Source organism: Caulobacter sp. ALps2 (assembly GCF_058681635.1).
In genome coordinates this window covers 170,519-401,204 of the sequence record NZ_CM178743.1, presented here as the reverse complement: position 1 = coordinate 401,204, position 230,686 = coordinate 170,519, and the positions used below count along the sequence as shown (strand labels likewise).

The 230,686-nt window shown below is 67.3% G+C and carries 194 protein-coding genes, 4 tRNA genes, 5 pseudogenes and 1 riboswitch (2 of these 204 cut by a window edge); of the genes and pseudogenes, 105 read left to right on the top strand and 98 right to left on the bottom strand.

Annotation, left to right across the window (positions count from 1 at the left end):
* Positions 1-650, top strand: the 3' portion of a protein-coding gene (locus ACW173_RS01730; protein WP_492083166.1) for an SLC13 family permease. The gene continues 1,132 nt to the left of window position 1, outside the view; only the last 650 of its 1,782 coding nucleotides appear in the window; the start codon falls outside the window, past its left edge; its stop codon occupies positions 648-650.
* On the opposite strand, the gene ACW173_RS01725 is transcribed toward ACW173_RS01730, so the two are convergent.
* Together ACW173_RS01725 and ACW173_RS01720 are read right to left on the bottom strand one after the other, a co-directional pair.
* Positions 651-815, bottom strand: a complete 165-nt coding sequence (locus ACW173_RS01725; RefSeq protein ID WP_492083164.1) for a hypothetical protein — start codon at positions 813-815, stop codon at positions 651-653. It lies immediately after the preceding gene.
* Positions 816-888: 73 nt separating this feature from the next.
* A complete protein-coding gene (locus tag ACW173_RS01720; protein ID WP_492083163.1) occupies positions 889-1,068 on the bottom strand; it encodes a hypothetical protein in 180 nt (59 codons plus the stop codon).
* Between the two features lie 291 nt (positions 1,069-1,359).
* On the opposite strand from ACW173_RS01720, the gene ACW173_RS01715 reads away from it, so the two are divergent.
* Positions 1,360-1,569 carry a cold-shock protein gene (locus tag ACW173_RS01715; protein ID WP_492083161.1) on the top strand — a complete coding sequence of 70 codons (210 nt, stop codon included), beginning with the start codon at positions 1,360-1,362 and terminating at the stop codon, positions 1,567-1,569.
* A 140-nt stretch (positions 1,570-1,709) separates the two neighbouring features.
* Here the strand turns inward: ACW173_RS01715 and ACW173_RS01710 are convergent, their stop codons facing one another.
* The 5 genes from ACW173_RS01710 to flgK all read right to left on the bottom strand — a co-directional run bounded on the left by ACW173_RS01710 (position 1,710) and on the right by flgK (position 6,695).
* On the bottom strand, positions 1,710-1,856 hold the full coding sequence (locus ACW173_RS01710) for a hypothetical protein (RefSeq protein ID WP_492083160.1): 147 nt from the start codon (positions 1,854-1,856) through the stop codon (positions 1,710-1,712).
* Positions 1,856-2,305, bottom strand: a complete 450-nt coding sequence (locus ACW173_RS01705) for a DUF4126 domain-containing protein (RefSeq protein ID WP_492083159.1) — start codon at positions 2,303-2,305, stop codon at positions 1,856-1,858. Before ACW173_RS01705 ends, ACW173_RS01710 begins: the two co-directional genes overlap by 1 nt.
* 61 nt (positions 2,306-2,366) lie before the next feature.
* Complete coding sequence (mnmA, locus tag ACW173_RS01700) at positions 2,367-3,590, bottom strand: tRNA 2-thiouridine(34) synthase MnmA (RefSeq protein WP_492083158.1); 1,224 nt, start codon at positions 3,588-3,590, stop codon at positions 2,367-2,369.
* A 66-nt stretch (positions 3,591-3,656) separates the two neighbouring features.
* Positions 3,657-4,580, bottom strand: coding sequence for a flagellin (locus tag ACW173_RS01695; protein ID WP_492083157.1), 924 nt, complete (start codon positions 4,578-4,580; stop codon positions 3,657-3,659).
* Between the two features lie 3 nt (positions 4,581-4,583).
* A complete protein-coding gene (gene flgK, locus ACW173_RS01690) occupies positions 4,584-6,695 on the bottom strand; it encodes a flagellar hook-associated protein FlgK (RefSeq protein ID WP_492083156.1) in 2,112 nt (703 codons plus the stop codon).
* Positions 6,696-7,109: 414 nt separating this feature from the next.
* Here flgK and ACW173_RS01685 point away from each other — a divergent pair, with 414 nt between their 5' ends.
* From ACW173_RS01685 to ACW173_RS01635, 11 genes are all read left to right on the top strand, one after another.
* Entirely contained in the window at positions 7,110-8,957 is a 1,848-nt protein-coding gene (locus tag ACW173_RS01685) for a flagellar hook-length control protein FliK (protein ID WP_492083155.1), read from the top strand.
* A 14-nt stretch (positions 8,958-8,971) separates the two neighbouring features.
* Positions 8,972-9,685: a flagellar hook assembly protein FlgD gene (locus ACW173_RS01680; protein ID WP_492083154.1), complete on the top strand. Its 714-nt coding sequence runs from the start codon at positions 8,972-8,974 to the stop codon at positions 9,683-9,685.
* Between the two features lie 137 nt (positions 9,686-9,822).
* Positions 9,823-11,586 (top strand): flagellar hook protein FlgE, encoded by a 1,764-nt coding sequence (gene flgE, locus ACW173_RS01675; protein ID WP_492083153.1) that lies wholly within the window; start codon positions 9,823-9,825, stop codon positions 11,584-11,586.
* A gap of 168 nt (positions 11,587-11,754) precedes the next feature.
* Entirely contained in the window at positions 11,755-12,036 is a 282-nt protein-coding gene (sciP, locus tag ACW173_RS01670) for a CtrA inhibitor SciP (RefSeq protein WP_047410412.1), read from the top strand.
* A gap of 285 nt (positions 12,037-12,321) precedes the next feature.
* Complete coding sequence (fliF, locus tag ACW173_RS01665; RefSeq protein ID WP_492083152.1) at positions 12,322-13,980, top strand: flagellar basal-body MS-ring/collar protein FliF; 1,659 nt, start codon at positions 12,322-12,324, stop codon at positions 13,978-13,980.
* Positions 13,980-15,002 (top strand): flagellar motor switch protein FliG, encoded by a 1,023-nt coding sequence (gene fliG / locus ACW173_RS01660; protein ID WP_492083151.1) that lies wholly within the window; start codon positions 13,980-13,982, stop codon positions 15,000-15,002. Before fliF ends, fliG begins: the two co-directional genes overlap by 1 nt.
* 10 nt (positions 15,003-15,012) lie before the next feature.
* Positions 15,013-15,651 (top strand): FliH/SctL family protein, encoded by a 639-nt coding sequence (locus ACW173_RS01655; RefSeq protein ID WP_492083150.1) that lies wholly within the window; start codon positions 15,013-15,015, stop codon positions 15,649-15,651.
* Between the two features lie 15 nt (positions 15,652-15,666).
* The gene (gene fliN, locus ACW173_RS01650) at positions 15,667-15,999 is read left to right on the top strand and encodes a flagellar motor switch protein FliN (protein ID WP_492083149.1); all 333 of its coding nucleotides are present in this window, start codon (positions 15,667-15,669) and stop codon (positions 15,997-15,999) included.
* 29 nt (positions 16,000-16,028) lie between these two features.
* On the top strand, positions 16,029-17,402 hold the full coding sequence (flbD, locus tag ACW173_RS01645; protein WP_492083148.1) for a sigma-54-dependent transcriptional regulator FlbD: 1,374 nt from the start codon (positions 16,029-16,031) through the stop codon (positions 17,400-17,402).
* 137 nt (positions 17,403-17,539) lie between these two features.
* Positions 17,540-19,648: a flagellar biosynthesis protein FlhA gene (flhA, locus tag ACW173_RS01640; RefSeq protein ID WP_492083147.1), complete on the top strand. Its 2,109-nt coding sequence runs from the start codon at positions 17,540-17,542 to the stop codon at positions 19,646-19,648.
* Between the two features lie 78 nt (positions 19,649-19,726).
* Positions 19,727-21,109 (top strand): OprO/OprP family phosphate-selective porin, encoded by a 1,383-nt coding sequence (locus tag ACW173_RS01635; protein WP_492083146.1) that lies wholly within the window; start codon positions 19,727-19,729, stop codon positions 21,107-21,109.
* On the opposite strand, the gene ACW173_RS01630 is transcribed toward ACW173_RS01635, so the two are convergent.
* On the bottom strand, positions 21,106-22,419 hold the full coding sequence (locus ACW173_RS01630; protein ID WP_492083145.1) for an oxygenase MpaB family protein: 1,314 nt from the start codon (positions 22,417-22,419) through the stop codon (positions 21,106-21,108). The genes ACW173_RS01635 and ACW173_RS01630 overlap by 4 nt on opposite strands.
* A gap of 123 nt (positions 22,420-22,542) precedes the next feature.
* Here ACW173_RS01630 and ACW173_RS01625 point away from each other — a divergent pair, with 123 nt between their 5' ends.
* The 3 genes from ACW173_RS01625 to ACW173_RS01615 all read left to right on the top strand — a co-directional run bounded on the left by ACW173_RS01625 (position 22,543) and on the right by ACW173_RS01615 (position 24,385).
* Positions 22,543-23,160, top strand: coding sequence for a TetR/AcrR family transcriptional regulator (locus tag ACW173_RS01625; protein ID WP_492083144.1), 618 nt, complete (start codon positions 22,543-22,545; stop codon positions 23,158-23,160).
* Positions 23,161-23,250: 90 nt separating this feature from the next.
* Positions 23,251-23,793 (top strand): hypothetical protein, encoded by a 543-nt coding sequence (locus tag ACW173_RS01620; protein ID WP_492083143.1) that lies wholly within the window; start codon positions 23,251-23,253, stop codon positions 23,791-23,793.
* Between the two features lie 187 nt (positions 23,794-23,980).
* Complete coding sequence (locus tag ACW173_RS01615; RefSeq protein WP_492085861.1) at positions 23,981-24,385, top strand: DUF4282 domain-containing protein; 405 nt, start codon at positions 23,981-23,983, stop codon at positions 24,383-24,385.
* A 3-nt stretch (positions 24,386-24,388) separates the two neighbouring features.
* On the opposite strand, the gene ACW173_RS01610 is transcribed toward ACW173_RS01615, so the two are convergent.
* From ACW173_RS01610 to ACW173_RS01600, 3 genes are all read right to left on the bottom strand, one after another.
* Positions 24,389-24,835, bottom strand: a complete 447-nt coding sequence (locus tag ACW173_RS01610) for a MarR family winged helix-turn-helix transcriptional regulator (protein WP_492083142.1) — start codon at positions 24,833-24,835, stop codon at positions 24,389-24,391.
* A gap of 121 nt (positions 24,836-24,956) precedes the next feature.
* Positions 24,957-25,373 carry an organic hydroperoxide resistance protein gene (locus ACW173_RS01605; RefSeq protein ID WP_492083141.1) on the bottom strand — a complete coding sequence of 139 codons (417 nt, stop codon included), beginning with the start codon at positions 25,371-25,373 and terminating at the stop codon, positions 24,957-24,959.
* Between the two features lie 223 nt (positions 25,374-25,596).
* Positions 25,597-26,298, bottom strand: coding sequence for a DnaJ domain-containing protein (locus ACW173_RS01600; RefSeq protein WP_492083140.1), 702 nt, complete (start codon positions 26,296-26,298; stop codon positions 25,597-25,599).
* Between the two features lie 103 nt (positions 26,299-26,401).
* Between ACW173_RS01600 and pdxH the strand changes: the two genes are divergently transcribed.
* Together pdxH and ACW173_RS01590 are read left to right on the top strand one after the other, a co-directional pair.
* Entirely contained in the window at positions 26,402-27,070 is a 669-nt protein-coding gene (gene pdxH, locus ACW173_RS01595; protein WP_492085859.1) for a pyridoxamine 5'-phosphate oxidase, read from the top strand.
* A gap of 100 nt (positions 27,071-27,170) precedes the next feature.
* On the top strand, positions 27,171-28,205 hold the full coding sequence (locus ACW173_RS01590) for a hypothetical protein (RefSeq protein ID WP_492083139.1): 1,035 nt from the start codon (positions 27,171-27,173) through the stop codon (positions 28,203-28,205).
* Between the two features lie 4 nt (positions 28,206-28,209).
* Here ACW173_RS01590 and ACW173_RS01585 read toward each other — a convergent pair whose 3' ends face one another.
* The 4 genes from ACW173_RS01585 to ACW173_RS01570 form a co-directional block, all read right to left on the bottom strand.
* Positions 28,210-28,680, bottom strand: a complete 471-nt coding sequence (locus ACW173_RS01585) for a hypothetical protein (RefSeq protein WP_492083138.1) — start codon at positions 28,678-28,680, stop codon at positions 28,210-28,212.
* A 3-nt stretch (positions 28,681-28,683) separates the two neighbouring features.
* Positions 28,684-29,037 (bottom strand): DUF6152 family protein, encoded by a 354-nt coding sequence (locus ACW173_RS01580; RefSeq protein WP_492083137.1) that lies wholly within the window; start codon positions 29,035-29,037, stop codon positions 28,684-28,686.
* A gap of 64 nt (positions 29,038-29,101) precedes the next feature.
* The gene (locus ACW173_RS01575; protein ID WP_492083136.1) at positions 29,102-30,025 is read right to left on the bottom strand and encodes a homoserine O-succinyltransferase; all 924 of its coding nucleotides are present in this window, start codon (positions 30,023-30,025) and stop codon (positions 29,102-29,104) included.
* A gap of 49 nt (positions 30,026-30,074) precedes the next feature.
* Positions 30,075-30,179: riboswitch (SAM-I-IV-variant riboswitch) on the bottom strand.
* A 48-nt stretch (positions 30,180-30,227) separates the two neighbouring features.
* Positions 30,228-30,848, bottom strand: coding sequence for a TetR/AcrR family transcriptional regulator (locus ACW173_RS01570; protein ID WP_492085857.1), 621 nt, complete (start codon positions 30,846-30,848; stop codon positions 30,228-30,230).
* Positions 30,849-30,993: 145 nt separating this feature from the next.
* On the opposite strand from ACW173_RS01570, the gene ACW173_RS01565 reads away from it, so the two are divergent.
* Both ACW173_RS01565 and ACW173_RS01560 read left to right on the top strand, forming a co-directional pair.
* A complete protein-coding gene (locus ACW173_RS01565) occupies positions 30,994-32,493 on the top strand; it encodes a bifunctional aminoglycoside phosphotransferase/ATP-binding protein (protein WP_492083135.1) in 1,500 nt (499 codons plus the stop codon).
* 105 nt (positions 32,494-32,598) lie between these two features.
* The gene (locus ACW173_RS01560; protein ID WP_492083134.1) at positions 32,599-33,540 is read left to right on the top strand and encodes an IS481 family transposase; all 942 of its coding nucleotides are present in this window, start codon (positions 32,599-32,601) and stop codon (positions 33,538-33,540) included.
* Here ACW173_RS01560 and ACW173_RS01555 read toward each other — a convergent pair.
* Positions 33,537-35,294 (bottom strand): hybrid sensor histidine kinase/response regulator, encoded by a 1,758-nt coding sequence (locus tag ACW173_RS01555; RefSeq protein WP_492083133.1) that lies wholly within the window; start codon positions 35,292-35,294, stop codon positions 33,537-33,539. The two genes, ACW173_RS01560 and ACW173_RS01555, sit on opposite strands and share 4 nt — an antisense overlap.
* Positions 35,295-35,522: 228 nt before the next feature.
* Between ACW173_RS01555 and ACW173_RS01550 the strand changes: the two genes are divergently transcribed.
* Positions 35,523-38,447, top strand: coding sequence for a long-chain-fatty-acid--CoA ligase (locus tag ACW173_RS01550; protein ID WP_492083132.1), 2,925 nt, complete (start codon positions 35,523-35,525; stop codon positions 38,445-38,447).
* Between the two features lie 12 nt (positions 38,448-38,459).
* On the opposite strand, the gene ACW173_RS01545 is transcribed toward ACW173_RS01550, so the two are convergent.
* On the bottom strand, positions 38,460-39,347 hold the full coding sequence (locus ACW173_RS01545) for an MBL fold metallo-hydrolase (protein ID WP_492083131.1): 888 nt from the start codon (positions 39,345-39,347) through the stop codon (positions 38,460-38,462).
* 67 nt (positions 39,348-39,414) lie between these two features.
* On the opposite strand from ACW173_RS01545, the gene ACW173_RS01540 reads away from it, so the two are divergent.
* Complete coding sequence (locus ACW173_RS01540; RefSeq protein WP_492083130.1) at positions 39,415-39,561, top strand: hypothetical protein; 147 nt, start codon at positions 39,415-39,417, stop codon at positions 39,559-39,561.
* Positions 39,562-39,571: 10 nt separating this feature from the next.
* Here the strand turns inward: ACW173_RS01540 and ACW173_RS01535 are convergent, their stop codons facing one another.
* Complete coding sequence (locus ACW173_RS01535; RefSeq protein ID WP_492083129.1) at positions 39,572-39,979, bottom strand: TIGR01244 family sulfur transferase; 408 nt, start codon at positions 39,977-39,979, stop codon at positions 39,572-39,574.
* Positions 39,980-40,107: 128 nt separating this feature from the next.
* Here ACW173_RS01535 and ACW173_RS01530 point away from each other — a divergent pair, with 128 nt between their 5' ends.
* Positions 40,108-40,407 carry a hypothetical protein gene (locus ACW173_RS01530; protein ID WP_492083128.1) on the top strand — a complete coding sequence of 100 codons (300 nt, stop codon included), beginning with the start codon at positions 40,108-40,110 and terminating at the stop codon, positions 40,405-40,407.
* A gap of 178 nt (positions 40,408-40,585) precedes the next feature.
* On the top strand, positions 40,586-43,705 hold the full coding sequence (locus ACW173_RS01525; protein ID WP_492083127.1) for a TonB-dependent receptor: 3,120 nt from the start codon (positions 40,586-40,588) through the stop codon (positions 43,703-43,705).
* A 129-nt stretch (positions 43,706-43,834) separates the two neighbouring features.
* On the opposite strand, the gene ACW173_RS01520 is transcribed toward ACW173_RS01525, so the two are convergent.
* From ACW173_RS01520 to ACW173_RS01510, 3 genes are all read right to left on the bottom strand, one after another.
* Entirely contained in the window at positions 43,835-45,304 is a 1,470-nt protein-coding gene (locus ACW173_RS01520) for a tetratricopeptide repeat-containing sulfotransferase family protein (protein ID WP_492083126.1), read from the bottom strand.
* 77 nt (positions 45,305-45,381) lie between these two features.
* Entirely contained in the window at positions 45,382-47,166 is a 1,785-nt protein-coding gene (sppA, locus tag ACW173_RS01515) for a signal peptide peptidase SppA (RefSeq protein ID WP_492083125.1), read from the bottom strand.
* A gap of 174 nt (positions 47,167-47,340) precedes the next feature.
* Positions 47,341-47,417, bottom strand: a tRNA-Pro gene (locus ACW173_RS01510).
* A 165-nt stretch (positions 47,418-47,582) separates the two neighbouring features.
* Between ACW173_RS01510 and ACW173_RS01505 the strand changes: the two genes are divergently transcribed.
* Positions 47,583-47,656 (top strand) — tRNA-Gln (locus ACW173_RS01505).
* A 507-nt stretch (positions 47,657-48,163) separates the two neighbouring features.
* Positions 48,164-48,595, top strand: coding sequence for a Ros/MucR family transcriptional regulator (locus ACW173_RS01500; protein ID WP_492083124.1), 432 nt, complete (start codon positions 48,164-48,166; stop codon positions 48,593-48,595).
* Positions 48,596-48,677: 82 nt separating this feature from the next.
* On the opposite strand, the gene ACW173_RS01495 is transcribed toward ACW173_RS01500, so the two are convergent.
* The 3 genes from ACW173_RS01495 to ACW173_RS01485 all read right to left on the bottom strand — a co-directional run bounded on the left by ACW173_RS01495 (position 48,678) and on the right by ACW173_RS01485 (position 53,309).
* Positions 48,678-50,486 (bottom strand): ATP-binding protein, encoded by a 1,809-nt coding sequence (locus tag ACW173_RS01495; RefSeq protein WP_492083123.1) that lies wholly within the window; start codon positions 50,484-50,486, stop codon positions 48,678-48,680.
* Positions 50,487-50,568: 82 nt separating this feature from the next.
* Positions 50,569-51,120 (bottom strand): GNAT family N-acetyltransferase, encoded by a 552-nt coding sequence (locus tag ACW173_RS01490; protein ID WP_492083122.1) that lies wholly within the window; start codon positions 51,118-51,120, stop codon positions 50,569-50,571.
* Positions 51,117-53,309 (bottom strand): S9 family peptidase, encoded by a 2,193-nt coding sequence (locus ACW173_RS01485; protein WP_492083121.1) that lies wholly within the window; start codon positions 53,307-53,309, stop codon positions 51,117-51,119. Before ACW173_RS01485 ends, ACW173_RS01490 begins: the two co-directional genes overlap by 4 nt.
* Positions 53,310-53,344: 35 nt before the next feature.
* On the opposite strand from ACW173_RS01485, the pseudogene ACW173_RS01480 reads away from it, so the two are divergent.
* Both ACW173_RS01480 and ACW173_RS01475 read left to right on the top strand, forming a co-directional pair.
* A pseudogene (locus ACW173_RS01480) lies at positions 53,345-54,285 on the top strand (trypsin-like serine peptidase).
* A gap of 76 nt (positions 54,286-54,361) precedes the next feature.
* Positions 54,362-54,555, top strand: a pseudogene (locus tag ACW173_RS01475) (CsbD family protein); the annotation flags it as partial.
* A 43-nt stretch (positions 54,556-54,598) separates the two neighbouring features.
* Here ACW173_RS01475 and ACW173_RS01470 read toward each other — a convergent pair.
* Positions 54,599-56,497, bottom strand: a complete 1,899-nt coding sequence (locus ACW173_RS01470) for a M1 family metallopeptidase (protein WP_492083120.1) — start codon at positions 56,495-56,497, stop codon at positions 54,599-54,601.
* 97 nt (positions 56,498-56,594) lie between these two features.
* Between ACW173_RS01470 and ACW173_RS01465 the strand changes: the two genes are divergently transcribed.
* Positions 56,595-57,386 (top strand): helix-turn-helix domain-containing protein, encoded by a 792-nt coding sequence (locus ACW173_RS01465; RefSeq protein ID WP_492083119.1) that lies wholly within the window; start codon positions 56,595-56,597, stop codon positions 57,384-57,386.
* Here the strand turns inward: ACW173_RS01465 and ACW173_RS01460 are convergent.
* The 7 genes from ACW173_RS01460 to ACW173_RS01430 form a co-directional block, all read right to left on the bottom strand.
* Complete coding sequence (locus ACW173_RS01460) at positions 57,368-57,841, bottom strand: OsmC family protein (protein ID WP_492083118.1); 474 nt, start codon at positions 57,839-57,841, stop codon at positions 57,368-57,370. The two genes, ACW173_RS01465 and ACW173_RS01460, sit on opposite strands and share 19 nt — an antisense overlap.
* Positions 57,842-58,159, bottom strand: coding sequence for a DUF1272 domain-containing protein (locus ACW173_RS01455; RefSeq protein ID WP_492083117.1), 318 nt, complete (start codon positions 58,157-58,159; stop codon positions 57,842-57,844). It lies immediately after the preceding gene.
* Positions 58,160-58,247: 88 nt separating this feature from the next.
* A complete protein-coding gene (locus tag ACW173_RS01450) occupies positions 58,248-58,694 on the bottom strand; it encodes a MaoC family dehydratase (RefSeq protein ID WP_099580679.1) in 447 nt (148 codons plus the stop codon).
* A gap of 56 nt (positions 58,695-58,750) precedes the next feature.
* The gene (locus ACW173_RS01445; protein WP_492083116.1) at positions 58,751-60,085 is read right to left on the bottom strand and encodes an Nramp family divalent metal transporter; all 1,335 of its coding nucleotides are present in this window, start codon (positions 60,083-60,085) and stop codon (positions 58,751-58,753) included.
* Positions 60,086-60,338: 253 nt separating this feature from the next.
* Positions 60,339-61,355 (bottom strand): nucleotidyltransferase family protein, encoded by a 1,017-nt coding sequence (locus ACW173_RS01440; RefSeq protein ID WP_492083115.1) that lies wholly within the window; start codon positions 61,353-61,355, stop codon positions 60,339-60,341.
* A gap of 47 nt (positions 61,356-61,402) precedes the next feature.
* On the bottom strand, positions 61,403-62,941 hold the full coding sequence (locus tag ACW173_RS01435; RefSeq protein ID WP_492083114.1) for an acyl-CoA synthetase: 1,539 nt from the start codon (positions 62,939-62,941) through the stop codon (positions 61,403-61,405).
* 11 nt (positions 62,942-62,952) lie between these two features.
* Entirely contained in the window at positions 62,953-64,620 is a 1,668-nt protein-coding gene (locus ACW173_RS01430) for a GMC family oxidoreductase (protein WP_492083113.1), read from the bottom strand.
* Positions 64,621-64,854: 234 nt separating this feature from the next.
* Here ACW173_RS01430 and ACW173_RS01425 point away from each other — a divergent pair, with 234 nt between their 5' ends.
* From ACW173_RS01425 to ACW173_RS01390, 8 genes are all read left to right on the top strand, one after another.
* Complete coding sequence (locus ACW173_RS01425; protein ID WP_492083112.1) at positions 64,855-66,189, top strand: cytochrome P450; 1,335 nt, start codon at positions 64,855-64,857, stop codon at positions 66,187-66,189.
* A gap of 60 nt (positions 66,190-66,249) precedes the next feature.
* Positions 66,250-67,134, top strand: a complete 885-nt coding sequence (locus ACW173_RS01420) for a crotonase/enoyl-CoA hydratase family protein (protein WP_492083111.1) — start codon at positions 66,250-66,252, stop codon at positions 67,132-67,134.
* 71 nt (positions 67,135-67,205) lie between these two features.
* Positions 67,206-68,429 (top strand): DUF2336 domain-containing protein, encoded by a 1,224-nt coding sequence (locus tag ACW173_RS01415; RefSeq protein WP_492083110.1) that lies wholly within the window; start codon positions 67,206-67,208, stop codon positions 68,427-68,429.
* Between the two features lie 226 nt (positions 68,430-68,655).
* Positions 68,656-69,075 (top strand): Ros/MucR family transcriptional regulator, encoded by a 420-nt coding sequence (locus tag ACW173_RS01410; protein WP_492083109.1) that lies wholly within the window; start codon positions 68,656-68,658, stop codon positions 69,073-69,075.
* Between the two features lie 197 nt (positions 69,076-69,272).
* A complete protein-coding gene (gene mopJ / locus ACW173_RS01405; protein WP_492085855.1) occupies positions 69,273-69,767 on the top strand; it encodes a motility/cell cycle regulatory protein MopJ in 495 nt (164 codons plus the stop codon).
* A 93-nt stretch (positions 69,768-69,860) separates the two neighbouring features.
* On the top strand, positions 69,861-70,247 hold the full coding sequence (locus ACW173_RS01400) for a hypothetical protein (protein WP_492083108.1): 387 nt from the start codon (positions 69,861-69,863) through the stop codon (positions 70,245-70,247).
* Entirely contained in the window at positions 70,244-70,510 is a 267-nt protein-coding gene (locus ACW173_RS01395; RefSeq protein ID WP_492083107.1) for a DUF5985 family protein, read from the top strand. Before ACW173_RS01400 ends, ACW173_RS01395 begins: the two co-directional genes overlap by 4 nt.
* Positions 70,507-70,782 carry a DUF5985 family protein gene (locus ACW173_RS01390; RefSeq protein WP_492083106.1) on the top strand — a complete coding sequence of 92 codons (276 nt, stop codon included), beginning with the start codon at positions 70,507-70,509 and terminating at the stop codon, positions 70,780-70,782. The genes ACW173_RS01395 and ACW173_RS01390 overlap by 4 nt, the downstream gene beginning before the upstream one ends.
* 13 nt (positions 70,783-70,795) lie before the next feature.
* Here ACW173_RS01390 and ACW173_RS01385 read toward each other — a convergent pair whose 3' ends face one another.
* Genes ACW173_RS01385 through ACW173_RS01375 form a run of 3 tightly spaced genes read right to left on the bottom strand, consistent with a single transcriptional unit; the run spans position 70,796 to position 72,851 of the window.
* Positions 70,796-71,707, bottom strand: a complete 912-nt coding sequence (locus tag ACW173_RS01385) for a ribokinase (RefSeq protein ID WP_492083105.1) — start codon at positions 71,705-71,707, stop codon at positions 70,796-70,798.
* A 32-nt stretch (positions 71,708-71,739) separates the two neighbouring features.
* Positions 71,740-72,540 (bottom strand): flagellar type III secretion system pore protein FliP, encoded by an 801-nt coding sequence (fliP, locus tag ACW173_RS01380; protein ID WP_492083104.1) that lies wholly within the window; start codon positions 72,538-72,540, stop codon positions 71,740-71,742.
* Positions 72,540-72,851, bottom strand: coding sequence for a FliO/MopB family protein (locus ACW173_RS01375; RefSeq protein ID WP_492085853.1), 312 nt, complete (start codon positions 72,849-72,851; stop codon positions 72,540-72,542). Before ACW173_RS01375 ends, fliP begins: the two co-directional genes overlap by 1 nt.
* 111 nt (positions 72,852-72,962) lie before the next feature.
* On the opposite strand from ACW173_RS01375, the gene flgB reads away from it, so the two are divergent.
* Genes flgB through fliE form a run of 3 tightly spaced genes read left to right on the top strand, consistent with a single transcriptional unit; the run spans position 72,963 to position 74,158 of the window.
* Positions 72,963-73,406: a flagellar basal body rod protein FlgB gene (flgB, locus tag ACW173_RS01370; RefSeq protein ID WP_492085851.1), complete on the top strand. Its 444-nt coding sequence runs from the start codon at positions 72,963-72,965 to the stop codon at positions 73,404-73,406.
* Positions 73,407-73,413: 7 nt separating this feature from the next.
* Positions 73,414-73,833 (top strand): flagellar basal body rod protein FlgC, encoded by a 420-nt coding sequence (flgC, locus tag ACW173_RS01365; RefSeq protein WP_492083103.1) that lies wholly within the window; start codon positions 73,414-73,416, stop codon positions 73,831-73,833.
* A 10-nt stretch (positions 73,834-73,843) separates the two neighbouring features.
* Entirely contained in the window at positions 73,844-74,158 is a 315-nt protein-coding gene (fliE, locus tag ACW173_RS01360) for a flagellar hook-basal body complex protein FliE (protein WP_454717512.1), read from the top strand.
* Positions 74,159-74,421: 263 nt separating this feature from the next.
* Here fliE and ACW173_RS01355 read toward each other — a convergent pair whose 3' ends face one another.
* Positions 74,422-74,589, bottom strand: coding sequence for a hypothetical protein (locus ACW173_RS01355; RefSeq protein WP_492083102.1), 168 nt, complete (start codon positions 74,587-74,589; stop codon positions 74,422-74,424).
* 150 nt (positions 74,590-74,739) lie between these two features.
* Here ACW173_RS01355 and ACW173_RS01350 point away from each other — a divergent pair, with 150 nt between their 5' ends.
* Positions 74,740-75,501, top strand: a complete 762-nt coding sequence (locus tag ACW173_RS01350) for an ATP-binding cassette domain-containing protein (RefSeq protein ID WP_492083101.1) — start codon at positions 74,740-74,742, stop codon at positions 75,499-75,501.
* The gene (locus ACW173_RS01345) at positions 75,494-77,041 is read left to right on the top strand and encodes a glycine betaine ABC transporter substrate-binding protein (RefSeq protein WP_492083100.1); all 1,548 of its coding nucleotides are present in this window, start codon (positions 75,494-75,496) and stop codon (positions 77,039-77,041) included. The genes ACW173_RS01350 and ACW173_RS01345 overlap by 8 nt, the downstream gene beginning before the upstream one ends.
* Here the strand turns inward: ACW173_RS01345 and hutU are convergent.
* From hutU to hutI, 4 genes are read right to left on the bottom strand one after another with little or no spacing between them, the layout of a single operon-like run.
* Positions 77,038-78,702, bottom strand: a complete 1,665-nt coding sequence (hutU, locus tag ACW173_RS01340; protein WP_492083099.1) for a urocanate hydratase — start codon at positions 78,700-78,702, stop codon at positions 77,038-77,040. The two genes, ACW173_RS01345 and hutU, sit on opposite strands and share 4 nt — an antisense overlap.
* Positions 78,699-79,511 carry an N-formylglutamate deformylase gene (gene hutG / locus ACW173_RS01335; RefSeq protein ID WP_492083098.1) on the bottom strand — a complete coding sequence of 271 codons (813 nt, stop codon included), beginning with the start codon at positions 79,509-79,511 and terminating at the stop codon, positions 78,699-78,701. The genes hutU and hutG overlap by 4 nt, the downstream gene beginning before the upstream one ends.
* Positions 79,508-81,049 carry a histidine ammonia-lyase gene (gene hutH / locus ACW173_RS01330; RefSeq protein ID WP_492083097.1) on the bottom strand — a complete coding sequence of 514 codons (1,542 nt, stop codon included), beginning with the start codon at positions 81,047-81,049 and terminating at the stop codon, positions 79,508-79,510. The genes hutG and hutH overlap by 4 nt, the downstream gene beginning before the upstream one ends.
* Positions 81,034-82,239, bottom strand: coding sequence for an imidazolonepropionase (gene hutI, locus ACW173_RS01325; protein ID WP_492083096.1), 1,206 nt, complete (start codon positions 82,237-82,239; stop codon positions 81,034-81,036). The genes hutH and hutI overlap by 16 nt, the downstream gene beginning before the upstream one ends.
* Before the next feature lie 120 nt (positions 82,240-82,359).
* Here hutI and ACW173_RS01320 point away from each other — a divergent pair, with 120 nt between their 5' ends.
* The 4 genes from ACW173_RS01320 (at position 82,360) to ACW173_RS01305 (ending at position 86,207) form a co-directional block, all read left to right on the top strand.
* A complete protein-coding gene (locus ACW173_RS01320; protein ID WP_492085850.1) occupies positions 82,360-83,703 on the top strand; it encodes a formimidoylglutamate deiminase in 1,344 nt (447 codons plus the stop codon).
* On the top strand, positions 83,700-84,407 hold the full coding sequence (gene hutC / locus ACW173_RS01315) for a histidine utilization transcriptional repressor HutC (RefSeq protein WP_492083095.1): 708 nt from the start codon (positions 83,700-83,702) through the stop codon (positions 84,405-84,407). Before ACW173_RS01320 ends, hutC begins: the two co-directional genes overlap by 4 nt.
* A 43-nt stretch (positions 84,408-84,450) precedes the next feature.
* Entirely contained in the window at positions 84,451-84,990 is a 540-nt protein-coding gene (locus tag ACW173_RS01310; protein ID WP_492083094.1) for a DUF1993 domain-containing protein, read from the top strand.
* A 134-nt stretch (positions 84,991-85,124) separates the two neighbouring features.
* Positions 85,125-86,207 (top strand): hypothetical protein, encoded by a 1,083-nt coding sequence (locus ACW173_RS01305; RefSeq protein ID WP_492083093.1) that lies wholly within the window; start codon positions 85,125-85,127, stop codon positions 86,205-86,207.
* Between the two features lie 8 nt (positions 86,208-86,215).
* On the opposite strand, the gene ACW173_RS01300 is transcribed toward ACW173_RS01305, so the two are convergent.
* Entirely contained in the window at positions 86,216-86,629 is a 414-nt protein-coding gene (locus ACW173_RS01300) for a GFA family protein (RefSeq protein ID WP_492083092.1), read from the bottom strand.
* A 44-nt stretch (positions 86,630-86,673) separates the two neighbouring features.
* On the opposite strand from ACW173_RS01300, the gene ACW173_RS01295 reads away from it, so the two are divergent.
* A complete protein-coding gene (locus tag ACW173_RS01295; protein WP_492083091.1) occupies positions 86,674-87,177 on the top strand; it encodes a hypothetical protein in 504 nt (167 codons plus the stop codon).
* 32 nt (positions 87,178-87,209) lie between these two features.
* Here the strand turns inward: ACW173_RS01295 and ACW173_RS01290 are convergent.
* Positions 87,210-87,286 (bottom strand) — tRNA-Met (locus tag ACW173_RS01290).
* Between the two features lie 53 nt (positions 87,287-87,339).
* On the bottom strand, positions 87,340-87,816 hold the full coding sequence (gene ybaK / locus ACW173_RS01285) for a Cys-tRNA(Pro) deacylase (protein WP_492083090.1): 477 nt from the start codon (positions 87,814-87,816) through the stop codon (positions 87,340-87,342).
* A gap of 48 nt (positions 87,817-87,864) precedes the next feature.
* Here ybaK and ACW173_RS01280 point away from each other — a divergent pair, with 48 nt between their 5' ends.
* From ACW173_RS01280 to ACW173_RS01270, 3 genes are all read left to right on the top strand, one after another.
* On the top strand, positions 87,865-89,526 hold the full coding sequence (locus tag ACW173_RS01280; protein ID WP_492083089.1) for a copper resistance system multicopper oxidase: 1,662 nt from the start codon (positions 87,865-87,867) through the stop codon (positions 89,524-89,526).
* Complete coding sequence (locus tag ACW173_RS01275; protein WP_492083088.1) at positions 89,526-90,287, top strand: copper resistance protein B; 762 nt, start codon at positions 89,526-89,528, stop codon at positions 90,285-90,287. The genes ACW173_RS01280 and ACW173_RS01275 overlap by 1 nt, the downstream gene beginning before the upstream one ends.
* A 97-nt stretch (positions 90,288-90,384) precedes the next feature.
* Positions 90,385-91,977: a fatty acid--CoA ligase gene (locus ACW173_RS01270; RefSeq protein WP_492083087.1), complete on the top strand. Its 1,593-nt coding sequence runs from the start codon at positions 90,385-90,387 to the stop codon at positions 91,975-91,977.
* Positions 91,978-92,109: 132 nt separating this feature from the next.
* Here ACW173_RS01270 and ACW173_RS01265 read toward each other — a convergent pair whose 3' ends face one another.
* From ACW173_RS01265 to ACW173_RS01255, 3 genes are all read right to left on the bottom strand, one after another.
* Positions 92,110-93,033 carry a Gfo/Idh/MocA family protein gene (locus tag ACW173_RS01265; protein WP_492083086.1) on the bottom strand — a complete coding sequence of 308 codons (924 nt, stop codon included), beginning with the start codon at positions 93,031-93,033 and terminating at the stop codon, positions 92,110-92,112.
* A gap of 171 nt (positions 93,034-93,204) precedes the next feature.
* Positions 93,205-95,502 carry a beta-glucosidase family protein gene (locus tag ACW173_RS01260; RefSeq protein WP_492083085.1) on the bottom strand — a complete coding sequence of 766 codons (2,298 nt, stop codon included), beginning with the start codon at positions 95,500-95,502 and terminating at the stop codon, positions 93,205-93,207.
* A gap of 64 nt (positions 95,503-95,566) precedes the next feature.
* Positions 95,567-96,610 carry a LacI family DNA-binding transcriptional regulator gene (locus ACW173_RS01255; RefSeq protein WP_492083084.1) on the bottom strand — a complete coding sequence of 348 codons (1,044 nt, stop codon included), beginning with the start codon at positions 96,608-96,610 and terminating at the stop codon, positions 95,567-95,569.
* Between the two features lie 651 nt (positions 96,611-97,261).
* Between ACW173_RS01255 and ACW173_RS01250 the strand changes: the two genes are divergently transcribed.
* The 3 genes from ACW173_RS01250 (at position 97,262) to ACW173_RS01240 (ending at position 103,592) form a co-directional block, all read left to right on the top strand.
* Positions 97,262-100,348 (top strand): TonB-dependent receptor, encoded by a 3,087-nt coding sequence (locus ACW173_RS01250; protein WP_492083083.1) that lies wholly within the window; start codon positions 97,262-97,264, stop codon positions 100,346-100,348.
* A gap of 162 nt (positions 100,349-100,510) precedes the next feature.
* Complete coding sequence (locus tag ACW173_RS01245) at positions 100,511-102,031, top strand: tryptophan halogenase family protein (RefSeq protein ID WP_492083082.1); 1,521 nt, start codon at positions 100,511-100,513, stop codon at positions 102,029-102,031.
* Between the two features lie 10 nt (positions 102,032-102,041).
* A complete protein-coding gene (locus tag ACW173_RS01240; protein WP_492083081.1) occupies positions 102,042-103,592 on the top strand; it encodes a tryptophan halogenase family protein in 1,551 nt (516 codons plus the stop codon).
* A gap of 81 nt (positions 103,593-103,673) precedes the next feature.
* Here ACW173_RS01240 and ACW173_RS01235 read toward each other — a convergent pair whose 3' ends face one another.
* From ACW173_RS01235 to ACW173_RS01225, 3 genes are read right to left on the bottom strand one after another with little or no spacing between them, the layout of a single operon-like run.
* On the bottom strand, positions 103,674-104,273 hold the full coding sequence (locus ACW173_RS01235) for a peptidylprolyl isomerase (protein ID WP_492083080.1): 600 nt from the start codon (positions 104,271-104,273) through the stop codon (positions 103,674-103,676).
* Between the two features lie 29 nt (positions 104,274-104,302).
* The gene (locus ACW173_RS01230; protein WP_492083079.1) at positions 104,303-104,833 is read right to left on the bottom strand and encodes a hypothetical protein; all 531 of its coding nucleotides are present in this window, start codon (positions 104,831-104,833) and stop codon (positions 104,303-104,305) included.
* Positions 104,834-104,845: 12 nt separating this feature from the next.
* Positions 104,846-106,990 carry an AMP-binding protein gene (locus ACW173_RS01225; protein ID WP_492083078.1) on the bottom strand — a complete coding sequence of 715 codons (2,145 nt, stop codon included), beginning with the start codon at positions 106,988-106,990 and terminating at the stop codon, positions 104,846-104,848.
* A gap of 210 nt (positions 106,991-107,200) precedes the next feature.
* On the opposite strand from ACW173_RS01225, the gene ACW173_RS01220 reads away from it, so the two are divergent.
* From ACW173_RS01220 to ACW173_RS01185, 8 genes and pseudogenes are all read left to right on the top strand, one after another.
* A complete protein-coding gene (locus tag ACW173_RS01220; protein ID WP_492083077.1) occupies positions 107,201-108,853 on the top strand; it encodes an MFS transporter in 1,653 nt (550 codons plus the stop codon).
* 87 nt (positions 108,854-108,940) lie between these two features.
* Positions 108,941-109,534 carry an RNA polymerase sigma factor gene (locus ACW173_RS01215; RefSeq protein WP_492083076.1) on the top strand — a complete coding sequence of 198 codons (594 nt, stop codon included), beginning with the start codon at positions 108,941-108,943 and terminating at the stop codon, positions 109,532-109,534.
* The gene (locus ACW173_RS01210) at positions 109,498-110,493 is read left to right on the top strand and encodes a FecR family protein (RefSeq protein WP_492083075.1); all 996 of its coding nucleotides are present in this window, start codon (positions 109,498-109,500) and stop codon (positions 110,491-110,493) included. The genes ACW173_RS01215 and ACW173_RS01210 overlap by 37 nt, the downstream gene beginning before the upstream one ends.
* 103 nt (positions 110,494-110,596) lie before the next feature.
* Positions 110,597-113,854, top strand: coding sequence for a TonB-dependent receptor domain-containing protein (locus tag ACW173_RS01205; protein ID WP_492083074.1), 3,258 nt, complete (start codon positions 110,597-110,599; stop codon positions 113,852-113,854).
* A gap of 1 nt (position 113,855) precedes the next feature.
* Positions 113,856-115,728: pseudogene (ggt, locus tag ACW173_RS01200) on the top strand (gamma-glutamyltransferase); the annotation flags it as partial.
* Between the two features lie 518 nt (positions 115,729-116,246).
* On the top strand, positions 116,247-116,771 hold the full coding sequence (locus ACW173_RS01195) for a hypothetical protein (RefSeq protein ID WP_492083073.1): 525 nt from the start codon (positions 116,247-116,249) through the stop codon (positions 116,769-116,771).
* Positions 116,772-116,796: 25 nt separating this feature from the next.
* Positions 116,797-118,809: a TonB-dependent receptor plug domain-containing protein gene (locus tag ACW173_RS01190; RefSeq protein ID WP_492083072.1), complete on the top strand. Its 2,013-nt coding sequence runs from the start codon at positions 116,797-116,799 to the stop codon at positions 118,807-118,809.
* Between the two features lie 54 nt (positions 118,810-118,863).
* Entirely contained in the window at positions 118,864-120,702 is a 1,839-nt protein-coding gene (locus ACW173_RS01185; RefSeq protein WP_492083071.1) for a methyl-accepting chemotaxis protein, read from the top strand.
* 130 nt (positions 120,703-120,832) lie between these two features.
* Here ACW173_RS01185 and ACW173_RS01180 read toward each other — a convergent pair whose 3' ends face one another.
* From ACW173_RS01180 to ACW173_RS01170, 3 genes are all read right to left on the bottom strand, one after another.
* Complete coding sequence (locus ACW173_RS01180; RefSeq protein ID WP_492083070.1) at positions 120,833-123,616, bottom strand: M14 family metallopeptidase; 2,784 nt, start codon at positions 123,614-123,616, stop codon at positions 120,833-120,835.
* 272 nt (positions 123,617-123,888) lie between these two features.
* A complete protein-coding gene (locus tag ACW173_RS01175) occupies positions 123,889-126,678 on the bottom strand; it encodes a TonB-dependent receptor (RefSeq protein ID WP_492083069.1) in 2,790 nt (929 codons plus the stop codon).
* 459 nt (positions 126,679-127,137) lie between these two features.
* Positions 127,138-128,292 carry a glycoside hydrolase family 88/105 protein gene (locus ACW173_RS01170; RefSeq protein ID WP_492083068.1) on the bottom strand — a complete coding sequence of 385 codons (1,155 nt, stop codon included), beginning with the start codon at positions 128,290-128,292 and terminating at the stop codon, positions 127,138-127,140.
* 190 nt (positions 128,293-128,482) lie between these two features.
* On the opposite strand from ACW173_RS01170, the gene ACW173_RS01165 reads away from it, so the two are divergent.
* Both ACW173_RS01165 and ACW173_RS01160 read left to right on the top strand, forming a co-directional pair.
* Positions 128,483-129,754: an alginate lyase family protein gene (locus ACW173_RS01165; protein ID WP_492083067.1), complete on the top strand. Its 1,272-nt coding sequence runs from the start codon at positions 128,483-128,485 to the stop codon at positions 129,752-129,754.
* Positions 129,755-129,859: 105 nt separating this feature from the next.
* A complete protein-coding gene (locus ACW173_RS01160) occupies positions 129,860-130,528 on the top strand; it encodes a dihydrofolate reductase family protein (protein ID WP_492083066.1) in 669 nt (222 codons plus the stop codon).
* 3 nt (positions 130,529-130,531) lie between these two features.
* On the opposite strand, the gene ACW173_RS01155 is transcribed toward ACW173_RS01160, so the two are convergent.
* Positions 130,532-131,293 carry a FadR/GntR family transcriptional regulator gene (locus ACW173_RS01155; protein ID WP_492083065.1) on the bottom strand — a complete coding sequence of 254 codons (762 nt, stop codon included), beginning with the start codon at positions 131,291-131,293 and terminating at the stop codon, positions 130,532-130,534.
* A 173-nt stretch (positions 131,294-131,466) separates the two neighbouring features.
* On the opposite strand from ACW173_RS01155, the gene manD reads away from it, so the two are divergent.
* The 7 genes from manD (at position 131,467) to ACW173_RS01120 (ending at position 139,594) form a co-directional block, all read left to right on the top strand.
* On the top strand, positions 131,467-132,678 hold the full coding sequence (manD, locus tag ACW173_RS01150; RefSeq protein WP_492083064.1) for a D-mannonate dehydratase ManD: 1,212 nt from the start codon (positions 131,467-131,469) through the stop codon (positions 132,676-132,678).
* Between the two features lie 74 nt (positions 132,679-132,752).
* Complete coding sequence (locus ACW173_RS01145) at positions 132,753-134,642, top strand: hypothetical protein (RefSeq protein WP_492083063.1); 1,890 nt, start codon at positions 132,753-132,755, stop codon at positions 134,640-134,642.
* A 333-nt stretch (positions 134,643-134,975) separates the two neighbouring features.
* Positions 134,976-135,230 carry a hypothetical protein gene (locus tag ACW173_RS01140; protein ID WP_492083062.1) on the top strand — a complete coding sequence of 85 codons (255 nt, stop codon included), beginning with the start codon at positions 134,976-134,978 and terminating at the stop codon, positions 135,228-135,230.
* Positions 135,231-135,368: 138 nt separating this feature from the next.
* Positions 135,369-135,530 carry a low affinity iron permease family protein gene (locus ACW173_RS01135; protein WP_492085848.1) on the top strand — a complete coding sequence of 54 codons (162 nt, stop codon included), beginning with the start codon at positions 135,369-135,371 and terminating at the stop codon, positions 135,528-135,530.
* A gap of 64 nt (positions 135,531-135,594) precedes the next feature.
* Positions 135,595-136,896, top strand: a complete 1,302-nt coding sequence (locus ACW173_RS01130; protein ID WP_492083061.1) for an MFS transporter — start codon at positions 135,595-135,597, stop codon at positions 136,894-136,896.
* A gap of 103 nt (positions 136,897-136,999) precedes the next feature.
* A complete protein-coding gene (locus ACW173_RS01125) occupies positions 137,000-138,628 on the top strand; it encodes a glycoside hydrolase family 43 protein (RefSeq protein ID WP_492083060.1) in 1,629 nt (542 codons plus the stop codon).
* Between the two features lie 78 nt (positions 138,629-138,706).
* The gene (locus tag ACW173_RS01120) at positions 138,707-139,594 is read left to right on the top strand and encodes a TauD/TfdA dioxygenase family protein (RefSeq protein ID WP_492083059.1); all 888 of its coding nucleotides are present in this window, start codon (positions 138,707-138,709) and stop codon (positions 139,592-139,594) included.
* 4 nt (positions 139,595-139,598) lie between these two features.
* Here ACW173_RS01120 and ACW173_RS01115 read toward each other — a convergent pair whose 3' ends face one another.
* The 5 genes from ACW173_RS01115 to ACW173_RS01095 all read right to left on the bottom strand — a co-directional run bounded on the left by ACW173_RS01115 (position 139,599) and on the right by ACW173_RS01095 (position 148,226).
* Positions 139,599-139,724 (bottom strand): hypothetical protein, encoded by a 126-nt coding sequence (locus ACW173_RS01115; protein ID WP_492083058.1) that lies wholly within the window; start codon positions 139,722-139,724, stop codon positions 139,599-139,601.
* 290 nt (positions 139,725-140,014) lie between these two features.
* A complete protein-coding gene (locus tag ACW173_RS01110; RefSeq protein WP_492083057.1) occupies positions 140,015-141,307 on the bottom strand; it encodes an MFS transporter in 1,293 nt (430 codons plus the stop codon).
* Positions 141,304-143,589, bottom strand: a complete 2,286-nt coding sequence (locus tag ACW173_RS01105) for a glycoside hydrolase family 3 N-terminal domain-containing protein (protein ID WP_492083056.1) — start codon at positions 143,587-143,589, stop codon at positions 141,304-141,306. Before ACW173_RS01105 ends, ACW173_RS01110 begins: the two co-directional genes overlap by 4 nt.
* 133 nt (positions 143,590-143,722) lie before the next feature.
* Entirely contained in the window at positions 143,723-145,567 is a 1,845-nt protein-coding gene (locus tag ACW173_RS01100; protein WP_492083055.1) for a glycoside hydrolase family 2 protein, read from the bottom strand.
* A gap of 154 nt (positions 145,568-145,721) precedes the next feature.
* A complete protein-coding gene (locus ACW173_RS01095) occupies positions 145,722-148,226 on the bottom strand; it encodes a TonB-dependent receptor (RefSeq protein ID WP_492083054.1) in 2,505 nt (834 codons plus the stop codon).
* Positions 148,227-148,593: 367 nt separating this feature from the next.
* Here ACW173_RS01095 and ACW173_RS01090 point away from each other — a divergent pair, with 367 nt between their 5' ends.
* Positions 148,594-149,223, top strand: a complete 630-nt coding sequence (locus ACW173_RS01090; RefSeq protein WP_492083053.1) for a TetR/AcrR family transcriptional regulator — start codon at positions 148,594-148,596, stop codon at positions 149,221-149,223.
* Here the strand turns inward: ACW173_RS01090 and ACW173_RS01085 are convergent.
* Together ACW173_RS01085 and msrA are read right to left on the bottom strand one after the other, a co-directional pair.
* A complete protein-coding gene (locus ACW173_RS01085; RefSeq protein ID WP_492083052.1) occupies positions 149,220-149,567 on the bottom strand; it encodes an MmcQ/YjbR family DNA-binding protein in 348 nt (115 codons plus the stop codon). The genes ACW173_RS01090 and ACW173_RS01085 overlap by 4 nt on opposite strands.
* Positions 149,567-150,220, bottom strand: coding sequence for a peptide-methionine (S)-S-oxide reductase MsrA (msrA, locus tag ACW173_RS01080; RefSeq protein WP_492083051.1), 654 nt, complete (start codon positions 150,218-150,220; stop codon positions 149,567-149,569). Before msrA ends, ACW173_RS01085 begins: the two co-directional genes overlap by 1 nt.
* Before the next feature lie 152 nt (positions 150,221-150,372).
* On the opposite strand from msrA, the gene ACW173_RS01075 reads away from it, so the two are divergent.
* Positions 150,373-150,462, top strand: a tRNA-Ser gene (locus ACW173_RS01075).
* Here ACW173_RS01075 and ACW173_RS01070 read toward each other — a convergent pair.
* Together ACW173_RS01070 and ACW173_RS01065 are read right to left on the bottom strand one after the other, a co-directional pair.
* The gene (locus tag ACW173_RS01070) at positions 150,454-151,314 is read right to left on the bottom strand and encodes a DUF1365 domain-containing protein (protein ID WP_492083050.1); all 861 of its coding nucleotides are present in this window, start codon (positions 151,312-151,314) and stop codon (positions 150,454-150,456) included. The two genes, ACW173_RS01075 and ACW173_RS01070, sit on opposite strands and share 9 nt — an antisense overlap.
* Positions 151,314-152,657, bottom strand: coding sequence for an NAD(P)/FAD-dependent oxidoreductase (locus tag ACW173_RS01065; RefSeq protein ID WP_492083049.1), 1,344 nt, complete (start codon positions 152,655-152,657; stop codon positions 151,314-151,316). Before ACW173_RS01065 ends, ACW173_RS01070 begins: the two co-directional genes overlap by 1 nt.
* A 146-nt stretch (positions 152,658-152,803) precedes the next feature.
* On the opposite strand from ACW173_RS01065, the gene ACW173_RS01060 reads away from it, so the two are divergent.
* The 4 genes from ACW173_RS01060 (at position 152,804) to ACW173_RS01045 (ending at position 155,583) form a co-directional block, all read left to right on the top strand.
* Complete coding sequence (locus ACW173_RS01060) at positions 152,804-153,829, top strand: SAM-dependent methyltransferase (protein WP_492083048.1); 1,026 nt, start codon at positions 152,804-152,806, stop codon at positions 153,827-153,829.
* A gap of 10 nt (positions 153,830-153,839) precedes the next feature.
* The gene (locus tag ACW173_RS01055) at positions 153,840-154,241 is read left to right on the top strand and encodes a DUF2177 family protein (protein ID WP_492083047.1); all 402 of its coding nucleotides are present in this window, start codon (positions 153,840-153,842) and stop codon (positions 154,239-154,241) included.
* 62 nt (positions 154,242-154,303) lie between these two features.
* Positions 154,304-154,858, top strand: a complete 555-nt coding sequence (locus tag ACW173_RS01050) for a sigma-70 family RNA polymerase sigma factor (protein WP_492083046.1) — start codon at positions 154,304-154,306, stop codon at positions 154,856-154,858.
* On the top strand, positions 154,855-155,583 hold the full coding sequence (locus ACW173_RS01045; protein WP_492083045.1) for an anti-sigma factor: 729 nt from the start codon (positions 154,855-154,857) through the stop codon (positions 155,581-155,583). Before ACW173_RS01050 ends, ACW173_RS01045 begins: the two co-directional genes overlap by 4 nt.
* 9 nt (positions 155,584-155,592) lie before the next feature.
* Here the strand turns inward: ACW173_RS01045 and ACW173_RS01040 are convergent, their stop codons facing one another.
* Positions 155,593-156,237: a TetR/AcrR family transcriptional regulator gene (locus ACW173_RS01040; protein ID WP_492083044.1), complete on the bottom strand. Its 645-nt coding sequence runs from the start codon at positions 156,235-156,237 to the stop codon at positions 155,593-155,595.
* A gap of 661 nt (positions 156,238-156,898) precedes the next feature.
* On the opposite strand from ACW173_RS01040, the gene ACW173_RS01035 reads away from it, so the two are divergent.
* Both ACW173_RS01035 and ACW173_RS01030 read left to right on the top strand, forming a co-directional pair.
* Positions 156,899-160,303 carry a TonB-dependent receptor gene (locus tag ACW173_RS01035; protein WP_492083043.1) on the top strand — a complete coding sequence of 1,135 codons (3,405 nt, stop codon included), beginning with the start codon at positions 156,899-156,901 and terminating at the stop codon, positions 160,301-160,303.
* A gap of 11 nt (positions 160,304-160,314) precedes the next feature.
* Positions 160,315-161,787 carry a pectinesterase family protein gene (locus tag ACW173_RS01030; RefSeq protein WP_492083042.1) on the top strand — a complete coding sequence of 491 codons (1,473 nt, stop codon included), beginning with the start codon at positions 160,315-160,317 and terminating at the stop codon, positions 161,785-161,787.
* Here ACW173_RS01030 and ACW173_RS01025 read toward each other — a convergent pair.
* From ACW173_RS01025 to ACW173_RS01010, 4 genes are all read right to left on the bottom strand, one after another.
* Positions 161,784-162,890, bottom strand: a complete 1,107-nt coding sequence (locus ACW173_RS01025; protein ID WP_492083041.1) for a DNA alkylation repair protein — start codon at positions 162,888-162,890, stop codon at positions 161,784-161,786. The two genes, ACW173_RS01030 and ACW173_RS01025, sit on opposite strands and share 4 nt — an antisense overlap.
* A 130-nt stretch (positions 162,891-163,020) precedes the next feature.
* Complete coding sequence (gene aceB, locus ACW173_RS01020; protein ID WP_492083040.1) at positions 163,021-164,598, bottom strand: malate synthase A; 1,578 nt, start codon at positions 164,596-164,598, stop codon at positions 163,021-163,023.
* A gap of 79 nt (positions 164,599-164,677) precedes the next feature.
* Entirely contained in the window at positions 164,678-164,905 is a 228-nt protein-coding gene (locus ACW173_RS01015; RefSeq protein ID WP_492083039.1) for a hypothetical protein, read from the bottom strand.
* Positions 164,906-164,935: 30 nt separating this feature from the next.
* On the bottom strand, positions 164,936-166,555 hold the full coding sequence (locus tag ACW173_RS01010; protein ID WP_492083038.1) for an isocitrate lyase: 1,620 nt from the start codon (positions 166,553-166,555) through the stop codon (positions 164,936-164,938).
* Between the two features lie 163 nt (positions 166,556-166,718).
* Here ACW173_RS01010 and ACW173_RS01005 point away from each other — a divergent pair, with 163 nt between their 5' ends.
* Positions 166,719-168,155: a helix-turn-helix domain-containing protein gene (locus tag ACW173_RS01005; RefSeq protein WP_492083037.1), complete on the top strand. Its 1,437-nt coding sequence runs from the start codon at positions 166,719-166,721 to the stop codon at positions 168,153-168,155.
* Here ACW173_RS01005 and ACW173_RS01000 read toward each other — a convergent pair.
* Positions 168,152-168,280 (bottom strand): annotated as a pseudogene (locus ACW173_RS01000) (hypothetical protein); the annotation flags it as partial. The gene ACW173_RS01005 and the pseudogene ACW173_RS01000 overlap by 4 nt on opposite strands.
* 270 nt (positions 168,281-168,550) lie before the next feature.
* Between ACW173_RS01000 and ACW173_RS00995 the strand changes: the two are divergent.
* Together ACW173_RS00995 and ACW173_RS00990 are read left to right on the top strand one after the other, a co-directional pair.
* Entirely contained in the window at positions 168,551-169,126 is a 576-nt protein-coding gene (locus tag ACW173_RS00995; RefSeq protein WP_492083036.1) for an RNA polymerase sigma factor, read from the top strand.
* Positions 169,123-170,136, top strand: a complete 1,014-nt coding sequence (locus tag ACW173_RS00990) for a FecR family protein (RefSeq protein WP_492083035.1) — start codon at positions 169,123-169,125, stop codon at positions 170,134-170,136. The genes ACW173_RS00995 and ACW173_RS00990 overlap by 4 nt, the downstream gene beginning before the upstream one ends.
* Positions 170,137-170,153: 17 nt before the next feature.
* Here the strand turns inward: ACW173_RS00990 and ACW173_RS00985 are convergent, their stop codons facing one another.
* Both ACW173_RS00985 and ACW173_RS00980 read right to left on the bottom strand, forming a co-directional pair.
* Positions 170,154-170,546, bottom strand: a complete 393-nt coding sequence (locus tag ACW173_RS00985; RefSeq protein WP_492083034.1) for a helix-turn-helix domain-containing protein — start codon at positions 170,544-170,546, stop codon at positions 170,154-170,156.
* A gap of 89 nt (positions 170,547-170,635) precedes the next feature.
* Positions 170,636-171,472 carry an alpha/beta fold hydrolase gene (locus ACW173_RS00980; RefSeq protein WP_492085847.1) on the bottom strand — a complete coding sequence of 279 codons (837 nt, stop codon included), beginning with the start codon at positions 171,470-171,472 and terminating at the stop codon, positions 170,636-170,638.
* A gap of 290 nt (positions 171,473-171,762) precedes the next feature.
* Here ACW173_RS00980 and ACW173_RS00975 point away from each other — a divergent pair, with 290 nt between their 5' ends.
* A complete protein-coding gene (locus ACW173_RS00975; RefSeq protein WP_492083033.1) occupies positions 171,763-173,211 on the top strand; it encodes a catalase in 1,449 nt (482 codons plus the stop codon).
* Positions 173,212-173,220: 9 nt separating this feature from the next.
* On the opposite strand, the gene ACW173_RS00970 is transcribed toward ACW173_RS00975, so the two are convergent.
* The 3 genes from ACW173_RS00970 to ACW173_RS00960 form a co-directional block, all read right to left on the bottom strand.
* On the bottom strand, positions 173,221-173,391 hold the full coding sequence (locus ACW173_RS00970) for a hypothetical protein (protein ID WP_492083032.1): 171 nt from the start codon (positions 173,389-173,391) through the stop codon (positions 173,221-173,223).
* The gene (locus tag ACW173_RS00965) at positions 173,388-174,488 is read right to left on the bottom strand and encodes a PepSY-associated TM helix domain-containing protein (protein WP_492083031.1); all 1,101 of its coding nucleotides are present in this window, start codon (positions 174,486-174,488) and stop codon (positions 173,388-173,390) included. The genes ACW173_RS00970 and ACW173_RS00965 overlap by 4 nt, the downstream gene beginning before the upstream one ends.
* A 208-nt stretch (positions 174,489-174,696) precedes the next feature.
* Complete coding sequence (locus ACW173_RS00960; protein WP_492083030.1) at positions 174,697-176,214, bottom strand: MFS transporter; 1,518 nt, start codon at positions 176,212-176,214, stop codon at positions 174,697-174,699.
* Positions 176,215-176,444: 230 nt separating this feature from the next.
* Between ACW173_RS00960 and ACW173_RS00955 the strand changes: the two genes are divergently transcribed.
* The 8 genes from ACW173_RS00955 (at position 176,445) to ACW173_RS00920 (ending at position 191,840) form a co-directional block, all read left to right on the top strand.
* Complete coding sequence (locus ACW173_RS00955) at positions 176,445-178,211, top strand: response regulator (protein WP_492083029.1); 1,767 nt, start codon at positions 176,445-176,447, stop codon at positions 178,209-178,211.
* Positions 178,212-178,291: 80 nt separating this feature from the next.
* Positions 178,292-179,638 (top strand): glycosyl hydrolase 53 family protein, encoded by a 1,347-nt coding sequence (locus ACW173_RS00950; RefSeq protein ID WP_492083028.1) that lies wholly within the window; start codon positions 178,292-178,294, stop codon positions 179,636-179,638.
* A 116-nt stretch (positions 179,639-179,754) separates the two neighbouring features.
* Positions 179,755-182,400, top strand: a complete 2,646-nt coding sequence (locus ACW173_RS00945; RefSeq protein ID WP_492083027.1) for a TonB-dependent receptor — start codon at positions 179,755-179,757, stop codon at positions 182,398-182,400.
* 73 nt (positions 182,401-182,473) lie between these two features.
* The gene (gene galA / locus ACW173_RS00940; RefSeq protein WP_492083026.1) at positions 182,474-184,963 is read left to right on the top strand and encodes a beta-galactosidase GalA; all 2,490 of its coding nucleotides are present in this window, start codon (positions 182,474-182,476) and stop codon (positions 184,961-184,963) included.
* A 402-nt stretch (positions 184,964-185,365) separates the two neighbouring features.
* Positions 185,366-188,470, top strand: coding sequence for a TonB-dependent receptor (locus tag ACW173_RS00935; RefSeq protein ID WP_492083025.1), 3,105 nt, complete (start codon positions 185,366-185,368; stop codon positions 188,468-188,470).
* Positions 188,471-188,566: 96 nt separating this feature from the next.
* A complete protein-coding gene (locus ACW173_RS00930; RefSeq protein ID WP_492083024.1) occupies positions 188,567-189,289 on the top strand; it encodes a SapC family protein in 723 nt (240 codons plus the stop codon).
* Positions 189,214-190,320 carry a cupin-like domain-containing protein gene (locus tag ACW173_RS00925; protein WP_492083023.1) on the top strand — a complete coding sequence of 369 codons (1,107 nt, stop codon included), beginning with the start codon at positions 189,214-189,216 and terminating at the stop codon, positions 190,318-190,320. Before ACW173_RS00930 ends, ACW173_RS00925 begins: the two co-directional genes overlap by 76 nt.
* Before the next feature lie 20 nt (positions 190,321-190,340).
* Complete coding sequence (locus tag ACW173_RS00920; RefSeq protein WP_492083022.1) at positions 190,341-191,840, top strand: tryptophan halogenase family protein; 1,500 nt, start codon at positions 190,341-190,343, stop codon at positions 191,838-191,840.
* On the opposite strand, the gene ACW173_RS00915 is transcribed toward ACW173_RS00920, so the two are convergent.
* The 4 genes from ACW173_RS00915 to ACW173_RS00900 form a co-directional block, all read right to left on the bottom strand.
* The gene (locus ACW173_RS00915; RefSeq protein ID WP_492083021.1) at positions 191,837-193,141 is read right to left on the bottom strand and encodes a glycosyltransferase family 4 protein; all 1,305 of its coding nucleotides are present in this window, start codon (positions 193,139-193,141) and stop codon (positions 191,837-191,839) included. The genes ACW173_RS00920 and ACW173_RS00915 overlap by 4 nt on opposite strands.
* A gap of 11 nt (positions 193,142-193,152) precedes the next feature.
* Entirely contained in the window at positions 193,153-194,439 is a 1,287-nt protein-coding gene (locus ACW173_RS00910) for an FkbM family methyltransferase (protein WP_492083020.1), read from the bottom strand.
* An 86-nt stretch (positions 194,440-194,525) separates the two neighbouring features.
* Positions 194,526-196,073: a hypothetical protein gene (locus tag ACW173_RS00905; RefSeq protein WP_492083019.1), complete on the bottom strand. Its 1,548-nt coding sequence runs from the start codon at positions 196,071-196,073 to the stop codon at positions 194,526-194,528.
* Between the two features lie 69 nt (positions 196,074-196,142).
* Positions 196,143-196,442: a helix-turn-helix domain-containing protein gene (locus tag ACW173_RS00900; RefSeq protein WP_492083018.1), complete on the bottom strand. Its 300-nt coding sequence runs from the start codon at positions 196,440-196,442 to the stop codon at positions 196,143-196,145.
* A 265-nt stretch (positions 196,443-196,707) separates the two neighbouring features.
* Here ACW173_RS00900 and ACW173_RS00895 point away from each other — a divergent pair, with 265 nt between their 5' ends.
* The 9 genes from ACW173_RS00895 (at position 196,708) to ACW173_RS00855 (ending at position 210,149) form a co-directional block, all read left to right on the top strand.
* Positions 196,708-200,196: a hypothetical protein gene (locus tag ACW173_RS00895; RefSeq protein ID WP_492083017.1), complete on the top strand. Its 3,489-nt coding sequence runs from the start codon at positions 196,708-196,710 to the stop codon at positions 200,194-200,196.
* Between the two features lie 252 nt (positions 200,197-200,448).
* Positions 200,449-202,170 carry a type I secretion system permease/ATPase gene (locus ACW173_RS00890; RefSeq protein WP_492085845.1) on the top strand — a complete coding sequence of 574 codons (1,722 nt, stop codon included), beginning with the start codon at positions 200,449-200,451 and terminating at the stop codon, positions 202,168-202,170.
* Between the two features lie 62 nt (positions 202,171-202,232).
* On the top strand, positions 202,233-203,543 hold the full coding sequence (locus ACW173_RS00885) for an HlyD family type I secretion periplasmic adaptor subunit (RefSeq protein ID WP_492083016.1): 1,311 nt from the start codon (positions 202,233-202,235) through the stop codon (positions 203,541-203,543).
* Between the two features lie 139 nt (positions 203,544-203,682).
* Positions 203,683-204,660: a GDP-mannose 4,6-dehydratase gene (gene gmd / locus ACW173_RS00880; protein ID WP_492083015.1), complete on the top strand. Its 978-nt coding sequence runs from the start codon at positions 203,683-203,685 to the stop codon at positions 204,658-204,660.
* Positions 204,660-205,307 carry an acetyltransferase gene (locus ACW173_RS00875; RefSeq protein ID WP_492083014.1) on the top strand — a complete coding sequence of 216 codons (648 nt, stop codon included), beginning with the start codon at positions 204,660-204,662 and terminating at the stop codon, positions 205,305-205,307. Before gmd ends, ACW173_RS00875 begins: the two co-directional genes overlap by 1 nt.
* Positions 205,304-206,434 (top strand): DegT/DnrJ/EryC1/StrS family aminotransferase, encoded by a 1,131-nt coding sequence (locus ACW173_RS00870; RefSeq protein ID WP_492083013.1) that lies wholly within the window; start codon positions 205,304-205,306, stop codon positions 206,432-206,434. The genes ACW173_RS00875 and ACW173_RS00870 overlap by 4 nt, the downstream gene beginning before the upstream one ends.
* Before the next feature lie 3 nt (positions 206,435-206,437).
* Positions 206,438-207,475, top strand: coding sequence for a glycosyltransferase family 4 protein (locus ACW173_RS00865; RefSeq protein WP_492083012.1), 1,038 nt, complete (start codon positions 206,438-206,440; stop codon positions 207,473-207,475).
* Entirely contained in the window at positions 207,472-208,509 is a 1,038-nt protein-coding gene (locus ACW173_RS00860; RefSeq protein ID WP_492083011.1) for a glycosyltransferase family 4 protein, read from the top strand. Before ACW173_RS00865 ends, ACW173_RS00860 begins: the two co-directional genes overlap by 4 nt.
* A 56-nt stretch (positions 208,510-208,565) precedes the next feature.
* Entirely contained in the window at positions 208,566-210,149 is a 1,584-nt protein-coding gene (locus ACW173_RS00855) for a TolC family outer membrane protein (protein ID WP_492085843.1), read from the top strand.
* Here the strand turns inward: ACW173_RS00855 and ACW173_RS00850 are convergent.
* A complete protein-coding gene (locus tag ACW173_RS00850; RefSeq protein ID WP_492083010.1) occupies positions 210,146-211,399 on the bottom strand; it encodes a glycosyltransferase family protein in 1,254 nt (417 codons plus the stop codon). The two genes, ACW173_RS00855 and ACW173_RS00850, sit on opposite strands and share 4 nt — an antisense overlap.
* Before the next feature lie 179 nt (positions 211,400-211,578).
* Between ACW173_RS00850 and ACW173_RS00845 the strand changes: the two genes are divergently transcribed.
* Positions 211,579-213,114, top strand: a complete 1,536-nt coding sequence (locus ACW173_RS00845) for a methyltransferase regulatory domain-containing protein (protein ID WP_492083009.1) — start codon at positions 211,579-211,581, stop codon at positions 213,112-213,114.
* 607 nt (positions 213,115-213,721) lie between these two features.
* Here the strand turns inward: ACW173_RS00845 and ACW173_RS00840 are convergent.
* The 4 genes from ACW173_RS00840 to ACW173_RS00825 form a co-directional block, all read right to left on the bottom strand.
* Entirely contained in the window at positions 213,722-214,471 is a 750-nt protein-coding gene (locus ACW173_RS00840; RefSeq protein ID WP_492083008.1) for a DUF599 domain-containing protein, read from the bottom strand.
* Positions 214,472-214,525: 54 nt separating this feature from the next.
* Positions 214,526-215,980, bottom strand: a complete 1,455-nt coding sequence (locus ACW173_RS00835; protein ID WP_492083007.1) for an MFS transporter — start codon at positions 215,978-215,980, stop codon at positions 214,526-214,528.
* Between the two features lie 77 nt (positions 215,981-216,057).
* On the bottom strand, positions 216,058-216,213 hold the full coding sequence (locus ACW173_RS00830; RefSeq protein WP_165185512.1) for a DUF3309 family protein: 156 nt from the start codon (positions 216,211-216,213) through the stop codon (positions 216,058-216,060).
* Positions 216,214-216,348: 135 nt separating this feature from the next.
* A complete protein-coding gene (locus tag ACW173_RS00825) occupies positions 216,349-216,732 on the bottom strand; it encodes a DUF983 domain-containing protein (protein WP_492083006.1) in 384 nt (127 codons plus the stop codon).
* 283 nt (positions 216,733-217,015) lie between these two features.
* On the opposite strand from ACW173_RS00825, the gene ACW173_RS00820 reads away from it, so the two are divergent.
* Entirely contained in the window at positions 217,016-217,183 is a 168-nt protein-coding gene (locus ACW173_RS00820; protein WP_492083005.1) for a hypothetical protein, read from the top strand.
* A gap of 7 nt (positions 217,184-217,190) precedes the next feature.
* Here the strand turns inward: ACW173_RS00820 and ACW173_RS00815 are convergent, their stop codons facing one another.
* The 4 genes from ACW173_RS00815 to ACW173_RS00800 form a co-directional block, all read right to left on the bottom strand.
* Positions 217,191-217,328 (bottom strand): entericidin A/B family lipoprotein, encoded by a 138-nt coding sequence (locus ACW173_RS00815; protein ID WP_492083004.1) that lies wholly within the window; start codon positions 217,326-217,328, stop codon positions 217,191-217,193.
* A gap of 84 nt (positions 217,329-217,412) precedes the next feature.
* Positions 217,413-217,826 carry a beta/gamma crystallin-related protein gene (locus tag ACW173_RS00810; RefSeq protein WP_492083003.1) on the bottom strand — a complete coding sequence of 138 codons (414 nt, stop codon included), beginning with the start codon at positions 217,824-217,826 and terminating at the stop codon, positions 217,413-217,415.
* Between the two features lie 12 nt (positions 217,827-217,838).
* On the bottom strand, positions 217,839-218,510 hold the full coding sequence (locus tag ACW173_RS00805) for a beta/gamma-crystallin (RefSeq protein ID WP_492083002.1): 672 nt from the start codon (positions 218,508-218,510) through the stop codon (positions 217,839-217,841).
* A gap of 90 nt (positions 218,511-218,600) precedes the next feature.
* A complete protein-coding gene (locus ACW173_RS00800) occupies positions 218,601-220,703 on the bottom strand; it encodes an acylase (RefSeq protein WP_492083001.1) in 2,103 nt (700 codons plus the stop codon).
* Between the two features lie 180 nt (positions 220,704-220,883).
* Between ACW173_RS00800 and ACW173_RS00795 the strand changes: the two genes are divergently transcribed.
* Positions 220,884-221,651 (top strand): class I SAM-dependent methyltransferase, encoded by a 768-nt coding sequence (locus ACW173_RS00795; protein ID WP_492083000.1) that lies wholly within the window; start codon positions 220,884-220,886, stop codon positions 221,649-221,651.
* Positions 221,652-221,655: 4 nt separating this feature from the next.
* Here ACW173_RS00795 and ACW173_RS00790 read toward each other — a convergent pair whose 3' ends face one another.
* Complete coding sequence (locus ACW173_RS00790) at positions 221,656-222,738, bottom strand: L,D-transpeptidase family protein (protein ID WP_492082999.1); 1,083 nt, start codon at positions 222,736-222,738, stop codon at positions 221,656-221,658.
* 117 nt (positions 222,739-222,855) lie between these two features.
* On the opposite strand from ACW173_RS00790, the gene ACW173_RS00785 reads away from it, so the two are divergent.
* The gene (locus ACW173_RS00785) at positions 222,856-223,932 is read left to right on the top strand and encodes a D-alanyl-D-alanine carboxypeptidase family protein (protein ID WP_492082998.1); all 1,077 of its coding nucleotides are present in this window, start codon (positions 222,856-222,858) and stop codon (positions 223,930-223,932) included.
* Here the strand turns inward: ACW173_RS00785 and ACW173_RS00780 are convergent.
* Together ACW173_RS00780 and ACW173_RS00775 are read right to left on the bottom strand one after the other, a co-directional pair.
* The gene (locus tag ACW173_RS00780; RefSeq protein ID WP_492082997.1) at positions 223,862-224,482 is read right to left on the bottom strand and encodes a glutathione S-transferase family protein; all 621 of its coding nucleotides are present in this window, start codon (positions 224,480-224,482) and stop codon (positions 223,862-223,864) included. The two genes, ACW173_RS00785 and ACW173_RS00780, sit on opposite strands and share 71 nt — an antisense overlap.
* Complete coding sequence (locus tag ACW173_RS00775) at positions 224,479-224,667, bottom strand: hypothetical protein (protein WP_454717360.1); 189 nt, start codon at positions 224,665-224,667, stop codon at positions 224,479-224,481. The genes ACW173_RS00780 and ACW173_RS00775 overlap by 4 nt, the downstream gene beginning before the upstream one ends.
* A 63-nt stretch (positions 224,668-224,730) precedes the next feature.
* Between ACW173_RS00775 and ACW173_RS00770 the strand changes: the two genes are divergently transcribed.
* A complete protein-coding gene (locus ACW173_RS00770; protein WP_492082996.1) occupies positions 224,731-225,282 on the top strand; it encodes a hypothetical protein in 552 nt (183 codons plus the stop codon).
* A 53-nt stretch (positions 225,283-225,335) separates the two neighbouring features.
* On the top strand, positions 225,336-226,112 hold the full coding sequence (locus ACW173_RS00765; RefSeq protein ID WP_492082995.1) for a protein NO VEIN domain-containing protein: 777 nt from the start codon (positions 225,336-225,338) through the stop codon (positions 226,110-226,112).
* A 6-nt stretch (positions 226,113-226,118) separates the two neighbouring features.
* On the opposite strand, the gene ACW173_RS00760 is transcribed toward ACW173_RS00765, so the two are convergent.
* The 9 genes and pseudogenes from ACW173_RS00760 to lepA all read right to left on the bottom strand — a co-directional run.
* The gene (locus ACW173_RS00760; protein WP_492082994.1) at positions 226,119-226,679 is read right to left on the bottom strand and encodes a hypothetical protein; all 561 of its coding nucleotides are present in this window, start codon (positions 226,677-226,679) and stop codon (positions 226,119-226,121) included.
* Between the two features lie 8 nt (positions 226,680-226,687).
* Complete coding sequence (locus ACW173_RS00755; RefSeq protein WP_492082993.1) at positions 226,688-226,999, bottom strand: hypothetical protein; 312 nt, start codon at positions 226,997-226,999, stop codon at positions 226,688-226,690.
* A gap of 115 nt (positions 227,000-227,114) precedes the next feature.
* On the bottom strand, positions 227,115-227,885 hold the full coding sequence (locus ACW173_RS00750; RefSeq protein ID WP_492082992.1) for a GIY-YIG nuclease family protein: 771 nt from the start codon (positions 227,883-227,885) through the stop codon (positions 227,115-227,117).
* Positions 227,882-229,045, bottom strand: a complete 1,164-nt coding sequence (locus ACW173_RS00745; protein WP_492082991.1) for a DNA cytosine methyltransferase — start codon at positions 229,043-229,045, stop codon at positions 227,882-227,884. Before ACW173_RS00745 ends, ACW173_RS00750 begins: the two co-directional genes overlap by 4 nt.
* Complete coding sequence (locus ACW173_RS00740; protein WP_492082990.1) at positions 229,042-229,455, bottom strand: very short patch repair endonuclease; 414 nt, start codon at positions 229,453-229,455, stop codon at positions 229,042-229,044. Before ACW173_RS00740 ends, ACW173_RS00745 begins: the two co-directional genes overlap by 4 nt.
* Positions 229,456-229,573: 118 nt before the next feature.
* Positions 229,574-229,714: pseudogene (locus ACW173_RS00735) on the bottom strand (hypothetical protein); the annotation flags it as partial.
* A gap of 9 nt (positions 229,715-229,723) precedes the next feature.
* Positions 229,724-229,957, bottom strand: a complete 234-nt coding sequence (locus tag ACW173_RS00730) for a DUF2283 domain-containing protein (RefSeq protein ID WP_492082989.1) — start codon at positions 229,955-229,957, stop codon at positions 229,724-229,726.
* Positions 229,947-230,216, bottom strand: a complete 270-nt coding sequence (locus ACW173_RS00725) for a DUF4258 domain-containing protein (protein WP_492082988.1) — start codon at positions 230,214-230,216, stop codon at positions 229,947-229,949. Before ACW173_RS00725 ends, ACW173_RS00730 begins: the two co-directional genes overlap by 11 nt.
* A 43-nt stretch (positions 230,217-230,259) precedes the next feature.
* On the bottom strand, positions 230,260-230,686 hold the end of the coding sequence (gene lepA, locus ACW173_RS00720) for a translation elongation factor 4 (RefSeq protein WP_492082987.1). The gene runs 1,382 nt beyond the window's last position; 427 of the gene's 1,809 nt are visible here — the last part of the coding sequence; its start codon lies off the right edge, out of view; the stop codon is at positions 230,260-230,262.

Here is a 230,686-nt window from a genome sequence, read left to right as displayed (position 1 = left end):
TGCAGGCCTTGGGCCTTCTGCCGCTGGCGGAACGCGAGGTGCGGCTGGGCGGCGTACGGCACGCGATCCTGCCGGTGGCGATCCTGGCGATCGCCATGGCGCTGGTGGCGACCGGGCTGATCCCGGTGGCGGCCGGCTTCTTCGGCGCGGCGGTGCTGGTGGTGGCCACCGGGGCGCTGCGGATGCGCGAGGCCTATGCGGCGCTGGAGGCGCCCGTGCTGGTGCTGGTCGCGGCCCTGATCCCGGTCAGCGACACCGTGCAGAAGACCGGCGGCGCCGACCTGATCTCGGCCTGGCTGTCGGGGGCGTTCCACGGCCTGCCGCCGATCGCCACCCTGACGGCGATGATGGCCGTGGCCATGGCCGCGACGCCGTTCCTGAACAACGCCGCCACGGTGCTGATCGCCGCTCCGATCGGCATGGGCGTGGCCCAGCGCCTGGGGCTGTCGCCCGATCCGTTCCTGATGGCGGTGGCGGTCGGGGCGGGATGCGATTTCCTCACGCCCGTCGGCCATCAGTGCAACACGCTGGTGCTGGGGCCGGGCGGCTATCGGTTCGGCGACTACGCGCGGCTTGGCGCGCCGCTGAGCGCGCTGATCCTGCTGATCGCGCCGTCGCTTATCGCGTGGGTGTGGCCTTTCGCGAAATAGTCAGAGCGGGTCGTTGGCCGCCAGGCGCTCCAGCGCTTCGACCAGCTCGGGGTCTGGCGCGCCCTCCAGCAGCCAGGCGGGCGGGGCCGCGGGTCGGTCGCCGTCCTCCCGCTCGGATCGCATCATGGTGGCCAGCCAGCTGGCGCCCGTCATCCGCAGAACCATCGTCGTCTCCTCGCGATGATGTTCCTGAGAATGAATTGCAATTACGACTCCCGCAAGGCCCTATCGAAGAGTCCTATCGACGAGGAAGCCGCACGGCGCGCCGACGCGACGCCTCGCGCTCCAGCGGGGTGATCACTTCGGCGACCTGACGACGCTGGGCCGGCGTACCGGTGACGTCCAGGCGGCGGGCGTTGGAGAGCAGTTTGGACAGTTCGGCGTCGCTGAGCGTGGGAATCTGCTCGATCAGGGTCATGCCGAAACTCCTAGCCGCGAGGGGCGCGCCGGGTGAAGAATTCGCCCGACAAGGCAACGCTCGAAACGCCGTGGAGGGTCCAGGTTTCGCTCCAAGTAGATCGAATATTCTTTCCTTGATTTTTGGAATAAAATCGGCGATCTTCACGTATCGAATTCGCTGCCGCTCGGCCTGCTATTCCTTGCTCCCTCAGCGGAGCGCCGGACGCGCCATCCGAACTTCCAACGAAATTTGATCGCTGATCGGGACGTTTTCGGTCGGCGAACACACTTGTCTACAAGGATATTCACCATGGCTACTGGCACCGTGAAGTGGTTCAATTCCACCAAGGGCTTTGGCTTCATCCAGCCGGACGACGGCGGTCAGGACATCTTCGTCCACATCTCGGCCGTCGAGCGCTCGGGGCTCGGCTCGCTGAACGAAGGTCAAAAGATCTCGTTCGAGCCGGAAGTCGATCGCCGCAGCGGCAAGACCTCGGCCGGCCAGCTGCAAGCGGTCTAATAGACCCGCGGCGGACCACTAGGTTCAAGGGAATAGGCCAGCGCTCGCGCTGGCCTATTTTCGTTTGGGGGGCGGGTCGGCGCTCGAAAGGCGTCTGAACAAAAACGTGCTTTTGAACTCACGGACCTTTCCAAGCGCCGCTAGTCCGCCACGCCGCCGCGCAGCGGGTCTTCGCCGTCCAACTCCAAGATGTGCTGGCGCTGGCGGCGGACGCCATCGGCCGGGGCGTCGGCGTCCGGCGCGGGCGTCATCTCCGGCTCCACCGGCTCTCTGTCCTTGCGTTCCATCAGCGTAGGGCTCGCGTGACAAGCTGGGCCGCGCCGACGGTCAGGGCGTCCTCGACGAGGCCGCTGGGGGTCTGACCGAAGCGGCGCAGGGCCTTCATGCGGAAATGGAAGGTGACATAGGCGGCCGCCACCGCCGCGCTGGCCGCGATCGCGCCGCCCAGCAGCATCCTCTTGCGCGGCGCCAAGGCGGCGCCGGTCAGCCCCGCCGTGATAACCCGGGCGGCGACGCCCAGCGGCACGATGCGGTCCGGGGCCGACTTCAGCTTGTCGCCCCACAATTCGCCGGCCGCCAAGGCCTTGGTCCCCGCCGCGACCAGCGGATGGCCCAACAGCCGGGCGGAGGGATTGTTGTCGGCCAGGTGGCCGCCATGCGCGGCCTCGCTGACGGCGGCCAGCGGCGTCATGGAACGGGAACCGGCCGATAGGCCGATGAGCAGGGATCGAAGCATGCGGATCTTCCGTGAGAGGTTCTTGTTCTGAACCCCGGAAGACCCGGTTCGATCCCGCCCTTTAGCCGGCGTCGGCCAGATCCATCGCTCGCGTCGTGCCGGCGATGAAGCCGCCGCCCAGGACGCGTTCTGGATCGGCGGGGTCGTAGAGCACGCAGGCCTGGCCGGGCGCGACGCCTTCCTCGGCGCCGTCGAACAAGACCGCGACCTGGCCATCGCGCGAGCCCAGGCGGCCGGCGACGGGCTCACGGGTCGAACGGACGCGGGCCAGCACCGGCTGGCCGTCCCGCGCGGCGGCCTCCAGGCTGTCCTGGCCGCCCAGCCAGCTACCTTCCTTCAGGGTGAGAGAGGCGGTCAGCAGGGCCTCGCGTGGGCCGACGATGACGTGGCGCTTGTCGGCGTCGATGCGAACCACGAACAGCGGATCACCGACGGCGATGTTCAGGCCGCGGCGCTGGCCGATCGTGTAGCGGGTGACGCCCTCGTGGCGGCCCAGCACGCGACCGTCCAGGTGCACGACGTCGCCCGCTTCCGCGCCTTGCGGACGGATGCGGTCGATGACGGTCGTGTACTTGCCCTCGGGCACGAAACAGATGTCCTGGCTGTCGGGCTTGTCGGCGATGGCCAAGCCCAGGCCGGCGGCGACGGCGCGCACGGTCGGCTTGTCCATGCCGCCCAGCGGAAAGCGCAGGAAGTCCAGCTGGTCGCGCGTGGTGGCGAACAGGAAGTAGCTCTGGTCCTTGGCGGGGTCGGCGGCTCTGCGCAGCTGGGGGCGGTTACTCCCCGCAACGAAGGCGCGCTGCACATAGTGCCCGGTGGCCATGGCCTCGGCGCCCAGGTCGCGAGCCACGTCCAGAAGGTCGCGGAACTTGACGGTCTGGTTGCAGCGCACGCAGGGGATCGGCGTCTCGCCGCGCAGATAGGCGTCGGCGAAGTCTTCGATGACCTGCTCACGGAAACGGCTCTCGTAGTCCAGCACGTAATGTGGAATGCCGATGCGCTCGGCGGCCATGCGGGCGTCCAGGATGTCCTGGCCGGCGCAGCAGGCGCCCTTCTTGGTGATCGCCGCGCCGTGGTCGTAGAGCTGCAGGGTCACCCCGACCACGTCATAGCCGGCGCGGGCCAGCAGGGCGGCGGTGACGGTGGAATCCACGCCACCGGACATGGCCGCGACGATCCGCGTTCCCTCCGGCAGGCCGACGGCCGCGCGCACCTGTTCGACGGCCTTGGCGATCATCGCGTCGGCGTCTTGGGTGGGGGCGGGGGTCAGCAGGTCGGCGTTCATCCGCCGCCATATAGCGCCTGGAGGCCGGTTTTGCGAGGTGAGGCGAGGGCGGCTTGTCGCCGCCCCCTACTTCAGCACGTTCAGCAGCGACGAGGCCTGCAGGCTGGTGAACACCTGGGCCGAGGCCTGGACGGCCAGCTTGGCGGCCTCCAGGCGGGTGACGGCGTCGGCCATATCGACATCGGTGATGCCGCCGACCATGGCCGTCATGGTGTCGGCCTGGTTCGTGAGGTCCGTCTGGGCGCTTTCGAAGCGCTTCTGGGTGACGCCATTCTTGCCCTGGGCGTCGATGACGCCTTTCTGGGCCGCGTCGAAGACCGGCAGCAGGCCCTTCAGGAAGTTGACCTGGGCGTCATCCAGATTGCCGGTGAACGGACCATTGGCGTCGACATAGGCCTGCACCTGCTTGAAGGCCTCGAAGACGTCCGTGCCGATGGCGTCGCCCAGGATGCCGGTCTTGGCGTTGGTCTGCTCGTCGACCCGGTTGGTGGTGATGTACTGGTCGTTCTGGAATAGGTCCGAGGTGATCGGCACGCTGGTCAGGTCGGCCATGGTGGTCGCCGTGGTCGTGGCCGTGTCGGTCTTGGCCCCGGAGAAGACGTAGAGGCCGTTCGACTTTACATTAAGGCCCTGGACCACCTCGCCGAACGCGGCGGTCATCTGCTGCATCAGGGTGGCGGCGCTGCCGGCCGCCAGGGCGTTGGCGATCGCCTCGCGGCCGCTCTGGGTGGCGTTGGCGACGCGGCCCAGGCCGGTGTCCTGCATCTCCAGCCGGTTGCCGACCATCTTGATCTGGTCGACCAGGCCGTTGATCTTGGTCTGTGTGCCGCGCATGGCGGTCAGCATTTCCGCATTCTTGGCGTAGCCCTTGAGGTCGTCGGCGACCTTCTGGCTGGACACCTGCGCGCCGACCTCATTCTGGCGGATCTGCGCGTTCATGAGGTTGGACGTCATGATGTTGTAGTTCTGAACGGTCGAGACGCGGGTCATGGCTTACCCCAGGATTCCGGTGAGCACGTCGAACATGTCCTTGGTCGCCTGGATCAGGCGGGCCGAGGCGTTGAAGGCCTGCTGGTAGGTGGTCAGGTTGATCAGTTCTTCGTCGAGGTTCACGCCTTCTTCCGACTGGCGCTGGCTGTCGACTTCGCTGGACACCGCATCGGCCGCGTCCTTGCGGCTTTCGGCGGTGGCGGACTTGCGGGCGATCGAGCCGGCGAAATCCGAGGCGTAGCGGTTGACGCTCATGCTGACGGCCGACGCGTCGCCGGCGGCCGCGAAGGCGGCGGCGTTGTCGCCGGCCTTGGCCAGTTCCAGCGCGCCACGACCGTCGCCGATCGCCAGGGCGGCGCTGCCGCCGACGATCTGGGTCAGGTCCAGCTTGGCGAAGGGCACCAGCTTGGGGTTGGCGTCCATTTCCTTGGAGACGAAGAACTTCTCGCCGCGGGTGCTGCGCTCGGCCGGGCCGATGCCGAAGAGCTGGCTGGCCGAAGGGCCGCCGACGCCACGCTCGGTCGTGTCGGCGACGACCGACATGGTCACCGGCGTCGTGTTGTTCGACACGAAGTTGATCTGACCCTTGTCGGTCATCGAGAACACGCCGTACAGGCCCGTGCCGTTGGCCCGCGAGTTCAGGGCGTCCAGCATGTCCTGCATCGTGCCGCCCGGTGGCGGAGCGACGGTGATGTCGCGGATGCGGCCGCCCTCGATGTCGGTCAGGCGGATGGTCATGGCGCCCGACGTGAAGCCGTGCGCGTCCGACGGCGTCAGGCCGGTTTCGTACGGCGAATAGCCGTTGGTGCGGACGATGTCGTTCAGCCCGAAATAGTGGCTGAAGCCCTTGCCGGCCTTGGTCGCCGGGGTGGTCGCGTCGTCGGCGATGGCCACGCCCAGGCCGCCCGAGCCGCTGATGCTCAGCGCGCCGCTCGAGAACCCGGCCGAGCCCTGGGCGCCCAGGGCGGTGTTCAGCTGGGTCATGAAGTCGGCGCTGGTGAACGCCGGGCCGCCGCCGCCATTGACGCTCATCGTGCCGGCGTCGAAGTCGATATCGATGCGGCGCTGAATGACGCCGCTGGAGTCGGTCAGGGCGATGGTCGTCTTGCCGGTGAAACCGGTGATCGCCGCCTGGGCGTCCAGGCCGGTGTCGCGGCCGTTCAGGCTGGTCGGGGCCGGCACCGACGAGGAGGCGTTGGAGGCGCGGTTGATCTCTTCCGCCGCGCGCGAGGTGAACTCGCCCAGCTGGTCGGACAGGTTGACCAGGTCGACGTTGCGAACGTCCAGCAGGCCCCTGATCTCGCCGCTGGTGATGTTCAGCGGGGTGGGCTGCACGGAGCCGTTGGCCAGCTGCACCGTCAGGTAGCCGGTGGCGGTGGGCGAGGTCTGGTAGGTCAGCTTGGCCGCGCCGTCGCCGGCCAGGGGCAAGCCTTCGGTCGAACGCACGTACACGCCGCCCAGGGTGCGGGGCGTGATCTGGACGTTCATCATCTGCGAAAGTTCGTCGATCAGGCCGCTCTGGACGTTCTCGGCGCCAGTGGCGTCGGCTCCGGCGACCTTGGCGCGGGTGATGTCGGTGTTCAGGCCGTCGATCTGGCTCAGCAGGTCATTGACCCGGTTGACGTCGGCGGAGATGCGGGTGTCGGCGTCCTTGCCCAGCTTGGACAGCGAGGAGGTGATGCGGCTGGACTCGCTGAGGAAGTCGTCGACACGAGTCAGGGCCTGGGTGCGCAGCAGGGACGAGGATGGGTCGTCCTGAGCCGAGGAGAAGGCCGCGAAGACGTCGTCCAAGGTCTTGAAGAAGCTGGTCTCGCCGCTGGGATCGCCGAACAGCTGCTGGGCGCTGTTCAGCGTGGTGGCGACGGCGGAGGCCCGGCCGTTGTCGGAGGCGGCGTTCAGGCTGGCTGACTGCAGGAAGCGGTCGGTCGCGCGCTTGATGGCGTCGATGCTGACGCCCACCCCCATGCCGTTGGACAGCAGGTTGGACTGGCTGACCGTCTTGCGAACGTAGCCGGTGGTGTTGACGTTGGCGATGTTGTCCGACGTGACGCGCAGACCCGTCTGCGCGGCCATCATGCCGGACGTCGCCGTGCTCATGATCGCATTCAGCGACATGCGGTAACCTCCATAAGCTCGGCAAACCGCGCAGCACACGGCGCGACCTTGCCCGGCGAAACTTGCCGAGCCGCGGTGGGGATCAGCCCCTGTTGAAATGCCAAGCCATTGAAATTCAAGGCGATATGTTCCGGTGGTCGGAAATTCGACAAGGGACTATGCGCAATTAGGGCGCCAACTGGCCCGGGGGCGCCCTTGCGACGCGCCGACGCGGCAACACACGTCCTTCATGACCCTTGGGACTCGGCAAAAAGCGCCGCACGGGGAGCGATTTTGCTTCGTAAACAAGGGATTAAACCGAACAAAATCATACGCTTGAGCGCGATTTTCCGAGTTGGCCCGACCGTTGCTCAGAGGGAGGCGAACAAGGCGTGTTCGTCATGGACCGCCGCCGAGCCCGAGCAACGACTGCGAATGACCGCGATCGCCGCCCCCACCGCCGCTCTTCCCGCCGCGCCGACCCCGGCCGTGAGCGCCAAGTCGTCCAACGACGGCTTTGACGCACTGCTGGCCATCGCCGGCAAGGACGACGAGGCGCCCGCGCCGCGTCCCTCGCGTACGGAAGCCAAGAGCGACGCCAAGGACGATCGCCGCGAAGACCGCGACGTCAAGGCCGACAAGCCCGCTCGCGCCGACGCCAAGACCGACGCCCGCGCCGCCGACCGCGCTGACGCCGCTCAGGACGCCAAGGCCGACGCCGCCGACAAGGCAGCCGATCGGGCCGCCGACCGGGCCGAGGCCAGCAAGGACGCCAAGACCGACGCCGCCGGCGACAAGACCACCGACAAGAGCGCGGATGGCGACGCCAAGACCGAGGTCTCGGACAAGGACGCCGGCGAGGTCGACGCGACGCAAGCCGCCGCCCAGGCCGCCGCCACCCTGATCGCCGCGATGACCGCCCCCGTGCAAGCCCCGGTCCAGGCCGAGCCGACCACCGACGCCCAGCCGGTCGTCGACGTCGCCGAGACGGCCGCCGACCAGGTCGCCGACTTCGCCGCGGTGGTCGACGCCGCCCAGACCCAGACGGTCGCCGCGCCGGCCGCCCAGACGGCTCAAGCCGCTCAGACGGTCCCGGCCACCGCGCCGGCGATCGCCCAGCCCGTCCAGGCTCAAGCCCAGCCGGTCCAGGCCCAGCCGACCGTGACGACCGCCCAGGCCGCCGTCGCGCCGGAAGGCCAAGCCGTCGACGCCGCCGCCCTTGAGGCCCTGACCCAGCTCGCGAGCCAGGACGCGACGCCGGTCGTCGCCGAGGACGTCGCCGCGCCGAAGGCCGCCGAGACCAAGACCGCCGACACGACCAAGACGGCCGAGGCTCCGAAGGCCGCCGACGCTCAAGCCGCCGCTCCGACCCTGGCGCCGGCCGCGCCGGTCGCCGCCCCGGTGATCGAAGCCAAGGTCGTCGCCGAGGCCGCTCCGGCCATCGCCGCTGACGTCGTCGCGCCGGAAGCCGCCGCCGTCGTCGCTGACGCCGCCGCCGAGACGATCGCGCCGGAAGCCGCCAAGACGACCAAGACCGCCGAAGCGCCGAAGGCCGCGCCGACCGCGCTGGCCGCCCAGGCTCAAGCCGCCGACGCCGTCGCCGTCGAGACCGCCCAGGCCGTGACCGCCGTCGCCGCCGGCAATGGGGGCGAGACGTCGACCGACGCCAAGGGCTCGGACGCCAACGCCACGACGATCGCTACGGTCGACGCGCCAGCCGCCGCCGCCATCGACACCAACGCCCTGGCCACGCCGGCTCCGCTGGCTCAGGCTCCGGCCGCCAACGCCTCGGCGCCGGCCGCCGCGCCGGCCCCGGTGCGCGGTTCGCCCGAAACGGTCGCGGCCCTGTCGGCCGAGATCATCAAGAAGGCCGACGCCAAGGCGACGCGCTTCGACGTGACCCTGACCCCGGACAACCTGGGCAAGGTCGACGTGCGCATCGAGATCGGCCGCGACGGTTCGATGACCGCCTCGATGAAGTTCGACACGGTCCACGCCGCCCAGGAACTGCGCGGCAAGGCCAACGAACTGCGCCAGGCCCTGGCCGACGCCGGCTTCACCGTGTCGGACAACGGCCTGTCGTTCGACGTCTCCAGCCAGAACAACGGCCAGAATTCCAACCCCTTCCTCGCGTTCCAGGATTTCGGCGACCAGGGCCAGCGCGCCTTCTCGGGACGCGCGTTCCAGTCCGCCCTGACCGGCGAGGAAGACATCATCATCACCCCCGAACTGCTGCCCGGTCTGAAGACGACCGCCGACAGCGGTCTGGACATCCGGATCTAGGAAAGAACCGCGCCATGGCCACCGCCGTCTCTTCGCAGAACACCTCGTCGGTCCTCGACAAGATCAACAACTCGCGCACGTCGCTCGCCAACAACGAGCAGACGTTCCTGAAGCTGCTGACCACGCAGCTGAAGAACCAGGACCCGCTGTCGCCCACCGACACGACCCAGATGACCCAGCAGATCACGTCGATGACCGGCGTCGAGCAGCAGTTGGTCACGAACGACCTGCTGGCCGCCCTGGTCGGCATGAACACCGGCACGGGTCTGTCGGAAGGCGTCAACATGATCGGCAAGCAGGTCACCGCCACCACCGACAACTCGACCCTGAAGGACGGCAAGGCCACCTTCACCTGGAGCCAGCCGGGCGCCTCGTCCTCGCTGACCGTGGAAGTGAAGAACGCCGCCGGCAAGGTCATCCGCACCCTGACGCCGGACGACCAGAAGAGCGGCGCCCACACCCTGACCTGGGACGGCAAGGATGACGCCGGCGCCCAGATGGAAGATGGCGGCGTCTACACGATCAACGTCATCGCCAAGGGCGCGGACGGCAAGGAAATCAAGGCCACGAACGTCAAGGGGCGCACCGAAGGCGTGGTCACCGCCGTCGATAACGCGTCGGGCACGCCGCAAGTCATCGTCGATGGCAAGGCCATCCCCGTCGACAACGTCATCGGCATCACCGCCGCCGCCATCAAGGACACCGAGGCGGACAAAGAAGCCGCTTAATCTCCTACCGCCTCATTCTCCTATCGAACGGGCGTCAGAAAGACGCCGACGCGGTCCCCGGAAGACGGTCTTCCCCCGGACCCAAACGCAAACAGCGCTGAACCCTTCGAACCCCATTTAGAAGCAGGAATTCAGTCATGAGCATCAACAGCGCCATGCTCGCCGGCGTCTCCGGTCTGATCGCGAACTCGTCGGCCCTGGCCGCGATCTCGGACAACATCGCGAACGTCAACACCGTCGGCTACAAGCGTTCGACCTCGAACTTCTCGACCCTGGTCACCTCGGGTTCGAAGAACCAGACCTACAGCGCCGGTGGCGTCAAGGCCCAGACGCACCAGTTCATCAGCCAGCAGGGCCTGACCCAGTCGACGACGTCGAACCTGGATCTGTCGATCTCGGGCTCGGGCTTCTTCGTCGCCACGGAAAAGCCGGAAGGCCTGACCGCGACCGACACCCGCTCGTTCACCCGCGCCGGTTCGTTCCAGCTGGACAGCCTGGGCTACCTGCGCAACGACGCCGGCCTGTACCTGCAAGGCTGGCTGGCCGATCCGGTCAGCGGCATGATCACGCCCGACCCGTCGGACCTGATGCAGCTGTCGTCGATCAATGTCGGCACGGTCGGCGGCACCGCCGAGAAGACCACCCGTGTCGGCGTCAACGCCAACCTGCGCTCGGAACAGCCGGTCGCCGCCGCCGTCTCGTACAAGGTCGGCACCGCCGGCTCGCCGTCGAAGACGAACGTGATGGACAACGCCGCGCCGCCGGTCAGCCACGACTATGACGTCGTCTACAGCTCGACCGGCAAGGCCAACCCGATCACGCCGGGCGGCAATTCCGAATACCAGGTCGACATCAAGGAAAACGGCGTCATCGTCGCCACCGGCGTCATCGGCTACGACGCCACCGGCGCCATCGCCACCTCGACCCTGGACTTCAAGGGCGCCTCGCCGGTCGCCGGCAGCCTGACGACCACGCGCATCAACGGCACGGACACCGTGACCCTGGCCGACCTGGGCATCGTCGGCAATCCGTCCGGCGACGACTTCGACGCCAAGGCCGGTAAGCTGTACGATCCGTCGACCTGGTCGATGTCGGACTACGCCAAGGACAGCACCAAGGGCGTGAAGCCGGACTTCGAGATCCAGATCCCGCTGTCGGACTCCAAGGGCGGCCAGCGCACCGTCACGCTGTCGCTGCTGAAGGCCCCCGGCCCGAACCAATGGTATGCCGAACTGCGCGCCAAGCCGGGCGATCTGGCCAACAACGGCAACGGCCTGATCAGCTCGGGCATCGTCGAGTTCACCACGGACGGCAAGCTGAAGGACACGGGCACCCTGTTCGGCACCAGCAGCCCGACCTCGATCTCGATCGCCGCGTCGGGCACCGCCGTCGATCCTCTGAACCCGAACGCGCCGATCTGGGCCGACGCTCTGGGCATCGACACGCAGGACGTCCAGATCGACCTGGCCAGCGCCGCCGGCGGCCTGACCCAGTACAACAGCCAGTCGGTCGTCCAATCGGTTAACACCAACGGTACGGCCTTCGGTAACCTGACCAATATCGAGGTGGACGAGGACGGCTACGTCTCGGCGATCTTCGACAACGGCGTCACGCGCCGGATCGCGCAGGTCGCCGTCGCCACCTTCTCGAACCCGAACGGCCTGAAGGGCGTCAACGGCAATGCTTATCGCGTCACCAACGAAAGCGGCACCTATAGCCTGAAGGCTCCGGGCTCCGGCGGCGCCGGTTCTCTGGCTCCGTCGACCCTGGAAGCTTCGACTGTCGATCTGTCGACGGAGTTTACGGGCCTGATCACCACCCAGCGTGCTTACTCGGCCTCGTCGAAGATCATCACGACCGCCGATCAGATGCTGGAAGAGCTTCTGAATATTAAGCGCTAATCATAGGGATTAACGCTCTTTAATTCTTGTGTTTCACATCGAGACACTACGGACTGCTAAAGGAGCCACTCTGTTCAGGCATCTTTTACTATTGGGATTAAGCCGCTGTTATTAGGCGGCGCCTATAGTGGCCTTCAACAGTGATGGTTGTGGGAAAGGCGTAAAGCCATGTTGCAACAGCAGCGCACGAACAGCCGGGGTGAAAAGTACGTTATCGGTCCGACCGGTGCGCCTCTGACTCTCTCCGACTTGCCGCCGCCGGAAACCCAGCGTTGGGTGATCCGTCGTAAAGCCGAGGTCGTGGCCGCCGTCCGCGGGGGTCTGCTCTCGCTCGACGAGGCTTGTGATCGTTACAAGCTGACCAACGAGGAATTCCTCGCTTGGCAGCAATCGATCGACCGGCACGGTCTGGCGGGTCTGCGGACCACGCGGATCCAGCAGTACCGTTAAGGCCCGGCTCGTTAAGAGCCGGAAGGGGTGCGTTAATATGACTACCCCGGACGACCCTGAAAATCCCCCAGGGCCTTGCGCCTCAAGGGTTTGAAGACGTTCAGCGGCCGCTTCCGAAAGGGGGCGGCCGCGACGTTTTGGCGCCTCCGCCGGGCCCTTCCGGGGGCAAATATAAACGCCTCGTTTACCTTGTACTGGGTAAATCCTGCCTACCGACGGGTGGTTCTCGTTCGCCTGTCGGTCGCTCTCCTCGAGGAGGGCGCTTGGGATCAAGGGTGAGGCTTCGTGGAAAGCTTTCTGGGTTCGATCAAGCAGTTCGGCGTCGGGCGTCTCGCCGCGATGCTCGGCGTGGGCGCCGGCGTCGTCGCGGTCCTGGTGGCCCTGGTCATGTTCATGGGCAAGGAGCCCAATGAGCTGCTGTATTCGAACCTTGACCTTAAGGAAGCCTCCGAGGTCACCGCCGCCCTGGACCAGGCCGGCATCAAGTATGAAGCCAAGGGCGACGGCTCGACGATCATGGTGGCGCGCGACAAGGTCGCCAGCGCCCGCCTGATGGTCGCCGGCAAGGGCCTCGTGAGCTCGGGCTCGATCGGCTATGAAATCTTCGACGGCAACAACGCGCTGGGTCAGACCGACTTCGTCCAGCAGCTGAACCGTCAGCGCGCTCTGCAGGGCGAGCTGGAGCGCACGATCAAGGCCATGCAGGGCGTCAACAGCGTCCGCGTCCATCTCGTGCTGCCCAAGCGCCAGCTGTTCGAGGAAGACGCCGAGCAGCCGTCGGCCGCCGTGACCATCGGCGTTGGCGCTCGCGAGCCCTCGTCGGAAATGGTCCGCGCCATCCAGAACCTGGTCTCGTCGTCGGTCCCGAACATGAAGGCCGAGAAGGTCGCGGTCATCGACCAGCACGGCAAGACCCTGTCGGCTCCGTCGGACGACACCCTGGCCGGCAAGGTGGCCCAGGACCGCCGCAGCGAGGCCGAGGCTCGCATCGCCAAGACCGTCAAGGACATGATCGAAGGCGTGCTGGGCCCGGGCAAGGCCCGCGTCAACGTCACCGCCGACATCGACCTGGACCGCGTCACGACCCAGGAAGAGAAGTTCGATCCGGATGGCCAGGTCATCCGCTCGGAGAGCTCCAACGAGTCGGGTAGCTCGGAGACCAAGAACGACGACAATTCGGGCGTCACCGCCACCTCGAACGTGCCCGGTCAGGGCGCCAACGCCGGCTTCCAGCAGCTGGGCTCGCGGTCGAACGAGAACGGCACTGTCACCAACTACGAGATCTCCAAGTCGGTCACCACGACCGTCCAGGAGCCCGGCACGATCAAGAAGGTCGCCGTGGCCGTGGCCATCGACGGGATCACCGCGCCGATGGGCAAGGACGGCAAGCCGGGCGCCTACACCCCGCGCAGCGCCGAGGAGATCCGTCAGATCGAAGAGCTGGTGAAAACCGCCGTCGGCTATGACGCCCAGCGGGGCGACCAGGTGAAGGTCACCAACATCAAGTTCCCGCAACCCGAGGATCAGGGCCTGGAGAAGCAAGGCCTGCTGGCGGGCTTCGACAAGAACGACATCATGCGCTTCGCCGAACTGGGCATCCTGGGCGTCGTGGCCCTGCTGGTCCTGATGTTCGCGGTCCGTCCGTTCATCAAGAACCTGTCGACCCCCGCGCCGGCTCCGATGGCCCTGGCCGGCCCCGGCCAGCCGGTGACCCGCCTGGTCACGCTGTCGGATGGCACCCAGCAGCAGGTCGTGGTCGACCAGGCGGGCGAGGCGATCGCCATCGCCGGCCCCACCGGCAGCGACATCGACTCGCGGATCGACATCGCCAAGATCGAAGGGCAAGTTAAGGCCTCGTCGATCAAGCGGGTTTCCGAGTTCGTCGAAAAGCACCCCGACGAGTCGGTCGCCATTCTCCGTAACTGGCTGCACGAGTCGACCTGATGGCCATGAAACTCGCCGTCAACGATATCAAGAACCTCTCGGGGCCGGAAAAGGCCGCTATCGTTCTGCTGGCGCTTGGCGAAGATCACACCAAGATCTGGGAAGCCCTGGACGACGAGGAGATCAAGGAAGTCTCCCAGGCCATGGCCGGCCTCGGCACGGTCTCGGCCAGCGTGGTCGAGGACCTGCTGGTCGAGTTCGTCTCGGGCATGAGCTCGACTGGCGCGATCATGGGCTCCTACGAGCAGACCCAGCGCCTGCTGGCGTCGTTCATGCCGCAGGAGAAGGTCGACGCCCTGATGGAAGAGATCCGCGGTCCGGCGGGTCGAACCATGTGGGACAAGCTCGGCAACGTGAACGAGGCCGTGCTCGCCAACTATCTGAAGAATGAATACCCGCAGACCGTCGCGGTGGTGCTGTCCAAGGTGAAGTCCGACCACGCCGCGCGCGTGCTGGCGTGCTTGCCGGAAGACTTCGCCCTGGAGTGCGTCACCCGCATGCTGCGCATGGAGCCGGTGCAGCGCGAGATCCTCGACAAGATCGAGATGACCCTGCGCACCGAGTTCATGTCGAACCTGGCGCGCACGTCCAAGCGCGACAGCCACGAGATGATGGCCGAGATCTTCAACAACTTCGATCGTCAGACCGAAGCCCGCTTCATCGCGGCCCTGGAAGAGCGCAATCGCGAGGCGGCCGAGCGCATCCGCGCCTTGATGTTCGTCTTCGAGGACCTGTCGAAGCTGGACCCGGGCGGCATCCAGACCCTGCTGCGCGGCACGCCGAAGGAACAGCTGGCCCTGGCCCTGAAGGGCGCCTCGGACAAGCTGCGCGAAATGTTCTTCTCGAACATGTCGGAGCGCGCGGCCAAGATCATGCGCGAGGACATGGACAGCATGGGCCCAGTGCGTCTGAAGGACGTCGATGCGGCCCAGGTCGGCATGGTCCAGGTCGCCAAGGACCTGGCCGCCAAGGGCGAGATCATGCTGGCCGGCAGCGGCGGCGACGACGAGTTGATCTACTGAGGAGGATGGCATGAACGACACCCCTCACCGCAGGTTCGACTTCGGCACCGTCTTCGACGACCGCGGCGGCGTCGCCTACACCCCACCGAAGGTCAAGAAGTCCTTCACGGCCGAAGAGGTCGAGGCCGCGCGCCAGCAGGGCTTCCAGGATGGCGAGCGTTCGGCCGTGGCCCGCGCCGAGCAGGAAGCCGCCCACGCCCTCCGCGAGGTCGGCCAGGCCGTGCAGCAGGCTTTCGAGGGCCTGACCCACGTGGCGCACGAGCACCGCGAAGGCTCGGCCATGCTGGCCCTGGCCTGCGCCCGCAGGATCGCCGACGCGGCTCTGCACCACTTCCCCGAGGCCCCCGTCGCGGCGGCGCTCGAAGCCCTGGCCCGAGAGGTCGAGGCCCAACCGCGCATCTTCGTCCGGGTGTCGCCCGAGCTGGAAGAGCGCACTCAGAATGCGCTGGAGCACGTGGCGACCCAGATCGGCTACGAGGGCCAGATCGTGGCCCGCGCCGACGGCGGCATGGCTCCCGCGGCCTTCACTTTCGACTGGGGCGATGGCCGCGCGGCCTTCGATCCAGAAGGCGCCGCCCAGCGCGTCGCCGAGGCGCTGGAGGCGGCGATCGCCGCCGAAGGCCTCCACGCCGAACCCATGTTCTCTTGAAAAGGCTGACCTAAGATGGCCGAAGACAATCTCCCGCTCGACGAATTCGGAGGCGCCATGCTGGCCTCCGAGATGCCGGTCGAGATCAGCGACAAGACCGCTTCCGACCTGGCGCCGGTCTTCGACGTGCCGGTCAATATCTCGGCTGTTCTGGGGCGCGCGCACATGTCCGTGGCGCAGCTGCTGCAGCTGGGCCAGGGTTCGATCCTGGAGCTGGACCGCAAGGTCGGCGAGGCGATCGACATCTACGTCAACAACCGCCTGGTCGCCCGGGGCGAGGTCGTCGTCGTCGACGAGCGCCTGGGCGTGACCATGACGGAAATCATCAAGGACGGCGACCAGGGCTAAGCCGCCCTGTGTCCGAAGGAGTGTAGAACATGCGGCTTCTCGTCGTCGGAAAACTGAACGGACAGCTCTCGGTCGCCGTGAAAATGGCGATGAACGCGGGGGCCAAGGTCTCGCACGTCGAAACACCGGAACAGGCGACCAACGCGCTGCGCGCGGGGCAGGGCGCCGACCTCCTGATGGTCGACTACTCGCTCGACATCGCCAGCCTGATCGCGGCCAACGAGGCCGAGCGGATGCGGGTGCCGGTGGTGGCCTGCGGCGTCGACGCCGATCCGATCCGCGCCGCCGCCGCCATCAAGGCCGGCGCCAAGGAATTCATCCCGCTGCCGCCGGACGCCGAGCTGATCGCCGCCGTGCTGGCCGCCGTGACCGACGACGAAAAGCCGATGGTCGTCCGCGACCCGGCCATGGAGCAGGTCCTCAAGCTGGCCGACCAGGTCGCGCCGTCGGAGGCCTCGATCCTGATCACCGGCGAAAGCGGTTCGGGTAAGGAGGTCATGGCCCGCTACGTCCATGGCAAGTCTCGCCGGGCCAAGGCGCCGTTCATCTCGGTCAACTGCGCCGCCATCCCCGAGAACCTGCTGGAAAGCGAGCTGTTCGGCCATGAGAAGGGCGCCTTCACCGGCGCCATGGCCCGCCGCATCGGCAAGTTCGAGGAAGCCGACGGCGGCACCCTGCTGCTGGACGAAATCTCGGAAATGGACGTGCGTCTGCAGGCCAAGCTGCTGCGCGCCATCCAAGAGCGCGAGATCGACCGCGTCGGCGGCTCCAAGCCGGTCAAGGTCAACATCCGCATCCTGGCCACGTCCAACCGCGACCTGGCGCAGTCGGTGAAGGACGGCGTCTTCCGCGAAGACCTGCTCTACCGCCTGAACGTCGTGAACCTGCGCCTGCCGCCGCTGCGCGAGCGTCCGGGCGACGTGCTCAGCCTGTGCGAGTTCTTCGTCAAGAAGTACTCGGCCGCCAACGGCATGCCGGAGAAACCGATCTCGGCCGAGGCCAAGCGCCGCCTGCTGGCCCATCGCTGGCCGGGCAACGTCCGCGAGCTGGAAAACGCCATGCACCGCGCGGTGCTGCTGTCGACCGGTCCGGAGATCGAGGAATTCGCCATCCGCCTGCCGGATGGCCAGCAACTGGCTCCCGCGCCGTCGCCGGACGTCCAGGTGGCCCGCGGCGCCCAGATGGCCGCCGACGCCGTTTCGCGCACTTTCGTGGGGTCGACCGTGGCTGAAGTCGAACAGAAGCTGATCATCGACACCCTGGAGCACTGCCTGGGCAACCGCACCCACGCCGCCAACATCCTGGGTATCTCGATCCGCACCCTGCGCAACAAGCTGAAGGAGTATGGCGACGCTGGCGTGCCCGTGCCGCCGCCGCAAGGGGGCGTGGGCGCCGCGGCCTAAAGGGTCAACATGTCGCGGCGCCGCGACCATCCGTCCGGCGCCGAACATGGCTAATTCTCGTTAAGGAGATGGCGGCGGACCGCAAATCGCTCCAAGCGCTGGTCTAGCTAGACACTTCAACGGCTCCAAGGTTTCGCATGGCTGACGCCGCCGCCCCGACCGCTCGATCCGTACCCAGCGCCAAGTCGCTGCTGGACGGCTTCCTGCGCGGCGAAATGGGCTTGGCCCTGGGCGTCGTCGGCATCATCGTGCTGCTGATCCTGCCGGTCCCGCCGATCCTGCTGGATCTGCTGCTGGCCATTTCGCTGACCGGATCCGTGCTGATCCTGATGACGGCGATCCTGATCAAGCGGCCGCTGGAATTCACCTCGTTCCCGACCGTGCTGCTGGTGGCGACCCTATATCGCCTGGGCCTGAACGTCGCCTCGACCCGCCTGATCCTGGGCCACGGCCAGGAAGGCACCGGCGGGGCCGGCGCGGTCATCGAGGCCTTCGGTCACCTGATGATGCAAGGCAACTTCGTCATCGGCGTGATTGTCTTCATCATCCTGGTGGTGGTGAACTTCATGGTCGTCACCAAGGGTTCGGGCCGGATCGCCGAAGTCGCCGCCCGCTTCACCCTGGACGCCATGCCTGGCAAGCAGATGGCCATCGACGCCGACCTGTCGACCGGCCTTATCGACCAGGACATGGCCAAGCTCCGCCGTAAGGAACTGGAGCAGGAAAGCACGTTCTTCGGCGCCATGGACGGCGCCAGCAAGTTCGTGAAGGGCGACGCGATCGCCGGCCTGATCATCACCGGCATCAACGTAGTCGGCGGCATCATCATCGGTGTCGTGCAGCACAAGATCCCGATCGGCGAGGCCGCGTCCTCGTACACGATCATGACCATCGGTGACGGCCTGGTCAGCCAGATCCCGGCCCTGATCATCTCGATCGCCGCCGGTATGGTCGTGTCGAAGGCCGGCGTCGAAGGTTCGGCCGACAAGGCGCTGATGACCCAACTGGGCATGAACCCGGCGGGCCTGGGCATGGTCTCGGCCTCGGCCGGCGTCATCGCCCTGATCCCGGGCATGCCGATCATTCCGTTCGCGGTGCTGTCGCTGGGCGCGGGGGCCTTGGCCTACAAGCGCATCCAGGACGCCAAGAAACCAAAGCCCATAGACCCGGCCGCGCTCGAGGCGGCCAACGCCGCGCCGGCCGAGGCCGAGGAAGAGCCGATCAGCGCCTCGCTGGCCATCGACGACGTCAAGATCGAGCTGGGCTACGGCCTGCTGACCCTGATCAACGACCTGGACGGCCGCAAGCTGACCGACCAGATCCGCGCCCTGCGCAAGACCCTGGCCGGCGAGTTCGGCTTCGTCATGCCGCCGGTGCGGATCCTCGACAACATGCGCCTGGCCAACCAGGGCTACGCCATCCGCATCAAGGAAATGGAAGCCGGCGCCGGCGAAGTGCGCCTGGGCAGCCTGATGGCCATGGACCCGCGTGGCGGCCAGGTCGAGCTGCCCGGCGAGCACGTCCGTGAGCCCGCCTTCGGCCTGCCGGCGACCTGGATCGCCGACGACCTGCGCGAGGAGGCCACCTTCCGCGGCTACACGGTCGTTGATCCGGCCACGGTGCTGACCACGCACCTGACCGAGATCCTCAAGGAGAACATGGCCGACCTGCTGTCCTATGCCGAGGTGCAGAAGCTCCTGAAGGAGATGCCCGAGGCGCAGCGCAAGCTGGTCGACGATCTGATCCCCTCGACCGCCACGGCCACCACGGTCCAGCGCGTTCTGCAGTCGCTGCTGAAGGAGCGCGTCTCGATCCGCGACCTGCCGCAGATCCTGGAGGGCATCGGCGAGGCCGCCCCGCACACCGCCTCGGTCACCCAGCTGGTCGAACAGGTCCGCGCCCGCCTGGCTCGCCAGCTGTGCTGGGCCAATCGCGGCGACGACGGCGCCCTGCCGATCATCACGCTGTCGGCCGACTGGGAGCAGGCCTTCGCCGAAGCCCTGATCGGTCCCGGCGACGACAAGCAGCTGGCCCTGCCGCCTTCGCGCCTGCAGGACTTCATCCGCGGCGTCCGCGACAGCTTCGAACGCGCCGCCTTGGCTGGCGAAGCGCCCGTCCTGCTGACCAGCCCCGGCGTGCGCCCCTATGTCCGCTCGATCATCGAGCGCTTCCGCGGCCAGACCGTGGTCATGAGCCAGAACGAAATCCACCCCCGCGCGCGCCTGCGCACGGTGGGGATGGTCTAAAACGCCTCCGCAGTCGCAAAAACTTCATCGATATGTCGCATTAGGGAGGGGCAGGTTGCTCTTTCCCATGGTGCTGTTTTGCATCCCAAGTTTATCCCCCTCGTCGCGCTCGGCGCGGCGGGCGCCTGCCTGCTTTCGTCGCCTGTTTTCGCGCAAGACGCGCTGAGCCCCGAAGACCTCGCCGCCCTGCGCGCCGAGATCGCGGGGCTGAAGGCCCAGGTGCAGCGCCTGGAGGGCCGCGTGGACGCGGCGAGCGGCCTCCAGCGCACCGCGCCGCCGGCGGCGGCTCCCGCTCCGGCTAAACCCGCGACCACCGAGATCGCTTGGAAGGGCTCGCCGCTGATCTCGGCCAGCGGCGGGCGCGGCTTCAAGGCCAAGGGGCGGATCCAAGCCGACCTCGGCCATGTCGACGCGCCGAGCGGGCTCGCCGACCGGGGCCTGGGCACGGCGACCGAGATGCGTCGCATCCGCCTGGGCGCGGAGGGCGGCCTGGGCGTGGGCATTGGCTACAAGCTCGAGCTTGAGCTCTCTGACAACGCCGTCGACCTGGTCGACACCTTCGTCACCTACAAGACCGGTCCCTGGCTGCTGGCCCTGGGCAACCAGAACCAGTTCCAGTCGCTGGACGAGCTGACCGGCGACACCTCGGGCTCGTTCATGGAGCGGGCGGCCTTCACCGACGCCTTCGCGTTCGAGCGGCGGCTGGGGCTGTCGGCGCAGTATGAAAAAGGGTCCTGGCTAGCCCAGGCGGGTCTTTTCGCGGACGACATCACCGCCCTGTCCAACGCCAACGACGGTCCGGTGGGCGGCGACGAGAACAACAGCTACGGCCTGGACGGCCGGGTGGTCTATGCGCCCAAGATCGGCAAGACCCAGTGGCACCTGGGCGGCTCGGCCCACTGGCGTGATCTTGGACGGGTGGGCGACACCGCGACCCGCTACCGCCAGCGGCCTTATCTGCACACCAGCAACAGCCGGCTGATCGGCACGCGGGCCCTGGAGGCGCGGCAGGAGACCCACTACGGTCTGGAGACGGCGTTCGTGCGCGGGCGCTGGCACGGCGTGGCCGAGACCCACTGGCTGGACGCCGCGCTGAAGACCGGGCCGGAGGCGCGCTTCTTCGGCGGCTATGCCGAGCTCGGCTATTTTCTGACCGACGACACGCGCGGCTACAAGAGCGGCGTCTTCGACCGCGCCAAGCCCAGGACGCCGTTGGGCGCCGGCGGCCTCGGAGCGCTGCAGGTGAACCTCCGCTACGACTATCTGGACCTGAACGACCGGGGCGTTGTCGGCGGCCAGCAGGACGCCTGGCTGGCTGCGCTGCTCTGGCAGCCGGTCGAGTATCTACGGTTCAACCTCAACTACGGGATCCTGGCCTACCAGGACGCCACGCCGTTGCCGAACGGCGACCGCGACTATACCGCCAAGGTCGCCGGGGCGCGGATGGAGCTCGACTTCTAGGCGGCCGCCGGTCTGCCTGCCGGACGATATTTTTCCGCGTCCGAGGTGAACTCGGCATGGCCGTACCGCGCCAGCTGGCGCTTCAGCTTGGCGACCAGGTGGGCGTCGGCGAGGTCGGAGACGCCGGGGACATTCCGCGCCAGGCGGTAGGCCATCAACTGGCTGGTCACCAGCAGGGCGACCAGACCAAACATCATGAAGTCGCGCGGCCCGATCTCGACACCCATGCGGCGAGCGGCCGCGACGTCGCCGTTCATGAAGTTGCGCAGGAAGAACACCTTCGAGAACCGCCGCTCGACCTTGTCGAACAGCCGGTTCTCCGGTCGCTCGTCGGGCGGCAGGTAGGCGTTCAGCGTGGCGCGGACCAGCTCGCCGCAGGTGGCGTCGTCGAAGCCGGCGCGCAGGGTGCCGCTGCGGGCGTTCATGGTGTCGACCACGCCTTGCGGCGTGTCGGCCAGCAGATCCTCGGGCAGGCCCAGCAGGAAGCAACGATAGCGGGCCAGCTCGACCTTGGCGCGCTCCTCGGGCGTGAAGGTCTTCCGGCCCTGGCCGACGATCTTGTAGCTCATCAGGAAGATCGGGATCAGGCCGGCGGGCATCTGGTCGACCTGCGGGATCGGGACGCCATAGACACGCACGTCCCAGCGGTCAGAGCGCTTCAGGGCGTTGAACCGCACCATCGAGTGCATCAGCCGCACCATGGCCGCGGCGCGGAAGCCGGCTCCGTGACGCTCCAGCGAGCCCGGCAGCAGGGTGGTGGTGAAGAAGGTCGCCGTCTCGTTCACCCGCCGCGCGGCCGTGTCGCTGGACAGGGTCCCGGTCAGGGCCATCGGCAGGGCGGCGTACTTGTTCATGAAGGTGGCGATGAACGCGCCCCGGATCGCGAAGGGGCCGAGATTGGCGGCGGCGTTGCGGTCCAGGCGTTGGCCTTCGCGAACCAGGTCCATGTCCAGCCAGTCCGGGACGCGCTCCATGTCGGCGATGAACGCGGCCAGTTCCGGCGGGGCGTCGGGCACGGCTGAGATGCCCTGTTCGCAGGCCGTGGTCAGCATCTGGATCAGCGGCCGGAAGCCGTACTTTGGCATCAGGGCCGCATAGGCGTCGGCCACCACGTCGCCCAGCATGGTGTAGGCCTTGATCAGGGCGACCTTGTCGGCATCCAGATCGCGCAGGCGCGGCGCCACGCTGGCCCTGGGATCGTCGGTGAAACGCTCGGGCGTGGCGTCGAAGTCGACATCGCCATACAGCGCGGGCAGCGTGGTCTTTTGCGAAGCGACCTTGGCCCGGACCTTTTCCAGCGCGGCGTTCATCCTGATCCTTTCGTAGCGGGAGCCGTGACGGATCCCGATCTAGGGTTCTAGGTTAGGCCTCTGAGACCCCCGCGCTACTCGCCTTGCCCGCAAGGCCCGCGCTTCATGGAGGCCGCGCCGCAAGTGACTGAAAAGACGAGGCGAACGCCGCGCCAGCCGCGCTCGGAGGCGACCGTCGAGGCGATTCTGGAAGCGGCCTTTCAACTTCTGGAAGCGGGCGGGGTCGAGGCCCTGACCACCAACCATATCGCCGAGCGGGCGGGGGTCAGCGTCGGCACGCTGTACCAGTACTTCGGCGGCAAGCGGGCCATCCTGGCGGGCCTGGCTCACCGGCGCGCGGCCGCGGCCCGCGATCGCATCGTCGAGATCGTCATCGCCAATTCTGTCGTGGAGAGGCCTGAGATCGGCGCGGTGCGTCTGATCGTCCGAACGCTGGCCACGGCCTTCGAGGGGGCGCCCGCCACCCGCCGAGCCTTGCTGGACGCCCTGACGGAGGAGGGCGGCGACGACGTCGTCATGCGCAACCACCTGGCCTTTTTTGACATGATCGCTGGCAAGGCCGCCTTGGGTTTCGACCTCTTGCCCGAGGCTGGTTTCGTGCTGACCCACGCCGTCGTCGGTCTGCTGCGCGCGGCGACGATCGAGAGCGAGCTGGCCCTGGATCCCCAGCGCTTGGAGGACGAACTGGTGCGGCTGATGGAGGCTTATATTTCGGCGCTTCTAGTCACGCGGAGCGGGTAGTCCGCGGCCTCACGTCGACTCCTCGACGGAACCGTCACGGCAAGGTGACGTTGTTTTGATCGGGAGGGGCTCCCGACGGAGAGTACAGAAATGACCAACAAGCTCGCCCTGCTCGCCGCCGCCGCGTCGCTGACGTTCGCCGGTTCGGCCTTCGCCCAGAGCACTTCGCCCACCAGCCAGAGCACGACCTCGCCGGCTCAAAGCACCGCGCCCGCCACGGCTCCGGCGCAGACCACGATGCCTGACCCGGCCGCGCCGACCTCGCCGACGACGGCCGCCCCAACCACGGCCGCCCCGACTCAGTCGATGACGCCGCCAGCCAGCACGACCGCGCCGACCAGCGCCACGCCTTCGGCCAATCCGGCTGACGCGGCCGCCACCCCCAGCTCGGCCACGGTCGCCAGCTTCAAGGTGGGTTCGGCCGTGAAGGACGCCGCCGGCGTTTCGGTCGGCCAGATCACCGGCACCAGCACCGGCGCCGACGGTTCGACCAACGTCATCGTCACCAACGGCGGCGTGAAGTTCGCCCTGCCGGGCAACAGCCTGAGCGCGGGGGCGGACGGCAGCGTTTCGACCACGGCCACCAAGGCCCAGATCGACGCGACCGTCGCCGGCGCCAAGCCGCAGCAATAACGGGCCGTAAGCGGACCGATACAATCGCGAGCCCGCTCGGCATTGCCGAGCGGGCTCGTCACTGATAGCGATGGCCCCGAGCCTTTTCGTTACGAAAAGGCTCAAGTTTTGGGGGAACGTGATGGCCGCCGAAACCGGCGTCCACTTTCGGCTATCACGTTCTGAAGACGGGCGAGTTATCGCCGACTTGGGGTTCCGTATGCCTCCGGCCAACAAGACTAAGCGTTCCGGCTCCCTGATGTGGGATCTGCTGACCTTTGACCGCCTGGTCACCGGGCCGGTGATCCACTTAATCTATTGGGCTGGACTGGGCGTCGTCGCCCTGTTCGGCTTTTCGGTCGTCGGCGCCGCCGTGGGCCTGGCGTTGAAGGAGCCGGGCGTCGGCTCGCTGCTGCTGGCCTTCCCCGTGCTGATCGCCGGCCTTCTGGTCGCGGGCGCCCTTGTGCTGCTGTGGCGCGCCTTCTGCGAGTTCTACGTCGCCATCTTCCGGATCAGCGAGGACCTGCGGGCCTTGCGCCAGACCAGCGACGCCGACCACGCCGCGCACCGCGCTCGCCAGCAGGCGGCGCAACAGCCGCGCCAGCCGGTCTGATTCTTATCTAGCCAATACCTTCAGGCGCTCGCGCATCATCTCGATGGCGTCCATCGGCATGTCGAGGGCGCAGATCATCTGCTCTGGAATCAGTTCGGCCTGATCGCGCAGCGCGCGGCCCTTGTCCGTCAGACTGACGATGACCCGCCGCTCGTCCTCGGGATCACGGTGGCGCTCGACGAGGCCGCCGGCTTCCAGGCGCTTGAGCAGCGGGGTCAGGGTGCTGGAGTCGAGGTCCAGGGTGTCGCCCAGGGCCCCGACCGTGCGCGGGCTCTGCTCCCACAGCACCAGCATGGCCAGATACTGCGGATAGGTCAGGCCCATGGCGTCCAGCATCGGCCGATAAAGCCGCGTCATCCGGTTGGCCGCGCCGTAGAGGGCGAAGCACAACTGATTGTCCAGGCGTAGGGACTCCACGGGACGGTCGGAGGGCGCGGGTTTTTTGCTCATCGGTTTACTGATTAGAGTGTGACAGCCGAAAGTGTGAGCGGTTTCGGCGCCTGTCACACTCTAACCTTTAGAACAGAGCCCGTTTTTCAGTTTCTGATGGGACATCAGAAACGGACGGGCTCTACGCCGCCTGGACGCTGATGGCCACGTCAACATTGCCGCGCGTGGCGTTGGAATAGGGGCAGACCTGGTGCGCCGTGGCCACCAGGGCCTCGGCGTCGGCCTGGCTCAGGCCTTGGGTCTCGACTTCCAGGGCCACTTCCAGGCGGAAGCCGACCTCTTGCGTGGCGAGGCCGACCTGGCCGGTCACGGTCGAGCCGGTCAGCGCGATCTTCTGGGTGCGGGCGACATGGGCCATGGCGCTCTGGAAGCAGGCGGCGTAGCCGGCCGCGAACAGCTGCTCCGGATTGGTGCCGGTCTCCTTGCCGCCCAGGGCCTTGGGCATCGACAGCTGGACGTCCAGCAGGCCGTCTTCGCTGCGAGCGTGGCCGTCACGGCCGCCAACGACGGTGGCGCGGGTGGTATAGAGGGTGGTCATGGTGGGTGTTCCCTTGCTTGAATTTCGATAGTGACGATTTAATCGCGCGCGATCGATCTTCAAGTGTAGTTCGCGAAAAAATATCGTACGCGATATGTTTCTTTCTCCTCCCCGCTGGGGGAGGTGGCCCGGAGGGCCGGAGGGGGCAGCGCGGCCTATGCCCAACTGCCCCCTCAGTCGGCTTCGCCGACAGCTCCCCCAGAGGGGGAGCAGTTTGGATGATTCAGGCCGCCCAGGCCGCCGCGAAGCGCTTCAGCAGCGAGCGGGCCGGGCTCTCGGCGCCGGCTTCGGCGGCCTCGAGCCGCAGGAAAAGATCGCCGGCCTTGTGGCTGGCGCGAGCGGGCAGGCCCTGGTTGGGCAGGCGGACCAGGCCGCGGGCGGCGGCTTTGGTGGAAATCCAGGCCGGACGCCGGCCCAGCGGGGTGTCGGCGTCGACCCGGCCGCCCTCGGCCAGGACGCGCGGATCGACCCTGCCGGTCAGCCAGATGTCGTCGCCGCGCACCAAGGCCCCCTCTTGGGGACGGAGCCGAACCTCGAACAGCACGCCCTCGACCCGCACCTTGTCGCCTTCGCGCAGGCCGGCCGGCAGCTTCAGCCGCAGATGGCGGCCGTCGATGGCCAGCTCCTCGGCGCCGCCGGCGACGGCCGTGGCGATGTCGATGTCCAGATAGACCCGGTCGGCGATCGGCGGCGCGCTGGTCACGGCCGGCGGGAAGGTCGTCGGCTGGTAAGGATGCTCTTGCAGCAGGCGGTAGGCGGTCAGCACGTCGCGGAACAGGGCCGCGTCGCCGGTCGGACGGTCGGGGTGGGCCCGCTTAGCCGCCTCGCGATAGGCGGTGCGCAGTTCGCGTTCGCCCGCGTCCGCGGCCACGCCCAAAAGAGCGCGGGCGGCGGAAAGCGTCAGGGCGGACGGACGGACGGTCATCCGCCGGACCCTGCCGCCGGGATGGTCAACGCCGGGTTAAGTTAAGACTTTAGGGGTTCGCACCGATGTGGCCCCCCGCGTCGGGTGGGCCTATATCAAGGCCATGACCGCCGATCCGACCCTGATCCCCGCCTCGCCCAGCGAAGACGAGTATGTCCGCCAGGTCACCCAGGCCGCCCCGCCGGCCCTGCTGAGCGAGGAGGATCCGTTCGCCCTGTTCGCCGAATGGCTGGAGGAGGCGGGCAAGAAGGAACCCAACGACCCCAACGCCATGACCGTCTCGACCGTCGATCCCGACGGCATGCCGGATTCGCGCATGGTGCTGCTGAAGGACTTCGATCCCCGTGGCTTCGTTTTCTATACCAACACCGAGAGCGCCAAGGGGCAGGAGCTGAACGCCCACCCCAAGGCCGCCCTGCTGTTCCATTGGAAGTCGCTGCGCCGTCAGGTGCGGATCCGCGGAACCGTCGAGCCGGTCAGCGAGGCCGAGGCCGACGCCTATTTCGCCAGCCGCGCCCGCCACAGCCAGCTGGGCGCCTGGGCCAGCGACCAGTCGCGTCCGCTGCCCGACCGTCTGGCCCTGGAAAAGCGCGTCGCCGAGATGGGCTTGAAGTTTGGTCTGGGGAAGGTGCCGCGTCCGCCGTACTGGTCGGGCTATCGCATCGTGCCGACCACCCTGGAGTTCTGGCGCGACCGCCCCTTCCGCCTGCACGAACGCCTGGTCTTCGACCGCGCTGGCGGCGGCTGGACCACCAAGCGGCTGTTTCCGTAGACTAAAGTCTAGCGGTTGAGCGCTCGCGGGTGGAGCATCCTTGAGGTGCGATTAACCGCGTCGGCCTAGGATTTTGGACCTGATCCAAAGGCCTTTGGCGATGCGGCTGCGTTCGATTTCCATATTTCTGGCGGGGCTGGCGGTCCTGTCCGTTGCGTCGAGCGCATGGGCGGCTTGCACGGCCACGGCGAGTTCGACGGCGACGGTCTCCCAGTCGCCCAATGCCGTCCATGGTGATGCGGCGCCGTTCACCGCCTTCATCGGCGGTTTCAGCTGCCCGCCTGGCAGTCCGGTCCTCACGCTGCTCGGCGCCAACTATCTGAAGGCTACGATCAGCAACACGACCTACAAGTTGACCCACACGAACGGGACCAACACCGTCGACTTCCAGTTGGCAGCCCTGCGGTCGGGAACGCCGAAGCTGTCTGGAACCACCACGGCCTATATCGACGGCACGGTGGTAGACCTACTGGGGCTGACGGGCAGCATTCCGACCAGCATCAACGTCTTTATCAAGCCGCGGTTGAACACGCCCACGGTCGCGCCGCCCGCGGGCGTCTACAGCGGCGCGTTCAGGATCAAGTGGGACTGGAGCTTCTGCAACGCGATCGGCATCGGCAATCTCTGCGTCCTGGGGCAGACCGACTCGGGAAGCAAGAACACCGACGTCACGGTCACGCTGACGGTGGGCGGCGTCGCCCCGACGATCAACACCGCCACCAGCACCACTTGGGACGATCAGAACGGCGCCACCAATCCCAAGGCGATTCCAGGCAGCAAGCGACGCGTGATACTGACGGTGGGCAATCCTGACGTCGCGGCCCAAGACAACAATGTCGTGGCCGTGGTGGTCGCGACCCCGCCGAACACCACGGTCGCCCTGGACGGCGACGGTTCCAACAGCGCCCTGGCGACCTTCACCGAAGGCAGCCCCTCCTCGAGTCTGGCCTTCAGCTACGTCTCTTCGACCAGCAGCGGCGACGATGTCGAGTTCTCGTCCGACAATGGCTCGACCTGGACCTTCCAGCCGACGGCGGCGACGCAGGGCCAGGTGACCCATGTCCGCCTGAGGCCGCGCGGGGCCATGGCCGCCAAGTCGAATTTCAAGCTCTCGATCGCCTACACGGTGAAGTGAGCTGTCAGGCGTAGGCGATCAGCCGCCCCAGGGCGCCGACGACCAGCCATAGGACCAGCGAGCCGATCGCCATGGCCCGCGCGCCGGGCGGAACCGCGCCGCCCCAGCGATCCAGCCGCCGACCCCATGCCCATCGGAAGGCGACCGCGTTGGCCACGGCCAGCCCGATCAGGACCAGCTTCCAGCGGAACAGGCCCGAGCCGGCCAGCGCCTTGGCGTCGGCGGCGAACATCGTGAAACCGCTGGGCAGCATCAGAACGAGGCCGGTGATCGCCAGCGGTGTCAGGGCGCGCGACAGCGGCGCGACGGGCAGGGCGCGGAACAGTCCCGCCAGCCTCAGGTCCAGCACGCCGATGCCGCCGACCAGCAGCAGCAGGCCCAGCAGGTGGATCAGGTTGGCCAGCGGATAGGCATAGGCCGAGCCTCGCGCCCAGGCGCCGAACGCCGAGGCCTGCAACGCCGCGACGGCGTCCATCCGCTAGCGCAGCTCGACGGTCTTGCCGTCGACCGTGACGCGCTCGATCCGCATCTCGGTCACGCCGTCCTTGCGGGGATAGCCTTCCAGGGTCACGGCCTTGCCCGGCGCCAGCATGGCCTGGCTGAGACCGCGCGCCTCCATCCGGGCCACCGGGGCCAGCACCACGTCCCAGGTCTTGCCCTGGTAGCGCACCTTGGCGGCGCCGTGCGGGTTGCCCCACGAGACGTCGGTCACCGGCGCGGTGACCTTGATGACCTTCTCGGCGTCGTAGGCGCTCCAGCCATGGTGGGCCAGGGCGGCGGCGGGAATCGCCAGGGCGACCACGAGGGCCGCCACGGGCAAGGGCCTGAACATGGATCTCATCTCCGTCTGTCCCCGACAGCCTAGAGGGACACGGGGGCGAGGGGAGTTCAAGAGCTCAGGCCGCCGAGCCGATGTCGTCCAGGCGGAATGGCGTGGTCTGGTAGATGTCGTTGATCCAGTTGGCGAACAGCAGGTGGGCGTGGCCGCGCCAGCGGTTGCGCGGCGTCCGGGTCGGGTCGCCGCCGGGGAAGTAGTGGGCCGGTTGCGGCGTCGACGGGTCCTTGGCGCTGTCGCGGACGAACTCGTCCTTCAGGGTCTCGCCGTCATATTCCAGGTGGTTGAACATGTGCAGCGCCCGGCGCTGGGCGTCCTCGACCAGACACAGTCCCGCCTCCTCCGACTCCAGCAAGACCTTCAGGCCGGCGACCTTGTCCACGTCCTCGCGGCGCACCTCGGTCCAGCGCGACACGGGAACGTCGACCTCGTCGGCGAAGCCGCGCAGATAGGGCGAGGTCGGCTCGACCAGATGGTGGCCATAGACGCCCGAGCGCTTGGCCGGCAGCACGTGCTTGCCCACGCCGTGGAAGTGCGCGAGCGCGGCTTGCGCGCCCCAGCAGATGGTCAGGCAGCTGTGGACGTGGGCTTGAGTCCAATCGAGGATGCGACGCAACTCGTCCCAGTAGGCGACCTCTTCGAATTCCAGGGTCTCGACCGGCGCGCCGGTGATGATGAAACCGTCGAAGCGCTGGTCGCGCATCTCGTCCCACGAGCGGTAGAAGGCCGACATGTGCTCGGCCGGCGTGTTGCGCGGCGTATGGCTGACCAGCTGCATCAGGGACAGCTCGACCTGCAGCGGCGTGGCGCCCAGCAGGCGCGCGAACTGGGTCTCGGTCTTGGGCTTGTCCGGCATCAGGTTCAGGAGGCCAAAACGCAGGGGGCGGATGTCCTGCCGAGCCGCGTCGGTCTCGCGCATCATGACCACGCCCTCGGCCTCGAGGGTGGCGCGGGCAGGCAGTGAATCCGGTATCTTGATCGGCAAGGCTTCGCCCCTGAACTTCGACAACATCGACGCGGGACGGAAGCAGGGTTTGGACCCGTTGGATTGCCGTCTCGGCCACATCCTCCCGGAGGAGCGCCACCTTGCCCGGGAAGGCAGGTTGGCGTTGGGCGCGGCCCAACTCTTGATGCGGGTTCAGCACTAGCCGATGCGGAGCGCGGCTACAAGCTGGTCGGCGCCGCGGCTAACGGACGCCGTAGCGCGCCAGGAAGGTCTCCACCGCGTCCTCGGCGATGGCCTTGATCGGGCGGCGGGATTGGACCTCGTCGCCGGCCGACAGGCCCAGCACCAGGGTCACGTGGTCCAGCATGCCCATCAGCTGGCCGGCGGCCCACGAGGCCTTCTGGACCTTCAGCTCGCCGGTCTTGGTCAGGTCGGTGATCACCGCGATGGCGGCGCCGCCCAGCTCGTCGCGGGCGCTTTGCAGGAAGTATTCGGCGACGTCCTCGAACCGGCGGCGCTCGGCCGTGACGATGCGGAACATGGCGCGGGTGTCAGGCCGCGAGAAGAAGCTGGCATAGGCCACGGCCAGGGCGGTCAGGCGGACGCGGGCGTCGCCCTTGGTCCGCACGGCCTCGCGAACCGGGGCGGCGATGCCGCTGACCGTCTCCATGACGATGGCCTTGAACAGGTCCGCCTTGCTGGGGAAATAGGCGTACAGCGTGGCCGTCGAGACCCCGGCCGCGCGGGCCACCACCTCCATGCCGGCGTCGGCGTAGCCCTGGCGCAGAAAGAGGTTCCTGGCCGAGCCGAGGATCTCCTCGCGCTTGTGACCCGACCGCTTCAAACCCGCGCCGACAAGCATGGGAGCACTCACACTGGTTATCTTCGATGCAATCTAGCCGCGAAAACTAGACCTAAGCAAGGCTGACGTTAGAGGACTCTCGCCCGGCTTTCGGCTATGCAGCGCCGGCGCCGGATTTCGTGCGCGGACAGATGGGATTTTCGGCGTGATCAAGGACGCGGAAGCCGCGCGCGAGCAGGAAGTGGCCGCCTGGTTCGAGGGCCGGGCCGAAAGCACGATCGAGACCTCGTGCGCGCGCGTGTTCCTGATCGACGACTCGGCCTTCAAGGTGAAGCGTCCGGTCGACTTCGGTTTCCTGGACTATTCGACGCTGGAGCTGCGCCGCTGGGCGCTGGAGCGCGAGCTGACCTTCAACCGCGCCGCCGCGCCCGACATCTATCGCGAGGTCCGCTGTCTGACGCGCACGGCCGACGGCGGCCTGGAGATCAACGGCGAAGGCGAGATCGTCGAGTACCTCTTGGAGATGCGCCGCTTCGACCAGAACGGCGTCCTGGCCACCCAGCCGTGGGCGATCGATGACGCGCTGGAGGATTCGCTGGGCCGCACGGTGGCCCGCTTTCACGCTGGCTCGTCCCTACGCCCGCAAGGCGGCGGTGTCTCGGCCCTGGGCTACACGATCCGCTCGAACGCCAACCTGCTGCGTGGCCTGTCCTCGCGCCTCGGCAAGCAGGCCGTCGAGCGCTTGGTCACCGAGACAGACATCGCCTTGGAGCGCCTTGGCCCGCTGCTGGACGGCCGCGCCAAGGACGGCTTCGCCCGCCACTGCCACGGCGACCTGCACCTCGGAAACATCCTGATCGAGAACGGTCAGCCGATCCTGTTCGACTGTATCGAGTTCAACGACACCTTGTCGGACATCGATGTGCAGTACGACCTGGCCTTCCTGCTGATGGACCTGGACTTCCGCCGTCGCCGCGACGCCGCCGGCCGGGTGCTGAACGCCTATCTGGACGAAGCCGCCCGCACGTTCGGCGAAGGCCTGTGGACCGGCCTGGCGGCCCTGCCGCTGATGCTGTCTGTTCGCGCCGCCGTGCGCACCCACGTGTGGGCCTATACCGGCGACGACGAGGCCGCGCGGGCCTACCTCCAGACCGCCTTGGAGCACCTGGCGCCCAAGCCGGTCAGCCTGGTGGCGGCCGGCGGACTGTCGGGTTCGGGCAAGTCGACCTTCTCGCGCGTCTGCGCGCCCGGCCTGGGCTCGGCGCCCGGCGCGGTGGTCCTGCGCACCGACGAGATCCGCAAGCGGCTGTGGGGTGTTCCGTCCCTGCAGCGCCTGCCGCGCGAGGCCTATACGCCGGAGATGAGCGTCAAGGTCTATGACCAGCTGTTCCACGACGCCGAGCTGTGCCTGCGGGCCGGCCGCTCGGTGGTGCTGGACGCGGTCTTCCTGAAGGCCGAGGAGCGCGCCCGCGCCGAGGCCCTGGCCGAGCGCGCCGGCGTCGCCTTCCTGGGCGTCTGGCTGGAAGCGCCGCCCGAAGTGCTTCGCGAACGCGTGGCGGCTCGCGTCAACGACGCCTCGGACGCCGACGTGGCGGTGTTGGAGAACCAGCTGACCCGCGACACCGGCGAGATCACCTGGCGCAAGGTCGACACGGTCACCGCCTTCGAGGACGAAGCCCGGGCGCTGGCGGAGGCGATGGGGTAGGGGGCGCTTACGGCCTAGGTGTCGAAGCTATGAAGGTTGTTCACCCGGGGTCGGGCTGAGAAGCTGGGGTTGCGACGCTCCAACCTCCAAGCCGGGAGACCCCGGATGAACATGCACAAGAATGCTCGGCTGACGCCTGTTGGTCGAGCCCTGATGATTTTCCGCATCGAACACCAGGGCTGGTCGGTGGCGCGGGCCGCCGAGGCCTCGGGTGTTTCCCGGCGCACGGCCAGCAAGTGGCTGCAGCGGCATCGGCGGGGCGGCGAGCGAAGGCATCACGACCGCAGCTCGGCGCCGCGCCGATGTCCGCGCAAGACGCCGGCCGGGGTGGTCGAGCAGATCGGGGTGCTGCGCCGCCAGCGGATGACTGGTCCGGCCATCGCCCAGGCCCTGGGCCTGGCCCGCTCGACGGTAGGCTTGATCCTGCGGCGACTGGGCCTGGGCAAGCTGACGGCCCTGGATCCGAAGGTCCCGATCGTCCGCTACGAACGCGCCGCGCCCGGCGAGATGATCCACCTGGACATCAAGAAGCTGGGCAAGTTCAACACCCAGGGCCACCGCGTCACCGGCGACCCTCGCCTGGGCCGCTCGCGCAAGGCCGGCTGGGACTTCCTGCACGTCTGCGTCGATGACGCCTCGCGCCTGGCCTATACCGAGGTCCTGCCGTCCGAAGGCCAGCACGATACGACCGCCTTCCTCCAACGCGCCCTGGCCTGGCTCGCCCGCCACGGCGTCACCGTCCAGCGGGTGATGACCGACAACGGCTCGGCCTATCGCTCCAAGCTGTTCGCCAAGGCCCTCCAGGCCGCCGGCGCCAGGCACGTGCGAACCCGGCCCTACACCCCTCGCACCAACGGCAAGGCCGAGCGCTTCATCCAAACCAGCCTGCGCGAGTGGGCCTATGGCCGGCCCTACGCCTGCTCGGACGACCGCGCCAAGGCCATCAAGCCCTGGACGGACGCCTACAACCTCAAGCGTCCACACGCCGGCATCAAAGGCCTCACCCCCTGGCAGCGTGTGAACAACCTTCTTGGAAACGACAACTAGGCCGCCTGCCGGCCCTCGTCCGGCGGCTCCGGATTCACCGCCCGGATGATCGCCGTGATCAGGTCGATCGGCTTGACCGGCTTGCCCAGGTGGTCGTCGAAGCCCAACCCCAGGAACCGCTCACGGTCGCCGGCCATGGCCGAGGCAGTCAGGGCGATGACGGGCAGGGCGGGATCGCCCGTCCGTCCGGCGCGGATGGCCGCCAGGGCGGTGATGCCGTCCATCACCGGCATGTTGATGTCCATCAGCACGCAATCGTAGTGCTCCTGGGACATGGCCTCCAGCGCCTCCTGGCCGTTCTCGACCACGGTCAGGGCCACGCCCGCCGGCTCGAGCATGGTGCGCACGACCAGCTGATTGACCGCGTTGTCCTCGGCCATCAGCACGTGGATCTGACCCAGGGACTCGTCGTCGACCTCGGGCTTTGGCTCGGGCGCGGCGGGGGCCGGGGCCAACGGGGCGCGGACGCTGAGCACGAAACAAGCGCCGGTGGCGCTGGGCCACAGCACCAGGTCGCCGCCGAGCTGCCGGGCCAGCGAACGGGAAATGGCCAACCCCAGACCCGCGCCGCCATAGCCGCGCGAGATGGTCTCGTCGGCCTGTGTGAAGCTGTCGAAAACCCGGTCGGACGCCTCGGTCGGCACGCCGGGGCCGGTGTCGGAGACGGCGAAACGGATCAACTGTTCATCACCAGCCGTCTCGGCGCTGACCGCGACGCGGACGTGGCCTTGGGCCGTGAACTTGACGGCGTTGGAAACGAGGTTGGTCAATACCTGGCGGATTCGCAGGGGATCAGCGCGGATCCAGTCAGGGACCTCGGTGTCGTAGCGGGCGAACAGCGACAGGCCCTTGGTCTCGGCCGCGTCGCGCCAGGCGTCGACCACGTCAGAGACGATGGCGCGCGGATCGACGATCTCGGGCGCCAGCTCGACCTTGCCGGCCTCGGCGCGCGACAGGTCCAGCACGTCGTTCAAGAGCTGCATTAGGCTGTCGCCCGACTTGATCATCAGCTCGACCTGCTGGCGCTGGGCCGGGTCGAGCTTGGAGCGCTCCAGGGCGTGGGCCATGCCCAACAGGCCGTTCATCGGCGTGCGCAGTTCGTGGCTGGTGACGGCGATGAAGGTCGACTTGGCGCGGGCGGCTTCCAGGGCGCGCTCGCGCTCGTCGCGCAGGCCGCGGGTCAGCTGGTCCATCCGCCGGGCGGCGGCGCGGTTGCGCACGGCGACATTGATGGTGACGCCGATCAGCAGCACCAGCGACCAGCGCGTGGCGTGGGTCGCTGGGTCGGAACCGGCCATGAACAGGAACGGGAAGACGATCAGGCTGGCGATCGGCGCCAGGCCGCTGAGCACAAGCAGGGCCAGGGGTTGGTGGCGATACTGCTGCATGAACACCAGCTGACCGCACCAGATGGCGACGGCGGCGATCTTCAGCTGCGCGGGTCCGTTCAGCCACAGCAGCGCCGCCAGCGCCGCCCAGCTGGCATTGACGGGAATCGCGGCAAGCATGAAGGCCGCGCGGTCGGCGTGACTGCCAGACCGACCCTTCCCGAAGTCGCGGGTGGCCAGGGCGGCCAGGCCCTCGGCGATGAAGAAGCTGGCGAGCCACGCCAGGGCGGTGCGATAGCCTAGACCGATGCCGATGACGCCCGCGGCCAGGCAGCCGGAGACGATACGCGAGGGACCCAGCCGCCGGATGTCCGCGGCGACCTCGTCCAGTCGCTCGTCCGCCAGTGTGTCGGCCCACCAACCCAAAACATCGCCTCTCGAAACGACGAACGTTGTTCGCCTACGTTGCGACTATCCTTCGGCGTCAACCAAGAGTCTCCTTACCACGCGTGCGACCGATCAGCGCGTGCGTCGGATAGGCGACCGATCACGTTCTCCGGATTTCTCTTGTGAAGCGCCGCGCGTTGCGTGTTGCGCGTCGCGCCGATAGCCTCGCCTGAACAACGATAAGCAACCGAGAGAGAGCGGGAGTTGATGCAGGGGCTGATGCAGCATGGGGCGCTGACCCTCGACAAGATCATCGACCACGCCGCCAAGTGGCATGGCGGCCGCGAGGTGGTCACCCGCTCCGTCGAAGGGGCGATCGTGCGCACGACCTACGCGCGGATCCATGACCGGGCCAAGCGCGTCTCCAACGCTCTGCTGGCCATGGGGATCAAGCCGGGCGACCGGGTCGGCACGCTTGCCTGGAACACCGGCCGCCACATGGAAGCCTGGTACGGCGTCATGGGCATCGGGGCGGTGTGCCACACCCTGAACCCGCGCCTGTTCCCCGAGCAGATCGCCTGGATCGCCGACCACGCCGGCGACCGCGCCATCTTCGTCGACCTGACCTTCCTGCCGATCCTGCAGGCGGTGCTGCCGCGCCTGCCGCATGTCGAGCACGTGATCGTCTTCACCGACCGCGACCACATGCCGGCCGAGTTCCCGCTGGCCGCCGAGGCTCCGCATTTCAAGGGCCTGCTCTGCTACGAGGAGCTGGTCGAGCAGCAGTCGTCGACCTGCGCCTGGGGCGGGTTCGACGAAGGCACGGCCGCCGGGCTCTGCTACACCTCGGGCACGACGGGCGACCCCAAGGGGGTGCTGTACTCGCACCGCTCGAACTTCCTGCACACCTTCATCACCCTGCAGCCCGATGTGATGGGGCTGTCGCAAAGGGACACCATCCTGCCGGTGGTGCCGATGTTCCACGCCAACGCCTGGGGCGTGGCGTTCTCGGCCCCGGGCACGGGCGCCAAGATGGTGATGCCGGGCGCCAAGATGGACGGCGCCTCGATCTTCGAGCTCCTGGACACCGAAGGCGTGACCTTCTCGGCCGCCGTGCCCACCGTCTGGCAGATGCTGCTGCAGCACCTTGAGGCCACCGGCTCGAAGCTGCCGGTGCTGAAGAAGGTGGTGATCGGCGGGGCGGCCTGTCCCGAGAGCATCATCCGCGCCTTCCAGGAAAAGTACGACGTCGAGGTGGTCCACGCCTGGGGCATGACCGAGACCTCGCCGGTCGGGACCCTGTCCGTGATGACCGAGGCGCTCGCGAAGCTGCCCTACGACGAGCAGATGCCCTATCGCCTGAAGCAGGGCCGGCCGCCGTTGGGCGTCGAGATCTGCCTGCGCGATGACGAGGGCCAGCCGCTGCCGCACGACGGCAAGGCCTTCGGCCACCTGAAGATCCGCGGCCCGATCATCGCCGCGGAATACTTCCGCGGCGCCGGCGGCAAGATCCTGGACGACGAGGGCTTCTTCGACACCGGCGACGTCGCCACGATCGATGACCACGGCTTCATGCAGATCACCGACCGCGCCAAGGACGTCATCAAGTCCGGCGGCGAGTGGATCAGCACGATCGAGATCGAGAACATCGCCGTCGGCCATCCCAAGGCGGCCCTGGCGGCGGTGGTCGGCGCGGCCCATCCCAAGTGGGACGAGCGGCCGGTGCTGCTGGTCAAGCTCAAGGAAGGCGAGACCGCGACCAAGCAGGAGTTCATCGATTTCCTGCACGGCAAGATCGCCAAGTGGTGGATGCCCGACGACGTGCTGTTTGTCGACGACATCCCGCTCGGCGCGACCGGCAAGATCGACAAGAAGGTGATCCGCAAGCGCTTGGCCGACGAGGGTTACGAACTGCCCGCCACGCCGTTGCAGCCTTCGCCCGCGCCCGCGCCCGCGCCCGCTCCGGCGCCGACGCTGGCGGCGGCCGACGGTACGCAGGCGGCGGTGATCTACGCGCCCGAGCCGGCGGAAGAGGTCGAGCCCGAGGTGGCGCTGGCCGAGCCGGAGCCCCAGCCCGAAACCCCGTCGGAACCGCCGCCACCAGAGCCCGAGGTCGTCGCTCACGTCGAGCCTGAGCCCGAGACGATCTCGGCCACCGACGCGATCATCGCCGAAGCCACGGCGATCGCCGCCGCCGAGGCCGTGGCTGACCCCGCGCCGGAGCCCAAAGCCGATGCGACGCCTGTGACGGCCGCGCCGCCGGAGCCCAGACCCGAACCGCCGCTGCGCCTGCACGAGCCCAAGCCGAGCCCGGTGCTGGCCGACGCCGGCGAGACCCTGCCGTTCGCCATGCCGATCAAACCGGGCAAGCGCGGCAAGGCCAAGAAGACCGAAGAGAAGAAGGCTTCCGGCAAGCCGCCGGCCTGGGCGTCGTTCTATCTGGACCTGGCTTTGCTGATCGCCCTGGCCCCGGCCATCCTGGCGGGAGGCGGCGCCCTGGGCGTCAAGCTGGGCATGATACCGCTGCCGCTGGGCTACACGGCCATGACCCTGGATTGGGCCCCGCGCCTGGCGTTCGTCAGCGTCGCAACGGGCTTGCTGGGCCTGGTCATCGCCCTGATGGCCGGCTTCAAGCGTCTGGGTCGGGCGGCGATCCTGGCTCTGCTGATCACGGCCATCACCTTCGGCGTGATGTTCGGGGCCAAGGCGCTGGTGGGCCAGTCGCCGCCCATTCACGACGTCTCCACCGACTGGAGGACGCCGCTGGTCTTCTCCGACGCGGCCATGGCCGCGCGCGGCGGCTCGGCCGAGATCGTCGACGACGATCCGGTCCTGCCGGTCGGGTCCGCCGCCTACGCCGGCCGGCGCCTGGCCGAGGTCAATGCCGAGACCTGTCCCGCCGCCCGGCCCCTGGTCAGCGAGCGCGCGCCCGGCGACGTCTACGAGGCGATCAAGGCCGCGGTCATGGCCCAAGGCATGATCCTGGTCACCGACGACCCGGTCGATGGCCGCCTGGAGGCCACGGCCCGGAGCTTCTGGTACGGCCTGACCGACGACCTGGTGGTGCGGGTCCGTCCCGACGCCCGCGGCGCGCGCCTCGACATGCGTTCGATCGGTCGCGACGCCGGCCCCGACCAGGGCCGCAACTGCGCCCGGATCGGCGAACTGATCACGGCGGTGAAGGGGCGGTAGGGGCGGGCGGCCTCAGGCTGGCCGATATTCCGCGTCCAGCCCTTCGCCCTTCGCCACGACGCGGCCTTCGCGGACCAGCTGGATCATGTGCGCCAGCACCGAATGGGCGGCGGCCGGGTGCAGCCTAGGGTCCACGGCGGCGTAGAGGCTGGGCACCATGGCCTTGATGGTGGTGAGGCCAGCGCCCAGGGCGTCCAGGATCTGGGCCTCGCGGGCCCGGCGGTGCGCGACATAGGCGTCGATGAACGGTCCGACCTCGCGCACCGGCGCGCCGTGGGTGGGCCACAGGATGTCGAAGTTCCGCGCCTTCACCTTTTCCAGACTGGCGAAGTAGTCGCCCATGTCGCCGTCGGGCGGCGTGATCACCGTCGTCGACCAGCCCATGATGTGGTCGCCGGCGAACAGGGCGTTCTCTTCCTTCAGCGCGAAGCAGACGTGATTGGAGGTGTGGCCCGGCGTGGTGACCGCCTCCAGCGTCCAGCCGGGGCCGGACAGCACGTCGCCGTCGGCCAGAATCACGTCGGGGCGGAAGCGGTCGTCGCCGCCTTCGTCCAAGGCTGGAGCGTCACTCGTGTAGGGCGCTGGGGCTGGCAGGCCGTAGACCTTGGCGCCGAATGCTTCCGCCAACGGGTGGGCGAGGGGCGAGTGGTCCAGGTGGTGGTGGGTCACCAGCACATGGGTCACCCTTTCGCCGGCGAGGGCCGCCTTCAACGCCTCGAAATGCTCGGGCAGGTCCGGACCTGGATCGATCACCGCCACCTCGCCCCGTCCGACGATGTAGACGCCGGTGCCGGTAAAGGTGAACGGTCCCGGATTGCGGGCGATGACCCGCCGGATCAGCGGCGAGACCTGATCGCAGCGGCCATATTCGAAGTCCAGCTCGCGGACGTAGGGAATCATCGAGAGGGCCTCCGAAACGGCGCCGGTCTTGCGCCTTTACCCTCCAGTAACCTTCGGAGGACGCGCCATGGCGGCGGATGCGGCGATTTTTGTCTCAAAACGGCTCCAGCGCGCGGCCTTCGCCATCGTATGTATCATGATGGCCCAGTTCGTCCTGGCCAGCTGCCAGGCCGAGCCGACGCCGATGGTGGCCCGCGAGTCGGCCGCCTTCTAAAACCCGCTGCCTAAGAAGGCAGCACGCCCGACAGGTCGTAGCCGGCTTCGCGACCCTGGTTCAGCAGGGTCTCACGGTCTTCCCCCGCCAGCGCCTGACCGATCGACCAGGTCACGATCGAGCGCGTGCCCGAGCGGCAGAAGGCCAGCACCGGCCCGCCGGCGGCTTCAGTCGCCGCCCGCACCGCCTCGACCTGCTCCTGGGTCGGACCGCCGCGCACCGGCACATGCAGATAGTCCAGGCCCGCCGCGCGCGCCGCCGCCTCGATCGTGGCGCTTGAGGGCTGGCCGGGATCCTCGCCGTCGGGGCGGTTGTTGATCACAAGCACGAATCCCTCGGCCGCGGCGCGGGCCATGTCGGCCTCGGTGACCTGCGGACTCACGGATAGGGATTCGGTGACTCGTCGGAAATCGCTCATGGGTTCGCCGCAACTTTGAGGCGCGGCGCGATTTCGCCGCCGTGGCATTGTCGCGGCCCCTGGGCGCCTAGGCAATGGTCACGACCGCCTCAAGGCGTGCACGCACACTGATCATCTGGAGGGGGAACGTGCTGTCGCATCGCCGTTCATTAAAAAACTTTTACCCGAAATCCGGTGTTGGCGATGACGATTTGTTGCCTGTCAATCATGAGCGGCAAGATTGTCGCGAAAAATTCTTCGAAACGCGAAGCCCGAGAACAGCGGTCCTTCTGGGGGAAATAACCTCGATAAAACAATCTGATGATCAAGTTGTGCCCAGGCCTTGCGGGGGCGGGGTATCCACGGGGAGCACGGGTTTCCGGAAAAGCGGCGGTGCTGTGGCGATTTTGCGACAGGCGCGCGCGATGTGGATTACAAATCTGCAATGACAATTGACCCCCGGCCACGGCGGCCCCTAACGTCGCCCCAACCGGGGAAATGTTTCCGGGACACCAGTGATCTCGTGGCGCGAACTACGCGGATTTCCGTTCCAGGTCGGACAAAGTTTCTAGAGGGGGACTCGTCCGATTTGCCGCTCGCGTCACGCTCAGAGGGGATTTGAACAGCATGCATTCCACCAAGGGTAGCGCCCGCGCGCGCCTACTGACGACGACGTTGCTCGCCGGTCTGGCGAGTGTCGCCACGCCGGTCGCGATCGCGACCGTGGCCAGCTTGGCGCCGACGATCGCCAGCGCCCAGGACTACACGAGCGGTACTCTGTCGGGCACGGTCCTGAACAGCACCGGTCAGCCGCTCGCCGGCGCCCAGGTGACGGTGAAGTCGACGGCTCAGGGCTTCACTCGCGAAATGACGACCGACAACAACGGTCAGTTCCGCGTGCCGCTGATCCCGCAAGGCGCTTATGCCGTGTCGATCGCCAAGGAAGGCTACAGGTCGACCAGCGACGGCGCCCTGGGCGTCCGCGCCGGCGGCGAAAGCAGCTACAACTTCACGCTGGCCGCGGCCGACGAGACGATCTCCGAGGTCGTCATCACCGCCACCGCCAACCCCCAGCTCGACTTCTCGCAGACCACGACCGGTCTGGCGATCGACGTCGAAGACCTGCAGAAGCAAGTGCCGGTCGGCCGCAACATCACCGCTCTGACCCTGCTGGCGCCGGGTACGGTGGAAGGTTCGTCGACCAACTTCCGTGGCCAGACCTCGATCAGCGGCGCCTCGGTCGCTGAAAACGCGTTCTACCTGAACGGCCTGAACATCACGAACTTCGACAACTACATCGGCGGTTCGCGCGTTCCGTTCGAATTCTACAAGTCGATTGAAGTGAAGACCGGCGGTTATTCGGCCGAATACGGTCGCGCCACGGGCGGCATCATCAACGCGGTGTCGAAGTCGGGTTCGAACGACTTCACGTTTGGCATCCACGGCAACTGGCAGCCGGATTCGCTGGAAAGCGACCAGAAGGACACCTACCAGCAGCGCGGCAAGTTCCGTCACACCAACAACAAGGATCTCGTGATCGAGGCCGGCGGCCCGATCATCAAGGACCGCCTGTTCTTCTACGGTCTGGCCCAACTGAACGACAACGAGTTCACCCAGGCTTCGAAGACCGCCGCGTCGTACCTCGTCGACAAGATGAAGGACCCCTTCTACGGCGTGAAGCTGGACGGTTACATCACCGACCGTCAGCACCTCGAGTTCACGCTGATCGACACCCAGCGCATCACCAAGCGCACGGCCAACTCGTACACCTACAACGCCACGGCCGACACGGACACGATCGGCGGGGCCCTGCCGGGCACTCGCTTCGAGGACGGCGCGACCAGCTATGTCGCGAAGTACACCGGCAGCTTCACCGACTGGTTCACCCTGTCGGCCGCCTACGGCCTGAACAAGGACCGTTCGGCTTCGAAGAACACCCTGTCGTCCCTGCCCCTGGTCCAGTCGGACGTGACCGGCGCCACCGTGCGCATCGGCTCGCAAACCGCTTCGAACCAGGACGCCCCGCGGCGCACCAGCCGTGAGTTCTACCGCGTCGACGCCGACCTGTACTTCAGCCTGTTCGGCGACCACCACATCCGTGGCGGTTATGACCGTGAAGACCTGACGCTGGTTCACCAGTCGCAACGCAACGGCGGCGCCAACTACGTCTACCACGTCGGTAGCGCGGGCAACCCGCAAGGCGTGACGGATCCTAGCCGCTACTATATCGAAGCTCGCACGTTCGTCGGCGGTGGTTCGTACACCGCCCGCAACCAAGCGATCTACATCCAGGACTCGTGGGACATCCTGCCGAACCTGAGCCTGAACCTGGGCGTTCGTCGCGACCAGTTCCAGAACCGCGGCGTTGACGTCGCCGGCGTCCAGGGCGGCGTGTTCGTCGAGTTCGACAATGAAGTCGCCGCTCGCATCGGCTTCACCTGGGATCCGGGCAACGACGGCACCAACAAGGTCTTCGGTAACTACGGCCGCTATTATCTGCCGGTCGCGTCGAACACGGCCTACCGCCAAGCTTCGGCGATCCTCGACCAATCGGTCTACTTCCTGCTGCCGGCTGGCACCGCGCTGTACAACGGCACGACGATCAACCGCGCCCTGCTGGATCCGCTCTCGGGCCTGCCGCTCGCCGGTCTGGGTTCGCAGATCACGACCGCTGGTCCCGGCGTCTGCTTGCCGGGCGGCGTCGGCCAAGCCGGCGTGACGGGCTGTACCGTCCGTAACAACGGCACGATCCAACCGTTCGAAGCCAATATCAGCCGCGACCTGAAGTCGACCGCCGACGACGAATACATCCTCGGCTACGAGCACCGCTTCGACTCGCTGTGGAAGGCCGGCCTCACGCTGACCTACCGCAAGTCGCTGCGCGCCGCCGACGACGTGGCCGTCGACCCGGCCGTCCGCGCCTACTGCACGGCCAACGGTATCGCTGGCTGCGAGAACATCTGGAGCGGCTTCCACCAGTACACGATCATCAACCCGGGCATGGCGCAGACGATCACGCTGTCGGATCCGCTGCCGGGCGAGACCACCGCGCGCACGATCAGCTTCACGGCCGAGCAACTGCGCTACCCGAAGGTCGATCGTCAGTACATCGCGCTGCAGTTCCAGTTCGACCGCGCCTTCGACGGCAAGTGGGCTCTGAACGGCTCGTACACCCTCTCGGAATCGAAGGGTAACTACGAGGGTTACGTGAAGACCGACTACGCGGGCGGCCAGACGGACGCCGGCATCACCGCCGACTTCGACACCCCCGGCCTGACCGAGGGCGCCTACGGCCTGCTGCCGAACCACCGGGCTCACGTCTTCAAGGCGTTCGGCTCTTATCAGGTGGTCGACAGCTTCCTGGTCGGCGCGAATGTTCTGGTCACCTCGGGCCGCAAGTATGGCTGCATGGGCCTGAACCCGAACGACCCGGATCTGAACGCTTCGTACGGCGCGCTGTCGCACTACTGCGGTGGCAAGATCACGCCGCGCGGCTCGGTGTTCAGCGATCCGTGGACCTACCGCCTCGACCTGTCGGCCCGCTACACGGTTCCGTCCTTCGGCTTCCTGCCCGAGAACGGCCTGACCCTGCGCGCCGACATCTTCAACGTGCTCAACACGCGCAAGGCGGTCGAATCGGACGAGTTCGGCGAAACCAACGCCGGCGGCACCCGTACGCAGTTCGGCTTGCCGCTGTCGTACATGCCCGCCCGCTCGGTGCGCCTGGGCTTCGACCTGGTCTTCTAATCTCGAAGATCCGATCGACGTTAAATGGGAAAGGCGGGTCGAAAGACCCGCCTTTTTCTTTGCGCGAACAAGAAAGGCGGCGCGTCGAACGCGCCGCCTTTGTCATGCGAGGGAGGGAGAGCGGCGCCCTCAGTCGGCGGAGCGCCCGTAGGCCTCGAAGAACGGCGCCAGATGCTTCTCGTAGCGTTTCCACTGGCCGATGGCCCGGGTGCTGATCGGTTGGCGTACCTGGCTGACGCTCGATGTGGCCACTGCCCGCGGGGTCAGGTGGAAGTCGCGCAGGTTCTCCTGGAACGGCAGGCCACAGTGCATCAGCATCCGCTCGATCCAGGGCTTCGGATCGGCGACCAGCTCCTCGTAGGGCACGGTCAGGATCGCGTCTGGAAACAGGCTGGTCCAGTGGGCGTACAGGCGATCCTCGTCGGCCATGTGCCGGCCGATGTCGGCCAGCGACCAGGTCCAGCCCAGGCCGTCGGCGAAGTGGCTGCGGAAGCACGACAGGGCCACGTCGCCTGGCGCGCGACGCAGCCAGATGAAGCGAGCGTTCGGCAGGACATGACGGATCAGGCCGACGAACCGGGTGTGGTTCAAGGTCTTGTCCACGATTCGACCGGCGGGGCCGAAGCGCTCGTCCAGCAGATGTAGGTAGGCCTCGCCGAAGCGGGTCCAGAGGTCCGCGCCGTCGGGGCGGAAGGCCGCCCGGGTGACGTCGGCCGGAGCATAGCCGCCAAGGTCCATGGTCGCGGTGCGGAACAGATTGAGTTCGCTTCCTCCGGCGACGTCGGCATGGCTGGCCAGGATCTGCTCGATCAGCGTCGTGCCCGAGCGTGGCAGGCCCAACACGAAGATCGGGCGATCGCTCTCGATCCCGCTGGGCGGCAGCTTGGCCAGGGCCTCGGCCGTGAAGCCGGCGATCACCTCGTCGACGAAGCGGCGCGATCCTTCGCCGCTGTATGGACGCCGAGCGCGGGCGAGGCGCGCGCCGCGCTCGTAGGTCTCGAACGCCCGGTCGATGTCTCCGAGGTCATTGTAGGCCTTGCCGAGCGCATAGAGCAGGGCGCTGGGCGCCTGTCCGCCCAGTTCGGCGGCCAGGGCCTCCATGGCGCCGATGTCGGGATCATCGGCCGAGAACGCCTTCAGATCGGCGAGGGTCAGCCAGGCGATGGCGGTCAGCTCGGGCCATGTCGACTGGGCGATGGCCGCGCGCAGGTGCGCCTCGGCCTTATCGGTCTCGCCTAGCTGAGCATGGCAGGTGCCGAGCAGGTGGCGCAGGCGGGCGTCCGGCCGCGGCGCGTTGGGAAGGTAGGCCTCGGTGGCCTTGATCGCCCCCGCCACGTGGCCCAGCTCGGCCAGCATCGCGCCATAGGCCAAGCGGCGCTCGATGTCGTAGGGCTGCAAGGCCACGTAGCGGCGCATGGCGGCGCGGGCGGCCGAGACCTCGCCCAGGGTGGCGGCCAGGCGCGCCACGTCGCCCCATCGGTCGCCCAGCGGCGCGTCCTGCCCGGCCAGCTTGACGACAATGGCGGCGGCCCGGGCGCGATCCCCCGCCTCGAGGCGGCGTACGGCCTGAACCAGAGGGTCGGCGGTGCTGACGGTCATGGAAGGACTCAAGGTCGAAGGGGCGAAAAGATCGGTGGCCGCCGCGCGGACGCGGCGGCCGTCATGTCCCCGGTCTACTACCGCACCGGCGTATCGGCCAGCACCGACGCCCCGCCGGGCGCGGCCCGCAGGCGGGCCTTGGCCATTTCGTCCAGGATCGCCTGGGAGCGCGGATCGCCCATCACCCAGGCCGCGGCCGCCAGGGTCTTGGCCGACGTCTCGCTGACGCCCAGGAAGCGTTCGAAGGCCTCGAACGGCGAGGCGGCGCCGTCCATGCGCTTGAGGCGAACGTCGTCCTTCAGCTTGGCCAGTTGCTTGGCCTTGTCGACGGCGTCGTAAAAGCCGCCCAACTGGTCGACGAGGCCCAGTTGCTTGGCCTGCTCGCCGGTCCAGACGCGGCCCTTGGCGATCTCGCGCACGCGCTCGGGCGGCAGCTTGCGGCCCTCGGCCACTCTGGTGATGAAGCCGGCGTAGATGCGGTCCATCCAGCCGGCGAACTTGGCCCGCTGGTCGGGAGTGAAGCCGTCGGCCGTGCCGAACGCTTCGGAATAGGCGCCGCCGACATGTAGGGGCTTGGTGTCGACGCCAAAGCGGGCCAGGGCGTCGCCCAGGGCGAACTTGCCGCCATAGACGCCGATCGAGCCGGTCAGGGTCGAGGGCTGGGCCACGATCGAATTGGCCTGGCTGGAGATCCAGTAGCCGCCCGAGGCCGCGTAGGTCCCCATGCTGACCACGACGGGCTTGCCGGCCGCCTTGGCGCTCTTCATGGCCGCCAGGATCTGTTCCGAGGCCGTGTCCGAGCCGCCGGGCGAGGAGACACGGAAGACGATCGCCTTGACGTCCTTGTCCTCGGCCGCGTCGCGGAAGGCCTTGGCCACGTCGTCGGAATAGACGTTGCTGTCGCCGCCGAACGGGGAGCCGCCGCCGCCCGCGCCGGTGACGATCGCGCCCTCGGCGCCGATCACGGCGATGGCCGGGCCGGTCTTGACGGCCGGCGACTTGGAGCGGCTGGCATAGTCGTCGAAGTCGACCAGCTTGGCGCCCTTGCCGGCCTTTTCGAGCGCCAAGGCCTGGATGTCGCTGACCTGGCCGACCTTGTCGATCAGGCCCTTCGCTTGCGCTTCCTGGGCGCTGTAGGGGCCATCTTCCAGGGTCCTGATGATCAGGGCCGGATCACGCTTGCGATCGACGGCGGCGCTGGTCAGGGCCGAGCGATAGACCGAACCCATCCACGACAGCGTCGAGTCCCGGTGGGCCGGGGTATAGTCGCTGTAGAGATAGGGGTTCACGGCGTTCTTGTACTCGTAGCGCTGCTCGTACTCGGCCTTGACGCCGTACTTATCGAAGAAGCGCTTGAAGAACATCGCCTCCGACGAGACGCCCACCGCCTGGAAGCTGGAGTCGGGCTGCATCCAGAACTCGCTGGTCGCCGCGCCCAGCATGTAGGTCGAGGTGACCATGCCGGAGGGATACAGGCCCTGGCTGTGGGCGTAGATCGGCTTCTTGCCGACCTCACGGAAGTGCTTGAAGGCCAGGCGCAGCTCATCGGCGGCGGCCGGGGCGACGCCGCCCTCGGGCAGGCGCACCAGGACGCTCTCGACCTTGTCGTCCTTCTCGGCGCGACGCAGCGTCTCGATGATCGACATCACCGAGTCCCCGCCGCCGCCAAACGCCGCGAACGGGTTCTTCGGATCCTGGTCGGTCAGGGGATTGCGCAGATCCAGCTGCAGGACGGTGTGCGTGGGGACCGGGGCCGGGCGGGCGGCGCCGGCGGCCATCACGATCAGCAGGAAGGGCACTCCGACCACGAACAGAAGAAGGCCGACGAAAACGCCGGCGACGGTCAGGAAGAACTGCTTCATCGGAGGTCCTGCTAACGAAACCGGCGACAAGCTAACTGGTGTTCGGGTTGCGACCAAATGAAGAGCGCGCAACGAATCCCACGAACGGGCGCGCAAAGGCTCGGCGCCGCTTTCGCGGCGCCTAAGCTTCTGTATTTTTGGCAGGTTTTCCGCCTCTGGTTGGCGGAGAGTAAATGGTCGGAGTGGCAGGATTTGAACCTGCGACCCCTGCGTCCCGAACGCAGTGCTCTACCAGACTGAGCCACACTCCGACTTGGAGGCCGGCCTTATAGGGGGCGGTTTCGGAGGGCGCAAGCGCCTTTTTCGAGGTTCGTGTGACGGCCCGAAAAAAGTTCTGAAATGGGATGTTGCATCCGTCCGAGTCGTGAGCTATCTCCACCGCCTCGCCGAGCCCTGACGGGTTTCGCCGTTCCTGCTGGGGAATGGTGTAATGGTAACACTGCGGTTTTTGGTACCGTCATTCTAGGTTCGAGTCCTAGTTCCCCAGCCACATCCTCCTGATATCCAAGACTAGACGAAGCTTATCCGGCGGGGCGGTCGCGCGCGCCGCATACGCAGGGGCGCCAGGGGCGTCTCGTAGGCGAAGCTTGGTCGCGCGGCGAGCCGGCGGCCATGAGCGGGCCCGGGGCTTGCGCCGCGAACGCCTCGTCCTCAGGTGCAGATAAGCAATGTCCGAGTCGAGGGGGCGGTCGGCTATCAAGCCTTCGCGGCATCGATCCTTCGGGATGCGGTATTTGCCGGTCCGGGAGCCTTAAATCACAAGTCCAGTTCGCAGTTGCGAGACAGATCGGCGCCCGCATGGGTTTAGCGGTTGATTCAGCGCCTGATAACAACGTTGTCAGCTGTATAGTTGACGAAAATTCGCCTCGTTGAACGGGCGCGGCGACAGTCAATTGTTACAGGAAGTCACGAATTAAAGCAGAATCTGGCCACGAACTACTTGTGTTTTCGAGGTGAGGGTGTATTTGCGAACACACTAGGGGAATGGAGTTGTATCGTGGAAGACAAGGCTACCCTGATCGAACTGACTGCCGAAATCGTCGCCAACTATGTGGCTAATAACGTCACGCCCGTTTCGGAACTTCCGGCGCTTATCCGCGCCACGCACGACGCCTTGGCTGGTATTGGCGCGCCGCCCGCGCCGACCGTCGAGGCCGTGAGCAAGGCCACGCCGGCCCAGATCCGCAAGAGCATCACGCCCGAAGCTCTGATCAGCTTCGAAGACGGCAAGCCGTACAAGACGCTGAAGCGCCACCTGACGACCCACGGCATGACCGTGGCCGAATACAAGGCCAAGTGGGGCCTGCCCAACGACTACCCGACGACCGCGCCCGCCTACAGCGAAGCCCGTTCGAAGATGGCCAAGGCCCTGGGCCTGGGTCAGGGCGGTCGCAAGGGCAAGGCCCCGACGCGCGGCCGCAAGGGCTGATCGGCCCCTAGAGCCTTCTGAAAAGCGAAAAGGGGACGCGGCGGGCGTCCCCTTTTTTGTGCCTGAAGCCGTGGGAAGTGTCCTAGGCCACGCCCCGCGTATCCGGTTCGGCCGCGGTGTCCAGCGACAGCACCCGGGCGAGGGCTTCGACCAGGCGGGGGATTTCGACGGGCTTGGGCACCAGGGCGTCCATGCCGGCCTCGGCGTACAGCGAGCGCTCATGGGTCAGGACGCTGGCGGTGACGGCGATGATCGGGGTGCGGGGACGACCGGTGCGTTGCTCGCCCGCGCGGATGGTCTTGCTGGCCTGGACCCCGTCCATGACCGGCATATGCACGTCCATGAGGATCGCGTCCCAGCGTTCCTTTTCCCACATGGCCACCGCTTCGCGGCCGTCGACCGCGAAGTGGGCGTCGACGCCCAGATGGCCGAGCAGGGTCAGCAGCACGGCGCGGTTGGTCTGATTGTCGTCGACCACCAGGATCTTGGGGGCGGTCTCGTCGTCGACCTCCGGGGCGGCGATATCCAGCCGCGGCGAGGCGGCCGCCGAGGCGACCTCGGCCATGGGCAGGACGATCGAGAAACAGGCGCCGCCCTCCGGCGAGGGCGAGAAGCCGATCTGGCCGCCCATCAGCTCGACCAGCGTCTTGCAGATCGCCAGGCCCAGGCCCGAGCCGCCGGCGCGGCGCGTACTGGAGCCGTCCAGCTGGACGAACTTGGTGAACAGCAGCGGCCGCTGATGTTCGGGAATGCCGGCGCCGGTGTCGATGACGCGCGCGGAGAGACTGGCGGCGTCGCCTTCGACGATCACCCGCACGCCGCCGGCGTCGGTGAATTTCACGGCGTTGGAGATCAGGTTCGACAGCACCTGGCGCAGGCGATCGGCGTCACCCAGTCGCCAGCCGGCCACGCTGGGCGCGATCTCCAGGCTGAAATCCAGGTCCTTGTCGCGGGCCAGGCCGCCATAGAGCTGGCGCAAAGCATCCAGATGGGCCGGCAGGTCGAACGGGGCCGGGATGATGTCCATCTTGCCGGCCTCGATCTTGGAGATGTCGAGGATGGCGTTGATCACGGTCAGCAACGACTGGCCAGACGCGCTGATGGTGTCCAGGCGTCGGCGCTGGTCGGGCTCCAGGGCGCCGGCGGCCATGATCTGGGCCATGCCCAACACCCCGTTCAGCGGCGTGCGGATCTCATGGCTCATGGTGGCCAGGAACTCGGTCTTGGCGCGGTTGGCCGTCTCGGCGGTCAGGGCCAGGTCCTGGGCCTCGGTCTTGAGGCGGCGGTTCTCGGTCAGCTCGCGGGCGAGCTCGGCGTTCAGGGCCTCGCTGGCCAGGCGCGCGCGGACCTCGCGACCGACGACGCCGCGCATCAGGGCCGACATGCCGATCGCGGCGAAGGCGCCGGCGAGGCCCACGAACATGAACTGGTCGACGAGCTCCTTCGGCGCCTGGCGGGTCATCATGACGAGACCGGCGATGGCCGCGGCCACGCTGGCCAGGGACACCCGCCGGCTGGGCGCCGAGGTCGCGAAGACCAGGGCCATCAGCACGAAATAGACCAGCTTCTGCGGCTCGAAGTGCAGGGCCTGGTAGGCCAGGGTGTTGGTCAGGAACAGGCCGTTCATGCCCAGGATCACCGCTTCCAGCGGCAGACCCATGATCTTGCCCCGACGCAAGGCGATCCAGCCGCCAAGGGCGTAGATCGCCGAACCGATGGCCAGGCCCTCCAAGACTAGAAAGGCCGCGCCGGTCTCGTAGAAGGGATGGGAAAGGCTGATCAGGGCATAGTAGATCGCGGTCGCGATGAGGTACCCACGCGCGATGGGCACGTAAGCTTGCATCAGCGCGACCTTGGTCCGCTGCTTCTCGTCAGTCCTCGAGCCCTGCAAGACCTGTCCCCGGGTTCCTTGGCTGAGCAGACTAGGTGAGGACTGGTTAAGCCTTGTTTCGAATTACGATGTTTTACAATTGCTAGACGCCGCTGAGACTCATGCCGGGGGTGTCGGGCGGAGTTTCGCCACCGCCGTTCAGCGAACGCTGCATCCAGACCAGGTCCACCCAGCGGCCGAACTTGTGGCCCATGCTGGGGAAAACCCCTTTCTTCTCAAAGCCTAAGGTCGCGTGCAGGCCGATCGAGGCGGCGTTGCCGCTGTCGCCGATGACCGCGCACATTTGTCGCAGGCCCAAAGCTTCACAAGACGCGATCAGAGCCTCCAGCAGGGCGCGGCCGACGCCCTTGCCGACCGCCTTGGGCGAAACATAGACGCTGTCCTCGACCGTGTAGCGATAGGCCGCGCGCAGGCGGAACGGGCCGGCATAGCAATAGCCGAGCACCGCGCCGTCCAGTTCGGCGACCAGATAGGGCAGGCCGCGATCCAGGAAGGCCGCGCGGCGGCGGGCCATCTCGGCCTCGTCCGGCGGAACCTCCTCGAAGGTGCCCAGGCCGTTCAGGACGTTCCAGGCATAGATGGCGGTGATCGCCGGCACGTCGGCGTCGGTCGACGCCCTGATCGCTAAACTCACGCCTTGGTCCAACCCTTGTCCACCGCCCACACCGCGAAGGCATAGTCCAAGGCGATCTCTTTCAAGAAGTCAAAGCGCCCGGACGCGCCGCCGTGGCCAGCATCCATATTGATCTTCAGCAGGACAGGTTTGCCGCTGGTCGTGGCGGGGCGAAGCTTGGCGACCCACTTCTCCGGTTCCCAGTAGGTGACGCGCGGGTCCGACAGGCCGCCGGTGGCCAGCACGGCCGGATAAGGCTTCGCCGTGACGTTGTCGTACGGGGAGTAGCTGGCGATGTAGTCGTAGGCTTCCTTGTCTTCCAGCGGATTGCCCCACTCGGGCCACTCCGGCGGGGTCAGGGGCAGGGTGGTGTCGCTCATGGTGTTGACCACGTCGACGAACGGCACGGCGGCGATGATCCCGGCGAACAGGTCCGGCCGCATGTTCGTAATCGCCCCCATCAAGAGCCCCCCCGCCGAGCCGCCATAGGCCACCGTGTTGGCCGGCTTGCCGTAGCCGGCCCCATGCAGGTGCTCGGCGCAGGCGATGAAGTCGGTGAAGGTGTTCTTCTTCTTGAACTTCTTGCCGTCCAGGAACCAGCCCCAGCCTTTTTCGGAGCCGCCGCGCGGACAGGCCGTGGCCCAGATCCAGCCACGGTCGACCAAGCTGAGGTTCCGGATCGAGAAGCTGGGCTCCATGGCGATGCCATAGCTGCCGTAGCCGTACAGCAGCAGCGGGGCCGAGCCATCCAGCTTGGTCCCCTTCTTCATCAGGATGAAGATCGGCACGTCGGTCCCATCCGAGGCCTTGGCGTTCAGGCGGCGGGTCTCGTACTGGGCCGGGTCGTGGCCCGAGGGGATTTCCTGCGTCTTGCGCAGGGTGCGCTGGCGCGAGGCCATGTCGTAGTCGAACCACTGCCGGGGCGTGGTCATCGAGTTGTAGACGAAGCGCAGATTGTCGGTGTCGTACTCGTAGCCGCCTTCGAGGCTCAGTGCGTAGGCGGCCTCGTCGAAGGCGATGGCGTGCTCTTCGCCCTTCTCGGCGGTGACGATCACCTGGTTCAGGGCGTCGACCTTCTCCAGGCGCACGAACCAGCGCTTGAAGGCCATGGTCCCGGAGATCAGGCGGCCCGGGTGGTGGGCGATCCAGTCCTTCCAGTTCGCCTTGCCGGTGGCGTTTTCGGGGGTCGTGGCAAGCTTCCAGTCCACCGCGCCGTCGGCGTTGGTGCGGATCACCCAGTGGTCGTTCCAGTGCTCGGGCTCGTAACGCAGGCCCACCTCGCGCGGGTGGAAGACGACCGGCGTGGCGGTCGGCGTGGCGGCCGGGATGATCAGCGCCTCGCTGGTCTCCTGATTGCCGCAAGAGATCACGACATACTTCTCGGACGCCGTGACGCCGACGCCGATGAAGAAGCCTTCGTCGGGCTCGTCATAGATCAGCACGTCGTCCTTGGCCGTCCCCCGCGTCGGGCGGCGGTAGATCTTGGCTGGACGACCGTTGTCGTCGCGGAATGTCCAGTACAGCCACTGGCTGTCGGGCGAGAAGCAGAAGTCGCCCGTGGTGCTCTCCACCGGGCTTTCCAGCACCTTGCCGCTGGAGAGGTCCTTGACCTGGATGCGGTAGACTTCGGAGCCCTGTTCGTCGACGGCGAAGGCGTAGAGCTTGTGGTCCGGCGAGTGGCTGGCCGCGCCGACCTGATAGAAGGCCTTGCCCTTTGACTCGGTTTCTTCGTCGAGCAGGATCTCCTCGGCGCCGCCACCGTGAGGCTTACGAGCGTGGATCGGATGCTGCGCGCCCTTCTCGAAGCGCGTGTAATAAGCAAAGGGACCGTCTTTCGCGGGCACCGACGCGTCATCTTCCTTGATGCGCCCCTTCATCTCCGCGAACATTTTTTCTTGAAGGCCTTCCGTCGAGGCCAGCATGGCCTTGGTGTAGGCGTTCTCCGCCGTCAGGTGCTCCTTGACGTCGGCCTTGATCAAGGACGGGTCGCGCAGGACCTTCTGCCAGTTGTCGTCCTTCATCCAGGCATAGTCGTCGGTGCGACTGCGTCCCAGCTGCTGGATGGTCTTGGGAATCTTCTTGGCGACCGGCGGCGTGGGGCGAGCGGCGTTCTCGACAGACATGGGGGACCCGAAAGCTGTTCCAGACAAGATTATGGGGGATGACGTAAGCGCCGCGGCGGCGCTCGTCATCAGGCGTCGGCGATCCATGCGCAAATTCCCCCGTAACCCAACACAACGCGCAAGTGCGGCAGAACGACAACTTGCGGCGCGAGATTCCTGTGGTCAAATTCCCTCAGCAGTCGGGCGAGTAAAGCGTAAGCACCAAGGGGGCGATATGGCCTGGGATCTGTCCGTCGACCTGATCAAGGCGACGGTCCAGCTTGAACAGCCGCTAGGCGATGGTTCGCGGACCGTCGGCACGGGCTTTCTCATTTCCGATCCCACGCCCGACGGCAAGCCGCGGGTCATCCTGGTGACCGCCGCCCATGTCTTCGAGAAGATGCCGTCGGTGTCGGCCAAGATCGGCTATCGCATCGAGGGCGACGGCGGTGTCTGGCGCTTCGATCCCGAGACCCTGAAGATCCGCGACGGCGACCATCCGCTGTGGGTCAAGCACCCGACCCGCGACGTCGCGGCCATGGTCGTCGAGGCTCCGCCCGAGTTCGTCAAGGCGGCCATCCCGATGAAGTACCTGGCCCAGGACGACACCTTCAACCAGTATAATCTGGGTCCGGGCGACGAGATGATGGCGCTGGGCTTCCCACGCGGTCTCTCGGCGAACCCGGCGGGCTTCCCGATCCTGCGTTCGGGCCGGGTGGCCAGCTATCCGCTGGCGCCGGCGACGAACTTCCCGACCTTCCTGATGGACTTCTCGGTGTTCCCCGGCAATTCGGGTGGCCCCGTGTTCATGGCCGAAGGCGCGCGCCGCCGGCCCGGCGCCAGCGAGAGCCAGGAGGTCCAGTTCGTGGCCGGTCTCTTGACCCAGCAGGTCGAGCTGTCGGGCGAACGCCTGGAAATCGGCATCGTCACCCACGCCAAGTTCATCCGCGAAACCTTGGCCATGCTGGACAAGCTTCCCGGCGCGCCGGTGACCCAGGCGCGGCTGGCCAAGCCTGAACCGGCCATGCCCGGCGCCATTCCGGCGGTGGCCGTCTCGGCCATGGCGATGGGCGCGTCACACTAGGAAATTCCAGGAACCAGGCACGGTCTCGGCCCGTTTCTTCTGCAACGCAACAACAGCAACCCAGCAGGAGTGAGCCATGAGCACCAATCGTGTGGAAGGCGCTATCGACAAGGGCGCCGGCGCCGTCAAGGAAGCCGTCGGCAAGGCCACCGACAACGAACGTCTGGAAGCCGAGGGCGCCGCCCAAAAGGCCAAGGGCGACATCCAGAACAAGGTCGGCAAGGTCCAGGACAAGGTCGGCGACGCGATCAAGCACTGAACACCCGCCTACGACTGAAGAAAGCGGCCGCCGGAGCGATCCGGCGGCCGTTTTTCATTTCACGATCCCGTCCACCGTCTGACGCGTCACCGCGTGATAGAGCGGCCGCGTCTTCCCGTAGATTCGCTTGGCGATCGGCTGGCCCCAGTCGCCCTGGGCCATCAGGTCCTTGAACAGCGGGGCCACGAACTTGCGGCGGCCCTGGTCGGTGAGGAAGGCCTCCAGCGAAGCCACCGCCGGCTGGTGGCGGTTGGCCACGGCCAGTTCCAGCCAGACGAAGCGGATCTCGCTGTTGCCTTGGGCGTCCAGGCCAAAGGCCTTTTCCAAGGTTACGAGACGCTCATCCGACAGCTTGCGCGGCAGGCTGGCCACGAAGCGGGTGCGCTCGGGCGTGCTCCAGGTCCGCCACTTGGCGGCGGGCGCGGCGCCGCCCTTGGCGTAGGCGGCGGCCAGGGCGTCGACGGCCGGGAAAGCGGCCGACTTCACGTGCACGGCGTTGTCCGGCAGCCCGACCTCATAGACCCACTTGTCGATGCCGATGGCCGCCTCGAGCTTGGGATCGCCCTTGATCAGGTGCTCGCGCAGGTCGGCGACGAAGCCGGCCGTGGTCTGGCTCTGGAAGGCGTGGCGGGCGAAATAGGCCTTGAGATAGGCGTCCCAGCGCGGCCGGCCGACGGCCTTCTCGATCGTCCGCAGGAAGGTCGCGCCCTTCTGGTAGGCGATGTCGGTCATGCCGTCGTCGGGATCACGGCCCGTGAGATCCAGGTGCAGGCGGGTGTCGGCGCCCGTCAAACCCCCTGCGTCGGCGATCGCCGATTGCAGGTCGCTCCAGCCCAGGTCGGCCAGCATGTCGGCGCGCGGCTTGCCGTACAGCCGCTCCATGATCCGGTTCTCGAAATAGTCGGTGAACCCCTCGTTTAGCCAGAAGTCCGACCAGGTGGCGTTGTTCACCAGGTTGCCCGACCACGAGTGCGCCAGCTCATGCGCCACCAGGCTGACCAGCGAGCGATCGCCAGCGATGATGGTCGGCGTGGCGAACGTCAGGCGCGGGTTCTCCATGCCGCCGAACGGGAACGACGGCGGCAACACCAGAAGGTCGTAACGGCCCCAGGCATAGGGGCCGTAGAGGCTCTCGGCGGCCGCGACCATCTTCTCGACATCGATCAGCTCGCTCGCCGTCTTCTTCATGACCGACGGCTCGGTATAGACGCCGGTGCGCTTGCCCAGCGGGGTGAAGGTCAGGTCGCCGATCGCGAGGGCGATCAGGTACGAGGCGACCGGCTTGTCCATCTCGAAGCGATAAGCGCGGCTGCCGTCCGCCAGCGGTTCGCCGTTGGGCGTCAGCATCTGGGCGCTCATCACCGCCTTCAGGCCCTTGGGCGCGACGATGCGGGCGGTCCAGGTCTGGCGGATGCCGGGGCTGTCCTGGGTGGGAATCCAGCTGCGGTTCAGGATCGCCTCGCCCTGGCTGAACAGGTAGGGGCTCTTCTTGCCGGCGGTCTGGGCGGGGGTCAGCCATTGCAGGGCCGCGCCGTCGGGGGCGCTGTCGTAGCGGATGATGATCCGCTTGGCGCCGTTCAAGGTCACGGCCAGCGGCGCGCCCAGGATCGGATCGGCCTTGCCCAGGGTCCAGCGCAGGGCGTTACCCTTGGCGTCCGTGACGTCGTGGATCACCAGGCCCTTGCTGTCGAGCACGACCTCTTTCGCGTCAGGCGCGGCGGCGATGTCGAGGGCGGCCGTGCCGGTCATCTTCTGGCCGACGAAGTCGGCGGTCAGATCCAGGTCGATATGGGTGACGCGGGCCACCAGCGGCTGAGCGTAGGAGTGGATGTCATGGGCTTCCGCCGTCTTCAGAATGGCCGGTACAGGCGGACTTTGCGCGAAGGCGGGCATGGCGGCGCCGCAGAGCAGGAGCGAGAGCAGGAGGGCGCGGGCGTGGGTTTTTGGAGTCATGGCGCTTTCGTGCTCCCGTTTTGAAGAGGCCGCAACGGGGGGGCGTTTACCCGCGAGGTCATGGGCAAGCCGCGGCCAACGTCCTAGCTTCCAGGGCATGAACACCACGACCACCTCCGGCCCCTCGATTGGCGAGCGCCTGCGCGACTGGCGCCAGAAGCGGCGGCTCAGCCAGATGGACCTGGCCTTGGACGCCGAGATCTCGACCCGCCACCTGTCGTTCCTGGAGACCGGGCGCGCCACGCCCAGCCGGGACATGGTGCTGCGCCTGGCGGAGCACCTGGAGGTCCCCTTGCGCGAACGCAACGCCCTGCTGCTGGCCGCCGGCTTCGCGCCGGTGTTCCCCGAGCGGTCCTATGACGACCCGGGCCTGGCCGCCGTGCGGACGGCGGTCGAGGCGGTGCTGCACGCCCACATGCCGTTCCCGGCCCTGGCGATCGACCGTCGCTGGACCATGCTCGCCAGCAACGCCGGCCTCGCGCCGCTGCTGGCGGGCGTCGCGCCCAAGCTGCTGGAGGGTCAGGTCAATGTGCCGCGGATAAGCCTGCACCCCGAGGGCGTGGCCCCGCGCATCGCCAACCTGGCCGAATGGCGCGGCCACATCCTGTCGCGCCTGCGCCGTCAGTTGGCCGAGAGCGGCGACGCCGAGCTGGCCGATCTGATCCGCGAGCTGTCGGCCTATCCCGGCGGCGAGGCCCATCCCCGCGCCGGCGAAGGCCTGATCGCCGCGCCGTTGCGCCTGAAGACGCCGCATGGCGAGTTGTCGTTCCTGTCGGCCACCATGACCTTCGGCTCGCCGCTGGACGTCATGGTCTCGGAACTGGCGATCGAGACTTTCCTGCCGGCGGATGCCGCGACCGCCAAGGCCCTTCAGTCGATCTCTTCGTAGGTCGCCGCGTAGTCGACCGGGAAGTTCACCGAGCGGGCGATGAAGCAGACCTTGTGGATCTCGTGGTGGATGGCGTCGGCCTTGGTCAGGTCCGCGCCGCGCTCGACTCGGATATGCGGCTTCAGGGTGGCGCCGAGGAAGCGGCCGGCGCCGTCGGGCGTGCTTTCGCCAACGCCGATCGGCTGGTCCTGGTAGCCGCGCACCACGATCCCGGCTGTCGAGGCCAGATGCAGGTACCAAAGCATGTGGCAGGCGCTGAGCGAGGACAGCAGCAGGTCCTCGGGATTGTGCAGCGTTGGGTCGCCGCCCAGCAGCGGATCATTGGAGCAGCTGACGACCGGCTTGCCCGGCGTGGCGATGTTCCAGGCGCGGTCATAGCCGCGATAGGTGCGCGTGCCGTCGCCCCGATCGCCGGTCCATTCGATCAGGCAGGTGTAGTCATGCTGCTTGGCCATCTAGCGCTCCTCCGGAGAGACGTCCTTCAGCCGCGCGGTCATGGCGGCGATCTGGTCCGGGTCCCAGCGGCTGTACTTGCGGACGACGCTGGCCGGATGGAAGCCCAGGCCGAGTGAAATATGCGGATGGTGGTAGGCCTGCCGTGGCCGGATCGGCCGCGGCGCGAAGCCGCCGCCGCAGGTGGGGCAGACATTGTGCAGCACCCCGTCAGCGCAGTCGGCGCAGTAGGTGCACTCGTAGCCGCAGATGCGGGCGTTCAGGGCGTCCGGCGGCAGATCGACGTCGCACAGTTCGCAGTTGGGGCGGAGTTCGAGCATGCAAATCCCCTGACGGCAGGCCCGCTCGCTATCGCGAACGGCCGCCAGGGGAAATGACAGGTATCCCTCGATTTCAGCCGAAGTGGGACTAGCCGTAGATCACCGAGATCGTCTCGGCCACGCAGGCCGGGCGCTCTTCGCCTTCGATCTCGATGGTGCACTCGTTCTTCATCTGCAGGCCGCCCGACTTGGGCTCGGCGGACAGCAGCTTCTGGCGCATGCGCACGCGCTTGCCGACCCGGACCATGCCGGTGAAGCGGACCTTGTCGCAGCCATAGTTGATGCCGCGCGTGACGCCGGTGACGCGCAGGATATCCGCGCCCAGCATCGGGATCAGGGAGAGGGTCAGGTAGCCGTGGGCGATCGGGCCGCCGATCTCGCGGGTGGCGCGCTCGACGTCGACGTGGATCCACTGGTGGTCGCCGGTGGCCTCGGCGAACAGGTTGACGCGCTCCTGGGTGACCTCGACCCAGTCGGACACGCCGATCTCCTGGCCGACCAGGCTGGCGACGTCGGCATAGGCGACTTCCTTCATGGCATTTCTCTCCCTCGAACAGTTGTTCGGATAGAGACCAGTCCGGGCGGCCGGGGTCAACCGGAGAAGGTGCTGACCACCAGCCAGACATTGGCCGCCGAGATCACCACGAACAGGAACCAGGCGATGCTCTTGGTGATCCATCCATTGGCGAAGGCTCCCATCAGCGCCTTGTCGTCGGTAAAGCGCAGCAGGGGCCAGATGGCGAAAGGCAACTGGGCCGACAGCACCACCTGGGTCAGGATCAACAGCTTGCCGACCGAGTGCTCGCCCAGGGTCAGCACGCCGATCAGGGCCGGAACGATGGCCAGGCCCCGGGTGATCAACCGCCTTTGCCAGCAGGGGATTTTCAAATCGAGGAAGCCCTCCAGGATCACCTGGCCGGCGATGGTGCCGGTGAAGGTCGAGCTCTGGCCCGAGGCGAACAGGGCGACGGCGAACAGCACCCCGGCCAGCACGCCGCCGGTGACCGGGGCCAGCAGCTGGTGGGCCTCCTCGATGCCGGCCACCTCCGTCAGGCCCGCGCCGTGGAAGGCCGAGGCCGCCAGGATCAGGATGGCGGCGTTGATCAGCAGGGCCAGCAGCAGCGACACGACCGTGTCGATGGTCGACAGGCGGATGGCGGCCCGCTTGCCCGGCTCGTCGGCCGGCGTCACCCGCGTCTGCACGATCGCCGAGTGCAGGTAGAGGTTATGCGGCATGATCGTCGCGCCCAGAATGCCGATCGCCAGATAGAGGGCGTTGCCCTGTTGGAGCGCCGAGAGCGACGGCACGAGGCCCCGCGCCACGTCGGCGCCGTTCGGCGGGGCCAGGATCAACTGCGCCAGGAAACAGATCCCGACCGTCGAGATCAGGCCCAGGATGATGGCTTCCAGCTGTCGGAAGCCCTTGCCCTTCAGGCCCAGCACGATGACCGTGTCCAGCGCCGTCAGCAGCACCCCGGCCCACAGTGGGATGCCCAGCAGCAGCTTGAAGGCCAGGGCGCTGCCTAACACCTCGGCGATGTCGCAGGCGATGATGGCCAGCTCGGCCAGCAGCCACTGGACCTTGACCGTGCGCGGCCCGAACCGCTCGCGGGACATGCGGGCGAGGTCCTTGCCGGTGACGAGGCCGAGGCGCATCGACAGGGTCTGCAGCACGATCGCCGCCAGACTCGACAGCACCACCACGAACAGCAGGGAGGTCCCGTACCGCGACCCCGCCTCGATGTCGGTCGCCCAGTTGCCGGGATCCATGTAGCCGACGCTGACCAGCAGGCCGGGGCCGGCCACCCGCAGCATCCGCTTCCAGGTGGGTATGCCGTCGGGCACGACAACGGCGCCCCGCACCTCGGCCGGGCAGAAGGGCGCGGTGGCGGTCTTCGGGAGGCGGTCGAGGAGAGCAGCGAACATACGGCCTAGTTAGGGTGGTGCGGCCGCGCTTGTCAGCCCCGGCGCCGCTATCGTGGGCGCGTCTGCTCGCGTCATGGGCGAATTTTGACCTTTCGCGGATTTCGCGGACAAGACGGATGCGCGCGGGGAACAGGCCGCGCGCCGGTGTCTTCCACTCTAGCTCGCTCCGCGTCTCCCAGATCCCCAGCGAGTCCGCCTGATCCCAGCGGCGGCCCCGGCGGATGGCGCGCCGGGGCTAGCGCCGGTCGGGCTGTCAGCTTTCCAGCACGGCGCGGGCGTCGGCGGGGAGCAGGCTGTCGGCCTGGTTCAGCAGCTCGCGCCAGGTCTCGCCGCGGTCACGGGCTTCGGCATAGGCGTCACGCAGGGCGAAGGGGTCGTCCTGGCTGAGGGCGTTGATGAGCTGAGCCGCTTGCAGGCGATCCTTGACGCCCTTCTCGGGGTTCACCTTGCGATCCCGGCTCACGATCAGCTTGTGGACTGCGTAGCGCGCCGGGGCGGGCGCGTTCACCAGCACGCCGCCGCCATGCAGCGCGGCGGTCTGGATTGGGTCGCGCAGCAGGAAGTCCATGTAGGATAACGGGACAGCGTCGCTCTTCAGCGTCGGCAGATACGAGGGCTTGTCGCGCGGCGCGCCGCGATTGGTCGTTAGCACGTCCAGTCGGTAGCGCTCGCCCAGCGAGTAGCTGGTCGTGCGGCGGGCGTCGAAGGCGTAGCTGACCGGTGCGAAGCGCGGATCCAGCTCGCGCAGGATGTCCAGCAGTGGGCGATCGAGGGTGTCGTCCAGGTTGGAGGCGATGCCGAAGTCCTGGGCGACGTCTAGATCCAAGGTCGCCAGGCTGGTGACGGGCAGGCGCACGCCCAGGTGAGCCGCATAGGTCTGGAAGGCTACCGTGCCGATTAGCAAGGCGCGCAGGCGGAAGGCTCCCGCCGCCGCGAGCGCTTGGATGATCTCGCCGCTGGTTCGGTCAGGTCGCGGCGCGCCAGAGGCGATGATGGCGGCCACCAGGCGGCGGCGATCGTCGAGATCGGCGCGGTGTTCGCCGTGCCGCGCGATTGTCTCGCGCAGCTCCTCGCTGTCGGGGCCGATATAGACCTGGCGGCGGCTCTGCGCGCCGCCGGTCGGCATCTGGACGTACCAGTAGAGCCGGCCCTTCACAGTCTTCGACACGAAGCTCGAGCCCGGCGGATAGTCGCCGACGCGTCCAAGACGCAGGCGTTCCATCAGCTCGGCATAGCTGGTGTGCGCCGAAAGGGGCAGCCGCTCGATCATGCCGCCAAGTTATACGCAAATCTGAAATCTGCGTATAACTTTCCACCCTAGACGATCCGGCTCTCGCCCTTGCCCCAGTACGCATCCCGGATCAGCCGTTTGTACAGCTTGCCCGTCGGATGCCTCGGCAGTTCCGCCATGAAGTCGATCCGCCGGGGCGACTTCACGTGGCTGAGGTTGGCGCGGGCGAAGGCCATCAGCTCGGCGGCGAGGTCGGAATTGTCGTCGAGCCAGGCCATCGGCTGGATGACCGCCACGACCTGCTCGCCCATCTCCTCGCACGGGGCGCCGACCACGGCGGCGTCTGCGACCTTGGGATGGGTGATCAGCAGGTTCTCGATCTCCTGCGGATAGATATTCACCCCGCCAGAGATGATCATGAAGCTCTTGCGGTCGGTCAGGTAGAGGTAGCCGTCCTCGTCGGCCCAGCCGACGTCGCCCAGGGTCGTCCAGCCATGCTTGTTGTAGCTCTCGGCGGTCTTGTCGGGGGCGTTGTGGTAGTTCACCGCCGGGCCGTTGGCGAAATAGACCGCGCCTTCGGTGCGGGCCGGGACCGGATCTCCGGCGTCGTCGCAGATGCGCAGCTCGCCCAGCACCGCCTGGCCGACACTGCCCTTGTGGGCCAGCCAGTTGTCCGAGTTGATCCAGCAGAAACCGTTGCCCTCGGTGCCGGCGTAGTACTCGTAGATCACCGGGCCCCACCAGGCGATCATCTGCTCCTTGACCGGGACGGGGCAGGGGGCGGCGGCATGGACCGCCGACTTCATGCTGGAGACGTCGTACTTGGCGCGCACGGCCTCAGGCAGTTTCAGCATCCGCACGAAATGGGTCGGGACGAACTGGCCGCAATTGACCTTGTACTTTTCGATCAAAGCGAGGGCCGCCTCGGGCTCGAACTTCTCCATCACGATCACCGTGCCGCCCAGTTTGTGGACGGTCATGCACCAGCGCAGCGGGGCGGCGTGGTAGAGTGGGGCGGGCGAGATGTAGACGCTGTCGCCACTGAAGCCGAACAGCCCCTGGGCCATCATCTGCAAGGCGTTGGGCGCGTCGATCGGGGCCCCGTTCAGGGCGGGCTTCACCCCCTTGGGCCGGCCGGTGGTGCCGGACGAATAGAGCATGTCCGAGCCGGCGCTCTCGTCGGCGATCGGCGTGGTCGGTTCGGGCGCGCGGGCTTCCTCGAAGTCGGCATAAGCGCCTTGGGCGCCGCCGATCGCGAACAGGGTCAGATCCGGAACGAGCCGGGCGACCTCGTCGATCAGCGGACCCATGGCGACGGAGGTGACGAAGACCTTCGCCCCACAGTCCTTGAGGATATATTCGACCTCGCTGGCCGTCAGCTTGGTCGAGACGCAGACGAAGTACAGCCCCGCCCGCTGGGCCGCCCAGGCGACCTCGAAGAAGCGGGCGTTATTCTCCATCAGGATAGCGATGACGTCGCCCTGGGTCAGGCCCAGTGACCGGAACAGATGTGCTCCCTGGTTCGACCGCTCGTCCAGCTGGGCATAGGTCACGACCTCGCCCGAGCCGGCCATGATGTAGGCGGGCTTGTCGCCTTGTGTCTGGGCGTGGAGGTAGGGGTGCATCTCGATACCTCCTAGGCGGCGACGGGCGCGCGGGCGGCTTGCCGGATCATGTCGCTGGCCTTCTCGGCGATCATGATGGTGGGGGCGTTGGTGTTGCCCGATACGAGGCGCGGCATGACCGAGGCGTCGACGACCCGAAGGCCTTCGATCCCATGCACGCGCAACTGGGCGTCGACCACGGCCATCGGACCCTGGCCCATCTGACAGGTGCCGACCGGGTGGTAGATCGTCGAACCAGACAGGCGGGCATAGGCCAGAAGTTGCTCGTCGGCGCTGAACTCGCCGCCCGGATTGAGCTCGCTGTCGACATACGGCGCCAGCGCCGGAGCCTGGCCGATCTTGCGCGCCCATTTCAGGCCCGCGACGGCGACCTCCTGGTCCAGCGGATCGGCGAGGTAGTTGGCGAAGATGGTCGGATAGACGGAGGGATCGGCCGACTTGATGCGGATGTGGCCACGGCTTTCGGGGCGCAGCTGGCAGGGGGCGATGGTTAGGCCGGGAGCGTTCTCCAGCTCCATCTTCTGCTCGTTGACCAGCTTATCCAGGTCCATGGTCGCGGGCAGGATGTGGAACTGGATGTCGGGTCCCGCGAGGTCGGGACGAGATTTACAGAAAGCGGCGATGTGCGCCGCCGACAGGGTCAGCAGGCCCTTGCGCTGGAAGAGGTAGCGCAGCGCCTCGCCGGCCAGGCGGCCGCCCTTGGACTGCTCGTTGACCGAGACCACGCCGGCCTTCAGCCGATAGCGCACGCTCATCACGTAGTGGTCCTGCAGGTTCTCGCCGACGCCGGGCAGGTCGTGGACCACCTGGACGCCGTTGCGGATCAGGAGTTCGGCCGGGCCGACGCCGGACAGCTGCAAGAGCTGCGGCGAATTGATCGCCCCGCCCGACAGGATCACCTCGGCGCGGGCCATGACCACTCGCCTGACGCCGTTCTGGGTGAACTCGACGCCGGTGGCGCGGCGGCCTTCGAACAGGATCTTGCCCGCCAAGGCGTTGGTCTCGACCGTGAGGTTCGGGCGGCTCATGGCCGGGTGCAGATAGGCCACCGCCGCCGAGCAGCGCTGGCCGTTCTTGACCGTGAGCTGGTAGTAGGTCGCGCCTTCCTGCGACGAGCCGTTGACGTCGTCGTTGCGCGGGATGCCGGCCTGCTCGCAGGCTTCGATCACCGCGTCCGAGACCGGATGCTTGGTCGTCACGTCCGAGACATTCAGTGGGCCGCCCGTCGCGTGCCAGTCGCAGCCGCCGCGCTCCTGGTGCTCGGCGCGGCGGAAGTAGGGGACCACGTCGTCCCAACCCCAGCCCGCGCAACCCAGCTGCCGCCAGCCGTCATAGTCGGCGTGCTGGCCGCGGATATAGAGCAGGCCGTTGATCGAGGACGAGCCGCCCAGCACCTTGCCGCGCGGCCAGACGTGGGTTCGCCCGCCCGTGCCGGGGTCGGGCTCGGTCTGGTAGAGCCAGTTGACCTTGGGATCCTTCAGGGTCGAGGAGTAGCCGACCGGGATGTGGATCATCAGGTTCGAGGCGAACTGTCCGAGGTTCTTGGTGGGCCTGTCGTCGCCGCCGGCCTCCAGCAGGACGACCTTGAAGCGTCCGCCTTCGGACAGCCGCGCGGCCAGCACGCAGCCGGCCGAGCCGGCGCCCACGATGACGTAGTCGGCCTCGATGATCCCGGTCATCGTCTCTCTCCCTGGAGCGCGCTTGGGCGCGCTCATCTTTTAGTTTGAGCCCTTCCGTTCAGAAGGGCTCGGGCCGCCCGCGTGTGTCCCGCGTGATCGGCGTTCAGTTGGCAGGATGCGCGCACCTTTCGCGATCACGCAAGTTGCCGTCGCGGCGCCGTTGGTTCGACGCGTTTCGGGGGTATCGTCGCGCCAAAGAACGGCGTTCATGAGAGCGTCCTTGGGAGGCGTGCGATGGACCTGATCAGCCAGACGGTAGTGGACGGCATCGCCGGGCCGGGGGCGCCGCCCACCTATCCGACCCTGAGCGGCGTCGACCTCGCCGACATCTTCCGCTTCAAGCAGGGCCAGCCCTGGGCCGACTTCGCGAGGATGCGCACCGAGGCCCCGGTCATGTGGCATGGCGAGCCGTTCGGCGGTCCCGGCTTCTGGGCCCTGACGCGTTACGAGGACGTCCAGCGGGTCAACGGCGATCCGGAGACCTTCTCGTCCCAGCGCGGCGGCATCCTGATGTCGATGGGGCCGCCGGACAAACGCCACGCCCTGCTGTTCCGGGCGTCGATGGACACCATGATCAATCTCGACGCGCCGCATCACCTGCAGCTGCGCCGCGAGCACATGCCCTATTTTACTCCGGCCTATCTGCGTGGTCTGACCGAACGGGTGCGGGGCGAGGTGACCCGGCTGCTGGACGAGATGGAGCCACTGCTGGCCGGGGGAGGCGAGATCGACATGGTCGAGCACTTCAGCTCGATCCTGCCGCTGTTCACCCTGTGCGAAATCCTGGGCGTGCCGCCCGAGGACCGGCCCCGCTTCCTGAAGTGGATGCACTATCTGGAACGCGCCCAGGACCTGGCGGTGCAGAACGCCGCCGCCCCGATCGCGCCGACCCTGGAGCTGATGCAGTTCGTCCAGGACTTCAACAACGGTGTCGAGGAGATGTTCGACTACGGCCGCACGATGCTCCTGAAGCGTCGCGAGGACCCGAAAGAGGACCTGATGACCGCGATCGCGCGCGCGCAGGTGGATGGGGCGCTCCTCGCGGACGAATATCTGGACGGCTCATGGCTGCTGATCGTGTTCGCCGGCAACGACACCACCCGCAACACACTGTCGGGCGCGATGAAGCTGCTGACCGAGTTCCCGGACCAGAAGCGGAAGCTGATCGATGATCCCTCGCTCTTGGGCGGCGCGGTCGACGAGTTCATCCGCATGGTCAGCCCGGTGATCTACATGCGGCGCACCGCCACCCGCGACGTCGAGGTCGACGGCCAGCTGATCCGCGAGGGCGAGAAGGTCGTGATGTACTACGGCGCGGCCAATCGCGATCCGGCGATGTTCCCCGATCCCGACCGGCTGGACGTGACCCGGGCCAACGCGAACAAGCACATCGCCTTCGGCTACGGCCCCCACACCTGCATCGGCAAGCGCGTGGCCCAGATCCAGCTGGAGGAAGCCTATCGCCAGATCCTGGCGCGGTTCCCGGACCTGAACTGGACCGGAAACATCGAGATCGCCCCGAACAACTTCGTGCACGCGATCAGCAAGCTCGGGGTGAGAAGGGGGTAGGGCGGTTGCGGCGTATTCATACGCATGTTTGACTGCCTGCAAATCACGAGGAAGCACCCCATGTCGCAGCCCACCTTCGAGACCATCCTCTACGACGTCGAGGACGGCATCGCGACGATCACCCTGAACCGACCGGACCGGATGAACGCCTTCACCGCCCGGATGATGAAGGACCTGATCGAGGTGTTTGACATCACCGACGCCGACGACGCGGTGAAGGCTGTGATCATCACCGGCGCGGGGCGGGCCTTCTGCGCCGGGGCCGACCTGGGCGGCGGTGGCGGCACCTTCGATCGCTCCTCGCCCCAGGCCGTCGAGCGCGAGGAGGGCAAGGTCGGTGACGTCTATCGCGATGGCGGCGGGCGCGTGACCCTGCGGATGTACGACAGTCTCAAGCCCATCATCGGCGCCATCAACGGCGCGGCCGTCGGCGTGGGCGTGACGATGCAGCTGCCGATGGACATCAGGCTGGCTTCGACCGAGGCCAAGTTCGGCTTCGTCTTCGCCCGCCGGGGCATCAATCCGGAAGCCGCGTCCAGCTGGTTCCTGCCGCGCCTGGTCGGCCTGCAGACGGCGCTGGAGTGGTGCTACACCGGCCGCGTGTTCCCGGCGTCCGAGGCGCTGGAGAAGGGTCTCGTCCGCTCTCTGCACGCGCCCGACGAGCTGCTGCCCGCCGCCCGCGCCTTGGCCCGTGAGATCGCCGACAACACCGCGCCGGTCTCCGTCGCCCTGACCCGCCAGCTGCTGTGGCGCATGGCCGGCGCGGCCCATCCGATGGAAGCCCACAAGGCCGACAGCCGAGCCATCCAGTCGCGCGGCGCGTCCGGCGACGCCAAGGAGGGCGTGACCTCGTTCCTGGAGAAACGCAGCCCCATCTATCCGAACAAGGTCTCGAGCGACGTGCCGGACATCTGGCCGGAATGGGAGGAGCCCGAGTTTCGGTAAGCCCAATTTCAGTAAGTTTGTCGCGGCCGATGCTCACGGCTCGTTAAGCACGATCTGCTCTTGTCGATCCGATGAATGAAGCCGCGCGGACATCGTCGTTCGGAGAGCCGGAGGCCCCCAAGGCCACGCCGCGCTCGCGCACGGCCCTGCTCAAGCGGCTGGCCGATGTGGTGTGCCTGCCGACCAGCCGGATCAACGCCTTCGAGCGGTCGATGACCGCCGACCTGCTGGTCGAGATGCTGCGTGACGCCAATGTCGGCGAGCGCGAAAGGGTCGCCCGCCGCCTGGCCATGCTGGTTGAGATCCCCGGCGTGCTGGTGCGGCTGTTGCTGCGCGACGAGCTGCCGGTCGCCCGGGCCCTGCTGGTCGACTGCGAGAAACTGTCGGACGCCGACCTGATCGCCTGCCTCTACCAGTCGAGCACCGATCACCGCCGGCTGATCGCCCAGCGGCGGGGCGTCAGCGAAGTGGTCGCCGACGCCCTGATCGACATGGGCGAGCCGCCGGTCATCGAGACCCTGCTGCGCAACGAGCTGGTCAAGTTCAGCCACCAGGGCGTCGAGAACATCGTCGCCGCCACCCGCGACAACCAGTACCTGATCCCGCTGCTGCTGCGCCGGGCCGAACTGCGCCCCAGCCACGCCTATGTGATGTTCTGGTGGGCCGACGCCGAGGCGCGCAAGACCATCCTCCAGCGCTTCGCCGTGTCGCGCGAGATTCTGCAGGACGCCGTGGGCGACGTCTTCGCCCTGGCTTCGGCCGAGGGCTGGCAGGACCCGCTGTCGCGCAAGGCCTTGCAGTTCATCGAGCGCCGACAGCGCAACCGCGCGGCCATCGCCAAGAGCCCCTTCGGCAGCCTGGACGAGGCGATCGCCGCCGGCGAGACCGGCATCACCCGAGAGATCGCCGAGGAGATCTCGTACCTCTCGGGCCTGAAGCCGATGACCGGCGCCAAGATCTTCACCGATCCGGGCGGCGAGCCCCTGGCCATCCTGTGCAAGGCCACCGGCCTGCCGCGCGCCTGCGTGCGCCAGCTTTGGCGCGGCCTGCGCCGCCAGGAGTTCGATCGCAGCGGCGTCATCGACCACGCGCTGGAACGCGTCCTGACCGTCTACGACATGGTCGCCGTCGACCGCGCCCAGACCGTGCTGCGCTACTGGAACTGGTCGCTGACCTCGGCCCTGACCCCGGCCCTGCTGAAGGCCATTCGCGAGGGCGATGAGGCCGCCGTCGACGAATACTCGGCGCCGCAACGGGCCGCGATGCTAGCGCTGTCGCGCGATTTCGGCCGTTAAATCCGGGATATCGTTGGTTTTTCGGAGCGGCTACCTGTGGTCGCTCAGGAACTCAACCTCTCTTACTTGGCCGCTGCGTGGTTGAGTCGTTTGGGCGAACACTGGATTATTACGCGCGATATCTTGTGAGGGCCGTATTGCCCGCCGCATGCAATCTTTGTATGCAGCCGTCGACTGGTTAGTGAATCAGTCGTGTAAAAAAAGATTGGCTTACGGGCGAGGCCTTATGGAAGATCAATCCGACCTGATCGAGATGACGGCGGGCATCGTCTCCGCCTATGTCGGCAACAACGTGGTCTCGACCGCGGACCTGCCGGCGCTGATCAAGCAAGTTCACCTGGCGCTCGCCAATGTCGGCGCTCCGGCGGTCGAGCCGGCGCCCGCTCCGAAGGAGCCGGCGGTTCCGGTCAAGAAGTCGATCACCCCCGACTTCCTGGTCTGCCTGGAAGACGGCCGCAAGTTCAAATCGCTGAAGCGCCACCTGCGCACCAAGTACGACATGACCCCCGAGGACTACCGCGCCAAGTGGGGTCTGCCCAAGGACTACCCGATGGTGGCTCCGAACTACGCCGAGGCCCGTTCGAACCTCGCCAAGCAGATGGGCCTGGGCCAGGGTGGCCGTAAGCCGGCCCGCAAGGCGAAATAGTCGAGTCGGAACAAAAGCTTGGCCGTAAGCGGCCTTCAGAGACCTCAGCGCCCGTCGTCCGCACCCGGACGGCGGGCGTTGTCTTTGGTGGTTGACTCAATATGGGAATCTTGTCGCGCGACATGTTTTTCACTTGCCGCCGATTCGTTCCTTAAGCGATAGTGAATCGAAGTGATTCCAATAGCTTGTTAAGGACTCTGAAGATGTCCGCGCAATTGAGCGCATCCGCTACGGCGGCCCGCGCTCATCAGGAGATGTTCGCCTACTGGGCGTCCCTCCGTCGGGGGGCGAGCCTCCCCGCGCGCGTCGACCTGCATCCTTCGAGCATGAAGCGGCTGTTGCCGACGGTCAGCTTGATCGACGTCGTCAGGGAGCCGCGGGACTACCGCCTGCGTCTGGCCGGCACCGGCCTCTACGGCGTCTATGGCCGCGAGATCACCGGCCGCATGATCGGTGACGTCTACAACACCGCCGCCTTCGACTACTGGCGCAAGGAGCTGGACAAGGTGGTCGACGAGCGCCGCCCCGGCGTCGGCGTCCACAGCCTGGCCTGGCGTGGGTCCCCGCACATGTCGATCCTGTGGTTGCGCCTGCCGCTGGCCACCAACGGCAAGGACGTCGACATGATCCTCGGCTACGACGCCGTGGTCGGCGCGGCGGCCGAAGGCGTCTCGGGCATCCGCGCGGCTTAAGCGCCCCCTCAAGAAATCTCTATAGCCAAGCTTGCCCACGGGGCGAACCTGCTTAAGGTCGCGCGCTTCTGCAGGGCTGCTTGTCGAGACAGCGTGACCGGGGATTCTGACGTCCTGAGCTTTATTCGCGAACACATCCGATCGGTGTGGGCGCTGGAGCTGTTGCTGAAGCTCAAGGCCGATTCCGAGCGGTGCTGGACCGCCGACGCGCTGGTCGAGGGCATGCGCGCCAGTCGCGCCCTGGTCGATGACAATCTGGCCGTCCTGATGAAGGCCGGTCTGGTGGTCCCCGACGACGCTGGCGGCTTCCGCTACCGTCCCGCCGCGCCGGTCCTGGCCAGGCTGTGTGACGAACTGGAAGAGACCTATCGCGTTCGTCCCGTGACCGTGATCCGGTGGATCTCGGCGCCGGCCGAGCGGCTGCAGTCGCTGGCTGATGCATTCCGGTTCTCTGGCAAATCCCGGGGAGGGGACAAATGACGCCCGCCGTTGTCTACGGCCTGTGCCTGCTGGCCAGCCTGCTGTGCGCGGGGCTGTTGGTTCGGGCCTGGTCTCGGGCCCGAACACGCCTGTTGTTGTGGACCGCCGTGTCATTCGGTTTCATGGCGCTGAACAACCTGCTGCTGGTTGTCGACCTGGTGTTGCTGACGACCCAGGTCCAGCTGTGGTGGCCGCGCCAGTTGGCCCTGGCCGCGGCGATCGGTGTGCTGATCTACGCCTTCATCTGGGAGGTTGACCAATGAGCGGCCAGGAAGGCCTGATCGCCGGAGGACTGACCGCTGGCTTCCTAGTGCTGGCGGCGTTCTTCCTGCGCTTTTGGGGGCGGACGCGGGACAGCCTGTTCCTGGCCTTCTCGGCGGCCTTCGCCCTGATGGCCGTGAACCAGGCGCTGCCGGTGATCCTGCACGTCCCGCAGGAGGAGCGCGGCGGCATCTACCTGATCCGCCTGGCCGCCTTCTTGCTGATCATCGTGGCGGTGATCGGCAAGAACCTGAAGCGCGATCGAGACGCCTAGCCTTCGAGGCCAATCAACCTTCCAGGAAAGTCTCGACCTCGCGGCGGGACGGCATCGACGGCGCCGCGCCGGCCTTCTGCACCGACAGGGCGGCCGCGCCGTTGGCCAGCTCGACCGCCTCGCGCAGGTCCATGCCCGAGGCCAGGGCCGCGGCCAAGCTGCCGCAGAAGCAGTCGCCCGCGCCGACGGTGTCGATGGCCTTGACCTTCTTGCCCTCGACTAGGAAGGCCTCGTCGCGGCGCACGGCGGCGACGCCGGCCGAGCCCAGGGTGACGATGATCGTCTGGTCGGGGCGGCTCATCAGCTTGCGGGCCGCGACCGAGACGTCCTCCAGGCGGACCGGCTCGCGGTCCAGCTTGGCGTAGGTCGCCAGCTCGGTCTGGTTCAGGATGAGAATGTCGGTCAGCGGGAACAGCGCCGCGCCCTGGGGCAGGGCGGGGGCGGCGTTCAGCACGCGCAGGGCGCCCTTGGCCGCGCCGGTGCGGAACAGGGTCTCGATGGCGGTGGCCGGGGTCTCCAGCTGGCACAGCAGCACGCGCTGGCCCTCCAGCGGGGTCGAGGCGACCTGCTGCGGGGTGACCATGGCGTTGGCGCCGGCGGTGACCACGATCATGTTCTCGGCGTTGTTGGCGACCCAGACGTGGGCCTGGCCGGTCGGCGCGCCGCTCAGCTCCATGACGTCGGCGACCTGCACGCCATAGCCGGCCAGGCTGGCCTTGAGGCTCTTGCCGCTGTCGTCGCCGCCGACCGCGCCCATCAGGCGGGTGGCCGCGCCCATCCGCGCGGCCGCGACCGCCTGGTTGGCGCCCTTGCCGCCCAGGAATAGCGCCAGCGAGGTGCCGGCCACGGTCTCGCCCGGGCGGGGCAGGTCATCCACCCGCGCCACGGCGTCCAGGTTGATCGAGCCGAGAACAAAAACAGTCATGGCAGTCGCTTCTTTGGGTCTTCTAGAGGTCGTTATCCGCCGCCGCCGCGCTGGAAGCTCTCGACGAGGCTGCCCGCGACGAGTCGCCAGCCGTCCACTAACACAAAGAAGATAAGCTTGAACGGCAGACTGATCGTCGCCGGCGGCAGCATCATCATGCCCATGCTCATCAGCACGCTGGCCACGACCAGGTCGATGACCAGGAACGGGATGAACAGCAGGAAGCCGATCTCGAAGGCGCGCTTCAGCTCCGAGATCATGAAGGCCGGCGTCACCACCTTCATCGGCAGCTGTTGGGCGTTCTGGGTCTGGGGAACCTTCGACAGGCGGACGAATAGGGCCAGATCCTCGCGGTCGACCTGGCGTAGCATGAATTGCTTCACCGGCCCGCTAGCTTGGTCGAAGGCTTCTGGCAGCTCGATCTGGTGGTCCAGCAGCGGCTTGATGCCGGCCTCGTACGAGCGCTCGAAGGTCGGACCCATGACGATGGCGGTCAGGAACAGGGCGAGGCTAATGATCACCGGGTTCGGCGGGCTCTGCTGGATGCCGATGGCGGTGCGCAGCAGGCCCAGCACCACGACGATCCGCACGAACGAGGTGGTCATGATCACGATCGACGGAGCCAGCGACAGCACCGTCATCAGGCCGACCAGTTGGACGACCCGGTCGGTCAGGCCAGCGCCCGTGCCGAGGTTGATGTTCACCGCCGATTGCGCGAGCGCCGCGGCGGGCGCCACCGCGAAGGCGAGGGCGGCCAGCACCGAGATGATCGCGGCGCGGCGCAGGTCCCCGGCCCTGGCGCCCGTGACGGACTTGATCAGGTCGCGGATCATCAGACCACGGGCTCCGGGGCGGGGACGATTTGAGCGGGCTTGGCCGCTTCAGGGGCGGGTATCCAGTCCAGCAACTTGCCGTCGCCCAGCAGGACCATGCGCTCCTGGCCGTCCAGGCTGACGATGACCAGGCGGCGGGTGGGGTCCAGGGCCAGGCTCTCGACCACCTTCAAGCGGCGGTCCTGGCGCGCGGCGATCGCGCGGCCGATGGCGTCGGGGCCGTACTTGCGCAAGGCCCAGGCGGCCAGGCCGATCAGGCCTAGGGTGACCGCCAGCGCCGCCAGGGCGCGGATGAATTCGATGGGGTCCAGCATAAGGCCGCCGAGGTGAGACGAGATGGCGCAGGGAAACGCCCCCACATGCCCTGGTGTGCCTGAGGGTTCTTAATGCCGAATTAACCCTGTTTCTTCACCATGATCGCCATGGGTCCGGACGACATTCCCCTTTTCGGCATGCTCAAGAGCCGCCTCGGCTATCTGACCGAGCGCCAGAAGCTTATCGCCCAGAACGTGGCCAACGCCGACACGCCGGGATACCGCCCCAACGACCTGAAGGCCTTCAGCTTCCAGGCCTCCCTCATGAATCAGACGGCGGGCTCGGCCTATCGCGGCGGGCCCAGCGCCCCGACCAGCGGCGTCTCGATGATGGCCACCTCGGCCGCCCACATGGCGCCGACCAAGGTCGTCAGCGGTTGGCGCGAAGCCGAGAAGCCGGACTCGGAAACGACCCTCGACGGCAATGCGGTCTCGCTCGAGGACCAGATGCTCAAGATGACCGACGCGCGCATGAACTACGACGCGGCGATCAGCTTCTACCAGAAGTCCATGAACATGCTGCGCCAGGCGGCGCGCAAGCCGAACGGGTAAGGACTAGATGGCCGAGATCAAATCCAACTCGCTGGCGACCATGGCCGTGGCCTCGTCGGCCCTTCGCGCCCAGCAGGGTCGCATGCGGGTCATCGCGGAAAACATCGCCAACGCCAACTCGACGGCGCGCACCGCCGGCGGCGACCCCTATCGTCGCCAGATCCCGGTGTTCAAGCCGACCCAGGTGCAGGGCGCCGAGGGGGTGCAGATGTTGCGCGTCGATCCCGACAAGAGCGACTTCAAGACCGAGTACGACCCCGGCAACCCGGCCGCCGACGCCAAGGGCTACGTCAAGACGCCCAACGTCAACACGCTGGTCGAGGCGCTAGACATGAAGGAGGCGCAACGCGCCTACGAAGCCAACCTCAATGTCATCGAGACCGCGCGCTCCATGGAAGCGCGCACCCTCGACATCCTGAAGAAGTAGGGGCTAGGCCATGATCACCGCGCTCGCCGCCGCCAAGGCCTATGCTTCGCAAGGCGCCATGGGCGTCGGCTCCATCGGCTCGCTGGGCGGGACCGACAAGGCCAAGGGCATGGACTTCGGCGACATGCTGAAGTCGGCCATGGACGGCGCGACCAAGGCCTCCAAGGTCGCCGAACACAAGATCGCCGACCAGGTGGCCGGCAAGGCCGAACTGGTCGACGTCGTCACCGCCATCAGCTCGGCGGAAGCCAGCCTGGAAACCGTGATGGCCGTCCGTGACCAGGTGATCTCGGCGTATCAAGAGATCATGCGTATGCCGATCTAGTCCCTTCTCCCCTCGCGGGAGAAGGTGGCGCGAAGCGCCGGATGAGGGGTTGAAGGCAGAAAACGCCGCGACGGGCCGATGGGCTGGTCGCGGCGTTTTGCGTTCGCGCGACCCCTCACCCGTCCCGCTGCGCGGGCCCCCTCTCCCGCAAGGGGAGAGGGACGAAAAAAGGCCGCGTCCGGGGGAGGACGCGGCCCAGTTCGTTTCAGGGGGAGAAAGAAAACGCTACGCTTACAAACTCAGGCGCCGAGGGGGCGCGGCGCTTACAAATGCAGGAACGCCTTGGCGACCGCGAACAGGCCGCCCCAGACGATCGCGTTCAGCACCGAGGCCAGCAGCACCGCGAAGCCCAAAGGCCATTGGCGGGGCGCGCGGCCCTGGGCGCTCTTGGGGCGCGGATCGAACGGGCGGGCTTGCGTGGCGACGGTCATGAAGACGCTCCTTGAACCTGTCCTTCATGGTCGAGATTGACTCGGCCTGTGCGAACCTGACGACCTGTCGCGCGCCGCCTTGTCGCACCCTTCATTCGAGTTAACGCTCCGAGGTGGCGAAAGGTTGATTCTTCCCCGCCCGGAGTCCCCATGAGCGCCATCGTCCTCGACCGGGTGAGCAAGACGTACGGCGGCCAGACGGTGCTGCGCGAGACCTCGCTGGCGATCGCCAAAGGCCGCTTTGTCGCCCTGGTCGGCGGCTCGGGGGCGGGCAAGACCACACTGCTGAAGCTGATGAACGGCCTGTCGACGCCGAGCAGTGGCCGGGTGCTGGTCGAGGGGGCGGACATCGCCGGGCGGCCGGGGGCGGAACTGCGGCGGGGCGTCGGCTATGTCTTCCAGGAGATCGGCCTGTTCCCGCACATGACCGTGGCTCAGAACATCGGCGTCACGCCGGACCTGCTGGGCTGGGCGGCGGAGAAGATCGCCGCCCGCGTGGATGAGCTGCTCGACCTTGTGGCTCTGCCGCGCGAGCTCGCCGGACGGGCGCCGTCGCAGCTGTCGGGCGGCCAGCGCCAGCGGGTCGGGGTGGCCCGAGCCCTGGCGGCGCGGCCCTCGATCCTGCTTATGGATGAACCCTTCGGGGCGCTGGATCCGGTGACCCGCGCCGCCCTGGCCGACGACGTCCGGGGGCTGCACGACCAACTGGGGCTGACGACCGTGATGGTGACCCACGACATCGGCGAGGCCCTGCTGCTGGCGGACGAGGTGGTGGTGATGGCCGGCGGTTGGGCGCTGGCCCACGCGTCGCCGCGAGAGCTGCTGGCCGGGCATCCGGACCCGGTGGTCGCCGACCTGATCGCCGCGCCCCGCAAGCAGGCCGAACGTCTCGCGGAGCTTGCCCGTGGCTGATCGCCTGGATGCCGCGCTCGCCGTCCTGCCCGAGCGCCTGGGCTGGCACGTCGCCCTCTCGGCTTCGGCCCTCGCGCTGGGCCTGGCCATCGCCCTGCCGCTGGGCGTCGCCGCTGCTCGCAATCCGCGGCTGAAATGGATCGCCTTGGGCGCGGCGGGTCTGGTGCAGACCATTCCGAGCCTGGCCTTGCTGGCCCTGTTCTATCCGGTGCTGCTGCTGCTCTCGGGCCTGGCGGTGAAGGTTTTGGGCCACGGCTTCCCGGCCCTGGGTTTCCTGCCGTCGCTGCTGGCCCTGACCCTCTATTCGATGCTGCCGATCCTGCGGAACGCGGCGGCGGGTGTGTCCGGCGTCGACCCGGCCGTGGTCGAGGCTGCACGCGGCGTCGGCATGACCGACCGCCAGCGGCTGTGGCGCGTGGAACTGCCCCTGGCCGCGCCGGTGATCATGGCCGGCGTACGTACGGCGGCCGTCTGGACGATTGGCGCGGCGACCTTGTCCACGCCCGTCGGCCAGACCTCGCTGGGCGACTACATCTTCTCCGGCCTGCAGACCGAGGACTGGGTGGCGGTGTTGGTCGGCTGCGCGGCCTCGGCGGGCCTCGCGCTGATCGTGGATGGCCTGCTGGGCCTGATCGAGGACGGCGTGGCGCGGCGGGACGGCAAGCGCCTGTGGGCGGGCGGCGTGGGCTTGGGCTTGGGCCTGCTGGCGGCGCTGGCGCCCCTGGCCGGCGCGGCGCTCTCGCGGGGACGGCCGGCCTACGTGATCGGGGCCAAGAACTTCTCCGAGCAGTACATCCTGGCCGAGCTGATGGCCGGTAGGCTGGAGACCCAGGGCGCCAGCGTTCAGCGTCGTGTGAACCTGGGCTCGGCGGTCGCCTATCGCGCGCTCGCGAGCGGCGAGATCGACGCCTATGTCGACTATTCCGGCACCCTGTGGGCCAACGTCCTGAACCGCACGGACAACCCCGGTCGCCAGGCGGTGCTCGACGGCCTGCGGACCGAACTGAAGACCCGCGACGGCGTGGTGCTGCTAGCGCCGTTGGGTTTCGAGAACGCCTACGCCCTGGCCATGCGCCGCGACCGCGCCGAGCAGTTGGGCGTGAAGACCCTGGCCGATCTGGCGACCAAGGCGCCGGACCTGGTGATGGGCGGCGACCTGGAGTTCTTCTCGCGGCCGGAATGGGCGGCGGTGGTAAAGGCCTATGGCCTGGAGTTCAAATCCAAGCGGCAGTTCCAGCCGACCTTCATGTACCGGGCGCTGGAGAGCCGCGAAGCGGACGTGATCTCGGCCTTTTCGTCGGACGGCCGGATCGCGGCCGACGACCTGGTGCTGCTGGGTGACCCCAAGGCGGCGCTGCCGCCGTATGACGCGGTGATCCTGGTCTCGCCGAAGCGGTCCGGGGACCGGCGCCTGCTCGACGCCCTGACGCCGCTCTCCGGCAGCATCGATGTCAAGGCGATGCAGGCCGCCAACTACGCGGTGGATCGTGATGCGGGCAAGAAGAGCCCCGCCGAGGCGGCGGGGCTGCTGGCGCGCTAGAGGATCCCCGGCAGGTCCAGGCCCTTCTCGCGCGCGCAGTCGATGGCGATCTCGTAGCCGGCGTCGGCGTGACGCATGACGCCCGAGGCCGGGTCGTTCCACAGCACCCGCGCGATGCGCTTGGCCGCCGCTTCGGTGCCGTCGCAGACGATCACCATCCCCGCGTGCTGCGAGAAGCCCATCCCGACCCCGCCGCCGTGGTGCAGCGACACCCAGGTCGCGCCCGAGGCGGTGTTGAGCAGGGCGTTCAGCAGCGGCCAGTCCGACACCGCGTCCGAGCCGTCCTTCATGGCCTCCGTCTCGCGGTTGGGCGAGGCGACCGAGCCCGAGTCGAGGTGGTCGCGGCCGATGACGATGGGAGCCTTCAACTCGCCCGACGCGACCATGTCGTTGAAGGCCAGGCCCAGGCGGTGGCGGTCGCCCAGACCGACCCAGCAGATGCGCGCCGGCAGGCCCTGGAACTTGATCTTCTGGCCGGCCATGTCGAGCCAGTTGTGCAGGTGCGGATTGTCTGGGATCAGCTCCTTGACCTTGGCGTCGGTCTTGGCGATGTCCTCCGGATCGCCCGACAGCGCGGCCCAACGGAACGGACCGATGCCCCGGCAGAACAGCGGGCGGATATAGGCCGGCACGAAGCCGGGGAAGTCGAAGGCGTTGGCGACGCCTTCCTCCAGCGCCATCTGGCGGATGTTATTGCCGTAGTCGACCGTCGGGACGCCGGCGGCCTGGAAGTCCAGCATGGCCTGCACGTGCACGGCCATCGAGGCGCGGGCGGCCTTGTCGACCGAGGCCGGGTCGCGCTCTTTCGCGTCGGCCCATTGGTCCAGACTCCAGCCGGCCGGCAGGTAGCCGTTGATCGGGTCGTGGGCGCTGGTCTGGTCGGTCAGAAGGTCGGGACGGACGCCGCGCTTGTAGAGGTCCGGCAGCAGCTGCGCGGCGTTGCCCAGCAGGCCGACCGAGATCGGAGTCTTGGCGGCGCAGGCTTCGGCGATCCAGGCCAGGGCTTCGTCGACGTTGTCGGTAGACTTGTCGAGATAGCCGGTTCGCAGGCGCATCTCGATCCGCGAGGGCTGGCACTCGATGGCCAGGCACGAGGCCCCGGCCATCACCGCCGCCAGGGGCTGGGCGCCACCCATGCCGCCCAGACCCGCCGTCAGCAGCCACTTACCCGACAGGTCGCCGGCATAGTGCTGGCGGCCCATCTCAACGAAGGTCTCATAGGTGCCCTGCACGATGCCTTGGGCGCCGATATAGATCCACGAGCCGGCGGTCATCTGGCCGTACATGGCCAGGCCCTTCTTATCCAACTCGTTGAAGTGCTCCCAGTTGGCCCAGCGCGGCACCAGGTTGGAGTTGGCGATCAGCACGCGCGGCGCGTCGGCGTGGGTGCGGAAGACGCCGACCGGCTTGCCGGACTGGACCAGCAGGGTCTCGTCGTCCTCGAGGCGTTGCAGGGTCTCGACGATCTTGTCGAAGCTTTCCCAGTCGCGGGCCGCGCGGCCGATGCCGCCGTAGACGACCAGCTCCTCGGGCCGTTCGGCGACGTCGGGGTGCAGGTTGTTCATCAGCATCCGCAGCGGGGCTTCGGTCAGCCACGACTTGGCGGAAAGCTCGGTCCCGGTGGCGGGGCGGATGACGCGGGTGTTGTCGCGGCGGGTCATTGGGCTCTCGCGAATTGCAGACAAGCGTTGAGGACGTCTTCGAGCACCGCGCGCAGCGGCTCTGCGCGGTCGGCGTGGAAGGGCGTGGGCCAGGTGTCTTCGGTGGGGGCCTCGGCCGGGTCTTCCATGTAGCCGCGACAGGCCAGCTCCATCTGGATGGCGTGGACGCCTGCCTCGGGCTGGCCATAGTGGCGGGTGGTCCACCCACCCTTGAAGCGGCCGTTTGTGACGCGGCTGAGGTCCGAGGCGTCGCAGGCGGCCTCGACGGCGGCGGTCAGGACGTCGGCGCAGCTTTGGCCGCTGTTGGTCCCGAGATTTAACTGGGGCAGCTCGCCGTCAAACAAGCGCGGGACATGCGAGCGGATCGAGTGGGCCTCGTACAGCACCACGGTCGGATGCAGGTCGCGCAGGCGGTCGATCTCTTCGCGCAGGGCGGCGTGGTAGGGCTCGAAGTACAGCGACCGCCGCCGGTCGATCTCGGCCGCGTCAGGCCCGCCGTCACGGTACAGCGGCTCGCCGTCGAACGTCGTGGTCGGGCACAGCTCCGTCGTTGCCTGGCCCGGATAAAGCGAGGCGCCCGACGGGTCGCGATTGACGTCGATGACGGTCCGCGAGACCGCCGTCCGCACGATCGTCGCGCCCATCCCCGCGGCGAAGGCGTAGAGCCGGTCGACCCACCAGTCGGCGTCCTTGCGGGCCAGCCATGGGGAGAAGAGTTGGGCCTGGATCTCCGGCGGGATCTCGGTCCCGGTGTGCGGTAGGCTGACGATCAGCGGCGCGTCGCCGCGCGTGACCTGGAGCCAGCTCACGCGACGAGCCCCGGCAGCTCACCCGCCGCCTCGATCACCGCGCCGGATCGGATCAAGGTGTTGGCCGCCTCCATGTCCGGGTGGAAATGCCGGTCGTCATCCAGATGCGGGACCTGGCTCCGCGTCAGCTTGCGCACCGCCTCCAGCGCCTTGCTCGACCGTAGCGGGGCGTGGAAGTCGCAGCCTTGCGCGGCGGCCAGCAGTTCGATGCCCAGCACCGCCATGGCGTTCTCGACCATGCCCAGCAGGCGCCGCGCGCCGTGGGCGGCCATCGAAACGTGGTCTTCCTGGTTGGCCGAGGTCGGGATCGAGTCGACGCTGGCCGGATAGGCCTTCTGCTTGTTCTCCGAGACCAGGGCGGCGGCCGTGACCTGCGGGATCATGAAGCCGGAGTTCAGGCCCGGCTTGGGCGTCAGGAAGGCCGGCAGGCCCGACAGCGCCGGGTCGACCAGCATGGCGATGCGGCGCTCGGCGATCGAGCCGATCTCGCAGACCGCCAGGGCGATCATGTCGGCGGCGAAGGCCACCGGCTCGGCGTGGAAGTTGCCGCCCGACAGCGCCTCGTCGGCCTCCGGGAAGATAAGGGGGTTATCCGAGACGCCGTTGGCTTCGGTCTCCAGCGTGGTCGCCGCCTGGCGCAGCACGTCCAGCGCCGCGCCCATCACCTGCGGCTGGCAGCGCAGGCAGTAGGGGTCCTGGACGCGCTCGTCCTCCTTCAGGTGCGAGGCGCGGATCTGCGACGTCGCCATCAAGTCGCGCAGGGCGGCGGCGGTCTCGATCTGGCCGGCGTGGCGGCGCAGGGCGTGGATGCGCGGATCGAACGGGGTGTCGGAGCCCTTGGCGGCCTCGGTGGAAAGCGCGCCGGTGACCAAGGCGGACTGGAACAGGCGCTCGGCGTCGAACAGGCCCGCCAGGGCGTTGGCGGTCGAGAACTGGGTGCCGTTCAGCAGGGCGAGGCCTTCCTTGGGACCCAGCGTCAGGGGCTCCAGGCCGGCCTTCTTCAGCGCCTTGGCGGCCGGCTTGCGCTCGCCGTCGACGAAGATCTCGCCAACCCCGATCATGGTCGCGGCCATGTGCGACAGCGGGGCCAGGTCGCCCGAGGCGCCGACCGAGCCCTGGCACGGGATCACCGGCGTCAGACCCTCGGCCAGCATCTGCTCCAGCATGCGCACGGTCTCGACCCGCACGCCCGAGGCGCCCTGCGCCAGGCTGGCCAGCTTCAGGGCCATCATCAGGCGGATGACCGGCGCGGGCGAGGGCTCGCCGACGCCGGCGGCGTGGGAGAGGACGATGTTGCGTTGCAGGGTTTCGAGGTCTTCGTCGCCGATGCGGACGCTGGCCAGTTTCCCAAAGCCCGTGTTGATGCCGTAGACCGGCTCGCCCTTGGCCAGGATGCGTTCGACGGCGGCCGCGCTCTCGGCGATCACCGGCCAAGCCGTCTCGGCCAAGCGCGCCGAGGCCCCGCGATAGATCGCCTTCCAGTCGGCCAGCGGCACGTCGCCGGGGTTCAGAACAAGCTTGGTCACTGGCCTCTCCACACGCGGGCATGGAGCGGGTTGAAGCCCATGCGATAGACAAGTTCGGCGGGACGCTCGACGTCCCAGATGGCGAGGTCGCAGGCCTTGCCGGCCTCCAGCGTCCCGCAGGTGTGCAGCAGTCCCAGCGCTCGCGCGGCCTCGCGGGTCACGCCGGCCAGGCATTCGTCGACGGTCATCCGGAAGAGCGTGGCCGCCATATTCATGACCAGCAGCGGTGAGGTCAGGGGCGAGGTGCCGGGGTTGCAATCCGTGGCCAGGGCCATCGGCACGCCGGCTTCGCGCAGGGCCGCGATCGGCGGGGCCTTGTGCTCGCGGGTGAAGTAGTAGGCGCCGGGCAGCAGGGTCGCGACCGTGCCCGAGGCGGCCATGGCGGCGATCCCGGCCTCGTCGAGATGTTCCAGGTGATCGGCCGACAGCGCGCCATATTCGGCGGCCAGGGCGGCGCCATTCAGGTTCGACAGCTGTTCGGCGTGCAGCTTGACCGGCAGGCCGTGGGCCTTGGCGGCGTCGAACACGCGGCGGATCTGGGCGGGTGAGAAGCCGATGCCTTCGCAGAAGCCGTCGACGGCGTCTGCCAGGCCACGTGCGGCGATGGCCGGGATCATCTTCTCGCGGACCAGGGCCACGTAGCCGTCGGGATCGTCGCGATACTCCGGAGGCAATGCGTGAGCGCCGAGGAAGGTCGTGCTGATCCCGACGCGGCGGATGTCGCCCAGGGTCCGGGCGGCGCGCAGGCTCTTGATCTCGTCGTCCAGCGACAGGCCGTAGCCGGACTTGATCTCGACCGTGGTGACGCCTTCGGAGATCAGGGCGTCCAGGCGGGGCAGGGCGGCCTGGATCAGATCGTCTTCCGAGGCCGCGCGGGTCGCCCGCATGGTCGAGACGATGCCGCCGCCGGCCCGGGCGATCTCCTCGTAGGAGGCGCCGGCCAGGCGCAGCTCGAACTCGTGGGCGCGATCGCCGGCGAAGACCAGGTGGGTGTGCGGATCGATCAGGCCGGGGGTGATCCAGCGGCCATCGCAATCGATGGTCTGGTCGGCCTCGAAGGCAGGGGCGTCATCGGCCGAACCGGCGTAGACGATGCGGCCGTCGCGGGCGGCGATCAGGCCGCGCTCGACGATTCCAAGGCCCGGCCGCGTCGGGTCGAGGGTGGCGAGACGGCAAGTTATCCACAGGGTGTCGCAACGCATCCGGTCCGTCTCCCCTCACTTGCGGCCAAAATCTTGTAAGTGGCTTCAATATGTATAGACATATTTGCGAACGATGAGGCTTGTCTAGTGACTGACGCGCGGAATCCTGAGCCCTCGACGATGGTCTGGTGCGAGAGCGCCCTGCTGGCGGACGGCTGGGCGCGCGGCGTGAAGTTCACGATCACCGACGGCCGCATCGGGCGGATCGACAGCGACACGTCAGCGGGTGATGCGGTCCGCCTCGGTCCCGCCCTGCCGGGGCTGGGCAACGTCCACAGCCACGCCTTCCAGCGCGCCATGGCGGGCCTCGCCGAAACGCGCGGCGAGACGGGTGACAACTTCTGGACCTGGCGCGAGGTTATGTACCGCTTCCTGGAGCGCCTCGACCCTGACATGGCCCAGGCCATCGCCGCCATGGGCCAGGTCGAGATGCTGGAGGGCGGCTTCACGCGGGTGGGCGAGTTCCACTACCTGCACCACGCGCCCGATGGCGGCGCGTACGACAACCCGGCCGAGATGGCCGCGCGGATGGCGGCGGCGGCCGAGGAGACCGGGATCGGCCTGACCCTGCTGCCGGTGTTCTACGCGCACAGCAACTTCGGCGGCCTGCCGCCGACCGACGGCCAGAAGCGCTTCATCCACGACGTCGACGGCTTCGCGCGCTTGGTCGAGGCCTGCCGCGCGATCGTCGCCGACCTGCCCGAGGCGGTGGTCGGCGTCGCCCCGCACAGCCTGCGCGCGGTGACGGCCGAGGAACTGGACGCCATCGTCCCCCTGGCCGCTGGCGGGCCGATCCACATGCACGTGGCCGAGCAGACCAAGGAGGTCGACGACTGCCTGGCCGCCACCGGCCAGCGTCCCGTCCGCTGGCTGATGAACCACACGGAGGTCGGCAAGCCGTGGTGCCTGATCCACGCCACCCATATCAACGCCACCGAGACCGAGCGCCTGGCCAAGAGCGGCGCGACCGCCGGCTTGTGCCCGGTGACCGAGGCCAATCTGGGCGACGGCGTCTTCCCGACCCCGGACTATCTGTCGGCTGGCGGAAGTTTCGGAATCGGCACGGACTCCAACATCGTGATCGACGCCGCCCAGGAATTGCGGACACTGGAATACGCCCAGCGCCTGACCCGTCGGGCCCGCAACGTGCTGGCGGGCGGCGCCAAGCGCTCGACCGGCGGCGACCTTTGGCGCGCGGCGACGGTCGGCGGCGCCCAGGCCCTGGGCGTTGGTCGCGGCGGCCTGCGCCGTGGCGCGCCGGCCGACTTCATCACGCTGGACGCCAGCCATCCGAACCTGGTTGGCCGCGCGGGCGACACGCTGATCGACAGCCTGGTCTTCGCCGGCGGCGGCGTCGACACGGTCTGGCGCCATGGCAAGCAGCTGGTCTCCGGCGGTCGTCACCATGCGCGCGAGGCGATCCAGGCCCGCTACGTCCAGACCCTGAAGGCCCTGCTGGCGTGACCGGACCGCTGCACCAGCGCATCCGCGCCGACATCGAGGCCCGCATCCGCTCCGGCGAGTGGGAGCCCGGCCACCGCGTGCCGTTCGAGACCGAGCTGATGGCCGAGTACGGCTGCGCCCGCATGACGGTCAGCAAGGCCATGGCCGCCCTTGTCGAGGCCGGGCTGATCGTGCGCCGCAAGCGGGCCGGCTCGTTCGTGGCCCGGCCCAAGGTCCACGCGCCGGTCCTGAACATCCCCGACATCCAGTCCGAGATCGTCGCGCGCGGCGAGGCCTACGCCTTCCGCCTGCTGTCGCGCACGGTGCGGGCGGCCGATCGTGGCAATCCCGAAGAGGTCGAGCTCGCGGCCGGCGGCAAACTCCTGGACCTGGACGGCGTGCACGACGCCGGCGGCCGGCCCTTCGCCCTGGAGCGGCGGCTGGTGTCCCTGAAGGCCGCGCCGGAGATGGAGGCCGCCGACTTCGACGCGGCGGCGCCCGGCGCCTGGCTCTTGGAGCACGTCGCCTGGACCGAGGCCGAAAGCCGTATCAGCGCCATCAACGCCAACGCCGAGGACGCGCGCCTGCTGGCCCTGGACGAAGGCGCGGCCTGCCTTGTCGTCGACCGCCGCACCTGGCGCGAAGGCCAGCACGTCACCCGCGTGCGCCAGGTCTTCCCCGGCGAGGCCTACGACCTGGTGGCGCGGTTCGGGCCTGGCGCCTGACGCCGAGTCCGGCTTAGCTCCCGGCCAAACTGGAGAAGACGCCATGGACCTGTACGCGATCGCCGTTCCGACCTACGCCCAGATGCTGAAGGGCCTGTCGAACCAGCTGACCAAGGCGCAGGCCTTCGCCGCCGACACCGGCCTGTCGCCCGAGGACCTGCTGACCGCGCGCCTGGCGCCGGACATGTTCCCGCTGTCGACCCAGGTGCGGTTCGTCTGCACCCAGGCCAGCGATATGCTCAAGCAACTGACGGGCAGCGAGCCCTTCGCTCCGGCCGAGGACGCGACCGATTTCGACGGCCTGCGCGCCCAGCTAGCCGACGCCGTGGCAAAGGTTCAGGCCGCTCCGCCCTCGGCCTTCCAGGACGCGGCGGAGAAGGCGATCGAGCTGAAGATGCCCAACGGCATCGTCTTCGACATGACCGGCGAGCAGTTCCTGCGCGACTGGGCGCTGGCCCAGTTCTACTTCCACCTGACGGCCGCCTACGCGATCCTGCGCCACAAGGGCGTGGCCCTGGGCAAGCCCGACTGGGTGTCGCACATGTTCGACTACATCCGACCGGGCACGCTTCCCGGAGGTTGAGGCTGGCCGGAGGTTGAGTCCGTTCGCCAACCCCCTGACCTGGGGATGTCGGACGCGGGCGGCTGGATCGTAGAACGGCGTTCGAGGACCGGGAGGTGACGCGTGGTGCGACGAGGGTCCCGGAGGATCCCGTCATGGCCGAACCGACACTTCGCGACTTCCAGTTCCTGGTGCAACTGATCGACAGCGGCCTGATCCAGGCCAGCTTCAAGTTCTCGGACATCCGGGCGCTGCTGAAGAGCTTCAACGTCCTGACCCCGGAGGTCGACGCGGCCCTGGCGCTGGTCGAGGCCAATCCGGTGCTGGTCAATATCGGCCTGGCCACCCTGAAGGAGGCCCTGTTGAAGTGGCCGCTGGACACGCCGCTCAGCGTCGCGTTCGGCTCGGGCGGTGGTGATGGCGGCGGCACGGTGGCCAATCCGATCACCCTGACGCCGGCCCAGGTGCAGGACGCCTACAAGGCCCTGGCCGGCATCGCCGCCACCTCGTCCAAGGCGCTGTCGGAATATCTGACCGGCCCCAACGGCGAGAAGGTGGTCAACGCCTTCTACGCCGAGATGCAGCTGCTGGTTCAGCTGCAGGCCGACGTCACGGCCGGCAAGATCACCAAGGCGGCGTTCCTGGACAAGCTGATCGGCTTCTCGGCCGACACCTCGGCCCTGGCGCTGCAGGCGACCAACTTCTTCACCGGCAAGACGCCGACCCAGGCGGCGCTGAACGAGCTGATCGACAGCGCGACCAACACCGCCGACCTGACCGACTTCGCCTATGCGATCTACAGCACGGAGAACAAGTACATCGAGTTCGCCGTCAACCAGGCCATGAGCGGCACGGGCGCGGCGACCTTCAAGACCGCCTACGACACGCTGACCTTCCGCGACGCGGCGGCCAAGATCTATGACGCGATCATCGGCAATACGAACGCCGCGGCGGCGGGGATCAACGTCAATGCGGCGCTGGACTACCTCGTCGCCCAGCAGAAGTACTTCGAAGCCTATGGCCACGACGCCCTGGGCGCCAAGGCGGCGGTGGCGGGCTTCCTGATGTCCAAGGGGCTGGAGGCGGGCGTGGGCGCCTATGCCGAGGCGGTGAAGGCCTTCCTGGGCAAGGCTTATGACGGCGCCGCGACTTACGGGACCGAGCTGCTGGGCGCGGCCAAGGCGGTCGCCCTGGTGGGCCAGGTCGCCGAGAGCCACGACGCCGGCGCGATGGCCTAGTCCGGCCCCTAGTCGGGCATCGTCTCGAACACGGTCACGCCTTCGGGCAGGACCACCCAGTCGGGCTTGTCGCGGCCGAACAGGGCCATGGCGGGCTTGAACAGGCCCGGGTCATCCAGTGACCCGGCATAGATGGTGTGGGAGTCATGCAAGCCATGCTCCCCGCCAAAAACGAGGCCCCCGCAGTTCGGGCAGGAATTGCGGGTGGCCTCGCCACCTCGAAAGGCGCGGCTGCGATACTGCCGCGCCGGCCCCGTGATCGTCAGGGCCGAGGCGGGAAACCCCATGAACGGAATGAACCCGCTCCCCGACGCCTTGCGACAGTCGGCGCAGCAGCACACGCCCATATAGTCCGGCGCGCGATCGGCTTGCCATCGCAGCGCGCCGCACAGGCATCCGCCCTTGAAAGTTGTATCGGTCATGGCGGTAGAGTACGGCCTGGGGCAGGGCGTGAAAACCGGGACGCATGGTCAGGCTGAAACTTCAAAATCCGATCGCCCAGGCGCTGGCGCTGGGCGTGGGACTGTTCGTCGTCTCGCTGGCGCTCAGAGTGCTGTCCATCGCCGTGACGGGCGATATCGGGCGCGGGCCGACCGCTCCGTTCGGGGCTGAAGGCGAGAAAAGCTTCGTCGTCATGATCTTCGCTGGGCTGATGTGGGGCGTGCTGCTGCCCGCGACCGTCGAGACGCCGTTCGTGACCTTCGTGATGCGACGCGTGGACCCGGCGGAGACGCCCGTTGCGTTCTGGATCGCCCTCGTGGTGATCACGTCGGTCTCCTGGCTCATGCATGGCGCCAGTTTCGGGTCGCTGGGACAGGGCCTGGCGTTCGCGCTGCTAGCGGTTGCGAGCTGGGGCTGGTCGAAGCGCCTGGGGCGCGGGGCTTATGGACTGGCGATCCTTTCCCACGCGGTCTGGAACGGCATCGTCATGGTGCTGCATATCGCGCGGCACATGCCGTCATCGACCTAAGGCTTTGTATGTCTTGGGAGACTTAATCCTGGTGGTGGCGGGGGGCGGGATCGAACCGCCGACCTGTGGGTTATGAATCCACCGCTCTAACCATCTGAGCTACCCAGCCGCACCAGGAGGCGCGGCTTATAGGCGAGAACCGCGCGGGATATCAAGCGGCGCCTACTCCGAAACGATCGCCGCCGTCACCGCGCCCAGGGCTTTCACCGCGTCGGCCGGGACCAGCTTCACCTGCAGGCCGCGCTGGCCGCCGTTGAGGAAGACGTAGGGCTCGGCCAGGGCGGCTTCTTCCATCACCGTTGGCAGGCGTTTCTTCTGGCCGAAGGGGCTGACGCCGCCGACCTTGTAGCCGGTGATCCGTTCGGCGTCGGGGACGGGGGCCATGGCGGCCGACTTGCCTTTGAGCGCGGCGGCCAGCTTCTTCATGCTGACCTCCTTGTCCGAGGGCAGGATGGCGCAGGCGGGCTTGCCGTCCAGCATCACGACCAGGGTCTTGAGCACGCGGCGGGGATCCTCGCCCAGGGCTTCGGCGGCTTGCAGGCCGACGCGCTCGGAGCCGGGGTCGTAGTCATACGTATGCAGGTCGAAGGCGACGCCGGCCTTCGCCAGTGCGATCGTGGCGGGGGTGCTCTTGGACATGCTTCGGGTGATACCCAAGTGCGCTGAAGGTTGGAATACGGATAGCGGATGATCGATCGAAGGACCTTGCTGCGCGGCGCTATTGGACTTGGCGCGACCGGCCTGCTGCCCGATTGGGCGCTGGCCAGCGAGGGAACGCGGTCGCCGGCGGCGCTGTCGGGCGACGAGATCAAGCTGACCGTCGGCCACACGATGGCGAAGATCGACGGCAAGGCCGGGCATGCGGTGACCGTCAACGGCACGATTCCCGGTCCGCTGATCCGCCTGAAGGAAGGCCAGAACGTTCGGCTGTCGGTGACGAACACCCTGGACGAGGACACCTCGATCCACTGGCATGGCCTGCTGGTGCCGTTCCAGATGGATGGTGTTCCCGGTGTCAGTTTCCCGGGCATCAAGCCGGGCGAGACCTTCACCTACGACTTCCCGGTGCGCCAGGCCGGTACCTATTGGTGGCACAGCCATTCGGGCTTGCAGGAGCAGGTCGGCCACTACGGCCCGATGATCATCGACCCGGCGGGCGAGGATCCTATTCCCTACGACCGCGAGCACGTGGTGGTGCTGTCGGACTGGAGCTTCCTGCATCCACACGAGCTGTTCCGGAAGCTGAAGGTCAATGCCGGCCACTTCAACATGCAAAAGCAGACCGTCGGGGGGCTGCTGGCGGGTCAGGACCAGTCGCTCAAGGAGCGTGTCGACTGGGGCAAGATGCGGATGGATCCCACCGACATCGCCGACGTGACGGGCTCGACCTACACTTACCTCGTCAACGGCCAGGGGCCGGGTGACAACTGGACGGGTCTGTTCGCGCCGGGCGAGCGGGTGCGGCTGCGGTTCATCAACGCCGCGGCCATGACGATCTTCAACGTGCGGATCCCGGGCCTTGGCCTGGAGGTCGTGGCGACCGACGGCCAGCCGGTGGTTCCGGTGGCGGTGGACGAGTTCCAGATCGCGCCGGCCGAGACCTATGACGTCATCGTGCGGCCCGTCGAGGACAAGGCCTTCACCCTGGTCGCCGAGGCCTCGGACCGTTCGGGGATGGCGCGCGGGACCTTGGCGCCACGTCTGGGCATGCCCGCCCCTGTGCCGTCTCTGCGCAAGCGCCCCCTGGCGACCATGAAGGACATGGGCATGGGGAACATGCATCACGGGATGGACATGCCGGGCATGGACATGTCGATGCGCTCGCAGAGCAACGCGCCGACCGTGCCGCTGACGCCGGGCGTGCAGACCATCTCGCCGATGCCTATGGACCGGATGGGTCAGCCACCGCAGGGGTTGGAGGATGTCGGGCACAAGGTGCTGCGCTACGCCGATCTGGCCAACCTCGTTCCGGCCAAGGACACGCGGCCGCCGGGGCGGACGATGGAGATCCACCTGACCGGCAACATGGAGCGCTTCATGTGGGCGTTCGACGGCGAGGCGTTCGGGCCGATCAAGAAGCCCATCGCCTTCCAGCGCGACGAGCGGGTGCGGGTGGTGCTGATCAACGACACCATGATGGCCCACCCGATCCACCTGCACGGCCACTTTTTCGAGCTGGTCAACGGCCAGGACCGCCAGCCGCTGAAGCACACGGTCAATGTCGCGCCCGGCGGCAAAGTCGCCTTCGACCTGACGGCCGACGAGCCCGGCGACTGGGCTTTCCACTGCCACCTGCTGCTGCACATGCACGCGGGGATGTTCAATGTCGTGACGGTGCGGCCGCTATGATGCAGCACGAGCATCACGCTCCCGCGCCGGACCCGCATGCCGGACACGACATGGGCAAGCCGGCCGCCGAGGCCAAGCCGCCGGCGATCCCGACCGACCATGCCGCCGAGCGGTTCTATAGCCCGCAGAGCATGGCCGCCGCCCGCGCCCAGCTGATGAAGGAGCACGGCGGCGGTTCCTTCTGGACCGTCCGCGCCGACCAGTTGGAATATCGCTCGCGCAAGGGCGGCGACGCCCAGGCGTTCGAGGGCGAGGCCTGGTGGGGCGATGACGCCTCCAAGTGGGTCGTGAAGGCGCGCGGCGAGCGCATCGACGGTGGGGGCTGGGAAAGCGGCGAAGCCGAGTTGCTGAAGGCTTGGCCGGTCGGGCCTTACTTCGATCTGCAAGCCGGCGTGCGCTACGACCTGGCGCCGAAGGGGCGCTCTTACGCGGCCATCGGCTTCGAGGGTTTGGCGCCGTACTGGTTCGAACTCCAGGGCGCGGCCTATCTGTCGGACCAGGGCGACGTCTCGGCCCGCGCCGAGGCGTCCTACGACCTGCGCCTGACCCAGAAGCTGATCCTGCAGCCGCGCGTCGAGGCCGATCTTGCCGAGGCCGGGGCCGCCAAGCTCGAAGGGGGCTTAAGGCTACGCTACGAGATCACCCGCGAGTTCGCGCCCTATGTCGGTGTCGTCCGTGAGCGGACCTTCGGGCCGATGACGCCGCTCGGTGAACGGGCGGGCAGCACCGCCTTTGTGGTCGGCGTCCGCGCCTGGCGTTGAGGCCCTATCGATACGGATAGCTTGCCGGGAGCGCGGCCTAGGCCCAACATCCGTTTGAGCCCCCATCAGAGCGGGCCGAACGAGGGAGTCAGGCCTGATGTCGACCGCGATCGATTTCGACCGCATGCATACTCTGGGCGACGTCGCCCGTTATCACGCGGAGGTGCGGCCGGGCGAGGTGGCTTTCGTTTTCGAGGGGCGCGAGACGACCTTCGCGGAGTTCGACCGCCATGCGAACCAGGTGGCCAACGCCCTGATCGCGGCGGGCCTGTCGACCGGCGACCGCGTCGCCTATGTCGGCAAGAACAGCGACCACTATTTCGAGCTGCTGGTCGGCGCCGCCAAGGCCGGGGTGGTGACCACGCCGATCGGCTGGCGCCTGGCCGCGCCCGAGATCGCCTACATCGTCGGCGACAGCGAGGCCGAGCTGGTCTTCGTCGGCCCCGAGCTGATCGGCCATGTCGATGAGGTGGCGGCCGAGCTGACCCACCGTCCGGTCGTGATCGCCATGGAAGCGGAAGCGGCCGGCGAGCACACGACCTTCGTGGCCTGGCGCGACGCGCAACCAGACACCGATCCGCGCAAGCCGATCGAGACCTCGGACATCGCCATCCAGCTCTACACCTCGGGCACCACGGGCCGGCCCAAGGGCGCGATGCTCACCCATGACAACTTGCTGGGCATGCGCCGCGAGGCCTCGAAGAACCCGATGGCCTGGAACCAGTGGGGGCCGGAGGACGTCAGCCTGGTCGCCATGCCGGTCGCCCATATCGGCGGCACCGGCTGGGGGCTGGTCGGCCTGATGAACGGCGCCAAGGGCGTGGTGGCGCGCGAGTTCGATCCCTTCAAGGTGCTGGACTTCATCGAGAAAGACCGGGTCTCGAAGATGTTCATGGTGCCGGCGGCGCTGCAGATCGTGGTGCGCCAGCCCCGGGCGCGCGAGATCGACTACTCGCGGCTGAGCCACATCCTGTACGGCGCCGCGCCCATTCCGTTGGACCTGCTGCGGGAATGCATGGAGGTGTTCGGCTGCGGCTTCGTCCAGCAGTACGGCATGACCGAGACGACCGGCACGGTGGTCTATCTGCCGCCCGAGGACCACGATCCGGCCGGCAACAAACGCATGCGCGCGGCGGGCCTGCCGATGCCGGGGGTCGAGATCAAGGTGATGGACGACGCGGGCGCCAGCCTACCCGTCAACGCCGTGGGCGAGATCGCCATCCGCTCGGGCTCGAACATGGCCGGCTACTGGAAGCTGGACGAGGCGACGCGCAAGACGGTCGACGCCGACGGCTGGCTGCGCACCGGCGACGCAGGCTATCTGGACGAGGACGGCTATCTGTTCATCCACGACCGGGTGAAGGACATGATCATCTCGGGCGGCGAGAACATCTATCCGGCCGAGGTCGAAAGCGCCGTCTACGGCCACCCGCACGTGGCCGAGGTGGCGGTGATCGGCGTGCCCGACGAGAAGTGGGGCGAGGCGGTCAAGGCGGTGGTGGCGGCCAAGCCGGGCGTGACGCCGGACGCCGAGGACATCATCGCCTTCGCACGGTCGCGGATCGCGGGGTTCAAGGCGCCGAAGAGCGTGGATTTCGTGGCGGCGCTGCCGCGGAATGCGTCGGGGAAGATCCTGCGGCGGGAGCTGCGGGCGCCGTACTGGGAGGGCAGGGAGCGGCAGGTGAACTGAGCGCTGTGATCTCTCCTCCCCCTCTGGGGGAGGTGGCCCAGAGGGCCGGAGGGGCAGCTCGGCCTGGGCCGGCGACGCCCCCGGCGCTGCCGACAGCTCCCCCAGAGGGGGAGCAGATTCCCTTTTTGAGCGCTATTCGACAAACGCCTCCACCACCTCCCGCGTCCCCACCAGAAACGCATCCGCCACCAGCGCCAGCGGCCGCGCGTCCACCTCGGACCGACCGTCGGCGATCAGCCCCGCGAACCGGTCGTAGAGTCCCGGATACTCCCGGTTCTCCCCGACCTCCACGGCCGCGCCGTCGATGGTCAGTTCCGCCCCACCCAGCGACAGCTTCAGCACCCCGTCATCCGTCCACGCCGTGATGTCCCAGGTCTGCGGACCGGTCTGCAGGAAGTCCAGGTCCGCCGTGATCTCCGCCCCGCCCAAGGTGGTCATCGCCACATGCCCCGCGATCGGCGACTGGACGTTCTCCGGAACCCGCAGCCGCGCATCGGTAACGAAAACCTCGGCCGGCATGATCTCGGTCAGGATCGACAGGGCGTTGATGGCGGGATCGAAGACGCCCATGCCGCCGGCCCGCCAGATCCAGGTCTGGCCAGGATGCCAGCGGCGGACATCCTCGCGCCATTCGATGGCAAGCTTGCGAACCTTGCGCGAGGCCAGCCAGGCCTTGGCCTGGGGCACGCCGGCGGCGAAGCGCGAGTGCCAGCTGGTGAACAGCACCACGCCGTGCTCACGCGCCACGGCGGCCAGTTCGGCGACCTCGCTGACCGTGGCGCCGGGCGGCTTCTCCAGAAATACGTGCTTGCCGGCGCGCAGGGCCGACAGCGCCGTCTCGCGCCGCGCCTGGGGCGGTGTGCACAGGGCGACGGCGTCAAACGCCGGGCCGTTCTTCACCATCGCCTCGATGTCGTGAAAGACCGGGATCCCGCCTAGGTCCGGCTGGCTGCGGCTGGCGGCGGCGACCAGCTGGAAGCGCGGGTCCGCGTTGATCGCGGGGATGTGCTGATCATGAGCGATCTTGCCCACGCCGACGAGGCCGATCTGGATCACGCTTATTGTCCTCCCGTCGGCCATCTCGCCGTTCGCGCTAATTATATTATAAATGAGGCGACGCAAGGCGGCGGGCAAAAAAAGAGCGTCACCCGAAGGCGACGCTCCTGAAGAGGGAAGAGACTAAAGGGGAGCGGCGGGACAGGGGTAGGCTAGACCCCGCCTACCCCGTCAGTTCGCCGCCGGCGAAACCGGCAGGCTCCGGGCCGCCAGGGTGACCTGGGCGGTGGAGGAGAGGGCCCGGGACGAGGATCCCAGGGCGATGTCGTATTGGCCGGCCGCGATCGACCAGCCGTGAGCCTTGCCGTCCCAGGTGGCCAGCAGGCGCGGGTCGACCGTGACGGTCACGCGCTGGGTCGCGCCGGGGGCGAGCGAGACCTTCTTGAAGCCGGCCAGGCGCTTGGGCGCTTCCCAGCCCCCGGCCTTGGGGGCCACGTAAACCTGCGGCACGTCCTTGCCGGCGCGGGCCCCGACGTTCTTGACGTCGAAGCTGACCGTGACCTTGTCGCCCGCCGCCGTGGCGGTCAGGTTCGAATAGGCGAACTTGGTGTAGGACAGGCCGTGGCCGAACGGGAACAGCGGCTCGATCTTCTTGAGGTCGTACCACTTGTAGCCGACGGCGGCGCCTTCGATGTCGTAGTCGGTGTCGAACAGTTCGCCCTCGGCCTTGCCGACGCCGTCCAGCCTGGGACGCGGCAGGTCGGCCACGCTCTTGGGGAAGCTGACGGGCAGGCGGCCGGTGGCGTCGATCTCGCCGGTCAGGACGCGAGCGATGGCCTCGCCGCCGGCCGTGCCCGGGAACCAGGCCTCGACCACGGCGCCCACCTTGTCCAGCCACGGCATGACCACCGGGCCGCCGGTCAGCAGCACCACGACGGTCTTCTTGTTGGCCGAGGCCACCGCATCGATCGTGGCGTCCTGCTTCTTGGGCAGGTTCAGGTCCTGAACGTCCCAAGACTCGGTGGTCCACTGGTCGGCGAAGACCAGGGCCAGTTCGCTTTCGGCCGCCAGCTTGGCGGCGCGCGCGGGGTCCGTGCCGTCATCGTAGACGACCTTGGCGTTCGGATAGCGAGCCCGCAGCGCCTTCAGCGGCGAGGACGGATAGTAGATCACCGGGCCCGGCCAGGTGGCGGGCTCCAGGCCCTTCACCGCGCGGCCGCCGGCCGGATAGACCTGCGAGGAGCCGCCGCCCGACAGCACGCCGACGTCGGCATGGCCGCCGATCACGGCGATGGTCTTGGCGGTCTTGGCCAGGGGCAGCAGGTCGCCGTCGTTCTTGAGCAGGACGATGCCTTCCTCGGCGTCGGCCTGGGTGATCTTGGCGTGGGCGGCCAGGGTGGCGGCCGGCAGGTCATGACCCGTGGGCTTGGCCACGGGATGATCGACCGCGCCGCTGGCGAACAGAGCGCGCAGCACCCGGCGGGCCATGTCGTCGATGCGGGCCTGGCTGACCTTGCCGCTGGCCAGATCCGCCTTCAACGGCGCGCCGAAGAAGGGCTCCTTGTCGAAGGCCTCGCCGGCCGATTCCTGGTCGAGGCCAGCGTTGGCGGCCTTGGCCGACGAGTGGTCGGCGCCCCAGTCCGACATGACGTAGCCCTTGTAACCCCAGTCCTTCTTGAGGACGGTGTTCAGCAGCCAGTCGTTCTCGCAGGCCCAGTCGCCGTTGACGCGGTTGTAGGCGCACATCACCGAGTGCGGGTCCGACCGCTCGATGGCGAACTGGAAGGCCAGCAGGTCCGAGGTGCGGGCCGCGGCGTCGCTGATGTTGCTGCTGACCACGAAGCGGCCGGTTTCCTGGCCGTTCAGGGCGTAGTGCTTGATCGTCGAGATGATGTGGTTGGACTGGATGCCCTTGATCTGGGCCGCGACCATGACGCCGGCCAGCAGCGGGTCTTCACCGCCATACTCGAAGTTCCGGCCGTTGCGCGGCTCGCGCATCAGGTTCACGCCGCCGGCCAGCTGGACGTTGAAGCCCGAGTCACGGGCTTCCTTGCCGATCATCGCGCCGCCCTTGAAGGCGAGCTCGGGGTTCCAGGTGGCGGTGGTGGCCATGCCCGAGGGCAGGGCGGTGCGCTGGCGCAGGTCCTGGTGGCTGCCCTGGGTGGCGACGCCGACGCCGGCGTCGGTCTGCCACTGGCCCGGAATCCCTAGGCGCGGCACGCCCGCCACGTAGCCGGCCGAGGCCTCCAGCGAGTCCGGATGGCGCGTGTACTTCGGCTTCATGTCGGAGCCGAAGTAGCCGAAGATGACCGTGAACTTCTCGTCGTTGGTCATCGCCTTCAGCACCAGGTCGGTGCGGACGTCGGCGGAGAGCTTGGGGTTCAGCCACGGATGCGCGGGCTTGGCCGAGACAGGCTTTTTGGCGGCGTCGGCCAGGGCCGGGGCGACGGTCAGCGCGCTGGCCGAGGCGCCGATCAGCAGGGCGAGCGAAAGGCCCCGCCAGGTCGCCAGCGAAGTCGTCTGGGTCATGTTTCCTCCGTGGTCTTGTTCTTGAGCGCCCCGCGCGGCGCTACGACCACGTCGGGGGAGGGGATCAGGGCCGTCTCCGGGGCGGCGGACCGTCCCGGGCTGGACCGGTGGATTCGCGCACCACCAGGCTGTGCTGCGCGAGGAAGGGGGTGTTGGTCTTGCCGGCGCCCTCGTTGGCGTTCCATGCCGCGAAGGTCTGCATCGCGCGCAGGGCCATCTGGTCGAAGGGTTGGCGGATGGTGGTCAGGGTCGGCCAGATCACCCCGGCGATCGGGGCGTCGTCGAAGCCGACCACCGACAGGTCGTCGGGGATCCGCAGGCCGCGGCGCTGGGCCTCCATGCAGGTGGCGGCGGCCATGTCGTCATTGGCGGCGAAAATCGCCGTCGGCGGATCCTCGATGTCCAGCAGGGCCTTGGCCGCGTCGATGCCGGTCTTGAAGGTGAACTCGCCCTGGACGATCAGCTCGGGCGGCGGGCGTGGCAGCCCACGGGCGGCGTAGGCCTCTAGGAAGCCGTTGCGGCGGTGGGTGCTGGCGGCGTGGTCTGGATGGCCGGCGATGTGGCCGATGCGAGTATGGCCCAGCGAGAACAGGTGCTCGACCACCTCGCGCGCGGCGGCGCGGTCGTCCATGCCGATGGCCGGGAATTGTGGGTCGGGCGTGGTGGGGGTGATCATCACGCAGCGTACGTCCAGCTCGCGCATCAGCTCCTTCATCGGGCCGAAGTCGCACTCGGGCGGCAGCAGGATCATCTCGCGGATGCCGCTGTCGGTGACGAAGGCGCGGACGCGGTCGGACCAACCGGGAATGGGGCCCTCGGACAGGTCGACCGACAGGTGGCGGCCGGTCTCCACGCAGGCCAGCAGCAGGGCGTGATGGACGCGGGTGTGGTAACCGCCCGAGGGGTCGCCCATCAGCACGCCGACCGAGCCGGAGCCTTGCGAGCGCAGGCTGCGGGCCACGGCGCTGGGCTGATAGCCCAGATCGTTCATGGCCGTGCGGACGCGATCGCGCGTCTTGGCGCTGACGCTGTCGTGATCGTTGAGAACGCGGGAGACGGTCTTGGGCGAAACGCCCGCCCGCTCGGCCACGTCGTTGATCGTCGTCATCGGACCCCGTACCCGCTCTACCGCCAAGCTTCCCCAGCGCACCCCATCAGCCAATGGCGGCGCTCGCAAGGCGGCGAGCAACCGAAGGCATAGTCCATCTTGTCCTGCCTGTCATGTCTTCAGGACATAAATGGGTCAGAAAAAGTCGGTCGATAGGACAATTTAAGGACATTTCCGGCGGCTTGAGCCCGTATTTCGAGGGTTGTGGCATATCCGCCGACGCCGCTTTCGCGACATTGTGACAGCGCTGCAAATCGGCCAGCCGCAAGCCTAGAAAGATCAATTAAAACAACAAATGACCTATATCTAGGTCGGCGCGTGACGCGCGCGTTGCGTTATAACCCTACACCCCAGGATGTGTCGAAAGTGATCGAAAACCCTTGTTCCACAAGAATGACAACGTTGACATTCTTGTTGACTTGCTAGGGACATTTGATGAATGTGACATCGTTCGATGAAGGCGCGGGGCTGGAATCGGATGTCCGGGCGCCGGGGCCGCCGAGGGATTTGGACAATCGCCAGACTCGATCAGGGTCCAGGCGGTCGAACGGGTCCGCAAAGCCTCAAACGTCTTTCGACAGCCGCCGTCAGAGCGGCGGCGCGAGGGGCGGGCGGACGGCCAATAAAAACGACTTATTTGGGGAGCGAGAATTGTCACAGGAAGCAAGGAAAGCCGTGCTCAAGCGCGGCCTGACGCTGGCGCTGGTCGCCGGCGCATCGCAGCTGGCCCTGGCCACCGGGGCATTCGCCCAGGACGCCGCCGCCAGCGACTCGACGGTCGAAGAGATCGTCGTCACCGGCGTTCGCGGATCTCAGATCAAGTCGGTCGACGTCAAACGCCGCGAGGCCTCGATCGTCGACGCCATCTCGTCGGAAGATATCGGCAAGCTGCCGGACGTCACCATCGCCGACTCGCTGCAGCGCATCTCGGGCATCCAGATCCAGCGCGACGCTGGTGAAGGCAAGACCGTCAACATCCGCGGCCTGCGCCAGGTCATCACCTTGCTGAACGGCGAACAGTACCTCAGCGCCGGCAACATGGGCTCGGCCCAGCCGGACCTGCTGGACGTGCCGTCGCAGCTGATGAACCAGGTGCTGGTCTACAAGTCGACCAACCCGAACAACGCCCTGTCGGGCATCTCGGGCACCATCGACCTGCGCACCCGCCGTCCGTTCCAGTTCAAGGAAGGCCTGACCTTCACGGGCGCGGCCGAAGCCCAGCGCGGCGACCGCACCAAGAAGGACGACTACCTGCTGAACGGCGTCGTCAACTGGCGCAACGACCGGGTCGGCCTGATGATCGGCGCGGCCGGCAGCAAGTCCAACCTCGGCAACAACTATTCGGGCACCGTCGGCCTGTCGGGCAACAACGACTGGGGGGGCGGCTTCGCCCAGAGCTACATTTCGCCCCACGGCTACGAGAGCTTCAACCGCGTCGTGGAACGTAAGCGACTGGGCGTCAACGCCGCGTTCGAGGCGGACCTGGGCGAAGGCTTCACCCTGATCGCCGAGGGTTTCTACGCCAAGCTCGACGAATACAACCGCGCCGTCGGCATCAACATCTCCAACCGCTGGGACGGCGGCGCCTTCGGCACCTGGAACCAGCCGACCGTGTCCTCGCCCGTCGGCATCGGCAACTGGGTGGCCGTCGACGAGTACGACATCAACGCGTGGTGGGTGAACTCCTTCACCGTCAACCGCACGACCAAGTCCAAGACCAAGAACTTCAACCTGGGTCTGGACTACGACAACGGCGGTCCGTTCACCTTCGAAGCGCGGGCCATCCGCGCCGACGGCGACCGTCTCAGCATGAACGGCCAGGCCCAGGGCGACCTGTCCAACTGGCGCTACGCCGACGGTCGTTTCAACCTGTTCCGCGACGCCGCCGACCGCACCCGCGGCACATTCTATCCGAAGGCGATCTGCGACAAGTTCGCGGCCTCGCGTCGCACGAACACCGTCACCGGCAGCGCCGGCGGCTGCTATCTGGATCCGAACCCGCAGGGTTACGGCGCCAATCCGCAGCTGCACTACGACATCAGCGGCGATCACCCGGTGTGGAGCGGCTTCGACCGTCCGCTGGCCGGTGGCCTGGGCGCGGGCAAGTCCCTCAAGGACTACATGGCCAACAAGGACAGCTACGCCATCGGCGCCTTCTCGTCGGAAGGCAACAACGAAGTCAACTCGGACATGAACGTGTTCCGCGCTGACGGTCACTACCAATTCGACGACAAGCTGCTGGGCTTCATCACCAAGATCGACGCCGGTGTTCGCCAGAGCAAGCGCACGGTCGAGGTCGAGCAGTTCCACCTGTTCTCGGGCTTCTACGGCGGCACGCCGGGCGCGGTGCAGGCCAACGGCCAACCGGTCCCGGCCGGCGGCTGCGAGGCCCAGTGGAAGGCCATCGATGTCGTCATGAACCAGAACCAGTGCCAGGCGGGCGAGTTCGTGCCCGATCCGGTCACCGGCGCGCCGGTCTTCCAAGGCTATACGGTCAACCAGCCGACCGGGCTCTCGACCTACAACAACGTGGTCTGGGTCGACGACCTGGGCGGCGTCACCAGCGGCATTCCCGGCTTCTGGGCCATCGATCCTCGCGACTTCGACGACGCGGAAGCCTTCCACAAGAAGGTGTTCGGCGGCGCCATCCGCGTGCAGGTCCCCGGCCAGACCTACGACGTTCGCCTGAACGAACAGAGCGCCTACGGCGTGATGAACTTCGCGGCGGGCGGTCTGTCGGGTAACTTCGGCCTGCGCGTCATCGAGACCGAACTGACGGTCAAGCAGAACCTGACCGGCGACACCCGCAACTACGGCGACACCAACGCCGACGCCGGCGACCAGGTGACCCAGCGCAAGTACACCGACTGGCTGCCCTCGCTGAACGTCTCGTACGACTTCAACGACAATCTGAAGTTCCGCTTCGCCTACTCCAAGACGATGCAACCCCTCGACCTGGGCAACTATGGTGGTGGTCTGAAGATCAACACCGCCGACTGCGGCGCGGCTCTGCCGAACGTCCGCTGCGTCACCAGCGCGGAATCTTCGGGCAACCCGATGCTGAACCCGTGGCGGTCGACGAACTTCGACGGCGCCATCGAGTACTATGTCGGTCGCGCCTCGATGTTCAACATCTCGGCCTTCAAGCTGAAGATCGACAGCTTCGTCACCAACGGCGTCACCACCGGCCGCTTCCCCGACCAGGACGGCGTGATCCGTCGCACGGTCAATGTCACCCTGCCGATCCAAGGCGACGGTGGCTCGGTGAAGGGTGTCGAAGTGGGCGCCAAGCTGGCGGTCAGCGACTTCATCGACAACGCCGGCTTCTTCTCGAACTTCGGCGTGGACACCAACTACACCTACTCGCCGAGCAACGAGTCGCGCCTGGGTCTGGACGGTGAGGAGCTGCCCTTCCAGGACAACTCCAAGCACCAGTTCAACCTGATCGGCTGGTATCAGGACGACAAGCTGCAGGCGCGCGTCGCCTACAACTATCGCACCGACCGCCTGGCCGAGGTGATGAGCAACAACATCCCGATCTACCAGGACAGCACGGGCTATGTGGACGTGAACGTCAGCTACAACGTTCGCGACAACATCACCGTCTACTTCAACGGGTCGAACGTCACGAGCGAGATCGAGGATTACTACGCTCGTTTCGCCAAGGGTAAGACCCAGTACATCCGCCAGAACGAGTTCGAGCCCCGCTACACGCTGGGTGTCCGCGCTCGCTGGTAATCTAAACCCCTCTCACCTCCTGCGGCCGCCGTGGACATCCACGGCGGCTTTCTTTTTTTGAGAGCTCCATTCTTTTGGAGGGCTTGGGCCTGTCCGGCTCATGCGCGAGCCGATAGCCTGGAGCCCAACCGGACGAAGACGCCGGAGTCGGGAGTGAAGGCGATGCAGGACAATCGAATCCGCAAGCTGGTGATCGTCGGCGGCGGCACGGCGGGCTGGATGGCGGCGGCGGCGCTACGGCGGCACTTCCAGGGCGGCCCGATCGAGATCACCCTGGTCGAAAGCTCCGAGATCGGCACGATCGGGGTGGGCGAGGCGACCATCCCCACCATCCGCGGTTTCTACCAACAGCTCGGGCTGACCGACATCGAGGTGATGCGGGCCACCGGCGCGACCTGCAAGCTGGGCATCCGCTTCAACGACTGGGTCCGCGAGGGCCAGTCGTTCATCCACCCGTTCGGCCTGTTCGGTCAGGACCTGCGGGGGATTTCTTTCCACCACTATTGGCGCAAGCTGGCCCAGGCCGGCGAACCGACCGACATCGCCGACTACTCGCTGGGCGCGTCGCTGGCGCGGGCGGGCAAGTTCATCGCCCCGTCGCGCAACCCGCCCTCGACCCTGTCGATCTTCGACTGGGCCCTGCATTTCGACGCCGCCCTGTTCGCCCAGCTGATGCGCCGGGTGGCCGAGGACAACGGCGTGCGCCGCATCGACGCCAAGGTCACGAAGGTCAATCCGCATCCCGAGACGGGGTTCGTGACCGCGCTGGATCTGCATACCGGCGAGACCGTCGAAGGCGACCTCTTCATCGACTGCTCGGGCTTCCGGGGGCTTCTGATCGAGGAGGCGCTCCAGACCGGCTACGAACACTGGAACGACGTGCTGCTGTGCGACCGCGCCTATGCGGTGCAGAGCGAAGGTGTCGGCGATCCGATGCCCTATACCGACGTCACCGCCCAGAGCGCCGGCTGGCGCTGGCGCATCCCGCTGCAGCACCGCTATGGCAACGGTTATGTCTATTCCTCGCGCCACATCGGCGACGAGGAGGCCCTGGCCGAACTGAAGGCGGCGATCCCCGATCCGCTGCTGCACGAGCCCCGCCAGATCCGCTTCAACCCCGGCCGCCGCAAGCAGGTCTGGAACAAGAACGTCATCGCCCTGGGCCTGGCGTCCGGCTTCCTGGAGCCGCTGGAGAGCACCTCGATCGCCCTGATCGAGACGGGCATCGAGAAGATCAAGATGTTGTTCCCGGACAAGGATTTCGCGCCCGAGCTGGCCGACGAATTCAACGACTGGTCCAGGCGCGAGATGGAGCGCGTGCGCGACTTCATCATCCTGCACTATTGGGCCAATAAGCGCGGCGATACCGCGTTCTGGCGCGACTGCAACGCCGTGACCTTGCCCGACACGCTGCGGCGCAAGGTCGACCTGTTCACCCAGCGCGGCCACTTCATCCGCTACCGCTGGGAGATGTTTCAGCCGGCCAGCTGGATGGCGATCTATGCCGGCTTCGAGCTGCTGCCCGACATGGTCGATCCCGCGCTCGACGGCATTGACCCCGCGACACTCAGCGCCCCGCTGGCCGAGATGCGCAAGGCCATCCGCGAGGTGGTCGCCGCCGCCCCGCCGCACGGCGCTTTTCTCGACCAGTACTGCCGTCCCGCGCCTCTAGCCGCGCAGTAGGAACACGACGATGACCACGACCAATCCCAACGCCATCAAGAAGATCGTCATCGTCGGCGGCGGCTCGGCCGGCTGGATCTCGGCGGCGATGCTCAGCCACTATTTCGAGAAGGGTGGCTGTGAAGTCGAGCTGATCGAGTCCGAGGAGATCGGCACCATCGGCGTGGGCGAGTCGACCATCCCGCCGTTCCTGCAGCTGATTTCCAGCCTGGGCGTCGACGAGCGCGAGTTCATCCAGGCCACCCAGGCCAGCTTCAAGCTGGGCATCCGGTTCGAGGACTGGAAGGTCAAGGACGAGCACTACTACCACCCGTTCGGCGCCATCGGCGGCCCGATCGGCCCGCACGAGTTCTACCAGTGCTGGCTGCGGGCCAAGGCCAATGGCCATACGTCGGGCTTGCAGGACTTCGCGCCCGGCACGGTGATGGCCGACCAGTGGAAGTTCATGCTGCCATTCAAGGCCCAGCGCAGCCTGATCGCCGGGGCCAGCTACGCCCTGCACATCGACGCGCGGCTGGTGGCCAAGTTCCTGCGCGACTACGCCGAGACGCGGGGCGTCAAGCGCACCGAAGGCATCGTCACCGACGTGGTCACCCGCCCCGACGGCGCCGTCGCCAAGGTCATCATGAAGAACGGCCACGAGGTGGAGGGCGACCTCTTCATCGACTGTTCCGGCTTCCGCGCCCTGCTGATCGGCAAGACCCTGGACGTGCCGTTCGTCGATTGGTCGGACGTGCTGCTGTGCGACCGCGCCGTGGTGGTGCAGACGGAGAATGTCGGCGACCCGCATCCCTTTACCCTGGCCAAGGCCGAGGAGGCTGGCTGGCGCTGGCGCATCCCGTTGCAACACCGCGCCGGTAACGGCTACGTCTTCAGCAGCAAGCACCTCAGCGACGACGAGGCTCGCGCCACCCTGGTCAAGAACCTGCAAGGGCCGGCGCTGATGAACCCCATGTTCATCCCGTTCAAGACCGGAATGCGCCAGCGCCCGTGGGAGAAGAACGTGGTCGCGGTGGGCCTGGCCGGTGGCTTCATCGAGCCGCTGGAGTCGACGGCCCTGCACCTGATCTATCGCGGCATGGACTATCTGCTGCGGTTCTTCCCCGACCGCGATTGCGACCCAGCGCTGGTCGCCGAATACAACCGCCGCATGACCGGGGACTACGAGGAGATCCGGGACTTCATCGTGCTGCACTACTGCACCAGCCAGCGCGACGACACGCCGTTCTGGCGCGCCGTGCGCGAAGCCCCGGTCCCGGAGACCCTCCAGGCCCGCATCGCGCTCTTCAAGGCCCACGGCGTGCTGCGCGAGGGTGTCGACGAGATGTTCCGCAACCCGTCCTGGCAGTCGGTCATGGAGGGCATGGGCGTGCGTCCGCGTCGTTACCAGCAACTGGTCGACACGGTGCCCTACGCGGTCATCGCCCAGACACTGGACCAGTCGAAACCGATGCTGGCGAGCCAGGTCGCCAGCCTGCCCAGCCACGGAGAGTTCCTGGCTCAAAACTGCCCGGCTCCGCCGCCGGAGCCGGTGACGGCGCCGTTCAAGACGGTGGCTTAGGGGCGGCCCGCGAACATCCCAAAGCCCGTTTCGCCGGCCTTCGCCGGGGAGACGGTGTGAGGGGCGTGGCCGCGCCTCTGCTTAAAGCCGCTTCATCGAGATGATCTTCACCGGCGGGTTCAGGATCTGGCCCTTCATCGACGGAACGTTGGTCGCGCCGTCGGTGCGGCCGGCCAGGATCTTCTTCACGACGTCCATCCCCTGGACCACGTAGCCGAACACCGCGTAGCCGGCGGCCGCGTCGGACTTGCCCGGTTTGGCGTCCAGATAGGGCTGCGGACTGGCGCAGATGAAGAAGTCGGCGGTCGCCGAGCCCGGGGCGTCGCGGCCCATCGAGATGGCGCCGGTCTTGTGCTTGAGGCCCGTCTTCAGCGTGCTCTCGTGGGCGATCGGCGGGGCGCGACGCGAATAGGGCTTGGGCTGGCCCTGGATCGAGCCGGCGCCCGGCGCGCCCTTGGCCCGGTTGGCGCGGAAGAACTGCCCGCCGTCGAACCGATGCCGATCGACATAGGCGAGGAAGTTGGTCGCCGTGATCGGAGCCTTCTTGTCCTCCAGCTCGACGATGATCGTTCCCTTGTCGGTCACGATGGCCACACGCGGCTTGCCGGCGGCGAAGGCGGGCGAGGCGGCCAGCAGGGCGAGGGCGGCGCCGATGACGGCACGGCGGACGATCTGGGTCATGGAGTCCTTCCGACGGTTCGGCGCGGACCCTAGCCGATGGCCGGCGCCCGCGTGAAGAGCCGGCGCGGATGCAAGAGGCCCGGCAGGCTGGGCAGCAGCTTCATACCGAAATTCCAGCAGCTCCAGGCCACCACGCCGACGACGATCGCGCCGACCCAGGCGAAGGCCAGCGAGGCGTCGGTCACCCGCGTCCAGACCCCCAGCACCTTGAAGTGCAGCAGGTAGATGAACAGCGACGCCCCGGCGACGATGTAGACCGGCTTGGACAGCAGGCGCGGCCACGGTGCCTTGGGCACGAACAGCACCAGCGCCGCGATCGGGGCCAGAACCGCCGCGTCGCCGATCGTGTAGAACGGCGAGCTGGCGATGGCGTAGACCATCGCGGCGACCGTGAAGGCGATCCGGCCTCGACCCTTCAGCAGACCTGCCAGAGCCGCCAGCGCGAAGGTCGCCATGTGGGTGGTCGGGGCGTGCTTGAACACCGACATCATGTCCAGCGGCGCGCGGCCGAAGTCGGGGACGAAGAAGAACGGCAGGACAAAGCGGCCCAGCAGGCCCACAACGAGAACGGTTCAGGCGGCGGCCAGGCCCGGGCGGGCCAGCTTGAAGACGCGGTCCAGCAGCCAGAACAGCGCGCCGTACAGCAGGATGACGTGGAATATGCAGTGCACGTACCACATCACCGGATCGTGGCCGCCATAGGCGTTGGGACCCTCGGCGGGCAGGCCGCGATAGTCGAGGAAGTCGGTATAGAGCAGCAGGCTCGACAGCCGCACCGGGTCGTGGGTGACGAGCTTCAGGGCGGTGTTGGCCAGCTCGTAGGCGAATAGCGGCAGCAGCAGGCCCTTGAGCAGCCGGCCCAGGGGCTTGAGCGACTTCTGATGCTCCATCTCGTTCAGCTGCAGCGCGCCAAAGATGTAGCCCGAGACGAACAGCAGGGCGCTGGTGGCGCTGCCGCCGGTGAAGATCAGCTGGAAGTGGCTGGCGACCACGCCGCAGATCGCCACGGCGCGCAGCAGGATGGCGCTCTCGATCCACCCGAAGAGGCCAGTCTTGGCCGCCTCGCCGCCGCTGCTGGCGGCCAGCCGCGCCAAGGTCATGGTGGTCCAGCTCTCGGGAACCTGGCCCAGGGCCTCTTGCAGCGACAGATAGGCGGTGACGTAGGACAGGCTGTCGCCGCCCAGGCTGGCGAAACTGTCGTCGATCCCGACGGGGCGGGCGAAGAGGTCGCTCCAGTCGGCGACCAGGGTCTTCTCCACCGGCGTCGTGGCGACGCGAGCGGGCTCGGCGATGGGGCGGGCCTGAGCCTCCTGGATCAGCCTCTGGCGATCAACCTTGCCGTTGGGCAGCAGGGGCAGGGCCGGTAGAACCAGGATGGTCTCCGGGACCATGTAGTCCGGCAGGCCGGCGGCCAGGCGCGCGCGCAGAGCTTCGGGATTGAGCGACAGCTCGCCGTTCAGCGGTTGGACGAACAGGGCCAAGCGCGCGGTCTCGGCGCCGATGTTCAGGGTCACGGCCTGGGCGACATAAGGCGCGCGGAGGGCGGCGGCGGTGACCTCTGCCATCTCGACGCGATAGCCGCGGATCTTGACCTGGTCGTCGCGGCGGCCCCGGATCATCACCGCGCCGTCGGAACGCAACTGGCCCAGGTCGCCGGTGTCGTAGGCTTGCGGTGTCGGCGGCGCGGCCGGCGGCAGGCAGCCTTCGGTAACGGGGCCCAGGGTCAGGAATTGCGAGCGGATGACGATGGCGTCGCCGTCGCCCACCTCCACGTTGAAGCCGTCGATCCCGCGTCCGATCGGCAGGCGCGACTCGGTGTCTTGGTCGGTGACCCGATGGAAGGCGGCGGCCTGGGGAGTCTCGGTGGCGCCGTAGAAGTTGACGCTCGTACAGGCCGGCGCGATCGCGGTGACGGCGTCGACCAGGCCGCGGCGCAGCACGTCGCCGCCCCAGAAGACGTGGCGCAGGTCGGGCAGGGCGGGGGGCCTGCCGGCGGTCAGCAACTGGCCCAGCGGCGGGGTCATGTGGGCGGCGGTCGGGCGGATGTCGGCGAACCAGCTCGCCAGTCCGCCCGGCGCGGTCAGGGTCGCTTGATCCGGGATATGCAGGCTGGCGCCCAGGCTCAGCGGCGCGAAGACGTCGCGCAGCACCGGGTCGTGCGACAGGCCCGACAGCAGGGTGAAGCGGTCGTCGGCGCCGAGGCCGAAGGCGCGCTCCTGCCAGCCGACAAAATTGACCAGCGGGTGGTGCGAGACGGCCACGCACTTGGGCTCGCCGGTGCTGCCGGAGGTGAAGAGCAGATAGGCCGGCGCGTCGGGATCGACGGCGGGCAGGACCGCATGGGTCGGCTCGGCGGTCAGCGAGACGGCTAGGCGCGGCAGGTCCGACAGTCCCTCGGGCGCGGTCCCGGCATCCAGCAGCAGGCCAGGGCGGCAGATGTCGAGCATCTTGCGCAGCCGGGGCAGGGGATAGGCCAGGTCCAGCACCACGAACGGCGCGCCGGCGCGGGCGCAGGCCAGCATGGCCACGACCAGGCGTGGCCCTCGCGTGGCCAGGATGCCGGTCAGCGTCCCCGGCGTCAGCTTCGCCGCCAGGGCGCGCGACAGGGTTTCGAGCGCGCCGTAGCTGATCTGGCCGTGCGCGCTCGACAGGGCGAGCGCGCACGGCGTCGCCTGGGCTCGCGCCTCGAACCGGCCGTGGATCAGGAAGTCGGACATCAAGCGGCGCTATGTTGCGGAAGGTTGCCGGATGTTGCCGTCCTGAGCTTAAGGACTCGTTCCGCTCGCCAAACCACCGTTCTTCGAAAGAGGGCTTCAAAACGTGGTAGCGCTACCGGAAATCCTCGGTCTATGAATCCTGTTCTGTGAGCTAGGGTTTGGCGACCGCGGGGAGACACGCGCGGCGCATCAGGGAAGGGACTAAGCGTAATGGGGGCTGATAGCCAAGCCGCGCCCAAGAAGGGGCGCGACGCGCTGGTGATCGGGGCGTCGTCCCTGGGCACCGTGTTCGAGTGGTATGACTTCTATCTCTACGGCTCGTTGGCCGCGATCATCACCAATCACTTCTTCTCGGGCGTCAACGAGACGACCGGCTTCATCCTGGCCCTGCTCGCCTTCGCCGCCGGATTCGCGATCCGGCCGCTGGGCGCGGTGATCTTCGGACGCCTGGGCGACATCTGGGGCCGCAAGAACACCTTCCTGATCACCATGCTGCTGATGGGCGTCTCGACCTTCGTGGTCGGCCTGCTGCCCTCCTACGCTCAGATCGGCGTGGCCGCGCCGATCGCGCTGGTGGTCATGCGCCTGGTCCAGGGCCTGGCCTTGGGCGGCGAGTATGGCGGCGCCGCGACCTACGTCGCCGAGCACGCCCCGGACGGCAAGCGCGGTTTCTACACCAGCTGGATCCAGACCACGGCGACCGTGGGCCTTTTCCTGTCGCTGGCGGTGATCCTGCTGACCCGCACACAGCTGGGCGAGGAGCAGTTCAAGGCCTGGGGCTGGCGCATCCCGTTCCTGGTCTCGATGCTGCTGCTGGGCGTCTCGCTGTGGATCCGCCTGAAGCTGCACGAGAGCCCGACGTTCCAGAAGATGGTCGCCGAGGGCAAGGGCACCAAGAAGCCGCTCAAGGAAGCCTTCGGCGACTGGAAGAACCTGAAGATCGTGCTGCTGTCGCTGGTCGGCCTGACCATGGGCCAGGCGGTGGTCTGGTACACCGGCCAGTTCTACGCCCTGTTCTTCCTGGAAAAGACGCTGAAGCTGGATGGCGCGCTGTCCAACACCCTGGTGGCGCTGGCCCTGCTGATCGGCACGCCGTTCTTCGTGATCTTCGGCTGGCTGTCGGACAAGATCGGCCGCAAGCCGATCATCATCCTGGGCTGCCTGCTGGCGTCGGCGACCTATTTCCCGATCTTCAAGGGGATCACGACCTACGCCAACCCGGCCCTGGCCCATGCCGAGGCCTCGTCCCCGGTGGTGGTCTCGGCCGACCCGGCCACCTGCGCCTTCCAGTTCGACCTGATCGGCAAGGCCAAGTTCAACACGCCGTGTGACGTCGCCAAGGCCTATCTGGCCAAGTCCGGCGTCAGCTACAGCGTCCACGCCGGTTCGGCCGGCTCGCCGACCTCGGTGCAGGTGGGCGCGGTGAACCTGGAGGGCTTCGATCCTCAAGGGACTACTGGCAAGGCCTTCGCCGACGCCCGCAAGGCCTGGGAGGCTGATCTCGGCGCCCAGCTGAAGGCCGCCGGCTATCCGGACAAGGCCGATCCGGCCGCGGTCGACAAGCCCAAGGTCATCGGCCTGCTGGCCCTGCTGGTGATCTATGTGACCATGGTCTACGGCCCGATCGCGGCCATGCTGGTCGAGCTGTTCCCGACGAGGATCCGCTACACCGCCATGTCGCTGCCCTATCACATCGGCAACGGCTGGTTCGGCGGCTTCCTGCCGACCACGGCCTTCGCCATCGTGGCGGCCACGGGCAACATCTATTCGGGGCTCTGGTATCCGGTGATCATCGCCGGGGTGACCGCCGTTATCGGAGGTCTTTTCCTGAAGGATACGCGGCACAATCCGATCGAGGATTAGGCGCCGGCGCCTCACAACCCGGCGGCCGCGCCGCCGCCGGGTTGCCATCGCGCGTTCGATGGGCTTGGCTGCTCCTTAAGGGGAGCGTTGATGACGCAAGACGACGAACACAGGCGCGCCTGGTTCCGGCGGGAGATCCTGCCTTTGGAGCCGGACCTTCTGGCCTATGCGCGGCAGTTCTGCCGTGATGGACAGACCGATCCCGAGGACCTGGTCCACGAGACCTTCGCGCGGGCCATCGCCTGCAAAACCTGGCGCGAGATCGGGAATCCCGCCGCCTTCGCCACCCGCATCCTGCGTAACTGCGCCCTGGACGCCCTGCGTCGCCGCAAGGTGCTGACCATCACCGCCGTCGCCGACTTCGATCGCATCGAGCCCATCGACGAGGCGCCGGGCGCCCACATGATGCTCGAATCACGTGAAGAGCTGCGCGCCCTGGCCGACGCGATCGCGGAGCTGCCGGCGCAGTGCCGTCGCGTCTTCACGTTGAGAAAAGTTTACAGCCTATCGCCAGACGAGATAGCGGTTAGGCTGGGCCTGTCCGTCTCTACTGTTGAGAAGCACTTGGTGAAGGGTCTTCGGTACTGTTCCGAGAAGTTGGGACGTCGTATCGGGCGTAAGAGTAAGGTCGACGAAGGACGCTCATGGAGCGCGAGACGGGATCACGACGCGAAACGGTGAGGCAGGCGGCCGCCCTCTGGGTGGTCCGGCTTGACGATCCTTCGTGCTCGGCCGCCGACCGCGCCGCCTTCGAGGCCTGGCGCGTCGAAAGCCACGAGAACGAAGCCGCCTTTGAACGCGAGGCCGCCGCCTGGGCGCGCCTGGACCGCCTGCGCGCTTTGCGTCCGGGCATGGAGCGGCCTGATCGCGACCTGCTGGCGCCCGAGCGCCGCCTCACCCTGCCCAAGCTGAACCAGTCGGGCTGGGCGCGCGGCATGGCCGCGGCGGCGGCCGCCGCCCTGGTGGTCACGGGCGTCATGACCTTCGGCGGCGGGACCGCCTACGCCACCGCCATCGGCGAGCGCCGGGTGGTCGTGCTCAGCGACAACAGCCGCATCGAGCTCAATACCAACAGCAAGGTCGTGGTCCGCTACCGCAAGGGCGTGCGCGAGGTGAAGCTGGTGCGCGGCGAGGCCGTGTTCGAGGCCGCCGGGGACGCGCGTCCGTTCGTGATCAAGGCCGCCGACGCGGTGATGCAGGCCGACGCCGGGGCCGAGATGGCCGTGCGCCTGCGCTCGGACGGCGCGGCCGTGACCGTCAAGCGCGGGGCTGTCGCGCTCGACCCGCAACCCGCCGAGCCCAAGGACGAACTGCGCCTGACCGCCGGCGTGGCGGCGATCTACAGCTCGGCCGGCAGCCGTTCGCGCAGTGTTTCGGACAGCGAGATCGACCGGGCTCTCGCCTGGCGGCAGGGCGCCATCGCCCTGAACGGCCAGTCGCTGGAGCAGGCGGTGGCCGAGTTCAACCGCTACAATCGCCAGCAGATCAGAATCTCCGATCCGTCGATCTCGGGCCTGCGCTTGGCCGGCTATTTCCAGACGACCGAGCCCAGGAGCTTCGTCACCGCCGTGACCGGCGCCTTTCCGGTACGGGCCTCGGACGGGGCGGACGGGGACATTCGGCTGTCGCGTCGGGGCTAAAAAGTTCGCGTCCCCGATGGCGGAAATTTGAGCCATCATCGTCGGTGAGGGGAAGGCGCCTTCCCATGGGGATGGATGGCGCCCCGAGGGGTTACCAATAAAAATGTCGATCGACACGCGTCGCCGCGCCGTCCGCGGCTTCCTGATGGCGTCCGCCGCCGTCCTCGTCCTTGCCGGTCCGGCCCTGGCCCAGGAGGCCCGCCACAGCTTCAACATTCCGGCCGGTGACGCGGTCAATGCGCTGCAGGCCTTCGCCAAGCAGTCGGGCAAGCAGGTGCTGTTTCCGTTCGAGGCCGCCAGCGGCAAGCGCACGCCGGCGGTGACCGGCGACGTGGCCGACGCCGACGCCCTGGCGCGCCTTGCAAAGGCCGCCGGCCTGGTCGTCGCTTCGGACGACGGCAAGACCATCACGCTGCGCCAGGCTCCGGCCGACTTCCCCCAGTCCCAGAGCGTGGGGGCCGGCGCATCGACTGACGAGGCCCAGATCGTCGAAGCCGTCATCGTGGTCGGCTCGCAGATCGAAGGCGCTCGCACCACGGAAGCCCTGCCGGTGACGGTGGTCGGCGAGAACGAGATCATCGCCACCGGCGCGGTGTCGGGCGACGAGCTGTTCCGTTCGATCCCGCAGGCCGGCGACGTGCAGTTCCAGGAAGCCCGCACCACCGGCAACCTGAACGACGCGCGCGGCGACGTGGCCTCGCTCAACCTGCGCAGCCTGGGCACCGGCAACACCCTGGCCCTGCTGAACGGCCGCCGCGCCGTGCTCGCGCCGGGCAGCCAGACCGAGAACCTGGTGCCGGTCCAGACCGTCAACACCAACGCGTTCCCGGTCGCGGGCGTCAAGCGGATCGAAGTCCTGCGCGACGGCGCCGCGGCCATCTACGGCACCGACGCCGTGGCGGGCGTGGTCAACACGGTGCTCGACACCAAGTTCCGCGGCCTGAAGGTCGAGACCCAGTTCGGCGGCTCGGAAGGCACGGGCTATCGCGAAGGCTCGATCAACGTGAAGGCCGGCACGCGCCTGGAAGACGGCACGCGCCTGACCTTCTTCGGCAACTATACCGGCCGCAGCCGCCTGATGGCGACCGAGCGCGACTACGCCGCCAGCGAGGATCACCGCTGGCAGATCGCCGACACCCCGTGGGCGGACAACACCACCTTCGACAGCCGTTCGACCTCCAGCCCCTGGGGTTCGTTCACGCTGATTCCGTCGACCACGACGGTGCGCCAGGGCGCGACCGCCTTGACGACCTCGGGCGTGTTCCACATCGAGCCGACCAGCAACACGGCCGCTGGCTGCTCCAGCACCGTGCTGACCGGCAATCTCTGCATCAGGTCGGGGACCATCACCGGCGCGGCCGACCGCGCGCTGCGTTATGACGAGAACCCCGACCGCACCCTGCGCGGCGGCGTCGAGCGGACCAACTTCTTCTCGACCGTCGAGCACGACTTCGGCGACATCACGGCTTATGGCGAGGCGGGCTACTACCACGCCCTGTTCACCGGCAGCCGCGAGCAGTCGGCCCCGCTGAGCACCGCCCCGATCACCATCGCGGCCAACGCCTACTGGAACCCCTTCGGTCCGACGACCAGCCCGAACCGTCTCTCCGGCCTGACCGGCGTGCCGACCACCGGCCTGGCGATGAACATCACCACCTACCGCCCGGTCGACACCGGCCCGCGCACCTACACGGTGACGGACGACAGCTACCGCCTGCTGGGCGGTCTGAAGGGTTCGTTCAGCGGCTGGAAGTGGGACTCGGCGCTGCTGTATTCCAAGGCCCGCACCAAGGACATGACGCACAATGCGATCAGCAACACGCTGTTCCAGCAGGCGCTGAACCGGACCGACGCCACGGCCTACAACCCGTTCAACGGCGGCAGCCTGGACAACTATTCGATCGGCGACGCCACGCCGAACGACCGCGCCACGATCAACTCGTTCCTGATCAACGTCTATCGGATCAGCGAGACCTCGCTGGCCCTGGCCGACTTCAAGGTTTCCAAGAAGGACCTCTTCCGCCTGCCGGGCGGCGACGTCGGCTTCGCGGCCGGCGTCGAGTGGCGCCGCGAGACCTACAAGGACGATCGCGACGACCGCCTGGACGGCAAGATAAAGTACACCAACAGCGTCACCGGCGTGACCTATGGCACCGACGTCATGGGCGCTTCGGGCTCGGTGGACGTGAAGGGCGACCGTTCGATCACCTCGGCCTTCTTCGAACTGGCGGTGCCGATCATCTCGCCCGAGATGAACATCCCGTTCGTCGAGGAGGTCAGCCTGCAGATCGCCGCCCGCGACGAGGACTATTCCGACTTCGGCAACGTGCTGAAGCCCAAGGGCGCGATCTACTGGAAGGTCGGCCAAGGCCTGGCCATCCGCGGTTCGGTCTCGCAGAGCTTCCGCGCGCCGAACCTGCCGCAGTTCTACAGCGATGGCTCAACCGTCTCGAACAGCCGCATCGACTACGGCGCCTGCCGGATCAACGGCACGACCTGCACCAGCGTCAGCACGATCGAGTCACGCAGCGGCAACAAGGACCTGCAGCCGGAAGAGGCCGACAACGCCACGGTCGGCTTCGTCTATCAGCCGACCTTCATCCCGCGCGATTTCGGGACCCTGACATTGACGACCGACTTCTGGTCGATCCGCGAGAAGGGCGTCATCGGCGTGGTGGGCGGCTACAACGCGATCGCCCTGGACTACTATCTGCGCCTGCACGGCTCGTCGAACCCCAACGTCGTGCGCGACGCGCCGGTCGGCTCGGCCACCGTGGGCAACATCGCCTACATCAACGACACCTATCAGAACCTGCAGCCGCGCATGGTGCAGGGTGTCGATTTCAGCCTCGACTACGACCTGGACGACACCCCCTGGGGCGACTTCGGTCTGGGCGTCAACGTGGCCAAGCTGCTGAAGTACGACCAGTCGCCCAGCCCGATCGAGGCGCTGCTGCAGACCGCCGTCGCCGCCGGCGAACTGCCGGGCCTGACCATCTCGTCGGCCGGCAACCAGATCAAGATGGACGGCTTCCCGGAATTCCGGGCCACCGCCAACTTCACCTGGCGCTACAACGGCTGGGGCGCGGGCGCCTTCGTCCAGTATGTCGGCGAAGTCTATGACACCGGCCCGGCCCAGGTGAACGGCCAGTACTTCCCGGTCAAGGACTGGACCACCGTCAGCCTGTACGGCCAGTACGCCTTCAAGGACGGGATATTCGACGGCTCCACGATCCGCATCGGCGCGCGCAACGTGTTCGACAAGGATCCGCCGATCGCCTCGTCGAACTTCGGCTACCTGGGCGCGCTGCACAACGCCACGGGCCGCTACTGGTACATGAACCTGAGCAAGCGGTTCTAATCCCCAACCCCGATCTCCCCGGCGAAAGCCGGGGCCCAGATCATAAGGCTCGGTCGCGCCACGCGTGGCTCAAGCACAGCCTTATGATCTGGGTCCCGGCCTTCGCCGGGAAGACGGATCGAATGAAAGAGGGTGTCGTGAAGCTTTTCCGCTTTGTCTCCGCCAGCCTGACCGCTCTGGCGCTCGCCCTCGCGCCGATCGCCGCGGCCCCGGCCTTCGCCCAGAAGAAGCAGCTGCTGGAATATCCCAGCATCCATTCGCCGGTGGTCGGCGAGAAGGGCATGGTCGTCAGCCAGAACGCCATCGCCACCAAGGTCGGCGTCGAGATCCTGCGCCAGGGCGGCAACGCCGTGGACGCCGCGGTCGCCACCGCCTTCGCCCTGGCCGTGACCCTGCCGCGCGCTGGCAATATCGGTGGCGACGGCTTCATGCTGGTCCATATCGCCAAGACCAACGAGACCCTCTTCATCGACTATCGCGGCGTCGCCCCCAAGGCCGCCAAGCTCGAGACCTTCGTCGACGAGAAGGGCAAGGAGATCGACGACGTCGCCTCCAAGGGTTATCGCGCGCCGACCGTGCCGGGCACCGTCGCGGGCCTTTACCTTGCCCACCAGAAGTACGGGAAACTGCCGTGGAAGGCGCTCGTCGAGCCGGCCTTCAAGCTGGCCAACGACGGCGTGACCCTGTCGCCCGACGAGGCCTTCGTGTTCAGCTGGGGCAAGCAGCGCCTGTCCGAGAGCGCGGCCGGCAAGGCGGCGTTCTACAAGGCCGACGGTGAGCTCTATCGCGCCGGCGAGACCCTGAAGCAGCCGGACCTGGCCTGGTCGCTGCGCCAGATCGCCGACAAGGGCGCGGACGCCTTTTACAAGGGCGAGATCGCCCAACGCTTCGCCGCCGACATGAAGGCCCACGGCGGCCTGATCACCGCCGAGGACCTGGCCGCCTACAAGCCGGCGATCCGCCAGCCCTTGACCGGGACCTATCGCGGCCTGACGGTGATGACCTCGCCGCCCGCCAGCGCCGGTGGCGCGACCCTGCTCGAGATGCTGAACATCCTGGAGACCTTCGACCTGAAGGCCTCGGGTCCCGGCTCGGCCAAGACCCTGCACCTCGAGGCCGAGGCCATGAAGCTGGCCTATGCCGACCGCTACAAGTACCTGGGCGACACCGACTTCGTGAAAGTCCCGCTGCGGGGCTTCACGTCCAAGGCCTATGGCGCGGCGCGGGCCAAGCTGATCGATCCGGACAAGGCGACGCCCGCCAAGGACCTGGGCGTCGGCGACCCCTGGGCGTTCGAGAGCCACAACACCACCCACTTCTCGGTGGCCGACGCCGAGGGCAACGCCGTCTCCAACACCTTCACCCTGGGCGCGGACTTCGGCTCGGGCGTGATGGTGGCCGGCGCGGGCTTCGTGCTGAACAACCAGATGAACAACTACGCCCACAGCGCCGCTTGGCGGGCTCAGCGCGACGGCAAGTCGCCGCCGCCGAACGCCCTGCAACCGGGCAAGCGCGTGCTGTCGACCATGATGCCGACCATGCTCTTCAAGGACGGCAAGCCGTGGCTGATCACCGGCACGCCCGGCGGCAGCACGATCATCGACACGGTGCTGCAGGTCATCGTCAACGCGGTGGACTTCAAGCTGAACGTCGCCGAGGCCACGCACCAGCCACGGATCTTCCAGGACGCCAGCGACAACCTGCGCGTCGAACCGAACTTCAATCCCGATACGGTGGCTCTGCTGAAGGCGATGGGCCACCCGATATCCTCGGACGAGACCATGGGCTCCGCCCAGTCGATCATGATCGACAATGGCCTTTATCTGGGCGGCGCGGATCCGCGTCGTCCCGGAGCCGAGGCGATCGCGCCCTAGGGGTATCCTCCCCCACCGAGCACCCTTTGGGCACGATCATTCGCCGCCGGAGCTGCCCCTCCGGCGGCGATTTTGTCTTCAGAGCGCTTCGCAATCGATCGCATGGCGCGCGCGATGCGTTTTCGCAACCAAGATTCACCGGTCGCCGAACGCGATTCTTGGGGGTGTGACAATGTGTCGTTTTTGAAACTTTGTAGAGCTTCGGTCAATTAAGTCGACTGTTCGACAAAGCGCAGAGCCCAGATCTCCGCGCGTTGGAGCTAAGCTGTTTCCGCGATGGGCGTCTGGACAGGTCTGTTGGCGCACGGACCTTAGTTCGTCTTATCTGTGCATCTTGATGAATATCAAGGAATTGTAGAGTTCGTATCTGCAAACATGAAAGTATAGATATAAATATAAACCCGAAATTGCAGAGCATACTCCAAATGAGTATTTGGTCATTAACTTTCTATTTCCGGTTTTGAACTCGTTTGATCCCGAAATTCGCGATGGGAAATGTCGCGAAGAAGGGGATACAAATGTCACGAAAGAAGCTGTCCGCGACGGCTGCGGCGCTGTGCTGCGGTCTGGTCGCCACCGCCGCGCATGCCGACCCGGCAAAGGACCTGCAGGTAGCGGGTCGCGCTCTCACCTTCCTCGAAAGCGGTCCTAGCGGCGGCGCCGTACTCGGCATCGTCTTCGACTCGTCCAAGCCCGCCTCGGTCGCCGAGAAGAACGCCTTGATGGGCGCCCTTGGCGGCGGCCTTTCGGTCGGCGCGCTAACCCTCACCGGCAAGCCGATCGACGCTTCCGCGGTCGGCGGCGCCGGCGGCGTGGCGGCGCTGTTCGTCACCACGGGCGTGAACTACGGCGCGGTCGGCGCCGCGGCCAAGGGCAAGAAGATCATCACCATCGGGTCTGACCCGGCCTGCGCGACCAGCGGCGGCTGCACCATGAGTGTCGCATCCGATCCCAAGGTCGAGATCATCGTGAACCGCGCCTCCGCCGCGGCCGTCGGAGCGGTCTTCAAGGCCGCCTTCCGCATGATGATCCGCGAAGTCTGATCCCGCGCAGCCAGAAGAGACAACCATGAAAAAGATGCTTCTCGCCGGCGCCGCCGGTCTCATCCTGTCCGCGGCCTCGGTCGCCGCTCACGCCCAATCCATCGACTACGGCTCGATGGAACAAATGTTCGACGAGCCGGTCACCACCAGCGCCACGGGCTCGCCCCAGCGCTCGACCGAGGTGCCGGTCGACATGACCATCATCAGCGCCGCCGACATCAAGCGGTCGGGCGCGCAAGACCTGCCGACCATCCTGGGTCGCGTGGCGGGGGTCGATGTCCTGAACTTCGCCGCGTCGCAGTCGGACGTCGGCATCCGTGGCTATAACCAGGCCCGTTCGCCGCGTCTGCTGGTGCTGATCAACGGTCGACAAGTCTATCTCGATCACTTCGGTTACACCGACTGGAACGCCCTGCCGGTGCAACTGTCGGAGATCCGGCAGATCGAGGTTGTCCGCGGTCCCAACAGCGCGATCTTCGGCTTCAACGCCGTCTCGGGCGTGGTCAACATCATCACCTTCAACCCGAAGTTCGACAAGGTGAACGCCGTCGAGGTCCGGGCCGGCACGAACGCCAACACCTACGCTTCGGCGGTCACCACCCTGCGTCTGGGCGATCACCTGTCGGTGCGCCTGTCGGGCGGCGCCCAGCACGAAGACGAGTGGCGGCGCACGGGCAACGTGGTCCTGGCCAGCCAGCTGCACAATCCGTCGACGGTCCAGGCCAATATCGACGCGGTCGCCACGATCACGCCGAAGGCCCAGCTGCGCTTCGAGAGCTCGTGGTCCAATTCGGCGGGCAGCCAGGTCATCTCGACCTTCGCCTACGCCCAGCATCGGGTGAAGACGACCTCGAACAAGGCCACCTTCAACGCCGAAACGCCGATCGGTCTGGTTCAGGCGCAGGTCTACCGCAACGAGCTGGACGCTCTGACGCCTGGTCGTCGCTACCTGAACGACATCACCGTCTTCAGCGCCGAGGACCTGTTCAAGATTGGCGCGAACCATACGATCCGCGTCGGCCTGGAGCATCGCGAAAACAATCTGGACACCTCGCCCTATGTGGGCGCTCAAGTCAGCTACACCGTCTGGGCGCCTTCGGTGATGTGGAACTGGGTCGTCAATCCCAAGCTGTCGGTCACCGTGGCCCTCCGCGAGGACAAGCTCGACCTCAAGCGCACCGGGACCTTCCCGGTCGGCCAGCCGAACGTCGCCAACAGCCAGTGGGATCGTTCGATCTCGGAACTCAGCGTCAATCTCGGCGCGGTCTACAAGGCCACGGACAAGGACACGCTGCGAGCGACCTATGCTCGCGGTGTCCAGGCTCCGACCTTGCTGGAGCTGGGCGGCCTGCTGATCGCCCCGGCGACGGCCCCGCCGACCGGCTCGCTGATCACGGGCAATCCCTTCCTGGATCCGGCGATCGTCACCAACTACGAGCTCGCCTACGATCGCGCCCTGCCGTCGCTGAACGCCAAGGCTAGCGTGAAGGTCTTCCACCAGCAGACCAAGGACGTGAAGGGGCAGTTCAGCCTCGGCGGGGCCGATGTCGCCGCCACGCCGTCCACCTGGGGGGTCTACACCTACAAGAACGCCAGCGACTCCAAGATGAACGGGGTCGAGGTCGCGATCTCGGGCAAGGTGAAGGGCGGCTTCCACTGGAACGCCGACGCCACCTACACCAAGGTCAAGGACACGCCGTTCGTGAGCGAAGCGCAACTGATCCTGCGCAAGGTCGACTTCAGCGCGTCCACGCCGAAGTGGCGCGGAAACCTGGCGGCGGGCTGGGCCGACAGCCGCTGGAGCATCGACGGCTTCGTCCACTACGTCAGCGAGTACAGCTCGTACAACGGCAACGTCCTCGAGGCGGCGCCGGACTACGCCTCCGTCGCGGGCCGCATCGCCTACCAGGCGCCGGCGGGCATCGTGGTGGCCCTCAATGGCCAGAACCTGCTGCATGACCGTCAGTCGCAGGCAAAGGGCGCCAGCGGCCTGCAAGCCGAACGCCGTATCCAACTCGGCGTGAGCAAGAGCTGGTGATCCGGGCGGTCCCGCGGCCTGGCCGCGGGACCGCTCCTATCTGGAGTCCTATCGATGAAGACCTTCCGTCTCGCGAACCTGTCCCTTGTCGTGAAGATGGCGATGGCTCCGGCCTTCGCCGTTGTCATGTTGGCCTTGGTGGCGGGGGGGGCCTTCTGGGCCCAGACCCAGCAAACCGCCTTGCTACAGCAAGTCGTGGACGAGGACATGGCGGTCAGTTCCCGCCTGTTGCAGGCGTCCAAGCGCATTTCCGCGGCGCACGGGGCCCTGTATCAGCTGATGACTCGTCAGGCCGCCGGCGGTTCGCCCGCCGACAGCGAGACGAAACTCAAGACCCTGATGACCGAGATCGACGGCATCAAGGTCGAGCTCACGGCCATCAAGACCCGGCTGCCCGTCGACCAGCAGGCCAAGTTCGGCGGCGTGCTCAAGGATCTGGGGACCTACCGTGACGGGGTTGAGGTGGTGGGTTCGATGCTCGGCATCGATTTCAATTCGGCGGCCTCGTTCATCGAGCCGTTCGAGGCCCAGTACGCGAGCATGACGACGGCTCTGGACCGGACGTCGCGCGACGTCGTTTCGGGCTCCAGCAACCAGGCCAAGGCCAGCGCCGCGCGCGCCGCATTCTACGGCAAGGCCCTGATGGGGATGGTTCTTCTCACCATCGCCGCCGTCGCGGCGGTCGCCTTCGCCACGGTGATGGGCGTTCGCAAGGCCGTGGCCGATATTTCCGGCGCCACCGAGAGCCTGGCGCAGGGCGATGAATCGCTCGACCTCGAGGCCCTGGCCCGTGGCGATGAGCTGGGCGCGATCGTCCAGTCGCTGTCGGTCTTCCGGGATAATCAGCGACGCATCGTCGTGTTGCGGGCCGAGCAGGAAGACTCGAACTCGCGCGAGGCGGCCGCTCGCGCCGCGCAGGAACGCGATCGCGCCGCGGGAGAAGCCGAACAGAAGCTGGTGGTGCAAGGCCTGGCCGATGGTCTGTCGCGCCTGGCGTCCGGTGACCTGGCCTTCCGTATCGCCCAAGCCTTCCCAGCGAACTACGAAAAGCTGCGCACCGACTTCAACGCCGCCATCGCCAAGCTGGCTCAGGCGATGGAGACGATCAACACGACCGCCAACAATATTCACAGCGGGGCCCGGGAGATCGCGACCGCTTCGGAAGATCTGTCGCGCCGCACCGAGCATCAGGCCGCGAGCCTGGAGCAAACGGCGGCGGCGTTGGACGAGATCACGGCCACCGTCCACAGAATGGCCGAGAGCGCGCAAAGCGCCTCGACCGTCGTCACCGCCGCGCGCGGCGACGCCGAAAGCTCGGGCAAGGTGGCGCTGAACGCCGTCGCGGCCATGAACGAGATCGCCCGCTACTCGCAGGAAATCAGCCAGATCGTGGGCGTGGTGGACGAGATCGCGTTCCAGACCAATCTGCTGGCCCTGAATGCCGGGGTCGAAGCCGCGCGCGCCGGCGAGTCCGGTCGTGGCTTCGCCGTGGTCGCCCAGGAAGTTCGCGCCCTTGCCCAGCGTTCGGCGGAAGCGGCCAGGGAGATCAAGACCCTGATCGCCTCCTCCAGCCAGCAGGTGGAACACGGGGTCGGTCTGGTCGGCAAGACCGGCTCGGCGCTGGAGCTGATCGTCGCCCGGGTCGGTGAAATCAACGGCTTGGTCGGCGAGATCGCCAGCTCCGCCCGCGAGCAGGCGGTGGGCCTCACCGAGGTCAACACCGCGGTCAATCAGATGGACCAGGTCACCCAGCAGAACGCGGCGATGGTCGAGGAGGCCACCGCCGCGAGCCATACGCTGGGCAGCGAGGCGACGCGCCTCGCCGAACTGGTCGGTCTCTTCGAACTGGGCGGACCAACCGCCGTCCAGGGATCGCGCGCGCGAGCCGCGTGATCCATTGGGCGAAGGCCCCTCCTGCCTTCCCCCAAAGAGAGTCGGCGCCGGACCTTGGTCTGGCGCCGACGTGCCTTTTCGGGTCGGCCCCGAGCCTTTTCCGATCGATACGATCAGATCGAAAAGGGCTCTAGCGGCTGGCCGCCGCCGCCGGCCCGTACAGCAGACCGTTGAACAGGAACTTGAAGGTCCCGTACGACTGAGCCCGCTGGGTGATCTCGGGTCCGAAGGCGAAGACCTTGCCCTTGCCGATGTCGATGTCGAGCATGGCCGCCCCGCCCTTCAGCTTCTCCTGGCCGACGGCCCAGCCGCTGCGCAGGGGCTTGTCGGTCTCGAACCACGAGACCTTCGACACGCCCTTGGCGTCGGGCTTCACGGTGAAGGCCGGGCTGCGGTCGAAGAAGACGTCGACCTGGTCCGAAGCGCCGTAGGCCAGGGGCTGTTTCGGATCGACCTTGGCGCGCAGCACCGAGCCGGGGATGTAGAGCTCGCGATTGGTCAGGGCCTTGAGCTTGCCGTCCTCCATCTTGGCGGTGGCCACCTCGATCGGCGCGCCCAGGGCCGTGGCCAGGCGCGTCGAAGCGCCGATGGCCACGACCGTGCCGCCGCCCTTCACGAAGTCGGCGATCTTCGGCAGCGTCTTGTCATCGCTGACGCGGCCTAGCCACGGACGATACTCGGCCGGGATGTCCTCGGGCTTGGGCTGGGTCGAGGGGCGGCCGACCTTGAACGGGCCGTCGGCCGGGGCGGGGACCACGCCGTCCGGGAAGACCAGGACGTCGAAGTCCTTGGCGATGTCGCCCGCGTCCAGGCGCCGCGGATAGACGACCTGGAAGGGCGCCTCGAACTTCTCGAACATCCAGCGGTTCCAGCCCGAGGGCATCGAGCCACCATAGACGTCGACCAGACCGACACGGACCGGCTTCAGCGCGATGGCCGCGCCCGAGGGCCTAGCCCCGACGGCATAGGCGTCGATCCCGAGATCCTTCACGCCCTGGGCAATGACGGCCTTGGCGGCGGGCGAGGCGGGGATCCAGATCGCGCCGGCGCCGAACGCGACCTTGCCGCCATTTGGGCCGGCCTTGGCGCCGTCCTTGAGCCAGAACACCGGCGCGCCGGCCTTTAGCAGGCGGTTGGTCAGGGTGAAGCTGGCGTTGGTCTCGTGGCTGACCAGCCAGCCCGCGCCGCCCGAACCCTTCACCGAACCCGGCGTGACCGAGATCAGGTCCGGCACGCGCGTGGTGGGGGCCTCGAAGCCGTCCAGGATGCGGTCGAACTTGATGCCCATCTGATAGGCCAGGGTGTAGCCGGTGACGTCATACGGCGCCTTTGGCGGGCCGCCCGGGTACTCGAGATCGTGCGGGTGGTCCTGCGGCTCGAACATGTCCAGCACGTGGGGGCGATAGGCCTGGGCCGTGCGCACGACGTAGGAGCCGGCGGGATAGGTCTTGGTCCCGATGGCGAAGGCCTTGGTCGCCTTGTCCACGTCGACGCCGGTCTTGATCAGGGCGTTCAGGAAGGCGACCACGGTCGGCATGTCCGCCTGGTCGGCCGGGATGACATAGGCGCGGGCGTCGCGGCTCTCGGCCGTCTGGATCACCGACTTGAACAACGTCGGGTCGATGGCGTCGCGCCCCACGCCGGGCTTGCCCTTGCCGGCGGCGACCAGTTCGTCGACCTTGGTCGGCGTGATCGTCCAGCTGTCGCGCGAGCCGCGCTTGATGCTGTTGTCGCCCATCTTCCAGATGTTGAAGAGCAGGCGCTCGCGATTGCGCGAGGCGTAGTCGATCACCGCGCGGTTCATGGTCCACTGGTAATCCAGCGAGTCCTGCAAATGCCATTCTCGCGGCGCGATGGGAGCGGGGCGGTCGTTGCTGGGCAACTGCAGCTCGGGCACCAGGTTGACCGTCGTCGGGGTCGGGCCGCCGATGATCTCGGTCAAGAGGCCGATCGAGTTGTGGAAGTAGGCGACCGACCGCTCCATGCCGTTGTGCCAGGTGGAGTAGGGCGCGGCGCTGCGGGCGCCCGAACCCTGCTTGTCCTCGGACACCAGGCGGCTGTGCATCGCCATGCCGACCTCTTGCAGCTCGGTCATGACCAGCGGGTCATAGTTGAAGTTGAACGGGTCGCGGAACGGCGGGACGAACACCACCATGCCGTTGGGGCCGGTCTGGTGCTGGTTGTAGACGATCTGCGGATACCATTCGCGGAACAGCATCTTGTTGACGTTGGTCGTCTCGGCCATCGACGACATGAAGCTGTCGCGGTTGTTATCGTGGCCGATGTACTTGTGGTACAGGCGCGGCAGCGAGCCGAACTCGCGCTTCTTCGGGTCCTGGTTGCGCATGTACCAGTCCGAGATCATCTCCATCCCGTCCGGATTGTCCTGGCCGAACAGGATGATGCACTCGTCCAGCATCCGCAGGGTCTCGGGATCGTCCTGGCTCAGCATGCGGTGCAGGACCTGGATCTGGCCCTGGGTGGTGATGGTCTCGCTGGCGTGCAGGCCGGCGTCGATCCAGACGATCGCCTTGCCCTCGGCGGCCAGCTTGCGGGCCTCGTCCTCCTTGACGCCCTCGGCCTTGGCCAGCTTGCGGGCGATGGCCTTGTACTGGTCCAGCTTGGCCAGGTTGGCCGGCGAGGAGACGATGGCCACCCACATGGTGCGGCCTTCCTCGGTCTTGCCGATGTCGACCAGCTTCATGCGGTCGGACTGGCCGGCCAGGGTCTTCAGATAGGCCTCGTAGGCGGTGTAGTCGGCCAGGAAGTAGTCGCTGCCGACCGGTTGGGCGAAGGCCCTAGCGGGGGCGGTATTGTCAGGGGCGGCGATGTCCGCGGCGATCGCGCCGCTCAGCCCGCTGAAAGCCAGCACCACGCTCAAGGCCGCTCCGGCCATCGCTCCGCTACGCGTCATTTCCAACCCCGTAAGCCCTCGGCGGACGCATCGGCGCGTCCGCTCCTCCCTAGACTGACGTAAGCAGAGAGCGTTTCCGCACCTTCGGCAACGGACGGCTCAGCCCATTTTTTGAGGGCCATGGAAAAAGGGGCCGTCCTCGCGGACGACCCCTTCCATCTCATCGGACCCTACTCACGCGGTCCGTACGCGAGATAGCTCTTTAAGCGTGGTCGCGTGGCGGCCGCCGAAACCGGCGACCACTTTCGGCTGCCACGCTCGCGAGGCGCGGCCTAGTACTTCAGGCGAACGCCGACGCGGAAGTAGCGACCCACGGCGCCCGACTGCGAATAGGTCGGGTTCCAGTTCACCGCGGCGTAGTTGGCCGGGTTGAACATCGGGCCCACGTCGAACAGGTTCAGCACGTCGGCATAGACCGTGGTGTGGTCGTTGACGTCGTAGCCGCCGGTCAGATCGACGCTGATGAAGTCCTTCGTGTGGCACTTGAAGTCGGCGTCGCCGTACAGGCAGGTCTGGTCGCCGACATAGCTCTCGTCGATCGAGCGCAGGCCGCTGACATAGTTCAGGGTGCCCGTGGTGGTGAACGGACCGCGCTTGAAGGTGTTGCTCCACGAGGCGCGGTACTTCGGCGTGCCGGCGCCCGACGACAGCACGTACGGCGCCTGCTTGCCGACGTAGTTATACGTCGTGCCGCCTTGCGTGTACTTGAAGTCGAACAGGACGGTGGCGTCCAGGTTGCTGGTCCACTTGATGTCGGCCGGCAGGTACATCGTGTTCTGGATGTTCAGGTCCATGCCGCTGGTCCGCAGGGAGTCAGCGTTGATGTACGGCGAGGCCACCGACAGGATGCGCGGCAGGGCGTTCGGGGCGTCCGGATCGGCCAGATCCGGGGTCACCACGAAGCCGGCCGGGATCGCTTCGCCGGCATAGTAGGCGGCGATGGCGTCACCCGACGAGGCCTGCGCGATCACGTCGTTCTTCTTGATGTGGTAGTAGTCCAGCGAGATGCTGAACGAGCGCGTGGGAGCCCACACGGCGCCGAAGGTGTAGCTGGTCGACTTCTCCGGCTTCAGGTCCGGGTTGGCCGCGGTGATGTTCGAGAGCGAGTAGGTCTTGGTGTACTCGCTGCCGCCGTGGGCCGCGATGAAGTCGGGGTAGTTCGCGAACGAGAAGTTCGTGAAGCCCTGGCTGGCCGAGTCACCCGATTCCGAGAACGACGGGGCGCGGAAGCCCTTCGAGACGGTGGCGCGCAGGGCGACCGTCTGGATGGGCGTGTACTTGACGCCGATCTTCGGGGAGAAGTTGCCGCCGAAGTCCGAATAGTGGTCGTAGCGACCCGAGACGTTGACTTCCAGGTTGTCCAGCACCGGCATGCCCAGCTCGGCGAAGGCCGAGGCGACCGTGCGGTTGCCGATGGTGCGGGCGTTGCCCAGACCTTGGGCGTCGTTGACCGGGTTCAGGGCCGGGTCGTTGACGGCTTCGTAGCGGAACTCGCCGCCGACGCCCAACTGGGCGGGGCCGCCCGGCAGGTTGAAGACGTCGCGCGAGGCCTGGAAGTTGATCGAGTCCAGGTCGCTGGTCGAGGTCTTGGCCAGGGCCGGGGCCAGCGTGTCGCGGACGGCCTGGGTGTTCTTCGACGGGTCGATGAAGTTGTACGTGCCGTTCTTCACGGCATCCATCAGCGCGTTGTAGCTGATGAAGCCGTAGTTGGCGCTTTCAAGCCAGCCGTGGGCGATCACGACGTTGGCGCGGTAGTTCCAGTCGGCGGCCGAGCCTTCCACGCCGCCCACGATGCGGGCCATGCGGTTGGTGTAGTTGGCCGAGTTCGGGATGTCGCTGAAGCGATAGCGGATCAGCGCGTCATAGCCCTCCGCCGCGAACGGGTTGTTCGGGTTCAGCTGACCGTTCGACAGCAGGGCCGGCAGGACGATGTTCGACAGGTTATGCGGCGTCGACGACGAGATGGTGCGCGGGGCGCCGGTGGTCGAGGTCTTCGACTGCACGAAGCTGGTCGACAGATAGGCCTGGAAGTTGTCGTTCGGCTTGACCGTGAAGCGACCATAGGCGGCCACGCGTTCCTGCTTGGGCTGGACGTCGCCGAACAGGGCGGTGTTCTGGGCGCAGTACGAACCGCCGGCCGAGGTGGTCAGCGGCGAGTCGCTGGCGCAGGTGCGCAGCGGCTGCCACAGTTCGCCGTCCAGGGCGACGCCGGTCGAGATGTCGCCGGCCGTGCCCATCGTGGCGCGCTTGATCTGACCGTAGAAGGTGCTGCCGCCGGCGCCCGGATTGTCGTTCGTGCCGCCCGGAATGCCCGACAGGTCGAAGGTGTTGTACGGATAGCCGCGCTGGTCGATGCGGATGCGCTTGTCCAGCTGGTACTCGACGTCGAAATAGACGTTGTACTTGTCGGTATCCAGATCGCCGTAGCCGACGTCGCCGTTGAAGCGATACTGGTCGCCGCCACCGTGCTGGGACGTGCCGACCGACAGGTCGGCGCCCATGCCCTGGTAGTTCGACTTCATGATGATGTTGACCACGCCACCGATGGCGTCGGCGCCGTACAACGACGAGGCGCCGTCCTTCAGCGTCTCGATGCGCTCAACCGCGTTGAACGGGATCGAGTTCAGGTCGACGAAGCTGCGTTGGCCGTCGTCGGCGAGCGGGTAGCTGGCGTTGCGCAGGCCGTCGATCATGACCAGGGTCGAGTTGACGGTCAGGCCGCGCAGGGCGACGCCGGTCGAGCCGGCGGCGAAGCCGTTGCCGAAGGCGGCCGGGACCGAGCCCGAGTTGTCGGCCGACAGGCTGCGGATGGCGTCGGCCACCGTGGTGATGCCTTGGGCCTTGAGCTGTTCGTTGGTCTGGACGGTGACCGGCGACGGGGTCGCGGTGTCGGTGCGGCGCAGCAGCGAGCCGGTGACCACGACGGCCTCGACTTCGTTGTTCTGGGCGGCCGGTTGGGCCGGCGCGGCGTCTTGAGCGTTCGCGGCGAAAGCGGCCAGGGTGGCCACGCCGACGATCATCGAGGTCGTGAGCAGGCGACCCCGGGTAAGCTGATACTTCATTGTCGATCCTTCCGGGCCGCCCTCGTCGGCGCGAGCGCCGGCGTCCTTACAGCCCGATGCAAGATTTTGTTTCCCGCCGCGATCCGGCGGTTGGGCGGCGGCTTAGGACTCGCGACCGGAAGCGGTCAATCACGCGCTTTGAGATGTAATGGATTTGTCGTGAAGCTGTCTCTTTAAGGCAACGTCACAAATCGATTGAGGCGCGAATAAGTCTTTTTGATCTCTGATCTGCAATGGTTCTGAAATCTAAAACAGTGGTCGTGGAACATAACTGAAATTACATCGTTCGCGGAACGATGCGGGTCTAAATGTTGTGTGTCGAAAGATTCGAATAGTTAGTTTTATTGAATAACGACGTTCATGCTGGCAAGGCTTGGCGTACCCAAAACCATGCATGACGACGCGCGCAAGATGGGATCGCGCGCGCCCGTGGTTCGAAAAAGCGAGACTTTCGCCGGCCTAGAAGCGGCCGCGCGAGACCTCGGAGGCGGCTAGCAGGAACGCCCCCGCGCCGTACAGCTGGGTGTCGCCGGCCTCAACATGATCAGGCGCGTAGCCGACCTGCTGCACCCAGCCCAGCTTGCCATCCGGCTGGACCGCGCGGGCCAGGGCTGACCAGCCGGCGCGCGCTGACCGGGCGTACCTCGGATCCTTCAACAGGCCCTGGTTCACGCCCCAGGCCAGGCCGTAGACAAAGAAGCCCGTGCCGCTGCTTTCCGGCGGGCCGTGCTCGGGCGCCAGCAGCGACACCGACCAATAGCCGTCAGGCTTCTGCAGGGTCACCAGCCGGGCCGACATCTTGCGATACAGGGCGACATAGCGCGGCCGGTCGGGATGGTTGGCGGGCAGGGTCTTCAGGATGTTGACGATCCCGGCATAGGCCCAGCCGTTGCCACGGCTCCAGAAGATCTTGCGGCCCTGGTCGTCGCGGCGGTCGAAATAACGACTGTCGCGGAAATAGAGGCTCTCTTGCTTGTCCAGCAGGTAGTCTGTGGCGGCCCAGAACTCCTTGGCGCCATAGGCGGCGTAGCGCGGGTCCTTGGTGGCCGCCGACAGGGCCGTCCAGGTGGGCGGGGCCATGAACAGCGCGTCGCTCCAGCACCAGCGGGCTTGGCAGGGCTGCTGCTCGGTCCCGTCGATGAACTTCAGGTCGGCCTTGGGCGGATCGGCCAGGATGGCGTCGAAGCGAGCCTTCACCGGCGCGATCTCGGCGGGATTGTGATCGCGGGCGTACATCCACAGCCAAGCCTGGGCGATCACGTGGTCGTCGGCGTGCAGCGGGCGCTTGCCCAGGCCCCAGCCTTCCTCGTCGCCATGGGCCCAGATCGCGCCGGCATAGGTCAGATCGCCGGTCCGCTCGGCGAAGGCGGTCAGGCCGACATAGAAGGCGCCCTGGATCCAGCCGCGTGGGTTCTGCGTACCGGGACGGTGGGCCTTGATGTACTCAAACTGGCCGTCCATGCGCGACAGCTGCCAGTCGGCGACCGCGCGACCTAGCGTCAGGGCGGAAGAGGGCGGGTCGACAACGGCTGGCGTCGATGGCGCGGGCGCGGCGAACGCTCCCGAAGCCGTGACGGCCAGGCAGGCCAGGGCGGCCGCAAGCATCGCGCGCATCGTAGTCTCCCCTCGAAGTTCGTTCCACGCGCCTCTGGCGGGCGCTGTCGGTCATCGGAGGTTGTCTTACCGATCCGGCCAATGCCAGACAAAAATGCCGAAATAGAGCTTACCAATCTGGTCAGGCCAATCCTTGCGCAGGGGGCGGACCACGCTAAGGTGCGCGCCTCAAGTTCCCAGGGAGGGGCCCATGATTTCCGCTTCGATCCGCGCCTTGGCGCTCGCCGCTGGCCTGGCCACGGCTTTGACCGCTGCTCCCGCCCTGGCCGCCTCGGGCGCTGTCTGCAAGGCCGACGACGGCTATGCCGCCGCCTTCGAGGGCCGCCGCACCTTCCGCTGGAAGCCGCGGTGGCTGCGGGCCGCGAAGGCCAATCTGGCCGATCCCGCGCTGGCTCCGGCTTACAAGGCCCTGATCGCCCGCGCCGACAAGGCGCTGGCCGGCCCGTACTACGCCGTCACCGAGAAGACCCGCACCCCGCCTAGCGGTGACAAGCACGACTACATCTCGATGGGGCCGTACTGGTGGCCCGATCCCAGCAAGCCGAACGGCGAGCCCTATATCCGCAAGGACGGCGAGGTGAACCCGGAGCGCAATACCGAGGCCTTCGACGCCACGCGCATGGACAACATGGCCAGCGCCGTCGAGGCCCTGGCCCTGGCCTACTACTTCACGGGCGAGACCAAGTACGCCACCAAGGCGTCCGAGCTGCTGTACGTCTGGTTCCTGGATCCGGACACGCGGATGCGGCCGCGCATGACCTACGCCCAAGGCGTTCCGGGCCGCACGCTGGGCCGCGCCGAGGGGGTGCTGGACACCTTCCGCCTGCTGCGCGTGGTCGAGTCGATCGGCCTGCTGGCCCCCTCGGGCGCGATCAAGCCGGCCGAGCAGAAGGCCCTCGAGCACTGGTTCGAAGTCTACACGATGTGGATGCAGACCGCCCCGACCGGCAAGGAAGAGCGAGCGGCCAAGAACAATCACGGCATCTGGTACGACTATCAGCTGGCGACCTTCGCCCTGTTCGCCCGCAAGCCGGACCTGGCCAAGAGCGTGCTGGCCAGCGTCGGCGAGGGCCGCATCGATCCGCAGATCGCGGGCGACGGCAAGCTGCCCGAGGAGCTCTCGCGCACCAAGGCGCTGCACTACAGCTATTTCGCCCTTGAGCCGCTGGTCGGCATGGCCGAGCTGGGTCCCTGCGTCGGCGTCGACCTATGGGGCTATACGGGGCCGAAGGGGCAGGGGATCCATGCTGCTTTTGACTACCTCGCCCAGTTCGTGGGTGACGAGAAAGCCTTCCCCTACAAGGACCTCAAGCCCGAGGACGCCACCCGCGAGGCCCTGCCGCTGTATGACGTCGCGGCCTGGGCCTATGGCGACGCGAACCTGGCGGCCAAGGCCGATCAGATCGCCAGGCAGGTCCCGGCCGCCCGGAGCCGCCTGACCATCGCGCCGTACAAACCCTAACCGCTTCCCCGGCTTTCGCCGGGAAATCGGATAAAAATAGAACCGCGATGTCGGGCGGGACGATCGTCGTCCGTTCCTTGGGGTGCAACCCAAGGAGAACGAAACATGAGAAAGCTGATCGTCGCCGCCTTCGTCAGTCTGGACGGCGTCATGCAGGGCCCCGGCGGGCCGACCGAGGATCCGACCGGCGGTTTCCCGTTCGGCGGCTGGACCGCGCCGCTGTTCGACGAGGAGACCGGCCAGGCGATCGGCGGGATGTTCGAGCGCCCCTTCGACCTGGTGCTGGGCCGCAAGACCTACGAGATCTTCGCCGCCCACTGGCCGTTCGTCGCGCCGGACGATCCGATCGGCGGCGTGTTCGACAAGGCGACCAAGTTCGTCGCCACGCGCGATCCCGGCTTCAAGCTGACCTGGCGGAACAGCCGCTGGCTGGGCGTCGACCCGGTCGCCGAGATCAAGCGCCTGAAGGGCGGGGACGGCCCGGACCTGCTGACCCAGGGCTCGGCCGACTTCCTGCAGGCCCTGTGGGCTAACGACCTGGTCGACGAGTTGCACACCCTGACCTTCCCGGTCGTGCTGGGGCAAGGCAAGCGGCTGTTCCAGACCGGCGCGGCGCCGCGCGCCTTCCGCCTGACCGACAGCAAGGTCTCGCCGTCGGGCGTGGTGGTCAGTCGTTATGCGCGAGCGGGCGAGGTCGAGACCGGTTCGTTCGCGCTAGCTGAACCCAGCGCGCTGGAAGTGGAGCGTCAGAAGAAGCTGGCGACCGAAGGCTAGGCGCTAGATCGCCGAGCGGCGGGCCAGTTCGGTCCGTCGCGCGGCCACCTCGTTGCGAGCCCGCTCCAGGGCGTCGATCTCGGTGGCGGTCAGCAGGTTGTCGATCACCCGGCCCAGATGTTCGCGCATGGCGCTGCGGGCGCCGGCGGGATCGCGTTCGCGCAGGGCCATCAGGATCTCCTGGTGGTCGTCGATGCGGGGGCGCACGCCCACCTGACGGGCGCGTTCCAGCATGGCGCGGCACAGGGGCGACTTGTAGCGCAGGTCCCACAGGTTCTCGACGACGGTGACCAGGGCGCTGTTGCGGCTGGCGCGGGCGATGGTCACGTGGAAGCGGCGATCGGCCCGCTCGCCCTTCACGTTGTTATCATTCTCCACGACCATCTCGTCCATGATCTCGGCCAGCTCGTTCATCTCCTCGTCGGTGATGGTGGCGGCGGCCAGGGCGGCGACTTCGCCCTCGATCAGGCGGCGCGCCTCGGTCAGCTCGAAGGCGCCGATGTCAAGGTCCGGCTCCGGGCTCTCGGGACGCGGGGCCTCGGTGACATAGACGCCCGAGCCGTGGCGAGCCTCGACCAGGCCGCGGATTTCCAGAGCGATCATCGCCTCGCGCACGGTGGGGCGGCTGACCTTGTAGTCTTCAGCCAAGTCACGCTCGGAGGGCAGCCGCTGGCCAGGCCGGTGCACGCCATCCCGAATCGCGACGGCGATCGAGTTGGCCACCTGTTGGTAGAGCTTGCGGGTTTCGGCCGTCGTCGTGGTCATCGTCTTAGCTATCCATCCGACGCCGCGTCGGGCTTCGCGCAACCTATTGCACGGGCCGCGACGGCGTTACAGCGCACACATTCGACCTAAGTGGCAAGGCCACTAGCATCTTGCCAGATATGTCTGTAGAAGTGGTCAGGCCACTTTACGGTTCCGCTTAGCTCACTAGGTCCATGCTGAAGATCATCGACGCGAAGGTCATCGTCACCTGCCCCGGCCGCAATTTCGTGACCCTGAAGATCACGACCGAGGATGGGACCACCGGCGTCGGCGACGCAACGCTGAACGGCCGCGAGCTGGCGGTGGTCAGTTATCTCAAGGATCACATGATTCCGTGCCTGATCGGTCGCGACGCGCACCAGATCGAGGACACCTGGCAGTTCTTCTATCGTGGCTCTTATTGGCGTGGCGGCCCCGTGGGCATGAGCGCCCTGGCCGCGGTCGACATGGCGCTGTGGGACATCAAGGCCAAGGTCGCGAACCTGCCGCTGTACCAGCTGCTAGGCGGCGCCAGCCGGGTCGGCGTCACCGTCTATGGCCACGCCAATGGCGAGACCATCGAGGACACCATCGCCGAGGCCGTGAAGTACAAGGCCATGGGCTACAAGGCCATCCGCCTGCAAACGGGCGTGCCGGGCCTGGCCAGCACCTACGGCGTCTCGGGCGACAAGATGTTTTACGAGCCGGCCGACGGGAACCTGCCGACCGAGAACGTCTGGTCGACGTCCAAGTACCTGGCCCACGCGCCGCGGCTGTTCGCCAAGGCGCGCGAGGTGCTGGGCTGGGACGTGCACCTGCTGCACGACGTGCACCATCGCCTGACCCCGATCGAGGCCGCGCGCCTGGGTAAGGACCTGGAGCCCTACCGCCTGTTCTGGCTGGAGGACTCGGTCCCCGCCGAGAACCAGGCCGGCTTCCGCCTGATCCGCCAGCACACCACCACTCCGTTGGCCGTGGGCGAGATCTTCTCGAACATCTGGGACTGCAAGACCCTGATCGAGGAACAGCTGATCGACTATCTGCGCGCCACCGTGCTGCACGCCGGCGGCATCACCAACCTGAAGAAGATCGCCGCCTTCGCTGACCTGCACCACGTCAAGACCGGCTGCCACGGCGCCACCGACCTGTCGCCGGTGACCATGGCCGCGGCCCTGCACCTAGGGATGGCGATCCCGAACTTCGGCCTGCAGGAATATATGCGCCACACGCCGGAAACCGACGCCGTCTTCCCGCATGCCTACACCTTCAAGGACGGCATGCTGCATCCGGGCGACAAGCCGGGCCTGGGCGTCGACATCGACGAGGAACTGGCCTCCAAGCACGCCTACAAACGCGCCTACCTGCCGGTGAACCGTCTCCAAGACGGGACGATGTTCAACTGGTAAGCTTTAAATTGGCTTGACAACTATCCGTCGGCGGCAAGATTGGTCATGCCAATTTTGCCGCCGACGAGCGATCCATGCGACTGCGCACTCTTCTGTTCCTGACGGCCGCCCTGGTCGCCGCTACGCCGGTTTTTGCTCAATCTGGCGCGGCCCAGCGCAGTCCGCTCTATGCCGGCGCGGTGGCGCCGATGAACCAGACGGTCGAGCAACGCCTGCTGCCCCAGACCGCCGTCCTGCTGCACAAGCTGCTGGCCGAGAAGCGCGACATGACCCTGGACGGGGTCAAGGTGTTCGAGGCCGACGACAAGTTCCTGCCGGGCAAGATCGCCATCGGCCTGGCCTATCTGATCGTCGACACGCCGCGCGCCGATCCCAAGTTCGCCGAGTACCTGGCCGCCTATCGCCAGATCGCCGGCATGACCGTCGATGATACGAACGACACCTGGGGCGTCTACTACTACTGCCAGGCGCTGCTGATGTTGAAGGAGGCCGGGCTGCTGGAGCAGGCGGTCTCGCCGGAAGCTCTGGCCAAGCTGAGGGCCAAGCTGGACTGGCGCCGCTTCGTACGCGCCGACGATCTGACGCTGATCAACCTGCCCAACAACTACTACGGCGTCGCCTTCAGCGTGGCGCGGCTGCGTTATCGCCTGGGCTGGGAGGACGCGTCGGCCAGCGAGGCCCTGCTGGGCAAGACCCTGGACCACTATCGCAAGTACTCCGGCGAATACGGCTTCGCCGACGAGACCGACGGGGAGGGGCGCTTCGACCGTTACTCCGTCTTGCTGATCGGCGAGATCAGCCACCGCCTGATCGAGGCCGGCATGCCCGCCACGCCCGAGGTGCGCCAGTGGCTGCGTCGCTCGGTCGACCTGATGCTGCCGCGCCTGAACCTGCGTGGCGAGGGCTTCGAATACGGCCGCAGCATCGGGGCCTATGGAGAGACGGCCTTCCTGGAGGTGCTGACCGCCGCGGCCAAGCTGGACGTGCTGACCCCGGAAGAGAAGGCGATGGGCTACGCGTTCTCGTCGCGAGTCGCGGCCCGCTACATGGACTTCTGGTTCGACCCGAAGATGGGCTCGGTGAATCTGTGGGACCATGGTCGCCGCACGGACGCCTATCGTGGCAAGCACCGGATCCTCGGCGAGAACCTGAGCCTCGGCCGGCAGTACATCTACACCAGCGCGATCTGGAATGAGCTGGGCTTCAAGGACAAGGCGCCAGATCCCGGCTACGCGGCGTGGCTGGATAAACTGCCCAAGCGGACGGTGACCTGGTTCGCGCGCGGGAAGAATGATCGCCTCGTGGTGACGATCCGCGACAAGGCCAGAGGGGTCGAGACCCGTGTCATCGGCCTGCCGATCATCAACGGCGGCGACGGCCAGCACCAGAACACGCCCTACTATCCGATCCCGTTCTCGCCGGGGATGTTGCAGGGCGTAGCCGACGCGACGTTCCCCCAGCTGCTGCCGCGGATCACCCTGGCCGACGGCGCGCAGCTGGCGCCGCTGGCCTATGCCGCCCACGTCAAGATCGCCGAGCAGGGTGAGCGCACCACCGTCACATACGACCAGGAGCAACTGGACCGCCTGGGCCAGAAGGCGCCCGTCGCCGACGAGCGGTTCAGCGTCAAGACGACTTACGTCCTGGAGCCCGGCCGCATCCGCCGCACCGACGTCTTCACGCCCAAGGCCGTCATTCCTGGGGAAAAGAGAACGGTGAAGGCCGTGGACCTGGCCTTCGCCAGCTTTTCAGGCCAGGCGACGACCAAGGGCGGGACGACGACGTTCGGAACCGGCGACGTCACTGGCTTCAAGGTCGAGGGTCTTTCCTGCTCGACCCGGGCTCTGGTCGACGACAAGGCCTATCGAGCGCCGACCGGGGCGATGACCGCCCTGACGTCCTGCACGGGCGCCGCCGGAGCGACCGGACCGATCACGGTCAGTTGGACCATCAGTTACAGATAGAGATGGCGGGAAGCCGACGGGGCCGCGAATGGCGGTCACGGAAAAGACAACAGTTCTCACAAAGCTTTGTCGTGTAGGTGACGTATATTGTTATCATGGCCGAGGCCCCGAAGTGCTTTCCGTTTATGATGTATTTCCATAGTTTATGAGTGTATGGCGAGCTTAGTGTCGGGTTTACGACTAACATTTGTTCCGCTATGCGCCGCTATTTACTCGTCATCCCCGAATTGGGGTGTTAGCGTCTAGCCATCGTCGGCACATTTTCCCGAGCGCCGATGACTGAGAGATGAGTTTCGGCTCCCGCTCCCGCTCGATGGGCGGAGCTTTGAAACAATGGCGACCTTCCTCTTCTATCCCAGGCGCGCGGACGGCGTGTCGCTGACCTTCATCGCTGAATCCGCCGAGCATGACGCGGACGCCCTGGAGCTGGCGGCCGAGATCGCCGCGGCCCACGACTGCGTCGGTGTCTTCGTATGGGAGCCCGCGGCCGCGCCCGAGGGCAAGGACCGCTTCGTTGGCGAGGTGGATCGCCGAGATAGCGCCGCGTGGCGCGAAAAGACGTCCGCTGGAGCTTCCGTAACGGCCTAGACGTTATCGGGCGACTGGTCCGTCAGGGCCATGTGGGGAGGTCGCCCGTGGATACGCTGTTCGCCAAGTTCGCCAATGTCAGCGCCAGGGTGACCGGCAGCCCGCCAGCCTTCCTGATCCGCGTCGCCCTGGTTCAATCTGGGCGGTGACGGGCCCGATCTTCAAGTCTCCGAGACCTGGCGGCTGGCGATCAATACCGGCGCCACCATTGTCACCTTCCTGATGGTGTTCCTGATCCAGAACACCCAGAACCGTGCGCCGGCTATCCCCATTAGGCGTGTCAACATCAGACCTTCGTAGGGTGGACGTCAGACCTCATCGGCGATAGCGGTAACATCCAACGGGCCCCGACCAAGGACGCCCGATGGGGAGCGTCGCCTTGCCAAAGCTGAAAGCGCTGCGTTGGTGGATCATCGGCCTGGTCATGCTGGGTGCGATCGTCAACTACCTGACCCGCTCGACCATGGGCGTGGCGGCCCCGACGATCCTCAAGGACCTGGATATCTCCGTGAAGGAGTATTCCTGGATCACCAGCGCCTTCCAGATCGGCATCATGATGCAGCCGTTCTGCGGCTATGTGCTCGATACGCTGGGCCTGCGCACCGGTTTCGCCGTCTTCGCCGCGGCTTGGTCTCTGGTCGCCATGGCCCACGGCCTGGCCAACAACTGGCAGGGTTTCGCCGTCCTGCGAGGCTTGCTGGGTCTGGCCGAGGGCTCCGCCCAGCCGGCGGGCATGAAGACCGTAGCCACCTGGTTCCCGGCCAAGGAGCGAGGCTTCGCCGGCGGGGTATTCAACATCGGCTCGTCGATCGGCTCGATGTTGGCGCCGCCGCTGGTGGTGTGGGCGGTACTGTCCTGGAACTGGCGGGCGGCCTTCGTGCTGACGGGCGCCATCGGCCTGGTCTGGGTCGCCTTATGGCTCTTCTTCTACCGCTCGCCCGATCAGCATCCGTCGATGACGCCGGAGGAGCGCGAGCGCATCGCCGCCGGCCAGGAAGCGCACCTGACCGACGCCGGGACCAAGCCCTCGATCGTCTCGATCCTGAAGCAGAAGCAGTTCTGGGGCATCGCCCTGCCGCGCTTTCTGGCCGACCCCACCTGGGGCACGTTGTCGTTCTGGGTCCCGCTGTATTTGTCTCAGACGCGGGGCTTCGACCTCAAGCAGATCGCCATGTTCGCCTGGCTGCCGTTCGTGGCCGCCGACCTTGGCTGCATGTTCGGGCCGGTCATCGCCCACTTCCTGCAAAAGCGTGGCGTGTCGTTGATCAACGCCCGGCGCTGGGCCGTGACGGTGGGCGCGGCGATGATGACCGGCATGGCGTTCGTCGGCCGGGTCGAGAGCCCCTACGCCGCCATCGCCTTGCTGTGCCTGGGCGGCTTCGCCCATCAGACCCTGTCGGTCACCGTCATCACCATGGCGTCGGATCTCTTCCGCCGCGACGAGGTCGCCACGGTGGCGGGCCTGGCCGGCATGATGGGCAATCTGGGCGTCCTGCTGTTCTCGCTGCTGATCGGCGGGCTGGTTTCGACGATCGGCTATGATCCGTTCTTCGTCGCCCTGGGCGTGCTGGACATCCTGGGCGCCATCATCCTCTGGACCTTCGTCAAGGACCGCATCGCGCCGCGAGCCCGTCCCGATCGGCTTGAAGAAAGCCGAGCGGGATGAACGGGCTCGCCACTAAGAGTGAGAGGCCTTCTTATCCGATCATGATGTTCCATCATGATCGGGAAGGCCTCTGCGCCGAGCCGGTCAGTCAGCTTCCTGCCGCATGAGTACGCCTGTGATCCGCAACCCCATCCTGCGCGGCTTCAATCCCGACCCGTCGATCGTGCGCGTGGGCGAGGACTACTACATCGCCGTCTCGACCTTCGAGTGGTTCCCGGGCGTCCAGATCCACCACTCGCGCGACCTCAAGAACTGGCGTCCGCTGTGCCGGCCGCTGACCCGCGCCAGCCAGCTGAACATGCTGGGCGATCCCGACGGCTGCGGGCTGTGGGCCCCCTGCCTGACCCATGCCGACGGGAAATTCTGGCTGATCTATACCGACGTGAAGCGTTATGGCCGCACCACGGTGGGCGGGGCCTCGGGCGCGTCCCTGCGCGACTTCCACAACTACCTGGTCACGGCCGACACGATCGACGGGGAGTGGTCAGAGCCCGTCTATCTGAACAGCTCAGGCTTCGACCCGTCGCTGTTTCATGACGACGATGGTCGCAAGTGGCTGGTCAACCAGTTGTGGGACCACCGACCAGGCAAGAACCGCTTCGCCGGCATCGTCCTGCAGGAGTTCTCAGCCGAGGAAGGGCGTCTGGTCGGCGAGCGCAAGGTGATCTTCGAGGGCACGGCCATCGGCCTGACCGAGGCCCCGCACCTCTACAAGCGTGACGGCTGGTACTATCTGGTCACCGCCGAGGGCGGCACCGGCTGGGGTCACGCCATGACCATGGCCCGCTCGCGCGGCCTGGACGGTCCCTACGAGCTGCATCCCGACACCTATGTCATCACCGCCCGGGACCGGCCGCACGCGCCGTTGCAGCGCGCCGGCCACGCCGACCTGGTCGAGACCGCCGATGGCGAGACCTACGCCGTCTATCTGTGCGGCCGCCCGCTGCCCAATCGCGGCCGCTGCACCCTGGGCCGCGAGACGGCGATCCAGAAGCTGGTCTGGGGCGAGGACGGCTGGCCGCGCACCCTGGACGGCTCCGGCGATCCCACGCTGGAGACGCCCGCGCCGGACCTGACCGAGCAAACCTGGCCCGCCGCGCCGGCGCGCGCGGACTTCGACGGTCCCGACCTGCCGATCGACTTCCAGTGGCTGCGTACGCCCTATCCGGACGAGATCTTCAGCCTGACCGCCAAGCCAGGGTCCTTGCGTCTGCACGGCCGGGAAAGCGTGGGGAGCGTCTTCCGCCAGGCCCTGGTCGCCCGCCGCCAGCAGGCGCACTGCTACTCGGCCGCCACGGTGCTGGACTTCGAGCCGGCGCACTACCAGCAGGCCGCCGGGCTGATCTGCTACTACAACGGGGCCAAGTTCCACTATCTGCACGTCAGCCACGACGAGGCGGCCGGCAAGCACCTGCGGGTCATGACCTGCACGCCCGACAGCCCCTCGGCCGACAGCTTCACCGCTCCGATCCCGCTGCCCGCCGGCCCGGTCGAACTGCGCGTCGAGGTCGATCTGGAGCGCCTGCGCTTCGGTTATCGGCAAGGGGCGGGGGACTGGACCTGGCTGCCGGAGGTGTTCGACGCCTCGATCCTGTCCGACGAGGCCACCATTCCCGGCGCGCCGGCCTTCACTGGCGCCTTTGTCGGCATGGCCTGCCAGGACACCTCGGGCGCGGGTGCGCCGGCGGACTTCGACTGGTTCGACTACGAGGAGCGGGAATATTCTCGCTAGCTGGGGGCGCCCCCAGAAATTGTGAATTGAGTGAACGGTGTTCAGTCGTAGGGTTCTGGAAAGTCCAGGGAGGACGCCATGAATGCTCCGGTATCGATCGCCGAACACGACGCCGTGGACTACGCCGGCCTGACCGTTACGCCCGCCGGGCCGGTGCTGGGGGCCGAAATTTCCGGCCTGGACCTTACCCGAGAGCTCAAGCCCGAGATCGTCGCGGCGATCCGCGCGGCCCTGCTACGCCACAAGGTGGTGTTCTTCCGTGACCAGGACATCAGCTACGAGGACCATGTCCGCTTCGGCCGGTATTTCGGCGACCTGGAGGGCCATCCGGTCACGGCCCACGTGCCGGGCTTCCCGGAGATCCTGCACATCGAGGCGGCCGACGGGATGAAGCTGCGCGAGGACATCGTCCCGATCGTCCGCGCCGCCAACAAGTGGCACACCGACGTCACCTTCCGCGAGGCTCCGTCGATGGGTGGGGTGCTGCGCATGCGGCACATGCCGCCGCTGGGCGGCGACACCCTGTTCGCGGACACGGCGGCGATCTATCGCGACCTGCCGCGGAAGCTGAAGGACCAGCTCGAGACCCTGACCGCCGAGCACGACATCATCCAGAGCTACGGCTATCGCGTCGACGAGGCCAAGCGGCGGGAACTGCGGGCGGCCTATCCGCCGATGGTCCATCCGGTGGTGCGCACACACCCTGAGACCGGCGACAAGCACCTGTTCGTCAACAAGGTCTTCACGACGCGGATCCTGGGCCTGCCCGAGGACGAGGCCAGGACACTGCTCGCGGACCTGCTGGATCGGGTGAAGGCGCCTGAATACCAGGTCCGCTTCCGCTGGACCCCGAACGCCATCGTGTTCTGGGACAACCGCGCCACCCAGCACTACGCGATCCTGGACTACTGGCCCCAGGAACGGATCGTCGAGCGCGTGACGATCAAGGGCGAGAAGCCGTTCTAGAGGTCTAGAAAGCCAGGCGCGCGGTCTCGATCAAGACGGCCCACAGCGTCAGCGTGGCCAGCAGCGGCAGTACGCGGCGCTCGAACGTGGCGCGGGCGTCGAAGCTGTAGGCGACGGTGTTGGACGACATGGCGGGCTTCCGGTTCGGTGTCGGGTCTACATTCAACTAATTCTGAGCCGCGATATTATATCGCGTGCTGGGTTTTGGGTTGGCTTTGCCTTCGTGCTGGGCGGAAGGCTTGAGCATGACCGGGGAAAACAAACCGGCTGGTCTTGCCACATCGGGCGCGGCCAGCCGGCTTAAGCACAAAAAGGTGTCGGACGCGGTGGGGTGCGCCGAGTGGTCCGACCATCGTCGAGTCTGCGACCCATGGCAACGCTCCGTTCTGTCGCACCACTGCGACAAACCGGCGCAGATCTCTATGAGGCTTGGGTTTGCGGCGTCCCGACAACGGGTTTCAGCACCCGGAAGGCGACGAAGACCATGACGCCGGTAACGGTCAAGCACGCGGCCAGGAACAGCATGGGCGCCAGGTTGCTGCCTGTCCGGTCGCGGATGATCGGCACCACGTTCTGGGCGACGAAGCCGCCGAGGTTGCCCACGGCGTTGATCGCCGCGATGCCGGCCGCGGCGCGGGCCCCCGACAGGAAGGTCGGCGGCAGGCTCCAGAAGCCCGGCTGGCCGGCGAAGATGGCCGGAGCGGCGACGCACAGCAGGGCGAACTTGGCCCAGGTCCCGGGCACGATCACGCTCAGCACCAGGGCCACGGCGGCCAGCAGCGGCGGGCCGGCCACGTGCCAGACGGTGAAGCCGCGTCGGGCCGCGTGGCGCGGGACCAGCCACAGGGCCGCGCCGACCAGGATCCAGGGAATGATGTTGATCAGGCCGTTCATGGTGTTGGACACGCCGAACGCCTTGACGATCGTCGGCAGCCAGTAGCTGAGGCCATAGGCGCCCAGCGGCATGCCGACATACAGCACCGCCAGCAGCAGCACGCGCGGGTCCAGGATCGCCTTCCAGGCCCCGGCGTGGCTGATCTCGGCGCCGCCGTTTTCGGCGTTCAGGGTCTGGGCCAGCCAGGCCTTCTGCTCGGGCGCCAGCCAGGGGGCGTGTTCGGGGCCGTTGGGCAGCTTCCAGAGGACGTAGGGGGTCATCAGCACCGCCGGCAGGCCGGTGGCCAGGAACACCCATTGCCAGCCCGCCAGGCCGCCCAGACCGTGCAGGTCCAGCAGCGCCCCGCCGACCATGGCGCCGACGGCGTTGGCTAGCGCCGAGGCCACCATGAACAGGCCGACCATCCGCGCCCGATGGGCCTGTGGGAACCACAGGGTCAGGACATACAGCACACCGGGGAAGAAGCCCGCCTCGGTGACCCCCAGCAGGAAGCGCAGGATGTAAAACATGGTCGCGTTCTGGGTGAAACCCAGCGCCAGGGTGACGAGACCCCAGGTGAACATGATCCGCGCGAACCACACCCGCGCGCCCACCCGGGCCAGGATCAGGTTCGACGGCGCCTCGAACAGGAAGTAGCCGATGAAGAACAGACTGGCGCCCAGGCCGTAGGCGGCCTCGCTAAGGCCCAGGGCCTGGACCATCTCCAGCTTGGCATAGGAGACGTTCTGCCGATCGATGTAGGCGATCAGATACATCACGCAGAACAGCGGCATCAGCCGCGCGGTGACCCGGCGGACGGTGGAGACTTCCAGGGTCATGCGATGCTCACCGGGGTCAGGAGGGCGGCGGCGGGCGTATCGCTCCAGCCGTCGGACGTGATGGCGAAGGCGGCGCGGGCGCGGATGTCGTCCGACGACGCGCCGACCATCAGCTCGATGCGGCCCTTCTGGATCCGCCACTTGCCGGCCTCCCAGAAGGCGCACTGGCGGGCCGAGAGCTTGAAGGTCACGCGCTTGGTCTCGCCGGGCTTCAGCGCCAGGCGCTGGAAGCCGCGCAGCTCCTTCACGGGGCGAGCGACGGCGGCCACGGGGTCGCGCATGTAGAGCTGCACCACCTCGTCGGCGGCGACCTTGCCGGTATTGGCGACCGCCACGGTGACGGCGACGACGCCGTCGGGGCCGATCTCGCTTTTGTCCAGCGTCAGGTCCGAATAGCCGAAGGTCGCGTAGCTGAGCCCGTGGCCGAACGGATAGACCGGGCCGACATCGACGTCGTGGTAGCGGGCGGTGTCCTTGGCCAGGTCCGGATCGGCGGGACGGCCGGTGGGGTAGTGGGCATAGGTCTCGGGCAGGGCGCCGGAAGACCGCGGCAGGCCCATCGGCAGGCGGCCAGCGGGCGAGGTCTCGCCCAGCAGGATGTCCGCCAGGGCCGGGCCGCTCTCGACGCCCAGCAGCCAGGCCATCAGCGAGGCCGGGGCCTTCGCCAAGAGGTCAGGGATCGCCAGCGGGCGACCGCCCATGACCACCAGCACGACGGGCTTGCCGGTGGCCAGCACCGCGTCGGCCAGGGCTTTCTGGCCGCCGGGCAGCGAGAGGTCCGAGCGGCTGCGGGATTCGGCGCTATGGTCGAAGTCCTCGCCGACCACCAGCAGGGTCACATCCGCGCCTCGCGCCGCCGCGACGGCCGCCTGGACGCCCGAGAGATCGTCGCTGCGCGGGGCCGCGCCGGGCGTGAAGGTCATGCCGGGCAGGCGAGCCTTCAGCGCCGCGACCAGGGTGACCGCGTCGGTCTCCTCGCCGCGCGCCTTCCACGAGCCGATGGCGCTGCGGGCGTCGTCGGCCAGGGCCCCGACCACGGCGACCTTGGCGGTCTTGGAGAGGGGCAGGAGGGCGTTGTCGTTCTTCAGCAGCACGACCGACTTGCGGGCCGCGTCGCGGGCGATGGCGCGGTGCGGGGCGGAGACCATCACCGTCTTCTCGCGCGCCGCGTCGCCGAAGCGGTACGGATCGTCGAACAAGCCCAGCCGCGCCTTGGTCAGCAGGATGTGGCCCACGGCCTGGTCGATCAGCGGCGGCAGCGACGCGTCCTCTGCCGCGGCGGCCTTCAGGTGTGTCGCGTAGACCCCGCCGGCCATGTCCATGTCGACGCCGGCCTTCAGGGCCAGGGCGGCGGCCTGGACGGGGGTCTCGGCGATGCCGTGGGACACGAGTTCGGCGATGGCGTTCCAGTCGCTGACGACGATGCCGTCGAAGCCCCACTTGTCGCGCAGCTGGCCGCGCACCAGGGCGGCGTTGGCGGTGGTGGGCACGCCGCCGATGTCGTTGAAGGCGGTCATGAACGAGCCCGCGCCCGCCGTCTTGCCGGCCTCGAACGCCGGCAGGATCACCTCGTTCAGTGTCCGCTCCGACAGGTCGGCGCTGTCGTAGTCGCGGCCGCCGGCGACCGCGCCATAGGCTCCGAAGTGCTTGACGCAGGCCAGCACCGTGTCGCGCCCCGCGAGGTCTTTCGTCTGGAAACCCTCGGTTTGGGCGACGCTCATGACCGAGCCCAGATATGGATCCTCGCCGGGGCCTTCGACCACCCGGCCCCAGCGTGGGTCGCGCGCGACATCGACCATTGGCGCGAAGGTCCAATGCAGACCCGCGACGCTGGTCTCGACCGCCGCCATGCGGGCGCAGGCGCGATAGCTGTCCGGATCGAAGGTCGCGGCCATGGCCAGCGGCACGGGATAGAGGGTGCGGTAGCCGTGGACGACGTCGATGGCGAACAGCAGGGGGATCTTCAGCCGCGACTCCTCGACGGCCACCTTCTGCAGGTCGGTCAGGAACTGGGCGCCGGCCACGTGCAGGTAAGAGCCGACGCCGCCCGTGCGGACCAGGTCCAGGGCGGCCGCGTCGATCTTGGAATTCAGCGCCTTCTGCCGACCGCCGGCCGGCTGGTGCATCTGGCCGATCTTCTCGTCCAGGGTCATGCGGGCCAGCAGGTCCTTGACCCGCTTGGCATGGGCGGCGGTCAAGGGAACGGCGCGGCCGGGGCGAGGCGCCAACAGTGTGGTCGCCAGGGCGAAGCCGCCCGCCATCACATCGCGCCGCGTCGTCATGTAATCCCCGCCTATTCGTCTCTTCGGGCGAATGCCGGCTTTTGGGATAACGTCACCCCGATGGGAGCGCTATCGCAAAGCCGTCCCCGCCCCCCGCGACTTTGGTCGTAGAGAGCGGGTGGAGGAAGCAGTCCTATTTCCCGGCCTCCTTCTCCTTGTAGAAGCCCCGCAGGATGAAGAAGGCCGGCTTGCGGCGGCCGGTCGGCGAGACCAGGCCCTTGCGGTTCCAGCCCTGCTGATAGATCGGGTGTTGGCGCCGCGGGCTGCGGAAGTCCTTGAGGATCCAGGGCGACATGCCGCGCAGGGTCGGGATCTTGCGGGCCATGGCCAAGGTCTTCTCGTAGTACTTCTTCTGGAAGTCCTCGGAGAACTTGCGCATCAGCGAGGGATCGCTGAAGCCGGCCAGCGCGTCGGCGCCGAATTCCGAGAACACCAGCGGCTTGTCGGTGGTCTTCCAGGCGATCCCGGGCAGGGCGTCCAGGGCGTCGTCGCTGTACCAGCCGTTGTAGGTGTTGGCCGAAAGCACATCCAGCTTCTCGGCCAGTGGGTCATTCAGGCCCATCACCGAGTCCTTGCGGTCGGTCAGCAGGGCGGCGGTGACCAGGCGGCTGTCGTCCAGGGTCCGGACGTCGTCGACCAACTGGTAGAGGAAGGTGTCGCGGGCGTCGGTGATCGGCGTCTCGTTGGCCACGCTCCACATGATGATCGAGGCGCGGTTGCGGTCGCGGCGGATGTTGTCGGCCAGCATGTCGCGCGCCAGCTTCAGGGTGCGCGGATTGGCGAAGTCGACCAGCCAGTAGACGGGGATCTCGCTCCAGACCAGCAGGCCCATCTCGTCGGCGACCCGGGTGGTGACCTCGCTGTGCGGATAGTGGGCCAGGCGCACGAAGTTGCCGTGCAGGCCTTCCTTGACCTCGGACAACAGGGCGCGGGCCCCGGCTTCGGTTATGGTGCGGGCAGGGGTGTCGCCGAACTCCTCCTCATGGATCGAGATGCCGCGCAGGAAGATCGGCTTGCCGTTCAGCAGGATCTCGCTGCCCTTGGTCTCGATGGTGCGGAATCCGACGCGGTCGGTCAGGCGGTCCTCGCCGGTCTGGACGACCACGTCGTACAGCTTGGGCTTTTCGGGCGACCAGCGGACCAGGCCCTTGGGCGCGGCGGCGGATGCGGTCAGCACGCCCTTGGAGTCGGTCTTGCCGGTGACGTCCAGGCCCAGTTCGGCGACGCGGACATGGACCTCCTGGTTGGCGGCTTGAGCGCCGTCCAGCGTCACGGTGGCGACGATCTTGCCGTCCTTGGTCAGGCGGACCCAGGCCTCATCGATGAAGGTTCCCGGTGTGATGACCAGGCGCATGGGCCGAGTGATGCCGCCATAGTTCTCCCAGTCGGTCACCGGCGGCGGCACGCCGTCGGCCTGGGGCGTGGAGTCGACGCCGACCGTGACCTGGTTGTTGCTGGCGCGCAGGGCGTCGGTGACCTCCATCGAGAATGGCGTGAAGCCGCCCTCGTGCTCGCCGACCGCCTTGCCATTGAGGAAGACCTTGGCGGTGTAGTTGACCGCCTCGAAGCGCAGGAAGGCGCGCTGGCCGGGCTTCAGCGGCGCGGCGTCGAAGCGGCGCGTGTACCACATCAGGCCCTGGTAGTAGCGCAAGGATGGGTCATGGCCGATCCAGCCCTGCGGCAGGGTGGCCGTCGCCGAACGATCCATATCGTATTCGTAGAGCGCGTTCGGCTTGGCCTTGGTCAGGGCGTCGACATCGACGTCGTCATACCGCCGATGGCCCGCGCCCGGCGCGCCACGGTGAAAGCCGGCGAGGCCGTCGCGATAGGGGTCGACCGAGTAATGCCACGTCCCGGACAAGTCCTGGCCGTCGCGGTTATCGGCTCGGGTCAGGGTGGGCGAGGAGGCCTGCGCCGTCGGCGCCAGCAGGGTCAGGGCGCCGATTACCCCCAATAGAGCCTTCAGTCCCGTTCCCATCGCGTCCTCCAGCGGCCGTTCGGCCTTGTGCGCGGAGGTTGAAGCACAGCCAGTGGCCAGGACGCAACCGAATTGGTCAGGCCACTTCGTCAAAAGAAAAGGCGGCCCGATCACGAGGACCGGGCCGCCGCGGGTGGGGTCTTGTGGACGAGCCTTAGAAGCTCTTGCGGACCGTCACGCCGTAGGTGCGCGGGGCGTTGGGATAGCCGCTGTAGCTGCCGTCCTGGGCCACGGTCGGGAAGGCCGAGATAAGGCTCTCGTCGTTGGTCAGGTTACGCGCCCACAGCGACACCTCGATCTGGTGCGCGGTGTTGGTGACGCCCAGGCTGGCGTTGACGATGTTGGTGTCATAGCTGGCCAGATCGGGCGAAACCGTCTCGGTCAGCTGGACCTTGCTCGAATAGTCGTATTCGACCCGAGCATAGCCCTGCCAATCGGCCCCGAACTCGTGGTTCAGCGTCGCCGAGGTCGAGAAGTTCCACTTCGGAATGCCGGCCGGGGTGTCGCCGGTCAGGTCGCGGAAGTTCGGACGACGGCCGGTGGCCGGGTCGACCGGGCAGCGGACGGTGTCGAACGTCACGCAGGCGGCGCCGGTGAAGCTGTCGTACTTCGGATCCAGATAGGTCACCGAGGCCGCCAGGTTCAGCCATTGGACTGGACGCCAGGCGCTGTCGATCTCGAAGCCCTTCACCGACTCCTCGCCAGCGTTGACCAGGCTGTAGCCCAGGCCAGTAAAGGCGTTGGACTGGAAGCCCTTGATCGACTGCTGGAACACCGCGACGTTCGCGTAGCCGCCGGGGAAGTTGGCTTTCACGCCCAGTTCGTAGACGTTGACGTCTTCCGGCTTGGCGGTGCGGCCCACGCCGTTGGCGTTCGGCGGACGGCTGTCCGACGACAGGTTGTAGGCGCCGGCCTTCCAGCCCGTGGAGTAGCTGACATAGGCGTTGATCGCGCCGAAGTCATAGGCCGCCCGGACCGCGTAGGTGACCTTGTCGCCCTTCAGCTGGCCGGACTCCGAGGCGTTCGGGTAGTTGACCGGGCCGTGCGTCGGGTCGTTGCCGTAGAAGAACTGCAAGGCGCCCAGGGCGCTGTACAGGTTACCCGGCAGTCCCAGAGCCGGGAACTGCGGCACCGCGCCCAGATTGAGGGCCGAGAACGGGTCGTTCATGACCACGTTCGACCGGGCCTTCTTCTCGTCGTTCATATAGGCCAGGCCGCCGGTCAGGGTCAGCTTGTCGGTGACCTGGTAGTCGACCTGACCGAACAGCGAATACGACTCCTGTTTCATCTTGTAGTAGTCGTTCAGGCCTTGGCCGGCTTGGAAGTAGGTCGAGCCGGGACGGACCAGGGTCGGCGTGGCCAGGCTTTGCAGGAACTCCAGGGCATAGAGGTTTGACCGGCCGGTCAGGGCCGGGCGCAGCGTAGCCGGCAGGGCGCCCAGCAGGGCCGCCGGGACCGGCCCCGAGAGCGCTTCGGCGAAGCCGCGGACGTCGCTGCCGTAGGTGATGGTGCGGCCGGTATCCAGTTTTTCGTTCTGATAGAAGCCGCCGATCAGCCAGTTGAGAGGACCGTCGCCGCTGGAGGCCAGGCGCACTTCCTGGGTGAAGGTCTTGATGGCGTTGGCGGTGCGGTTGTTGGAGATGTCCGCGCCGGTGAAGTCGATGTCCTGGAACGAGGCGCTCTTCTGCTTCCGGTAGGCGCTGATCGCGGTCAGCTTGGCGAAACCCAGGTCATGATCCAGTTGGCCCGAGATCCCCTTGCCCGACAGTGTGTTCGACGGGTCGGTATTGAAGATCACGTCGCGGTCGAAGATCCTGGTCGTGTCGGAGATCGGCTTTTTCAGCACCGCCGCGATGGCCAGGGTCGCCGGGCCGTTATAGATCGACGTCACGCCGCAGCAGGTCTCGTTGATCTTGTTGTAGTCGGCGATGACGCGGAACGAGGTCTTGTCGGTCGGCTCCCACAGGGCGTCGCCGCGGATCGACCAGCGGTCGCGGTCATTGACGTCGTTGCCGGTGGTCGTGTTGGTGAAGAAGCCGTCGCGCTTGTTGACGCTGCCCGAAAGGCGCACGGCCAGAGCGTCGCTGAGCGGGCCGGTGATGGTGCCCTTGACCTGGCGGGTGTTGTAGTTGCCGTAGGTGCCTTCCAGCTTACCGCCGAACTCGAACTGCGGCTTCTTGGTCACGATGCTGATCGCGCCGGCCGACACGTTCTTGCCGAACAGGGTCGACTGCGGGCCGCGCAGCACTTCGATACGCTCGACCTCGGGAAGGTCGTCCAGGGCGGCGGCCGAGCGGCTGCGATAGACGCCGTCGATGAAGACGCCGACCGAGCTTTCGATGCCGTCGTTGCCGTTGCCGTTGCCGAAGCCGCGGATGACGAAATTCGTCTGACCCGTGGCGTTGAATTGCGAGACCTTCAGCGACGGAACGACCGACTGCAGGTCGATCAGGTCGCGGACCTGGGCGCGTTCGATCGTCTGCTGACCGGTGACGGCGACCGAGATCGGCACGTCCTGCAGGGTCTGTTCGCGCTTGGTGGCGGTGACGACGATTTCGGCGATCGAGTTGTTATCGGCGGCCGAGGTCTGTTGAGCATAGGCCGGGGCGGCGATGGCGAGCGCCAGGGCCGATACCCCCAGCAGATGGACGTTTCTCATAACTAACTCCCTGTTTTTCTTTATTATCGCCCGCAAGTCTCCCCATCCCGCCTCGAGCAATCGCGGGTTTCTTTTGGGGGAGAAAGGACGTTGTGACGTAGGGGAAGGGCGATCCTGGCCGACCGGCCGGGCCGCGAAAAGCGGTCGGATGGTCCAGGCCGTGGATGAAGACGCTTTGCGTCATGTTTCCGCCCCAGCACGCGCGGCCTTGCATACCGAACGTGACTGGAGCGATTTTAATATGAACTCGATATTCTAGCGCAAGTTAGAATTTAACGGATTGATCCCGGCGCCGTTCGTGACAAGTGTGAAATATCGGCGTTCCCCGACGGAAGAATCGGGCCCGCTGGCGGAGGAGAGAGCGCGGTTGTCGAAGGGCGGGGATCCCACGGTGCTGGCTGATGAGGCCAGGCCGATGGCGCAGAGTCTGAAGTCGGTGATCAAGCGCGAGGCGATCCTGCGGGCCGCCATCGAGATCATCAACGCCAAGGGCTTCGCCGCCGCGACCATGACCGAGATCGGCGCGGCCATCGCCCTGCGCGACGCGGCCCTCTACTACTATTTCCCCAACAAGCAGGCCCTGGCCTTCGCCGGCCATCAGCGCTCCCTCGAACGCTTCGAGAGCATATTGGCGGTGGTCGAGGCCGACGGCGGCACGGGCCGCTGCAAACTGCGGCGGTTCTTCAAGGCCCTGCTGGACGACGCGGTGAGCAACGGGCCGCAACTCTATTTCGGCGACAGCTCCTATCTCGCCGAAGATCAGCGTCAGGCGATCGAGGCCTGGACGGCGCGACTGTCCAAGCGGCTCGAGCGGTTCCTGGAAGAGGGCATGGCCGACGGCACCATCGTCGCCTGCGAGCCGCCGCTGGTCGTGCAACTCCTGGTCGGCATGCTGATCTGGCTGACCAAGTGGACGCCTGGCACGCCCGGTCTGACCAACGAGCGCCTGCTGGAGGCGATCGAGACGACCGCGCTCCAAGGGCTGTCGACCGACTAGAGTCCCAGCTCCGCCCGGACCTTCCGGGTCAGCTTGGCCGCGATCAGGCCGTGGGCGGTCTTCAGCCAGTCGGCGACCTCGTCGGCGTCCAGCTCCGACAGCTCGTCGAACCGCACCCACCTGGCGCGGGCCAGATAGGGCGCGGGGATGGCGCGACCGGTCTCGGTCAGCACCTCGAACGCCACGTCCGAGGCCTTGAACGAGATCCCGCCCTTCGGCACGGCGTTGCCCCGGACGGCGAACATCTTGCCGCCGACCTTGAACACGTGATCGTCGCCCCACTGGATCGAGAGCGTCGCGCCCGGCAGGGCCAGGCACGCCTTGTCGAAAGCTTCCGGGGTCATCAGGCGTCGATACCCAAGCCGATGGGGCAAACCACGCCGGTCCCGCCGATGCCGCAATAACCGTCCGGGTTCTTAGCCAGGTACTGCTGGTGATAGTCCTCGGCGAAAGAGAACGGGCCGGCGGCGGCGATCTCGGTGGTGATGTCGCCCAAACCCTGGGCCGACAGGGCCTGGGCATAGGCTTCCCTCGACTCGACGGCCGCGGCGGCCTGGGCGTCGCTGGTGACGTAGATCCCCGAACGGTACTGCGTGCCGATGTCGCCGCCCTGGCGCATGCCCTGGGTGGGATCATGGTTTTCCCAGAAGGTCTTCAGCAGCGCCTCATAGGTGACGGCCCTGGGATCGAACACGATCAGCACCACCTCGGTGTGCCCCGTGCGGCCGGTGCAGACCTCTTCATAGGTCGGGTTCGGCGTGATGCCGGCCGCGTAGCCGGCGGCGGTGACGTGGACGCCTGGGATCTTCCAGAACACTCGTTCCACGCCCCAGAAGCAGCCCATGGCGAAGATCGCCGTCTCCAGGCCATCGGGATAGGGACCCTTCAACGAATGGCCGTTGATGAAATGGGTCCGCGCCGTCGGGATGGGCTCGGGACGACCCGGCAGGGCGGTGTCGGCGGTGGGCATTTCCAGGGTCTTGGTCGTCGACAGCATGGCGGCCTTTCGAGGCGGAAATTCTTGCGCCTCGATATAAACGCTCGTGTCGCCAGTTTCATCCGGGAACGCGCTTGCTACCGGCCGGTCCCTGAGTATATTGCGCGCCTTCCCGCGCCGGGGGTCTCAACCACCCCCGACTCGAGTGCGCTGGTGAGGTGGCCGAGTGGTTGAAGGCGCACGCCTGGAACGCGTGTATAGGGGAAACTCTATCGAGGGTTCGAATCCCTCTCTCACCGCCACGCATCTTCAATGAAATCAGTCTGTGCGTTGTTTGGCGTCAGGATCTGGCCGGGCGCGCCGGCGCGGGGGCGGTGATCTCGCATCGAGGCCGCGCCGACGGTGATCGAATGGTCGGGCGCGGGCGGGCGTGGACGCAGGTTCACGCCCTTGGCGAAGATCTTCAGGGCCTCCCAGTGGATCGCGGCCATCACGCCGAAGCTGAGCAAGGGATGGCGCAGCCAGGCCGACAGCAACCCCGCGTCGGTCAGGGGCGAGCGGCGGCCGGCGAAACCCGCGCTGAGCAGCAGGCCCTCGGCGTCATGGACATCGACGAGAACACGAACCTCGTCGCCAGGCGGGGTGACCGTGAAGCGATAGGTCAGGTCCATGTCCATGAACGGCGAAACGTAGAAGCGCTTGGGCGCGGTCTGGCGCACCGCGTCGCCACCGTCCTCGGGTGTCGCGATCAGGTAGCCATGGCGCTGGCCGAAGGTGTTGCGCACCTCGTACAGGATCGCGCTCAACCCGCCGTGGCGGTCATGACAGAAATACAGGCTCAGCGGATTGAAGCCATAACCCAGGATGCGCGGCATGCAGAGCAGGCGCACGGGACCGCCGCCTTCGATCCCGGCCTGGGCGAGGCGCTCGGCGATGTACGGGCGAAGGTCGCGAGCTTGCCGATCGCCATGGTCGGTCGGCTCGAACGACAGCAGGCCGCGGCGTCCCGGACGGAGCAGGCGCAAGCGCGCCAGAAGGTCCGGCAGCTCGTCCAGATCCAGCAGCAGCATGAACACCCGGTGGCGCAGGGCGTGCGGGCGAGGGCGCCCGCGCCGATGGAAGACCGGACCGGAATAGACGGCCGATTGGGTCATCAAGCCGCTCGAGCCGCGATCTCGACGGGAAGGACGATGCGGCTGCTTTCATCGGTCACGGTCCAAGGCCGCTGCACGCCGCCCAACCGCTCGGCCACGGCCAGGCCCGACTGCAGGCCGTCCTCATGGAAACCCGCGCCGAAATAGGCGCCGCAGAACCATGTGCGGCGGGCGCCCTGCAGCGACCACAACGCCTTCTGGGCGGTCAGGGCGGCGGCGTCGAAGTGTGGGTGGTCATAGGCCTGGACCCGATGGGTGAGGGCGGGGTCGGGCGTGATATGCGGGTTCAGCGTCACGAACAGCGGCGGCGCGCTGGCCAGGCCCTGCAAGTGGTTCATCCAGTAGGTGACACAGCCGCCGCTTGGGTCTTCGCGTCGGCCCAGGTGGTTCCAGCTGGCCCAGGCCCGTCGGCGGCGGGGCATCAGTCTGGGATCGCCATGCAGCACGGCGGTGTTCGGCGTGTACCGGAAGGCGCCAAGAAGCGCCCGCTCTTCGGCCGTCGCATCGTCCAGCATGGCCAGGGCGCGGGGAGCGTGGGCGGCGATCACCACCTGGTCGTAGGTCTCGCGCCCGCCGGCCATGTCCTCGACGAGCACGTGATCCGGCCCCCGCCGCACGTGGGCCACCGGGGTGTTCAGGCGGACGCGGCCGGCGAAGGCCTTGGCCAGGGCGTCCACATAGACGCGACTGCCGCCGTCCACCGTGCGCCAGCCGCGCCGGCCGACGAAGCGCAGCAGGTCGTGGTTCTCGAAGAAGCGGATGAACGCCGCCGCCGGATGTTCTCCGACACCTTCGATGCTCGCCGACCAGATGGCGGCGGCCATCGGCATCAGGTGGTCCTGGCTCAGGGCGGCGCCGTAGCCATGGTCGCGCAGGTACTGGCTGAGCGACACGACCGGATCCAGCGTCGCCAGATGCCCTGGCGCGGTGCGGTAGAAGCGGTTGAGGTCGCGCAGCATCGACCAGAAGCGGGGCCGCAGGACCACGCCGGGTTGGGCGAACAGCGAGGCCAGGCTCTTGCTGCCGTATTCCAAATCGCCGTCGTCCAGCGAGACGGCCAGAGACATGTCGGCGGGCTTGGTCCGCACGCCCAGATGCGAAAACAGCGCGGTCAGGTTGGGGTAGTTGACCTCGTTGTAGACGATGAAGCCGGTGTCCACCGCGACACCCGCGGCTTCGATCGTATTGGCGTGGCCGCCCAGCCGTCCCTCGGCCTCGTACAGCGTCACATCGTGCCGTTCGCTCAGCAACCAGGCGCAGGAGAGGCCAGAAATCCCGGCGCCGACCACCGCGATGCGTGAGCGCGCGGCGGGGGAGGGCGACGTCGAAACGCTGTGCGGCATTACGCGGGCTCCAAGCTCTCTTGGCGCGCTTCGCCGCGCCTGTCCCGATCAGCTACGAGCCCGGCGGATTTTTGGATGCGCAGCGCATCCGTCGTCGGCGCGCCGCCGTAACTTCCCGCGCTTTCAATCGCGCAAGGGTGCTCCGCATGAGTCTTCTGGCCGCCTCGATCAACCGGCTTCAGGATGCGCCGTTTCCGGACTTCGTCGCCAGGCCGGCGATCGCCGCCCTCGTCGCGAATGCGCGTCGCCGCCTGACACGCGAACCCGCGGACGCCGAGGCGCGCTTCGCCGCTCACATGGCCCGGCGCCCCCTGGCCGAGCATGTCGAGGCCGCTAACGCTCAGCACTACGAGCTGCCGCCGCGCTTCTTCGAGCTCGTGCTCGGACCGCGCCTGAAATATTCGAGCGCCTATTATGAGACGCCCGACGCCACCCTGGCGCGGGCCGAGGACGCCGCTCTGCTGCGCACCTGCGAGCACGCCGGGCTCGCCGACGGACAGTCCGTGCTGGAGCTTGGCTGCGGCTGGGGCTCTCTGTCGCTATGGATGGCCTGCGCCTATCCGAGTTCACGGATCACCGCGGTGTCCAATTCGCGCGGCCAGAAGGCCTTCATCGACCAGGAGGCGCGCGCGATGGGCCTGAGCAATCTGACCGTCGTCACGGCCGACATGAACGATTTCCAGACTAGGGCGACCTACGACCGCATCGTCTCGGTCGAGATGTTCGAGCACATGGCCAATTGGCGGGCCCTGCTGACGCGCATGCGTGGCTGGCTGGCGCCCGAAGGCCGAGCGTTCGTCCACGTCTTCTCGCACCGGGCCGCGCCATACCGGTTCGAGGTCGACGACCGGTCGGACTTCATCGCCCAGCACTTCTTCACCGGTGGCCTGATGCCCAGCCACGGCCTGATGCGCCAGTATCCAGACCTGTTCGAGGTCGAGGTGGATTGGCGCTGGAGTGGCGAGCACTACGCGCGAACCGCCAATGACTGGCTGGCCAATTTCGACCGCAACGAAAGCGAGATCATGGGGTTGATGCGCGAAGTCTACGGCTCCGACGCGCGCCTCTGGGCGCGCCGCTGGCGGCGTTTCTTCCTGGCGACGGCCGGCCTGTTCGGTGATCGCGGCGGCGCCGAATGGGGTGTCAGCCATTATCGTCTCGCACCGGTCTGAGGAGTCGCCGATGTCTTATGTCGCCGCCTATGTCTGCGCGATGGTGGTCTTCCTGGCCCTGGACGCCGTTTGGTTGACCGTGATGGGCCCCCGGCTTTATCGGCCTGTGCTGGGCGATCTCTTGGCGGCCAAACCCGACGTGCCGGCCGCGATCGCCTTCTACGTCATCTACGGCCTGGGCGTGACGATCCTCGCGATCGCGCCGGGGCTGAAGGACGGCTCCAGCGCGCGGGCGGCGATGAATGGCGCGGTCCTGGGGTTGGTCGCCTACGCCACCTATGACCTCACCAACCAGGCGACCTTGAGGACCTGGTCGATCCGGCTGACCCTGGCCGACATCGCCTGGGGTGTGGCGTTGACCGCCCTGGCGGCGTTCGCGGGTTGGCACGGCGCGCGTTTGATCGCGCGGTAACGGTTGCGCGCCCCGCGCGCCCGTGTTGCCATGGCCGAACCTGAGTGAGCCGCCCACCGACCATGACACCCGATTCTGGCCGCCAGGCCCTGCAGGACGCCTTGGAGCGCGTGGCCGTCGGCGACAGCGCCGCCTTGCGACAGGTCTATGACGCTACCTCCGCGAAGCTTTTCGGCGTTTGCCTTCGTATCTTGAATGACAGGAGCGAGGCCGAGGACGTGCTGCAAGAGGTCTACACCACCGTATGGGCCAAGGCCGGCCAGTTCGAGCCGGGACGGGCCAGCCCGATCACCTGGCTGGCGGCGCTGGCCCGCAACCGGGCCATAGATCGTCTGCGCAAGGTCGGCCGGCGCGCCTTCAGTCCGATCGAGGAGGCCGACGCGGTCCCCGACGACGGCGCCTCGGCCTTCGACCAGCTGTCGGCGAGCGACGATGCTCGCCGTCTCGATGTTTGCCTGTCGCAACTGGAGGAAGCCCAGCAGAAAGCGGTTCGCACCGCCTTCTTCGAGGGCCAAACCTACGAGGAGATCGCGGCCGCCTTCGCGGTGCCCCTGGGCACGATGAAGAGCTGGATCCGTCGCTCCTTGCAGAAGTTGAAGGCTTGCCTGGAAGCATGAGCACGCCCGACCTTTCCCCCGATGATCTGACGGCCGCCGAATATGTGCTGGGCGTGCTGACCGCGTCCGAGCGCGCCGAGGTCGAGCGTCGCATGGCGTCCGAGCCCTCCCTGAGAGCCGAGGTGGCCGCCTGGGAGGCGAGGCTGACGCCGCTGATCGAGGCTGTGCCGCCCCAGACGCCGCCGGCCGTGGTCTGGCGACGGATCGCCGCCCAGGTCGGCCTGCCGGCCGCGCCACGCCGCAAGCCCGACCTTTGGAACAATCTGGGCTTCTGGCGCGGCGCCGCGGCGACGGCCGGTCTGGCCGCCGCCGCCAGCATCGCCGCCCTGGTGCTGACGCCGGGCGCGACGCCGCCGGTCCCGTCCGCGCCCACGCCCTCTGGCCAGGTCGATTTGACATCGGTCGCGCTGCTGAAGCCCGAGGCCGGTCCGGCCGCCTTCGCCGTGGCCTATGACCGCCAGCGCCAGGTGCTGATCATCACGCCGGTCTCGGCCGAAGGGCGCGCCAACCGTTCGCTGCAACTGTGGCTGATGCCCGATGGAACGCCGCCGGTGTCGCTGGGTCTGCTCGATCCCAGCAAGCCCCTGGTGCTGCGCGTGGATCAGCTGGCCGGCCCAGAAGGGCCCCGCGCGACGCTTGGCGTGTCGCTGGAGCCGTTGGGTGGCGCGCCGGGCGGCCAGCCGACCGGGCCGGTGGTGGCCACTGGACAACTGACGCCGATCTAGCCTCGACCGCTAAGCGTCTTTCGAGCCTTCGAACAGTGGCGCGTCGCCTCGCGTCAGAAGGTCGCCTGTCAGCCGTCGCTTGTACCACTCGAGAAGTTCCATGCCGCCCTCGGCCGCGGCCCGGTCGCCGGTGAACAGCATCTCGATCGCCAGGCCGCGCATCGCCGCGCGATGCAGGCGGACCATCCGCTCGATCGCCTCCTGGTCTTGGACGCCCAACTCGCGGGCCATCTCCCAGACGCCTTCGCGCTGGCTGGCCTCGAATTCGGCGGCGATGGCGGGGAAGCGCTCGCCCAGGGCCGGGTCGCTGCGCGAGGCGATGATGATCTCGATCAGGGCGATGGCCGGCGGCTCGCGCATCGCCTCCCAGGTCGCCTCGGTTATGGCCAGATAGCGGTCCATGCCGGGCGGGATCGCGCCCAGCCGCCGGCGGACATGGCGGTTCTGGTGCGCCGCCGCGCCCTCGGCCACGGCGATGATCAAATCGACCTTGGTCGGGAAGTGGTGGAGCATCGCGCCCCGGCTGACGCCCGCCTCCTCCATGACCAGTTGGGTCGTCGTGGCCGCGTATCCGATGCGATGCAGGCAAGCGATCGCGGCGTCGACCAGTCGCTGGCGCATGGCGGCGCTACGCTCGGCGTGAGGACCGCGCACCTTGCCGTTTCGACCGAGGGTTGAATCTGGATTTGCCGTCATCTTGAACGGCAAATGAGGGCAATTCCCGATCTCTGTCCAGCGTGATTGGCCAAATCACATCATTGGCAGTCACGGTTGACGGCAAACAATGTTCGTGTTTGTCTGCCTCAAACGGTCGTTTGGCTCCCCTTCCGGGAGGCGCTGACACCGGTGTCGCCTTGATCTGGCGGCCAAAACGCCGGTCTCGCGTCTTTTGAGGCCGGCGAAGACGAAAGGGGAGGCGGGCGATGAGGACCAAGATCAAGACCGCGCGGACGCCAGCGATCCTGCTTCTGGCGTCAGCCTCGACTGTATTGGCCCGGCCGCTCGCCCCTTCCCTTTCGAATTTCCTCCTCCGACTGGGGACCGGTCGCCTTCCGGCCGGTCCTCGCTCTTTCGGAGGTTTGACGCTGGCCCCGTGCCTGGGCGTGTCGCCGGTCTCCGCCCAGGCGCGAGGTCGAGAAGGAGCGGCGCGGCGGCTACGGCGGGGGCTGCGACCGGGGCGCGGCCGTGCTGGCCCGTTACGCCGAATGGGCGCGCCCCCGCAGCGACCGACCATCGACATCATCAACTGAACGACGACGACCGACCCGCCCAAGGGTCGGCGAGGAAACGACACATGAAAGGGAAGGGGAGTTCCATGCTCGACCAACTGATGACCCGCGTCTCGTGCGCGGCCCTGATCGCGGCCGGCGGCCTGGCGATCGCCACGCCGGCCCTCGCGCAGGCCACGTCGCCGCCAGCCGCCGCCGACCCGTCCGAGACGGTCACCGAGGTGGTGGTCACCGGCTATCGCGCCTCGGTCGCCAGCGCGCTGGACGTCAAGCGCCGGGCCAACGACATGCAGGACACGATCAAGGCCGAGGACATTGGCAAGTTTCCCGACGCCAACCTGGCGGAATCCCTGCAGCGCCTGCCCGGCGTCTCGATCGACCGCGACAATGGCGAGGGGCGGCGGATCTCGATCCGGGGCCTGGGTCCCGACTTCTCCCGCGTGCGTCTGAACGGCATCGAGGCCCTGTCGATCTCGGGCGGCAATGACAGCGGCAGCACGCCCAACCGCTCGCGCGGCTTCGACTTCAACGCCTTCGCCTCGGAGCTGTTCAGCTCGCTGACCGTGCGCAAGACCGCCTCGGCCGAGGTCGACGAGGGCTCGCTGGGCGCGACGGTCGACCTGGTCACCGGCCGGCCGTTCGACTTCAAGGGGCGCAAGATCAGCCTCTCGGTCCAGGACGGCTATTACGAGAACGGCAAGCACCACAATCCGCGCCTGGCGGGCCTGATCGCCGACCGCTGGGACACCAAGATCGGCCGCTTCGGGGCCAGCCTGTCGGGCGCCTACAACAAGGCCAAGCGCTCCAGCGACAGCTACGGCCGAGGCCCGGCTTCCTACGACTTCGCCTATTCGCGGCCGTTCGCCGTGCCGAGCCAGACCGCCGGTTCGCCGGCCGCGGGCATTCCCGAGCGCGAGGGCTTCGCCGCTCCGTCGAACACCATCTGCAACGGCGGTACGGCGATCGCCCCGAACCTGAACGGCGTGATCCCCGGCATCAACATCACGCGGCTGGACGCCTGCAACGCCCAGCGCGGTTCGGATCCGGCCGCCTATGCGATGATCTATCCGAACGGCGGGGCGATCCGGCAATTCGTCAACGGGACCACGGTGCAGACGACCCCCGGGTCGACCGTGATCGTGCCGACCCTGCCGACCTTGAACCACCAGGAGATCGACACCGAGCGCCTGGGCCTGACCGGCTCGGTCCAATGGAAGCCGACCGACCGCACGCTGCTCAGCATCGACGGCGTCTACTCGCGGCTGAAGCAGAAGTCGGACTTCTACCAGATCTCGACGATCGGCCTGAACCGTTTCGGCAATACCGTGACCAACTACAACACCGCCACCGCCGGCTCGGCGGCGCTGTATTCCTCTTGTTCGACCTCGGGCCTGGTGTTCCCGATCGCCTGCGAGGGGACCGGCGGCGCCGGCGGGGTGCTGCCCGGCTTCGCCAACAGCACCAACCCCAACAATCTCAACGCCTACGATTACTACAATAACCCGGCCTCGAAGGGGTACATCCCCACCGCCAACGGTTTGGCCCTGTTCGACGCCCTCGTCGGTAAGCCGGCGACGCGGATCATGGACGCCCACGTCGACAACTCGAACCCCAAGACGCCCGTCGCCGACTACATGAAGCTGGGCAATATCGACTATCGCTCGGCCGACGACAGCAACCAGTACACCACCACCTTCAAGCAGCTGTCGGCGACCCTGGACCAAGAACTGACCGACGACCTGAAGCTGACCGTGGTCGGCGGCTATTCGGAGTCGGTCAACGACAGCCTGGGCCTGCTGTCGGACCTTAACCGCCTGGACAGCGGCCAGGGCACGCCCGGCAACGACTACTTCGTCTATGACGAGCGCGGCGACGGACCGATGCCGGTGATCAACTTCGGCTTCGACGCGGCCAATCCGGCCAACTGGGACACGGTCAAGGGCCTGTCGGTCCTGCGCATCCAGGCCCGGCATACCAAGAACACCTTCAAGAACCTGCGCGCCGACTTCGACTGGCGGGCGTTTGGCGGTGAAGACCACATCAAGTGGGGCGGCTCGTTCCGCGAGTTCGGCTTCGACACCACCGAGCTGCGCCGGGCGTCCAACGAGGCGGTCTCGCCGACCCTGCTGGAAGCTGGCGGCACGGTGGCCGCGACGGGCCAGGTGATCAACTGGGGGCAAGGGCTGAAGGTCCCGGCCGGCACGACCACCAGCTTCTGGGCGCCGGATAACAGGAAGATGGCCGCGGTGTTCGGCTTCGACTGCGACTGCGTGAACAAGTACGGCGACTTCCGCCTGTCGTATGGCGGCAGCCCGGGCCTGAACTACCAGATCACCGAGCGTGATACGGGCGGCTACGTGCAGTACGACTTCGTCCGTACGCTGCTGGGCATCGACGTGCGCGGCAATGCCGGGGTGCGTTACGCCAACACCGAGGTGGAGGCCAACGGCCTGACCCCGACCTTGGCGGCGATCACCAACACCGCCAAGTACCATGACTGGCTGCCGTCGCTGAACGCGGTGTTCGAGCTGACCCCGACCATGCTGGTCCGCTTTGGCGCGGCCAAGGTGATGGCGCGGCCGCAGCTGGCCCAGCTGGCGCCGGGCATCACCGCCTTCTCGGTCCCCTCGACGGCCGGCGCCACGACCGGCGGCAGCGTCACCAGCGGCAACACCAAGCTGTCGCCGTTCCGGGCCACGAACCTGGATCTGAGCTACGAATGGTACTTTGCCCCAGGCGCTTTGATCTCGGTGGCGGTGTTCAACAAGGACATCAAGTCGTTCCCGCAACGGGTGCTGGCCGAGGGCAAGCTGGGCGACTTCCTGGACCCCGAGGTCGTGGCCCAGCTGCGCGCCAGCATCACCGCCTCGACCGCCGCCGGCGACGCTCAGCGGGCCTATATCGACGGCGACAACACCTTCACCTTCAGCCTGCCCAAGGACGCGCCCGGCGGCTACATCCGCGGGGTCGAGATCAACTACCAGCAGAACTTCACCTTCCTGCCGGGCTTCCTGAAGAACTTCGGCGCGCAGGTGAACTACACGCACATCGAGAGCGAGCTGAAATACATCATCGACACCGGTTCGCTGACGCCGCCGGCGCGGCCGCAACTGATCGGCGAGGCCCCGTTCCTGGGCGCGTCGCCGGACTCGGTGAACGCCACCCTGTACTACGAGACCCCGAAGTGGACGGCCCGCGTCTCGGCCGCCTATCGCTCCAAGTACTATTCGACCTATCCGCTGCAGACTGGCAGCTGCCAGCCGGGCATGTGCCTGACGCCGCTGATCAACGACTTCGCCGGCAGCCAGTCGACGACCAATGTCGACGGCTCGTTCAGCTATCAGCTGTTTGGCGGGGCCTCGCTGGTCATCGAGGCGCTGAACCTGACCAACCAGACGTCCAACCGCTTCGCCTATGACGGCAATCCGGTGATCACGCAGTACGCCTCGACCGGCCGCCAGATCAATGTCGGCTTCCGGTGGTCCTTCTGATGGGAAGCTCCATGCGCACGATCCTTCTCCTGAGCGCCGCGCTGCTGGCCACGCCCGCCGTCGCCGCGCCCGACTTGTTTCCGGCCAGCGGGGCCAGGAACGTCAATCCGGACACCCGTCTGGTCCTAACCTTCGACACCGCGCCAACGGTTGGGAGCGCGGGCAAGATCCAGATCCTCGACGCCGCCGACAACAGCGTGGTCGACACCCTGGACCTGTCCGTCCCGGCCTCTCCTGTCCCGGACGGTCGGCCCAAGTCCGCCACTGGCGAGACCAAGGCCCCGGCTCCGCCCAAGCCGGCCGGCCCCGACAACCCCGCCTTCCAGGCCAACCAGGTCGGCGGGGCGTGGTTCCACTTTTTCCCAGTCATGACCAAGGGCAAGACCGCCACCGTCTTCCCGCACAACGGCGCGCTGAAATACGGCAAGACCTATGTCGTGAAGCTGGACCCGCGGGTTCTGACCACCGCGGACGGCGAGCCGCTGGAGGCCGGCAAGACCTGGACCTTCACGACCAAGGCCGCGCCGCCCAAGGCGGACGCTTCCCGCGTCGTGGTCTCGGCCGATGGCAAGGGCGACTTCAACACCGTCCAGGGCGCGATCGACTTCGCGCCCGCCGCCTCGACCAAGCCGCTGACGGTCTTCATCAGGAACGGCGACTATCCGGAGATCGTCTTTCTGAAGGGCAAGTCGAACCTGACCCTGCGCGGCGAGAGCCGCGAGGGCGTGGTGGTTCACTACCCCAACAACAGCGCCTTCAACCGCATCCGGCCCGCCTTCACGGTGACCGAGGCCAACGATATTCAGCTGTCGACCTTCACGATCCGCAACGACTTCATCGGCCAGGCCGAGGCGCTGCTGATGCGTGGCGAGCGCAACATCGTCGACCGCATGACGCTGAACGGCTCGGGCGACGCCTTCACGACCTATGGCTCGATCTACATGGTCGACAGCACCCTGACCGGCGACGGCGACACCATCCTGGCTTACGCGGCGCTGTACTGCCTGCGCTGTACGATCAAGTCGGTGGGGCCGTTCACCTGGACGCGGACGCCCAAGGGGCAGCATGGCAATGTCTTCATCGACTCGACCTTCCTTTATGACGACCGGCCGCTGCCCTGGTCGATCACACCGGCCAATCCCGAAGGCCGCAAGGCGCCGGGCGTCCTGGCCCGTCTGCCCCGCAATGGCGCGGCGGCGACGTCCTACGCCAACTTCCCCTTCGCCGAGATGGTGCTGATCGACTCCAGGACCGACGGCGTGCCGGAGGAGGGCTGGGGTCCGATCGAGGATCCGGCGACCTTCGACTGGTCGACGCTGCGGCTGATGGAGGTTGGCACCAAGGACCTGCAGGGCAAGCCGATCGATCTCACCAAGCGCCATCCCGCTGTCCGGCGGTTGGACGCGACCAAGGACGCCGCGCTGATCGGGCAGTACCGGGATCCGGCGTTCGTCCTGGGCTGGAAGCCGGTGGTGCGGCCCTAGATCGAGAGGTCGAACACCGCGTTGGCGACGACCTGGCCATTGACCAGCAGCTCGACCTCGTGCCGGCCGGCCGCGTGCTTGCGGGTGGTGAAGTCCTTGATCGTCTGGCGCAGGGAGAGATCCAAGCGCTGGCCGGCGGCGATCTGGACGCCCTTCCACTTGAAGACCTTGCGCGAGGCTCGGCCGCTGGCCTTGGGGTAGGTGATCGCATAGTCGACGACCAGGGTCTGGGCGCGGCCGCCGGTCTCGGCCAGGCGCGTCGACAGCGCGATCGCCTCGCCCAGCCGGATGGCGGCGGGCTGGATCGTGAAGTGCTCGGCCCGCACGTCCGCGCCCTCGGTCGCGCCGATCAGCGCCAGCGCCCGCGGATCCCCCTGCTTGATCAGGCCGCGCAGGGCGTGCTTGGCGATCCAGGCGCTGCGCTTGTCCTCCAGCGGCCACGTCTTGAAGTGCTCGAGGACCAAGTCGGGATGGTCCTTGGTGATGTCGTTGAGATGGTTGGCCACCGACTTGCGGACATACGCGCTGTCGTCGGTCTTCAGGGCGTCGAGGATCGGCGCGGCCGGGGTCGGGTCCCGGACCAGCACGTCGAGACGGAAGGACCAGGGAAGCCGGGGCCGCGAACCCTCGCTGGCCAGACGGCGGACGTGTTCGTCGGGGTCTAGGGTCCAGGCCTCCATGACCTCCAGCGTTCGCGTCAGGTCCTGGCGCAGGAAGGGCCGGATGGCGAACTCGGCGGTGCCGTAGGGCGTGAAGGTCTTCAGCGCGGCCATCGACGTGTCGAAATGTTCGAGGCCGAACAGGGCGACATATTCGGGCGGGACCAGCGCGACGAACCGGTGGTTGATGCGCGGGATCAGGGCGCGGAGAATCGCGACCGCCGCGTCGAAGTCCTTCGGCAGGGTCTCGCCATAGGCCTGTGCGATCCGCCGGAGCCGCTGCATGATCGACAGGGCGTCCAGCTCGTGGCTGGCCAGCTCCAGGAACCGGGCCGCGTCGAAGGCCGGATAGACGGCGCGGGTCTCGTCCGCCAGGTGGCGCAGGCGGGCGCGGTCGAAGATCTCCTTCAGGAGTGGGGCAGGGGCGTCTTGGGCGTCGGTCATGGCCCATGGCCTATCCGACGCCGCGCCGGATCCTGGCAAGAGCCGACACGAAAGACCCCGGCGCTGGGGGAGCGCCGGGGTCCTCGGGCGGATGGTTTTTGGTGTTGTGTCTCGCCCTGCGCTCTCTCGGTCAGAGCAGTTCGTAGGCCGGCAGGGTCAGGAACTCTTCCAGGCTGTCGGACAGCACCATGCGGGTGAAGAGTTCGGCGGCCCCTTCCAGACGGGGCGAGCCGAAGTCGCGGCGCAGGTCGGCCATCTCCTGGGTGAACAGGCTGACGAACAGCTCCGAGGTCAGCGCGCGGCCATCGTCCAGTTCGGCGCCCAGGCGGATCCACTGCCACAGCTGAGTGCGGCAGATCTCGGCCGTCGCCGCGTCCTCCATCAGGTTGTAGAGCGGCACGGCGCCCCGGCCTTCCAGCCAGGCCTGGGTGTAACGGACGCCGACGCGGATGTTCTCGCGCACGCCGGCCTCGGTGCGGCCGCCTTCGTGCAGCTCCAGCATCTGGGCGGCGGTGATCTCCAGGCCCTCGAGCGTCTTGTCGCGCTGGTTGGCGGTCGGCATCAGGCGGTCGAAGACCTCCATGGCCACCGGGACAAGGTCGGGGTGGGCGACCCAGGTGCCGTCGTGGCCGGCGCCGGCCTCGCGCTCCTTGTCGGCCTTGACCTTGGCGAAGGCGGCCTGGTTGGCGGCGTCGTCGCCCTTGACCGGGATCTGGGCCGCCATGCCGCCCATGGCGAAGGCGCCCCGCCGGTGACAGGTCTGGATCAGCTTCAGCGAATAGGCGCCCAGGAAAGCCTTGCCCATGACCATGGCCGAGCGGTCCGGGGTCAGGAATTCGGCCCGGCGGCCCAGGCGCTTGATGAACGAGAAGATGTAGTCCCAGCGGCCGCAGTTGAGGCCGACGATGTGGTCCTTCAGCTCGAACAGGATCTCGTCCATCTCGAAGGCGGCGGGGATGGTCTCGATCAGCACCGTGGCCTTGATCGTGCCGACGGGCAGGCCCAGCGCCTCCTGGGCGCGGACGAAGACGTCGTTCCAGAGGCGGGCCTCGAGATGGCTCTCCAACTTGGGCAGGTAGAAATAGGGGCCCGAGCCCTGCTCCAGCGTCGCCTTGGCGTTGTGGAAGGCGTACAGGCCGAAGTCGAACAGCGCCCCGGCCACGGCCTGGCCGTCGACCTCCAGGTGGCGTTCCATCAGGTGCCAGCCGCGCGGGCGGATCTTCAGCACCGCCGGGGTTGGCCCCATGGCGTAGGCCTTGCCGGACTTAGGGTCGACGTGGGTCAGTTCGCCTTGCCAGCGATCCTTCAAATTGACCTGACCCTCGACGACATTGGCCCAGGTCGGAGCCGTTGCGTCCTCGAAGTCGGCCATGAACACCTTGGCCCCACAGTTCAGGGCGTTGATGATCATCTTGCGGTCGACGGGGCCGGTGATCTCGACGCGACGGTCCAGCAGGTCGGCGGGGACGGGGGCGACGCTCCAGTCGGCGGCGCGGACGTGGGCGGTGTCGGCCAGGAAGTCCGGCAGTTCGCCAGCGTCGAAGCGGGTCTGCCGGGCCTGGCGAGCGGCCAGCAGCTCGCGGCGGCGACCGTCGAAACGGCGGTGCAGGTCAGCGACGAAGTCCAGGGCCTCGGGGGTGAGTACTTCAGCCGCGCGACCTTCGATCGGACCGGTGACCTGGATGTTGGCGGCGATGTCGAGCGGCATGGGAAGCTTTCCGTGGCGGTGGGATCGGCTCCCCGGAACCCGGGGAGCCGTCTTCAGGACTTTGGTCGAGTATCGTTGGTTAGGCGCTCTTTTCGGCACCCTTTTCACGGACGGTGGGGACGATCTGGTCTCCCCAGTTACCCGTTCCGTCGTGGTGGCGCGAGGTGCGCACCAGTTCGACCGAGTAGCCGGCCGCGATGGCGCGGCGCACGGCCTCGTTCAGGCGGTGAGAGGCCTCGGCGACGCGGTCGACGGCGCGCTTGTCGTCGGCCGAGTCCGGCATGGCGGCGGGGGCGAAGGCGGTCATGGCTGTGCTCCTCGGTTCAAGTGCTGGCGGCTATTCGGCCGCGAACTGGTTCATGGTGTTGGCGTGGCCCCCGGCCTTGAGCGCCCGTTCGCCGGCGACCATCTCCTTGAAGGTGTCGCCGAGGTCCGAGCCGACCTCGTGCTGGTGCTTCACGGCCGAGACGCCGCGGCGGATTTCCTCGCGCTGCACCGTGTTGACATAGGCCTGCATCCGCTCCTCGCCGAAGTAGCCGCGCGACAGTTCGTCGACGCTCTTGGCGGTGAGGTGGAAGGTCGGCAGGGTGATCAGGTTGTGGAACACTCCGGCGCGGGCGGCGATGTCGACCTGGAAGCGGGCCAGGCGCTCGTCGGCCTCGCGGCCCAGGTCGCTCTTGTCGTACTCGGCCGACATCAGCGAGTTGCCTTCCGGGTAGCTGTCCTTGTGGATCTTGCCCTCGGCGATCCACTGGTCGCGGACCTGCTTGCGCAGATTGAGCGTCCAGTTGAACGACGGCGAGTTGTTGTAGGTCAGCTTGGCGTTCGGCACGACCTTGCGAACCTCGGCCACCATCGCGGCGATCTCGTCGACGTTCGGAGTATCGGTCTCGATCCACAGCAGGTCCGCGCCGCCTTGGGTCAGGTTGGCGATGCAGTCCTCGATGACGCGCTGGCGGCCGGTGCCATCCTGGAAGGCGAACAGGCCGTTGGGCATGCGCACCGGTTTGACGAACGCGCCGTCCTTCATGATCGCCAACTCGCCGTCGCGCAGCGGGTTCTCCGGCGTGATGGCCTCGGTCTTCAGCCACTTGATGTAGTCGGCGGCCAGGTCGCCTTCGCCTTGGCTGACCGGGATCTTCTGGGTCAGGCCCGCGCCCAGGCTGTCGGTGCGGGCGACGATGACGCCCTCGTCGACGCCCAGTTCCTCGAAGGCCAGGCGGCAGGCGCGCAGCTTCTCGATGAAGTCCTCGCGCGGCACGGTGACCTTGCCGTCCTGGTGGCCGCACTGCTTGGCGTCGCTGACCTGGTTCTCGATCTGCAGGCAGCAGGCGCCGGCCTTGATCATCTCCTTGGCCAGCAGGTAGGTCGCGTGCTCGTTGCCGAAGCCGGCGTCGATGTCGGCGATGATCGGCACGACATGGGTCTCGAAGTTGTCGATGGCCTTGATCGCGGCCTGCTCGGCGACCTGGTCGCCGGCTTCGCGGGCGGCGCGCAGGGTCTTGAAGAGGTCGTTGATCGCGACTTCGTCGGCTTGGCGCAGCGAGACGTAGATCTCCTCGATCAGGTCGACCACCGAGGTCTTCTCGTGCATCGACTGGTCGGGCAGGTGGCCGAAGCGGTTGCGCAGACCCGCGACCATCCAGCCCGACAGGTAGACATAGGCGCCCTTGGTCGTGCCGCGCAGGCGCTTGACCGACTTGATCATCTGTTGGGCGTGGAAGCCCGACCAGCAGCCCAGCGACTGGGTGAACTTGCTGCTGTCGGCGTCATAGGCGGCCATGTCGGCGCGCATGACTGGGGCCATCGACCGCGCGATGTCCAGGTGGGTCGGGAAGGTGTTCTGCAGCTTCAGCTGGATGATATCGTCGATGCCGACGCCGCCCGGCGTGACGCCGTCGGGATAGCGCGCCAGCAGGGCGTCGCGGTGGTCGGCATAGGTCTTGCGCTGCGTCATCGTCGTTCGATCCCACTACGGGGCCCAGGGCGTACGCCTCGCGGGCCAAGGAAAACTCGTCGTGGTGAGCTAACGCCGCGCTGCGGGATCGGTCGAACCTATTGAAGGCAATTTGTCAAAGATCGACTTTGTAATTCTTGTAAAGTCGTGACAAGTTGACCAAATGGCGGTGCTCGACAAAAAACAGGAAAAGAAGCTGTTCCTGGGCGGACGGCTCAAGCGGCTGCGGCGCGACCTGGGCGTGACCCAGGCCCGCATGGCCGAGGAGCTGGGAGTTTCGCCCAGCTATCTGAACCTGCTCGAGCGCAACCAGCGGCCGGTCACCGCCCAGCTTTTGCTGCGCTTGGCCGACGCTTATGACCTGGACCTGCGCAGCCTCTCGGCCGACGATCCGGGCGGTGGGGCAGGGCTGGAAGAGGTGCTGGCCGACAAGATGTTCGCCGACTTAGGGATCGGTCGGCACGAAGCGGCGGAGGTCGCCGAGCTGTCGCCGGGCCTGGCCGAGGCCGTCAGCCGCCTCTACCGCGCCTATCTGGATCGCGGTCGGCTGATCGACCTGGGCGCCTTCGAGCGGCCGGACGGGACCGGTCCGGTCTCCGAGCAGTCGCCGACCGACTGGGTCCGCGACCTGGTCGGGACCCAGCGCAACCACTTCGCCGAGCTGGAGGTTCTGGCCGAGAAGATCGTCGCCCAGCTGAAAGCCGACCCGCAGGACCTGGGTCCGGCGGTGCGCGAGCGCCTGCAGAGCAAGTTCGGCGTCCAGACCCGGATCATGCCGGTCGAGGTGATGACCGGTTCGCTGCGCCGCTACGACCATCACCGCAAGCGCCTGATGCTGTCCGAGACCTTGGCTCCGGCCAGCCGCATCTTCGGCATGTGCTACCAGCTGGGCCTGATGGAGGGCGGTGAGGTGCTGTCGGACCTGACCGACCGCTTCAAGGCCCCCGACCGCGCCACTCGCCAACTGTTGAAAGTGTTCCTGGACGGCTACCTGGCCGCGGCGATCATGATGCCGTACGAGCCGTTCCTGGCGGCCATGGAGACCAGCGGCTACGACATCGAGCGGGTGCGGCCGCGCTTCGGGGTCAGCTACGAGCAGGCCGCCCAGCGCCTGACCACCCTGGGTCGCTCGGGCTCGCGCGGCGTGCCGTTCTTCATGATGCGGCTGGACGCGGCGGGAAACATCTCCAAGCGCTTCGCCGCTGGCCCGTTCCCGTTCTCGCGCTTCGGCGGGGCCTGCCCGCGCTGGAATGTCCACGACAGCTTCAAGACTCCGGGCCGCATCATCACCCAGGTGATCGAGACGCCCGACAACGAGCGCTACTTCACTCTGTCGCGCACGGTCCGCCGCGTGTCGGGCCTGCACTCGGGGCTGGAGGACGAACTGGTCATCGGCCTGGGCTGCGACCTGAAATACGCGGGCAAGCTGGTCCACGCGCGGGGCATGGACATGGCCAACCCCATCGCCGTCGAGATCGGCCCCTCGTGCCGGATCTGCGAGCGGCCAGCCTGCCCGCAACGCGCGGCGGCGCCGATCAACAGGACCCTGCTGGTCGAGGAGACCAGCAAGTCCTTGTCGCCGTTCCCGTTCGCTCGTTAGGCTTCGACCGCCTCACACGCCCGCCGCGCCGCCTCGACCATGTTGGCGACGGCCGCCTTGGTCTCGGGCCACTCGCGGGTCTTCAGGCCGCGGTCGGGATTGACCCACGGCTGGCCCGCCGAGAGCAGGCCAGCGACCGTGGGGCGTCATCGCGGACGAACGACCAGTTCAGGATCGTCACCGGCCCGGCGCGGCTCGCCGCGCTCGAACTCGGTGAGGGCCAGGGCCAAACAGGCTCGTCGACTCGCGCCCGGAGACCCCGCCGGAGGACGTTATCTGTCGAGGCAGGCGTCCTGGCTCATGGGTCATCGCCGCTGTCTGGGCAGGAATCCACTGACGTACGGGTTTCTGCCGCCGCTGCGTGTTCTGAAAGATGACCGGCGCTGGAGTTCCGCATGCTCCTGGAGCATGAACAGTTCATGGAGGGACCCCACGACGCGCTCGCGGGCGATCGGGGCCGCCGCGCCCAGGCGCGCGGGGCGGCGATGGCCGCCGCCCTGGCCGAGCCCCTGGCCGGTTTCTTTCGCCGCCGTCTGGGACCCGGCGGCGAGGCCGAGATCGAGGACCTGGTGCAGGAGGTCTTCCTGCGCGCAGCCGACCAGCTGACCCTGGCCGAGGAAGAGCACGCCCGGGCCTATGTGTTCCGCGTCGCCGCCAGCGTCTGGATCGACCGTCACCGGCGGCGCCAGGCGCGGCGAGCCGACCGCCATGTGCCCTTCGACCCGGACCGCCACGATACGGTGGGCGCCGACCTCGTCGGCCAGCTGGACGCGCGCGAGACATTGCGCGCGGCGACCCTGGCGCTGGCGACCTTGCCCGAGCGCACGCGGGCCATCTTCATCCTCCGCCGTATCGAGGACCTGTCCGTGCGGGAGGTGGCGGGCCGCCTGGGCCTGTCCACCAGCGCGATCGAGAAACACATGGTCCGCGCTCTCGAACATCTGCTGGCGCATACGAGGAGCTCGCGATGACCGACCGTATGCCCAACGACCTTCAGGGCGATCTTCAGGGGCTGACCCCGGACGAAGCCGCCGCCCGCCTGCTGGTGGAGATCGACGAGGCCGATCCGGTCCACGCCGCGCGGCTGGACGCCTGGCTGGACCAGGATCCCGCCCGGCGCGAGGCCTGGCTGAACGCCCAGGACGTGCTGGCCAGCTTCGACCATGCCGACGAGCACCGGCCACTGGACCTGCCGCGCCGCCGCGCCAAGGCTTTGCGTGGGCCGCGTCCGGTCGTTCCGTGGCTGCTGGCCGCCGCTTGCGCGGTGGCGGCGGTCGGGCTGGCGGTGACGTTGGCGCCGTGGAAGGCCGAGAAGCCCATGTCCCCCGCGGCGACCCAGCGCATCGACTTCGAGACCGTCAGCCAGCGACGCCTCTTCGCCTTGCCGGACGGCAGCAAGGCGACCCTGGCGCCAGGCAGCGCCCTGGACCTGGCCTATACGCGAAGCGAGCGGCGCGCGCGGCTGGTGCGCGGCCAGGCCTATTTCGACGTCGCCCATGACGCCGCGCGGCCGTTCGTGGTCGAGGCCGAGGGGCGGATGATCACGGCCCTGGGCACGCGCTTCGACGTGCGCAGCGACTCCCAGGGACTGCGTGTGACCCTGCTGGAAGGCAGCGTCCGCATCGACACTCCCGGCGCGAGCCCGGCCCAATCGGCCGTCGTGCTGCGTCCGGGGGAGGAACTGCTGGTCGCGCAGGGGCGGCCCGAGGTCGTGCGCCGGGCCGACACCGTCAGCGCCGAGACCTGGCGCGAGATCCGCGTGGTGTTCGACGACAAGCCGTTGGGCGAGGTGATCGTCGAGCTCAATCGTTATGCCGTGCTGCAGTTGGTGATCGACGATCCGCGCGTGGCGGCCCTGCGGATCACCGGCCAGTTTCGAACCGGCGACAACGCCCGCTTCGCCCGCGGCCTGGCGCGCCTGTACCCCGTGCGCGGCGTGCCGGACGGTCCGGGCCGGCTGAAGCTGGTCCGGACCGACTGAGCCTCACCGGCCAAGGATTAGAGCTTGCGGTGCTCGCGGCGCCAGACGGTGGGCGTCACGCCCTCCAGGCGGCGGAAGCGGTTGGTAAAGTGCGACTGGTCGGCGAAACCGCAGGCCAGCGCGATCTGGTTCAGCGGCTCGTCGGTGGTGGCCATCAGCGCCTTGGCGCGGGCCAGCCGCTTATGGGTGATCAGGGCGCGGGGGGCGAGGCCGAAGGTGTCCTTGCAGGCCCGGCCGAAATAGCCCGGACCCACGCCCGAGAAGGTCGCGATCCGGGCCACGCTAAGCGCCGTGCTCAGGTTCTCGTCGATGAACCGCTCCACCTGGCGGGCCCGCCAGGGCGCCAGGCCGCCAACCCTCGGCGGCGCGCGGTAGGTTTGAGTTTCGAAGCCCCCGGCATGTCCCAGCATGATGTTCTCCCCGAGGCGCGAGAGGCCTCGACTATGAACACGCAGGGCGTCGCCGAAACCGTACGCCGCGCGCTCGGGGAGATGCGAGATCAGGCCTTGATGAAGGCCAGCAGGTCGGGGTTCACGACGTCGGGATGCGTCGTGCACAGGCCGTGCGGCAGGCCCTTGTAGGTCTTGAGCGTACCGTTCTTGAGCAGCTTGGCCGATAGCGGCGCGCTGTCGGCATAAGGAACGATCTGGTCGTCGTCGCCATGCATGACCAGGGTCGGGACGCTGATCGCCTTCAGGTCGTCGGTAAAGTCGGTTTCCGAGAAGGCCTTGATGCAGTCGTAGTGGGCCTTGATCCCGCCCATCATGCCCTGGCGCCACCAGTTCCAGATCACGCCCTGGTCGACCTTCGCGCCCGCGCGGTTGAAGCCATAGAACGGGCCAGCGGGGACGTCGTGGAAGAACTGGGCGCGGTTGCCGGCGGTGGCGGCGCGGAAGCTGTCGAACACCTCCAGCGGCAGGCCGCCGGGGTTCTTGTCGGACTTGACCATGATCGGCGGCACCGCGCCGATCAGCACCGCCTTGCCGACCCGGCCCGGCTTGGCGCGGGCGACGTAGCGGGCGACCTCGCCGCCGCCGGTCGAGTGGCCGATATGGACGGCATTCTTCAGGTCCAGGTGATCGGTCAGGGCCGCGACGTCGGCGGCGTAGGTGTCCATCTCGTTGCCGCTGTCGGTCTGGGTGGAGCGGCCGTGCCCCCGGCGGTCGTGGGCGACGACCCGGAAGCCCTGGGCGTAGAAGAACATCATCTGGTTGTCCCAGTCGTCCGCCGTCAGCGGCCAGCCGTGGTGGAACACGATCGGCTGGGCGGTCTTGGGACCCCAGTCCTTGTAGTAGATCTGGACGCCGTCCTTGGTGGTGACAAAGCCGCTGCTCATCTTACTGGATCCTTGGGTCTGAGGTTGGGCCGCGAGGCCGGCCTGGGGCGCGGTCATCGCCAGCAGGGCGATGCCGAGGCCTCCGCCGACGACGCCGCGACGCGTGGCGCCGTCTTCGTTGGGTTCCGCTGAGTTCATCAAAGCCCCCGTTTTCGAACGCGCGCATCGTGGCTCCAGCGGTCCTCGGCGGTCTTGCACCAACCCGACCGTGATCGCGCCCAGTTCGTTCAATCCGGGCGGCCGCGACGCCGCCAAGCTTGGGGCCTCGCTTGGATCGCCTGGAGCCGGCCGTGTCGGATCATCGTCTTACCCGCGCCAACGGCGCCCCCGTCGCCGACAACATCAATATCGAGACCGCCGGTCCGCGCGGGCCCGCCCTGCTGCAGGACATCTGGCTGATCGAGAAGCTGGCCCACTTCGACCGCGAGGTGATCCCCGAGCGGCGCATGCACGCCAAGGGCTCGGGGGCCCACGGGACCTTCACGGTGACCGGCGACATCACCCGCTTCACCAAGGCCAAGGTTTTCTCGGAGATTGGCAAGCAGACACCGGTGTTCCTGCGCTTCTCGACCGTGGCCGGCGAGCGCGGGGCGGCCGACGCCGAGCGCGACATCCGTGGCTTCGCGGTCAAGTTCTACACCGAGGAGGGCAACTGGGACCTCGTGGGCAACAACACCCCGGTGTTCTTCTTCCGCGATCCGCTGCGCTTTCCCGACCTGAACCACGCGGTCAAGCGCGACCCGCGCACCGGCATGCGCAGTTCCCAGAACAACTGGGACTTCTGGACCCTGCTGCCCGAGGCCCTGCACCAGGTGACCATCGTGATGAGCGACCGGGGCCTGCCGCGCGGCTATCGCCACATGCATGGCTTCGGCAGCCACACCTTCAGTTTCATCAGCGCGGACGGCGAACGCACCTGGGTCAAGTTCCACCTGCGCACCCACCAGGGCATCGAGAACCTGACGGACGGCGAGGCCGAGGCCCTGGTCGGCAAGGACCGCGAGAGCAGCCAGCGCGACCTGTTCGAGGCCATCGAGCGCGGCGATTTCCCGCGCTGGACCGTCTCGGTCCAGGTGATGACGGAGGCGCGGGCCAAGGCCTTCGCCTTCAACCCGTTCGACCTGACGAAGGTCTGGCCCAAGGGCCAGTTCCCGCTGATCGAGGCCGGGGTGCTGGAGCTGAACCGCAATCCCGACAACGTCTTCGCCGAGGTCGAGCAGGCGGCCTTCACGCCGGCCAACATCGTGCCGGGCATCGGCTTCTCGCCCGACAAGATGTTGCAGGCCCGGCTGTTCTCATACGGCGACGCCCAGCGCTACCGCCTGGGCGTCAACTTCAACCACATCCCGGTCAACGCGCCCAAGTGCCCGTTCCACGGCTATCATCGTGACGGCGCCATGCGGACGGACGGCAATCTGGGCGCGACGCCGACCTACTGGCCTAACAGCCGGGGCGAGTGGCTAGACCGGCCCGAGCTAAACGAGCCCCCACTGGCCATCGACGGCGCCGCCGCCCACTGGGATCACCGCGTCGACGACGACCACTATCAGCAGCCGGGCGACTTGTTCCGGTTGATGAGCGCCGCCCAGCGCCAGGCCCTGTTCGACAATACCGCCCGCTCGTTGGGCGGCGCCAGCGTCGACATTCAGCGGCGCCACATCACCAACTGCGCCAAGGCCGACCCGCTGTACGGCGAAGGCGTGGCGCGGGCCCTGGCCCAACTGGCGGCGGGGCGCTAGGCGGCCGGCTCAGGCTCGGCGCTTGAGGCGGGCCCAGACCACGACGGCCAATGGGGCCGCCAGGCCGACCCACGAGATCCAGTCGTTCAGGCCATCGCCAAGCAGGGCGGCGACCAGGCCCACCAGGCTGACGACGGCGATCGCGGCCGGAGCGGCCCAGACGCGACGGAAGGCGCTCATGACGCCTCTCCGCCGCGGCGCTTCGAAAGCCACAGATAGAGGCCGGTGACCAGGACGACGATGGTCACCACGTCCAGCAGCGCCCACAGGATCTTCAGTGGCAGGCCGCCATAGTCGCCGAAGTGCAACGGCTGCGACAGCAGCAGGGCCTGGGCGTACCAGGGCATCCGGCGCATGGCGGTCAGTTGGCCGGTCTCGGCGTCGATCAGGGCCGGGGTCAGGAGGCGTTCGGTGGCCGGCGTCTCGCCCTGCATGAAGACGGCATAGTGGTGGTTGCTGGAGAACGATCCACCGGGGAAGGCCACGAACCGCACCCGCATGCCCGGCGCGGCCGCTTGAGCCGTGGCCACGGCCTCGCCGATCGAGCTCAGATGGGGCGGCGCGGGCTTGCCCTTGTAGGGCGCGGTCATGGCGGCCAGCTCGTTGGCCTTCCAGACCTGGATGATCGGCTCCGACAGCGTGTTGATCACCCCGGTCAGGCCCACGACGATGACCCAGGCCGCCGTCACCACGCCCAGCAGGTTGTGATAGTCCAGCCACTTCAGCCGGGTCGAGCGCGAGGCTCGAACCGTACCGAAGTCGAGCTTGCGCATGAAGGGCGGATAGACGACCAGGCCCGAGACGATGGCCGCCGTGAACAGCAGGCCCATGAAGCCCAGGAACAGCAAGCCCGGCAGCCCTAGGAACATGTCCTTGTGGATGCGCAGGATGACGTCCATGACGCCACCCGCCGCGCCGCTGGGGGCGATGATCTTGCCGGTGGTCTGGTCGACCGGCGCGAAGTGCATCTGGGTCTCGGATGCGTCGGGACGCGGACCGCTGGTGACGTTCACCACCGGCCGGTCTATGTCGAAGCTCATGAACAGGCCGACCTCGCCGGGACGGGCCCTCAGCGCGGTGTCGAGCACTTCGTCCAGGGTCGAGAGGCGCTGACCCGGCGCGGCGACGATCTTGGGCTCGTGGTTCAGGGCGCCGTCGATCTCATCGTGGAAGACCAGCGGCAGGCCGGTCAGACACAGCATCAGCAGGAACGCCGTGCAGATCAGGCTGGTCCACTTGTGGACCAGCGTCCAGGCACGGACGGTGTTGCGCGTCATCGACGAGAACTCGGGCGAATGAGAAGCGTTCGCGTAGCGGTTCCCGTGACGCTGGACAAGGTGTGAGCTGGCCGGGACCGCCCGTACCTTGGAAGTCGAAGCCAGGATCCTTGCGCGACTCGCCGGTTCCGAAGGCCCAGGCCAGCCCCACCCGAACCCAGCGAGCGTCGACATCGCGGACGACGAGGCTCTGTAATGCGACGAAAGCCTACTTATGGCCGCTCAACTCGGCGCCGGCGTCCTTGTCGAAGCGGCGGTTCCAGATCGTCGCCGAGGCCGAGATCGCCGTGACGACCAGGAAGGCCACGGTGAAGTCCGCCAGCCGCGGCGTCGCTTGACCGCCGGCCAGCATGCCGACATGCAGCGCGGCGGCCCCGACGCAGATTCCCATCGACAGCATCAGCTGCTGGAAGGTGGAATAGAAGCTGGTCGCCGCGCTCATCCGATCGGACGGGATCTCGTCATAGGCGATGGTGTTGTAGGCGGTGAACTGGAACGACATGCAGAAACCGCTGGCCATCAATGTAAGAAAGATCAGCGGCGTCGGCCAACTGGGCCGGAAGAAGCCGCAGGCCGCGTAACCGACGCTGGCGGCCAGGCCCGCGACGACCATGCTGTCGCGGAAGCCGAACCGGCGCAGCAGGCGCGGGGCCAGACTCTTCATGGCCAGCGAGCCGATCGCGCCGGCGATGGTGATGGTCCCGCTGACCGCCGCGCTCATGCCAAAGCCCAGCTGCAGCATCAGCGGCAGCAGGAACGGCTGGGCGCCTTGCGTGATCCGGGTCAGCGAGCCGCCGATCACCGACAGTCGGAACGAGTTCACCCGCATCAGGCTCAGGTCGAGGATCGGCGCTTCCCGCTTGCGGGCGTGGCGGATGTAGAGGGCGCCGGAGGTCACGCCGATGGCGATCAGCATCAGGGCGTTGGTCAGCTCGCCGCCGCGGCTGGTCATCTCGAAGCCGAACAGCAGGCAGCCCAGCGACACGCCCGACAGCACAAAGCCCATCACGTCGGCGCGGGCAGGCACGTCGGCGCGCACCTCGTCGATGAACAGGGTGACCAGGACGATGCCCAACAGGCCGATCGGGATGTTCAGGTAGAAGATCCAGCGCCAGTCCAGATAGGTGACGATGAAGCCGCCGATCGGCGGGCCGATGATTGGGCCGATCAGGGCCGGCATGATCAGCCACGAGGTCGCCGAGACCATGTCCTGCTTGGCCACCGAGCGCAGCAGGACCAGGCGGCCGATCGGGATCATCATCGCCCCGCCCATGCCCTGCAGGAAGCGGGCGAGGATCAGGAACGGCAGGTTGGTCGCCTGGCCGCACAGCACCGAGCCGGCGACGAAGATGACGATGGCCAGGCGGAAGACGGTCTTGGCCCCGAAGCGGTCGGCGAGGCGGCCGCTGGCGGGGATGAAGATGGCCAGCGCCAGCAGATAGGCGGTCAAGGCCGAACTGAGGCTGGGGGCGGGGACGCCGAAGTCTCGCGCCATGGTCGGCAGGGCCGTCGCCAGCACGGTGGCGTCCATCTGCTCCATGAACAGCGCGCAGGCGATGATCATCGCCACGACGCGGTAGTCGCGAGGCCTGTGATGGTGGTCGACGCCCGAGGGCGAGGGGGGCGGCGCCTCGGGGGAGACGGTCACGCCGTTGGCGGCCGGAACGATGCCGTCGCGGATTTCGGAATTGATCGACGCCAGGCCACGCCGGCGTAGCCTCACCATGCGAACAACGTGCTAGCGAACAGGGACATGCGAACTCGACGAGCTGCGGCGTTCCTTCCCTGGCGCACAGATAGGCGCTCCGCACGCGGAGGGCCATCCCTCAACCGGCCGAGCGCGTCGGTCCCCACATTCCGATCGATCACTCGCGCTTGAGGCGATCCTTCGGGCGCGAATCGTAGCCCTATGGAAAGCGCGAGCTTCCCTCATGGAAAAGGGCTCGACGAGACCCGATGTTAAAGAGGCCGACGGACGTCACCCAGCTTGACGGGCTGGTGCGCTACTCGCGTAGCGTCGCCCTGTCGCGCCTAGCCCTGGTCGCCGTCTTCGTCCTGCTGCTGATGAGCTTCACGCCCTGGACCATCGCCGTCCTGGGCGTTCTGGAGTTCGGCCTCTACCTCGCGCTGTTCATGGCCACCGAGCTGGCGTTGCGCCATCCGGACCCGGTGAAGGCGCACAAGCGCCTGGCCTTGCAATCCGACATCCTGATGTGCCTGCTGGTCACCAACGCCTGCTGGATCGCGGTGCAGGTGCGGCTCTACGAGGGGCCGCAGCCGCAGGTCGAGGCGGCGCTGCTGGCGATCTGCGTGCTGCTGTTCGCGGCCTTGCGGGTGCATCTGACCAAGGTCAGCTACGTGATCGGGGTGGTCCCGCCATCCCTGACCCTGGTCTGGATCGCGGTCGACTGGAGCCATCCCCTCAAGCTCGACCACTACACCCTGGCCATGATGCTGTTCGTGGCGGCGGTCCTGCTGGTGACCGGGCGTCAGCAGGCGACCGACCGGGCCCTGACCCGGACGGCGCGCGACCTGACTCGCAACAACGTCGCCTTGACCCAGGCCATGCACGAGACCAAGGCCGCCAACCGCGCCAAGAGCGAGCTGCTGGCCGTGGCCAGCCACGAGATCCGCACGCCGCTGAACGCCATCCTGGGCTTTGCTCGCTCGCTGAGAGGAGAGCCGCTGTCGCCGCGCCAGGCCGAGCTGGCCGCCGGGGTGGTCGAGGGCGGCGAGCAACTGAATCGCCTGCTGGATAGCATCTTGGACTTGGCCCGCGCCGATCCGCTGCGCGCCAAGCTCGACATCGTGCCGGTGGATCTGAGGACCCTGGCGCGCTCGGTGGTGCGTGTCTGGAGCAGCCACGCCCGAGCGCTCGGGGTGTCGCTGACCCTGGAGGACGCCGACCCGACCCTATCGTTCCAGGTGGTGGCCGACCTTGTCCGGCTGGAGCAGACCCTGGTCAACCTGGTCTCCAACGCCCTGGGCGCGGTCACGGCCGGTGGTCATGTCACCTTGCGCCTGGCCGGCGTCATTCAGGGCCGCCAACTGCGGGTGTTGGTCGAGGTGGCCGACACCGGCCCGCCGATCCCCGTCGACGAGCGGCTGAAGGTCTTCGAGGCTTGGGACCAGACCGAACGGGGCCGGCTGCAGGGCGGCACGGGCATGGGGCTGAAGATCTGCGCCCAGAACCTGGCCCTGATGGGCGGCGAAATCGCCGTCGATCCGCCCACGGCCACGTTGGGCGGGACGGGCGGCGCGGTCTTCTGGTTCGCTTTCACCGCGCCGATCCATCGTCCTGGGCCCGCGCCGGCCGCGCGCGAGAAGGGCGAGGTCGGCGAGATCCGGGTGTTGGCGGCCGAGGACAACGCCGCCAACCGTCGCGTGCTGGCGCTGGCGCTGGAAAGCGCGCCGGTCTCCCTGACCTTCGCCGAGGATGGGGCGCTGGCGCTGGACCTCTGGCGGACCGGGGCCTTCGACCTGATCCTGATGGACGTCAACATGCCGGTGCTCGGCGGGCGTGACGCGGTGCGCGAGATCCGCCGCGCCGAGCATGTCGGGACACGCATTCCGATCTGGATGCTGACCGCCAACGTTTTTCCCGAGGACGTCGCCCGCTATCGCCAGGACGGGGCGGACGGGGTGTTGCGCAAGCCGCTGGACGTGGCCGCCCTGTACGCCCTGCTGGCCGACATCGCGCAGGCGCGGTTCGCCGCCACCTGAACGACGGCTTGCCTGAATTGTACGATAAATGCTAATCGCTCCGCGGCGGCGCGCCTCGATGCGCCCGTGACGGAGGAAACATGTCTAACGCCCGCACCTCGCTGATCGCTCTGTCGCTGGCCGCCTTGCTGGGGTCGCCGGCGCACGCGGCTCCCCAGACCTATCTCGGCGTCGACATCTCCTACGCCAACGAGATGGAGGACTGCGGGGCGCTCTATCGCGCGGGCGGCAAGACGGTCGAGCCCTACGCCTTCTTCAAGTCGGCCGGGGCCAATGTGGCGCGGATCAGGATCTGGAACGATCCCGACTGGACGCCCTATTCGAACCTGAAGGATGTGAAGCGCAGCATCGCCAAGGCTCGCGAGGCTGGCCTTCAGGTGCTGCTGGACTTCCATTATTCCGACGACTGGGCCGATGGCGACAAGCAGATCGCGCCCAAGGCCTGGGCCAGGCTGTCGACGCCGGAGCAGGCCAAGGCCCTGTACGCCTTCACCCACGACACCCTCGCCGAGCTGGACCGCGAGGGGCTGATGCCCGACCTGGTCCAGGTGGGCAACGAGACCAATGGCGAGATCGTCTCCAGCCTGGCCAAGGCCAAGGAGCCGATCCACTGGGAGCGCAACGCCCTGCTGTTCAACGCCGGCATCAAGGCCGTGCGCGACGCTGGGGCGACCTCGAAGATCAAGCCGCGCGTGATGCTGCACATCGCCCAGCCCGAGAACGTCGAACCCTGGTTCGCGGCGGCCGAGAAGGCGGGTGTCACCGATTTCGACCTGATCGGGATCAGCTATTACAGCAAGTGGTCCAAGCGCTCGATGGCGCAGCTGGGCGAGACCATCAACCGCCTGCGCCACCTCTACGCGGCCGATGTGCTGGTGGTCGAGACGGCCTATCCGTTCACCAATGACGGCGCCGACGCCTCGCCCAATCTGCTGGGGGCCGACTCCCTGATCGCCGGCTATCCGGCCACCCCGGCCGGGCAGAAGAAATACCTGACCGACCTGACCCAACTGGTCTACGCCAACGGCGGGGTAGGGGTCGTCTATTGGGAGCCGGCTTGGCTCTCCACCCAGTGCAAGACGCGCTGGGGCACGGGCTCCAATTGGGAGAACGCGGCCCTGTTCGACTTCAAGGGCCAAGCGCTGGAAGGCGTCGACTGGTTGACCGCGCCCTATGTCATGCCGGTCGAGGTGACCTTCCGCGTCAGCGCCCACGGCGAGGCTGCTCGGTTCATCGACGGCGACTTCCTGGGCGGGGTGGGACCGCGTCCGATGACGCTTGAGGACGGCGCCTGGACTTACCGCACCCGCCTCATGCCCGGGACCTCGGTGACCGCCGCCACGGCGACGCGGGCCGCCGCTGTCAGCGAGGCGCCGGCCAAGGCCGCGACGGTCGGAAAAGGCGCCAGCGTCATCCCGCTTGAATGACAGCGCTTGTCTGATGTGATTGTTATGATAAATGGGAGTTGCGACGCTTGAGCGCCGTAACAAGGCAGCCACGCCATAAAACGAAGCGCGGCGCTGTTTTCATCAGGGGGAAACACATGACCCGTCACGCCGTTCTGCTCGCCGCCGTCAGCGGCATCGCCCTGGCCTCGGTCGCCAGCGCCCATGCGCAGACCACTGAGCCCTCGCAGGTCGAAGAAGTCGTGGTCACCGGCGTGCGCAAGAGCCTGCGCGACGCCCTGGCCGTGAAGCAGGGCTCCGACAAGGTGGTCGAGGCCATCTCGGCCAAGGACATCGGCGTCCTGCCCGACGTCACGATCGCCGAGTCCATCGCCCGCCTGCCGGGCGTCAACGCCACTCGCGACCGGGGCAATGACAGCCAGGCCGTCGTGCGCGGCCTGGGCGCGCGCCTGGTGCTGGGCACGATCAACAACCGCGAGGTCGCTTCGTCCGAGCCCGACCGCAACGTGCGCTGGGAAATCTATCCGTCGGAAGTCGTCTCGGGCGTGCAGGTCTACAAGTCGCAGTCGGCCGACCTGATCGCCGGCGGCGTCGCGGCGACCATCAACATCTCGACGATCGATCCGCTGGACTATCGCGGCCCCGAGTTCGTGCTTCGCGCCGGCCCGGTGTTCTATGACGGCGGCAAGGACATCCCGAACTACAAGACGACCGGCTATCGCGGCTCGGGCTCGTGGGTCCACAAGATCAGCGACGACCTGGCCGTGGTCCTGGGCGTCACGACCCAGCGCCAGAAGAACGGCTATGGCTCGTTCACGGGCTGGGGCTACAATGATAGCAACGCCCGCCCGCCGGCCGGGGCCAGCGACTACAGCAGCGACCTGAACCGCGACGGCAAGGTCGACTACACGCCCTGGGGCGCGCAGATGTCGGCCAGCCGCATCGACCAGAAGCGCACCGGGATCTCGGGCGGCCTGCAGTTCAAGCCGACCGACCGTTTCGAGCTGAAGGCCGACGCCCTCTATTCCAAGATCAAGATCACCGAGGTCCAGGACCAGACCGTCTGGGGCGCCAACAACTGGGGCAACTGGAACATGGGCGATGGTTCCAACCTGGGTTGGAACGACGGTGTCTATAACGCCCCCGGCGCGTCCTACACCCTGATCAACAACGCCGTCGTGGCTGCTCGCCTGCCGTTCAGCTCGGTGCAGACCGTGCTGGCCAAGTACAGCGAGGACAAGGACCTGTTCGCCGGCGGCCTGAACGGCAAGTGGACCGGCGACCAGTGGACCGTCACCGCCGACGCCTCCTACTCCAAGGCCAAGCGGACCAACACCTGGAAGGCCGTGCGCTTCGAGGCATGGCCGGACTGGACCACCTTCGACTGGCGCGCCGGCGTGACACCGACCATCACCACCAGCCAGGAAAGCATCAGCCTCGGCCAGACGGCCGACCTGGCCGGTTCGCACGACGGCCCCGAGCGCCTGAACGACGAGCTGAAAGCCGCCGCCCTGGACTTCGCCCGCGACTTCGGCGGCGACAGCGTCTTCAAGGGCGTACAGTTCGGCGTCCGCGCCTCGGACCGCACCAAGGACCATGTCAGCTTCAGCTTCGCCCCGAGCGCCACCGGCGCGACGGTGCCGGCCAGCCTGCTGACGGCCTACAAGCTCAGCGACGGCGCCAATGTCCCGGCCCTGCTGACCGGTGACATCGACAAGATCGCGGCGGTCGCCTATGGCGCCAACGCCTTCGACGTCTCCAAGGCGACCGAGGAACTGGCCGAGCGCTGGGCGGTCAACGAGAAGGTCTATGAAGGCTTCGCCAAGCTGAACTTCGCCGGCGACGGCGTGGGCGGTTCGTGGGTCACCGGCAATGTCGGCGCTCGTCTGGTCCACACCAAGACCAGCAGCGACGGCCAGCAGCAGGACACCGCCAGCGTCTTCAAGGCCGTCACGGTCGACAACGAATATACCGACCTCTTACCCTCGGCGAACGCCAAGCTGGACTTCGGCGACGGCAAGCTGCTCCGACTGGGCGTGGCCAAGGTCATCGCTCGTCCGCCGCTGGACGAGCTGCGCGCCAGCCGCACCCTGGCCAACTGGTCGCCGTGGACCGGCAGCGCCGGCAATCCCAAGCTGAAGCCGTTCGAGGCCATTCAATTCGACGCCTCGGCCGAATACTACTTCCGCCCGGAAGCCCTGGTGGCGCTGTCGTACTACTACAAGGCCGTCGACAGCTATATCGGCTGGAAGCAGACCCCGGCCACGTTCAACGGCCAGACCTATACGGTCGCGAGCCCGGCCAACGGCGGCAGCGGCCACATCCAGGGCGCGGAGCTGACCTTCCAGACGCCGTTCTTCTTCCTGCCGGGCCCGCTCAGCAAGTTCGGCATCTATTCGAACTACGCCTATGTGGAATCGAACCTGAAGGAGTTCTCGCCGGCCAATAATCCGCTGCGGATGACGGGCCTGGCCAAGAACACCGCCACGGTGGACCTCTGGTATTCCAACGCTGGCTTCGAGGCGCGGCTGGGCTGGAAGTACCACTCGCCGATGACCGTCATCTACGGCTGGAACGGTTCGGACCTGCAGACCCTGGAGACCGAGAAGACCCTCGACTTCAGCTCGTCCTACCAGGTCAACGAGCGCATCGGCGTCCGCTTCCAGGTCAACAACCTGACCAACCAGGAACTGCGGATGTACCGCGACAACGATCCCAACCGGATCGGTCGTTACGACAGCTACGGCCGTCGTTTCCTCGTCGACGTGACGCTGAAGTTCTAGTCCGTCTACCCTCCAAACTCTGCGCTGGGAGGAAGCCGCGGCTTCCTCCCTCTTTTTCGTGAGAGGACACCCCATGGCCCAGATCAACCGGCGCCAGGCCCTGGCGGCAGCGACGGGCGCGGCGCTCCTGGCCAAGGCCGCGGCGGCCAGCGCCCAGGTCGCGCCGGTCGCGGCCGTGGATCTGGGCCCGCGCGAGCGGACGTCGCTGGACTTCGACTGGCGTTTCGCCTTGGGCCATGCCTCCGATCCGGCCAAGGACTTCGGCTTCGGCGCCAATCAGCGCACCTTCGCCAAGGCCGGGGCCAGCGCGCCGTCGTGGTGGGTAGCCGCCGCCGCGCAGAAGGACTTCGACGACAGCGCCTGGAAGCCGGTGACCCTGCCGCATGACTGGGCCGTGGAGCTGCCGTTCGCCAACAACCTCGACTACAGGCCCTCGGGCAAGCCGGACGACGAGGACCTGCGCGCCGCCCATGGCTACAAGGCGCTGGGCCGCGAGTTTCCGGAGACCAGCGTCGGCTGGTACCGCAAGCGTTTTTCCCTGCCGGCCAGCGATGCTGGAAAAAGGATGTCGATCGAGTTCGACGGCGCCTTCCGCGACGCCCTGGTCATCGTCAACGGCTACATCCTGGCGCGCGAGGACAGCGGCTATAGCCCGTTCCGCATCGACATCACCGACATCGCCAATGTCGGCGGCGAAAACTGGCTGACCGTGCGGGTCGACGCCAGCCTGGGCGAGGGCTGGTTCTACGAAGGGGCGGGGCTCTATCGCCATGTCTGGCTGGTCAAGACCGCGCCGGTGCACGTGCCTCAGTGGGGCGTCTTCGTCCGCGCCAAGGTCGACGGCACGCTCCAGATCGACACCGACTTGGTCAACGAGGGCGACACGGCGCAGGCCTTCGAGGTGTCGCATGCGGTGCTGGACGCGACCGGCAAGCCGGTCCTGACCGTGGCCCCCGCCGCCGATCGCATCCCGGCCTGGGAGCGCCAGAGCCTGTCCCAGACCGTGACCCTGGCCAATCCGGTGCTGTGGTCGCTGGAGGTCCCGCACCTCTACACGCTCATCACCGAGACCAAGGTCGGCGGGGCCGTGGTCGATCGCTTCATCACCCGTTTCGGTGTCCGTTCGGTCCGTTTCGACGGGCAGCAGGGCTTCTTCCTGAACGACAAGCCGGTGAAGCTGAAGGGCAGCTGCAACCACCAGGACCATGCCGGCGTCGGGGCGGCGATCCCGGACGCCCTGCAGGTCTGGCGACTGGAGCAGCTGAAGTCGATGGGCTGCAACGCCTATCGCGCCTCGCACAATCCGCCGACGCCGGAGCTTCTGGACGCCTGCGACCGCCTGGGCATCCTCGTGATCGACGAGACCCGCCGGATGTCCAGCGACCCGACCTCGCTGGACGAGCTGGAGCGCCTGGTCCGCCGCGACCGCAACCACCCGTCGGTGATCCTGTGGTCGATCGGCAACGAGGAGCCACAGCAGGCCACCGCGCGCGGGATCAAGGTCGCCAAGACCATGAAGCGCCTGGTCAATCGCCTGGACCCCTCGCGCCTGGTGACGGCGGCGATGGACAACGGCTTCGGCGAAGGGATCAGCACGGTCATCGACGTGCAGGGCTTCAACTATCGCCACGAGAAGATGGACGACTTCCACGCGCGCTTCCCCGCCATGCCGATCATCGGCAGCGAGAGCGCCAGCGTGGTGACGACGCGCGGCGAATACGTCCGCGACGAGGCCAAGAGCTTTGTCCCGGCCTATGACACGGACCACCCCTGGTGGGCGACGACGGCCGAGAAGTGGTGGAGCCACGCGGCCGACCGGCCGTGGATGGCGGGCGGCTTCATCTGGACTGGCTTCGACTATCGGGGCGAGCCGACGCCGTTCAACCGCTGGCCCAGCGTCAGCTCGCACTTCGGCGCGTTCGACACCTGCGGCTTCCCGAAGGACAACTACTTCTACTACCGCGCCTGGTGGCGGGCCGAGCCGTTGCTGCACCTGTTGCCGCACTGGAACTGGGAGGGCCGCGAGGGGCGGCCGGTGGCGGTGTGGGCGCACAGCAATTGCGACAAGGTCGAGCTGTTTCTGAACGGCGAGAGCCAGGGCGTGCTTGACGTGAAGGCCAACCACCACGTCGAGTGGTCCGTGCCCTACGCGCCGGGCGTCATCGAGGCTCACGGCTACAAGAACGGCAAGGTCATCCTGCGGGCCCGTCGCGAGACGGCCGGGGCGCCAGCCGCCCTGCGCCTGACCACCGACCGCGCGAAGTTGAAGGCCGACGGCCAGGACGTGGCGATCCTCAAGGTCGAGGTGCTGGACGCAAGGGGGCGCGTTGTCCCGCGCGCCGACACTTCGGTGCGCTTCGAGCTGTCGGGCGCGGCGGACGTGATCGGGGTCGGCAACGGCGATCCGACCAGTCACGAGCCTGACGTCGCCAGCCAGCGTAAGGCCTTCAACGGTCTGGTCCAGGCCATCGTCCGGACCCGGCGAAATCAGCCGGGGCGGGCGAGGGTGGTCGCGGTCGCCGACGGGCTGAAGAGCGCCAGCATCGATCTCGATCTCGGCTGACGCGCCGCACACTTTCCCGAAAACTGATGCACGCATGGGAGGCGGCGGTTGGCGCGAAGCTGGCCGCCGTCGTGCGTTTGTTTCATGGGAAACCGGTTTCCCCTGCGAAATATAACGCAACCTCGGGGCGATCGAGGGAATGTGGCGCCTTTGCGGCAGTGCAGCAGCGCCCTCTGAAATCGGACCATTTGTAGTAGAAATCGGCCCAAAATAGCCCGCAAAAAAGACTGCTAGCGCTGTCAATTGGCCATTGCGGCGATCGGAGACCGATGTTACCGCTAACTAGTCTCTCGTGCTTTGGTTGTTCACCGTGTGCGGGAACGGGAAGAGCGGTCGGGAAATGCTTCCGGCTCGTAACAATAAACATCGCCCCACAGAGGGCTTTTATTAGGGGGAACGGCTATGAAGCGGCTTCGTCGCTTGCACGCGTCTGCCTCTTGCGTCGCCATCACGGCGGCCATGTTCGCCAGCCCGGTGCTGGCCCAGCAGGCAACTGACACCACCGTGGACGAGATCGTCGTCACGGGCATCCGCGCTTCGCTCGAACGGTCGATCGAGATCAAGCGCAACAACAGCGGCGTCGTCGACGCCATCTCCGCCGAAGACATCGGCAAGTTCCCGGACACCAACCTCGCCGAGTCCCTGCAGCGGATCACCGGTGTGTCGATCGACCGGACCAACGGTGAAGGCTCCCAGGTCACGGTCCGCGGCTTCGGCGGCGGCTTCAACCTGGTGACCTTGAACGGTCGCACCATGCCGACGGCCAATGTCGCGACGGTCGGCGGCGACCAGTCGACGGACTTCGCGGGCGGCACCAGCCGTTCGTTCGACTTCTCGAACCTGGCCTCGGAAGGCGTGACCACCCTGGAGGTCTACAAGACCGGCCGCGCGGCGATCCCCTCGGGCGGCATCGGCGCGACGATCAACGTCAAGACCCGCCACCCGCTGGAAGCGCGCGAGCATGGCCTGACCGGCAGCATCGGGGTCAAGGGCGTCTATGACCAGAGCATGTCCAAGAAGCTCGAGGACACCTCGAAGTACACGCCGGAAGTCTCTGGCCTGCTGAATTACCTCGACGAGAGCGAGAAGTTCGGCGTCGCGCTGTTCGGCAGCTATCAGAAGCGCAACTTCACCAGCCGTTCAGTCACGTCAAACGACTGGAACATCCGCACCTTCGCCGAGTTCAACAACCCGGCCAATGGCTTCGTCCGCGCCGGCGGCGCGACCCAGATCACCAACGCGCCCTCGAACGCGAACACTCTGGTCGCCATCCCCAACGATAGCCGCTACCACTTCTCGCAAGGCCAGCGCGAGCGGGTGAACGGTCAGCTGACCGCTCAATTCCGCCCGACCGAAAGCCTGACGATCACGGCCGACGCCCTGTACGCCGAGAACAAGTCGTACGAGCGCCGCAACGACAGCACCAACTGGTTCAACCGTCCGTTCGACCGCGTCACCTTCGACAACAACCCGGTCGTGGCCACCGCGGTCCTGCTTCAGGAAAACCTGAGCGGCACCAAGGACATGGGCTTCGAGCAGCAGTATCGCGCCAACACCGACTCGCTGAAGTCGTATGGCCTGAACGCCGCCTGGGACCTGACGGACCGTTTCCGCGTCAATATCGACGGCCACATCTCGAAGTCGGATTCCAAGCCGGGCGCGCCGAACGGCACCAGCTCGACCATGGTTTCGATCGGCGCGCCGATCGTGACGTCGCACTCGGTCGACTATAGTGGCAAGGTTCCAGTCCAGTCGTTCACGATCAACGACGCCGCCCCGCGCGGCAACGCCAATGGCCAACTGGACGTCGGCGACCTGGGCAGCCAGGTGGGCCGCACCTCGGCCCAGCGGCAGGAGCAGCAGGTCAAGGAAGCCCGCATCGACTTCACCTGGGACCTGGACGACAACGGCAGCCGCCTGGACTTCGGGGCCGACTACCGCACCTCGAAGATGACCCAGTCGTCGCTCAACACCGAACAAGACCTGGGCTCGTGGGGCATTTCCAACCCGGGTGACGTCCAGCAATACGCCGGCAGCCTGGTCAAGGCCTTCTGCATGGCCTGCCGCTTCAGCGAGTTCGACCTGAAGCAGACCGGTCCCGGCCTGACGTCGTTCCGCGCCGACGCGGTCGACCTGCTGAACGCCCTGTCGCCGGTCTATACGGCGCGCGGCAACCCCGTGCGGGTGACCGGCCAGAACAACAACCGCGTCGACGAAGACATCGCCGCGGCCTATGGCCAGCTGACCTGGAAATCGGAACTGGCCGGCATGCCCGCCACTCTGGTCACGGGCGTCCGCTACGAGCAGACCAAGGTCACCTCGGTCTCGGCGGTGCGTACGCCGACGGCCATCGTCTGGACGTCGGACAACGACTTCCGCATCGACACGGCGGCGACCTATTCGCCGCTGTCGGGCAAGGGCAAGTACAACAACCTGCTGCCCTCGCTGGACTTCCAGGTCGATCTTCGCGACGACGTGGTGGGTCGCTTCTCGTTCAGCCGCACCATCGCGCGGCCGGACTTCGGCAACCTGTTCGCCGCCCAGACCGCGGGCCAGCCGAACCGTCCGATCGCCAACGGGGCTATCCCGCTCGGCACCTCGGGCAACCCGGACCTGGAACCGCTGATCTCGGACAACTTCGACGTCTCGCTGGAGTGGTACTACAAGCCCAGCAGCTTCATCACGGCCGGCTTCTTCGAGAAGCGCGTGAACAACTTCGTCGGCACCGGCACGGTGATGCAGAACCTGTTTGGTCTGCGTGACGTGACCTCGGGCCAGGCGGGCACGCGGTCGGGCACGGCGGCGTCTCTGCTGTCGGGTATCGGCGCCAGCCAGACCGACGTGAACCTGTTCACGATGACGGCTCTGCTGCAACAAAACGGCGGTTCGTCGGCGGCGGCCACGGCTCAGTTCCAAGCCAACCGCGGCGCGGGCGGAGACTTGAACCAGGCCTTCGTGGACACCATCCTGGCGGCGGTCGACATTACGCCGAACAGCACCGATCCGCTGTTCAACTTCCAGGTCTCGCGTCCGATCAACAACCGGACCGGCAAGATCCACGGCTTCGAAATCGCGGCGCAGCACTTCTTCGGCGACACCGGCTTTGGTGTGTCGGGGGCCTATACGATGGTGCGCGGCGACGTCGACTTCGACAACGGCGCCCCGTCGGGCCAGGACCAGTTCGCTCTGCTGGGTCTGTCCGACACGGCGAACGCGACCCTGATCTACGACAAGTACGGGATCTCGGCGCGGGTCGCCTACAACTGGCGTGACCGCTTCCTGCAAGCCACCAACCGCGGTGGCGCGCGTAACCCGGTCTATGTCGCCCCGTTCGGCCAGCTGGACATCAACATCAGCTACGACATCACGCCGAAGCTGGCGGTCTCTCTGGAAGGTATCAACCTCACCAAGGAAAGCCTGCGCACCTACGGCCGCGATCCGAACCAGCTGTGGTTCGCTCAAGAGTTGGACCGGCGCTTCCTCCTCGGCGCCCGCTACCGCTTCTAGGACCGGAAGTCTCCTAGTTGTGGAGGAGGGACCGTCGCGCTTGCGGCGGTCCCTTTCTTCCTTTGAAGTGCGTTGCTTGGCGTGAGTGGGGCGAACATGAACCGAGTGCTTCTGAACAATGTCGACCACGCCGACCTGCGCGTGATCGCCGGCCACGGCGTCGCCTATGGCGATGCGATCAACCAGACCCTGGTGCTACCCACCGAGTTCGAGGCGGTGCAGCGCGAATATCCCATTCTGATCCGCAAGGACGCGACGGGCGCCTACCAGGCCGTGGCCCTGCTGGGCCTGGACCGTGACGAGAACCTGTTCCTGGACGAGACCGGCTGGAACGCTCGTTACGTCCCCGCCGTCCAGCGGCGCGGCCCGTTCTCGATCGCCCTGCAACGCGACGAGCCGGGCGCCGAGCCCCGGCCGATGATCCATGTCGACCTGGACCACCCGCGCGTCAGCCGCGATGAGGGCGAGCGCCTGTTCCTCCCGGCCGGCGGCAACTCGCCTTACCTGCAAGGCGTCAACCTGGCCCTGGGCCAGATCCACGACGGCCTGGAGGTCGCCGGGCCGATGTTCGCGTTCTTCGAGGAACTGGGCCTGATCGAGCCGATCGACATCGAGATCAAGCTGGACGACCAGACCAGCTACGACCTGCCGGACGTCTTCACCCTGGCGCCCGACCGCCTGGCCGCCGTGACCGGCGAGGATCTGGAGCGGCTGCACCAATCGGGCCTGCTGCGCGCGGCCCATTGGATCATCTCGTCGATGGGCAATATCGAGGAACTGGTCGCCCGCAAGACCCAACGCCGGGCCAGCTTGGCATGACCGCGATCACCGCCCGCGGGACGCTGGAGGCCAGGGTGGCGACGCCGGGCGAGATCCCGTTCGAGGCGGTGCTGGCCGGCCAGACCCCCATGCTGTTCAAGGGGCTGGCGCGTGACTGGCCGCTGGTCCGGGCGGGGCTCCAGTCCGGCCAGGCGGCCCGCGACTACATTCGCGCCCACGATCGGGGAGGCCGGGTGGTCGGCTTTACCGGCGATCCGTCGATTGGTGGCCGCTTCTTCTACGACGACACCCGCACGGCCATGAACTTCAAGGCCGAGCGCGCGCCGCTGGAGACCTTCCTCCAGCGCCTGGAAGAGGTCGAGGGGCGCAACGACGCGCCGGCGGTCTATGTCGGCTCGGCCGACCTGGACGCCTATTTCCCCGACCTGAAGGCCGCCAACGACCTGGGCCTGGGACCGGAAGTCTTCGGGGCCGAGCCGCCGATGGCCGGGATCTGGATCGGCAACCGCACGACGGCGGCCGCCCATTATGACATGTCCAACAACATCGCCGTCTGCGCCGTGGGCCGGCGGCGCTTCACCCTGTTCCCGCCCGACCAGGTGGCCAACCTTTATCCGGGTCCGCTGGAACCGACGCCCGGCGGCCAGGTGGTCAGCCTGGTCGACTTCCAGAACCCCGACTTCGAGGCCCATCCCGGCTTCCGCGAGGCCCAGGCCTCGGCCCAGGTGGCCGAGATGGAGCCCGGCGACGTGCTGGTCTACCCGGCGCTGTGGTGGCACCAGGTCGAGGCGCTGGAGCCGTTCAACGTGCTGGTGAACTACTGGTGGAACAGCGCGCCGGTTCATGCCGACTCGCCGATGAACACCCTGCTGCACGGCCTGCTCAGCCTGCGCGACCGGCCCGAGTACGAAAGGCGGGGCTGGAAGGCCCTGTTCGACTATTACGTCTTCGGCCCCGCCGACCGCGCCAGGGCGCACATGCCCGAGGCCGCGCGAGGTCCGTTGGGTCCGATGGACGCGATGAAGGCCAGGCGGCTGCGGGCTTATCTGCTCGACCGACTGAACCGATAACGACAAAGGGGAGGGGCGTCATGACACAACAGACGATCCGCAAGGTGGTGATCGCGGGCGGCGGCACCGCTGGCTGGATGGCCGCCGCGGCCATGGCGCGGCAGCTGGGTCCGCTGCTGGAGATCACCCTGGTCGAGTCCGAGGACATCGGCACGGTCGGGGTCGGCGAGTCGACCATCCCCACGGCCCGCACCTTCAACGCTCTGCTCTGCATCGATGAGGCCGAGTTCATGCGCGCCACCCAGGCGACCTTCAAGCTCGGCATCTCGTTCGAACACTGGGGCGAGATCGGCGACCGCTACATCCACTCGTTCGGCCAGGTCGGGAAATCCACCTGGATGGGCGGTTTCCATCACTTCTGGCTGCAGGCCCGCGAGCAGGGCTTCGGCGGCGACCTGGGCGACTATTGCCTGGAACTGAAGGCGGCCGAACAGAACAGGTTCTTCACCGGCGAGCAGAGCCCGCTGAACTACGCCTACCACCTGGACGCCGGCCTCTATGGCCGCTTCCTGCGCGGCATGGCCGAGGCTGACGGCGTGCGCCGCGTCGAGGGGAAGATCGCCAGCGTCCGCCAGCGCGGCGAGGATGGCCATGTCGACGCCCTGATCATGGAAAATGGCGACGTCGTCGAAGGCGACCTCTTCATCGACTGCACCGGCTTCCGGGGCCTGCTGATCGAGCAGACCCTGAAGGCGGGCTTCGAGGATTGGGGGCATTGGCTGCCGACCAACAGCGCCCTGGCCGTCCAGACCCGCTCGACCGAACCGGCCGTGCCCTATACCCGCGCCATCGCCCACAAGGCCGGCTGGCGCTGGAAGATCCCGCTGCAACACCGGGTGGGTAATGGCCTCGTCTATTGCAGCGACGACATGTCGGACGACGAGGCCCGCGACATGCTGACGGGCGAGATCGAGGGCGAGACCCTGATCGAACCGCGCCTGATCCGTTATCGCACCGGCCGCCGTCGCAAGACCTGGGACAAGAACGTCGTGGCGATAGGCCTGGCCAGCGGCTTCGTCGAGCCCCTGGAATCGACCTCGATCCACCTGATCATGGTCGGCATGACCCGGCTGATGAAGCTGTTCCCGTTCGGCGGGATCAGCCAGGCCGCCGTCGATCACTACAACCGCCAGGCCGACGACGAGCTGGAGAAGATCCGCGACTTCATCATCCTGCACTACAAGGCGACCGAGCGGACCGACAGCCCGTTCTGGGACCGTGTGCGGACGATGGAGATCCCCGACAGCCTGGCGCACCGGATCGCGCTGTTCCGGGAAAGCGCCCAGGTCTACCAGGCGCCGGGAGAGCTGTTCCAGACCGACTCCTGGCTACAGGTGCTGCTGGGCCAGCGCGTGGAACCCCAGACCTATCACCACATGGGCCGGCTGATGCCGCCGCAGCAGCTGAAACAGGCCTTGGACGACCTGAAGCGCAACATCGCGGGCGTGCTGCCGCGCCTGCCGCAGCACCAGGCCTTCCTGGACAGCTACTGCGCGCCGGCGGTCAGCAAGAGCGCTTAAGACTCGATCGGCGCGAACAGCTTTTGCAGCGTCGCGCCGATCCGGGTCGTGGCTGGGTCGGTGTCGGACAGGCCCATGGCCTTCAGCGCGCCGCCCAGGCGATGGCCGACGGCCAGCAGGGGGCGGCCGGTGACCTGGGCCTGGGCCAGGCCCTCGATCGCGTCGGCGTAGCGGGCGGCGTTGAGGTTTTCCAGCGCCCAGGCGCGGGCGGCCTTGCCGGTCTCGCGGCGCAGGGCCTCGTCGGCGACCAGGCGCTCCAGGACCTCGCGCAGTTCCTCGACGACGATCTCACCGTCGATCTTGAACACCAGGTCGTCGGGCAGCTCGCCATAGAAGCCGGCGCGGGCCACCACGGTCGGGCGGCCACTCAGCATGCCTTCGCAGGCCGAGCCCGAGGCGCCTTCCAGGACAGGCTTGCGCAGGGCGACCATGATGTCGGCCTCGTCGAGGCGGCGATCCAGCGTCTCGTCGTCGACGGCGCCGTCGATGAGCAGGTTCTCGAAACCCACCTCGGCGGCGACGGCTTCCAGCTTGGCGCGCTCTTCGTCCGAAATCGGGCCGACCAGGCGATAGACGCAGGCCTTCAGGGCGTCGGAGCCGCCGATGGCGCGAATGGCGTCGGCCACGCGCTTGTTGGGGTTCATCACTCCGACGGTGGTGAGGGTCAGCTGGCTCTTAGCCTTGGGCGGGCCGGGCGGCGTCGTGCGGTCGGGGCAACACAGCGGCGTGACGGCCACTGGACCCTGGACGACGGCCTCCAGCTTGGGCGCGTAGAAGCGGGCGTGGGCCAGGGCGGCCTCGCAGCGACCGGCCAGCCACTCGGTCATCGGCAGATGCTTGGCGATCTCGCCCATGTCCAGCATCTGGCCCGAGCGGACGGCCACGGCGTGCGGCAGGGCCGCCTCGCCATAGGTCGCGACGATCTCGGCGTCGTGCCGGCGATAGTCCAGGCCGTTGTAGTGCAGCCAGCCCGAGAACAGGTTGTAGATATAGAAGTCGTGGAAGATCCCCAGGCACGGCGCCGCGTCCAGGATCGCGAACACGCCGGCGTGGAAGGGATAGTTGTCGCCGATATTGACGATGACGACGTCGAACTCGGTCCGCAGGCGCGCCAGATCATAACGGCGCCAGTGATGGACGGGCAGGCGGGTCGGATGCAGCGGCTCGGCCGCGTCGTCCTGGTCCTCACAGCGCAGGATCTCGACCTGGTGGCCGCGCGCGACCAGCGCCTTGGCGACCTCGGCGCTGACCCGGCCGATCGACGAACGCAGGACGAAGGGCGTCACCCAGCAGATCTTCATCGCTGTCGGTCCTAGCGCTTGAGCAGGCGCTTTTCGGCGTCGCCGCCGGCGCGTACGAAGGCGATGTTGGCCGAGACCACCTTGGCGGCGGCCTTGGCGCTGGTCGGCTCGGCCGCGCTGGTCGCCTCATCGATGATGTAGGCCTTGAAGCCGGCGTCGGCGAAGGCCTTGAACCACTGGGCGGGGGTCTGGCCGACGCGCTTGAGGTGCTCAGGGCCGAATTCGGCGACGATGGCCAGGTCGGGGTTCTTGGCGATCAGGCCCTGCATGCCGGCCAGCACGTCCAATTCGGCGCCCTCGACATCGATCTTGACCACGTCCATGCGCTTGGCCGGGGCGACGTCGTCCAGGCGGACCACCTCGACCTGGATCTCGCGCGAGCCTTCGGTCTCGGGCAGGGCGTACAGCGAGCTGTGGCCGATGATGTCGCTGACGTGGAAGGTCAGCTGGCCAGCCTTCTCGCCGACGGCCTGGTCGCGCACCTCGACCCAGGACAGGCCGTTGAGGTGGCGCATCTTCTCGAGGTTCGAGCGGGGCACAGCCTCGGGCTCGAAGGCGATGACCTTGCCGGTTGGTCCAGCGGACCATGCCATAACGAGCGTAAGCAGACCTATATTGGCGCCGACGTCGGCCACGACCATGCCGGGCTGGACCAGGCGGCGCAGCACGTCGCTGGTGCCGGGCTCCAGGCCCTTGCTGGTGGCGTTGGCCAGCATGGTGACGAAGGTCGGCAGGGCCGTAGGGGCCATGACGTAGCCGTCGCGCATGCGGATCGCGGTCGACTCGGCGTCGTAGTGGATCAGCGGCCGCTGCTTGATCTCCAGCTCGTCGAAACGCGGGCCGAAGATGCCGGGCAGGCTGGTGACGTCGCCGCGGATCTGGTGGCCCAGGCCCTCGATGCGGACGCCGGAGTCCTCGGCGCGGGCGCTGTGGCCTTCGATGCGCTGCAGCTGGGCCGATAGCGCCAGCGTGCTGGCCTGTTGTTGCTGCAGCAGCATGTGCAGCAGGGTCTGGGTCTGGTCCAGGCGGGCCTGGGTCGCGTTCAGGTCGGCGGACAGGCCGCGCAGATGCGCCTGCGCCTGGCGAAGCTCGTGCTCGACGCTGGCCTGCAGGTAGCGGCGCGCATAGTTGGCGACGGGGGATAGGACGGGACCCAGCAGGCGTCGCGCGAACGCGAAGCGGCGCTTCGGCGGCGGACCCACCGGTTCGGGACCCGGATTGGACGCGGCGTGCGAAGTCTCGGTGACGGGAGCGCGCATGGCGGAACTCATCGCCAGGTCCAGGCGTGCGGGTCTCAAGTCGGTCCTTCCCGGGCGCGGCTCCGAAAGAGCCGGCGCGCCCATCATCTGGCAACGTCCGAAGCGTCGAGCTCCGGACGTTTCGTCTAGACCAGATTCCCGTCGTTCAGGAAGGACGAATGATTGCCGACCAGGCTGATCGAGCCGCCGTCTTCGAAGTGGAACGTCATGCTGGTCAGGTGCGTGGCCGCGCCGGCGTCGTGCAGGATGCGCGCGTCGAACATCACGATGTCCACGCCATGCGTCATCACTTCGATCCCGCCGGTGTGAGCGATGAAGTAGTCGATGAACTGCTTGACCAGATCGGGCGGGACAAAGCCCGATGGCGGCGTCGTCGGCTCGGCTGGAGTCTGGATCGGAGGGGGGGTGGCCGGCTCGGAAGGCGTCGGCGTCACGGCGCCTTCGGTCGGCGTGGTCGGCGTCTCGGCGGCCGGCGGGGTGACCGTCGGCGCGTCCGGGGCGGTCGGCGCCGTGGGCGGCGTGACGTTGAAGTGGTCGCCCTTCGAAATCAGCTCGGCCAGGATGTCAGGCAGCTTGGCGACCTCGATCACCGAAATCTTCTGCGCGCCGGTTTCGCCCGCGAGGCCGCGGATCAGCTGGACCGCTTCCACCGAAGGCAGACCGTCCAGGGCCAGGCCCAGGCGCACGTCGATCGCCCAATTCGCCGCGTCGCTGGAGGGCGGCGGCAGGGCGAAGAAGCCACTGTCGTGGTTCGCGGACTCGCCGCCGCCGTCGCCGCCTTTGCCGCCGCCACCGCCGCCGCCACCGATCAGGCCGTCGGTCGCCGCGGCCTCGGAATGCGGCATCGACGACAGGATCGCCACCAGCGACAGCACGCTCGACACGGTCTGGGCCGGCGTATTGTCGACGACCGTGGCATGGGCCGTCGCCGCGAACAGGTCACCGCTGCTTTGGCCATGCGAAGGCATGGTGACGCCGCCGAAATCGAGCGACGCGGCGGCGGCCGAGATCGCCGCGCGAGCGGACGCGTCCAGGCTGGCGGTGTCGACGCCATAGTCCGAGGCGAGCAGGGCCGCGGCCAGGATCAGCACGGCTTGGTTGGCCGGCACCTGGACGGAATCATAGGCCGGCTGCTGGAAGCCGACCGGCGCGACGCCGTTCGTCAGACCGGCGTTCGAGCTGGACGACAGCAGCGCGGGGCGGTTGTGGCCGGCTTGGGCGGGGTTGGTCGTCCCCGTCTCGGCCGCGCGGGCCTCGCCCGTCTTGAAGAAGGCGGTGCCGACCACGGCGACCAGCAGGGCCGCGGGGTGGATCGACAGGTTGCTGTTGGTGTCGGAGCGACGGATCAGCGGGTGACGCGCCACCATGTTGCGGACCAGCGCCGAGAAGTCGAACCCGCGCGCGATCTCTTCATACGCGGGACCGGCGATCAGGTACTCGCCGTCGATGCGCGCGAAGTGGATGACCACCTCGCCGTCATCGGCGCGATAGAACACGAACCACGGCTCGTTCTCATCGCTCAGGCCGCGGTCGGTGCCGACGCGGATGCCGGCGCGGATCAGCGCGCTCTCGACACGATAGAACTCGGCCAGCTCCTGCTGGGTCCAGTCGACGGCCGGAGCGGGCTTGTAACGCGGCGAACGCTGAAAGAACGAAAGGACCTGAGCGGCCATGCGGTGGACGTTTCCCCACGCCTAAAGAAGAGCAGCCGGACCCCCTCCGGCGGCGGCACCCTAAACGAACTACTCCGCGCTGAACAGGATTTCGTAGGTGATCGGATCGTAGAAGCGGAGCAGTTCGCGAACGAAAGTCTTCTCCGACACCTCAAGGGCCTGGGCCCAGTCGCGGTAACGGTCGGGCGGAATGCGGCCGCGACCTGTCTCCAGCTGCGAGATGAAGGTGTAGTAGTCAGCGCCCACCTTGGCCGCGAGCTGGCGCTGCGACAGGCCGGCGGCCTCGCGTTGCTCCTTCAGCCAGCGACCGCCCTCGCGGCGAAGGTCTTGAACCTCCGAGGCGCTGCGACGTTGTGGATTGCCGTACATAATCAATGACCTCGCGCCTTTTTCGTCGCAGGGAGCGCGGGCGCGCGCTCGCTCGTCCGACAATCGAAGACGCTCTATATATAGCGTGTTCGCGAGGGGGGTACAAGGAACGCTATATAGGAATTTGCTGTACCGGTTACAAAAATGCTGTACCCCGCGATTTCAGGTATTGTCGACGTATGACGTTTGCTCTATAGCCATCGCTGCTCCCATGCGCGCCACTCGGTCGTAAGGGGGTGTGGGATTTTTTGGGAGACAGGCCAAGATGGCTTATACGACTGCAGAACTGGTCGCGCGCTACACCGCCGCGAACCTCGGCAAGGCGCCCGACGCCGCCACGCAACTGACGCTCGACGCTTACGCGACTCAGACCCAGACGGGTGGCGTCACGGACGCTACCGCTCTGGCGAACACGCTGAAGCTGGTGAACAACACGACGGCCGTCGCCGTCGAAACCTACCAGTTCTTCACCGGTCACGCCCCGTCGGTCGCTGGTCTGACCTACCTGATCAACTCGGACACCAACACCAACGACCTGAACGACGCTTACTACTCGAAGTTCGGTCAAGAAAACCGCTTCATCAACTTCTCGATCAACCTGGCCACCGGCGCCGGTGAAGGCGCCGCTGCTTTCGCCAACGCCTACGGTTCGGTGTCGTACGCCCAGACCGTCGCCACCGCCTATGACAAGATCATCGGCAACGACGCCGCCAAGGCTGCCGGCGTCGACGTCGCCGCCGCCGTGGCCTATCTGAGCCGCGCCGAGAACATCACCTACCTCACGAACTTCGTGAAGGCGAACACCGGCCTGACCGCCACCGCCGACATCGAACTGGCCGTCAAGGCCGCCCTGATCGGTGAAATCCTGAACGCCGCCACGGTGTCGGGCATCGGTGGTTACGCCAAGTCGACCGCCGCTCTGGTCGCTGACCTGTCGGACGGCACGCTGTCGACCGACAGCTCGGCCGGCGTCAACATCCTGACCGCCTATCCGAACACCGCGCCGTCGGTGACGACGGCCCTGACCACGGGCGTCGACGCCTTCGTCGGCACCTCGGCTAACGACGTGGTCAACGGTATCGTTGGTGGTGGTGTCAGCACCTTCACCGTCGCCGACGCCATCGACGGCGGCGTGGGCACCGACACCCTGAACATCACGGACATCGCCGGCGGTCTCGACACCACCACGATCCTGGGTCTGAAGATCACGGGCGTTGAAAACGTCAACGTCACGTCGGTCGGCGCCGCTACCGTCAACACGACGACCTGGAATGGCGTGAACGCCCTGGCCACCACGACGGCCGGCGCGACCAGCGTCACCGCCGCTGGCGCCACGACCATCAGCGCCACCGTCACCGGCCAAGCCGCCGCTGCCGTCGCCGCTAACGGCGGTTCGAGCGTTGCCATCACCGCTTCGGGCCAGACCACCGGCACGATCACGGTTGGCGGCACGACGGCTCCGACCGGCGCTGTCACCATCAGCAACGCTGGCGCTTATACCGACGGCGCCAACCTGACCCTGGGTAACGTCGCTGTCACTGGCGGCACCACGGTTTCGGTTGCTGAATCGACCGGCATCACCGCGGCTCAAACGACCGCTGCTGTGACCGATACGTCGAACTTCACGCTGACCCAAGCCGCTGTCGGCGTCACGGGTACGGCCTCGACGACGGCCGTGACTGTCACCCAAGGCGCTGCTGTGACCGCCGTCAACGGCGCTGCAGCCGTCGCCGGCGCCACCGAAGTCGCCACCCTGACGGGTGCCGGCGGCCTGACGGCTGGCCAAACCTTCACCGTCGCTGGCCTCACCTACACCTCGACGGGCGTGACCACCCAGGCCCAACTGCTGGCCGCCTTCGCCAATCTGGCGGCTGGCGCGACGACGGGCGCGGGCGTGGCTACGGGCGCCTACTCGGGCACCCTGGCCGGCTTCAGCACGGGCGCTGTCGCCTCGAACGTCGTGACCTTCACGGGCGCGGCGAACACGGTGACCACTGACTTGGCCGTCACTGGTACGGGCGCGGCTGCTGCCACGGCCGCCACGACGACCCAAGGTGCGGCCGCTACCGCTGCTACGGTCGGTAAGATCGGTGTCGTCACCGGCGCCGTGACCATCACGGACGCCAACAGCGCCGCCGCCACGGCCGGCACGATCACCACCGTCTCGGCGACCAACGCCGCGTCGCTGACGATCAACGACAACTCGCTGTCGACCCTGAACCTGGGCGGCACGGTTGGCGCGACCGCCATCACGGCCAGCGCGGGTTCGATCTCGGGCTCGACCGCTGCCACGACGCTGAACCTGAACCTGGCCGGCGCCACCGCCGGTGTGGTCACGGCTAGCCAATACAAGGTCCTGAACGTCGCTTCGTCGGCGGCTTCGACCCTGGCTGGTTTCACCGGTTCGGCCGTCACGGACCTGAACGTCTCGGGTTCGGCTGTCACCACCCTGACGTCGGCCGCTGGTCTGACCGCCCTGAAGACCGTTGCGGTCACGGGTACGGCTGGTCTGGTCGCTAACGTCGCTGGCCTCTCGACGGTCACCTCGGTCAGCACCGCCGGCACCACCGGCGCCAGCTCGATCACCCTGGACGCCACTGCCGCTACCTTCACGGGCGGCGCTGGTAACGACACGGTGACCATCGCTGCGGCTCCGACCAAGGCGATCTCGGGCGGCACTGGCACCGATACCCTGGTTGTGAACATTGCCGGCGGCCTGAACGCCTCGGCCAATGCCAACATCTCGGGCTTCGAAGTGCTGGGTCTCGGCGCTCTGGCCAATGGTACCTTCGACGCGACCGGCTTCACTGGCCTGTCGATCGCCAACGCCGTCGCCGGTGCGAACACGTTCACGAACGTGGCTGCTGGCGCTGGTCTGACGATCACGGCTGCTCCGGGCGCTGGGACCACCGTTACCCTGGCTGACGCCACCGGCACCAGCGACTCGTTCGCTGTGACCCTGTCGTCGACGGGCGCTCTGGCCGCCGGTTCGATCACCCTGGCCAACATCGAGAACGTCACGGTCAACGCCGTCGACACCAACACCACCGCTCACGTCGACACCATGACGCTGGTCGCCACCTCGGCCACCAAGCTGACGGTGACCGGTTCGGCCGGCCTGAACCTGACGAACACGGGTAACACCAAGATCGTCACGGTTGACGCCAGCGCCAACACCGGCGGTCTGACCTACACCTCGGCCGCGACCACCGGTTCGGTCTCGATCATGGGTTCGGCCACTGCGGCCAACACCCTGGCCGGCGGTGTCACCATCGACACCATCGTTGGTGGTTCGAAGGCTGACTCCATCACCAGCGGTACGGGCCTCGACGTCCTGACCGGCGGCGCTGGTGACGACACGTTCGTCCTGTCGTCGAACGCCAACGGCAATACCTACGCCACGGTCACCGACTTCACGAAGGGCGACACGATCGACTTCTCGGGTCTGATCAAGAACGGCTCGATCGCCACGAACTACTCGTTCGCCAGCGGTGACAAGATCGTTCTGGCTGACACCGCCGCGTTCGCCGACTACCTGAACGCCGCTGCGGCCGGTGACGGTTCGACCACGTCGCACACGACTTGGTTCTCGTACGGTGGCAACACCTACGTCGTCGTCGACAACAACGCCGATGGCACGTTCATCAGCGGCGCCGCGACCGGTGACCAAGTGATCAAGCTCACGGGCGCGATCGACCTGAGCACCGCGATCCTCAGCACCGGCGGCACCGCTGGTCACCTGACGCTCGTCTAAGATCTCTGGCTGGTTCTCCAGCTAGTAAGAACTGGCCGCCCCGTGGGAAACCACGGGGCGGTTTTTCTTTGGGAAAGCTAGCGCGTGGAGAGCCTTCGCTCGCCCCCTTGCAGATGCGACTTTGCTGTGATCTAGCCGAGTAGGTAGGTTGAGCCGTTCATTTTCGGCCACAATTTCGTGGTCGAGACGCGCCCTAAGTTGTTACTGTATACGACCCCGCCATTCGGCGTGGCGTCTCGAAGGCCTGACATGATCTTCAACCGTTCCGGCGCCAAGCCGACTATCCTCGACCGCGCGGTCGCGGTCGCCAAGCCGGCGGTGATCACCGCCATGGTCTTCAGCTTCTTCATCAACATCCTGGCGCTGGTCAGCCCGCTGTACATGCTGCAGGTCTATGACCGCGTGCTGTCCAGTCGCAACGTGGCGACGCTGGTGGTGCTGACCCTCATCTGCATCTTCCTGTTCGTGATCTACGGCCTGCTGGAAGCGCTTCGCACCCAGGTGCTGGTGCGTGGCGGGCTCAAGTTCGACGGCCAGGCGCGCGACCCGATCTTCAGGGCGGTTCTGGAATCGACCCTGACCCGCAAGGGTTCGGGCGGCCAGGCCTTCCGCGACATGGACCAGGTCCGCGAGTTCATGACCGGCGGCCTGATCGCCTTCTGCGACGCGCCCTGGACACCGGTGTTCATCATCGTCTCGTGGATCCTGCACCCGTTCTTCGGCATCCTGGCCATCATCAGCTGCGTCATCATCTTCGGCTTGGCCGTGATGAACGACCGGGCGACCAAGAACCCGATCCAGATGGCGACCATGGCTTCGATCGCGGCCCAGAACGACGCCGGCTCGACCCTGCGCAACGCCGAGGTCATGAAGGCCATGGGCATGTGGGGCGGCCTGCAGCAGCGCTGGCGCGTGCGTCGCGACGAGCAGGTGGCCTGGCAGGCCGCCGCCAGCGACGCCGGCGGCGCGGTGATGTCGGGCATCAAGGTGTTCCGCCAGGTCGTCCAGACCTTGATCCTGGGCGGCGGCGCCTATCTGGCCATCCAGGGCAAGATCTCGCCGGGCTCGATGATCGCCGGCTCGATCCTGGTCGGCCGCGCCCTGGCGCCGATCGAAGGCGCCGTGGGTCAATGGAAGGGGTTCCTTGGCGCCCGCAGCGCCTGGGACCGCCTGCAGACCACGCTGCGTGAGCAGAAGAACACCGACGATCACATGCCGCTGCCCGAACCGCGCGGCGTGTTGTCGGCCGAGGCCGCCTCGATCCTGCCGCCCGGCGCGCAGGTTCCGACGATGCGTCAGGCCAGCTTCCGGATCGATGCGGGCACCGCGGTCGGCATCGTCGGTCCCAGCGCGGCGGGCAAGTCGTCTCTGCTGCGCGGCCTGGTCGGCGTCTGGCCCTGCGCGGCGGGCGTGATCCGCCTCGACGGCTACGACATCAAGCAGTGGGATCCCGAGAAGCTGGGGCGTCACATCGGCTATCTGCCGCAGGATATCGAGCTGTTCCAGGGCACCGTGGCCCAGAACATCGCCCGCTTCACCGAGTACGAATCCCAGGAAGTCATCGAGGCCGCGACCCTGGCGGGCGTGCACGAGATGATCCAGGCCCTGCCCATGGGGTACGACACGCCGATCGGCGAGGGCGGCGCCTCGCTGTCTGGCGGCCAACGTCAGCGTTTGGCCCTGGCCCGCTCGGTGTTCCGTCTGCCGGCCCTGCTGGTGCTGGACGAGCCGAACGCCAGCCTGGACCAGACGGGCGAGCTGGCCCTGATGGAAGCCATGAACCGCCTGAAGGCCGCCAAGCGCACCGTGATCTTCGCGACCCACAAGGTGAACCTGCTCAGCCAGGCGGACTACATCATGGTCATCAACCAGGGCGTCATCGCCGATTTCGGCGAGCGGGAAGCCATGATGGCCAAGTTGACCGGCGCCGCGCCGCCCCAGGCCCCGGCCCCCACGCCGCTCCGCGCCAACTGATCCGTCCGTTCGCACCCATTCTCTAAGGCCGCCTCGCGCGCGCCCATCAGGCTGAAAACAAGATGAAGCCCCCCAAGATCCAGCGTCCGACGGACAACTACCAAGGTGTGGCCCGCATCGGCTACATCGTCATCGCGATCACCTTCGTGGGCCTGCTCGGCTGGGCGGCGTTCGCGCCGCTGGACAGCGCGGTGATCGCCAACGGCGTCGTGTCCGCCGAGGGTAATCGCAAGACCATCCAGCACCTGGAAGGCGGCATGCTCCGCAAGATCCTCGTGCACGAAGGCCAGAAGGTGACGGCCGGGCAGCTGCTGTTCGAACTGGACCCCACCCAGGCCAACGCCGCCGCCGGCATCACCAAGAACCAATATGTGGCGCTGCGGGCGATGGAGGCCCGTCTGCTGGCCGAGCGCGATCAACGCCCGTCGATCAGCTTCCCGGCCGACCTGCTGAGCGAGCGCGCCGATCCAATGGTGGCGCGCGCCATCGCCGACGAGCAGTCGCAGTTCCTGGAGCGTCGCCAGACGATCTCGGGTCAGGTCGACCTGATGAACGCGCAACGCGATCAGTACCAGAGCGAGATCGACGGCATCGAGCGCCAGACCCAGGGCCTGAAGGACCAGCTGGGCTATATCCAGGACGAGCTGAACGACCTGCGCAAGATCTATGACAAGGGCCTGGTGCCGCGTCCGCGCCTGCTGGCGCTGGAGCGCGAACAGGCCTCGCTGTCGGGTTCGATCGGCCGCCTGACCGCCGACCGCTCCAAGGCCGTGCAAGGCATGGGCGAGACCCAGCTGAAGATCCGCCAGATCAAGCAGCAGTTCTTCCAGGAAGTCAGCCAGAGCATCACCGAAACCCGCGTGAAGCTGGCCGAGGTGACCGAGAAGGAAGTGGTGGCTTCGGACGCCCAGCGCCGGATCAACATCGTTTCGCCCGTTAGCGGCACGGTGCAGAACCTGCGCTTCTTCACCGAGGGCGCGGTCGTTCGTCCGGCCGAGCCGCTGATCGACATCGCGCCCGATGACGAAGCGTTCGTCATCCAGGCCCATTTCGCGCCGACCGACGTCGACAACGTGCACACGGGCATGGTCACGGAAGTGCGCCTGCCGTCCTTCCACTCGCGCGAGATTCCGATCCTGAACGGCAAGATCGAGTCGCTGTCGCGCGACCGGATCGCCGATCCCGAAAACAAGACGGCCTACTTCCTCGGCGTCGTCCGGGTCGACATCAAGCAACTGCCCAAGGAGTTCCGCGCCAAGGTCACCGCCGGCATGCCGGCCCAGGTGATCGTGCCGACCGGTGAGCGCACCGTGCTGCAGTACCTGTTCTCGCCGCTACGCGACACCCTGCGCACCACCATGCGCGAGGAGTAGTTCCGGGGATTTCAAGCGGCTGAATTCCCACGCTTTTTGGAAAGCGGTGGCGGACGAGCGAAATGTCTTCGTCCCCGCTTTCCAATCGGCTCCAATAGTGTAGTCAGGACCTTTCTTTTTTACTGGAGTCGATGAGAGCGTGGCGAAGACGGCTTTGATCACCGGCGTGACCGGTCAGGACGGGGCGTATCTCGCCAAGCTGTTGCTCGAGAAGGGCTACACGGTTCACGGCATGCTGCGCCGCTCGGCGTCGGCGGATGTGATCGGCGACCGCCTGCGCTGGATCGGCGTCTATGACGACGTGCAGATGGAACTGGGCGACCTGCTGGACGCCGGCGGCCTCGCGCGCCTGATGCGTCGCCTGCAGCCCGACGAGGTCTACAACCTGGCGGCCCAGAGCTTCGTGGGCGCGTCGTGGGACCAGCCGCACCTGACCGGTTCGGTCACCGGCCTGGGCGCGACCAACATGCTGGAAGCCGTGCGGCTGGAGTCGCCGCAATCGCGCTTCTACCAGGCCTCGTCGTCGGAGATGTACGGCCTGGTGCAGCACCCTGTGCAGTCCGAGAAGACCCCGTTCTATCCGCGCTCGCCCTACGCCGTGGCCAAGATGTACGCCCACTGGATGACGGTGAACTACCGCGAGAGCTTTGGCCTGCACGCCTCGGCCGGCATCCTGTTCAACCACGAGAGCCCGCTGCGCGGCATCGAGTTCGTGACCCGCAAGGTCACCGACGCCGTGGCGGCCATCAAGCTGGGCCAGCAGAAGACCGTGGATCTCGGCAACCTCGACGCCAAGCGCGACTGGGGCCATGCCCAGGACTATGTCGAGGCCATGTGGCTGATGCTGCAGCAGGAGGTGCCGGACGACTACGTGGTCGCCACCGGCAAGACCTGGACCGTCCGTGAGATGTGCGAGGTGGCTTTCGCCACCGTCGGCCTGAACTACCAGGACCACGTGACGATCAATCCGAAGTTCCTGCGCCCCGCCGAGGTCGACCTGCTGCTGGGCGATCCGGCCAAGGCCAAGGAAAAGCTGGGCTGGGAGCCCAAGATCACGATGCAGGAGCTGATCGCCGAGATGGTGGAAGCCGACATCGTCCGCCGGTCCAGGAACTGATGAGCCCCACCCTCGATATCGGGGGCGTCGTCATCATCGGCGGCGGCGGCCACGCCAAGGTGGTCATCGAAAGCCTGCGCGCCGCTGGCAAGACCGCGGCGGTGATCGTCGACGCCGATCCGACGCCGCGCGAGGTGCTGGGCGTCCCGGTGGTCGGCGACGATCTGAAGCTGCCCGCGTTGAGAGAGCAGGGGTTTTCGGAACTGTTCGTCGCCATCGGCTCCAACCGCCTGCGCCAGAAGCTGGGCGGCAAGGCTCGCGAGCTGGGCTTCACCCTGGTCAACGCCATCCACCCTTCGGCCGTGATCTCGCCCTCCGCGCGGATCGGTGAGGGCGTGGCGGTGATGGCTGGCGTGGCTATCAACGCCGACAGCCGGATCGGCGACCTGGCCATCGTCAATACGGGCGCGGTCGTCGACCATGACTGCGACCTGGGCGCGGCCTGCCATCTGGGACCCGCCTCGGCCCTGGCCGGCGGAGTGACCGTCGGCGAGCGCGCCTTCCTCGGTGTCGGCGCCCGGGTGATCCCGGGTGTGACCATCGGGGCGGACACCGTCGTCGGCGCCGGCGGCGTCGTCGTACGCGATCTTCCGGACGCCGTCCTCGCGATCGGCGTTCCGGTCAAAATCAAAGGAGACCGGCCATGACCAGCCCGGCGAACACCCCGCTGCCCAGAATTTCCGTCGCCGCTCCGAACCTGGACGGCAAGGAGCGCGAATACGTCCTGGAGTGCATGGACACGACCTGGATCTCGTCGGTCGGCCGCTTCATCTCGGAGTTCGAGAAGGGCTTCGCGGAGTACTGCGGCGTGCGCAACGCCATTGCCTGCAACAACGGCACGACGGCTCTGCATCTGGCCCTGGTGGCCCTGGACATCGGTCCGGGCGACGAGGTGATCGTCCCCAGCCTGACCTATATCGCTTCGGCCAACGCCGTGACCTATTGCGGCGCGACGCCGGTGCTGGTCGACAACGATCCGCGCACCTTCAACATGGATCCCGCCAAGCTGGAGGCGCTGATCACGCCGCGCACCAAGGCGATCATGCCGGTGCACCTGTATGGCCAGATCTGCGACATGGATCCGATCCTGGCGATCGCCAAGAAGCACGGCCTGAAAGTCGTCGAGGACGCGGCCGAGGCCGTCGGCGCGACCTATAAGGGCAAGAAGTCCGGCGCGCTGGGTGACTGCGCGACGTTCAGCTTCTTCGGCAACAAGATCATCACCACCGGCGAAGGCGGGATGATCACGACGAACGATGACGCGCTGGCCGCCAAGATGCGCCTGCTGCGAGGGCAGGGCATGGACCCGAACCGCCGCTACTGGTTCCCGATCGTCGGCTACAACTACCGCATGACCAATATCCAGGCCGCCATCGGTCTGGCCCAGCTGGAGCGGGTCGACGTCCACCTGGACGCCCGCGAGCAGGTCGTGGCCTGGTACGACGAGAAGCTGACACGGCTGGGCAACCGGGTGATCAAGCCGCACGTCGAGGACACCGGCCGCCACGTGTTCTGGATGTACACCGTGCGCCTGGGCGAGGGCCTGACCATCGCGCGCGACCAGGTGATCAAGGATCTGGACGCCCTGGGCATCGAGAGCCGCCCGGTGTTCCACCCGATGCACGTGATGCCGCCGTACGCCCACCTGGCCACCGACGACCTGGCCCAGGCCGAGGCCTGCGGCGTCGACGGCCTCAACCTGCCTACTCACGCGGGCCTGACCGAGGCCGATATCGACCGTGTCGTGGCGGCCCTCGACCAGGTTCTGGTCTAGGCCATGCGCGTCGTCCTTCTTTCCTCGATCGTGCCGTTCATCAACGGCGGCGCGCGCTTCATCGTCGAGTGGCTCGAGGAGAAGCTGATCGAGGCGGGGCACGAGGTCGAGCGGTTCTACCTGCCGTTCGTCGACGATCCGAACGAGCTCCTGCACCAGATCGCCGCCTGGCGGATGATGGACCTGACCCAGTGGTGCGACCGGGTAATCTGCTTCCGGCCGCCGGCCTATGTGGTGGACCATCCGAACAAGGTGCTGTGGTTCATCCACCACATCCGCACCTTCTACGACCTGTGGGACACGCCGTACCGCGGCATGCCCGACGACGCGCGCCATCGCGCCGTCCGTGACAATCTGCGGGCCCTGGACACCCAGGCGATCTCGGAAGCCCGGGCGGTGTTCACCAACTCGCGGGTGGTCGCCGACCGCCTGAAGGCGTTCAACGGCCTGGACTCCACGCCGCTGTATCCGCCGATCTACCAGCCCGAGCGCTTCACCCACACCGGCTATGGCGACGAGATCGTCGCGATCTCGCGCCTGGAGCCGCACAAGCGCCAGGCCTTGATGATCCAGGCCATGCAGCACGTGAAGACGGGCGTGAAGCTGCGCCTGGCCGGCACGGCGTCCAGCGCCGAATACGGCCGCCAATTGGTTCAGATGACCAAGGACCTGGGCGTCGAGGACCGCGTCATCCTCGAGGATCGGTGGATCAGCGAGGACGAGAAGGCGGAGATGCTCAAGGCGGCGCTCGCCATCGCCTACCTGCCCAAGGACGAGGACAGTTACGGCTATCCGTCGCTGGAAGGCGCGCACGCCAAGAAGCCGATCATCACCACGACCGACTCCGGCGGCGTGCTGGAGCTGGTCGAGCACGGCCGCAACGGCCTGATCAGCGAGCCCGATCCGCGCGCCTTGGCCGAGCAGTTCGACCGCCTGCACGCTGACAAGCAGGGCGTCGCCAAGATGGGGACCGCCTCGCTGAACCGTCTGGCCGAGATGAAGATCGACTGGAGCACCGTCGTGGAGCGGCTCACCGCATGAAGGTTCTGGTCGTCAACAACGCCGCTCCGTTCCAGCGCGGCGGCGCCGAGGAGCTGGCCGACCATCTGGTCCGCCGCCTGAACGCCACGCCCGGCGTCCAGTCCGAACTGGTCCGCGTGCCCTTCACCTGGGAGCCCGCCGAGCGCCTGATCGAGGAGATGCTGATCTCCAAGGGCATGCGGCTGTACAATGTCGATCGGGTGATCGGCCTGAAGTTCCCGGCCTATCTGATCCCGCACCAGGACAAGGTCCTGTGGCTGCTGCACCAGTTCCGCCAGGCCTATGACTTGTCCGAAGCCGGCCAGAGCCATCTGGACTTCGACGATACCGGGCGCACGGTGAAGGCGGCTATCAAGGCTGCCGACAACGAATGTTTCGCGCACTGCCGCAGGATCTACTGCAACTCGCCGGTCACCCAGAACCGCCTGCTGCGGTTCAACGGCGTGCCGTCCGAGGTGCTGTATCCGCCGTTGAACGACGGCGAGCTGTTCACGGGCGGCGAGTACGGCGACTACGTCTTCGCCGGCGGCCGGGTGGCGGCGGGCAAGCGCCAGCACCTGCTGATCGAGGCCCTGGCCCTGCTACCGGGCAGCCTGCGACTGGTCATCGCCGGCCCGCCGGAGAACCAGGCCTATGCGGATCGCCTGACCAAGCTGGTCGAGGATCTGGACCTGAAGGACCGCGTCGATCTGCGCTTCGGTTTCCATCCGCGCGCGGACATCGCCCGCTGGGCCAACGGCGCCCTGGTCTGCGCCTATCTGCCGTTCGACGAGGACAGCGTGGGCTATGTGACCATGGAGGCCTTCGCCTCGGCCAAGGCGGTGCTGACCGTCACCGATAGCGGTGGCCTGCTGGAGATCGTCAACCAGGATACCGGGGCGGTGGCCGAGCCGACGCCGCAGGCCCTGGCCCAGGCCCTGGACCGTTTGACGTCCGACAAGGCGCGGGCGATATCGCTGGGGGCGGCGGCGCGAGACCTTTGGCGCAACAAGAACGTTACGTGGGAGGCGACGGTGCGTCGCCTTCTTGATTAAGCCACAAATATTGGCTTGAACGCCGCATTCCGGCGGGGGCCGTGAAAGTCTGGGAAATGCGAGTGCTGTCGAAACTCCTGTCCGTTCGGACATCCGTGATCGCCGTGGCTGTCGCCATGGCCGTGACCGGTCGCGCCGACTTCGCGCACGCCGAGACCCTGGCCGACGCGATCACCGCCGCTTACCAGAGCAATCCCAACATCCAGGCCCAGCGCGCGGCCATGCGCGCCTTGGACGAGAACTACACCCAGGCGCGGGCAGCCTATGGCCTGCAGGCCAGCGCGGCAGTGTCCGAAAACTACGGCTGGCAAAGGCAGAACGGCGACAAGTCGGGTGTCGAGGGCGCGAGCCAAACGACGCAGCTGTCGTTGTCGCAGGCGCTTTATACGAATGGGCGCTACGCCGCGCGACTTAGCGGCGTGGAAGCGCAGATCAAGGCCGCGCGCGAAAACCTCCGCCGCATCGAAATGGACCTGCTGGTTCGCGTGACCAATGCCTATGTCTCGGTGCGCCGCGATCGGGAGATCCTGCGCATCAGCATGGGTGGCGAGGCGTGGCTACGTAAGCAGCTGCAGGACACCGAAGACAAGTATGGCGTTCGCCAGGTTACGTTGACGGACGTCCAGCAAGCCAAGGCGCGTCTGGCGTCCGCCAGCACGCAGGTCGCCAACGCCCAGGCGCAATTGAATGTCAGCATCGCCTACTACGCTTCGCTGATCGGCCATCTGCCGGATACGTTGGATGCGGAGCCGGACGTCGACGGCCTGCCCACGAGCCTGGATGAAGCTTTCAACCAGGCGGAGCAGTCCAACCCCACGCTGATGGCGGCTGGCTATTCCGAAAAGGCGTCTCGGGAGGGCGTCGCCGAGGCGCGTGCGCAGCGGCTGTTCACGGTGAGTGCGCGAGCGGACTATCGCAACGGGTCCTCCACGCCCTACTATGCTCGCGACCGTCTGCGAGAGGACACCGTCACCGCAGGCGTCACCTTGAGCCAGCCCCTGTTCAGCAGCGGTCAGCTCAACTCGTCGGTTCGCCAATCGATCGAGGAAAACAACCGCGACAAGCTGCTGATCGACGACGCGCGCCGCAACATGGTGCTGGGCGTCTCGCAGTACTGGGACCAACTGGTCGCCGCGCGACGGTCGCTGGTGACGCTGGAAGAAGAAATGAAGGCCGACACGATCGCCTTCTACGGCGTGCGCGAGGAAGAGCGCTTCGCTCTGCGCAGCACGATCGAGGTTCTGAACGCCCAGGCCGAGCTTCAGAACGCCCAGATCAGCTTTGTCCGCGGCCGCACCAACGAATATGTCGGTCGCGTACAACTTCTGGCCCAGATCGGTACGCTGGAAGTCGGCAACCTGGCGCCGGGCGTCCAATCCTACGACCCGGAGCGCCACTTCAAGAAGGTTCGCTACAAGGGCGTGCTGCCGACGGACCTGATCGTCCAGACCTTCGACAAGATCGCCCTGCCGATGGAGGCGAAGAAACCGAAGGCCGGCGACACCACGCCGATCCGTCCTCCGTCCTCCGAGCTGCCGGCCGCGCCGGTGTCGGCCGACAAGGTGACGCCGCCGCTGTCGATCAACGACATGCCGGCCTTGAGCGACGACACGCCGGTCAGAACCTCGCCGAAGGGCTAGAGCGGCAGCAGGCCGCGGGTCATCCGCAGCCAGGCTTCACGATCGAACGAGACATGGCCGTTGCGCGCCGTCGCGGCGGCCATTTCCTCGCGCCAGGCGCCGTCCGACAGCAGGCGCGCCAGCTTGGCGGCCGCATCGTCGACATCGGCGTCGGCCCAGCGTCCCACACGATAGATCTGGCCGTCGTCCTCGACCGGGATCAGGGTGAAGTCCACCAGCTGGCTCGACGCGGGGTCCATGAACTCGGCGGTCGAGGACCAGCCGGTGGCCAGGGTCGGTTTGCCCAGCCAGATGCCCTCGGCCAGCAGCAGGCCATAACCCTCCGAGCGATGCAGCGACAGGATGACGTCGCTGCTGGCCGTCAGCAGGGCCATGTCGTCGGCCGACAGGCTCTCGGTCATCAGGCGGATCGATGGATCATCCGCCACCAGCGCCTGAAGGGCCTGGAACGTCCCTGGATAGAGGTCGGCGCCGACCACCTTGCAGACCAGCAGCGCGGGTTGCGTGGTCTGGTCCTGGGCCTTCTGGAAGGCGGCGAGGGCGGCGTAGGGGTTCTTGCGCTGAGCGGTGGAGCGCAGATCGAAGGCCATCAGCACGACGACGGCGTCCGTGGGAAAGCCAAAACGGCCCCGATCGGGCGCGGGGCGCGGGTTCAGGTACAGCGGGTAGGGGGCCGGGGCGACCTTCACCCGGGCGGGCGCGATCTTGCGGATCGCGTCGGCGGCGAAGGTCGAAGGGGTCCAGACCTCGTCGACCAGGTCGAAGGCAGGGGCCCAGTCGGCCGGCGCGTCCTCCAGCTCCCAGGCCCAATACCCGATGTGGCGGCGGCCCTCGAGCGGCCGGCCCTCGGTCTCGCGGGCCCAGCGCAGAAGCTCTGGCGGGTTGATGTGCGAGATCACCACGCCGCGTTCGCCCTCGGCCGGAGAGGGGAAGGGGACGGGCAGGTCGACCGGAAAGCCGACGCTGGCCGACAGGTCGACCGCGCGGACAGGCAGGCCGGCGTCGGCGAGGCCTCGGGCCAGCATGCGGGCGCCTTCTCCCAGGCCGTGGACGGCCCCGTGGAAGCCCACGACGGTGACAGGCAGGGTCGGTGGCGGGTTCCGTCGCCTGGCGCGTCGGAGGGCCCGCGCCAGGGCCTTCCGGCGCGCATGGGCTTTCTCCGCCTCGTCGAGGGCGTTGGCGATCTGGTGCGCCGCTCGTCGCATGGGCGCGGGCAGGCCGCGCCACAGCGCGAGGAGGGAAGAGTTCATGGGCGGTGCGTACGGAATCTGGATCGCGGTCCAGATTGAGCTATAGCGGCTCGTCGTGCGAGCGCGCCATGGGAAAGGCTTCGGACGTGACCGTCTAAATTGTGGCGCGAACTTGTCAGGCGTGATGTTTCGATGCAGCAATCCTTTTAGGGGCTTTACTAGCAGCAGCGAGGGATTGCGTGTCGACTGAGTGGAATGCCGGCTACGTCACGGACGTAAACTACACCTTTGGCTACTACGGTGAGCTCAATCCGCTGCGTTGCCGTCTTCCACTCCTGATGGTCGGACGTCACGCGCCCAAGATCGAGAATGCGTGCGAACTGGGCTTTGGTCAGGGACTGTCGGTTTCGATCCACGCGGCCGCCCAGCCGGACGTCAACTGGTACGGCACCGACTTCAATCCCTCCCAGGCGGCCTTCGCCTCGGAGATGGTTCGTCTGGCGGGGGCGGACGCCAAGCTCTACGACGAGGCCTTCGCCGAGTTCTGCGGTCGCCAGGACCTGCCGGATTTCGACTTCATCGGCCTGCACGGCATCTGGACGTGGATCTCGGACGCCAACCGCGGCGTTCTGGTCGACTTCATCCGTCGCAAGCTGCGCCCGGGCGGCGTGCTCTACATTTCGTACAACACCCTGCCGGGCTGGTCGGCCTCGGCCCCGATCCGCCATCTGATGAAGCGCCATGCCGAGGTGATGGGCGCGCCGGGGCAGGGCATCATCGGCCAAACGGACGCGGCCTTGAACTTCATCGAGCAGTTCCTGGCGCTGGAACCGCTTTACGCCAAGGCCAACCCCGGCGCCGCCGAGCGCCTGAAGCAGGTCAAGGGCCAGGATCGTAAGTACCTGGCGCACGAGTACATGAACCGGGATTGGCACCCGATGTACTTCGCCGACATGGAGAATTGGCTGGGCGACGCCAAGGTGGGCTTCGCCAGCTCGGCGCACACGCTGGATAACCTCTACGAATTGAACATGACGCCCCAACAGGCGGAGTTCATGCGGGACACTCAGGACGTCTCGCTGCGCGAGACGATCCGCGACTACTGCGTGAACCAGCAATTTCGCCGCGACTATTGGGTGCGGGGTGTTCGCGCGCTGGTCGGTCACGAACAGGTGGCCGCCCTGCGAGAAGAGCATGTGGTGCTGACGTCGGCTCAGGCGGATCTGCCCAAGACGGTCCGGGGCGTCATCGGCGAAGCGGGCCTGATCGACACGATTTACGCGCCGATCTACGAGCTCTTGCTGGATCACAAGCCGCACTCGATCCTGGAACTGGAAACGCATGTCGGCGGTAAGAACGTCAGCTTTGCTCAGCTGACATCGGCGTTGACCATCCTTCTTGGCCTGGGCGTGATCCAGCCGGCCGCCTCGGGGTCAGGCGCCGCCAAGGCGCAGGCGCGCACTCAGGCGCTCAATAAGGCCATTTCGCGCCGGTCCCTGTCCGTGGGAGATATCGCCTACTTCGCCTCGCCCGTGACCGGCGGTGGGATCTCGGCGCCGCGTTTCTCGCAACTGTTCTGGCTGAGCAAGCAAAGCGGCGGCGCGACACCGACCGATTGGGCCCAGTTCGCGTGGTCGCTGCTCCAGGCCCAAGGTCAAGCGCTCGTCAAGGACGGCGCGACGTTGCAGGGCGAGGACAATCTGACCGAGCTGAAGGCCCAGGCCGAGCTGTGGGGCGCCACGACCCTCCCGGTCTGGACCGCGCTGGGTGTCTGATCGTACTCGCTTAGCGAGAGTTTAGCGCGAGCGCGGGCCCACGGAGCCGGTCGGCGTCGCTCGATGAACGGACTCCGACTTCGCTTCCTTGGAGAATGATCGCAAAACCTTCAAACGCTCGCCGGCGTAATTGAAGCGTTGGGAAATGTAGTTCTGGATATTCCGATAGGCGTGATCGAAAAACTAGTGTTCCTTGATCAGTGCTGGGTAGGAGCGTTACGAAGTACACCTTTTCTGGAGAACTCAATAAATCGATACGTGTTGGTGGCCCTGCTGGCGCGGGCCTCGGTAACGCTCGATATTGGGTGCCGCGTCGGCGGAATCTGGCTGGAGCTTTGCAATAGCGGAAGTTGCAAGGCGAATTCACGACGAAATGTCGGATTCTCGTAGCAGGGTGGTTGCGAAACGCCGTCGGTTAAGGTATGAAGAGCTTGTCTACCCACAAGACTTCCCATTAGCCCCGCCGGAGACTGAGTCACCGGCGGGGCTTATTGCATTCGGGGTCTGGGTGTTCGCGCGGAATGAACGGCTCGCCGGAGGCGGCGTTCCTCCAGCCAAGCTTTCCCATACCCAAATTCGGTGTTTGGCCGAAAAACTCGGTCTTAGCCTAGATCCGATCTTCAGGGGGCGGCGGGTTAAGGCGCGTCAGGTGCGGGCCGTGGACGACCGGCTGGCGTTCCAGGATCTGGCGCACCTTGCGCACGGCGCCCGAGGCGCGGCTGCGGCGCTGACGCCAGAGCAGCAGGGTCATGGCCCCCAAGGTGGCGCACAGGAAGGGCAGGGGGCCCAGCAGCCAGACGGCGGCCGCCAGGGCGAAGTAGTAGGCCCGGACGCCGGCATTAAAGGCCGACAGGGCCGGATTGAGGATCCCGCCGGCCGCTTCCGCGTATTCCGCCAGCACCGCCGCCGGCGCCCACATCGGCGCGGCGCCGATCGCGGCGAGGCAGTAGTTCATCTGGCGGATCGACCAGATGAAATCGAGCAGGCCACGCGCCAGGGCCACCAGCACCAGGCCCAGCTTGACCTGGAACATCAGCGGCGTGGTCTTGGCCAGCACGGCCAGGCCCTCGACACTCTTCCAGGCGCTGTCGCCGCCGAACAGCACGCCGGCCGCCGCGGCGATCAGGATCAGGTTCGACGAAGCGAAGAAGCTGGCCGAGTTGATCGCGTGACCCAACAGCTGTCCGTCCAGCAGGGCGATTTCGCGCACCGCCATCTCCTGCATCCACCGGCGGCGGATCACCGTCATGTCGGTATTCAGCACGCCGCCGCCTTCGCCCAGGCGCTTGAGCATGGGCTCGTACAGCAGCCAGCAGGCGGCGAAAACGGACAGGACGATGGTGTCGAGCAGGCGCATGACGGATTTCTAGCCCGACAATTAGAGTCGGAAAACGGGGTTCGGTCCTTGTGACTAGTCCTCGTGGATCAGGCTGTGGCGTCCGGTGTCCTTCAGGACGATCGCGCAGACCAGACCCAACGACATCACCGCGGCCACATAAAGATAGAAGGTGCTCTCGACGCCCTGATGCTTGAATGCCAGGGCGACCATCTCGGCCGTGCCGCCGAACAAGACATTGGCCAGCGCGTAGGGCAGGGCCACGCCCAGGGCGCGGACCTCGGCGGGGAACATCTCGGCCTTCACCACCGCGCTGATCGACGTGTAGCAGGACTGGAAGGTCATGCCCGCCAGGATCAGCGCCAGGGCCGTGGTCACCGAGGTCGCATGGCTGATGGCGGTCATGATCGGCCAGATGGTCACGGCGCCGCCGGCGAAGGCCAGGATCAGCATTGGCTTGCGGCCGAAACGGTCCGACAGCCAGCCGGCCAGCGGCTGCAACAGCAAGAACCCGATCATGCTGAGCGCGCTGACCTCCGAGGCCTGGCCCTTGGAGAAACCGGCCGTGTTGACCAGGAACTTCTGCATGTAGGTCGTGTAGACGTAGAAGGTCAGCGAGCCGCCGGCCGTCAGGCCCATGATCAGCAGGCTCTCGCGGGGGTGGCGCCTTACCAGCGGCACGATCAGCGACACGAAGAACAGCACCAGGAACACCGCCGCCAGGATCTGGGCGGGCCTGGCCATCGGGCTGGTGGTGAGGCCGATGACGCCGGCGATCACGGTCAGCGCCAGGAAGGCCGTGGCGCTGGCGACCTGGCCGCGCGACAGGGCCTCGCGCCGGGCGGGGCGCTTGAAGGCGATGCTCTCTTCCAGGCCTCGACGGATCCAGAACACCACCACGGCCAGCAGGGCGCCGATGATGAACGGAATACGCCAGCCCCAGGCCTTCAGCTCGGCCTCGGGCAGGATGCGTTGCAGCACGATCAGTACGCCCAGGGCCAGCAGCTGGCCGGCGATCAGGGTCACGTAGTGAAAGCTGGACCAGAAGCCCCGCCGGGCCTTGCCGGCCATCTCGCTCATATAGGTGGCGCTGGCGCCGTACTCGCCGCCGACCGACAGGCCTTGCAGCACGCGGGCGAACAGGAGGATGGCGGGCGCCCAAAGGCCGATGGTGGTGAAGCCGGGGGTGATGGCGATGACCAGGGCGCCGCCGCACATCAGGGCCACTGACACCGAAAGCGCCGCTCTGCGCCCGAAGTGGTCGGCGTACATGCCCATCAGCCAGGCGCCGATCGGCCGGGCCACGAAGCCCAGGAAGAACACCGCCGCCGCTTGCAGCAACTGGACGGTCTGGTCGCCCTTGGGGAAGAAGGCGGGGGCGAAATAGAGCGTGAAGGCGGCGTAGGCGAACCAGTCGTACCACTCGACCAGATTGCCGGCCGAGCCGCCCAGGATGGCCTTGGCGCGGGCCAGCGGCGAGAGGCGCGCGCCGCCCGAACTGGACTGCACGGCGTCGGCGGTCGCCGTCATATGGATCTCCCCCTCCCGTTGAGAGGGGGAGATTAGGCGAACGGGGTTCTAGAGCAAGGCGCGCCGTGGCGCGCTCGCTAGATCCTGCCGAGCAGGACCAGGATGATCAGGATGACCAGGATCAGGCCCAGGCCGCCGCTGGGGAAGTAACCCCACGAGCGGCTGTGTCCCCAGGTCGGCAGCGCGCCGATCAGAGCCAGGATCAGGATGATAATGAGGATGGTGCCGAGCATCGTCCGAATGTTCCCTTCGATCCGGCGTCGGCCACCATGGCGACGCTAGGTTCAGGACTTCGGAAAGCGCGGCGCCGCTTGTCGGTTCCGGACTGTTTTGTTCCCGACGTTTCGGGAAGGTCTTCGCGGCACAGGCTAGGCGGGGGTGTCTTCGGCTTTTCTCAGCTTGATGGCCCAGAGGGCGCCAATCACTCCGCCCTTCACGCGCGGCAGCAGCGCCAAGGTGAGGGCCGCCAAGGGGATCAGGGTCAGCGGCGCGACCACCAGCGGCGAAGCCTCCCAGATCCACGGGAAGAACAGAAGCGGCGCGACGACCAAGTGGCCGATCAGCAGGATCGTGAAATAGGCCGGGCCGTCGTCGGCGGGGTAGCAGCCCAGTTCGTGGCCGCAGGCCTCGCACTCGGGATCGACCTTCAGATAGCGCATGTACAGGCGACCATCGCCGCAGTTGGGGCAACGGTGCAGCAGGCCGCGCTTGAGGCCGGTCAGAAGGGACGGGGAGGGTTGGGACTCTGACATGGATGCTCATATGCGCCTTCGAGCGCGACGAGAAAAGGGCGACCAGCGGTCGCACGGCGACCTTTTGTCCATGTGCTCGGTAAGTAACGATGAACTAGTTCGTGGATGTCATCGGCCCATCGTCATGCAAACGATGTCTCGATGACCTTTCTGACTGGTCTCGGTTAACGAAGACTATTTTTCGGATCGACGTTCCAGGAATTGGAGTCCTCGATCCGGGGTCTTCGGAACTGCGACAGTGCGCTGGCGTTGATCGCGTGTTCTGGAAACGCGGAGGCGCGGCATGACGCCCAATCCTCGAAAACCGACTGATCCGGCGGCCCAGCCGCCCCGCGAGGGCGAGGCGGCTTCCAAGGCCGAGCACGCTGTCCGTCATGCTCCGGAGAACGCCGTCGCGCCGGACGAGAAGCGGGCGATCGGCGCCGAAACCTCGCGGGAAGAGGACGCCTGACCTTGGCTTAGCGCTTGGCGTCGCGAGCGGCGCCGGCGACGGCCTTGCCTGCCGACGAGACGTCGCGACCGGCGCCTTCGATGGTGTTGCAGGCCGAGACCAGCAGGGCGGCCGCGGCGGCGGCGAGGACGATGATCTTGCGCATGGGGGTGAACTCCACCAGTAAAAAGGCGGCGGACCTTAACCGTGCGCCGCGCCGGGCTTCAAGAGGCCGGCGCGGCGTTTAGGGTCAGCGGACGCGGCGGACCGAGCTGTAGCGGTCGTTCTGCTTCTTGGGCAGGCTGGCCGCATCGTAGTCGTAGCGCCAGCACTTGCCCTGGTAGTAGGCGTGCTCGCAGAACTCCCACGACCCGCGCGAAATGCGCATGGACGAGACGCGGTCGTTGAAGCCGACGCGGGCCAGGTCCGGCGTGTCGCCGCGCAGGGGACGGGCCTCGCCGCGGAAGCCGTCGTGCTCGAACAGCACGACCTCGCCGCCACCGCCCCAGCCGCCACGACGGTCATCACGTCGGTCGTCTCTGCGGTCGTCTCTGCGGTCATAGCCGTCGCGGCGGTCGCGGTCGTAGTTGCGGTCTTGGGCGATCGCGCCGCCGGCCATCAGGGCAATGGTCCCGCAGACGATCAGGAAAGCGGATTTACGCATGGGAGTATCTCCTTAGCGAACGCGACGGATCGAGCTGATGGCGTCGTTCCACTCGCGGGGCAGGATGGCCTGGTCGGCGTCCAGACGGCTGCAGCGGCCCTGGTAGTTGGCGTGCTCGCAGATCTCCCACTTGCCGCCGTTGTTGCGGCCGATGCTGATCGACGAGGCCTTGTCGTTGAACTTGATCGCGCCCAGGTCGGGCATGTCGCCGACCACGTCATACGAGCGGCCCTGATACTGGGTGTCCTCGTAGATCGTGATGCCGTCGCGGTTACCGCCGGGGGGACGACCGCCGCCGCCGTTGTTCCAGCCGCCGCCATTGTTGCCGCCGCCATTGTTCCAGCCACCGCCACCGCCGTTCCAGCCGCCGTTGTTCCAGCCGCCATTGTTCGAGCCGGCCAGGCTCTGGCAGATCAGCTTGCCGTCGCCATTGGCCATGCCCTGGCTGTTGCAGTCGCGGACGTAGGCGCTGACATAGGCCCAGCCGCCGCGGCTGGTCTTGCAGCGCGCGTGGACCTCGCCGTTGAAGGTCGTGATCTCACGGCACGATTGGAAGTACGAACCGCGCGGCGGCTCCTGGTAGGCTCCATTCCAGTTCGGCGCCTGGGCCGAAGCCGCGCCGGCCCCCATCGACGTAGAAAGGGCCAGGATGGAAAGGGCCGCGAGGCCGAGGGTCTTGCGCATGTCTGTTTTTCCCCACCAAAAAGGCGTCGTTGTTGACGCCAGCTAGCCGCCCCTCAACTGAACGGCGCCTGAACGGCCAAGTTCTAGCGGTCAACGGTCCGAAGGGCGATAGTCAACCCTGACGTGCCCTTTCAGCTGGGCCTCGGTGAACCAGACCGGCTTGGTCTTCATCGCCACGAACAGCGGCGTCTGGTCGGCATAGTGCGGCGACCTGGCGTCCAGGGTGGCCGAGCCGAACTGATGGATGCTTTCGGAGCGCAGCGCGCCAGCTTTGTCCCAGGTCACGAACATGACGAAGGTGTCGCCGCCGTCGGCGGTGGTCGTGCCGTCGGCCTCCGGCTTGCCCCACACCGAGCGGTAGGTGTCGGCCGCGCCGTCGATGGCCAGGTTCACGGTGCCGCGCCGGATGCGGTTGACCTGGCCCCACTCCGGATCCAGGCGGCCGAAATGAGTCTTCAGCTGCTTGATCGCCGCGCGCAGGCTGTCGATCGGCGCCGGGGCCGCATCGCCATTGGAGCGCGCGAACAGGATCGGCTGACTCATCAGCGCCGCCAGGGCCGCGCCTCGATCATGGACGTCGGCTTGTTTGTCCCAGGCCCGCAGGATCGACTGGGCCTTGGCCAGATCCGCGTCGCCCTTGGGATCGATCGCCGTCACCTCGCGGACCATCTCCATCACCGACGAGCGGTCGCTGAAGGCCACGTCGAACTTGTGGGCCCGGAAGCTGGCGTCGGTGATCGCATGATCGGTCCCGAAGGTCTCCAGCGCCCGCCAGGCGCGGTTGGTCATGTTGGCCTGCAGGCCCATCGAGGCCGGGAAGGCCTCGGGCTTGAGGTTATCGGCCGCCTCACTGGCCTGGAACGGCGTGTTGTTGGAGTTGAACACCAGGCCCGACTTCGGATTCCACAATTGCGGGCTCTGTTCGACGGGACGGTAGCCCTGCCAGACCAGATCCGAGCGGTCGCCGGGCAGGACGCCGGCCCAGTCGGCCTGAACGGTGCGGTTGGGGTACTGGCCGTTGTGCACGAAGCCGATGTTCCCGGCCGCGTCGGCATAGACGTAGTTCAGGCTGGGAATGGCGTGGGTGGCGATGGCGGCGCGCCACTCGTCCATGGTCCGCGCCCGGTTCAGCCGCCAGTACTGCAAGGGCTGGCGCCACTCGCCCATGCCGGCGTAGCGGATGGCGAAGACGCCATGGTCGGTCTCCAGCACCGGGCCATGTACCGAGCGCAGAACGGCTTTCTTCACCGGCAGGACGATGGGGCCAAAGAGCTTCACGCGCAGGGTGACATAGCGCTTGTCGAAGGCCTTCCACTGGCCGTCCAGCCTGTACTGGTTCTTGTTCTTCGGGTTGATGGTCAGGCGATAGATGTCCACCAGGTCGGGCTTGGACACGGTGTTGGCCCAGCCAAGCGTGGCGTTGTGCCCGTGCAGCATGAATGGCGCGCCTGGGAAGAAGCCGCCGGCCACGTGCCAGCCTTGGCCGCTCTCGACCACCGCCTCGTACCAGGCGACAGGGCCGGTATAGGGCTGGTGCGAATTGACCAGCAGGCGGGTGGCGCCGTCGGCGCTGCGTGACGGCGCGGTCGCGAGACCGTTCGAGCCCTTCGGTGGTGGGCTTTTCTCCTGCGGCGCGGTCAGGCGCTTCAGCTCGCCGTCCAGGCCGTAGAAGAACGGCTGCTTGAAAATGAAGCCGGCCTCGATGTCGTGGCCGGTCAGGGGGAGGAGGCCCGCCTTGACCTTTTCCGGATGCTGGGCGGCATAGACGCTGACCCCGTCGGCATAGGCCTCCATCACCTCGCGCAGGTCGGCCGGCAGCTGAGCATAGTGGGCGTTGGTCGTCGGCCAGACGTCGAGCAGCGCGGTGACATAGTCGGTCGGCGCGGCCTTGGCGCCCTTGTCGCGGGCCAGCACGCCGCGCGTGGCCAGCACCACGTCCTGCAGCGTGTCGAAGTCGTCCTCGCTCTGGGCGTAGCCGAGGCCAAACGCCGCGTCGGCGTCGGTCTTGCCAAGTACGTGCGGCACGCCCCAGTCGTCGCGACGGATGCGGACGTCATAATGCCGAGCCTTGTCGAGCAGAACCTGGCGGGGAGGGGCCTTGGGCAGGCTGGACTGGTCGATCGCGATCAGCGCCGCGCCGGCCAGCACGACAAGCGCCAGCAAGGCGCCGATCCCGCGCAGGATCCACTTCATCCGAGCCTCCCCCCGAAATGGCTTACAGGGCCATCGTTTGTTACCGCCGATCATGTCTGGCCGGCTTGGTCGTGCCTAGAGCCGGTTTCGACGAAAGCTGGCTGAAACTTCGCGATAACGTCGTTCGCCATCCCTAGCTGGGCTGCTAGGTTCGACTTAAACAACGAGGGAGGCGCGCCCATGGCCCGCAAGCATGTGGTTTCGGTATTGGCCGGAAGTCTTCTGGCTTTTGGGACGTTCAGCGTCAGCGGCGCAGCGTTCGCCGAGGTTCCCGCCAACATCGCCAAGGCCGTGGCCGACCCGTCGCGCCCGGCAGCCGACACCGCCCGCGACGCCGCGCGTCATCCGGGCGAGATCCTGGCCATGGCCGAGCTGAAGCCGGGCCAGACCGTCGTCGACTACGTGATGGGCGGCGGCTACTTCACCCGGATCATCTCCGGCGCGGTCGGTCCGAATGGCGTGGTCTATGCCTACCAGCCGGCCGAGTTCATCAAGTTCATGCCCAAGTACGGCGAGGATCAGAAGACGGTCACCGCCGCCCTGGCCAACAGCAAGGCGCTGAACGGCCCGATGACGGCGCTGGACCTGCCCGACAATGTCGACGCGGTGATCACCGTCCAGAACTATCACGACATGCACCTGAAGCCGTTCCCGGTGGACACGGCCGCGAAGGCCAATGCCGAGATCTTCAAGTCTTTGAAGCCGGGCGGCGTCTTCCTGGTCATCGACCACGCCGCGACCGCTGGCTCGGGTGTCACCGCCGCTGACGGCCTGCACCGCATCGACATCGCCGCCGTGAAGAGCGAGGTGGAGGCCGCCGGCTTCAAGCTGGAGGCCGAGAGCCCGCTGCTGGCCGACAAGGCCGACCCGCATACGGCCAGCGTCTTCGACCCGTCGATCCGCGGGAAGACCGATCAGTTCATCCTGAAGTTCCGCAAGCCCAAATAGGGCGTCAGGAGGCCCGCGCCTCCGCGCCCATGAAGATCACCTTGGCACCCTTGTTCACGGCCGAGCCCAGCTCGGCCGCGTCCCAGTTGGTCAGGCGCACGCAGCCGTGCGAGGCGCGCTTGTTGACCAGCTTGGGATCGGGCGTGCCGTGGATGCCGTAGGTGTCCTTGGTCAGGTCGATCCAGGTGGAGCCGACCGGATTGTTCGGCCCGGCCTTGATGGTCAGCTTGCCCTTGGGCTTGCCGAAGGTCAGGCGCGACGGGTCGTAGGTATAGGTCGGGGCGGGCGCCAGGGTGCGCACGGCCCACTCGCCGGACGGGGCGGGGCGCTCGGTGCTGCCCACCGTGGCCGGATAGACCGCGAGCTCGACGCCATCCTTGTCGAAGGCCCGCACCTGGCCCTGGGCCTTGTCGATCTCGATGCGGTCGACCTTGCGATCCAGCTTATCGGCGCCGGCGCCCGTCACCACGATCGTCGTCCCGGCAGCCGCGAAGTCGACACCGGGATTGAGCGCCTGCAGCAGGGCCTCGTCCATGTGGAAGCGCTCGGCCAGCAGCTCCAGCGGCGTGTGGTAGTTCATGGCCGGCAGCTTGGCCATCGCCTCGTAGTCTTCCTTGGGCAGCACGGGCGCGAACGGGCCGGCCACGTCCTCGGCGGTGATCTGGTAGTCGACCAGCACCGGACCGCCGTCACCCGCCGTCAGGGTGTCGAGCAGTTCCTTGGTGATCTCGCCATTGGCGGTGACATTGCGCGAGCCCTGGTAGGCCTTGATCGCCAAGGTCAGGTTGGTCCCGTCGCGGCCGTCGATGACGCCGGGCGAAAAGTGAGCGCGGTCCAGCAGGGTCTGGACGCGGACCAGCAGGTTGCGGTGGGCGTCGGGGTCCGTCGCGGCGGCGTCGAAGGTCGCGGCATTGATCGTCTGGGCCAGCGGCGAGGCCGCGGCGACGGCGGCCGGCGCGGGAACCACGGGCGGCGGGGTCGTCTTCTGGACGGTCTTGGCGGGGACGGGCTTGGCCGGCGGCTTGTCGTCACAGGCCGACAGGGCCAGGACGGCGATCAGGGCGAAACGGGAAACCAGACCAGTCATGTATTCTCCAGGCGGGCCAAGAAGGCGGGCCAAAAAGGTGGGCCAAAAAGGTGGGAACAACTCCTCCGTCTCAAGCCTTGAGCCATGGCGAAGTTCCCTGAAGGGCAAGGACACAGCTTGAAGACGTCGCGCCGCCTGCTCTGGGGTCTGGGCCTGCTTTTGCTGGTGGTCGGCGGCTTCTGGCTTTGGGTCTATTGGCCGTCCGGGCAGTCGTCGACCAAGCCGGCTCCGCCGCGCGACGAGACAGCCTATCCGCCGCCCCAGCACGTGCCGTCGATCGATCCGCCGGGGCGGTCGATCCCGCTGGCCGGCGCGCCCGAAAGCTGTGACGGGAGCGACGCGCCCGACACCGCCGCCGCCGTCAACGCCGCCTCGCTGTCGACCCTGGCCTGGACGCCGTTCGGCAAGCCCGAGACCGGCTGGGAGATCTACGCCCCGCGCATCGCCGCCGAGATCGGCACGACCTGCGGCCCTGGCTCCAACGGCTTCGCCTCGGCCCTGGCGCGCTGGCAGGGGGCGCATGGCTTGCAGGCCACCGGCGTGGTCGATCCGGCGGTGTTCGGCGCCATGCTGGTGCGCTGGCATCTGGCGCGGCCGTTCGTGCGCACCAACCGCGAGGGGATCTGCCCTGGCGCGCCCCCCGAGGCCAATCTCGGCCTGGCCAAGCCCGAGGAAAGCTACGGCGGCAAGGCCATCCGCATGCGTCCCGGCGCGCTGGCGGCCTATCGAAACATGGTCGCCGAGGCGCGCGCGGCCGGAGCGCTGACCAAGCCCGACGCCTTGAAGATCTTCTCCGGCTTCCGCGCCCCGGACGCCGACGCCCAGCGCTGCGCGCGCGACAAGAACTGTCAGGGGCTGATCCGCACCATCTGCTCGGCCCACCGCACGGGCCTGGCCATGGACGTGGTGATCGACGCCGCGCCGGGCTTTCGTCCCGACAGCTCCGCCGACGCCAACCGCCTGGCCATGGCGCGCTCGCCGCTGTTTCGCTGGATGGTGGTGAACGCCAGCCGCTTCGGCTTCGTCAACTACGCCTACGAGCCCTGGCACTGGGAGTGGACGGGCGAACCGCTGCTACCCGGCGTGCCCATCTCGAGCCTGCCCCAGGACGGCTCGGAGCCGGCTACGGAACCTCAGCCAGACTCCATTTCTGGAACGCCGGCCGCTCCCGCAGGCGCTCGTAATAGGCGCTGATCGTCGGCCACTCCTCGCGCTCGATGGGCGAGAACAGCCAGCGGTGCACCGACAGGCCCAGTACGATGTCGGCCAGGGTGAACCGCTCGCCGGCTACATAGGCGCCAGTATCCAGCAGGCGCGCGCTGAGCAGCCCCATGGCCGTGTTCCAGGCCGTGACGCTGATCTCGATCTGCTTGGGATCATCAAAGCCAGGCGTCTTGCGCACCAGGCCGGCGAAAGCGTAGCGCCAGGCCGTGTTCAGCTCCGTGCACTGCCAGTCCATCCACTGGTCGACCAGAGCCCGCTGGCGGCGATCGTCCGGAAACAGCGGCGTGTCCGCGCCCACATAACGGCAGATGGCGTTGCTCTCCCAGATCGGCCCGTGCTGATCGATCATGACCGGCACCAGGGCGTTGGGATTGTATCGCAGGAACTTCGGATCGTTGGTCGGGGCGAAGCCCTGGCCCCAGTCCTCGCGCTCATAGGCGATCCTCAGCTCGTCCAGGGTCCACAGCACCTTGCGGACATTGATCGACGAGGTGCGGCCGAGGACCTTGGGGATCGTCACCGGGTCATCCAGGGTCTGGACTTGCCGGTCGGCGCCGCGACGCTGGAGCGTTCGATCTTGCCCGTCGAGGCCTTGGCCCCGTGACCGTGCTTGCCTTGGGCGGCCTTCTTCAGGCGCAGGGCGCGCTGCATCGGGGTTTCCCCCTCTGGCGCTTCGGTGGCGGGAACGTCGGGTTTATCGGTCATGAAGGCGATGTAGGCCTCGAATGGCGCCTTGAGAAGGCCGCGCTTGAAGGTCAGTCTGGAAAGATGTCGTCCCGTCGTTCGGTTCCCGTCCTGATCGCACTCTCCGCCCTCTTTGCGTCGGGCGCCCATGCGCAGGTCAGGGGCGAGGCCAACGAGGTCTCGCCGGTACTGATCTTGCCGCCGACCCTGCCGCCGAAGCTGGTTTCGACCTATCCGGCCCAGGACCAGACCGTGGCCCCGGGCGTGCTGATCCTGAAGGTCGCCTTCGACCAGCAGATGTCCCCGACCGCCTGGAACTACGCTCCCGCGCCGGACGCCGAGCCGATGGACTGCGTGAAGACGCCCCGGCTGTTGCCCGACCAGAAGACCTTCGTGCTGCTGTGCCGGGTGCTGGCCAACAAGACCTATGGCGTGACCCTGAACGCCGAGCGGACCGGCGGTTTCGCCAATCTGGGCGACAACCCGGCCCAGACGGCGGCCTTGACCTTCAAGGTCGACGCGGGCGATCCGGTCACCACCGTGCGCCGGGCCATGGACGCGGCCAAGCTGCTGCCCGACCAGATGCCGGTGCAGGACGCGCCCATGGCTGTCGCGTCCGGAGCGAGCGGCCGCTAGCCTTCTAACTGAAGCGTGTGGCGCGCGGGCCGCGACTCCCTCATCATCATCCGATGACGGGGGAATCGGGGCGCGAGTGGACGGGGGCTGACCTCGCTGTGGTGGTGGGCGACTATGTCTCCCAGCTGGAGAAGACGCTCGCCGGCAAGCCGTTCGATCGCGCCACGCACGACCGCACGGTCCGCTTCGTGACCGGCAAGTCGGACATGCCCATCACCTGGAAGCAGGGCGAGATCTCGGCGGTGCTGTCGCTGATCGGTCTGCCGATCCTCAAGGACATGCCGCCGCGGTGGTCCTATGACGAGGCGCTGCTGGACGCCGTCGAGGGCCAGCTGGCCATGAAGCCGACCCTGCTGGCCTCGGCCGTTCGCCCCGCCGCCCTGTTCACCGCTCCCTCGGCCGTCCCGCTGATCGAGGCCGCCCCGCCCAGGCCGATGCCGATGGACGACCGCCTGATCCGCGCCATCCAGCGCTTCGACATGTCGGGGCGCGAGGCGGACGACCGGTTCCTGAAGGGCCTGGGCGTGGCCAGTGTCGTGGCGCACGAGGCCCGCCGCCTGTCGGATCGCGGCCGCGCGGATCTGGCCGGCGGCATCCGCCCCGCCCGTGACGGTGATCCCGACGGCTGCGACGTGATCAGCTTCGGCCTGGACGAGATCCCGCGCCTGATCGTGGTCAAGGCCACCCTGGCCGGCGAGGTGGCCCCGTTCGGTCTCAGCCAGGCCGAGTTCGAGCTCTCCAGGGCCCAGCCCAGCGCCTTCCGCATCCGCCGCGTCTACGACCTGCTGGGCGAGGCGCGCTTCTACCGCCTGAAGCCGCCGTTCCACTGAGGCCCGTCAGGCCTTGAACACATGGGCGAGCATCTGGGCCAGGCCGCCCAGCGTCCGGCCGTGGTTCAACTCGCCGGGCAGTCGCGTCAGCGTCTCGTAGAAGCCCAACGGCGGCAGCGCCGTCATCACGGTGACGATCTGGCGGCGCGGCAGGCCCTTGGACACCCGGCCGCCGCTGGCGTCGATCCAGTCGGCCTTGCGCACGGCGTTGACGACCTCGGCATTCGCGCCCCGGAACGGCGTGATCTTGTGGTGCCAGTGGATCAGATCATGGACCAGCTGGGCGTCGAGGTCCGGCGCCCGCGCCTGGCGGGCCCGTTCGGCATGACCTTCCGACGGCTCCAGATAGGCCAGGGTCCGATCGGTCCAGAGGCCGACATCATGATGAGCCAGCGCGAAGGCGATGGTGGCGCGATGCCGCGTCTCGCCGTCCAGGAAATGCATCGCATAGGTCAGCACGCGGTAGACGTGGTTGCGATAGCCGGGAAAGTCCGCGCCGATCCGCGTCCGCAGCGGCTCCAGCTCGCGCTCGATGATGTCGTCGTGGTGGATGATGGCGACGGGCATGACGCAGTTCACCGCATCGCGTGATCCCGCGCTTGCACGAAGTCATCGAAAAGGGGCCAGCCTTGGTGGACGCTCAGACGGGGCGGGTCTGTTCGGTCCGCCACGGCCTCGGCATGAGCCCGCGCGACGGCGTCGCTGCTGGCCTTCTTGGTCCAGCCGTCCTTGCAGGCATGGCGATAGATGCTGGTCGGCGAGACCTTCCACTTGCGCGCCAACTCGCCGGCGGTCGCGCCATTCCTGTACTCGGCGGCGATCTCGGCCCACGAAGCCTCCGAGAGCCGGAACCATGTTGGTGGTGCGTCGGGGTGTGACTTGCTCATGGCCACAAGGATAAGGCCGTTCTGGGCGCCGGGGACGGAGCTGGGTGCGTGGCGGGAAAGATGAGCTTCCACAAGTGGATAGAGTCGCGGGGGGCGTGCGTTCACGAGGCCGCGCCTAGCGCGAGGCTCCGATCAGTTCGCCGCTGGGAAACTTGCGCTCATCGTTCTTGTACATGATCAGGTGGCTGGGAAGTTTCGTCGCGTGCCAGCCCTCTGGCAGCCGATTCAGAATCTGGCCGAGCACGGAGCGTGCCGTGGGCTCACCCGTCAGTTCGACATCCACGGAAAGAAGATCGTCGTGGGGACCCGTTCCTAGATCGCTTCCTTGTATGCGGAAGACATACGGCAACTGCTTCTTGAGCGCCTGCACGAGCGCCGCGGCGGTTCCACCCGTCGGGAAGTCGATGAGGGCGCGATCAATGTCGATCGGATACCAGGTGTCGTAGTGCTCGGGCTTGTACTTGGTCGTGTCGCGTTCCTTGCCAGGATCCTTCGCCCCAAAGCCGCTGCCATTCCAGTGAGCCTTGGCGCGTTTCTTCTCCGCGCCGATGAGCAGGGCCTCCAAATCCACCGCGGTGAACACGAAGACGCGGACGGCGCGAAACAGCACCAGGTCGGGGTCTAGACCTCGGCGGTGCTGAATTTTCTTGTGGTGCTTTTGCAGCCGCTCGCGGAGACCGGACGCCGCGTCGGTCTTACCGATATAGATGACTTCCGCGTCGTCCTGGCCCTGAAGCAACAGCTGATAGACACCTTGGTGCTTCGGGAGCGCGGCGACGGCCTCGGCGGTCAACGGCGCGGGCGTCAGGTCTTCGAGAACGGCCGTGAGCTCCCGCAGCAAGGCCTTGGGAAGATCGAGTTCGAATTCTGTATAGCCCTGCGTCACGCCGCGTAGCGTAGCTTCCTCGCGACATCCTTGCCAATGACCTCCGCCAAGCGAACCGGCACGGCGTTGCCCAGCTGGCGCATGACCTCGCTCCAGGCCCCGTGGAAGATGAAGCTGTCGGGGAAGGTCTGTAGGCGGGCGCTTTCCCGGACCGAGAAGTAGCGCACCGTGCCGTCGGGGCGGGCCAGCATGTTCTCGCCGCCGGGCACGCCGTGGACGCCGGCCTTCAGGGTCTTGGCGGGCTCGTCCAGCGGACTGCCCGTGTGGCCGGGATAGGCGCGGGCGCCGGGCTGGAAGCGGTGATAGGCGATCTGGGCCGCGCGCTCGGGGTCCCGTTCCGGATCGGGCAGGTCGGCGGTCGCGTCGCGCACCGTTCGCCAGGCGATCTCGCTCGGCTTGTCGCGCAGCGCCATGGCGCGCGCGGGCGCGTCGGAGGCGTCAGGTCGCTCGGCCTTGGCCACCTTGTGCGCGTCCCAATAGTCGCCCGAGCGATGTTGCGCCCACAGCAGGGCGTCGGACGAGTGGGTGGCGACGGGGAACGACCACTCCAGGTCCAGGTCGTCGCGGAAGCCCACGAAGATCACCCGCTCGCGCTTTTGCGGCACGCCGTAGTCGGCGGCGTTCAGGACGCGGGCCACGACTCGATAGGCCAGGCCGTCACGCGCCCCACGCAGATGGTGTTCTTCCAGCCGCGACAGGTGCTCGGACCAGTCCTCGTCCGGGCGAGCGACGACCTCCGGGTGCTCGAGTTGCAGCCGGATATATTCGAAATAGTTGCGGAAGCTGGCCCGGGTCAGACCCTTGACGTTCTCGAATACGAAGGCCCGAGGCCGCGTCTCGCGCACGGCGCGGATCGCGTGGGGGAACATGTCGCGGGTGTCGTCATAGGCCCGGTGCTTGCCGCCCAGCGAGAAGGGCTGGCAGGGCGGGCCGCCGGACACCAGGTCGACCTTGCCCTCAAGGCCTCTGAAGTCGACATGGCGCACGTCGCCCTCGACCTCGGGCCAGCCGGCCATCGGCGACAGCGGGCTCTGGCGGTTCTCGGCGATGGTCTCGCGGCAATAGCGGTTCCACTCGACCACCTTGGCCGGTTTGAACCCGGCCTGGCACAGGCCGATGCCCAGCCCCCCGGCCCCCGCGAACAGTTCGATCGACTTCATGAGTCCAAGAATGTTCTAATTTCGTTCTCAAGGAAAGCCTCGTCCTTGAGCCCACATTCCCAGAGGGTCAGCGCGCTCCAGCCCAGGGCTTCAAGCTCCGCCAGCTTGCGGAGATCACGGGCGCGATTCCCCTCCAGCTTCGGGATCCAGAACTCGTGCCGTGATTTGGGCAGCCGCGCCAGCTTGCAGTCCGGATCGGGGTGGCGATGCCAGAAACACCCGTGGACGAAGATCACCTTCTTGCGGCCGGTAAACACCAGATCCGGCCGCCCGGGCAGCTTCGCGCCGTGCAGACGGTAGCGGTAGCCCAGGCGGTGAACGAGCCGACGGACCAGCATCTCGGCGCTGGACCCCTTGCCCTTGACGCGAGCCATCCGGGCGCTGCGTTCGGTGGGGGAGAGGGTGTCCATGGGAATCGGGTAGATGTAGAGGGCATGAGGGGCAAGCGCTGCTATGAGCCAAAAACGCCCCCGCCAGCTTCCGCTGACGAGGGCGCTCGGAACTCCGACCAGCTAGTTCAGAAGCCGATCAATCCTCGTCCATCTTCAGCGCGGCGATGAAGGCTTCCCGCGGGATCTCGACCTTGCCGAACTGGCGCATGCGCTTCTTGCCGGCCTTCTGCTTGTCCAGCAGCTTGCGCGGGGCGTCGCCGCTGTAGCGCTTGGCCGAGCAGTTCGCTTACTCCGCCGCGTGGACAGCCTTGTCGCCATCACCCGGCAGCCGCCACTTGGCCCACGAACCCGCCGCCAAGGTCTTGCTGGCGTGCAGGATCTCGATGCCAACCACGCGACCGTCCTCGGTGTAGTCGAGGATCACGCCGGGCGCGACCTCTTCGGCCTCGTGCGGCTTGGCGTCGGACAGGGGGATATAGGCCGCGTCGGCTTCTGGATCGTAGGTGGGTTCACGGCGCATCGGGCGGACTCGCGTTCCGGTCGGGAAAGACCGACAGGACCCGAATATGGTCCTTTTCCTCGACGCACGCCACTCTGAGGTGGCGGGTCCATTCGGCCGGTCGGCCGAAGCGGCGCTCCACGGCGGCGTCGTCGGGGTCTGGCTCCGTCCACTCGGGATCGCGAACCACGGCTTCGACGATCTCGCGCGTCAGCCCGTAGAGCGGCATCCGATCAACGAGGGCATGGCGGGTAAAGCGGATCGCTTTCATGCCGGCCATTCAGCACGCCTGTGGCGCGTCACTCAACCCTTGGTGTAGAGGGTCAATCCTCGTCCATCTTCAGCGCGGCGATGAAGGCTTCCTGCGGGATCTCGACCTTGCCGAACTGGCGCATGCGCTTCTTGCCGGCCTTTTGCTTGTCCAGCAGCTTGCGCTTACGCGAGGCGTCGCCGCCGTAGCACTTGGCGGTCACGTCCTTGCGCAGGGCGCGGACGGTTTCGCGGGCGATGATCCGGCCGCCGATGGCCGCCTGGATGGGGATGACGAACATGTGCTGCGGGATGAGTTCCTTCATCTTCTCGCACATGCCGCGGCCACGGCTCTCGGCGCGGTCGCGGTGGACCAGCATGGAGAGGGCGTCGACCGGCTCGGCGTTGACCAGGATCGACATCTTGACCAGGTCGCCGACGCGGTAGTCCTCGAGCTGGTAGTCGAAGCTGGCATAGCCCTTCGAGATGGACTTCAGGCGG

Bases quoted from the DNA above. Each gene is read 5' to 3' on its own strand.
- ACW173_RS01725 (WP_492083164.1), bottom strand. From the start codon at position 815: ATGGTTCTGCGGATGACGGGCGCCAGCTGGCTGGCCACCATGATGCGA.
- ACW173_RS01720 (WP_492083163.1), bottom strand. From the start codon at position 1,068: ATGACCCTGATCGAGCAGATTCCCACGCTCAGCGACGCCGAACTGTCC.
- ACW173_RS01715 (WP_492083161.1), top strand. From the start codon at position 1,360: ATGGCTACTGGCACCGTGAAGTGGTTCAATTCCACCAAGGGCTTTGGC.
- ACW173_RS01710 (WP_492083160.1), bottom strand. From the start codon at position 1,856: ATGGAACGCAAGGACAGAGAGCCGGTGGAGCCGGAGATGACGCCCGCG.
- ACW173_RS01705 (WP_492083159.1), bottom strand. From the start codon at position 2,305: ATGCTTCGATCCCTGCTCATCGGCCTATCGGCCGGTTCCCGTTCCATG.
- mnmA (WP_492083158.1), bottom strand. From the start codon at position 3,590: ATGAACGCCGACCTGCTGACCCCCGCCCCCACCCAAGACGCCGACGCG.
- ACW173_RS01695 (WP_492083157.1), bottom strand. From the start codon at position 4,580: ATGACCCGCGTCTCGACCGTTCAGAACTACAACATCATGACGTCCAAC.
- flgK (WP_492083156.1), bottom strand. From the start codon at position 6,695: ATGTCGCTGAATGCGATCATGAGCACGGCGACGTCCGGCATGATGGCC.
- ACW173_RS01685 (WP_492083155.1), top strand. From the start codon at position 7,110: ATGACCGCGATCGCCGCCCCCACCGCCGCTCTTCCCGCCGCGCCGACC.
- ACW173_RS01680 (WP_492083154.1), top strand. From the start codon at position 8,972: ATGGCCACCGCCGTCTCTTCGCAGAACACCTCGTCGGTCCTCGACAAG.
- flgE (WP_492083153.1), top strand. From the start codon at position 9,823: ATGAGCATCAACAGCGCCATGCTCGCCGGCGTCTCCGGTCTGATCGCG.
- sciP (WP_047410412.1), top strand. From the start codon at position 11,755: ATGTTGCAACAGCAGCGCACGAACAGCCGGGGTGAAAAGTACGTTATC.
- fliG (WP_492083151.1), top strand. From the start codon at position 13,980: ATGGCCATGAAACTCGCCGTCAACGATATCAAGAACCTCTCGGGGCCG.
- ACW173_RS01655 (WP_492083150.1), top strand. From the start codon at position 15,013: ATGAACGACACCCCTCACCGCAGGTTCGACTTCGGCACCGTCTTCGAC.
- fliN (WP_492083149.1), top strand. From the start codon at position 15,667: ATGGCCGAAGACAATCTCCCGCTCGACGAATTCGGAGGCGCCATGCTG.
- flbD (WP_492083148.1), top strand. From the start codon at position 16,029: ATGCGGCTTCTCGTCGTCGGAAAACTGAACGGACAGCTCTCGGTCGCC.
- flhA (WP_492083147.1), top strand. From the start codon at position 17,540: ATGGCTGACGCCGCCGCCCCGACCGCTCGATCCGTACCCAGCGCCAAG.
- ACW173_RS01630 (WP_492083145.1), bottom strand. From the start codon at position 22,419: ATGAACGCCGCGCTGGAAAAGGTCCGGGCCAAGGTCGCTTCGCAAAAG.
- ACW173_RS01620 (WP_492083143.1), top strand. From the start codon at position 23,251: ATGACCAACAAGCTCGCCCTGCTCGCCGCCGCCGCGTCGCTGACGTTC.
- ACW173_RS01610 (WP_492083142.1), bottom strand. From the start codon at position 24,835: ATGAGCAAAAAACCCGCGCCCTCCGACCGTCCCGTGGAGTCCCTACGC.
- ACW173_RS01605 (WP_492083141.1), bottom strand. From the start codon at position 25,373: ATGACCACCCTCTATACCACCCGCGCCACCGTCGTTGGCGGCCGTGAC.
- ACW173_RS01600 (WP_492083140.1), bottom strand. From the start codon at position 26,298: ATGACCGTCCGTCCGTCCGCCCTGACGCTTTCCGCCGCCCGCGCTCTT.
- pdxH (WP_492085859.1), top strand. From the start codon at position 26,402: ATGACCGCCGATCCGACCCTGATCCCCGCCTCGCCCAGCGAAGACGAG.
- ACW173_RS01590 (WP_492083139.1), top strand. From the start codon at position 27,171: ATGCGGCTGCGTTCGATTTCCATATTTCTGGCGGGGCTGGCGGTCCTG.
- ACW173_RS01585 (WP_492083138.1), bottom strand. From the start codon at position 28,680: ATGGACGCCGTCGCGGCGTTGCAGGCCTCGGCGTTCGGCGCCTGGGCG.
- ACW173_RS01580 (WP_492083137.1), bottom strand. From the start codon at position 29,037: ATGTTCAGGCCCTTGCCCGTGGCGGCCCTCGTGGTCGCCCTGGCGATT.
- ACW173_RS01570 (WP_492085857.1), bottom strand. From the start codon at position 30,848: ATGCTTGTCGGCGCGGGTTTGAAGCGGTCGGGTCACAAGCGCGAGGAG.
- ACW173_RS01560 (WP_492083134.1), top strand. From the start codon at position 32,599: ATGAACATGCACAAGAATGCTCGGCTGACGCCTGTTGGTCGAGCCCTG.
- ACW173_RS01550 (WP_492083132.1), top strand. From the start codon at position 35,523: ATGCAGGGGCTGATGCAGCATGGGGCGCTGACCCTCGACAAGATCATC.
- ACW173_RS01545 (WP_492083131.1), bottom strand. From the start codon at position 39,347: ATGATTCCCTACGTCCGCGAGCTGGACTTCGAATATGGCCGCTGCGAT.
- ACW173_RS01540 (WP_492083130.1), top strand. From the start codon at position 39,415: ATGGCGGCGGATGCGGCGATTTTTGTCTCAAAACGGCTCCAGCGCGCG.
- ACW173_RS01535 (WP_492083129.1), bottom strand. From the start codon at position 39,979: ATGAGCGATTTCCGACGAGTCACCGAATCCCTATCCGTGAGTCCGCAG.
- ACW173_RS01525 (WP_492083127.1), top strand. From the start codon at position 40,586: ATGCATTCCACCAAGGGTAGCGCCCGCGCGCGCCTACTGACGACGACG.
- ACW173_RS01520 (WP_492083126.1), bottom strand. From the start codon at position 45,304: ATGACCGTCAGCACCGCCGACCCTCTGGTTCAGGCCGTACGCCGCCTC.
- sppA (WP_492083125.1), bottom strand. From the start codon at position 47,166: ATGAAGCAGTTCTTCCTGACCGTCGCCGGCGTTTTCGTCGGCCTTCTT.
- ACW173_RS01485 (WP_492083121.1), bottom strand. From the start codon at position 53,309: ATGGATCGCCGACGCCTGATGACGAGCGCCGCCGCGGCGCTTACGTCA.
- ACW173_RS01470 (WP_492083120.1), bottom strand. From the start codon at position 56,497: ATGACTCCAAAAACCCACGCCCGCGCCCTCCTGCTCTCGCTCCTGCTC.
- ACW173_RS01465 (WP_492083119.1), top strand. From the start codon at position 56,595: ATGAACACCACGACCACCTCCGGCCCCTCGATTGGCGAGCGCCTGCGC.
- ACW173_RS01460 (WP_492083118.1), bottom strand. From the start codon at position 57,841: ATGGCCAAGCAGCATGACTACACCTGCCTGATCGAATGGACCGGCGAT.
- ACW173_RS01455 (WP_492083117.1), bottom strand. From the start codon at position 58,159: ATGCTCGAACTCCGCCCCAACTGCGAACTGTGCGACGTCGATCTGCCG.
- ACW173_RS01450 (WP_099580679.1), bottom strand. From the start codon at position 58,694: ATGAAGGAAGTCGCCTATGCCGACGTCGCCAGCCTGGTCGGCCAGGAG.
- ACW173_RS01445 (WP_492083116.1), bottom strand. From the start codon at position 60,085: ATGTTCGCTGCTCTCCTCGACCGCCTCCCGAAGACCGCCACCGCGCCC.
- ACW173_RS01440 (WP_492083115.1), bottom strand. From the start codon at position 61,355: ATGATCGAGCGGCTGCCCCTTTCGGCGCACACCAGCTATGCCGAGCTG.
- ACW173_RS01435 (WP_492083114.1), bottom strand. From the start codon at position 62,941: ATGCACCCCTACCTCCACGCCCAGACACAAGGCGACAAGCCCGCCTAC.
- ACW173_RS01430 (WP_492083113.1), bottom strand. From the start codon at position 64,620: ATGACCGGGATCATCGAGGCCGACTACGTCATCGTGGGCGCCGGCTCG.
- ACW173_RS01425 (WP_492083112.1), top strand. From the start codon at position 64,855: ATGGACCTGATCAGCCAGACGGTAGTGGACGGCATCGCCGGGCCGGGG.
- ACW173_RS01420 (WP_492083111.1), top strand. From the start codon at position 66,250: ATGTCGCAGCCCACCTTCGAGACCATCCTCTACGACGTCGAGGACGGC.
- ACW173_RS01415 (WP_492083110.1), top strand. From the start codon at position 67,206: ATGAATGAAGCCGCGCGGACATCGTCGTTCGGAGAGCCGGAGGCCCCC.
- ACW173_RS01410 (WP_492083109.1), top strand. From the start codon at position 68,656: ATGGAAGATCAATCCGACCTGATCGAGATGACGGCGGGCATCGTCTCC.
- ACW173_RS01395 (WP_492083107.1), top strand. From the start codon at position 70,244: ATGACGCCCGCCGTTGTCTACGGCCTGTGCCTGCTGGCCAGCCTGCTG.
- ACW173_RS01390 (WP_492083106.1), top strand. From the start codon at position 70,507: ATGAGCGGCCAGGAAGGCCTGATCGCCGGAGGACTGACCGCTGGCTTC.
- ACW173_RS01385 (WP_492083105.1), bottom strand. From the start codon at position 71,707: ATGACTGTTTTTGTTCTCGGCTCGATCAACCTGGACGCCGTGGCGCGG.
- fliP (WP_492083104.1), bottom strand. From the start codon at position 72,540: ATGATCCGCGACCTGATCAAGTCCGTCACGGGCGCCAGGGCCGGGGAC.
- flgB (WP_492085851.1), top strand. From the start codon at position 72,963: ATGGGTCCGGACGACATTCCCCTTTTCGGCATGCTCAAGAGCCGCCTC.
- flgC (WP_492083103.1), top strand. From the start codon at position 73,414: ATGGCCGAGATCAAATCCAACTCGCTGGCGACCATGGCCGTGGCCTCG.
- fliE (WP_454717512.1), top strand. From the start codon at position 73,844: ATGATCACCGCGCTCGCCGCCGCCAAGGCCTATGCTTCGCAAGGCGCC.
- ACW173_RS01355 (WP_492083102.1), bottom strand. From the start codon at position 74,589: ATGACCGTCGCCACGCAAGCCCGCCCGTTCGATCCGCGCCCCAAGAGC.
- ACW173_RS01350 (WP_492083101.1), top strand. From the start codon at position 74,740: ATGAGCGCCATCGTCCTCGACCGGGTGAGCAAGACGTACGGCGGCCAG.
- hutU (WP_492083099.1), bottom strand. From the start codon at position 78,702: ATGACCCGCCGCGACAACACCCGCGTCATCCGCCCCGCCACCGGGACC.
- hutI (WP_492083096.1), bottom strand. From the start codon at position 82,239: ATGCGTTGCGACACCCTGTGGATAACTTGCCGTCTCGCCACCCTCGAC.
- ACW173_RS01320 (WP_492085850.1), top strand. From the start codon at position 82,360: ATGGTCTGGTGCGAGAGCGCCCTGCTGGCGGACGGCTGGGCGCGCGGC.
- ACW173_RS01310 (WP_492083094.1), top strand. From the start codon at position 84,451: ATGGACCTGTACGCGATCGCCGTTCCGACCTACGCCCAGATGCTGAAG.
- ACW173_RS01305 (WP_492083093.1), top strand. From the start codon at position 85,125: ATGGCCGAACCGACACTTCGCGACTTCCAGTTCCTGGTGCAACTGATC.
- ACW173_RS01300 (WP_492083092.1), bottom strand. From the start codon at position 86,629: ATGACCGATACAACTTTCAAGGGCGGATGCCTGTGCGGCGCGCTGCGA.
- ACW173_RS01295 (WP_492083091.1), top strand. From the start codon at position 86,674: ATGGTCAGGCTGAAACTTCAAAATCCGATCGCCCAGGCGCTGGCGCTG.
- ybaK (WP_492083090.1), bottom strand. From the start codon at position 87,816: ATGTCCAAGAGCACCCCCGCCACGATCGCACTGGCGAAGGCCGGCGTC.
- ACW173_RS01280 (WP_492083089.1), top strand. From the start codon at position 87,865: ATGATCGATCGAAGGACCTTGCTGCGCGGCGCTATTGGACTTGGCGCG.
- ACW173_RS01275 (WP_492083088.1), top strand. From the start codon at position 89,526: ATGCAGCACGAGCATCACGCTCCCGCGCCGGACCCGCATGCCGGACAC.
- ACW173_RS01270 (WP_492083087.1), top strand. From the start codon at position 90,385: ATGTCGACCGCGATCGATTTCGACCGCATGCATACTCTGGGCGACGTC.
- ACW173_RS01260 (WP_492083085.1), bottom strand. From the start codon at position 95,502: ATGACCCAGACGACTTCGCTGGCGACCTGGCGGGGCCTTTCGCTCGCC.
- ACW173_RS01255 (WP_492083084.1), bottom strand. From the start codon at position 96,610: ATGACGACGATCAACGACGTGGCCGAGCGGGCGGGCGTTTCGCCCAAG.
- ACW173_RS01245 (WP_492083082.1), top strand. From the start codon at position 100,511: ATGCAGGACAATCGAATCCGCAAGCTGGTGATCGTCGGCGGCGGCACG.
- ACW173_RS01240 (WP_492083081.1), top strand. From the start codon at position 102,042: ATGACCACGACCAATCCCAACGCCATCAAGAAGATCGTCATCGTCGGC.
- ACW173_RS01235 (WP_492083080.1), bottom strand. From the start codon at position 104,273: ATGACCCAGATCGTCCGCCGTGCCGTCATCGGCGCCGCCCTCGCCCTG.
- ACW173_RS01225 (WP_492083078.1), bottom strand. From the start codon at position 106,990: ATGTCCGACTTCCTGATCCACGGCCGGTTCGAGGCGCGAGCCCAGGCG.
- ACW173_RS01220 (WP_492083077.1), top strand. From the start codon at position 107,201: ATGGGGGCTGATAGCCAAGCCGCGCCCAAGAAGGGGCGCGACGCGCTG.
- ACW173_RS01210 (WP_492083075.1), top strand. From the start codon at position 109,498: ATGGAGCGCGAGACGGGATCACGACGCGAAACGGTGAGGCAGGCGGCC.
- ACW173_RS01205 (WP_492083074.1), top strand. From the start codon at position 110,597: ATGTCGATCGACACGCGTCGCCGCGCCGTCCGCGGCTTCCTGATGGCG.
- ACW173_RS01195 (WP_492083073.1), top strand. From the start codon at position 116,247: ATGTCACGAAAGAAGCTGTCCGCGACGGCTGCGGCGCTGTGCTGCGGT.
- ACW173_RS01190 (WP_492083072.1), top strand. From the start codon at position 116,797: ATGAAAAAGATGCTTCTCGCCGGCGCCGCCGGTCTCATCCTGTCCGCG.
- ACW173_RS01185 (WP_492083071.1), top strand. From the start codon at position 118,864: ATGAAGACCTTCCGTCTCGCGAACCTGTCCCTTGTCGTGAAGATGGCG.
- ACW173_RS01180 (WP_492083070.1), bottom strand. From the start codon at position 123,616: ATGACGCGTAGCGGAGCGATGGCCGGAGCGGCCTTGAGCGTGGTGCTG.
- ACW173_RS01175 (WP_492083069.1), bottom strand. From the start codon at position 126,678: ATGAAGTATCAGCTTACCCGGGGTCGCCTGCTCACGACCTCGATGATC.
- ACW173_RS01170 (WP_492083068.1), bottom strand. From the start codon at position 128,292: ATGCGCGCGATGCTTGCGGCCGCCCTGGCCTGCCTGGCCGTCACGGCT.
- ACW173_RS01165 (WP_492083067.1), top strand. From the start codon at position 128,483: ATGATTTCCGCTTCGATCCGCGCCTTGGCGCTCGCCGCTGGCCTGGCC.
- ACW173_RS01160 (WP_492083066.1), top strand. From the start codon at position 129,860: ATGAGAAAGCTGATCGTCGCCGCCTTCGTCAGTCTGGACGGCGTCATG.
- ACW173_RS01155 (WP_492083065.1), bottom strand. From the start codon at position 131,293: ATGACCACGACGACGGCCGAAACCCGCAAGCTCTACCAACAGGTGGCC.
- manD (WP_492083064.1), top strand. From the start codon at position 131,467: ATGCTGAAGATCATCGACGCGAAGGTCATCGTCACCTGCCCCGGCCGC.
- ACW173_RS01145 (WP_492083063.1), top strand. From the start codon at position 132,753: ATGCGACTGCGCACTCTTCTGTTCCTGACGGCCGCCCTGGTCGCCGCT.
- ACW173_RS01140 (WP_492083062.1), top strand. From the start codon at position 134,976: ATGGCGACCTTCCTCTTCTATCCCAGGCGCGCGGACGGCGTGTCGCTG.
- ACW173_RS01130 (WP_492083061.1), top strand. From the start codon at position 135,595: ATGGGGAGCGTCGCCTTGCCAAAGCTGAAAGCGCTGCGTTGGTGGATC.
- ACW173_RS01125 (WP_492083060.1), top strand. From the start codon at position 137,000: ATGAGTACGCCTGTGATCCGCAACCCCATCCTGCGCGGCTTCAATCCC.
- ACW173_RS01120 (WP_492083059.1), top strand. From the start codon at position 138,707: ATGAATGCTCCGGTATCGATCGCCGAACACGACGCCGTGGACTACGCC.
- ACW173_RS01115 (WP_492083058.1), bottom strand. From the start codon at position 139,724: ATGTCGTCCAACACCGTCGCCTACAGCTTCGACGCCCGCGCCACGTTC.
- ACW173_RS01110 (WP_492083057.1), bottom strand. From the start codon at position 141,307: ATGACCCTGGAAGTCTCCACCGTCCGCCGGGTCACCGCGCGGCTGATG.
- ACW173_RS01105 (WP_492083056.1), bottom strand. From the start codon at position 143,589: ATGACGACGCGGCGCGATGTGATGGCGGGCGGCTTCGCCCTGGCGACC.
- ACW173_RS01100 (WP_492083055.1), bottom strand. From the start codon at position 145,567: ATGGGAACGGGACTGAAGGCTCTATTGGGGGTAATCGGCGCCCTGACC.
- ACW173_RS01095 (WP_492083054.1), bottom strand. From the start codon at position 148,226: ATGAGAAACGTCCATCTGCTGGGGGTATCGGCCCTGGCGCTCGCCATC.
- ACW173_RS01085 (WP_492083052.1), bottom strand. From the start codon at position 149,567: ATGACCCCGGAAGCTTTCGACAAGGCGTGCCTGGCCCTGCCGGGCGCG.
- msrA (WP_492083051.1), bottom strand. From the start codon at position 150,220: ATGCTGTCGACGACCAAGACCCTGGAAATGCCCACCGCCGACACCGCC.
- ACW173_RS01070 (WP_492083050.1), bottom strand. From the start codon at position 151,314: ATGACCCAATCGGCCGTCTATTCCGGTCCGGTCTTCCATCGGCGCGGG.
- ACW173_RS01065 (WP_492083049.1), bottom strand. From the start codon at position 152,657: ATGCCGCACAGCGTTTCGACGTCGCCCTCCCCCGCCGCGCGCTCACGC.
- ACW173_RS01060 (WP_492083048.1), top strand. From the start codon at position 152,804: ATGAGTCTTCTGGCCGCCTCGATCAACCGGCTTCAGGATGCGCCGTTT.
- ACW173_RS01055 (WP_492083047.1), top strand. From the start codon at position 153,840: ATGTCTTATGTCGCCGCCTATGTCTGCGCGATGGTGGTCTTCCTGGCC.
- ACW173_RS01050 (WP_492083046.1), top strand. From the start codon at position 154,304: ATGACACCCGATTCTGGCCGCCAGGCCCTGCAGGACGCCTTGGAGCGC.
- ACW173_RS01045 (WP_492083045.1), top strand. From the start codon at position 154,855: ATGAGCACGCCCGACCTTTCCCCCGATGATCTGACGGCCGCCGAATAT.
- ACW173_RS01035 (WP_492083043.1), top strand. From the start codon at position 156,899: ATGCTCGACCAACTGATGACCCGCGTCTCGTGCGCGGCCCTGATCGCG.
- ACW173_RS01030 (WP_492083042.1), top strand. From the start codon at position 160,315: ATGCGCACGATCCTTCTCCTGAGCGCCGCGCTGCTGGCCACGCCCGCC.
- ACW173_RS01025 (WP_492083041.1), bottom strand. From the start codon at position 162,890: ATGACCGACGCCCAAGACGCCCCTGCCCCACTCCTGAAGGAGATCTTC.
- aceB (WP_492083040.1), bottom strand. From the start codon at position 164,598: ATGCCGCTCGACATCGCCGCCAACATCCAGGTCACCGGTCCGATCGAA.
- ACW173_RS01015 (WP_492083039.1), bottom strand. From the start codon at position 164,905: ATGACCGCCTTCGCCCCCGCCGCCATGCCGGACTCGGCCGACGACAAG.
- ACW173_RS01010 (WP_492083038.1), bottom strand. From the start codon at position 166,555: ATGACGCAGCGCAAGACCTATGCCGACCACCGCGACGCCCTGCTGGCG.
- ACW173_RS01005 (WP_492083037.1), top strand. From the start codon at position 166,719: ATGGCGGTGCTCGACAAAAAACAGGAAAAGAAGCTGTTCCTGGGCGGA.
- ACW173_RS00995 (WP_492083036.1), top strand. From the start codon at position 168,551: ATGCTCCTGGAGCATGAACAGTTCATGGAGGGACCCCACGACGCGCTC.
- ACW173_RS00990 (WP_492083035.1), top strand. From the start codon at position 169,123: ATGACCGACCGTATGCCCAACGACCTTCAGGGCGATCTTCAGGGGCTG.
- ACW173_RS00985 (WP_492083034.1), bottom strand. From the start codon at position 170,546: ATGCTGGGACATGCCGGGGGCTTCGAAACTCAAACCTACCGCGCGCCG.
- ACW173_RS00980 (WP_492085847.1), bottom strand. From the start codon at position 171,472: ATGAGCAGCGGCTTTGTCACCACCAAGGACGGCGTCCAGATCTACTAC.
- ACW173_RS00970 (WP_492083032.1), bottom strand. From the start codon at position 173,391: ATGAGCGCCTTCCGTCGCGTCTGGGCCGCTCCGGCCGCGATCGCCGTC.
- ACW173_RS00965 (WP_492083031.1), bottom strand. From the start codon at position 174,488: ATGACGCGCAACACCGTCCGTGCCTGGACGCTGGTCCACAAGTGGACC.
- ACW173_RS00960 (WP_492083030.1), bottom strand. From the start codon at position 176,214: ATGGTGAGGCTACGCCGGCGTGGCCTGGCGTCGATCAATTCCGAAATC.
- ACW173_RS00955 (WP_492083029.1), top strand. From the start codon at position 176,445: ATGTTAAAGAGGCCGACGGACGTCACCCAGCTTGACGGGCTGGTGCGC.
- ACW173_RS00950 (WP_492083028.1), top strand. From the start codon at position 178,292: ATGTCTAACGCCCGCACCTCGCTGATCGCTCTGTCGCTGGCCGCCTTG.
- ACW173_RS00945 (WP_492083027.1), top strand. From the start codon at position 179,755: ATGACCCGTCACGCCGTTCTGCTCGCCGCCGTCAGCGGCATCGCCCTG.
- galA (WP_492083026.1), top strand. From the start codon at position 182,474: ATGGCCCAGATCAACCGGCGCCAGGCCCTGGCGGCAGCGACGGGCGCG.
- ACW173_RS00935 (WP_492083025.1), top strand. From the start codon at position 185,366: ATGAAGCGGCTTCGTCGCTTGCACGCGTCTGCCTCTTGCGTCGCCATC.
- ACW173_RS00930 (WP_492083024.1), top strand. From the start codon at position 188,567: ATGAACCGAGTGCTTCTGAACAATGTCGACCACGCCGACCTGCGCGTG.
- ACW173_RS00920 (WP_492083022.1), top strand. From the start codon at position 190,341: ATGACACAACAGACGATCCGCAAGGTGGTGATCGCGGGCGGCGGCACC.
- ACW173_RS00915 (WP_492083021.1), bottom strand. From the start codon at position 193,141: ATGAAGATCTGCTGGGTGACGCCCTTCGTCCTGCGTTCGTCGATCGGC.
- ACW173_RS00905 (WP_492083019.1), bottom strand. From the start codon at position 196,073: ATGGCCGCTCAGGTCCTTTCGTTCTTTCAGCGTTCGCCGCGTTACAAG.
- ACW173_RS00900 (WP_492083018.1), bottom strand. From the start codon at position 196,442: ATGTACGGCAATCCACAACGTCGCAGCGCCTCGGAGGTTCAAGACCTT.
- ACW173_RS00895 (WP_492083017.1), top strand. From the start codon at position 196,708: ATGGCTTATACGACTGCAGAACTGGTCGCGCGCTACACCGCCGCGAAC.
- ACW173_RS00885 (WP_492083016.1), top strand. From the start codon at position 202,233: ATGAAGCCCCCCAAGATCCAGCGTCCGACGGACAACTACCAAGGTGTG.
- ACW173_RS00875 (WP_492083014.1), top strand. From the start codon at position 204,660: ATGAGCCCCACCCTCGATATCGGGGGCGTCGTCATCATCGGCGGCGGC.
- ACW173_RS00870 (WP_492083013.1), top strand. From the start codon at position 205,304: ATGACCAGCCCGGCGAACACCCCGCTGCCCAGAATTTCCGTCGCCGCT.
- ACW173_RS00865 (WP_492083012.1), top strand. From the start codon at position 206,438: ATGCGCGTCGTCCTTCTTTCCTCGATCGTGCCGTTCATCAACGGCGGC.
- ACW173_RS00860 (WP_492083011.1), top strand. From the start codon at position 207,472: ATGAAGGTTCTGGTCGTCAACAACGCCGCTCCGTTCCAGCGCGGCGGC.
- ACW173_RS00855 (WP_492085843.1), top strand. From the start codon at position 208,566: ATGCGAGTGCTGTCGAAACTCCTGTCCGTTCGGACATCCGTGATCGCC.
- ACW173_RS00850 (WP_492083010.1), bottom strand. From the start codon at position 211,399: ATGAACTCTTCCCTCCTCGCGCTGTGGCGCGGCCTGCCCGCGCCCATG.
- ACW173_RS00840 (WP_492083008.1), bottom strand. From the start codon at position 214,471: ATGCGCCTGCTCGACACCATCGTCCTGTCCGTTTTCGCCGCCTGCTGG.
- ACW173_RS00835 (WP_492083007.1), bottom strand. From the start codon at position 215,980: ATGACGGCGACCGCCGACGCCGTGCAGTCCAGTTCGGGCGGCGCGCGC.
- ACW173_RS00830 (WP_165185512.1), bottom strand. From the start codon at position 216,213: ATGCTCGGCACCATCCTCATTATCATCCTGATCCTGGCTCTGATCGGC.
- ACW173_RS00825 (WP_492083006.1), bottom strand. From the start codon at position 216,732: ATGTCAGAGTCCCAACCCTCCCCGTCCCTTCTGACCGGCCTCAAGCGC.
- ACW173_RS00820 (WP_492083005.1), top strand. From the start codon at position 217,016: ATGACGCCCAATCCTCGAAAACCGACTGATCCGGCGGCCCAGCCGCCC.
- ACW173_RS00815 (WP_492083004.1), bottom strand. From the start codon at position 217,328: ATGCGCAAGATCATCGTCCTCGCCGCCGCCGCGGCCGCCCTGCTGGTC.
- ACW173_RS00810 (WP_492083003.1), bottom strand. From the start codon at position 217,826: ATGCGTAAATCCGCTTTCCTGATCGTCTGCGGGACCATTGCCCTGATG.
- ACW173_RS00805 (WP_492083002.1), bottom strand. From the start codon at position 218,510: ATGCGCAAGACCCTCGGCCTCGCGGCCCTTTCCATCCTGGCCCTTTCT.
- ACW173_RS00800 (WP_492083001.1), bottom strand. From the start codon at position 220,703: ATGAAGTGGATCCTGCGCGGGATCGGCGCCTTGCTGGCGCTTGTCGTG.
- ACW173_RS00795 (WP_492083000.1), top strand. From the start codon at position 220,884: ATGGCCCGCAAGCATGTGGTTTCGGTATTGGCCGGAAGTCTTCTGGCT.
- ACW173_RS00790 (WP_492082999.1), bottom strand. From the start codon at position 222,738: ATGACTGGTCTGGTTTCCCGTTTCGCCCTGATCGCCGTCCTGGCCCTG.
- ACW173_RS00775 (WP_454717360.1), bottom strand. From the start codon at position 224,667: ATGACCGATAAACCCGACGTTCCCGCCACCGAAGCGCCAGAGGGGGAA.
- ACW173_RS00770 (WP_492082996.1), top strand. From the start codon at position 224,731: ATGTCGTCCCGTCGTTCGGTTCCCGTCCTGATCGCACTCTCCGCCCTC.
- ACW173_RS00765 (WP_492082995.1), top strand. From the start codon at position 225,336: ATGACGGGGGAATCGGGGCGCGAGTGGACGGGGGCTGACCTCGCTGTG.
- ACW173_RS00760 (WP_492082994.1), bottom strand. From the start codon at position 226,679: ATGCCCGTCGCCATCATCCACCACGACGACATCATCGAGCGCGAGCTG.
- ACW173_RS00755 (WP_492082993.1), bottom strand. From the start codon at position 226,999: ATGAGCAAGTCACACCCCGACGCACCACCAACATGGTTCCGGCTCTCG.
- ACW173_RS00745 (WP_492082991.1), bottom strand. From the start codon at position 229,045: ATGAAGTCGATCGAACTGTTCGCGGGGGCCGGGGGGCTGGGCATCGGC.
- ACW173_RS00740 (WP_492082990.1), bottom strand. From the start codon at position 229,455: ATGGACACCCTCTCCCCCACCGAACGCAGCGCCCGGATGGCTCGCGTC.
- ACW173_RS00730 (WP_492082989.1), bottom strand. From the start codon at position 229,957: ATGCGCCGTGAACCCACCTACGATCCAGAAGCCGACGCGGCCTATATC.
- ACW173_RS00725 (WP_492082988.1), bottom strand. From the start codon at position 230,216: ATGGCCGGCATGAAAGCGATCCGCTTTACCCGCCATGCCCTCGTTGAT.